This is a genomic window from Nodosilinea sp. FACHB-141 (genome assembly GCF_014696135.1).
Classification (GTDB): domain Bacteria; phylum Cyanobacteriota; class Cyanobacteriia; order Phormidesmidales; family Phormidesmidaceae; genus Nodosilinea.
In genome coordinates this window covers 345,417-518,605 of sequence record NZ_JACJPP010000013.1, presented here as the reverse complement: position 1 = coordinate 518,605, position 173,189 = coordinate 345,417, and the positions used below count along the sequence as shown (strand labels likewise).

Here is a 173,189-nt window from a genome sequence, read left to right as displayed (position 1 = left end):
GACATCTGGGGCACAGTGAGCCCCGACGGCACGGTGAGTCATATCACCGGTGGCAACTTTGCGGCTAGCGCCATCACCATCAACGGCTGGCTGCGCGACTTCCTGTGGGCTCAAGCCTCCCAGGTGATCGGCTCCTACGGTTCGGCGCTGTCGGCCTATGGTCTGCTGTTCTTGGGTGCTCACTTTGTGTGGGCCTTTAGCCTGATGTTCCTGTTCAGTGGCCGTGGCTACTGGCAAGAGCTGATTGAGTCCATCGTGTGGGCTCACAGCAAGCTGAAGGTAGCGCCTTCTATTCAGCCTCGCGCTCTGAGCATCACTCAGGGTCGGGCTGTGGGTGTGGCTCACTACCTCCTCGGGGGTATCGCTACTACCTGGGCCTTCTTCCTGGCTCGAATTATCGCGGTGGGCTAGGTTTCTCGTCATGGAATCTCCTGGGGGCGCAGGCCCTGCGCCCCTACATACCGCACTCATGACTCAAATGTCGTACTAGAATCCGTTTTGATTCATGGCAACTAAATTCCCAAAATTTAGCCAGGACCTGGCCCAAGATCCGACCACGCGTCGGCTCTGGTACGGGATTGCCACAGCCCACGACTTTGAAAGCCACGATGGCATGACGGAGGAGAATCTTTACCAAAAGATCTTCGCCTCCCACTTTGGCCACCTGGCAATCATCTTTCTGTGGACTTCGGGCAACCTGTTCCACGTCGCCTGGCAAGGCAACTTTGAACAGTGGATCAAAGATCCGCTCAACATCAAACCGATCGCCCACGCGATTTGGGATCCTCACTTTGGTCAGCCTGCGGTAGATGCCTTCTCTCAGGCTGGGTCTTCGACTCCGGTGAACATCGCGTTTTCTGGGGTGTACCACTGGTGGTACACCATCGGTATGCGCACCAACACCGATCTGTACAGTGGTGCTGTCTTTCTGCTGATCCTGTCGGCGGTCTTCCTGTTCGCAGGCTGGCTGCACCTTCAGCCCAAGTTTCGCCCCAGCTTGTCCTGGTTCAAAAACGCTGAGTCTCGCCTCAACCACCACCTGGCTGGTCTGTTTGGCGTCAGCTCGCTGGCCTGGACCGGTCACCTGGTACACGTGGCTATCCCCGAATCTCGCGGTGTCCACGTTGGTTGGGAAAACTTCCTCTCGATGAAGCCCCACCCCGAAGGCTTGATGCCTTTCTTTACCGGCAACTGGGGAGTCTATGCCCAGAACCCCGACACCTCTAGCCATATCTTTGGTACAGCGACTGGGTCTGGTTCTGCGATTCTGACCTTCCTGGGCGGCTTCCATCCTCAGACCGAGTCTCTCTGGCTGACGGATATGGCCCACCACCACCTGGCGATCGCGGTGATCTTCATCATCGCCGGGCACATGTACCGCACCAACTTCGGTATTGGCCACAGCATCAAGGAAATCTTGAATGCTCACAAGCCACCCGGTGGCGGTTTGGGTGAAGGACACAAGGGTCTTTACGACACCTATAACAACTCGCTGCACTTCCAGCTAGCGTTTCACCTAGCTTCCCTCGGTGTGATCACCTCCCTGGTGGCGCAGCACATGTATGCGCTACCTCCCTATGCCTTCATGGCTCAGGAGTACACTACTCAGGCAGCGCTCTATACCCACCACCAGTACATCGCTGGATTCATCATGGTGGGGGCCTTTGCCCACGGCGCGATTTTCTTGGTGCGCGACTACGACCCCAAAGCCAACCAGAACAACGTGCTGTACCGCGTGCTGGAGCACAAGGAAGCGATCATCTCGCACCTGAGCTGGGTGTCACTGTTCCTGGGCTTCCACACCCTGGGTCTGTACGTGCACAACGACGTGGTGGTAGCCTTTGGCACCCCCGAAAAGCAGATTCTGGTTGAGCCTGTGTTTGCCCAGTGGGTGCAAGCCTGCTCTGGTAAGCTGCTCTACGGTTTCGACACGCTGCTGTCGAACCCTGACAGCGTGACTCAAACCGCCAATGCTGTTTACCTGCCTGGCTGGTTTGATGCCATTAACAGCAACAAGAACTCGCTGTTTCTGACCATTGGCCCTGGCGACTTCTTGGTTCACCACGCGATCGCCCTCGGCCTGCACACCACCACCCTGATCTTGGTCAAGGGTGCGCTGGATGCCCGCGGTTCGAAGCTGATGCCCGACAAAAAAGACTTCGGCTACAGCTTCCCCTGCGACGGCCCTGGCCGTGGCGGCACCTGCGACATCTCCGCGTGGGATTCGTTCTACCTGGCGATGTTCTGGATGCTGAACACCCTTGGTTGGGTGACCTTCTACTGGCACTGGAAGCATCTTGCTATCTGGTCGGGTAACGTGGCTCAGTTTAATGAGTCGTCTAACTACCTGATGGGCTGGCTGCGCGACTACCTGTGGCTCAACAGCTCTCAGCTAATCAACGGTTACAACCCCTATGGCATGAATAACCTAGCCGTCTGGGCCTGGATGTTCCTCTTTGGGCACCTGGTTTGGGCCACCGGCTTCATGTTCTTGATCTCCTGGCGGGGCTACTGGCAAGAGCTGATTGAAACTCTTGTCTGGGCCCACGAGCGCACTCCCCTAGCGAACCTGGTTCGCTGGAAGGACAAGCCCGTTGCCATGTCGATCATCCAGGGTCGGGTTGTGGGTCTAGCTCACTTCACGGTGGGTTACATCCTCACCTACGCGGCCTTCCTAATCGCTTCGACTTCAAGCCGCTTCGGCTAGGTTGAGCTAGTTAGGTAAGTTAAAGCGCCCCGGTGCAATGCACTGGGGCGCTTTGTTTGTGAGAGTTTTTCTATCTGTAGGGAATTCTGAGGCGTTACATCTTCCTCTGCTTTAGTCGGAAGAGACTGCTTTTGTCGCACCATGTCAGATCTTGACACTTACTACCAGCTATTTGCTCTTAAACCAGGCGCCTCAAAGCAAGACCTGAAGCAAGCCTATAAGCGGCTTGCAAAGCAGTGGCATCCCGATAAATTTGCGAATGACCCTGCCAATGCCAGAATTGCTGAGGAAAAAATTAAAGCTATTAATGTTGCCTATGAAATCCTACAAACCCATCATGTAGGCTTGACGGGGCAGGCAAGCTATGTACAGACCAGCACAACTGTAAAAACTCGAAAGGTAACTCCCCAAGAGTCTTTCGATAAAGCAAAGTTTTTTGCGAAGAAAGAACAGTACACAGAAGCTGCTGAGGAATTGGGCAATGCAGTTAAGCTTGACCCTAAATTTTCTGAGGCGTACTACTTTAGGGGCTTGGTCTTCTCAGAAATCGGTTTTGAGCATAGAAGTGCAAGTGATTTAAGACGAGCCAAAGAGCTGGGTTTTGTGGTTACTAACCTTTGTCCCGAAGTTGCTGGAATGTTTGGCATAAAATATTCGCCTTCTAAGACTAATAGCTATGCCAGCGGAGGAAATCCCAGAACTCAACAAAAACCTCCTGAAGTTAAGAAGCCTAGCTATTCAGCTACGATTCAGCATGAGTCTGTCTTTGCGAAGATCTCAGAGCCGATTTGTGCAGTAGCTATTAGTCCAAACCATAGCTTTCTCGCTCTGGGTAAGAATAACGGCGATATTGACCTTTGGAGTTACAAAGCGAGAAAGCACTTTTTCTGCTTGAAAGGTCATAGGACGGAGATTACAAACCTGATATTTAGCAATGATAATCAGTTTCTTTTTAGTAGCAGCCTTGATGGGGCTGTAAACCTCTGGAGCCTCAACAACGGTTCTCTGGCCAAGTCGATGCTGATCTGCGATCGCGGAGTTACAGCATTTGATCTCTGTTATTCGCGCAAATTTTTCATTGCTGCTGATGCTGCTGGATTCATTCAAACGTGGGACTTCCAAAGGAATAAGAAAATCAAGCAGATAGTTCGTCAAAAAGTAGCGGTTTCTTCAATACTCCTAAATTCGACAGGTGATGGAGCAGTATTTGGCGCTGAAAATGGCACAGTTGGTTTCTGCTATGTTTCTAGAGACGGCAACGTAATGAATCTAAGGGGGCATGGTGAACCTGTGAAAGCCTTAGCTTTCTCATCTGCAAAGCAGCTTTTTGCGTCTAGCAGCCTATCTGGTGAAGTCTGCCTATGGAAGTATCCTAACCGAGAGCCTCAGATTATATTTCAATCACTCCAGCAGACGATCAATGCTTTGGTATTTTGCCACGGTGGACAAGTTCTATGCGGCATAGACAAAACTGGTCAACTCATTATTTGGGATGTTGATTCTGGAGCTGAATTAAACAGTACAACAGCCCATGCAGCAGACGGCTCTAAATTAATTTCTTTATCTAACGATGCTATTCTCAGCGCCAGCTCTGATGGCACAGTTAAAACATTGAACATACAGTTAAATGTGTAGGCTCATAAACGTCTGTAGTTGAGCTAAATCAACGATAATTAGTGTCGGCTAATCATCAGCGCTAGGGGATTGTGATAGCCCCATGGGCAGACCTTCGACTAGTCAGACCCCATCTTCACTGGGTGTAGTGGCGGCGGGTATGTCAACGTTATGAACCGCAGACGGCCCTTATAAGGTAAGTTATTTAGCGCATAGGGCACCTGGCAATCGCACTCAAATTAGATTCTTGTCTCAAAACCGTCTAGCGCTCAAACAGCAAAAACCCCCTTAACCATAGCTAGGGGGTTTTTATATCAGCAAATTTATTAACTAAATTAACATCACCTAGGCCAGAAAACCGAGCCGTTGGCCATTAGCTTTAGCTTTGCGAATTAGAGCTTGGCGCTCTTTGCTATCGATGCCAAAGCGGTTGCAGAAGTTTGTAATGGTCTTGGAGTGAAGGGCAATCGCCTGTCCCCGCAGCTTGTTAAATTTCGGGGTTCCCATGATGTTGCGAACTAGCAGAACCATCGGTGCAAACATAGCGCTTCTCCTCCAAAGACTCTTAGAAACTTCCTGCGAAACTAGCTGACTGCCAAGGTGACCAGCATTAGACCAGCTACGAACAGAGTGGCGATCGCGGCTTGCAGCGCGTAGCCCTTTTGCTGCTCAGGCGAAGGGTAGGACGCGAAATACACTTCGGGCTCTACGGCGTAGTTATTGAGAATGCCGTTGTCGAGTTGGGTAGTGGTGAACATTGCGAGGCCCTCCTGGGGTGCTGAATGTTTCTTCATGTAAACTAATGTAACAGTAATATAACGATATTGCAACAAGTTCTTGCCTTAATTTTGATTATGCGTTAATCCCAGCTTATAGAGGCAGGGTGTTGCTGTTGGAGGTGGTTAGCAGCGGGCAGAAAAGGCCGCGTCAAGCCACGGCGAGCAGTGCTAAACCACGGCGATCGCCCCAGTCTGCGAAATCTCGCAGACTGGGCTCCAAAATGGGCACAACAGATCACCGCTACCTTCGTAACGTTGCGAAGCTTAAAAGCCTATACTTCCCAGGGCTCCCAAGCTCCGGGTTTGCAACCAAAGGCTGAGGATCGGCGAAGACCTTCTCCTACGGCAGGAAAGCGAGAAGCTGAGGGAATGGAGAGAGCAAGAAAATGAAGGGATTGGGCAATGGATTAGGGGCAGCGCCGTTTTTCTAGAGAAATTGGGGAAATCAACAGGATTGAATTATCGGCTTAGGGCTTGCTCCAAATCGGCGATTAGATCGTCTACGTGCTCTAGACCAACGGAGAGTCGCAGCAGGTTAGGCGCGGTTTGAGTGCCTTGCTCAATTGAGGCGCGGTGTTCGATCGCACTGTGGGGGCTGCCAAAGCTAGTGGCACGAGCGATCAGGTTGGTTTTGGCGGCGACTTCCATAGCTCTGTCCTGATCGCCTTTTACTAAGAATGAGAGTAGGCCACCATAGCCCTGCATTTGTTTCTGCGCGACCTCGTGGCCGGGATGCTCGGGTAATCCGGGGTAAAGTACCTGCTCAATGGCGGGATGTTGGGATAGCCAGGTGGCCATGCTTTGGGCTGCCTGGGACTGGGCGCGTACTCGAAGGGGCAAGGTTTGCAGACCGCGCAGCGTCAGCCAGCAGTCGAAGGGAGACGGCACCACGCCGCCGATGGTTTGCACCAGCCGCAACTGCGCAAACAATGGATTGGATTCGCGGGTGACCACCGCGCCGCCAATCACATCCCCATGGCCCGCCAGATACTTAGTAGTAGCGTGAATCACAAAGTCGGCCCCCAGCGTAAGCGGAGTTTGCAGTACTGGGGAGGCAATGGTGTTGTCGCAGGCCAGGTAGGCGTCAGCCTGGTGCGCTAGGTCGGCAATCGCTTGAATGTCAGTAACGGCCAACTGAGGATTAGATGGGGTTTCGATCAGCACCAAACGGGTGTTGGGGCGCAGGGCTTCGGCTACTGCCGCTAAGTCTGTTGTATCCACCAAGGTGTACCTCAAGCCCCACGGGGCAAAAATGTGGCTTAGCATTTGCTGCACGCCAAAGTAGACGCTTTGGGGTGCTATCACATGGTCGGCTGGGCCGAGGGCTTGCAGCAGGCTAAAGGTAGCGGTTGACCCAGAAGCAAAGGTGGCGGTTTCTGACCCTTTTTCCAGGGTGGTTAAGGCTGTTTCGAGGGCGTCGCGGTTGGGGTTGCCGCTGCGACCGTAGACATAGCCTTTGGGATAGCTGCCATCGCCATCCCGCTCAAAAGTGGTGGAAAGATGAATCGGTGCTGTTAGGGCTCCGGTGGCAGGGTCAATGTTTCTGCCGCTGTGGATGGCCTGGGTTTCTGAGGAAAAGGGCGTGGCGTCGGGAGACATAAGATTAGGAAAGATGGGTTGCCCTTGATTTTAGGCACGTTGGCAAAGCCTTGCCATAAGCCGATCGCCCAGCCAGCTATCCATCTGCCTCATCCTGGGCATTCTGAACCTATCCGTTTTACCCATAAATTGGGACAACCATCTGTGGGTCCCGTAGCCCCTTACCCATTTAACCCCCTACTCAACTCCCCACCTCCCAAAGCCTTTCTCCTTCCCCTGCTGCTTTAACATTCTTTTGTCGCCCCCACTATGGATGCCCTCATCACCTCTGCCCTGGTTTTTCTGTTTGGTGCCGCCGTGGGCAGCTTTCTCAATGTGGTGATTTACCGGGTACCAGCGGGGTTATCGCTGCTGCACCCGCCGTCTCGCTGTCCTAAGTGTCATACTCAGCTCAAACCCTACGACAACGTGCCGGTGCTGGGCTGGCTCTGGCTCAAAGGGCGCTGTCGCTACTGCCGTACGTCTATTTCTCCTCGCTACCCGCTGATTGAGGCGTTTACAGGGACGCTGTTTTTGGCGACGTTCTGGCTGTTCGGCCCCACCTGGCTCACGGTGGGCTATTGGCTATTCCTGAGCTGGCTAGTGGCGCTGGCGTTTATTGACATCGACACCCTAATGCTGCCAAATGTGCTCACCCAGTCGGGATTGGGATTGGGGCTGGCGGTGAAGTTTACCCTGCCGCTATTACAGGGTGAATCGTGGCCTAGCCCTATGCAAAGCCTCTTGGGAGGAATCCTAGGGGCGGTCTTGGGCATTTGGCTGTTTGACCTGATCACCCTGTTTGCCTCAGCAGCGTTAGGCCAAACGGCCATGGGGGGCGGCGATGCCAAACTGGCAGCTATGCTAGGGGCGTGGCTAGGCTGGCAGGGAGTGTTGCTCAGCGGATTTTTGGCCTGTGTAGTAGGGGCGGCGGTGGGGGGAGGTGCGATCGCCCTCAAACTCATCAGCCGCCGTCAGCCGATGCCCTTTGGCCCATTTTTAGCGATCGGGGCCGTGATCACGGTGTTCTGGGGTGAAGTGCTGATCGGGGCTTACCGATCGCTGTTTTTCCCCACCCTTTGATCACAACCTAACCACTAGGGTGCAGCACTGAATAGCGGGAGAGCAATTGACTAGTTAAGGAAGCTCACGCCTAAACTCATTTATGTGGCCTGATCGAAAATGGGATCGAAACGCTGCGTAGTCTGCCGTTTGCCGCATTTCTGCCTAAGCTTGAGCCCACAACACTCCCGGATCGTCCACTGTGAAACAACGCCCCCAATTTTTTCAGCTTGTTCCTTGGCCTTGGCGGCTAGCGCCGTGGATGGTCAGACTGATCGCGCTTGTTCTAGGTTGCTCTCTCAACTGGGCTATTTGCCCTGACAGCGCCCTAGCGACTACTTGGTACCCAGTAGCTGAAACTGCCCAAGGCCAGCAGCAGTTTGTCGACATCGATTCTATAAAGCCTCTGGACTGGGGACATGTGCGAGTGGGCAGCTACTACATCGACCGCCGCTCTGGACAGCCCCAGCGCACTGACTATTTAACTGAATATGACTGCGATCGCCGCCGCTTTCGCGATGTCGAGTTCGATGGCCCTGTGGGCAGCGATCGCTGGATGCCCGTTGACCCCGACCCTTTAAATTCTGCGGCAATGGAGTATGCCTGTGCGATGATTGGCCAGAAAAAGCCTGCGGGTGTCGGCTCCTGATCGGAGTTGAGGGTACTGATCTGCTATGAACCCACCACCATCACCGGCACCGTTGCTTCAGCAGAGATTAGCTTCGTCCCCACTGGCACCACTGCCAGCGCGTTCGTTCCCGCCAGGTTGATTAAGTTGCCAGAGTTGTGGCCACCGCCCGCCAACGAAAACTCATAGCCCTGGGCAGTCGTTTCAAGCTTGCCCCACAGATAAGTTTCTCGCTGGCCACCAGCCTTAAGCGCATCGCGAGTTGTGGCGGGCACAAATGTCGGCCCCCAGCCCGTAGCCAGGCCCGATCGCTTCCGCAATGCTGGGGCCACAAATCGCCAAAAGGTCACCAGGGCCGACACTGGGTTTCCCGGCAAGCCAAAGTACAGCGGCGCATTCCCCCCCTCCGCTGGGAATGTAGCCACCGTGAGTGGTTTACCGGGCTTTACTGCCACCGAGCGAATATGCAGCGTCGCTCCCAACTCCGCCAGAATCTCATCTACATAGTCGTAGTCACCGACGGAAACGCCACCAGATGACACAATCATATCTGCCTGGGCCAGCGCTGACTGAATGGCAGTTCTCAACGCTTGGGGCTGGTCGGGCACAATGCCCAGGCTCAGCGGAATCGCGCCTGCCTGCCGCACCAACGCCGCCAGCGCGTACTGGTTAGAGTCCACAATTTGCCCCGGCTGAAGCGGCGCATCGGGCATGACCAGCTCATCGCCTGTGGAGAGAATTGCTACCCGAGGCTGAGGAAACACCGGCACCTGAAGACACTGGGCCGAGGCCAGCACCGCCAGCTCTGGCCCGCCAATGGAGAGGCCTGGGGCCATGAGCGCCTCGCCCGCCCGGCAAAAGCTGCCTCGGTGGCGCACAAACTGCTGCGGCTCTGGGGTTTCTAGCACCAAAACACTATCGCCCTGGCGCTGGGTGACCTCTTGAATCACGATGGTGTCAGCTCCATCGGGCAGCATGGAGCCCGTGAGAATGCGCGCGGCCTGACCTGAGCCGATGGGGAGCTGAGGCGATCGCCCTGCTGGAATCGTCTCTGTCAGCGTCAGCACCTTGGGTTGCTCAGCACTGGCTCCCTGCACATCCTCATAGCGCACGGCATAGCCATCCATCGCTGAATTATCCCAATGGGGAAAATCGAGCGGGCTAGGGATAGCTTTGGCTAAAACACGACCCAGGCAGGCATCTAAGGAAACTTGCTCTACCTCGGTTGGGAGCGGCACTAGATCGAGAATTTTGGCTTCGGCCTCGGCGGCGGGGAGCATGGAAGTGGGGAGATAAGAGGGGTGGGGAAGATAAGGGAGGTGGGGAAGAGGAGGTGGGTATGCCTTGAGTTCGAGACCTGTAGAGAGCGTAGCGTGGCATGCTCGATAAGGAGTAAGGGAGCCGTGGGCATATTCCCAAGGCGAGTGGGAGCGGTAGAGCGGCATTGCTTGTCGCTTAGGCAAGCCCACAGACCAGCCGTTTTCTTAGGAGAGAGAAGCAAGAACGCAGGGGTTAGAAGTCGGGGCGGGTGATTAGGCAGCTAAGGCCCAAGGCAACTGACCCGGCTAGGGTAGCGGCGGCTGAGGCATCGGTGCCGAAGAACACCAGCAAGCTGTAGAGGCCTAGCCCAACGCTAGCTACCAATCCCAGGGGGGTAGTGAGAAAGTCTAAAAACTCCAACAGCCCTTCGAGAAAGCGCAAAAACTGAAGCCAGCGTGCCAGGAGAGACATAGGGTTTACCGATTAGGTAGCGTTGGCCAAAGTGCTAAAAAATCAGCTTAAGGAACTGTCTCTACAATAACTGTCGTGGCTTTAACCAAACGCTTTTGGCCTCATATTCTTCAAACTTTCCTAAGTAAAGGGTTGGTTCAGTAAAGGGCTTGCATCAGGCGCTTGCGGTAGGTGAGGGTGAGCGGGTTGCTGTCACCCAGCAGCTTGAAGACGGTGAGCATAGCCTTGCGACCGGCGTCACTGCGGTAGCTGCGATCGCGCTCCACCACCCCCAAAAAGCCCTCCAGGGCAGCGGCAAAATCGCCCTTTAACGCTGCCTGGCCAGCAGCCCCATAGGCGACATCTAGATCAGAGTCTCCCAGGTCGGTTAAGGATTGGCGCAGGGTGAGCAGACTCCGAATGCCATCGGCTTGGTCAGCGGTGGCGCGATCGCTCGGGTCAATCAAATCCAAATACTGGCTGGCTAGGGCATCATCCCCCTGCACCAGATATACTTGGGCCGCCTTGAGCAAAATCTGACCGTTGTTGGGGTAGCGGGTCAGCAGCGTGGCCAGGGCTGGATAAATCTCTGTTTTGTCGCCGCTGGCTTGAGCAGCTTCAAAGGCCGCCAGATCTTGCTCCAAAGAGGATTGCAGACCTAGACCGGCCAACAACTCCCGCAGCTGTGGCTCAGGCAGCACCCCCACAAACCCCTCCTGCACTTGCCCCTGGCTGACAATGCGCACATCGGGCACCCCTTCAACCTTAAAGGCTTTAGCCAGCTCAGGGTTGGCGTCAATATCGACCTTGGCCAGGGTGAAGTCATACTCCTGGGCCAGCTTTTCGAGCATGGGTTTGAGCAACTGGCAGGGGCCACACCAAGTGGCAAAAAAATCGACCAGCACCGGCTGCTCAAACGAGGGTTGCAGCACCGCTTGCTCAAACTCGGCTTGATTCACGACAATAGACTGTCCCATCGGGTACCTCAGTGGGGGCGGACAAATAGTTCATAGAGCGACAGCAGCACTTCTACCACAATCAGCAGCACCACATACCACTCCAGCCGTAGGCCGGTCTGGTGCCGCTGCAAGTCGAGCACGGTTTCGGTGGTGCGGCTGACCAGGTCGAGCTTGCGCTCTAGGGCCGAGTGGCGATCGCGAATTTCGTATTCGTCTTCTAGGCGGTGGTAGAGGGAGTCGAGCTCGGGGTATTCCCACAGCAGCTCAGGCTTATCGATGATTTCGACTCGACCCACAATTTTGTGTTGAATCATCAGCGTTTGGCCAATCTGCTTGAGCAACTGGTCACCCTGAACACTCGGGCGGTGCTGATGTTGCAGCTCCACGGCGTAGGGCTCAATGCGGTCAAACACAGCCGCCGCACCGATCTCGTAGTAGGCTAGCACCACGCTTTTAGCCATCACATCGGCCACCAAGTGCAGGCGCAACCCATCAAGGGACGACAAAAAAATCAGTCCATTCTGCACTTTGCCGCTGCTGTTAGGGGCCAAGCGAATAGTGGCAGCTTCGGTTTCAGGGTGGTCGATGGGGTTGGCAATGTGAGGCCTGAGGTTGGTAATAAAAGCCTGTTCTGCATCGGCAGAAAGGCCAAACAGCACCACGGCACCGTAGCTAAACAGCACCCCCTGCCCACCTTCTCCAACGGGCACCATCAGCGGCGAAGAAGGCACCAGTGCTGGACCGCTAGGTTTGGCTAGAGCACCTAAATCAATACTTTGGCCCAAAAAATAGGCTCGTACAGCCACGTCGTCGGCGCGATCGGAGGCTGTCGTAACCGTCTCTGATATAACAGTAGTCATGGGAAATTAGGGTAGAAAACAGGCGATATCCGGCAGCTTGAGGGACAGGGTCTCACTCCTTCGGCCGGTGGTGAAACCTGTTGCAGAACGCCGATACTAGAGAAATGTTCCTCACATCCCATCGTAGGTTATGTTAAAAACTGGCACGGGTTGACATCAGGTAGCAATACGGCAATGCCCTTGGCTAGCCTCTGTCTCTAAAAGTGCAAGCCAATTGGGTGCCGTTATCACCGCCATGGGCGGTTCGGATATTGTGATGTAGGGCCGCAGCCATGAAGCGTGTGGTATTTATTCTTGGGGTTTTAGAAGACGAAGACGTTGACTGGCTGATTGATGCTGGTCAGCGTCGAGAACTGCAACCGGGAGAGGTGTTGATTCGTGAGGGTGCCGCCTGCGACGATATTTTCCTCATTCTAAACGGTAGCTTGGAGGTTTCGGTGGCAGCCATGGGCGACCAGTCCGTTGCCCAGCTGGCAACTGGTGAGGTGGTCGGCGAAATGTCGTTTGTTGACGGTCAACCACCTTCTGCGACGGTGACGGCCCTCGAACCTGGTATTGTGCTGGCTATTTCCTGTAGTCAGCTGCGCCACAAGCTCCAGCAAGATATGTGGTTTGCCTCGCGCTTTTATCGAGCTTTGGCCATTTTGCTCTCTAGCCGCCTGCGCAGCACCGTCAAGCATTTGCAGGGCGAACACTGGCGTCCTGTGGCTAACCCCGACGATGCCGGGCTCGACGAGATGGGCGATATGCTCTCTATGGGCAATATTCGCTTTGACTGGATGCTCAAGCGTCTGCGCAACGTTAACTCTAACCCCTGGGAAGAACTTGAGGTGGACTCTGCCGACTAGGGCTTTTTCTAACATTCAGTCTCTAAGGTTCTGCCGCTTGGCTCCGTTAATCGAAGCGATAAGTCAAACATTTTTGATGAATGCAGCTCATATTCATCGCCTAAGAAAGATTCTGCTACCATTCAGGCAAGGCAACTAGGGGGTAATATAGAGCAACCGTTGGGCACACCCCCATGGCTATGCCCCTTCTGGCTAAAGGTAAGCTGGCGTAAGTGAGCTTAAGTTTGGGCTATATCTGCGGTGGTTAAACTGGCTCACAGGAGCGATCGCGGCGATGGGGTGGGTTAAACGCGATATGCTCTACGTTTCCCTGGTGATTAAGGTCGTCGTTCCATTCTCAACCGATTCTGAGCTCCGTTTTTGCTAGTGACAGCACATGCCACTCCACACCAAACTCAGTAATATTCTCATTGTTGAAGATAGTAAAGGCCGCCGAGAAATTGTCTTGGATGGGTCGGTATACTCCATCGGGCGAGATCCTAAGTGCGACATTCGCCTGTCGTCGCAGTTTGTGTCGCGGCATCACGCCACCCTGGTGCAGCTGCCGAAGGACGATGACACGTTTTACTACCGCATAGTTGACGGCAACCTAAAGGGCAAACCCAGCGCCAATGGAATGCTGATTAATGGGCGCAAGCTCCAGGCCCACGACCTCAAAAACGAAGATGAGATTGTGTTTGGTCCCCAAGCTCGCGCTATTTACTACCAGCTTAAGCGCGATAGCCAATCGACTCTGCCCCCCGACGAGTTTGATATCACGCTCATTAGCCCCAACATGGTTGAAGAGGGCGATGAGGAGTCGGATAGTCTAGATGATGACACCGAGATCTAGCCCATCGCCTGGTGGGTTTGAAGGACTGAGTCTTAGACCAAGGCAACAATAGCCTGGTTGACGGCGCTGAACACCTGCTCACAGTGATTGTTGTGGCGCAGGGGCAGTTCTTGGTTGCTGACAACCAGATTTACCGAGGCTGCGTCGGCAGCTACGGTAGGTGGGCTGATCAGCACCTCAATGGTGGTGAGCTGAGCCAGGGAAACCTGTCCGGGCTGTTCTTTGGCCATCAGATAGTCGCTGGTTTCGTAGACCATATTGAGCCCAAATGCCTGTAGCGAGCTAACAATGGCATCGCGCAGCCGAGCGGTGGTTGCTGAGATAGGAAGTGTGTTGGTATACCGGGCCATAGGCGTCCTCGATGAGACCATCATAACTACAAGTTAGCGCATGGTCGTGGCAGGCATGTTTTGATAAGCCCACTGCTGCACCCTTGACCTTAGTATGCACTAGTCCGGTTTGTATCTTAGTGTATACCATAGCTTGCTGGGGGCCGGTCTGCCCCTAGGGTGGATGGCCCCCTTGTCTGTAAGCTAGAGAGGCAATATCGGAGCGAACTATGCCGGGTAAGCTGCTGGTGTTTGAAGGGGTGGAAGGCTGCGGCAAATCGACCCAGCTCAAGCTCCTGCATAGCGCTCTAGGGAAGAGCGATCGCTTCCAGCAGCTCCAGCAGCAGGGCGTGATTCCCCAAATTCTCGCTACTCGCGAGCCGGGGGGCACGGAGTTGGGCTCAAGCCTGCGCCAGCTGCTGCTAGGCGACCACGGCGAGGCTGCGATAGCTAGTCGGGCTGAGCTGCTGCTCTACGCCGCCGATCGCGCCCAGCATGTCGAAGAGTTGATTAAGCCTGCTCTGGCGAGGGGCTGCTGGGTGCTGTGCGATCGCTACACAGACTCCACCGTGGCCTACCAGGGCCATGGGCGCGGCCTAGACCTAGGGCTGATTGCCCAGCTCAATCACGCGGCCACGGGTGGGCTGGTGCCCGACCTCACCTTGTGGCTTAAGCTCGATGCTGCTGCTGGTCTGGCTCGCACACGCCAGCGAGGGGCTGCCGATCGCATGGAGCAAGCCGATCTGGCCTTTCACCAGCGCGTGCAGGCGGGCTTTGAGGCCTTGGCGGCCCAGCATCCAGAACGGATTGTGGCCATTGATGCAACGGGTGCAGTCGATACCGTCGCCGCCGAGATTTTTGCCGTTGTGGAAGGATATTTGCAGCAGTGGTACGCCCCCAGTTTGATGGTCTAGTGGGCCAAGACACTGCCGTTGCTCTGCTCTGCCGCGCGGTGGAGCAGCGGCGAGTGGCTCCCGCCTACCTGTTTGCTGGCCCCCACGGGGTCGGGCGGCGGCTAGCGGCGGAGCACTTTGCCGAAATTTTGTTTACCCCGCAGTCTGGGGCACCGCCCGCAGCGCTGGGGCGACGCATTGCCCAGCGCAATCACCCCGACCTGCTGTGGGTCGAGCCCACCTATTTACACCAGGGCAAGCTGATCGCGGCTTCCCAGGCGGCTGAGGAAGGGATTGCCCGCAAAAGCCCGCCTCAAACCCGCCTAGAGCAGGTGCGGCAGATTGCTCAATTCTTGAGCCGCCCGCCCCTAGAAGCACCCCGCGCCGTAGTCGTGGTCGAGGCGGCTGAAACTATGGCCGAGGGGGCGGCCAACGGTCTGCTGAAAACCCTGGAAGAACCGGGGCAGGCGACGATTATTTTGCTGGCCCCTGGCCCACAATCGCTGTTGCCTACCCTGGTGTCGCGCTGTCAGACGGTTCCCTTTCAGCGGCTGAACGCGGCAGATATGGCAACGGTGCTCCAGCGGGCGGGGCAAGCTGAGGCGCTAGGGCAACCGCAAATCTTGGCGATGGCCCAGGGGAGCCCAGGGGGTGCGATCGCCGCCTATCAACAGCTTCAAACCATTCCTGCCGACCTGCTTAACGCCCTGCATCAACCCCCCCGTAGCCTACGCGAAGCTTTAGAGCAGGGTCGCCAGGTCACCAAAACCCTCGATACCGAGTCGCAGCTTTGGTTGCTCGATTACCTGCTCAACTGGTACTGGCAAAGCTACCCCACCGAAAGCCTCCAGTGGCTGCCCAAACTTGAAGCCGCCAAAGGCTACCTACGCCGCTTCGTGCAGCCCCGCTTAGTGTGGGAGGTCATGCTGATGGCGCTAGTTGAATCGCCAGGGAACCACTAGGACCGCTCTCCTGCTCGCTTACAAAGGGCGCATAAATAACTGAGTGAAATAATAGGTGCTGCCCCTTTGCCAGACGCCTACCCCCGTTTCAGTAAAGCCCGATCGCAGGATATTTTCTCGGTGCCCGGGGCTATCCATCCAGCCCTGCACGGCTAAAGGGGCGGGGTCGGGGGCATTGGTGCTGGTAAACAAATTTTCGCCCACCATGGCGTAGAGAATATTTGCGTCTGATACTCGCTGGGCCGGGGCATCCCCGGTGGGGCTGACGTGGCCAAAAAAGTTTTCGGCAGCCATTCGCTGGCTGTACTGACGCGCTACCTGAGCCAGTGACCCGTTGGGCTGTAGAGGATTGAGGCCTTCCTGCTGTCGAATCTCATTGATGCGCTCATAGACTAGAGTTTCCATCTCGGCGACAGCCGATGACTGAGCTCCTGTTGCGTCTGGCGCTGCGGGCGGCTCTCGCCCAATGCGAGTAACTGGAGGAATGCGTTCGACCAGTTGTTCTAAATCAGTAGGCTCGCAACCAACCAGCGCCAGGGCCACAGCGACAAAACTAACGGTTTGACGAATGTAGATAAAGCGTTTGGCAAAAGGCATCGAGAACAGTTTCAAGCTAATCAGTCCTGGCTACACCCTAGCGCAACGTGCTCGTTCTCTTGGGCATAACCAGGGCTGATTCAGGGCAAGCGCCTACTCGTAGAGAGGGATACTAAGGGACAGATTTGTTATCTCAGATGAGTTTTCGAATTGAGGCTCAAGACGGCCTGAGCCGATGACCTTCTAATCCTCTTCGACCATTAGCCGCCAGCGGATGGTTTGGGAGGTGACGCTGTCGATTTCCCCCAAGCGCACCTGGACAGTTTCGCTGGTAACGGGGCCGAGGGCGGTGAGCAGGGCGCGCAGGTTGGGGGTACTTTCGCCGCTGTCGACAAATACCCGTTCTGCCAATTGGTTGAGGCGCTTCCAAACGGTGTAGAGTTTGACGGCGGTTTGTTCGATCTGGGCCGCCTGGGCCACCATGTCGGCGGCGGAGTTGAGGCAGCCCACCCGCAGGGCTTCTTCGAGGGCCAGTTCTAAATCAATGCCGCTGGTTTCAAGTAGCTGTACCTGATTGGCGGAGGCCAGATATTTTGACAGGTAGCGAGCCTCTGCGGTGACCTGTTTGAGGGTGTCGAGGTCAGGGTTTAGCTCCACCTCGGTTTTGAGGGTGCTCTGGTGCACAGAGGGCAGCTTCTCCATCTCCTTCACTAGGGGTGCGATGTAGCGGGTGGGGATGGTGTTGTTGGCAGCCTTTTCCCGTAGGGTTTCAGGGATCAGGTCGGAGGTCATGGCGGCCCACTCATTGGCCACCTGACGCACCTCGCGGCGGGTGATGTGGTCGCCTTTGCGGGCGGAGTCGCTGACTAGCTGCTGCACTTCGGGGGCAGATTTGGCGGTTTCGACGAAGGCGCGTTTGCTGAACTGGTTGACCTCTTTAGGGGTGAGCATGCCCGCGTCGAGCAACTGATCGGCGCTTTCAGCGAGTTCGATCAGGTTATAGGCGTGGCTTTTAGTGATTTCGCGATCTTTGAGCCAGTTGAGAAAGCCGGTGCCGCGCCCGTCGCCGCCTTTCTTTTCGCGATCGCGCACCGTCCGCAAAATTCTTCCTCGCCAGATGTCGGTTTGCAGGTCGAAGCGATCGCACACCTGCCAGGCCGCCTCCATCTGCTGGTTAAACTCGTAGTCAGAGATTTTTTCGTCGGTGGGGTCGGGGAGGGCAAAGGTCAGCTCCCCGGCCTGCATCGCTGACTCAATTACCTCAGAAGAATAGGGCATTGCCGCCGTCATACTGTTGTTACCATTTGCGCACAGGGTGTTCATTCTCCCACGTCTGCCTGCTTTACCGCGCGATGGTCAAAGACCTGTGGCCGTCACTATGCCGATAGGCCCGCATAGCCCTCTGGAGCACGCTTTGGGGAGGATCCTTTAAACCAGCGAGGCGCAAAGCTACCTAAAAACTCCCGCGATAAGCTTCGTGAAAGCCACCGCGAGGATTAATTTTGTGGATGGTAGGATGGCCGGGTGAACCCTGAAATTCGACCTTAAAAAGCTATATATGAAGGGATCAGGATTGTCCATGCCATCAAATGTGTTGCGGAAATTTTCCTTTGGAGCGATCGCGCTACTGTCTGCGGGGTCACTGTCCGTAGCCCCGGCCCTCGCTCAGGAGAGTCGGGCTCTAACCGAAAATCCAGCCCTGATTCGAGGCTGTCGTCAGCTCAACCGAGCCACCGAAGTTTTTGACAACTCCACTCTAGGGCCGATCGCAACCCGCATTGGCACTCTACAGGCGGGTACCCAGGTGAGCCTGACCGGGGCAACTTCTCCAGGGCGAGCCCAGGTTTTTTTGAGAAGCGGCACCCTGTCTTCGGCACAGCCCGTAGGCTGGATCAACGCCAGCGTTTTGACTGCCTGCGGTAGCACTCCGATTCCTGCTACCAAGGCCTGCTTTAGGGCCGATCGTGAAATGGTGGTTAGGTCTAGCCCCACAGCCGGCTCTAGCGCCGTTGCTGGCTACAACGTCGGCGACACCGTAATCGCCAGCGCTAACCCACCGACCCAGCAAACCTCCACAGACGGTCGCCGCTGGATGCAGGTGACTATCTATAACGGCAGCACCGGCTGGATTGCCCGTACTGGCACCAATGGCCTGGGCAATAACATAACGCCAATCACCTGTCCTTAAGAAACAGCCGTCAGCGCTTAGCGATTTGACATGTCAAAGCCCTCCTTCAATTCGTGTTGAAGGAGGGCTTTGACCTAAATCTAGGCTCTCGGTCTCTAAGACTTTGGCCTTAAACCAATTTAGGTGCTGGATTACTTACTGATAACTACTCAGCCAGCCGCTCGACAATCACCTGTTGCAGAGCGGGATCTGCCTGGGCCTGGGCCATAATCTGCTCAAACTCTTCAATGCTCAGGGATTCAGCCTCAATGGCGGCTTGCATTTCAGTTCGAGCGCCCTCGCGCAGGGTAGCAACCTGTTCAGCCGCTGCCGCAAACTGCTCAGCCTGCTCTGGCGGAACTTCGGCGGCCGTTTCAGGAGACTGCTGCGATTCGGCGATCGCATTGTAGTCATCCACGGTTAGCCCCTGGGCCTCTACAGCGGCAACCAGGTCAGCCTGCACCGCCTGCTGAATGGTTTGAATTGCCTGATAGGCGCTAACAAAACGGTCGATTTGGGTCTCAGACACCTCTGCTGGGGCAGCCTGAGCCGGTGCTGGCGCTGGTGCTTCTTGCTCCTGGGCTACAGCGGCGGCCGGAACACCTAGCAGCAGGGTGGCGGCTAGAAGACCTTTGAACAGTGTGGAAGGTTTCATGAGCGATGATCCTCGCAATATCGTCAGTCGCAAACCTCGCCGGGGAGATTTACACCAGGCACTACTTTGGTGCCCATGGGTTGACACCCTAGGGGGCAATCATGACGGTGAGATGACAGCTCTGTGACGATAGTGTGACCTCCGCCGCTGCTAGCAGGGTGTGACTCTGTACCCCTGAAGCCATTGGAGAAAATGCCGACCAGCGATTCAGGCATGGGTCGATCGCCCGCGATCGCTGACGAAGCTAAGATAGCTAAGGTCGGTGGCTGCCGCTTCGTTGAGTTGAATTGCTGATTGCCCTCGTCTGTTTTGGCGTTGTTTCAGAGGTCCCTATGGCCAACTTCGAAGTTATTGAGCGAGAGGGGACACGGTTAGTCAAAATCACCTTAAATGACGAAACTGTGCGCACTGAATCAGGTGCCTTGCACTACATGCGAGGTGCTATTGCTATGCAGACTCAAACCCCTTCAGCAGGAGGTTTTCTGAAGTCTTTGGCGACGGGGAAAATATTTTTCGTCCTACCTACACCGGCACAGGGGAGCTATATTTAGCGCCATCGCTGTCTGGGTATCACACGTTAGATCTGTCGGGTGAGGAGTGGATTTTGGATCGGGGTGCCTATTGGGCCAGCGAAGGCAGCGTTGAGATTGCCGTTGAACGCAATAAGTTGTTGAGCGGTCTGGTGGGTGGCGAAGGGCTGGTTCAAACCAAGGTCAAGGGCCGTGGTCAGGTGGTGGTGGTGACCCAAGGCCCTGTGGAAACCGTTGAACTGCGGGGGGAGCGTCTGGTGGTAGACGGTAGTTTTGCGATCGCCCGCACCGGTACTCTCAGCTACCGAGTCGAAAAAGCCACCAAATCTATGGTGAGCTCAATGACCTTTGGGGAGTTCCTCGTCAATGTTTTTGAAGGGCATGGTACGGTGCTGCTGGCCCCGACTCCCTATTGGCAAGTGCTGCTGCTGCGCCAGGTAGCGGCCTCAACGGCGAGAACCTCTAGCTAGGGTAGGGGGGTGAGGCCATCGATTCTCCTTGGCCAGTGTCATACTTAATAAGCAAAAACCCTCGGCTACTGATGACTGACTTTCTCGCCCTTCTCAACCCCGCCCAACGCCAGGCCGTCGAGCACTATTGTGGCCCGCTGCTAGTGGTGGCGGGGGCGGGTTCGGGCAAAACCCGGGCGCTGACCTACCGCATTGCCAACCTAGTCCTCACCCACAAAACTGATCCCGACAATATTCTGGCGGTGACCTTTACCAATAAGGCCGCTAAGGAAATGAAGGAGCGCATTGAGGTGCTGTTTGCTGAGCAGGATGCCCAGGCCCGCCACGGCAAAGCCCTGTCGTCTTTGCCGCAGTATGAGCAGACCAAGCTGAGATCTCAGGTCTATAAAACCGTTACCAAGCATCTGTGGATTGGCACGTTCCATGCCCTGTGCGCCCGCATTCTGCGGTTCGACATTGAAAAGTATCAGCACCCTGCCGGGTACCGCTGGACGAAGAATTTCTCCATTTTTGACGAATCAGATGCCCAGGGGTTGGTCAAAACCATCGTCACCCAAACCTTGAATCTGGATGACAAAAAGTTCAACCCGCGATCGGTGCGCTTTGCCATCAGCAACGCCAAAAACCAAAAGCTCACCCCCGACGAACTCGAAAAAGAGCAGCCTAACTACCGAGGCCGGGTGATCGCCGATGTCTACCGCTACTACCAAAAGGCGCTGGCGGAGAACAACGCCCTCGATTTCGACGACCTAATTCTCATGCCGGTTTTCCTGTTTCAGCAAAACGAGCAGGTGTTAGCCTACTGGCACAAGCGCTTTCGCCACATTTTGGTGGATGAATACCAGGACACCAACCGCACCCAGTACGAACTGATTCGTCTGCTGGCTACCAACGGTGAATCGATCGCCACCTACGAAGACTGGAATCATCGTTCGGTGTTTGTAGTGGGCGATGCCGACCAGTCAATTTACTCCTTCCGCGCCGCCGACTTCACCATTCTGATGAACTTTCAGGATGACTTTGGCGATGGCCTGCCCGACGACGACACCCGCAGCATGGTCAAACTGGAGGAAAACTACCGCTCCACCTCCAACATTCTCGAAGTCGCCAACCACCTGATCGAAAACAATACCGAGCGCATCGATAAGGTGTTGCGGGCCACCCGGGGAGAGGGCGAGAGCATCTACGTCTACCGAGCCGAGGATGAAACCGCCGAGGCCGACTTTGTGATCAGCCAAATTCGCCATCTCGAAACCCAGCACCCGGAGCTGAACTGGGGCAATTTTGCCATCCTCTACCGCACCAACGCCCAGTCGCGCGCCTTTGAGGAAGTGCTGACCCGCTACAGTATTCCCTACCAGGTGGTAGGCGGGCTGCGGTTTTACGATCGCCGCGAGATTAAAGACGTGCTGGCGTATTTGCGAGCGATCGCCAACCCCTTCGACACCGTCAGCCTCAAGCGGGTAATCAACGTGCCTCGGCGCGGCGTCGGCAAGGGCACCATCGATAAGCTAGAACAAGCGACTCAGACCCTGGGTGGCATTCCCCTGTGGGAGATTCTCGCCGATGATACTTCGGTGAAGACTCTTGCGGGGCGATCGGCAAAAGGCGTGCTGGAATTTGCCGACCTAATCAAAAAGTATCGCCAGGACATGGATGACCAAAAGGGCTCTGAAATTATTCAGGGAGTACTCGAAGACAGCGGCTATCTGGCCGCCCTGAAGGCTGAGGGCACCGACGAAGCCGACGATCGCTTTGGCAACGTGCAGGAGCTTTACAACGCCGCCCTGCAATTTGAAGAAGAAAACGTAGACGACCCATCGCTGCTAGCTTTCTTGTCTAATGCCTCCCTGGCCTCTGACATGGATGACAACAAAGACGGCAAAAATGCGGTGTCGCTGATGACCCTGCACTCCTCAAAGGGGTTGGAGTTCCCCGTGGTGTTTCTCGTTGGTCTAGAGCAGGGCCTTTTCCCCAACCATCGCTCCCTCGAAGACCCCGCCGCCACTGAAGAAGAGCGTCGCCTCTGCTACGTGGGCATTACTCGCGCCAAGGAGCGCCTGTTCATCTCCCATGCCCGCGCCCGTCGTCTCTACGGCAGTCGCGAACCCGCTAGCCCTTCGCTATTTTTGGGCGAGTTGCCCCTCGATCTCGTCACTGGCAACAGCACCACGGGCCTGCCCCAAAAGTGGAGCACCCCTATCCGCGAAGCCCGCAATCGCAGCGAAGCCGCTGCCAAGCCGGGGAGCGGAGCCCACGAGTCAGACTGGACTGTGGGGGATGTGGTGGTGCACAAAGCCTACGGGGCCGGAGAAGTAACCCACATATTTGGAGCAGGCAACAAGATTTGCCTGGCGATCAACTTTCCTGGTCAGGGCCGTAAAATTGTTGACCCCAAGATCTCGGCACTGCAGCGGGCTGAGTAAATAGCGCTTCAAATGCTGCTGAATGCCCGATAAATACTCAGGTGGTTACAAAGCCATTACCTAAGCACAAGAAACTACATGTAGATTTTCGGTATATTCCCTTAGGTTATGGCACTAAACGGGGGTTAAGCCGCCAAAAGGCAGGTTTAACCTCCGTTTTTTTCCGGTTTAGACCCCAGGGGGGAGATGCGACCATAGCGACATCAGGCAGGATTACAGAGATAGCGCCAGCGAAGATCTCGTTTGGATTATCAGTGGGCCTTCGCCGCTAGACCTAGCCAGCTCGAGAACTGCCACAGGTTCGTCCGGACCCATCAGCCAAGATGGGATTCTATAAACAGTTCCTGCTTTGAGGGCACGAGCTTAGGGGTTTTAAGCCTCTGCTCTCCCGCTAGATTGATTTAACGGTTTATGAGCACACAACAGGACTAAAACCATGCACATCTACCGATCACAACAGCCTCTGGTTTGCATGCTTCCCCTTCAACCGTCGGGCTTGCCCCCGGTTGACTCGGCGGCCCTGCCCACGGCCCACGACTCGGTGACCGGGTCTTACACCACCGACGATGATACCCTCAGCCGACTGGCGGCGGCAGCGGTCAAACGTCAACAGTATTCTCAGGCGCTGCACCTGCTAGATCAGCTGGTTGAGCGCCATCCCCAGCGAGCCATGTACTACAGCAACCGGGGTCTAGTGCAATTGTGGCTGGGTCAACCCTACGCAGCTTTGGCCGACTGCGATCGCGCCATCTATCTCAACCCAGATCTCGACCAAGCCCACAACAATCGGGCCATGTGCCATGCGGCCCTCGGCGACCTGCCCGCCGCCCTTGACGACTACGAACAGGCCGTTGATCTCAACCCTTTTAACGGCCGCGCCCGCATCAACATGGGCGCTACCCTGCGGCAGATGGGCGACCTCGATCGCGCCTTAGATTGCTTTGACGAAGCGCTGATGTTTCACCAGCTGCCTGAGTTTATCTATGCTGAGCGGGGCCGTACTTATCACCTGCGTGGCGACTGGAACTGTGCGATCGCTGACTACCGCCGCGCCTTGACAGCAGCGGCAGCCCGTCAGTCGAGCGAGCAACTTCAGGCTCTAGTGCAGCGGATCAATCGTTGGGCAGAAGAGCTATTGCCCCAGCAGAGTTGGGCCTAACGGTAGTGCCTTACACCTAATTCAGTAGGGAAGGCGAGTCCAGCGCTAGTTCAGTGTGCATCTGTTATTTATTTCTAATTAATCAATTGAAATGCTTTGGGGACCGCCGTTGCGATCGTTGCCTCCCCATCCACCACCATCTCCGCTTGTGGGTGTAATCCCTTGGTTCTGCAGCCAGCTTTTTACAGGGTCATCCGATAGACTAAGCCGCAGCAGCCCTGAGGCTAGCCCACCCAAAAACGCCACAGGGTGAGCGGTCAGCTCTTGCACAAAGGGAGTAAGCTCGTCTAAAAACATTAGGTCAGTCCGTAGCGACGGCTTGATCCTAACCTGAAAGCTTGCGGAAAAGGTATCGGTTAAAAGCTAGAGCTTAGACTTTGTGCGCTAAAACGGTTTGAGGCTAAAAGTTTCAGCGTTTAAGGATTGGCCACTGGCCTTAGACTCTAAACCCTATACCGTTGAGCCCTCCACTCCTAACCGCTATCGCCCGATCGCCTTCACCAACCCAATGCCGCCAAAGTAGAGAAACAGCACCGCTCCCGCCAGCAGGCTTTGTGTAACTGGGTCAGTAGAAGGAGTGAGCACTGCCCCTAGCACCGCTGCCCCCAAAAGGACGTAGCGCCAGCCCTTCAGCATTTGGTCAGAGTTGACAATGCCGAGCAGCCCGAGCAGCATCTGCAGAATTGGAATCTGAAAGGCTAACCCAGTGCTAAACAGCAGCAGCAGCACAAACTCAAAGTAGCGATCGATCGACCACAGCTGCTCGACCACATCGGCGCCATAGCTGATGAAGAAGTTCAGCGCCGCCGGAATTAGCGCCACATAGGCAAACAGCAGCCCAGCAAAAAATAATAGGCTCGACCCTAGCACCAGCGGCCCCACCAGCCGACGCTCTCGCCGAGTTAGCCCCGGCAGCACGAACAGCACTATCTGATAGAGAATAAATGGGCTGGCGGCTACCAAGCCGCTGTAGCCCGCCACCTTAAAGGAGACAAAAAAGTACTCCCCAGGCGACAGCTGCAAGAACTTTACCCCTTGGGCTGGCACCTCTAGCAGGCTGACAATAGGCCTTACCTGCCAGAAGCAGACCACAATGGCCAGCACAACGGCAATCAGGCTGTAAAAAATGCGCTGCCGCAGTTCTTCCAGGTGGTCAAACAGCGACATCTCGACATCGTAGGGCACTTCGTCGAGGTCAGCGGTGTCACCGTTAAGGATGGCCGTCTCGGTGGTGGCGCTCTCAAGCTCGGTGGGCGGTGTCATAAGTTGGGCAGGTGAGCAGTAGGACGATCGCTTCTATTGTAAGCCCATGATTTCGCTAGCTTGGGATCATGGCCGAGCTTAGGGAGACTCAACGCTCTCTACCCCCGAGTCAGGCGTCACGGTGAGAGTTCTGACCACTCCAGAGGCACCCATCACGACAGCGCGATCGCCATTGACAGACAGCTCTACCCCCCCCGCGTTACCCGTTCTCAATGTCAAGCTAGTTTCGGCTGTCCAGGTCTCTTCAAAGCCCTGCTCGGCAACGCCTTCGTAGACATTCTCACCGTCGGCCACTACGCTCAGCCAGGAGCGATCGCTCAGATTAGCGCTGACTACCACAGGTGCTTCTAGGGGAGCACTAGATTCATCTTCGGCCTCCGACGGTTCCTCTGGCGGTGTTGTAGTCTCTGCTGGTGCCGAGGCTACAGCGCCAGTACCGGCGGTTTCAGGAGTTGTCTCCGCCCCTGAATTGTCGTTGTTGGCTTGGGATGGCCCGTTGCTGCGGCCAAATAGCCCCCAGGCCCCCAACCCCAAAATTGCGGCCAGGGCAGCCAGGCTCAGCACTAGCGGCAGCGATGATCGTCCCGCTGGGCTAGAGGCAGCCGGAGGGGTGCGATCGCTTATCTGAGGACGAGGGCTAGGACTAGGACTAGGCGGTTTCGGTGCCGCAGTGCCGTTCGTGTCGACCCGTTCGATCAGCTCTGGGGTCGGTAGCACATTCACCGGCGTCACCCGAAATTCTTGAGCAATGGTTTGACCATCAAGGCCCAAGGCTTCGGCATAGCGGCGAATAAATCCTTGAATAAATACTGGCTCAGGTAGCTCAGCATCATGCCCCGACTCCAGTGCTTTTAGTAGGGCTGGGCGGATAAAAATTTGGTTGGCCAGCATGTCGATGGCCAGCCCCTGCTCTTGACGCACCTGGCGTAGGTGCGCCCCGATACTTTGGAGCTGCTCGACTTGGGTAGGAGCTAACTTAGCCACGGCACCTCACTGGAGACATTTATGGGGAACTTTGCCCTGGTCGATGAACCCGAACGAGGTCATTTTAATGGGAAACGACCGTCAATGTAGCCGAGGCCAGTTGAAAACCTCTGGCACGTTTAGAACACCTGATTCCAGGCATAGATTTTGTACTCTGTCCAAATGCCGTTTTGCCAGTAGGGGTCGCCCTCTACCAACTGCCGCACAGCAGACTCGCTTTCAGCCTCGTAAATGCCGAATACCTTGGTGTTGTCAGTAGTTGGGCCTAGGGCTACCAGCAGACCGTCGTCTTTTTGCTGCTGCAAGCCCTGAAGATGCGCCGCTCGAAAGGGAGCACGCTTTTCGAGCACATCCTCACAATAGCTGCCCCACATTACATATTTGGCCATGACTCAGTGCCTCAAAAGTTCATCGCCGATGGTATCAGATTAGGTAGTGTCCTATACAGAAAAAAGAGCTGCCTAGAGAGGGGCAACAAGTGGTATGCCCGGTTGGAAAAGTGTCCTGACATTCACGCAAAATTTATTTTTACTTGGAACAATTAAATACAGGCCACCTTCAGTAAAACTACTCGATATTATTGCGCTAATTTTGCTCTAAAAATAATCTGTACTCCATATATGGCAAGTCTTTCCGGAATTATCATGCACCCTGATGAAGTAACTCTTTACCTGAGCTTTAGTGGAAATCTAATCAGCTTTGTTGATGCTTTACCCGATAGCTTAGGGAATTCTTTAGCGTAAGCGAAAGGCTCACCAACATCTAAGTTAGTTCCCTGGTCGCTCCACCCAGTATTGAGTTTCCATACCAAGTCCAGACTCAGTGCTCGACCGTTTCTCAGACAGTCTCAATTGTTGGACTTGCGAGAGGTTTAACCATGAATCGCTTTCTATCTTCCCTCCGTCACGGGCTGCACACTGTGGGTCAAGCTCCCCTAGACCTGTTTCGTCCGCTGCGCCAGTGGGTTAGCCACCTACGGGTCGAGACTCCTCGCCGCGCCCGCAAGGTGGCAGAGTTGATCCCCGCCCAGTGCCCCTTTGAGCGCGACATTGTGCTGCTGGGCCGCTCGGTGGCCCACATTCCGCCCCTTTGCAAGCTCAACCCCCTCTACAACGAACTGGTGGAGCTGCGATTTCGGGCTCTTTGCTATCTAGCCGACGAGTGCGGCGAAGATATTTCGGCCTACATCTAAGCCTTGGCTTGATCAACGTCACATTATCTGGCTGGTCACCTAGCCAGCGCTTAAAGCCACAGACTATTGCGTCCAAACATCTCACCCCCTCCGCTGGCCCCGGGTCTGCAGAGGGGTTTATTTTGGGCAGGCAATGCTTGAAGAATGCTCTGGTCTACTATGGGTAGGCTAAATCTCGATGTGGTTGCTTGAGTGACCTACTATGCCCGACGACCTGTCCTCCCAAGACCTGCCTCCCCACGAGCTGGCGGATGAGACTACACTGCGCCACCAGCGCTGGATGCTGCGGGCCATGGAACTGGCGGAGGCCGCTGGAACTGCGGGGGATGTGCCGGTAGGGGCCGTAGTGGTTGGCCCTGGGGATAGGGTGCTGGCGGAGGCGGGCAATCGGCGAGAGCAAGATCAAGACCCCACTGCCCATGCCGAGGTGCTGGCGTTACGGCAGGCTGCGCACCAGTTGGGCAACTGGCATCTCAACGAGTGCACGCTCTACGTCACGCTTGAGCCCTGCCCCATGTGTGCTGGAGCAATTGTTTTGAGCCGCCTAGGGCTGTTGGTGTACGGTACCCACGACCCCAAATCGGGAGCAGTGCGATCGGTGCTAAATCTGCCCGATGGGCCCGCCTCTAACCATCGGCTAAGGGTGGTGACCGGCGTTTTGGCCGAACCTTGTCGTCAGCAGCTGCAGCAATGGTTTCAGCAGCGCCGCCAAGAACAGCGCCGACCTCCTCTCACCATGACACCAACTGAACTGTCCTGAGCCAGGTTGCGTCCTCTAGCGAGGGCTGTAGGGTAAAGCATGTAGACCAGGGTCAGACCCATTTTGTTTCCGATCGCAGGCTGTGTGGTAGCTAGCGACGGGCATACTGGGAATGCCTAACATCGGCACTATTGGGATTTAGCTGATCATGGCTCCTGTATTACGCCTTCCTATGAAATCCTCTGAGCTTCCTGAATCGTCGGCTGGGTTGGTTAAGGGCGGGGCGATCGCCCCTGCCCAATCGCGCTGCTCGCCAGTGCTGACTCCCTTAGCCTATTTTCTCGGCCGCCGCCTGGTGGTGCCCGCCTACTTTGGCCCTATCACCATTACAGGGCAGCACCATGTGCCTACCGTTGGACCAGTCATTTTGGCCCCTACCCACCGAGCCCGCTGGGATTCGATTTTGCTGCCCTACGCTACCGGCCGAGCCGTTACCGGCCGCGACCTGCGCTTCATGGTTACCGCTGATGAGGTCAAGGGTCTTCAGGGATGGTTCATTCGGCGTTTAGGAGGGTTTGCGGTCAACGTGCGGCGGCCCACGGTAGCCAGCCTGCGCCACGGCATTGAGTTGCTGCTGGAGGGCGAAATGCTGGTGATTTATCCCGAAGGTGGCATTCGTCGAGAAGACAAAATCCACGGCCTCAAGCCCGGCCTAGCTAGATTGGCGGTACAGGCCGAGGCTGCTAGAACTGGCCTGGGAGTGCAGGTGCTGCCAGTAGACCTTTACTATGGCGCAGCCTATCCAGGCTGGCGTAGCTCGGCTCAAATTAACATCGGCGCACCGCTAGCTGTCCAGACCTACCTCCAGGGTGAGGATTCTCCCGAAGCGCTCAAAGCTGGGGCTGCCCAGCTCACCAAAGATCTCAAGACTTGCCTAGAAAGCCTGGTCACTGCCCGCCAAGCCAGCGCTGCGGCGCAACCCTTCGTACTGTCCTAGCAGCTCCCTAACAGCCGCTGATGCCGTTGAGGTGAAGGGCTGAGGACAGGACAATCCAACTAGACCGTGATTTATTAAGGGCAATCTAACTAGACCGTGGTTTATTAAAGGCATTGGCCCGTAAACCAGGATGTCCTTCCTATGTTTGATAGCCTTTTTACCTCCAATCCGCTGACCGACCTGCGAACCGACCCGCTACGACCGCTGAAGGGGGTGATTATAGGGGCTGGTCAGGTGGGGTTGGCCTGCGCTTACGCGATGATGATCCAAAATGTGCTGGATGAAATGGTGCTAGTGGACATCAACCAGGACAAGCTGATCGGCGAGGTAATGGATTTAGAGCAAGGTATGTCCTTCGTCGAGCCGACGCTGATTAAGGCGGGCACTATGGCTGATGCTGCTGGGGCCGACGTGGTGGTGATCACCGCTGGGGCAGCCCAAAAAGAAGGCGAAACTCGCCTGGAGCTGGTGCAAAAAAACGTCGAAATTCTCAAAAAACTGATTCCTGATATTGTCGCTCATTGCCCTGAGGCCATTTTGTTGTTGGTGTCTAACCCCGTAGACGTGCTCACCTACGCCGCCTGGAAGCTGTCGGGACTGCCCAAGGCGCGGGTATTTGGCTCCGGGACAGTACTGGACACGGGACGGTTTCGGTATTTGCTATCGCGTCGCCTGGGCATTGACCCGCGCAGCTTGCATGCCTACATCATTGGCGAACACGGTGATAGTGAGGTGCCGTTTTGGAGTCATGCCAATGTCTGCGGCACCCCCCTCTACCACGAGGGGATGGCTGATGGCGATCGCCAGGCCATGGATGAGATTTTTCAGCAGACCAAAAACGCTGCCTACGAAATCATCCGCCGCAAAGGATATACCAACTACGCAGTCGGCCTAGCGGTAACGCAGATTGTGCAGTCGATCGTGCGCGACCAAAACCGCGTGCTGACGGTGAGCTGCGTGGTCGACGAAATCTTTGGCGTTCAAGACCTGTGTTTGAGTGTGCCTGCGGTGGTAGGGCGCACTGGGGTGAGTCGGCGGTTGAATATGCTGCTCAGCCCCCATGAGGAGGAGCTGCTTCAGCACTCAGCTCAGACCCTGCGAGGTGTAATTGACCAGATTGAGTTTTAACCCCTCTTAATTGTCGCTGGCTGCGGGCCACAGAAGCTTGACGGCCAGCAGGGCAAACCCAATGGCGGCAACGGCTTTAACCAATCGCTCTGGCAAAATTTGGGCGGTGCCTTCTCCCACAATTACCCCTAGCAAGCTGGCCAGCAGCAGGGCAGCGGCGGTGCCTAAAAATACGGCGCGGGGAGACTTTGAGCTGCCGCCGAGGGCGATCGCCGCCAGCTGGCTTTTATCCCCTAGCTCTGAGATGAACACGGCGGTAAAGCTGACGGCCAGGAGATTCCAGTCCATGGGGCGGGGGAGTAATGGGGTGAGGGAGTGGACGGGTAGGGGAGATGGGAGGTGTCTATGGGCCCACTTTAAGTGAGGGGTTGGGCTAGAGGTGGACGATGTCCCAAAGGAGACAGACGGTGATGCCGATGAGCATGGTGCCAGCGGCAGTGTCTAAGGTGGCAGGGGAAACGCGGCGGGCTAGCCACTGCCCCAGCAATACGCCAATCAAGCTGGTGCTAATCAAGGCAGTGCCAGCACCTAAGAAAACGATCCAGGGTGCCTGAGACTGGGCGCTCATGAGTAGCGTAGTCACCTGGGTTTTGTCACCCAGCTCAGCCAAAAAAATAGTGATAAACGTAGAGCCAAAAACCCGCCAAAAGGCCGCTCGACTCAAGGTGGCAGAAGGCTTGGCTTCGACGGCGCTAGAAGATGGGGGAAGAGAGCTAGAGATAGACACAATAGGGTAAAAGGCAGGTTTGCTGAGCGGTCAACAAGGCTGGGCACAGAGCAACGCCAAGACCGTTGATTACTGCCAAATATTTCATAATGCTTTCATTATCTGCAAGAGTTAACTAAACCGCAACCCCAGCCCTCTCATCTTTCCCACTCCTTCATCCTCATCACCTTACTCCCGCATCTTCCTCGCCTTCCCCATCCCCTATCCATCACTCTTCTACCCCTACCGCCTGATTAAACCGCTCCATCTCCGGGCTAGCTTCGCCATAGATATCAGCAATATGCTCCTGGCAGCAGTCGATCGCAAAGTCATCAAGCTCGTCGGCCTCAATGCCAAACATGGTCTCGAAGGTGCTAAAGGTAACTCGGCAAAAGCTCGGTCGGTCGGAGTAGATGGTGCAGAGGCGATCGCCCGCATCGTAATGAATGCACCAGCCGTCTTCTCCCACCATGCTCAGATACAGCGCTAGCTGATCGGGTTCGAGATAGGAGTCGAGGTCGGGGCGCTCCTCGGGGGCCAAGAAGCAGCAGGCCCCACAGGATTTGACACATTGCCAGGTGGCCATTGAATTTCCTTCGGCCGTCTCAGGCCTAGCGGTGGAAAGGCACAGGTGCTGCCTTAGAATTTTGTTAAGTTATCTAAAATAGGGGCGGCGTTAGCAGGTAAAATAAGCTCCGAATAAGCAAGCTTTACGCCAAGCCCAGAGCGGGGTCTGTAGCTTTTCTATGGGCAAAACTCTACTTCTGGGATTGTAATGAAGTTTATATCAGTCCAGTCGCCTTGTGTTGGGAGGTTTCATGAGCTTTCTGAGTGGTTTTTTGAGCAATATTAATTTCGAGCTCATTGCCCAGCTGACCATGCTTGCCATGATTGTCATCGCTGGCCCAGTGATCGTGTTTCTGCTGTTTTTGCGCGGCGGCGACCTCTAGAACCAAAATTCTGGAATCTAAAAGCAGCGCTTGGGGAGGCCTCTTGGCTAACCTAGGCGCTGTTTTAGTATGAATTCTGCGATCGCTAAATCCATGGGCGTCGTCACCTTGAGGTTAGTCTCTTCACCGGGCACCACCTGCACCGGCAGGTCACATTTCTCAAACAGAGCGGCATCGTCGGTGACGCTCCAGCCTTGCTCAATGCCCTGCTGATGGCACTGCTTCAGCAAAGCCACATCGAAGCCCTGGGGGGTTTGGGCGGCCCATAGCTGCTGGCGATCGGGGGTAGTCTCAACTCGCTGGCTGGCATCCACAATTTTAATCGTGTCTTTGACGGGTACCCCTGCCACTAAGCCGGGGCAGGTATCTAAGGCAGCGGCGCAGCGATCAAACAGGTCGGGGGTGGCTAGGCAGCGCGCGCCATCGTGGATCAGCACGCGGGTGGCCTCGGTGGGCAGCGCTTGCAGCCCGTTATAGACCGACTCCTGGCGAGTCGTGCCGCCGTCGATGAAGGCCACTGGTTTGGATAGGTTCAGCGAATTGGCAATGGTTTCTAGGGTGGGGCGATCGCCCGCTTGGCAAATCACCCCGATCCAAACCACAGCCTCGGCTTGAGCGGCGGCTTTTAAAGTCCAGGCAATGATGGGAAGCCCAAGCAGATCGAGGAGCACTTTGTTGCGATCGGCCCCCATGCGACGACCGCTGCCGGCGGCGGGGATAAGCACATGAACAGGGGACATAGACACAGGGCAAAACCATAACGGGCTGAGCAAATTGGGGGATTTTTATTCCCTGTGGTGAAATTTAATTCATTTTGTAAGCCATATATCCCCTAAACCTTGGCCAGGTTCCACTACAATACTTGCGAACAGGCATGGACGTAACATATGCGGGTACTGGCTCTTGTTCCAGGAGAAACGGAGACGCAGCTGAGCTTCTTTCCGGTCATCAATCAGATCAAAGATAGCTTCGAAAACGCTGAGGTATCAGTAGTTGCGGCCCCTAGCGCTACAGCTATTTACCAGCTCTCTAAGGGGGTTGACGAAGTTGTGCCCTACAACTTTGAGGCCAGTAACAGCCCTGCCGACTGGGCCAACCTGTTAGGGATTGTGCGCGATCGCGAATTCGATGTTGCCCTCACCCTGACCGACTCCTGGTCCATTGCCCTGCTGCTGTGGCTGAGTGGTGTGCCCACTCGTTTGGGCTACAGCGGGTCTGCCAACAACTTGCTGCTAACCTCAACGGCTCCCCGCGCCGCTGAGATAGATCACCACGGCGATCTGCTTAAGCTGATCAACGTCACCGGTACGCCTCCTGCCCTTTCCGTGAATGTTCCCCGCAAAGACCTGACCGTCGTAGACAACCTGCGTCAGGGCAACGGGCTCACAAATGGCTATGTGTTGGTGTACCCCGGCACCACTGCTAGCGGCCCCACCTACCCCACTGAAAGCTGGATCGCCATCCTCAAAGACTTTCAGCAGCGCCAGCCCGATATGCCTCTGGCCTTGCTACAAACCGACGATGCGGCCCCTCAAACCGCTGCGATCGCCAGTGCCGTCCCTAATCTTAAGGTTTTGCGACCTGAAACCCCAGGACAGACGGCAGCATTGATTGCCGCCGCTAACCTATTGATAGCGGTAGAGGGATATCCTCTACCGCTGGCGATCGCCCTCAACGTCTACACCCTGGGGCTATTCTCTGGCAATAGCCAAGTCCAGACCATCACCGCAGGCGCAGATCGCTTGGTTACCCTAACCTCCTCCACCGGTACTTTGGCCGACATTTCCCCCGATCAGGTGCTTAAAAAAGTCTGGAGCGAGGGGGCATAATAGTCCAGCTTGGTCTGGGGCTAACCCTGCCATAGCCACCCTATAGACTCCACACCTACTATGTCAGCAGAGGGCTATCGTTACCCCAACCGTGCCCAGCTATTAGAGAGTTAAACCTATGGATACGATCAAAGAGCAGGCCAATACTGTTAGCCAGCTATTGTTTTCCACCGACACAGGCGACATTTACAAGAAAGCCCTTGCCCGCACCTGGGATATTCTGCGCGAAGTGGGCCTGCTGCTGTGGCTAGTTGTTTGCCTAGCCTTTGTGGGGGCCGAATGGTTTTACCGTACTGCGGTTGGCCTAGGGCGCAGCACCCGCGCCTGGTACATTGGCCTCAGCGAAAAAGACCCCAGCACTGACGCCCAATCGATGACTTCTACTGGTCAGGCCCTGCTTGATACCGTTCAGTCGAGCACATCTTATCTGCTAGCCCAGGCTCGTCAGCAGCTGGGCATTCCGGAACCAGAGCCGCAGCCCGCCATTTCGCCTGTTCCTGCCCCACCCATAACACCTCCCTTCCCTACCCCAGTTGAACCTCCCACTCCCAGTGGTCCGCCAGCCCCAGTTGAGCCTCCAACCCCCAGCGGTCCGCCGGCCCCAGCTGAGCCCCCAGATCCCGCTGAACCCCCATCCCCGGTTGCAACCGTGAGCGCCGGCCTTGATGAGGAAGAGGATTTAGCTTAGAGAATGAGTGTATTGGGCCGGCAACCTCAACTGGCCTGGTGGGCGAACCGGAATAATTGTCCGCTGAACCTTGTTCTCAATAATTTCAAAGCCGTAGTGACTTAGGTCGCTGCGGCTTCATGCATTAAACAGGCAGCACAAACAGTCAGAAGTTTCTACAATAGCCAACAGGATCCATGCCCCAAATTTCTCCTCGCCATGCTCCAGCACTATTTATTCATCGGCTTTAGCGCCATTTACTACAGCCAGAGCACCGCCAATCCCCAGCGGCGGCCTCACCTGTTTGCCTCCCTAGCGCTGCAAGAGGCTGAAGGTAGTCGCACCGTCGCCCACATTCGCTCTGCCAAAGCAGCCGAGATCCCTCTCTGGCTTGATGAGCAGATGCAGCGCCACGTCAGCGATGAGGTGCGTCACGCTCAGATCTTTACCAAGGCCGTTGAGCGCGAGGGTTACTTTATTGATTTAGACAGCGAAGCTGCCCAGCACTCGCTTTCTAGCGTGGGCGAGTCCTCCATGCGGCGTTATCACCAGGTCGATGATTTAGCGGCTGCCCCCTTGCCCCACCTGTTGGCCAGCGTGTTGCTAGCGGAAGAACTGGGGGTACGGGGCTTTCGCTGCATTCTCAAGGCTCTACCTGACCATCTCATCGCCACTCGGGCCGCGCTCGAATCAGTGCTCAAGGATGAGGAACGCCATGTGCAGTACCTCACTGACGCGCTGCGCTACTTCCGTGCCACCTCAGTCGTCGAGGCTTATCGCCGCGACATCGAAAGCAAGATGTTCAAGGATTTGGGCAAAGTGGTGGAGTTTGTCACTAAGCCCGCCACAGAACGGCCCAGCCTGGTGCAGCCCGGTCAAAAGCCAGAGCTATCCCTGGTGTGAGCAATCAGGGGGCTAAGCATCTAAGGCTACGGCATCTACGGGTTGAATAGCCTGGGCAAAGCGGCAGTGGCCCAAAGACAGGTCAAACAGATGAAACCCGTATTCTCGGGACAGAGCCTCAAAAACCTTGAGCCCACGAACGCTGTTGCCGCGACTGTCGAGGGGCGGCGAAAACACGGCGATGCCAGCCTGGTTTGGCACGACGGCGAGAATGCCGCCTGAGACCCCGCTCTTGGCCGGAATACCGACCCGAAAGGCCCACTCCCCAGCGAAGTTATACATGCCACAGGTATACATAACGCTGAGAATGTCGCGCACATGCTCGGCCCCCACTGCCCGCTGCCCAGTGATGGGGTTAACGCCCTGGTTAGCTAGAGTGGCGGCCATCACTGCCAGGTCATGGGCCGTAACCAGCACCGCACACTGCTGAAAGTACAGGTCGAGCGCTTCATCGATGGGCTGGTCAATCATGCCGAAGTTGAGCATTAGGTGGGCCATAGCCCGGTTGCGGTGGCCAGTGGAGCGCTCCGATATGAAGGTCGATACATCGACAAATACCTCGTCGCCAACATAGCGCTGAAACATGGCCAGCAGCCGGTTGAGGCGTTCTGCGGGGTCTTTGCCTGGGATCAGTCCGGTGGTGGCGATCGCTCCCGCATTCACCATTGGGTTATCCGGGCGCTTAGAGTCCTCATCTAGCCGAATTAAGGAATTGAATGGATCCCCAGTGGGCTCCACCCCCACTTTTTTGAGCAGCTTTTCCCGGCCATAGTCCTCTAGGGCCATGGCGTAGACAAACACCTTTGAAATCGATTGAATGGTAAATTTTTGCGCCACATCCCCGACCTCGTAGGTGCGGCCGTCGAGGGTGACAATGCTAATGCCAAACCAGTCGGGGTTAGCCCGCGCCAGCTCGGGAATATAAGACGCTACTCGCCCTTCAGAAACTCCCTTAAACTTGTGGTAAAGCTGCTCCAAAAACGCTTGAACCTGGGTCATTGGGGAGTCGGTGGGTAGTGGGTAAGTGAATAGGCAAGTGCAGGAGTGAAGAATTACTAGCGTGAAAACACGCTGAAATAGAGGAGGGATGACCACCCGCCTATCCATCCACCCACCGACATCACCTACTTCTGCTCGGGGTGCTGGGCCTCGGGACGATGGTCGCCTAGGTCGTTGAGCCGCCAGATCAACTGGTGCAGCCTGCCAAAGTCGCGGTTGTTGAAGTGCATCACTAACCGTGGCAAAGCGACAGTTGCGTCTTTCTGCTCTTCGGCTAGGGCGGCAGACTTTTCAATTTTTCCTTTGGCCAAAACGTCGCCAAATTCTTGGTTAAGCAGGTCGACAGCGCCATCGGGGAGATCGCTCTTGAGACGAATGATGAGGCGATCGCTGGTATAGCGACAGGAATGATATACCCGATAAAAACTGCTGATGGCGTGGCAGGCGTCATCGACATTGTCGGTGATGGTGTACAAGCTAGGGTCGTCGGGGCTAATTAACCCTCGGCTCAGCAGGTGCTCGCGAATGTAGCTATCCCACCCCTGCCAGTAGTTACCGCCAGGATGATCGACCATGACAACGGGCATGGGGTCGGCCTTGCCAGTCTGAATAAGCGTTAGCGACTCAAAGGCTTCGTCTTGGGTGCCAAACCCTCCTGGAAACAGCACCAGGGCATCGCTTTCGCGCAGGAAAAACAGCTTGCGAGTAAAGAAATACTTGAAATTGATCAGCTTAGGGTCGCCCTCCATCACTGGGTTAGCGCCTTGCTCAAAGGGTAGCTGAATGTTTAATCCAAAGGATTGCTCTGCACCAGCTCCGGCGTTACCCGCCTCCATGATGCCGCCCCCAGCACCGGTCATAACCATAAAGCCCAGCTCGGTGATCTGCTTGGCAAACTTCTCGGCCAGTTGATAATCGAGGCTGATCGCCCCTGTACGAGCCGAGCCAAAGATAGTAATTTTGCGGGTATGCCGGTAGGGGTAAAAGACCTGAAATCCCTGCTCCATATCCAGCAAAGCAGAATTCAAAATCTTCCAGTCGAGTCGGTCTGCCTCCCGTCCCATCATCCGCAGAATGGTCTCTAGCACCTGGCGAATGAGCTTGCCATGCTCTAAGTGAGACAATTGCTCAAACACCGCGGCCAAATCGGCTTGAAGGCTAGAGGGTAAATTTGAGGGAAGCGCAACCATACGCCGTTGGGTCCATAGAGGCAGCACCCTATTCTAGCGACAATTTTGCCCCCTGCCGTGCAAAAACCCTCTAGCGAGAGACTAACCAACGCTAGAGGGCTGTATCAGATGTTAATAAGCTAGTGACTAAACCTGCGACGACGTTCCTCTGCTGAAACTTGGTGCAAAGGTTGAAGCGATCGCCCCCGTCACGCCATGCGGCTGGTCTTGAGTAGCTTTAGGCAGAGAAAGGTGAGCTTAGAGATACTTCTCAAGGGTGTTTGCCAAGGTGGTTTTGGGTACGGCGCCCACTACCATGTCAACCCGCTGCCCCTCTTTGAAAATCATCAGAGTGGGGATGCTGCGAATCCCATACTGGCTGGCCACGCTCGGATTCTCGTCGGTATTGACCTTAACGACTTTGATTTGGCCGTCGTACTGCTCAGAAATTTCTTCGACTACCGGAGCCACCATACGGCAAGGGCCACACCAGGGAGCCCAGAAATCAACCAGTACGGGAACGGTGCTTTCAAGAACTTCTTGCTTAAACGTAGAGTCTGTTACCTGAGCGGCTGCCATGCCTTGTGTTCCTTGCCGTTATTAACCACACGCAATCTTATCATAGCCAATCCCCGGCTTCTTAGGCGAGGGATCAATATCTACCGAGGGGATGGGTGCTAACTCGGCTAAACTAGCCATATTTCAGCATTTTCGGGCTAAAGGTCCTTTAAATAAGGAACCGCCCAGACCAATGGCCTGGGCGGAGTGTGGTGTGAGGAGTGAACTGAAACAAAGGTTTCAGTACCATTTTATTGTACTGTGGACACTTGAAAATCTGCCACTGCTTAATGACATTCGCAACAAACTTATGATAGCTACAAGTTGTTTTTGCTTTGGGGAACTTGCGTAGTGATTCAAGGTCGGATGCTAAGGCGTTTTGGGATGTAGCAGGTGACCTCACCACTGTCTATAACTGCGTTCTAGCTTAGTCCCAACTACCAATGCCGGCTTAGACAGCGTTTTGTCGCCCCGTGCTCCGGCCCGATCTGTCCGGTTATCTAATGACCCTAATGGATTGCTGCTGGCTGTCATTTGCTCTGCCTCAACTGCCTGGGTACGAGCTTCAGTTTGCCGTTATTCTACTTTGAGGCATCTAGGCCATTGTAGATGCCTTCCAACAAATTTTTGGCTTAATTACTGGTGTTTTTCAGTTGAGCGATCGCCCTTATCGTCAGCAGCTGCTTGCCAACCCTAGCTCGACCCGTTGGGACTTGTTTTGATTCAACGGCATCAAAACAAGAAGTATCGCTGGGCCATGGGTAGAACCTCAGCCGGTTCACAGGTCAGCAATTCGCCATCAGCTCGCACTTCGTAGGTTTCGACGTTGACCTCCATGTGGGGCTGATAGGCGTTGAGCTTCATGTCGGCCTTGCTGAGGCTGCGGCAGTTCGCCACAGCAGCGGTAGATTTAGCGATGCCAATCTGTTCAGGAATGCCCAGATCCATCGCAGCTTGAGAAATAAAGGTGAGGGAGGTGGCAGTGATCGCCCCCCCGTAGCTGCCAAACATAGGCCGCATGTGTACCGGCTGCGGCGTCGGAATACTAGCGTTGGCATCGCCCATCTGCGCCCAGGCAATCAAACCGCCCTTGATCACGATTTCGGGCTTCACCCCAAAAAAGGCAGGCCGCCATAGGCAAATATCGGCTAGTTTGCCCGCTTCGATAGAACCTACGTGGTTAGCGATGCCGTGGGTGATAGCGGGATTGATGGTGTATTTGGCCACGTAGCGCTTGGCCCGGTGGTTGTCGTTGCGATCAGAATCCTCCGCTAGCGGCCCCCGCTGCACCTTCATTTTGTGGGCGGTTTGCCAGGTGCGAATCACCACCTCCCCCACTCGGCCCATGGCCTGGGAGTCGGAAGAGATCATGCTGAAGGCACCAAGGTCGTGGAGAATGTCCTCGGCGGCAATGGTTTCGCGGCGAATGCGCGACTCGGCGAAGGCAATATCTTCGGGAATGCTGGGGCTGAGGTGGTGGCACACCATCAGCATGTCGAGGTGTTCGTCGAGGGTGTTGCGGGTGTAGGGCCGGGTGGGGTTAGTCGACGACGGCAGCACGTTGGCCTCGCCGCACACTTTAATGATGTCCGGCGCGTGGCCACCGCCAGCCCCTTCGGTGTGGTAGGTGTGAATCACCCGATTTTTGAAGGCGGCAATGGTATCTTCGACAAAGCCCGCCTCGTTGAGAGTATCGGAGTGGATCGCCACTTGGACATCGTACTCGTCGGCTACTCCAAGACAGGTATCGATGGTAGCAGGGGTGGTGCCCCAGTCTTCGTGGAGCTTGAGGCCCATGGCGCCGGCTTTCACCTGTTCCGCCAATCCTTCCGGCTGAGCACTGTTGCCCTTGCCCAAAAAGCCTAGGTTCATGGGAAAGGCGTCGGCGGCTTGCAGCATGCGCCAGATGTTCCAGGCGCCAGGGGTGCAGGTTGTGGCGTTGGTACCGGTAGCAGGGCCGGTGCCGCCGCCGATCATGGTGGTGATGCCGGAGGCGATCGCGGTGTCGATCTGCTGAGGGCAAATGAAGTGAATGTGGCTGTCAATACCCCCAGCGGTGACGATCATGCCTTCTCCAGCCACTACCTCGGTGCCGGGGCCAATGATGATGTCGACATTGTCTTGAATGTAGGGGTTGCCCGCCTTACCAATTTTGTCGATTTTGCCGTCTTTAATGCCGATGTCGGCCTTAACAATGCCCCACCAGTCCAAAATCAGGGCGTTGGTGATCACCATATCTACCGCGCCCGCGTCGCGTCCGATCGGCGACTGCCCCATGCCATCGCGGATAACTTTGCCGCCGCCAAATTTCACCTCGTCCCCATAGGTGGTAAAGTCCTGCTCGACTTCGATGATGAGCTCGGTGTCGGCTAAGCGAATGCGATCGCCCACCGTCGGGCCGAAGGTTTCGGCATAGGCACGGCGGTCCATGCGATAGCTCATGGGGACTCCTCAGTTGGGGCGAATCTAGCTAGAACCACTCTAGAATGCGGGATCTCCCCGGTTTGGTCAATTGGGCTACGGTTGTCAAACTTGGCGCGCAGAAGCCCTCCCTCCGCCCAGCACTCTGCCCAAGGCCAAAAAGATAGCCCGAGGGGATTTTCCCTCAGGCTATAAGTTCAATGGGATGCGCGTTGCAACCCTGCAAGAAGCGCAGTTCCTTAGCTAGCTAGGTATTCGCGGATGTCAGACTGGCGCTTGCGCAGTTTAGTCAAGGCTTCGCGCTCAATCTGGCGCACTCGCTCACGGCTAATGGAGAGCAGATCACCAATCTTGGCCAAAGTCATAGTCTTGCCGTCGGACAAACCGAAGCGAAGGGAAAGCACCTCTCGCTGTTGGGGAGTCAGATCGCCCATCAGCCGCTCCAAATCCTGGCGCAGTGAGACCTGGGTGGCAAAGTCTTCTGGCGAAGGGCCATCGTCTTCGAGCAGTTCACCCAGTTCGGTGTCCTGGTTGTCTCCCACTTTGAGGTCTAGGGAGAGGGGCTGGCGAGACTTTTCTAGGTAGTCGCGCACCTGCTTGGCAGTCAGGTCGCACTCGATGGCTAGCTCAGCCACCGTGGCCGCTCGCCCGTAACGCTGAGACAGGGTGCGTTGGGCTTTCTTGAGCTTGTTGAGCTTTTCGGTGATGTGAATGGGCAGGCGAATGGTGCGGCTTTTCTCCGCGATGGCGCGGGTAATCGCTTGGCGAATCCACCAGTAGGCGTAGGTAGAGAAACGATAGCCTTTGGTGGGGTCAAACTTTTCCACCCCGCGCTGCATACCGATGGTGCCTTCCTGAATCAGGTCCAGTAGGTCGACGTTGCGCTTGATATACTTCTTGGCCACCGAGACCACGAGGCGCAGGTTGGCTTCTACCATCTTGCGCTTGGCTAGGTTGCCATCGCGCACAATCGCCTTGAGTTCAGGTAGGGGCATGTTGACCGCGCTGGCCCACTGCTCTAGGGTCAGACCGTGGCCGGCTGTCTCTTCTAAAACCTGCCGCTTAGCCTCTAAGGCCGACAGCTTTTGCACCTGCTTACCCAGCACGATCTCTTCTTCGTGGGTGAGCAGAGGCACCTTACCGATTTCTTTTAGGTAAGTGCGAACTAGGTCGGTGGAATTTTGCACAGTTCTCATAGCGGCACAGTGGGGAGAGAGCGACGGGGAACGGCAGGGCTCAAAGCCCAGAAAAGCAGTAGTTGTCTAGCACAGGGATGACGGTTGGCTCGAAGCCTAGCGGCGAGAGCGCACCGGCACTGGAATAGGCTCAGACTCTAGAGCCGCTTCCTCAGCCTGACGCTTGAGAATGAGACCGGCAGCAACAGCAGCAATACCAACTTCTAAAAGGGGTCCAACAAAGCTCATAGGTAAAAGGTTGTTAATGGAATATGTAAACAACTGTAACATTTATGAAGGAGGTCGTGAATGGTTATTAATACTCAGTCCTCCTTGGTCCCGTAGGCTCTTACCCCTATAGATTAAGGCGATTGACTGGGTCATATTGCATTCCAGAAGACATATTTCTGGACTGACCAAAGGGGAAATTCTTAAAATCTAAAAAGAATGTTAATAAAAATCTGAGAAGCTACTTAAAGGTTTACGGAATCTGAGCTAGTTCTAGGCTGAGAGAGAGAGCTGCGATCCCTGAGGGGTTTTCGTCACATCGATGCGGGTTTGAAAGGCCGCTCGAAAATGGGGAATGTGGGTAACGGTCAGAATGCAGGCAAAGTCAGCCGCGATCGCATTGATGGCTGCAATTAGGCGATCGCACCCCTGCTGATCCTGGGTGCCAAAGCCTTCATCGATGACGAGCAGCTGTAGCGCTAAGCCTGATCGCTGGGCTAATAGTCGGGCCAGGGCTAGCCGCAGGGCAAAGTTGACCCGAAACGCCTCGCCGCCCGAGTAGGTTTCGTAGGGGCGGGTGCCCTGGGCGTCGGCAATCAGAATATCTAGCGTGTCGATGACCCCTTGGCCGCGCTTAGTGGCCCGCTGGGTAGCAAACTGCACATGAAGCTGGTGAGCACTCAGGCGGCCTAGCAGGTTGTTGGTTTCGGCCTCTAGCTGGGGCAGCAGGTTTTCGATCATCAGCGCCTGGATGCCGTTGTGGCCAAAGGCCTGTGCTAATTCTTGGTAGACCCGCTGGCGCTGGCGTACGGCGGCCAACTCTTGTTGCTTTTGGGCTAGCCCCTGGTGCAGGTCATCGAGGTGCTGGCGGGCCTGGCCCAGGGCACCTAGCTGGGCCAGCAGGGCATCGCGCTGGTGCTGACGGGCAGCGATCGCCCGCTCTAACTGTTCTAGAGCATTCGCATCGTAGGCTAAGGCCTGGTGCTGCTCCTCTAGGGCGGCGATCGCTGCGCTCAACTGCTCTAGTTCCTGGCGCTGCTGCCGCTCCTGGGCCTGAAGTCCCTCGATCTGAACCTGTCGCTGGGGTTGTTGCTGGCGGGCTGCTTCTAGCTCCCGGTGGCGCTGTCGCCAGACTTGGGCTGCTAGCATGGCCTGGCGCACCTTTTGGTGATGGTCAATGCGGTAACTGAACTGCTCAAGGGCGGCTTGGGCTGCCGCTAAGGCCTGGCCTTGGGTGCCAACCTGAAGCTGGGCCAGGTCAGTCTCAAGGGCAGTTTGGTCGGCCTTAAGCTGCTGCTGCCGCCGCTCGAGCTGCTGCCGTCTGCGTTTTGCCTGGACGAGCTCGTGGTGCTTGATCTCAGCCCAGCGCAGCCGATTGACCTGGCCCCGGGTCAGGGCATGGTCGCGATCGTCGTAGGCTAGCTGGGCCAGGGTGTTGTTGATCTGGTGCAGCTCCGTGCGTAGGTCGAGGGCGTACTGGTTCTCGGTTAGGGACTGCTCTAGGCGCTGCTGCTCGGCCTCTAGGGCCTGAAGCCGCTCGTGGACGGTGGCTTGGGAGGCCATCTCTGCTGTGAGCTGGCCCTGCTTTTGAAGCACTGGGGCGTAGGCCTCCAGTTCGGCTTCGACCGCTCGATACTCCTGCCGCAGCACCTGAATTTCGCGCTCTGAAACAGCTAGCTGCTCGCGAATGACCCAAATCTCTTCCTGCAGTTCTTGCTGCTGCTGGCGATGACGACCTTCAACCAGGGCGCGGTGACGAGGCTTGAGGGCGCGATCGCACAGGGGGCAGACGGCCTCCGGTTGAGACAGCATGCCTAGCTTTTGGCCAATTTGAGCAATCTGGGTTTCGCAGGCGCGCTGATTAGACTGAAGCACCTCCATAAAGCTGCGCCGCTCTAGTCCCTTTTCGCGCACCTGCTCCTGGTAAGCCCGGCGCTGCTCTAGATAGCTCAGGGTCTTTGACACCTCCTGGGCAGTCGCTACTAGTTGAGGCGGGTTCACCTGGTCCTGTTGGAGCTGCTGGGCAGCGGCGGCGAGTTCTTCGAGCCGAGTTTGAAGCCGGGTTTGGGCCTGCTGTAGCCCGGCCTCTAGCTGTCGTCGTCGCTGTTGTAAGGGTTCAGCCTGAAGCTGCAGCGCATCTAGATGTTTGAGGCGGGCTTTGGCCATGAGAAACTGCTGGCGGGCCGCATCAACGGTTTCGCTTTGCAGTAGAGCCGCGTCTAAATCGGCAATCTGGGCTTGTAAGGCCGCCAACTGGAGCTGGGTTTGACCTAGGCGCATGCGTGCCTCGGCCGACTGGGCTTGCCACTCAGCTTCTAAGCTCTGACGCTGCGCCTCTAGCGCCTGGTAGCGTTGAAAGTGCTGGTTGAGCTGAGCATCCTCTGCCTCTAGTTCCGTCAGTTCAGCTAAGCCGGTCTCAATCTCGGCGGCCTGAGCCAAACGCTGGTCATGCTGGTGCTGCTCGCGGGTCAGCGCCGCCAGAGACGTTTCGGTTTGGTGCAAAAGAGCCGTCAGGTGCTGCCGCTGCTGTCGCTGCATCTGAAGCTGCTGATCGTAGGCGTAGTGGGTTTGCTCAAGGGTGCGAAGCTGCTGCTGCTGCTGGCGATCGCGCTCCTGGGCCTGATCGATATCGTGCAACTCTTGCTGGAGCTGGGCCTGGCGCTGGAGGGTCGGTTCGTAGTCGGCCAGGGCAGTGGTGAGTTCGTCGAACTGGGTTTGACGTAGGGTAGCTTCGGCCTTGGCTTGGCGAGCCTGCTCTTTTGCGCCCTCAGCCAGATGGTCATACTGGTGGAGCTTGAGCAGATCGGCCAGAATTTGTTTGCGCTCGCCGGGCCGCTTCAGCATAAAGTCGTCGGCCCCGCCCTGGCGCAGGTAGGCGGAGTTAATAAAGGTGTCGTAGTCGAGCCGGAGGTGGCGGCAAATCAAGAGTTGAGTGGCCCGCACCCCGCGCTGGGTCAGCACCCGCCAGCCTTCCTCGGTGTGCACCTGAAACTCTAGACTAGTGCCCTGGCTGCGGTGGCGGCTACGCATCACCCGGTAGGTATGGTCACCCTGGTGAAACTGAAACGTCACCTGGGCCTCCATCTCGCCCTGGTGGATGACATCGTCATCGGCCGCTACTCGGCTCTGGCCCCAGAGAGCCCAGGCGATCGCCTCCAGCAGCGACGATTTGCCCGCGCCGTTGGGCCCCGCCACGCAGACTACATGCAGCCCGTTAAAGTCTAGGCTGGCGTTGCGATAGCTGAGAAAATTTTTGAGGGCAATGTGCTTGGGAATCATGGGTACATTAGCACCATCATTCTCAGCCTACAGTACAGGAGAACCTTGAGTACTCCTGTATCTTTAAAAAGCTATTAGTTTATAGACAAAAGCAGCTGGTATGAGCACTCATACCAGCTGCTTTTGTAGACTCAAAATACGGAAGCGGTGGGATTTGAACCCACGAGGGAAGGTTTACTCCCCTACCTCCTTAGCAGGGAGGCGCTTTCGACCACTCAGCCACGCTTCCAAGAAGTAGTTCTTCGTTAGTTTAGCAGACACTCGGCCGAGACTTGAAGTAACTCCAGGACTTTTTATGACATTGTGCCCTACCGTCCTGCTTAAGCGCTGCGGCTGGGCTGCATTTGGGGCCACAGATATACCAAGCCCGATGCTAGGGTCAGCGCCACCGCTGCCCAAAAGCAAATCTGCGCTGGCCCATCCCACACCGCCGGTAGCGGGGCCAAGAGCAGGGCGATCGCCACAATCTGTACCACAGTTTTGGCCTTGCCCCACAGGTTTGCCCCCGGCACCGCACCTCCCTGCATGGCCGGGTTAACTCGCCAGCCAGAAATAGTAATTTCCCGCGCCACGATCAGAAACACGCCCCAACCAGGCACTTGGCCCAGCCCCACCAGCATGAGCAAGGGAGCCAGCACCAGCAGCTTGTCCACCAGCGGGTCTAAAAATTTGCCCAAATCGGTCACCTGGCTGAGTCGGCGCGCTAGGTAGCCATCGAGCCAGTCCGTGCTCGCCGCCACCACGAAGATGCCCGCCGCCCACCACCGCTGGGTAGCCGTCGGTGCCTGGAGCAGCACCAGCAGGAGGGGAACGCCAAGCAGCCGGGAGACGGTGATCCAGGTAGGAATGTTCATAGATTTTTGAATGCTTATTGGAGTGAATGGGGCAGCGCCTAGCGCCCTTCCATCAAAGTTCTTTTTGGCCCCAAGTTTCTCTTCCCCTAGGAGAGGTCTTTAGGGAAAGGGACTGCTGGGACAAGCTCAGGCGCTATCCCTTGACCTTGCCAAAGCGGCGATCGCGCTGCTGGTAGGCATAGAGCGCTCGGTGAAACTCTGAGGTGTCGAAGTCTGGCCACAAGGTGTCGGTCACGTAGATCTCGGCGTAGGCTAGCTGCCACAGCAGAAAGTTACTAATCCGCATTTCGCCGCTGGTGCGAATCAGCAGGTCGGGATCGCTAATTTCGGAAGTGTACAGGTGGCGGCTAAACAGCTCCTCGCTGATGTCGTTGGGGTTAAGCTCTCCCCGCTGCACCTGCTCGGCGATCGCTCGGCAAGCTTGCACAATCTCCTGCCGACCACCATAGTTGGTAGCCACCGTAAACTCAATGCCGTGGTTGCCCTGGGTCTGGGTGACCGCCTGATGAATCTCGCCCTGGAGCGATCGCGGCAGGGCCGCCAGATTGCCCACAAAGCGAATGCGGACGTTTTCCTCCATCATCTCCAGCAGTTCCTGGCGCAGCACCCGCTCAAACAGCGCCATCAAAAAATCTACCTCTTCAACGGGGCGGCCCCAGTTTTCCGTCGAAAAGGCATAGGCCGTCAGCGCCCCAATACCCCAGTCGCGGCAGCAGCGTAGCAGGGTTTTGAGGGTGTCTACTCCCCGGCGGTGGCCCATAATGCGTGGCAGCCCCCGGCGTTTGGCCCAGCGCCCGTTGCCGTCCATAATCACCGCCACGTGCTGAGGTAGGCGATCGGGCTTAAGGTCGGCGGGTAGGGCGTAGCGAACAACAGGCTTGGTAGTCATTTTTTCTCTCGGGGAGACGATGAGGGGAGACGAAACAAGCGCAGTACGTAGTTAACTCCAAGGCTGCCCAGCCGCCGACCAAGGCTTCTGAGCTGGGGCGCCACCGCCTCGCGATCTACCGATTTAGAAAACTTAGACCGCAGAATACTGCGCAGACGACTGCTAGTTAGAGGCCGATCTAGAATACCGCCTTCCGCCAGCGAAATAGAGCCCGTCTCTTCAGATACCACAACACAGATACAATGCTCTACTCGTTCGGTAATACCCATCGCCGCTCGGTGGCGAGTGCCCAGCTGGCGCGAAGCTACTCGCTCTGAAATGGGCAAAATTACTCCCGCTGCCGCAACTCGCGAACCCCGCACCAGCATGGCCCCATCGTGCAGCAGGGTGCTGGTTTGAAAAATGGTTTGAATCAGTTCCTTCGACACTTCCGCATTGATGCGCACCCCCGGCACCGTAAAGTCTCGCTCGTCAATCAGCTTGTCGATTTCGAGAATCAGCAGCGCCCCGGTGCGGTTTTGGGACAGCTCCTTGACGGCGTCAACAATTTCATCGATCACGTTGTCGGGCTGAGGCATGGCCTCCCGCGAGGGACTGAGCAATTCCCATACTCGCCCCTGGCCCAGTAGCTCCAGCAGGCGGCGAAACTCCCCCTGGAGCATAAAGGCCATGGCCACCGCCGAGCCAATCACCAGTTTATCGAGCACAAAGCCAAGCAGTGCTAGCCCCAAGAACTTGCTCAGGGCTGCCGCCAGCATCAGAAAAATCAGCCCCCGCACCATCCACAGGGTGCGCTTCTCGCCAATGATCACCAGCACCACATAGCTCAGCAGCAGCACTAGCGCAATGTCGAGCGCTTGAAGCACGAACCTAACCTGGTCAAGGTTTGTTAGCCATTGCTCCCAGAGATAGTTCATGCAGCATTAAAGGGTGGTGTCTGAGCAGCTATCTGATGGGTGGCCCGGACAGCCCCCTGGCAAAACCCCGCCCAAGACTAGCAACGGTTAGCTGACTAGGTAGACTTTGCTTTCGGCCTGAGGGTTTCGGGCAGACAGTCTTGCCGAATCAGATCCGCCACGGTTTCTCGGCGAATAATCAGGGCAGCATCGCCATCGGCCACCAGCACCGCCGCAGGCCGCGGCACCCGATTGTAGTTCGAAGCCATGCTGTAATTGTAGGCACCCGTGCCTGCAATAGTAACCACATCGCCACTCTTCAACTCGGGCAGGGCCGCATCCTTAATTAGAATATCTCCAGACTCGCAGTGCTTACCGGCTAGGGTTACGGTTTCGGCTAGGGGGGCCGTCATGCGGTTGGCCACCAGCGCCCGGTATACCGACTGGTAGGTGATGGGGCGAGGGTTGTCAGACATGCCGCCGTCAATAGCCACGTAGGTGCGCATGCCGGGGATCACCTTCTGGCTGCCCACTCGGTAGGCGGTGACGCAGGCGGAGCCAATTAGCGATCGCCCCGGTTCGCACAGCAGCTTGGGCAGCGGAATATCGTGAGCTGCACAGGCCGCGATCACGCTCTCGCACACAGTCTTCACCCAGGTGTCAATGCTCGGTGGGTCATCGCCCTCGGTGTAGCGAATGCCCAGACCACCGCCCACATCCAGTTCTGTTAGAGTGAGCCCGTAGCGCTGGGCCGTCACCACCCACTGGGCCATGACGCCACCCAGGTCGGTGTGGGGATTCAGCTCAAAAATCTGCGAGCCAATGTGGGCGTGGACTCCCAAACACTGAAGCTGGGGCTGGCTCGCGAGGAACTCAAATACCGCTTCGATCTGGTCGGGGTCAAAGCCAAACTTGCTGTCGAGGTGGCCGGTGCGAATGTATTCGTGGGTGTGACACTCAATGCCGGGGGTAACCCGCAGCAAAACCGGCACGGTTTTACCCGCTTGGGTGGCCAGCTCGCCCAGGCTCTTAAGTTCATGCCAGTTATCGACCACCACTCGGCAGCCCACCTCGACCGCTAGAGTCAGCTCTTCAAACGACTTGTTGTTGCCGTGGAAATAGATGCGATCGGGGTCGGCTCCGGCTCCGGTGGCCGTGAGCAGTTCGCCCGCCGACACCACGTCAATACCTAACCCCTCATCGGTGACAACGGCACATACCGCTAGACAATTCCAGGCTTTCGACGCGTAGATCACGAGCGCCTCGCCGGGGTAGTAGCGCTCAAACCCCTGGCGGTACTGACGGCAGGCAGTGCGCAGGGTGTGGTCGTCGAGAATATATAGAGGAGTGCCAAAGCGCTCGACCAAGTCCACCACGTCGCAGCCGCCGACGCTCAAATGGTCGTCCGGGGTGGTGGTGGCGGTCAGGGGCAACAACTGCTGGTTGGGGGACAGCGTTGCTTCGGGGTTGGCTGGGGGGAGGTACTGGCGGCTGTCGGCGATCGAGGCCGGCAAGGGAGAAGTCGAAACCATAGACGTTGCGCTCACAGAAAAACGTTGTTCGAGGATTGATTTGAGACAGCTGTGGCCTGGAACTGGCGATCGCCCGACCCAACCAGTCTTTGCCCATTGCACCCCTGACCCCAACCCCCAGTGTACAATTAAGGGCTGTGCCAGTTTTCTTGCCCTAGAAATAAAAGCCGTAAAGTTGGTGGGCTATCTCTCTTGCCAGACTCCGTGCCACGACGACATTGCTGCCCTGGTAGACCTTGACCAGCGCACCTTAGGGGGGCTTTGGTCAGCGGAGGGCTATGGGCGTGAGTTGGATAGCCCCAACAGCTGTCTGCTTATGCTGGTGCATAGACCTCATAGTATCCAAGAGAATCAGGCCGATCTATCGACGGCGTCGATGGCTGCCCTGAAAATGGCTTCGGGTTCAGAAAATGCAAAGCCACAGCCCAGCTCAGCATCAAGCCTAGAGCTTAGTGACGAGCCCACTCTCCTCGGCCTGGGCTGCTACTGGGCAATTTTGGATGAGGCCCACATCACCGTACTGGCCGTCGATCCCCGCTATCAACGGCGGGGGCTGGGGAAATGGCTGCTGGTGAATCTTCTAGTAGATGCCAGTGAGCGCCCCCTCACCCGCGCCACCCTAGAAGTGCGCCCCTCTAACAGTCGTGCTTTGGCCCTCTACGAGAGCTTTGGGTTCGAGACTTTAGGTCGTCGTCGTCACTACTATGCCGACGGTGAAGATGCCCTGATTCTGTGGCAAAAATCCCTCAAAACCGCTGAATTTCGTGATCAACTCTGGCAGCAACGCAGTGCGGTGAGCGATCGCTTGAAGCGGCAAGGATGGCAGATAACAAACAAAAAATTGCCCCTCAACCGAACATAAAACCGAACCTTTAAAGTTGAGAAAATTTACATTTTTTACAAACTCAATCTATTGACAGTTGGCGATCCCAATTAATTTCTAAGCCCAAAGGAGTAGTTGAAGGAAGCGCGGTAAACCGCCTGTTTAGTAGGGCACAACTGACAAAAATCACTGTGCTAGAATTTGCCTATCCGGCACGCACCAGGTGATTAATACCATCATGTTTGAACGCTTCACAGAAAAAGCAATCAAGGTCATCATGCTGGCTCAGGAGGAAGCTCGTCGGCTCGGCCACAACTTTGTGGGTACTGAGCAGATTCTCCTGGGGTTAATTGGAGAAGGCACGGGCGTAGCCGCCAAGGTCTTAAAGTCAATGGGCGTCAACCTCAAGGATGCGCGCATTGAAGTTGAAAAGATCATTGGTCGTGGCTCCGGCTTTGTAGCCGTTGAAATTCCTTTTACCCCCCGAGCCAAGCGTGTGCTTGAACTCTCCTTGGAAGAGGCCCGTCAGCTCGGCCACAATTACATTGGCACCGAGCACCTGCTCCTAGGACTGATCCGCGAAGGCGAGGGGGTCGCGGCCCGCGTTCTCGAAAACTTGGGCGTTGACCTGTCTAAGGTACGCACTCAGGTGATTCGCATGCTGGGTGAGACAGCAGAGGTGTCTGCCGGAAGCAGTGGTGGGCGCACCAAGACCCCCACTCTGGATGAATTTGGCTCTAACCTGACCCAAATGGCCGCCGACGGCAAGCTCGATCCGGTGGTCGGTCGTCAGAAAGAAATTGAGCGCGTCATTCAGATTCTGGGTCGCCGCACCAAAAACAACCCGGTGTTAATTGGTGAGCCTGGCGTGGGTAAAACCGCGATCGCCGAGGGCCTAGCCCAGCGCATCGGCAACGGTGACGTGCCCGATATCCTTGAAGACCGCCGTGTGGTGACCCTTGATATCGGTCTGCTGGTGGCTGGTACCAAGTACCGAGGCGAGTTTGAAGAGCGTCTGAAAAAAATCATGGATGAGATCCGCACCGCGGGCAATGTCATCCTGGTGATCGACGAAGTCCACACCCTAATTGGGGCGGGGGCTGCTGAAGGGGCGATCGACGCCGCTAACATCCTCAAGCCTGCCCTGGCACGGGGCGAGCTGCAGTGCATTGGGGCCACCACCCTGGATGAGTACCGCAAGCACATCGAGCGCGACGCTGCCCTTGAGCGCCGCTTTCAGCCGGTGATGGTGGGCGAGCCTAGCGTGGATGAAACTATTGAGATTCTCCACGGCCTGCGCGATCGCTACGAGCAGCACCACAAGCTGAAGATCTCTGACGATGCTCTGGAGGCAGCTGCCAAGCTGTCGGATCGCTATATCGCCGATCGCTTCCTGCCTGATAAGGCCATCGACCTGATCGACGAAGCGGGCTCCCGCGTTCGTCTCCTCAATTCCCAGCTACCTCCAGCCGCGAAGGAGCTCGATCGCGAGCTGCGCCAGGTGTTGAAGGACAAAGACAACGCTGTGCGTTCCCAGGACTTTGACAAAGCTGGGGAACTGCGCGATCGCGAGATGGAGATCAAGGCCGAGATTCGGGCGATCGCCCAGAACAAGGTCAATGAAGACGCTGGCGGTGAAGACATGCCTGTGGTGGGCGAAGAAGACATTGCCCATATCGTCGCCTCCTGGACTGGGGTGCCGGTGAGCAAACTCACCGAATCCGAGTCCGAGAAGCTGCTGCACATGGAAGATACCCTGCACCAGCGGCTAATCGGCCAAGACGAAGCGGTAAGGGCCATTTCCCGAGCCATTCGCCGTGCCCGAGTCGGCCTCAAAAACCCCAACCGGCCGATTGCCAGCTTTGTGTTCTCTGGCCCCACTGGGGTTGGTAAAACCGAGCTAGCTAAGTCTCTGGCTGCCTACTTCTTCGGCTCCGAAGATTCCATGATTCGCTTGGACATGTCCGAGTTTATGGAGCGCCATACGGTTTCCAAGCTGATTGGTTCTCCTCCGGGCTACGTCGGCTACAACGAAGGCGGTCAGCTAACAGAAGCCGTACGTCGTCGGCCCTACACCGTGGTGCTATTCGACGAAATTGAGAAGGCTCACCCCGATGTCTTCAACATGCTGCTGCAAATTCTAGAAGACGGCCGTCTGACTGACGCCAAAGGCCGCACGGTCGACTTCAAGAACACCCTGCTGATCATGACTTCCAACATTGGTTCTAAAGTCATCGAGAAGGGTGGCGGTGGCCTCGGCTTCGAGTTTGAGCAAGACCAGGCCGAGTCGCAGTACAACCGCATTCGCTCCCTGGTCAACGAAGAACTCAAGCAGTACTTCCGGCCTGAATTCCTCAACCGCCTTGACGAGATCATCGTCTTCCGTCAGCTCACTAAAGACGAGGTCAAGGAGATCTCCGACATTCTGCTCAAGGAGGTGTTCGGTCGACTTACCGAGAAGAACATTCACCTCCAGGTCACCGAGCGCTTCAAGGAGCGCTTAGTGGAAGAAGGCTACAACCCCAGCTACGGGGCGCGGCCGCTGCGTCGGGCGATTATGCGACTGCTCGAAGACACCCTAGCCGAAGAGATTCTCTCTGGTCGTTTGGGCGATGGCGATACAGCTACCGTCGATGTGGACGACAGCGGCAAGGTCGTTATTCAAGCCGAGCAGCGTCGAGAGCTGATCTCCGCCGAGAGCTAGGCGTTGGCCTAATCATCTGTTGTTAGAAATGCCGTTCTCCTAGGAGGACGGCATTTTATTGTTCACGTCTAAGGGGCATGCGACAGCGGCCCAGAGCCGGTATGCTGACAGCACCATTTGACAGGTTTCACTATGGGCGATACTACCAACTGTGAAAAATTGGCCAGCGTCTTTAACCAGGCCAGCCAGCAGGGCAAAAGTGCCTTTTGTAAAATGCTTTGGGATAATCAACCGGAAACTGTGCAGGCCCAGCTTAAACCTCTGCTCAGTGCTGAAACTATAGAGGCTTTGCGCGACGAAGATTAGGTACGAACCTGCTTGTCTTCACCGATTTGGGTTAAAGGGCTAGGTTCAGGTGCCCCCGAAAATTCTACTCTTTAGGGCTTAGATCGTTCACAGTTGGGTTCTTCCCCTCTTTTCTAGCTGACGGGTTGGGTTTCGTTAGGTCACGGGTCACCCCATCGGTCGTTTCCCTTGCTACAGTCGATAGGCAGATGAGCACAAGCACAGCAGGAGTACGGCCATGGACCAGTGGCAGCAAGGGGAAACCCTTGATCTGGAAATTACTGACCTGAGTAGCAGCGGTGATGGCATCGGCCGCTGGCAGGATCGGGTGGTATTTGTACCCGATACCGTACCTGGCGACTTGGTGCGGGCACGATTATTGCAGGCTAAGCCTACCTTTGGTCGGGCCAAGGTGCGGCAGTTGCTGACCCCTTCTCCCGATCGCATTCGGGCAGCCTGCATCGTAGCTGACAAGTGCGGCGGTTGTCAGTGGCAGTCCATCAGCTATCCCTCCCAACTAGCGGCTAAACAGCAGCAGGTGCTCGATGCCTTTACGCGTATAGGTGGCTTTGAAAAGCCCAATGTGCTGCCGATTTTGGCTTCTGATGCTCCTTTGAGCTACCGCAACAAGGCAACCTACCCCCTGGGGCGATCGCCCGAAGGTCAGGTCAAGGCCGGCTATTTTCGCCAGGGCAGCCACAAGCTGGTTAACCTCAACCAGTGCCCCGTGCAGGACGAGCGTCTGAACCCGCTACTGGCTGAGGTCAAGCGCGACATTCAGGAGCGGGGCTGGTCGATCTATAGCGAAAGCAAGCACCAAGGCAGGCTGCGCCACCTGTCGCTGCGGGTGGGCCGCCGCACCGGACAGATGCTGCTAACCCTGGTATCCACTGCGCCTAATCTCAAGGATGTAGAATTGCAGGCCCAGGAGTGGCGAGAGCGTTACCCTGATCTTGTCGGCGTGTGTGTCAACCTCAACCCCGACAAGACCAACGCCATTTTTGGTGCCGAAACCCTAGTGATTGACGGCGTGCCCTACATCGAAGAAATCTTTGCCGGGCTGCGGTTTCGCATTCATGCCACTACGTTCTTTCAGGTCAATACCGAGCAGGCTGAGCAGGTGTTGCAGATTATTCTGGACGAGCTACAGCTCACCGGCAGCGAAACCATTATTGACGCCTACTGCGGCGTGGGCACCTTGACTCTGCCCCTGGCTCAACAGGCCAAGCGGGTGATGGGTTTAGAAGTTCAGTCCGAAGCCGTAGCTCAGGGCTTGACCAACGCAGGGCTCAACGGTATTGATAATGTCGAATTTCGCGCTGGAGATGTGGGGGCATTGCTGGTCGAGGCTGCCGCTAGCCTCAGCGATCCACTGGATATCGTCGTGCTTGATCCGCCCCGTAAGGGCTGCGATCGCTTTGTGCTTGATGCTCTGATCGAACTTCGTCCACCCCGCATCGTCTACATGAGCTGTGACCCGGCTACCCTGGCTCGCGACCTCAAAATTCTGCGAGATGAAGGCGGTTATACCCTAACCAAGGCCCAACCCGCCGACTTCTTTCCCCAGACCCCCCACGTAGAATGCGTCGCATTTCTGGTAGCGTAAAAGCCAGATTGGTTTTACTGCGTTTCTCTCAGCTCCTATGAAGTTCAGCACCATTGCCGACAAAATCCAGATTACCGCCGCTTCTAGTCTGACTGCCAACCCCGGCCACGATCCTGATATTGCTGGGGTGGCAGCCGTCGACCAGGCCTTGGTCGGCATGCTGAGCTACATCGAGGGAGATAAGTTCGCCAGCTTTGTAGGGACTACCCAAACCAACGCTCTGATTTTGCCTCAAAATCCTGTGTTGCAGGCCAAGGCCACCGAACGTGGCATCGCTTGGCTCAGCACCCCTGACCCGCGCCTGGCCTTTGCCCGGGCCATTGCGCTGTTCTATACGCCGTACCAACCTGCTCCTGGTATCCACCCCACCGCCGTGATTGATCCCACGGCCACCTGTGGTGAAAATGTCTCCATCGGAGCCAACGCGGTAATCCAAGCCGGAGTCTACTTGGGAGAGGGGGTCTGCGTTCATCCCAACGTGGTAGTCTATCCCCAGGTGCGGGTGGGCGATCGCACCGTGCTGCACGCCAACTGCACCATCCACGAGCGTACCCAGATCGGCGCCGACTGCGCTATCCACAGCGGCGCCGTGGTTGGGGCCGAGGGCTTTGGCTTTGTGCCCACCCCCCACGGCTGGGAGAAAATGGAGCAGTCGGGTATTGTCGTCATTGAAGACGGCGTGCGGGTGGGCAGCAACTCCACCATCGATCGCCCTGCCGTAGGCACGACTCGCGTGGGGCGCGGTACCAAGCTCGACAACCTGGTGCATATTGCCCACGGCTGCCAGGTGGGCGAAGGGGTAGTGATGGCGGGGCAAGTGGGCATGGCCGGTGGCGTTACCATCGGCAACCGAGTGATTTTGGCGGGCCAGGTGGGCATCGCCAACCAGGCCGTGATTGGTGAAGGCGCGATCGCCACAGCCAAAGCCGGCATCCATGGCGACGTCGCCCCCGGCGAAATCGTTACCGGCTCACCGGCTCTGCCCCATAAAGTCTCTCTCAAGGCCTCAGCGGTGTACCGTCGCCTGCCCGAAATGTACAAGATCGTTCAGCGCCTGCAAAAGCACCTGCTCTAGCCCCTTCTCACTCTTGCCCATGACCTCAGCTTCCCAAGACGACATCCCCGACATTCAGCAGGAACTGCGCCTCAGCCGTCCGTTTACCCTAGCTGACGCCATCGGCCAGGAGGCGGGTAACTTCATGAAAGGGGAATCGCCAATTCCGCGGCTGGTGCAGGCAAGGCACGGTGCCCAGCAAGCGCTGAAAGAATCCTTGGTGGATGGCCCTGGCGCTCTGCACCGGGTTCTAGAGCAGTGGCTAGTGAATGATGAGCGCCGCCTCAGCCAGTACCTGGAGCACCCGGCTGAAGCCGTAAAGGATTTGCTGGTAACGGTGCTGCGATCGCCCGTAACCCTCTACGAATTGGTGCGCCAAACCGACGTCACCTGGGGCCAGATTTACGATAGCCGCCCCCACTTTCAGCAGCCCGGGCAGCCCCCCCACCCCGATGATCAATACACCCACGAATCGGTACGAGAGACCTTGGAGCAATGCCTGTACTGCCTCAACCACCCGCCCGTGGTAGAACTGGAACCGGACTCTGAAACTGCCCTGCCGCAAACAACCGCTCGAATAAACTTACGGCTAATCATTAAAAAACCGCTGTTGTGGTTAACAACAGCGGCTAGGAGCACTAGTCATTTGAAGAATGTCAGACGGTAAAATCGGGATCGATGCCGCGCCATACGGCCACTAGCCGACCTTGTACGTCTACGAGATCCGCTGGAAACTCCATAATCGGGTACTTAGGGTTAGCAGGTTTGAGCTGTACCTGGTTGCCCTCGCGGTGGAATGATTTGAGGGTAGTGCCACTCTCAACCCGGGCCGCAACAATGGTCCCTTCCCGAATGCCTTGAGGATCTTTTACCGGACGCATAATTACCACATCCCCGTCCTGAATCATGGCCTCGATCATGCTGTCTCCGGTGACCTTGAGGGCGTAGTCACCAGACTGAATGGGCAGCCCATTGAGATCGAGACGCTCAACAGTATCGGTAAACGCTTCGTTGACAAAACCAGCAGCAATGGTGCCAAGGATGGGCACACCACGGACATTATCCCGAACGCGAATGGTGCGCGCTTTCCCCTCGCTCCACTCAATGTAGCCCTTGTTCTTGAGGTGTTCTAGGCGGCTTTGAATGGGTGCAGGGGAACGTAGGTTCATCGCCCGCATCATTTGGCGAATGGAGGGGGAGTGCTGATTAGCCCGGATATACTCAACTAGCCAGTCGTAGAGCTCCTGTTGGGCAGTTGTTAAGGATTCCATAGGGATTTAGCCACGGCGTCGAATCATGTTATGGAACAAGTGTACCAACTGGGCGACCATCTGTCTACTCTAACAATAAACCTTCCGGTAAACCAGTACTAACCCTACCCCAATGCTAATTAGCCCAATTCAATTCAGCTGCTCCGTAAGAGTCACGACCAGCTGTTTCATAGACCCGCTAGTACCTAACTTGGAGTTTGCACGTTCAGAACAGCGATCGCTGTACCAATAAAAAAGGCTGCCTGCAGGCAGCCTTTTTTCAGTGGGTTTTGTCGAATATCACTCTAATACTTTGGCCATGAGGCTGAAGTCGAGGTCAACCCTAGCGAATGTACTCTTTCAAAATGCTGTTGCGGTTGGGATGGCGCAGTTTACGCAGGGCCTTGGCTTCAATCTGGCGAATGCGTTCACGGGTAACATTGAAAATCTGGCCGATTTCTTCCAGAGTTTTCATCCGGCCATCGTCGAGGCCGTAGCGCAGGCGCAGCACATCTCGCTCGCGGGGGCTGAGGGTGCCCAAAACGCTTTCCAAGTCTTCCCGAAGGAGGCTCTTAGAGACTTGGTCCTCGGGGGTTTCGCCGTCTGACTCAATGAAGTCGCCTAGGCGAGAATCTTCTTCTTTACCGATGGGAGTCTCAAGGGAGATGGGCAGCTGGGCCGACTTGGCAATAAATCGCAGCTTCTCGATGGTCATTTCCATGCGAGTGGCGATTTCTTCTTCGGTGGGCTTACGGCCAAGCTCTTGGGAGAGCAGTTTGGTGGTCTTTTTGATGCGAGAAATGGTTTCGTAAAGGTGCACCGGTAGGCGAATGGTGCGCGACTGGTCGGCGATCGCCCGGGTGATAGCTTGACGAATCCACCAAGTGGCGTAGGTGGAGAACTTGTAACCCTTTTCGTGGTCAAACTTCTCGGCGGCCCGAATCAAACCTAGGCTGCCTTCCTGAATCAGGTCTTGGAAGGAGAGGCCACGGTTCATATACTTTTTGGCGATCGATACCACCAAGCGCAGGTTTGACTGCACCATTTTGTCTTTGGCGCGGCGACCAATGTGCAAACGGTGGCGGAAGCTGGCTAGGGTGTAGTCTTTGCCTTCGTCTTGGCTGACAGCAGCAGCCCACTCGATATCGGAGGGATCGCGCTCTAGGGAATCAAACAGCTCATCGTGGATGCGCTCTAGCTTGAGCAGGTCGGCGATCTTGCGGGCCAGCTCGATTTCTTCTTCAGCCCGTAGTAGGCGAATACGGCCAATCTCTTGCAGATAGAGCCGAATAGAGTCTTCGGTGTAGTGGCGCTTTTTGGTTTGAGCTCGGCGGCGGGTTACCTTCCCTTTCGGCGCTTTGTCATCGGCGCCGGCCTCGTCATCTTGGGCAACAAAATTCTCGTCACTATCATTACCGTCGATCAGTAGATCGAGTTCAGTTTCAGGGTTGATGGTGCCGAGCAGATGATTTGCTTGGGTCATGCCGCGATCCTCGTGCTCCTTAAAATTGAAAGACAAAGACTGTGATCAGATTAACAGCTCCGTTGAATAGATGCCCACAGTTCCGAAAAAGTGCGGATCTATTTTTTGGAATCCAGTGATAAGTGTCTAGCCACCTAGACGTTCACAACACTGGCTTGGTGCTGTTAGCCCAGGTCGCCGCCGCCTCTATCTAGAGAAATACATCGGCGGCGCCATGGCCTTTCAATTTTAACTGCAATGTTAGGTGATGTACCACCCCAACTTTAGGAGAAACGATTGAATCGGCTGAAATGCTTAAGCTGCAACCAAAACGCCCTCCTCGGATCTAAAGGCGATCGCACAAAAACTGACTTTTTAGAACAAATGAACTGCTTTGCTTGCTTCGCATTGCCTTCTTTATGAAGAATAGTGATGCAGTTCTTCAAGAATTTCTTAGATGTGGTCTGTCCCAGCTTGCTGAGATATTACCCACGCAAATTCACTGCCGTGATGCCAGATTTTGTAAGCAACTCCTTACATTTAGCGCTTTAAGTAGACATCCTCTAAGCACAGTTATGGAGACTTTTTATAGGAAAATTGGATCCAAATAAAGTTAAGGAGGCCTGGCGTTGTGACGCCGGGCCTCCTTAACTTTTAAGACACTCTAGTTTTGGAAATTCTAGGGATTCTTGATTAAATGCCGCTGCCGTCTAGAAATTCTTCGATGACGCGGTCTTGCAAGCGGCAGTAAACGCCGTCTTGCGAGCGAACAGCACCCACTAAAACGGGTTCGCGGCGCACTTGCCCCAAAGCCTGGACTTCTTTCTCTAGCGCTTCAATGCGATCGAGCAGGGCGCGAATCACCTGAGCTTCGGAGTCGGGTAGGCGGCCGTGCTCCAAGGGTTCTACACGCTCCCCAGCCCGATACACGATGCGCCCGGGCACACCGACCACTGTGCAGTCAGAGGGCACTTCTCGCAATACCACCGAACCAGCCCCGATGCGTACGTTGTGCCCAAGGTAGATATTGCCCAGTACCTTGGCACCCGCTCCAACGACTACGTTGTTGCCTAGGGTAGGATGGCGCTTGCCAACTTCCTTACCAGTACCTCCCAAGGTTACGCCTTGGTAGATTAGGGCGTAGTCACCAATGATCGCAGTTTCACCAATCACCACTCCCATGCCGTGGTCGATGAAAACGCCTTTACCGATGGTGGCCCCGGGGTGAATTTCGATGCCGGTGAGAAACCGCGCTAGGTGAGAAATGACGCGAGGTACTACGGGCAGGCCCAGGTTCCAAAGCCAGTGACTGAAGCGATGTAGCCCCAGGGCGTGCAGGCCAGGATAGCAGGTGAGTACTTCTAGCCAGTTGCGAGCCGCTGGGTCACGCTCGAAGACGATACGAAAATCGGCAATCAGGGTGGTGAGCACAGGCAATGGAGTTAACTGCAGCTTCACTATCCTAACGTGGCCATGTCCTAGGCCAACACCTTTCGCTGGTGTGGATTACTCTAGGTCTGCGTTACGGCTTGGCGTTGGCGTACGATGAGTTGGTCCTAAGGATTAGCACTAAGGGAATAGTTGTAGCGCTGCCCCTGCTGGTGGGAGCCTACCCAGATGCTGTAGGTACCCGCTGACCAGCTTTGATCTTGAACTAAGGCATCAGGATTGCGGCGATCGGTGTCGTCGCCACAGCGCACAGTGCCATCGGGTCCTTGAATGAGGATGCTGGTATCGTTGCCGCCACTATTGACCTGAAGGGTGAGGGTAGCGAAGTCTTGCTGCAATACCATGACGTGATCGGGGGCAACGTCGGCAAACCCGGCGCAGATAGTGCCATTACGATCGCGCCCAGCAATATTAGATAGCGCAGAAATCCCGTTGGTAAAGCCGCTGACACTAGTTGCCGGGGTGCCAGCAGACAGCGTGAACGACTCGAAGTTAGCTTGCTGGGCCAGGGTAGGCAACGTTGATATCAGACCCACGGAAAGCCCTGCTGCTAGCGCCACTGCTCCACGACGTTGATGCTTATTGGTCATGGCTCCAGTCTCCTACGGTTCAATTCTATGGTGCTCGGTAACCGCTGCAATCGGCGGCCATAATAGACAGAAGTTGAACTGTCTCTATTTACACCAGTCCAATATAAGTAGCGTATCTAATGATGACCGCAGGAGGTACCAGCGATGGGACTTGTGATGCTGATAATCTGCGTGTTGACTACGTGGGCGATCGCCCATGAGGTCAACAGCCTAACTCACCTAGGCCAGCTATTAGCGCCTTCACCCTGGTTGCTGGGGGGCATAGCCCTGGTATTAATTACCTGGGTCATGCGCGACTAGCAGCACCCCAATTGTTAGTCGAGCGCTAGTTGAGCTAAAGCTCAGTGGTGCCGTAGAGCTCGGGCACCTCGCGCGCCGGCGGCAGTGACTTGGCATCTCGAGTCTCGATATATCCGGTGTAGTAAGCACCCGGTTCTATTTCTAGGGCTCCAGCCACTACATCTCCTTCCAAACGAGCTGTGCGGCTGAGGGTGAGCTTGCCTTCGGCAAACACTCGGGCCTTCAGCACTCCCTGCACCACAATGTTTTGGGCCTTCACTTCGGGACCTTCAATCAACCCCGTAGAGGAAATTTCTAAATCACCTTTGATATCTACGGTGCCGTGAATCACGCCGTCTACTCGCAGCATACCCTCGGCGTGGAGCACCCCCTCAAACTCAGTTTTTTGACTCAAATAGGTCAATGGCGGAGCCGCTTTGCGTTTAAACATCAAAATTGCCCTCATAACTTCAGAGAACAGCAATCCAAGCAATGGCCTGAGCGAGATTAGCCCTAAAAACGCTAACCGCTGCCGAAACGGCACCCCAGTTGTGTAACTAAATATTAAAAGACGATGGCCCCCCTGGCTTGGTAACAATCGGGAAATAAACAAAATTTCCCTCTCTTTCGGAGGGTGAGCGCAGCCATCAACCCTAGTTATGCTTTAAATCAAAAGAAACTTGGAAGAAACGTCGCGTATTCAAAGACATCAGGGATCAATATGAATAGATGCTAAACCCTGTTGAATTGACACGATTTTTCCTTTCTTTTTTCTGCTTTGACCCTTTAAATCCACTGTTTTAGCTATGGCTTGCCAGAGCTAAAATCCCGCCTCCAGCAATTGCGATCTGTGTGACAGAGCCCTCACCTGCTCTACCGCATTGTTATCTCCACCCCATAACAAGCTCCTACAGGAAACCTACCATGACCGCTATTGACGTTCGCCTTCAGTTTGAGCAAGCTGTTCAATCGTTTGAATCGGTCGATGTAGACTGCAAGATTGCCGTGCTTTGGCAGATTTACGACACCCTGGGTCAGGCCTTTGCGGCGATCGCCCCGGTAGCGCTCTTCTCCCAGGCGGTGCAGCAGCTGCTGGGCCAGATTCAGCAAGTCGATCGCGACGATCAGGTAGCCATCCTGCGCGATATTCTCGCCGGGGCCGATACCCGCTTTACCCAGGCCTACCAAACTCTCAACGTGAATATGAAGCTGGCCTTTTGGCACCGCCTGTTTAACCTCATGCCTGCCAATCGACTGCCCTTAACCGCCTGCCAAGACGGTTCGGCTACAACCAAGGCGCTGCTTGCCCGCATCAACACCATGGGGCTTAACGAACGCCTTCATTTCTTGCGCCGGGTTGCGGGCTAAGTCCAGGACTTGGACCAAGCTGATGGTGACGGGCTTTAGCATCCTGGGGTTCAGGGTTTAAGGGGTTAGGTTCAAGGCCGTTTATGAACTTGGGACTTTGACCCTCACTAATCTGTCAACTTCAGATTGGCAGACTAATCGGTTAGGCGACCTTCTCGTGCTTATCGTTGGGTGGCAGAAGTTGGGACGCGCTCAGCTCAGGGGTAGACAGGCTGGGTGAACTCGCTACTGGGCTACGAGGCTGGCGATCGCCAGCTTCCGCAGAAGGTTAGCGGTAAAGTGAAAGCCATAGACCCCACGTTGGGGTCTAGATGCTCTATTCTCTGTTCCGCTATGCCCACTATCGATGTCAATCAGCTCAGCAAGCGCTATCCCATCGCTATTAAAGAGCCTGGGTTAGGGGGCACGCTAAGGCATTTCTGGCGTCGTCAGTATCGTCTGGTAGACGCAGTGCAGTCCATCTCCTTCCACATTGAGCCCGGCGAGGTGGTGGGTTTTTTAGGACCCAATGGCGCCGGCAAAACCACCACCCTCAAAATGCTCACTGGGCTCATCCACCCCTCTAGCGGCACCGTGCGGGTCGGCGACCAAGTGCCCTTTCAGCGGCGCACTGAGTTTTTGCAGGATATTACCCTGGTTATGGGGCAAAAGCAGCAGCTGCTGTGGGACTTGCCTGCTCTGGATTCGTTGCGCATTAATGGCGCTATCTATGGTCTTTCTGACAAAGAATTTCGCTATCGAGTCGACGAACTCACCGAGATGCTGGCTCTCCAGGGAAAGCTGAATCAGCCTGTGCGCAAGCTGTCCCTCGGTGAGCGCATGAAGGCTGAGATGATGGCGGCTCTGCTGCACCGTCCCCGCGTCTTATTTTTAGATGAGCCTACTCTGGGACTAGACGTTAACGCCCAGGTGGCGGTGCGAGAATTCTTGCGCGACTACAACCGTCGCTACGAAGCCACCATTTTGCTCACTAGCCACTACATGGCCGATATTACTGCCCTGTGTCGTCGCGTGCTGCTAATTTACCAGGGACGGTTAATCTATGACGGCAGCCTAGAGGGGCTGCTCGATCGCTTTGCCCCCTACCGAGAAGTTACCGTCGATTTGGCTACTGGCTGCGATGCGGCTACCCTGAGCCGCTACGGCGAATTAGAAAGCCTAGAGGGCTGCACCGCCCGGCTGATTGTGCACCGCGATACCCTAACTCAAACCGTCGCTCGGCTGCTGGGAGATTTGGATGTCCAGGATTTGACCGTTAGCGATCCGCCGGTGGAGGAGGTGATTGGGCGAGTGTTCGCGGCAGGATCCGCAGAAAGGTGAGGGGTGGGTGAGTCTAGAGAATTGAGGGCGACGGCTAAATGCGGAGGCCAAAGTAGGTGAGGACGAGTTCTTGGGTGCCGGTGTTGGCGACTTCATGGTGTTCGCCGGGCTCGATTGCAATACAGATACCGGGGGTCAGTGGATAGGCCTGGCCGTCAACGGTGATGGTGCCATCGCCCGCTTCGACAAAAAACACTTCGGCCATGTCGGCGTGGCTGTGGCCGTTGGCGACCTGTCCAGGGGCAAAGCGGGCCTGGGCAAAGTTGGTCAGGTGAGGTAAATCATCCCTGTGCAGCAGCACCCGCTTTTTGATCGCCGGGTTGTGGGAAACCGACTCCTCGGGTACCTGGTCAAGGCCGGTAATTTTCATGGTCTAGCGTTAGCCCTTAGAAACCGCTATCAATCAAAACAGCTCACACTGGCCGTGGTGGCGCAGTAGGTGGTCGCACAGCACCAGAGCCACCATGGCTTCTACCATGGGCACGGCGCGGGGCAGCACGCAGGGGTCGTGGCGACCTCGGGCTTCTAGCACGGTGGCTTCGCCAGTGTTGGTGACGGTGTTTTGGGCTTTGCGAATAGTGGCAGTGGGTTTAAAGGCAACGCGAATGATGATGTTTTCCCCGTTGGAGATGCCCCCTTGGGTGCCGCCGGAGCGATTGGTGCGGGTGCGCAGGATGCCTGCCTCGTCGGTGTAGAATTCGTCGTTATGCTCGCTGCCGGTGAGCAGGGTACCAGCGAACCCAGAGCCAATTTCAAATCCCTTGCTGGCGGGCAGCGACATTACGCCCTTGGCTAAGTCGGCTTCAAGCTTGTCAAATACGGGGGAACCCAGCCCGACTTTGACTCCCCGCGCCACGCACTCGACCACGCCACCGACGGAATCTCCCTGGTCACGGATGGCTTCAACTCGGTCGATCATCTGCTCGGCGGCGATCGGGTCGGGGCAGCGGACAATGTTGCTCTCGACCTGCTCTAAGGTGACAGTGCTGGGGTCCACGCTGCCCTCTAGATCTTGGATGCGTTTGACGTAGCCGATGATCTCAGTACCGGTGACCTGGTGAAGGATCTTTTTGGCGATCGCCCCTGCCGCTACCCGGCCAATCGTTTCCCGTGCCGACGATCGCCCGCCCCCCTGGTAATTGCGCAGGCCGTACTTGGCGTCGTAGGTGGCATCGGCGTGGGAGGGCCGATAGGCGGTGACCATCTCGCTATAGTCCTGGGGGCGAGTATTTTCGTTGCGCACCAAAATTGAGATGGGCGTGCCCAAGGTCTTGCCCTCAAAGACGCCGGAGAGAATTTCGCAGCGATCACTCTCTTTGCGGGGGGTGGTGATTTTGCTCTGACCCGGGCGGCGGCGATCGAGCTCAGCCTGAATTTCCTCGGCAGAAATCTCTAGGCGGGGCGGGCAGCCGTCGATGACCACCCCCACCCCACCGCCGTGGGATTCGCCAAAGGTGGTAATGCGAAATAAATCCCCAAAGGTGTTGCCCATAGATCGGTAATGCCGGCGTCGGCCCAGGTAGTTTTCCCGATCCTACTATTTAGTTTCCGCAAGCTTCAAATAATGGCGAGGATTCACCGCCTGACCGTTGCGGTAGATGCTGTAGTGCAAGTGAGGCCCAGAGGAGCGCCCGGTGCTGCCCAGATAGCCCACCACATCGCCTCGCTGAACGCGATCGCCAATCTTGACCTCCAGCTTTGACAGGTGTCCATAGAGGGTTTCGTAGTTGTAGCCGTGGTCGATTCTGACGTGGTTGCCGTAGCCGCCGTTGTAGTCAGCCCGCACCACCACACCCTCGGCGGTGGCCAAAATCGGTTTGCCCACCGGCCCGGCAAAATCTACGCCTTCATGCATTTCGTAGCCCCGTCGGCCAAAGGGGTTGGGCCGCAGCCCAAACTCAGAGGAAATTGATGACTCGCCTACGATCGGTTTGCCATTGGGGAAGGCTGCTGCCTGCTCGGCTTCGGACTCCAGGGTTTGCTCAAGGGCTGGCTTCACGGCCCGAGCCAGCATGACCTCTAGACTCGGCAGTTGACGACGGGCCTCGTCGAACATGACCTCAGCCGGAGCCTCCTCTGCCACGCCGCCTCGGGGAGGAATTTCCGCCTTGGAGTTAGGGACGCGAGTATTTTCAATGCTTTGCTCGGGTAAGCCAGCTCGATTTTTGAGCACCTCGATCTCGTTGCCAATGGCGTCTAGCTCGGTGAGCACTTCGCTGGCGGTTTCAGACAAATTTTGGTTGCGCTGAACTAGCTGTACGTTTTGATAAAGCAGCAGGCTAATCCAGGTGAGGGGCAGCCCTACCAGCACCGCTAGCCCTACCAGCAGCGGCACCGGGCACAACCTGAGGGTGATAGGCGATTTGCCGGTTGCCGTGATCAGCACGGTGTAGGGCTTGAGCGAAAGAGGGGGCATGGCAAAATTGGCGGGGAGCAATGATAGCAAACGTCATCTCTTAAACCAAGATGGATTATACGGGGATCAGAGCATTTGCACAATTTCGAGGATTGTTTGCAGGCCAGCGCCCAATTACCCTAAAGTGCGATCTTGGCCTGAAGACTTTTTCGGCTCCGTTTTCTCCTGCCGCTTGCTGCGCCTCGGCTAGTTAGCTATGGCTTTGTAAAGAATCCGTTACACTAGGTGGCATGGCGCTCTATAGAGAATTGTGCGATGGAAGTCACCTGGCTCGACAGCAACTCTTGGCTGATTACCATGGGAGGACAGCGCATTCTGGTTGACCCTTGGCTGGTGGGAGAGCTGGTATTTGGTCAGCAAACCTGGCTATTTAAGGGAGAGCACCCTCAACCTCAGCCGCTTCCCGAGGCGATTGACCTAATCTTGCTCAGCCAGGGGCTAGAAGACCACGCCCATCCCCCCACCCTCAAGGCCCTCGATCGCGCTATTCCGGTAGTGGGTTCGCCCAGTGCGGCGAAGGTGGCAGAGAGTCTGGGCTACAGCCAAGTTACTGCCCTCAGCCATGGCGAAACCTTCACCCTTAACCAGCAGGTGAGCATTAAAGCGATCCCTGGCACCCCCATGGGGCCGTTGGTGGTAGAAAATGGCTACATTCTGCGAGACGTCTCGTGCGGTGAGGCTGGGACTTCCCTGTTCTACGAGCCCCACGGCTTTCACCGGCCTGAGCTAAAGGCGGAAGACCCTGTGGATGTGGTGATCACCCCGGTGGTTGATCTGGCGCTGCCTGTGGTGGGGCCGATCATTCGCGGTCAGAAGGGGGCTTTAGAACTGGTGGATTGGCTGCGACCCCAGGTGGTGCTGCCCACCGCCGATGCGGGCGCAGTCACCTATAGCGGAATGCTGATTAATTGGCTCAAGACGGTGGGGGATCCCCAAGCGCTGCAGGCGGCGATCGCGGCCCAGGGACATTCGACCCGAGTGTTGGCTCCGACTGTGGGTCAACTGCTGCCCTTAAATCTTGTGCCGCGCCAGTCTCTGGCAACGGGAGTTTAGTGGCACAATGCGATCCCCACCAGTCGGAGGGTATCCAGAAAGGCTGTATTCAGGTAACCTTCTTTTAAGGTTAGTCAAGTTTTAAGAAGGATTATAGCTATGCCTTACACCACCGAAGAGGGCGGTCGCCTCAACAACTTTGCCACTGAGCCTAAGATGTATGAGGCTGAGCCCCCGGATCCTAGCCAAAAGCGCAACTATTTGATTTTGGGCGGTCTGGCCTTCGCTCTGGTGGGCGGGCTTCTGGTGGTGGCAATCTCTGTCTCTTAAATAATCTCTGCGGTTCAGCAAACGAATCTCAGCGGCAGCCGAGGCAGTCTACTGCCTCGGCTGTCTTGTATCTGGAGTCGGAGTTAGAGTAGGCATAGCGTTTACCTCGGGTTGGCATGGCAAACTCGCCCCAATGGCTTGAGGGTGCAACGGGCAGCGGCAAGACCACCTGGCTGCTGGGGCAGCTGCGCTCAGATCCCCCGGCGCTTCTAGAACTCGGCCAAAGCCACCTAATCTTTGCGGCTAACGGCGATAATCGCCTGCGGCTGGCCTCGCAGCTGGGAGATGTCGCCCCCGGTGTGGCGGCGGTCACGACTACACCCAACGGGTTTATTCAGGATGAGGTGACCCTATTTTGGCCGTTGCTAGTGGCTGAGCTAGGCCTGTCACCCCAGTTTCCGCTACGGCTGCGACCCGAAAATGAGCAGGAGCTGGCCGCCGGGCATTGGCGGCAGCAAATCTTAGATGGCACCCTAGCGGTGGAGGGCTGGCTAGAAGCTCAGACCGTGCGGCGATCGCTCGATTTTTTGCAGCTAGCGGCAGCTGGCGGCATTCCGGCCGAAGATCTGCCTGTGCTGCTGCCCGAGGGCATTCCCCCAGGCTTTGCCTCCGAAGCGGTGTGGCAGGCCATTGGCAATGCGCTGGTAGAGTGGCGCGACTGGTGTCTGGCGCGGGGGCTGCTGACCTATGGGGTAATGACCGAGCTGTACTGGCGGCATTTGCTGCCCCACCCTCTCTACCAAGAGAAACTGCTGGCCCGCTACGGCGGCATATTTGCGGATGACCTAGATGAGTATCCGGCGATCGCTGCCCAATGGCTCCAGGTATTTATTGATGCTGGGCGGCCCGTGGCCATGACCTGGAACCGCCACGGCAAGGTGCGTATGGGGCTGGGAGCAGACCCTAATGCCCTCGAACAGCTTCGAGATCAGTGCCAGGTGACTGACCAGGCCACCCCAGCAACCGACTCCTTGGCTTACAAGTGGGGCGATCAGGTGGTGGAGTGGGTGATGGATCCTCTAGCGCTGCCGGAACCGCTGCCCTGTTTTCAAACCCTGCAAACGGTGTCGCGGGGAGAGCTGCTGCGCCAGACGGCGGAGCGAGTGGTTGAGGTGGTAAAAGAAGGCCAGGTCGCTCCTCACGACATTGCGATTATTGGGCCGGGTTTAGATGCGATCGCCCGTTACACCCTGGCTGAAATTCTCAGCGATCGGGGACTGCCTGTGGCTTCCCTCAGTGATCAGCGGCCGGTGATTCACTCCCCCCTGGTGCGATCGCTGCTCACGCTGCTCACCTTTGTCTATCCCGGTTTGGGGCGGCTGGCTACCGCTGAGGAGGTAGCCGAAATGCTGGTGGTGCTGAGCCAGATTCCCCAGGCCCCTGAGGTCGGCCCCTGGTTTGAGGCGGTGCAGATTGACCCAGTGCGGGCCGAGCTGCTGGTTGACCACTGCTTCGAACCCAGTCTGGAGCAGCCCGAACTGTTGCCTGTAGAGCGCTTCGAACGCTGGGATCGGCTTGGCTACAAAGCTACCGAGGCTTATAGCCGTCTACGCCAGTGGATCGAGCAGCAGCGCCAGCAGCGCCAGCAGCGCTTGACCCCGGGAGTGCTGAGCGTGCTCGATCGCGCCATTCAAGCTTTTTACTGGGGCGGTAGTCATCTGCCCGCCGATCAGTTGGCCGCCCTGCGAGAGCTCATGGAAACCGCCCAGCATTACTGGGCAGTGGACGATCGCCTGCGCCAGGTATCGCCCATGCTGGCCAAAAAACCGGCAGAACCGATCCGCAATTCCCTAGAGCGGTTTATTCTGCTGCTGCGCCAGGGCACCGTGACCGCTAACCCCTACCCGGTGGAGTCGGCCCAGGTGATCACCATCGCCACGGTGTACCAGTACCGTCTGCAACGCCTGCGTCACCGCTGGCACTTTTGGATTGACGCCGGATCGCCCCGATGGTTGGCCGGTACCGACAATCTGCTGTTTGGCTACCCGATATTTTTGGGGTCGTACCGGGGCCGCCCCTGGACTACTGAGGATATTGAAACGCTGCACCGCGATCGCCCCGAGCGCATATTGCGTGATCTGCTGGGGCGAGTCAGCGATCGCGTTGTGCTCTGCCACAGCGACTTGGCGGTGAGCGGCCAAGAGCAAGTCGGCCCTCTGCTGACCCTGGTCACCGCCAACGCCGATGACTAGCCCGCCCCCATGGCCGCAAAAAAAGAGGGACACTGACCAGCAGCATCCCTCTTTTTTAATAGTTGCCTTACCCGTGTCTTACACGAGCTAGGGCTTAACGAAAGCGCTTTTTGCGACGCGCAACGGCTTTGCGCTTTTGCTTTTCTTGGGGCGTCTCGAAGTGGCGACGACGCTTAACTTCTGAAAAAACCCCGGCCTTGGATACCTGCCGCTTAAAGCGACGCAGGGCCGATTCAATGCCTTCGTTTTCACCTACAACGACTTGAGTCATACGAAATCGCTTCTATACTCCTGGGCATGCACTAACGAATCAAACAACAGGTTGTCAAACCTACAGACTGTTCTAGATTGCCCCGGAGCGGTCGAGCCACCTCCCATTGCTCCAGGCAGAGTCGTCATGATTAGCTGTCAGTACGAAGTAATACAGACAAGGAAATTCGGGCATAGTTGCCCGTGATCCTTATCAGACTAGCACAGAATACGCTGTTGCCTAGCCCTGCTAAATGGGGTTCAAACGGTAGCTAGGCGCTGTAAGTTTTGGGTCTGGGAAAGGACAAGTGCCCAGTGCAGAAGGCTGGGCCTAACCGCTGTTCGCAAAAGGATTTTTCGTCGGGGGCGAGCTCGTCGTAGCTGACATCTCGCCGCAGCACAATGCCGTTGTGGCCCGCCAAAAACCGAGGCAGTTCTGCGTACTCAATGGTGCGCAGGGTTGCCATGTCGTAGCTGGTGTAGGTGGTCAACTCTGGGTCGGCAAAGTCAACGTCGATCACGGTCAGCACTTTCCCCGGTGGCAGACTGCTGTCGATCAGGGCACGCGGCCCAGACCCCAAAATGCCGGTGTGCAACAGCTGAAGATTGCCCCGATGGCCAGGATAGTAGGCGTGCTGATGGCCGCTGATGTATGTGTGCACGTTGTAACGCTCTAGCATGGCCCGCAGCTGATCGGCGTTGTCGAGCACTTCGCCGGGTTTGTCGCGCCCTACCGCAATGCCATAGAGGGGCAGGTGGCTAAGCAAAATGCGCGCCTTGGCCTGCTGGGCCGCGTCGCTGGCTAGGGCTTGCTCCACCCAGGCCAGCTTTTCCTCGGGCAGGCGGTTCGTCGAGCCATCCCAGGCCATGAAGAAAATCCCCTGCTGCTCAAAGGTGTAATAGAAGGGAAAATCGGTGCGATCGATGAAATTAACCCCAGGGCTATGCTCGGCGGCTGTCCAGTAGGCCGTGGCTAAGTCGCGCTCCTGCTGAAAGAGAAATTGGTTGTTGGGACCCTTCGCACCCGAGGCATCGTGGTTGCCGATGGTAAACCCAAAGGGCACGGCTTGTCGGCGCAGGGGCGCTGCTACATGGTCATCAAACGCCTGCCACATGGCTTGAATTTGAGGTGCCGTAAGAGATGGACTTTGCCCCGCCACCATGTCGCCGCCGCACACCACCAGGTCGGGCTGCCAGAAGGGTAATAGGGCGATCGCCCTATCTACCTCAGGGTCGTAGTCGGTCGAGCCGTAGGCGCTATTGAGATCGCTAATAGCTACCAGTCGCACATCCTTGCGGGGTGGGTTGGCTAGACCTCCCGCTACGCTGGCCACGATCGCCTCGGCTTCGGCAGACAACTCTGGCGGGGCTGGAGCCACATCTGTGACTGCACCCTCACGGGCCTCAGCGGGGGATATGGTCTCAGCTTCAGCAGTTGGGGTTGCTGGAGCAGGAGTTTCCGAGAACAGCGCCCGTTGGGAACAAGACAGACACACGCTGAGTACGAGACCCAGGCAAAGACCGGTGAAGAAACGCTTAAAACCCATAACCGAGGAAGGCCAAACCACAGGCCTAAACTTACCCCATCTATCCAACTTTTGTGCGGGGAGTAGGGCAAGTTTGCTGGTCGGATAGCTGGGTTGCAGGTGGAAAGGTTGACAGTCGTCTGGGCTGGCTCATCCAAACGGTAAATCTGTGCACTCCGCTCGTCTATCCAAAACCCAGGTTCCTACAGCAGGCATTTGAGGAAACTTCCAATTCACTTGCCACCCGCTATATCAATGAATGACCCTGTGGTGTAGGAGGCCTCTGACGAAAGCAGCCACAAAATCGCTTGGGCCACTTCCACCGCTTGCCCGCCTCGCTGCATGGGTACAGCAGACTGTACACGCTCGACGCGATCGGGCTCTCCGCCTCTGGCGTGAATATCGGTGTAGATGAACCCCGGGCGCACCGCGTTGACGCGAATGCCCTCGGCGGCCACTTCCTTCGCTAGGCCAATAGTGAGACTGTCGATCGCGCCTTTAGACGCGGCGTAGTCTACATATTCTCCTGGCGACCCCAGCCGCGCCGCCACCGATGACACATTGACGATCGCCCCACCGACCCCGCCATACTTCGTTGACATGCGCTTCACGGCTTCCCGCGCGCAGAGAAAGCTGCCGGTCACATTGGCGGCAAAGACGCGGTTGAGCCGGGCGGCATCGAGTTCATCCACGCGCCGCTGCTGCTCTAGAATGCCGGCGTTATTCACCAGGGCCGTCAGCGGGCCCAGCTGCTCATCCACTGTTTGAAAGAGGCGCAGAACCTCGTCTTCTAGAGAAATATCAGCAGCGACGGCGATGGCCCGAGGCCGGTCTCCGACCATCGCCCGTCCACCCGCTTGGACAATTGAGTCAACCACCCCGTGGGCCGCCGCTTGGCTGTGTAGATAGTTGACGCAGACCGCATATCCTCGCTCAGCCGCTAAACGGGCCGTAGCAGCGCCAATTCCCCGACTGCCACCGGTAACGACCAAAACCTTTGCCATCAGCGAAACCGAAACGATGATAGCGATTCAAATTCGGCAAATTCAGCCTCGAGCTGCCACTGGGTGCGGGCGCGATCGCTCCCCGCCAAAAAGCCAGCGCAGCCCGCCGAAGTCGTTGCTGAACCAGGAACATCATCGGCACAGGGAAGTGAGAGCTGGTTAAATTCGGGCGAGGCCCAAAGACTATCCCCCGTTAGAAAGCTATATTCCAAGCTGTTGCGGGCCAGCTGCTTAAGATCGCGGTAGCCCAGGTTGTAGCGCTGTGCCGCCAGCCCATACTCGTTGCTCAGGTCGATGCGAGCGATGCCCTCGTCGTCGGAGGCCAGGGTCATCGGTACCCCAGCGGCCCGGTAATCGAGAAAGGGATGCTCGTCGCCCTCGACATTGAGAATTACCTCGTTGCTGGTGAGGCAAATTTCCACCAGTACGCCCCGGCGGCGCATTTCCTCCAGCAGTTGAAAGGGCTCGTTTTCGTAAAGAATAGCGACCCCGTGGCCAATGCGGCTGGCCTGGGCTACCTCCACGGCTTGGCGAATGTGAAAGCGCAGGTCATCGGGCGGCACCAGTCCCAGGGTCAGCTCTCCGGCGTGAAGCGAAATGTTGACCTCAGGAAACTGGGCTTTAAGAAAGCCGAGCATCTCCATGTGCAGGCTATAGTCGCGCAGGGCCACAGGGTTATCTTCTGGAGCCACCAGGTTGATGCCGACCACTCGGGAGTCGGCTTTAGCCAGCTCAAAGGCGTAGACAAACTGGGCAAAAACCTCCTCGGGCAGGCGGGTGCGGGTGGTCTGCTGCAAATATCGCACTGTCACCTCACAGCCGGGCTGGGGGCGCGGTGTCTCACAGCCTAAGGTTTTGTCCACCTCGCGTTCGAGGGCGGCCATATCCTGACTGCCCTGGGCAACTAGATCCATTAGGCCCTCGTCGAGCAGCCGCTGGCGCATTTGGGCAAAATTGCTGTTCCAGCCCACGGTTCGTCCCAGCTGCCTCGCCTCGCTGCCTTTGACCGTCATCAACAGCTCTAGGTAAGAAATATGCTGGGAGGCGGCGCGATTGGCGACCTCAGCCACCATGTCATCCTGGCGGGTTAGGGACGAGGAGATCGCGTCAAAGCCGCCGAACGCCTCAAAAAACTGATCGTGGCCCGACTGGTTGGCAAAGGGTAGATTGCGGGTCGACCAGAGATTGACCAACGCATCGTAGGTGGCCGGGCGGCCGTAGAGCTGGGCCGCCGGAAAGTAGCTGCTGTCTTGATTGCAGGCGCTGGGCTCGACTAGGTCAGGCCCCGCCGGATCAATGCAGTAGCCGTCTGCCGCCGCCCACTGTATGTAGCGCTCGGCATATACAGCCCCGCTCAAGTGGCTGTGAATATCGCCGCCCTTTGGCATGCGCTGCACAAAGGCCCGTAGTAAGGTGGGGCGATCGCGATTGGCCTCAAACCATTCTGCTACCTCGGTTTCCGCCTGACGGCTCGATGCCTGTACCTGGAGCACTTCCTGCGCCATGACCTCAGACGAAGCTACTACGCTAGAGCCGATCAGCAGTCCCCAAAAAGCCGCAGTAGCGGAAAGCTTTGCCATAGAGGGCGATGCTACCAAACGCACAATTTGCCGCACTATATCGCCAAACCTAAGAATGCTCCTGCTGCCGTTCTGAAAACTTAATTTTTACGTCTATCTACAGCGAATTTATGCCCAGATGCAATCGCGAAAAAACCATCCTCGGCTATTTACTCAGGGGAACCCAAGGTGAAATATCAATAATGTCGAAGAACCAAGAATCGAGCCGATTCAAAAAAACTTCAGTTGATTGAAGTTTGCGGTCGGGCTACATTTTGTCTTTAGCATCTAGCTCTGCAAACACATCTTTGGCGACTAGCAATGAATTGACCGCAGCAGGAAAACCTGCATACACGGCCATTTGCATGATGACTTCAACAATCTCATCTCGGGTGCAGCCTACATTTAAAGACCCTTGAATGTGGGCTTTCAGTTCAGTGGGAGCATTGCCAAGGGTGACTAAGGATGCGATCGTAGCGATCTGCCGCTCCTTTGGAGATAGCCCGTTGCGAGAATAGATATCGCCGTACGGAAACTCAATAATAAAACGCGCAAAGTCAGGGGCGATGTCACCCAATGCATTCATCACGCCTTCGCCAATGTGGCCATGAATTCTGGCCAGCGCCTCTTGCCCACGGGTATACCGAGTTGAATCCATCGAGTGTCCTTTCTCAAAAGTGGTTTTCCGGGTGGTTACTTGGCTTCCATCCAGTTTGGCCCGGCGTGGGCTTCGACCTTGAGGGGCACCTTTAGCTCCACGGCAGATTCCATTACGGCGGTGATTTTAGGCTGGAGTTCTGCCCACTCGTCGGGGGGCACCTCAAATACCAGCTCGTCGTGGACCTGGAGGAGCAGGTTAGCTTGATAATCCTTCAGCAGCTCGTGCAAGTGAATCATGGCAATTTTGATGATGTCGGCGCTGCTGCCCTGGATGGGTGCGTTGGCTGCTGCCCTTAGAGAGCCGGCATCGAAGCCGTTGGAGCGCAGAGAATCTAGATCAATACTGGCTGGATCGGTGCCGCGCAGCGATCGCAGCTTGCCATCAGTAAAGTTGAAATAGCGCCGCCGCCCGTAGATAGTCTGCACATAGCCCTGGGCGATCGCCTCTCGCTGCATTTTCAGCAGGTACTCAAACACCTTTGGGTAGCGCTCGTAGTAGCGATCGATAAAGGTCTTAGCATCGGCGCGGTTGACCCCAGCCTCGCGGGCGAAGCGAGAGGCCCCCATGCCATAAATGACGCCAAAGTTAATCACCTTGCCCGCCCGCCGCTCTTCCGCCGTGATGTCGTCTTTCTCGAACAGCAGCCTAGCGGTGAGGCCGTGCACGTCGTCGTTGTTTTTGTAAGCCTCCACCAGCACAGGTTCACCACTGAGGTGAGCCAGAATGCGCAGCTCAATCTGCGAGTAGTCTGCCGCCACCAGCTGCCAGCCGTTTTCAGGAATGAACGCCGCCCGAATCTTGCGGCTAAAGGCGGTACGAATGGGGATGTTTTGCAGGTTGGGGTTCGACGATGACAGCCGCCCGGTGGCCGTCACCGCCTGGTTAAAGTCAGTGTGCACCCGATGGGTTTCGGGCCGAATCAGGGTGGGTAGGGCATCCACATAGGTAGATTTCAGCTTAGAGAGGGTGCGGTGCTCCACCACCAAATCCACCACAGCGTGGTCGCCCTGGAGTTTCTCCAGAGTTGGCGCATCGGTAGAATAGCCGCCCGACTTGTTTTTGCGCGACTTGCGCTTGTCGAGGCCCAGCTTTTCAAAAAACAGCGTGCTCAACTGTTTGGGAGAACCCATATTAAAGGTTTCCCCAGCGGCTTCATAGGCGGTTTTTTCTAAGCGGGCCAGGTCAATCTCAAGCTGTTTAGAAAATGTAGCTAGGTAGTCGGGGTCAATGCGAATGCCCGTACATTCCATCTCCGCCAGCACTGGCTCTAGGGGCAGCTCGACCTCGGCAAATAGGGTTTTGAGGTCGGGAACTTCGTCTAACTCAGCCTGAAGCTTGGGTACTAGCAGGTAGGTGGTGTGAACGTCGGCGCCGCAGTAGTTGGCTACATCGGCGATCGCCATATCCGCGATCGTCTTCCCCTTGGGCACCAAATCCTCATAGCTCTGGGCGGAGAGGTTGAGGTAACGCAGGCTCAGATCGGTCAGGTTGTGGCTGGTTTCTGGGTTGAGCACGTAACTGGCCAGCATAGTGTCGAAGACCACGCCCGCTAGGTGTATGCCCTGGTGGCGCAGCACGAGGCGATCGTATTTGGCATTTTGCAGCGCCTTGGGAAACTCAGCGCTCTCGAGAATGGGGCGCAGCGCCTCTAGCACCATCTCTAATGGCAACATTTCTCCATCGCTGTGTCCCACAGGAATGTAGGCCATCTCGTCGCGGCCTGTGCCCCAGCAGCAGCCGATGCCCACCAGCGCGGCGTCCCTGGGCTCCAGCGATGTCGTCTCGGTGTCCCAGGAAACAGGAGTTTGGGGGTCTTTTTGCGCTGAGAGAATGTCGAGCAGTTCGTAGAGCTGGGTCTCAGTGGTGATGATTTGAGGGGCGATCGCCACCTCATCCACCCCTTGGGCACTGTCCGTTTCCTCCGCCGTAAAGAAGGCCACATCCGCGCCGCCAGTATCCCGAAAGCGGCTGACGCGACTGGGTTCTTTGCTGCTGGTGCTGGAATTTTCACTTAGGGCCTGGCTGGCTTTCGCCGCTGTTTCCTCGGCAGCCTGGCCTCCAAAAGCGATTTGCAGCTTGCCCAGCCGGTTGACAAAATTTTGGAACTCCAGCTTTTTGAGTGCCGGAATCACCAGGTCGGGGTCAAAGCCATCGAGCTTGCAGGTGGCCAGGTCGATGGGCAAATCCACATCGGTAACAATCTTGGCCATGTAGCGCGAGTGGTAGGCCGACTCTTTGCCTTCAATCAGCTTTTTCTGAGTCGCGCCCTTGATGTTGTCGATGTCAGCGTAGATGGCATCGAGGTCGCCATACTCAGCCAGCAGCTTAGCGGCGGTTTTGGCCCCAATGCCTTTAACGCCAGGGATGTTGTCTGACGAGTCACCGCACAGCGCTTTGTAATCCACCACCTGGTGAGGAAAAATATCGAGCTTGGCCTTGACATCCTCAATCTTGAACTCCTGCGCCATCCCTGTCTTCGGCCCCTTAGCAAAGGCGTTGCCCAGGTGCAACACGGTAATGCACTCGTCAGGGTCAATCAGCTGAAAGAGATCCTGATCACCGCTGAGAATCTTGACGCAAAACCCCTCTGCCAGCGCCTTAGTCGCCAGGGTGCCGATTACATCGTCGGCCTCGAAGCCGGGAGCGACGTAGATGTTGAGGCCAAAGTCAGTCAGCAGTTCTTTGAGATTCCGCACGTCTTCGCCAAAGCCTTCAGGGGCTTCAGGACGACCATCTTTGTAGGTGCTGTCTGCCGTGTGGCGAAAGGTGGGCTGGTCGAGGTCAAAGGCGACGGCGGCGTACTCGGGCTTTTCGACCTCCATCATGTCGAGCAGCGACTTCAAGAAGCCGTAGCACACGCTGGTGGGAATACCGGTGGAGGTGCGCAACCCGCCGTCGGCATTTTTCGCAAAGGCAAAGTACGAGCGAAAGGCTAGGGAATGGCCGTCTACCAGCATTAAGGTGGGCTTGTCGGCTTGGGAGGAGGTTGCTGCCACGGTTTCTTGAGAGCGAGGTTTTGAGTTTCTATTGTAAGGGGCTGGGCCAATCTCGACTTCCCAGAGCGCTGACCAGGACGCGGAGCAAATCTTCTAAATCGGCAGGCACTCGGTAGATATTGAGGTCTTGGGGCGTATCAATTTGCGCAACGAGGGCAATGGCTCGTCCGAAGCGGTTGATACTAACTTCAGTCCGTGTTCTGTAGGGGTAACACCTATGCCTGAGATGCTGAGCCTAAAGCCGTTAGGCTGTGTATTGGTGGTAGCTTTGGCAGCGACTACACCACTCTCCGTTAATGCCCAGGGCACCCCTTCTCGGATCGCCTGTGAAACGATGGCTTCTCTGGGCCGGGGAGGGAGTTTAACCTACCAACTAGCGGGCAGCCTGTCAGAGAATACGGCGGCAGACAACCTGCAAAACCCGAAGGGCACAGCCCTGACCCTAACGGTGCAGTGGCAAGATCAAACCGGTCGGGTGCAAACCCTGCTCAATGCCTCTGCTCTGAGTGCTTATGGGCAACTGGCTTCTAATGCTGCCTATGCTCAACTGCCCTTTGAAGACCCTTTTCGTGGTCAGCCCAACAATGCTGAGCATCTCTATGGGATACCCGATTCGGTGCATGGCCTCTACGTCAGTCTGCGCCCCACCATCGAACTGCCCCAGCAGATGCAGGTTGTCCACTACTTGAGCCCTAGTGAGTACGTGCGCTCAATGGTGGGCACCTGCCAGACTGCGAATGCCGACCTCGACGGGGCGATTGACGAGCAGTTGGCGCTGTTACAAGAACGCCTTCAAGCTCAGGACTGGGCCGCTGCCGATCGCATAACCCGACGGTTGCTGGCCCCAGGGACAACCTCACGGCCACCTTTCGATCCCCTACCCTCTGATCCAGTATTGTTGCGGCCAGAGCTGATAAACGCCATTGACCAGATGTGGCTAACGGCTAGCAGCGGGCGGTTTGGACTCAGTGTGCAGCGGCGTCTTTGGCAGGAGGCGCTGGCTGCTCATCCCAATGATGGTGCAGCGGCGGTCAATGCCTTTCGCGATCGCGTCGGCTGGAAACTAGCGGCTCCTCGTGCTGAGGTTGACTTCATCAGCAGTGACTGGTTAAACGAGTCGGAGTTGACCTACTCGTTGCAGGCTCCGGAAGGACATCTGCCCTGGGCTGGCGTGTCGGATGAGGTGGTGCAGGCGACTGCGGTTCCACCAGCAGGGGTGCATTGTGGTAGTTGCACGGTCGATGCCATGCAACTCCGCAACGAACGCTTCTATAGTTACATTCCAAACCTGATGGAACGGGTGGCATTGTATCTAGACCGGCCAGTTTCCCAGAATGCACCGTAGCAACGCCTGATACAGCGCTGGCCAGCGGCTTAAGACAGTAGCTCAAGGTGTAGTGGCCAGGGATGGGGTGAGGGGGCGATCGCCCCGTCTGTCCACGCCTATATCACAACCGGCAACCCATAGGGTAGGCTAGGAAAGCAAATGACACACCCTAAACCCATGGCCAACCTCGAACCCACCGTCACCCCAACCATTGAGCGTTCTAAGGCGGGCTTTAATGACTATGCCGAACGGCTCAACGGGCGCGCCGCCATGCTTGGGTTTGTGGCGCTGGTGCTGTTTGAGATGGCCACCGGACAGGCGATCGTCACCTGGCTGGGGTTGCGCTAGGTAGACTTTTTGCCGCATTGGGAACGATGTTTTATAACTAAGCCAGACTTCCCCAGGTCTTTGCCGAAAAGTTTCATTCGGCATTCCCTTTTTAAGGGAGACAGGGGGAATCTTCAGAGGCCACTTCACCGTCAATAAATCTGCTACATCCAGGAGACCAACCCATTAAGGTGCTTTTTAGAAAACAACCGTGGCTAGCTACAGCGCTCACCGTAGGTGCTGTCGATGGCCTCATGGGGGCGACAGAAGACAAGGTCTCTTTGGCGTTGTTTGGCCTGCTGCTGGCGGGCGGGGCCGTAACCCTAAGTTGGGGACAGATTCAGCGTCATGCTACCTCTAGCAAAATGCCGGTGCTGCTAAACCCACCGGGGCAAGTTTACATTCCGACATCCATGGGCCGAAACGACCTACAGGCCAACACGGGCGACGAATCTACCCCCTGAAGCGGGCACTTGGCCTGACTACAGGAGCGGCAGTTGGCATTGAGCAGATATTCTAAACTGCGCTGGCGGTAGAGGCTGACGTTTTGGCGAATGTAGCCCTCAACCTCGAGCTCTGACAAGTTGTCGGCAATCAGAATGGCCTGGGGAGTTGCCAAGGCCTGACGGCTGAGGTTGATGGCGGCCAGGTTGTCGCAAAAGCTGACCTGGGGCGAATGCACCACCACCGGCAGCTTTTGGGGCTGGCTGCGAAAGCCCTCGGGACGCTGCTGGGCGTAGTGGTCTTTAAATTGCAGGGTGACAGTGCCGTCGGCGTAGCAGCGGCTGCGAATGTGACGCTGAAAGGGCACGGTGAGAAACCCATCGGGCGCGAGGCTGTACCACCACGACTTGTGCCATCCCTGGGAGGGCAGGTTGAGAATGTGCTGCACCTCGTCGGGGTCAAAACCCGATCGCGCCAGCAAGGCCTCAGCTTCGTTCAGAGAAACATTTTGCGCCAGGGTGGCGAGGTCGGAGTGGCAGGGGGTGATGGCCTGGTATTCGCGATGGTTGTGGACATCGGGCAGTGGTGGCGCATCGGGATAAGACCCGGCCAGCACGCAGTTGATGTGCTCGAAAGTGAGCGCGGCATCCATGCGGCCCTGGGCATTGGGCAGGGGAACGCCGACCTCGACGGTGACGGAGCCAATTTCGTGGGGGTGGGCGATCGCAGGCAGACTCTCGGTGAGCAGCGATCGCAAAAACCCATCGTCAGCCACGGCTAGAGCCAGCTGCGGGTCAGCGGTAGACAGGCTACTTTCCGGCTGGGTGCGTTGAAAAGGCTGGGCGAGAGGAGAGCTAACCATAGGTAAACACTCGCCAAAATAATGAGGAGTACCGCTATTGAGTGGGCCTAGATCTAGCCATCAAACCCGTTTCACTGTTCTATCAAGTCGGTCAGCCGCTAGGGAGCGCCACGCCAGGAAACGTTGCACAGGTTTGCACAGCGCAACGTAACCGCCGTACTTTGTTACCTTTTTTGGTGCCCCTAGCAGCAGAACCGCACCTTCAATAAAAAAAGCGCCTCTGCGATGTCACGCAGAGGCACTCTTGCTTTACCTAAGGATCAACACACAACCAACCAAAACTAGACGTTTGTCGAGTCGTCCACTGAGGTTTCGACATCGTCCAACACAACGATGCGGACGGGGGTGGGCGCAGGGGGCTCAGCGGGCTGACCCAGTTTGCTGTAGGCCAGCGTCAATAGGGAGCGAAAGCCTCGCACTAGGGGCCGGACAACGTCGTAGCGATCGCCCTGTTCCGTAGCCATTTTGGTGTCGAAGCGATCAATTTGAGTTTGAAGGCCAGACAGAATTTGCTGGGCCCAGCCGACTTTGCGATCGTCGGCTAAATAGCGCAGGTCGGCAAAGATTTGTGCCCAGGTGGGGGCAGGGGTGCTGGTCCCGGTAGAGGTCTCAGCGTTAATCGCTTCGGCCTGAACAGCCTCGGCAACTGCATCGGCGACAGCTTCAGCGGTAGCTGCATCGGCGGCTTCGTTGGCTCGAAGTTGCGCAATCATTTCCGCCAAGGTTTTGCGACCTTGGGTTTCGATTTCGCCAGAGCCCTCTCTGAGTTCAGCCAGAGCTTCGGCAGCGGCAGCTTTAACGATTTCGCGAATACGGCTAGCACGCTGGCCACCTTCTTTTTGGGCTTTTTCCCACTCGGTCTTAACGCGGTCTTGTACGGTATTGGTCATGAGGATTCTCCTAATTGGAAAATGGGGTTGAAAGAATGTTGAATTGTGTCCAATTTGGTCGTGGTGTTTGCTCACCAACAGCGCTTAAAAACCGAACCTGAACTGGATTTAGCGAACGGTAACAGCGTCTACATCAATTACTGTTGCGCTGGTATCTACGGATTCTGTCATTGCGATCGTTTCATCGACCTGGCGTATATTGCGTCTGCGATCAAGTAGGATTTGGGTGATTTCGGTGACGGCGATCGTAGCAATCAGGCCATCGTCAAGCCAACCCAAAACCGGAAGAAAATCGGGAGAAATATCAATGGGGCTGACCAGATAAACCAGGGTGCCAAACAGCACAACCCAACGATATTTAGAGTTGCGTAACAACTGACGGTACCAGTTCATAAAAGGCCTACCAAAAAATCGCTTTGCCATTGCTATCTCCTTGCGCCGATATGTTCATCTTGACAGAATCAAAGGGTGCGCACAGGTGTGGCTTACCCCTGTAAAAACAGGGTTTTTACACCGAATAAACCGTAGGAGGAGAGCCGTAGGGGTAGGGGGTGAATGGGTAGGGGGTGCAGCGAGTGATGGTCTAGGCGGCGTCAGGTTCGGGTCGGGAAGGAATCGCTTCTCTGGGAGACTCCGGGGTATGATGTGGCAGATTTTTCGCGGGCACCTGGGTTATGTCATCCTTTCAACTGCGTATTTATGTTCCGCCGCATCCTTTGGTTAAGCATTGGTTGGGGGTGGCTCGCGATGCTGATACGCCGGGGCCGCTGTTCCGCTCGGCGATGGAAGAATTGGGCCGCTGGCTCACCTACGAGGCTATTCGCGAGTGGATCCCAACGATGGATACGACGGTGAATACGCCTCTCGGCCCGGCTCCGGCCACCTTTATTAACCCTGAGGTACCAACGATGATTGTGCCGATTTTGCGGGCGGGGCTGGCGCTAATGCCGGGGATTCAGGCCCTGCTGCCTCTGGCCTCGGTGTACCACGTAGGCTTTGTGCGCAACGAAGAAACTTTGGAAGCGAGCTGCTACCTCAACAAGCTGCCAGCTCAGCTCGACCCTGCCACGCGGGTGATCATCAGTGAACCGATGCTGGCCACGGGCGGCACCATCATGGCGATGATGGAGCAGCTGACTCAGCGGGGCATTGACCCGGCGGTGGTGCGAATTATTTCGATTGTGGCGGCACCACCGGCCCTGCAAAAGTTGGCGGCGGCCTACCCTGCGGTGACTATCTACACCGCCATGATTGACGAAGAGGTGAATGAGCACGGGTTCATTGTGCCGGGGCTGGGGGATGCGGGCGATCGCACCTTTGGTACCTAGCCCACTCGCCACCCAAAATCCGTCAGAATGAAAGCGGTATCGGGGGCGATCGCCGAATTTGTACTGTGCAGTTGGCCGGTTGCTTTGCCACAATTAGAGTATTGTAGGCTTCGGTTCTTTGGGTTAAATGGATTAACGACCTATGAGTCAGCAAGACAATTTCGTCGGTGGATTTCTGCTCGGCACCCTGGTGGGTGGCACCCTGGGTGGTGTTGTTGGTGCGCTGGCGGCTACGCGCATTCAGCAGTCGGGGGGCAAAACCAAATCTGCGCTACCCAAAACCGGCGGTAGCCTGGCCTTCGGCGAGTTTGACGACCCCGACGAAGAGAGCATTGAAGCTGCCCGCCTCGGCCTAGAAGACAAAATTGCCCAGCTCAACGATGCGATCGATGATGTGCGGCAGCAGCTCGGCGGCATCAACGGCCACTCTGAGCGCCCTTGGGAAAGCCCATCCCGTATAGACTCTTAAGCAAATCTACCGGGTTCGTCCCGTGCTGGACGAAGCAAACCGTTACACTAACTGACAGACTTAGACGCTCCGTGTATTGTTGATAACGACTACTGCCGAGGTTCTCAAATGGACATATTGGTACAAACCCTCACCACGTTTTTATCGATCTATACGATCTTGCTGATCGTACGTATTCTTCTGAGCTGGTTTCCCAATGTGGATTGGTTTAGCCCGCCTTTCTCGGTGCTGAGCCAGCTAACCGACCCCTACTTGAACCTATTCCGCTCGATTATTCCTCCCCTGGGCGGCATTGATATCTCGCCAATTCTGGCCTTTTTGCTGCTGTCGTTTGTGCGGCAGGGGCTGGTTGCGATCGCCGCCGCCACGGCATCATCCTACGCCTACTTCTAGGCTCCTACTGCCAGATTTAACTCAAGCCTGACCGCTGGACTCTCCCGTTTGGAGAGGAGCTAGCGGTCAGGCTTAACTGCTTTAAAGGATTGCCGCTCGTCGTAGTCCGGGGGCCAGGGTTCCCTATAATGGGGGCTTGTGACGTTTTGCCATTCACCTGCCCCTAGCTATGTCGTCTGACTCTAACCGCCCAGGCCAAAGTGCTTCTAGCCTTGAAGAAATTCGTGCGGCGCGGCTGCAAAAGGTAGAAGACCTCAAGCAGCTAGGCCAAAATCCCTTTGCCTATCGGTGGGATGTCACTGACCATACCGCCGATTTACAGGCCAAATATGCTGATTTAGAAGCTGGAGCCGAAGTGGATGCCCCTGTTTCCCTCGCTGGGAGAATTTTGGCGCGGCGGGTGTTTGGCAAGCTGGCCTTCTTTACCTTGCAAGATGAGAGTGGCATCATTCAGCTCTACCTGGAAAAAGCCACAATTCAAGAGAACATGGGCACTGCGGATGAGCAGGCCTTTGAACACCTGAAGCAGCTCACCGACGTAGGCGACATCCTCGGCGTGCGCGGCACTATCAAGCGTACCGAGAAGGGCGAACTCTCGGTCAAAGTGCAGGAGTATGCCCTGCTGACTAAGGCGCTGCTGCCTCTGCCCGACAAGTGGCACGGCTTGACGGATGTGGCCAAGCGCTACCGCCAGCGCTACGTCGATTTAATCGTCAACCCCACCGTGCGCGACACCTTTCGCAAGCGGGCACTAATTACCTCCGGCATTCGTCGTTATTTAGAAGATCGGGGCTTCTTAGAGATTGAAACCCCAGTGCTGCAAAGCGAGGCCGGGGGGGCCGAGGCGCGCCCCTTCGTCACCTACCACAACACTCTGGAGATGGATCTCTACCTGCGTATCGCTACTGAACTGCACCTGAAGCGGCTGGTGGTGGGCGGCTTTGAGCGGGTGTTTGAGATTGGCCGCATCTTTCGCAACGAGGGCGTGTCAACTCGCCACAACCCCGAGTTCACCAGCGTAGAGTTTTACCAGGCCTACGCCGACTACCACGACCTGATGAATCTTACCGAAGACCTAATTGCTACTCTAGCCAAAGACATTCTGGGCACGCTCAAGATCACCTATCAGGGTGTAGACATTAATCTGACTCCGCCCTGGAGACGGGTGACGATGCATGATCTAGTGCAGGAGCACACTGGGCTAGATTTTCGCCAGTTCACCACCTTAGATGAGGCCAAAGCGGCGGTTAAGGATCTCAAGCTGCATGGTGTCGAAGACTGTGACTCGGTCGGCAAACTGCTGAATGAAGTCTTTGAGCAAAAAATTGAAGAAACTCTGATTCAGCCGACGTTCTTGATCGACCACCCAGTCGAGATCTCGCCTCTGTCGAAGCCCCACCGCAGCCAACCCGAGGTGGTGGAACGATTTGAGCTATTTGTGGTGGGCCGAGAAACTGCCAACGGCTTTTCGGAGTTGACCGACCCCATCGACCAGCGCCACCGGTTTGAGCTGCAGGCGGCACGCAAGGCGGCGGGCGATCTGGAGGCTACTGGGGTAGATGAAGACTTTTTGACGGCTCTGGAGCACGGTATGCCGCCCACCTGCGGTGAGGGCATCGGCATCGATCGCCTGGTGATGCTGCTCACCGATAGTCCCAGTATTCGTGATGTGATCGCCTTTCCGCTGCTGAAGCCGGAGCGGGAGGAGTAGGCAGATAGGCGGGTGGATGGGTGGGACGGTGGATGAGGTGAGGAGCGGGGAAATCCCGAAATCGCCAGTCCAAAATTGCTTGGCTTAACGAAAAGCTCCCCGCCTAGGCGGGGAGCTTTTCAAATATAGGGAGTTCAGCTAGAAAGTGGGGTTCTGTATAGTAAGGGTGCAGTGGGTTTGCCCGGTTATGACCTACCCACGCATAAGATTCCCATGCTGGGGCCCAAATTTCGTAAAGAACTGCAAAAAAATCTCTAACTTCATCGGGTATTTATAGGCAGGGTAAAAATTTTGCTGGGGCTGGCACCAAGCTCAAGGCAACGGCGTCTAGGCTTGGATCGGTGTGACTTTGGCGCGGTACAGCAGGCGATCGCCTTGACGGTAGCCCACATGGCTCACCCTCGCTGGCTGGCCTGGCGATAAAACGCCGGCCTTGGGTTGATGAATCTGCGGGTCGTAGGACACTTCGGCCCCGACCGTTTCTATAGGGGTGACCCCCCAACTTTGTACGAGGGTTTCTACGGGGCGCACCAAGGGGAGCAGTTTTTGGGCGGGAAGATCGGCCTTTTGCTGGGCGGCGTGGGCGGCGGTGGGCCACTGCACCAACCAAGGCTCTAGCTGGGCAATCGCCTCCTGCTGCACCTGCTGGCGCACGGTGTCGGCTTGGGTGACGAGCTGAGTTTGGAGGCGATCGCACTCCTGCCGCAGGATCTGAATTTGATCCATCGCCTCATTCTCAGAGCCTCCTCTAAGCTGGGACACATTGAGCGAGCTAAACCTATTCACCAAATCCTCTAGCGACAATCCTAGAGCTTGGCTGAGGCGTTGCAGCACGTCCACCCGCAGTCGCCCAACCTGTCCCTGGCGCAGGCTGTCGATCGCTGAACGAGGCACGCCGCTGGTCTGGCTGAGGGCACGGTAGCTGGCAATATTTGCCTCGGCCATCAGCGATTGCAGCACTGGGCTGTGGTCTACCCGGTCAGAACTAGAACTTGCCATAGCCCTCCGCCAACGGTTGGTGCTTCCCTAAAAATTGAGGTCTAACTCTTCCGGCGGGCGGTTTTGCAGGTCGGGGAGATTGCTGCCAGTGGTTGGCTCTTGGTCGCGCATGCCTTCGCCCAGCGGATCGCGGGGGCGAGTTGCCGGCGGGGTTGTAGGCCGAGGCGCTGGGGCAGTTTGGCTACTGCCGCTGGAGGTGCCGCCCCCCTGATTAATGATTACGGGCTGATTGGGTCGAGGGTTGAAGGTCTCAAAGGTAACGGCACGCACCAGGGGCGGGTTTTGGCCATCTGTGACCCGTAGGGTCACGGTGGTAGTGCCCGCTGGGCTGAGGGGCATCGACAGCGCCCCTTGAAGGCCCACCGTTCCCGGTGAAGGCAGCAGTTCAACTTTGGCCGTTGAGCCGCCCTCTACTCGCCAGGCCACCTGGAACCCAGGGATTTGCTGACCCGGCTCCACCGGCACTAAATATTTGGGCTGAGCCTCACGTCCATTGATGGTGAACGAGGCAATGCGCACCGGGCGGGGCTGAATATTCACCACTTCGCTTTGTTTGGCCGCTGGCAGCTCGCGATCGCCCAAGTTAGCCGGTACCGGGGTGAGCTCAAACTGGTACTGCCCCACCTCCATCATGCCGCTGGGCACCCCCTGGCAAATTAGCCGGTCTTCAAGTTTGCAAAAGGGCTGAAGCTCTTCGGGCAGGGCCACCTGGGGGCTATTTGGTTTGCGCAGGGCAAACCGCCGCCCCCCTATGGTCGTGCCATCGGGCCGCTTGACCACCAGCAGTAGGTCTTGCAGGCTTGCGGGGTTGGTGACAATCCAGCTGACGCGAATGCCAGCATCAGTAACGGGCGGGGCCAGAGTTGGCATGTTGGCCGAAACCTGGGTGCCGGCCTCAGAGTAAATCACCTGATCGGGGGCGAGTTCGACCACGGTGGGCTGGGGCAGGTCGGCTACGGTGACTAGACTGCTCTCGGCCTGGATAGGGGCTAAGTTCAGATCCATATCGGGCAGCAGAGTGAGCTCAAAGCGGTATTGGCCCGGCTCACGCAGTTCGAGGGGCACTTCGCGACAGGTGAGCAGCTGTCTGGTCTGGTCGCAGTACGGCAGCAGACCAACCGGCAGTCCCTCCGATAGGTCGTAGGTTTCTGGGCCAAATACTAGGGTGCCGTCTGGGGCGTAACCGCGCAGCAGGATGGTCTGCACTTGGCGAGGGTTGCTCACCTGCCAGCTCAGGAGCGGGCTTTCCCCACGAGCGATCGCATACTCACTCTGGGAGGGCAAAATATCCATCACGTAGGGATGCGACGGCGTGCGCAAAGCCCACCACAGCAGACCGCCGAGACCGCCCAGGGCTCCTACCCCAGCGGCGATCGCCAGTCTTCTCTGCCACCGAGGGCGCGGCCGCGGCGCGGGCAACGGCGCTAGGGTGATAGCCGCTGCCGTCGCTGCGCTCTCCACCGCTGGGTCGTTTTTGAGTTCTGGCTCGTGCCACTGTTCGATTTGAGACCCTGCCATAGCCGTTGTTTGTCCTCACATTCCAGGGCAGCATAGCGACTTAGCGGTGCCCCTGCCAACCACCTCGACTCACCAATGCTCTAATGGTGACATTCTATCTATCACGCGCTGCTATCTCTTTCGAGCTGCTATCTATCTCAAGGATGAGTTCTAAACCCTAGAACCCATCGAAACTAGTCCTTATCCTACAAAAGGTTTGAGCCATGTCAGACGATCTAATAGAAGATGTCTTTCCTGAAGCTGATTCACCCCAAGATATTCAGTGGGCCGCTGACTCGGCTGATGAACCTACATTTCCAGAGGGAGCTTGGACAGATAAAACAGCTATAGTTCAAGACCTTCTGGAGGGCCGCAAGTACCAGGTTAAGTTTGAAGGGGTCTACTGGACTGCGATCGCAGCCTCCGCCGCAGTACCGCTGGTGCCTGGCGACACCGTGGCTGTTCTGGGTCGCGACGGCAACGAACTAATTGTGCAAAAGCTGCCCGAGGACCAACCCGATCTTCAGCTGCCTAATGTTGCAGTCGGCTCCGAGGGTCAAGCGCCCCTGTCAGACCCCCTGATTTAAATCATCCCCAGCGGTGCTTGTCCTGACGGCAAACCTAGTTGAGGTCGCCAAGACCGAGCGTGACTATCCCTGTCCAAAGAGGGCGATGAGAAGAGGGTCCTCAAAAGACAGAGGTTTTTAGGCTACACCCCCACACGCTAGCCACAGCAGACGCGCTTAATTGTTTCAACAGCGTTCAACACCAGTTACTCTTATCCCTCGGCTTTAGTCGGGGGATTTTTGGATTTTTTGAAAGATATGCTCAGTCAGCAGGTTTGGCTACGCCCATGCGAATTTCTGAGCAAAACGATGCCGTTTGCACATCCTCTCCAGTTTTAAGCACGCTGGTGCGCATGCGCAGGTTGGGGTTTACAAACCACAGGCGTTCTTCTACCTGCCCCGCGTCGGTGGGGGTAACAATGGTTAACACTTCATCCTCAACCCGGTAGCTGCCCTGGAGCGCCGGTGAGGCCGTCGGCGCTTGCACCAGCACCCCGTCCCCTGCATCGGTGGGAGTCATAATCACCATCAGGGCACTGCTCTGAATTTTTTGGTTGTCGCCCTCAAGCTGGCTGTCTTGGTGAACCCGCAGGCCACAAGCAATCTGGCTAGGGTCGTGGCCAAGGGTGGTGCAAACCTGAGCTAGGTCGGTATCGGTGGCAGGCAGAAACTCAATTAGCAGATTAGACTGCCCCGCTTGGGAACTCTGACCAGCCAGGTTGTGAATGGTGCGCTGAGAAAACCACTTGCCGGCCAGGGTTTCAAAAAAGTTCACAATTTCCATGGGGATAATCTGCGTCTCGACAAACAGTCACAGTCTTTAATTCTAAAGCGAAGCGCTCCCTTTTCCCGCCTAGGCAATGGGCGACTGTGGTGTCTGTCTGTTCAAGGGTTCAACGCCGGAGCTGCAACAGCTCAAGGAAAGCTGTTTAGAGATTAGCGGTGCTGACAGCGTGGGCTGTTTGAGGCGTGGGGCGACAGGTAGTTCGGCCTGTCCGCAGAGAATTGTTGCTGAGAGCTAGCGATATGAACCCACTGTTTAATTTAAAAATCCGGTCTCTGTAAGCAGCTGCTGTAAGGTTTTATGGGGAAATTCAGTATTCTTTTTGGTATTTCCCCAAATATCAAAAAAGAAATCCCGCATGAGCAAAATCACACTGCAGTATTTGACAACAACAGCCACCCAGGATGCACCGAAATCCATTGTGTTATTAGTATGAATTTGCCCTAGGTTTGCGAGCAGTAGGGTAGCTAACTCATAGCGCTTGGTGTTGTCTTTTATGCCGCACATGATCCTAATGCTGCGCTTGGCCTGCTGTGAGCACGAATCGTAGTGCCACTGCACCATATGGCCGACATTGCGAAAAACTTCACCATAGTCGTAGAGCCTATGGGTCTCAAAAAAAGCGCGTTCATGATCTGATAACGCAAAGCTCTGATCGAGGGCTAGGCCAAAATCGGTTAGATATAGTTGTTTGCCGTCGGTAAGAATATTACGAAAATGGGCATCGAAATGAATAACTCCTTTAGCACCCAAAAAAGTAATAATCTCGCGTAGACTGTCTAGGACTTTTGGTAGTGTGTGTGGATGGTGCTGGAGCCAAGTTGCCAGCGTCTGCGGCAGGTATTCTAAAAACAAAACTAGCTCATATCGGGCGTTTGCCCGCTCTAACATATAGGTGCCAGTGTTTTCATGGTTGCCCCAATACGCTACAAATTCTTTGAGGCAATCTTTGTCAACCTCTGTGGGTAAACCTAAATAAGGCAAGATTCGATAGTGGTACACCAAAGGAAAAGCGGCGATCGCCCCCTCCAACACCCATTGGCTGGTTTTGATATGGGTAATAAGCTCACGAAAGACATTCAACCCGGCGACGCCTAGCCCCGCAGAGCCAAGGCCGTAGTTAAAATAAGTAGGCAAGTCGTAGAGATTTTTGGTAGAAAATAGATTGTCATATTCCAATTGGGTGACGGGAATACGTTTGACAAAAACTTGAGATTGCCCAACGGTGATCGTCTGGGTCAAACCCCACCCAAGCTTCGATTTACTATCACTTAGCAAGGCGTGCAACTTTTGGCTGTCGAGTTGGGCAATTTTTGCGCTTAGCTCAAAATATTTTTCTAAGCGATCGCCCACAGAATTGTTTGACATCTTTTCCCCTACCACAGCACTCGAAACTACGTTAGTTCAAAGCCAAAAAAGCATTTTTCTTATAATTTTTTGTTAGACCATCAACGGAGACGATGGCGGAAGCAAATACACGAGAGTGGAGGCTGTGCCCCAGAGTAGCCGCGCTCAATGGGTACTGCCCTACCGGTAACCTTCGAATTGTGTACAAATGTTGCGATACAAAAAGTGCTGAACCCCTTTTCCCGTAAGAATTTAGAAGCATCACAGAGTGATAAGCTAACGGTTACGCTGAAAACTGTTTTGTAACGCTGTTCTTGTAAATTGGTGACGCCTTCCATGACCGCAGTGAACCAGGTACCTTTGTTGCTCCGCGCTGCTCGCCACGAAGCGCTAGAGCGCCCGCCGGTGTGGATGATGCGTCAGGCGGGTCGCTACATGCAGGTGTACCGCGACCTGCGCGATAAATATCCGTCCTTTCGCGATCGCTCTGAAAACGCCGACTTGGCCATTGAGATCTCGCTCCAACCCTGGCGCGCCTTTCGCCCCGACGGCGTGATTATGTTCTCCGATATTCTGACGCCGCTGCCGGGCATGGGCATTCCCTTTGACATTATCGAGAGCAAGGGGCCAATCATCGAGCCGCCCATTCGTACCCAGGCTCAGATCGACGCGGTGCACCAGCTGGACCCCGAAACGGCGCTGCCCTACATTCGCACCATCCTGCAAACCCTGCGCCAGGAAGTCGGCAACGACGCTGCCGTGCTGGGCTTTGTGGGCTCTCCCTGGACGCTGGCGGCCTACGCGGTGGAGGGCAAGACCTCCAAGAGCTACACCAATATCAAGGGCATGGCCTTCAGCGAACCCGCCATGCTGCACACCCTGCTGGGCAAGCTGGCCGACAACATCGCCACCTACGTACGCTACCAAATTGACTGCGGTGCTCAGGTGGTGCAGCTGTTTGACTCCTGGGCTGGGCAGCTTAGTCCGATGGACTACCGCACCTTTGCTCTGCCCTACCAGCAGCGGGTGGTGCAGCAGGTGAAGCAGACCCATCCAGATACTCCCCTGATTCTCTATATCAGCGGTAGCGCCGGTGTGTTTGACCTGATGGGTGAGTCGGGCGTCGATATCGTCAGCGTCGACTGGACGATGGACATGGCCGAAGCTCGCCGCCGTCTGGGTCCCAATATTGGGGTGCAGGGCAATATCGACCCGGCAATTTTGTTTGGCTCCCAGGATCTGATTCGCGATCGCATCCTCGACACCATTAAGAAAGCTGGCAATCGCGGCCACATTCTCAACCTGGGCCACGGCATTTTGCCCGGTACCCCTGAAGAGAACGCTGCCTACTTCTTTGAAACTGCCAAAAACATCGACAAGCTGCTGGCGACTGTTTAGAGCAACGCCATAGAAGACTTTTGGAGAAGGGGTGCAGGGTTTAAGGTTTAAGGTACAAGGTCTGAAACAAGGCCTTGAACCCTAAACCTTGAACCTTGAGCCCCTTTTCCTATGCTCTCCCTTACTCAGGGCCATTTACGCCTGCTGGAAATTTGCCCCCGGCGCTACCAATACACCTACCTGGAGCACCACACAGCCCCTATGGATCCGGCTGTGGCAGAGCGGCAGCGGTGGGGCACGGAGTTTCACCGGGTGATGCAGCAGCGAGATTTGGGCCTGCCCGTCGATGACTTGCTCAAAGAAGACGCTGCCCTGGATGCGGCGGTGCATAGCTTGCTGGCTGCTGCGCCAGAGCTGTTTTTGCCCCAGGTCGATGGCTTTCGCCAAAGCGAGCATCGTCGCACCTTGGCCTTTAATGGCTACACCCTCACTGCCATTTACGACCTGCTGGTAATGGGGCCGACCAGCGGCCAAATTGTCGACTGGAAGACTTACCAAAACCCGCCGCAGCTGGCCCAGCTAACCCAGGATTGGCAGACCCGCCTGTACCTCTATCTGTTGGTCGAAACTAGCCACCTGACCCCAAAGCAGGTGACGATGACCTACTGGTTTGTGGCCCCTCCAACGGCTCAGGCCGAGCCTAAGCCACCCAGCAGTATCACCATTGCCTACGATGCCGCCCAGCACTGCCGCACCGAGACTGACCTGCAAGGACTGACCGACACTTTGACCGCCTTGCTGGCCACCGAGGCCGATTTGCCCAAGGTCGACCCAGCCCTGGGCTACTGTGCTCAGTGCCCGTTTGCGGTGCGCTGCCAGCGGTGGTCGGAGCGCTTTGGCCAGGAGGGGGTGATGACCTTGCCTGCGATCGCAGATATTGCCGAGGTGCCTCTGTGAGCCTCCCTCTGAGGATATAAGGTCGCGGTGAGACTACAATTGCCCTCGTTTTCACCGCAATGCAGCGGTTAATATCGGAGTTATAGGCAGGCTGACGACCAGATCTGGTCCAACTTATCTTTCAGGGCGTTTTCTTTATGACGCAGCCCTTTTCTTTGCAGTCTATGGCGGCTTTGGCCCAGCAGTTGCAGGTTTGCGAAGCCCGTTGTCGCACCCTGTTTGACTACGCTCAGCTCGGCATCGTGTTGGCCAATGCTGAGAGCTATTGCCTTGACGCCAACCCTGCCGCATGCAAGATGTTTGGCTACAGCCACGAGGAATTTGTAGGGTTGCACGCCTCTGATCTGGTGGTGCAAAGCGAGGGGCAAACCGTCGAAGCCGCTCTAGAGGCCATTCACAGTGGAGCTGACTACCAGCAAGAATGGCAGCTTCGCCGCCCAGACGGCACTCTGTTTGCGGCGGAGGTGATTGCTGCTCCAATGCCCGACGGGACGCTACTGGGGCTGATTCGCGATCTGAGCGATCGCAATCAGGCTCAAACCGACCGCCAGTATCTAACTACCCTGATTGAGACGTCTCCCGACGCCATTGTCAGCAAAGACTTGAATGGCATCGTCACCAGCTGGAATGGGGGGGCAGAGAACCTGTTCGGCTACACCGCCGCCGAAATGGTCGGCAACTCGATTATCCAGATCATTCCAACGTATCGACACCAGGAAGAAGTTTTTATCCTAGAACGGCTCCGTCGGGGCAAACGGGTAGAGCAGCTAGAGACCCAGCGGCAGGCCAAAGACGGGCGCTTGATTGATGTCTCCATTACCGTATGGCCAGTGCGCAGCGCCAGCGGGACGATCATTGGCGCCGCAAAAATTGCTCGCGACATTACCGTGCTAAAAGCGCGTGAGCGCGAGATTATGCGCATGTCGAGACTCTACGCGGCCCTAAGCCAGATCAACCAAGCGATTGTCTGGGCGACCGATCGCGACCAGCTTTTTCAAAAGGTGTGCCAGGTGCTGGTAGACGACGGCGGCTTCTGCATGGCCTGGATCGGGTGGCACCGCCTAGACCCCGATGGGCTAGAGCTGATGGCGGCCTACGGCGACGACGGCAGCCGGGTGCCTAGCCTGCTAGCCGTCGATGATAGCCAGTCGCCAGTCTCTGATCGGTCGGTTGGCTTGGCTGCTATAGCCCTGCGATCGCAGCAGCCCTACATCTGCAACGATGCCCTCAATGACCCGGCAACCAGCGCCTGGCGCGGCGCGATCGCCCACGGCAAGTTTCGAGCCTCAGCCCACTTTCCGATCTGGGCAGATGGGGCTGTAGCGGGAGTGCTCAACGTCTACGCCGAGCAGCCTAATGTGTTTCACGACAAAGAGACCGCCCTGCTTCAAGAAGCCGCTGGCGATCTCTCCTTTGCCCTCAAAACCTTTACTCGCGACGCTGCCCGCCGTCAGGCCGAGCAGGCCCTCCGCGACGAAAAGCGGTTTGCCGACATTATGATCGAGAGCATGCCTGGCCTGCTCTACTTCTACGACGCCGAGGGGCGCTTCTTGCGCTGGAACGAAACCTTTGAACGAGTTTCGGGCTACTCTGCCGATGAAATCGCCCAGATGCACCCGCTCGACTTCTTCGCAGGCGACGACAAAGGGTGGCTAGAACAGCGCATTGAACAGGTCCTAAGGGACGGCAAATCGTCCGTTGAAGCCAACTTTGTCGCTAAAGACGGCACCGCTACCCCCTACTTTTTTACCGGGCAGCGCGTGCAGTTTGACAACACTTGGTGCTTAGTGGGGGTCGGCATCGACATTTCGGAGCGCCGGCGAGCAGAAACCCGTTTGGCCGAAAGCGAGCGCAAATACCGCGAGCTGGTTGAGCATGCCAACAGCATTATTTTGCGCTGGAACTCCGGTGGGTACATTACCTTTCTCAACGAGTATGGCCAGCGCTTTTTTGGCTATAGCGAGGCCGAAATTCTCGGTCGCCACGTGATGGCAACCATCGTGCCGCCCACCGAAAGCAGCGGCCGCGACCTACAGCAGCTGATCGCCGACATTTGCGCCGACCCCAGCGCCTTTGAGCAAAACATTAACGAGAATGTGCGTCGCGATGGCCAGCGCGTCTGGGTTGCTTGGACCAACCGCGTTGAGTTTGATGCCGAGGGGCGGGTGGTCGAAATTCTCAGCATCGGCACCGACATGACCGCCCGCCAGCAGGCCGAGGCCGAGCGCGAAAAGCGGCATCGGGCTGAGGCGGCCGATCGTATCAAATCGGCCTTTTTGGCCACCATGAGCCACGAGCTGCGTACCCCGCTAAACTCGATTATTGGCTTTACGGGCATTATTTTGCAGGGGTTGGCCGGGCCTCTCAACCAGGAGCAGAGCAAGCAGCTGACCATGGTGCGCACCAGCGCCCGCCACTTGCTGGCCCTGGTCAACGACGTGCTCGATATTTCTAAAATCGAAGCTGGGCAGCTAGAGGTGGCCCGCGAGCCCTTTGACCTGCACCAGTCGATTGCCAAGGTGCTGGCGATCGTGCAGCCCCAGGCCGAGGCTAAAGCGCTAAATCTGCGCGTTGAGGTGGCTCCCAACCTGGGTGAAGCCTTGGCCGATCAGCGGCGGTTTGAGCAGGTTTTGCTCAACCTGCTGAGCAATGCGATTAAATTTACCGATCGCGGCGAAGTCGCCCTGACGGCAGAATTGGTTCATGAACTCCCTAGGACTAGCGCTGCCCCAGCGACGCTGCGGTTGCGGGTATCTGATACGGGCATAGGAATTAAAGCCGAGGATTTGCCCACCCTATTTCAGCCCTTTCAGCAGATCGACTCGGGGCTGGCGCGCAACCACGAGGGTACAGGGCTGGGTCTGGCAATCTGCCGTCGCCTGATTGACCTAATGGGGGGCGCTATTCAGGCCGGGAGCACCTGGGGTAAGGGCAGCACCTTTACCGTGACGCTGCCGCTGCAAGCACCGGAGACACCATGACAAAGACCATTCTGTTAATTGAAGACAATCCTCAAAATCGCTATTTGGCGCAGTTTTTGCTGGAGCATCGGGGCCACAAAGTTCTTCAGGCAGAAACCGGCCCCGAAGGGCTGAAGCTAGCGGCGATCGCCCGCCCCGACCTGATTTTGCTCGACATTCAGCTGCCCGGTATGGATGGTCATGCCGTAGCCCGCGCCCTCAAGAGCGATCCGCAGCTCAAACTAATTCCCATTGTGGCGGTGACCTCCTATGCCATGGTGGGCGATCGCGAGAAATGCCTGGCCGCCGGAGCCGAAGGCTACATCGAAAAACCCATCGACCCCGAGTCCTTTGGCGATGAAGTGGAACGGTTTTTGCCCGCTGCCCTAGGAGGTATCGCTCCATGAGCCCGGTGCTGATCGTTGACGACAACCTCGAAAATCTCTACCTGCTGCGCATGCTGCTTCAAGGCCACGGTTACAGCGTGGAGGAAGCTCACCACGGCGTCGAAGCTTTAGCCAAAGCCCGCCAGCAGCTCCCTATCCTGATCATCTCTGACCTGCTGATGCCGGTGATGGATGGCTACACCCTGCTGCGCCAGTGGAAGGCCGACGACCAGCTCAAGGCCATTCCCTTTATGGTCTACACCGCCACCTATACCGACCTTAAAGATGAGCGCCTGGCCTTTGACCTGGGGGCCGACGCCTTTTTAGTCAAGCCGGCTGAACCAGAGGCGTTGATGGCCAGCATCACGGCTCTACTGGCCAACCTTGACCCCGCCCAGTCTTCGGTGCGCCAGCCGCAGATCGAAGAAAATGCTCTGCTTAAAGACTACAGCGAGGCCCTGTTTCGCAAGCTAGAGCAAAAGGTCGAGGGGTTGCAGCAGACCAACCGGCGACTGGAGGCCGAAATTGCTGAACGCGAGCGCACTGAGGCTGCCCTGCGTGCCAGCGAAGTCCGCTACCGTCAGCTGTTTCAAGCCATCACTGATCCGCTGTTGGTCTACGATCGCACCACCCTGATCTGCCTGGCCGTCAACGATGCTGCCGTAGCTGAGTATGGCTATAGCCGCGACCAGTTTTTGACTATGACCATTCGAGACCTTTATCACGCCGAGGATGTGCCCGCTTTGATGGCGCGGTTAGCTCAGTCGGGCTCATCCCTTGAACGTCGTGGTGTCTGGCGACACCAAAGGAAAACCGGCGAGATTATCAATGTCGAAATCTCGGCCTACGGTCTAACGTTCGCCAATCACTCTGCCTGCCTGGTGCAGGCCCGCAACATAACCGAACAGCAGCGACTCGAAGAACAGTTTCGCCAGGCCCAAAAGATGGAGGCCATCGGTCGGTTGGCGGGAGGTATTGCCCACGACTTTAACAACCTAATTACCGTGATTAAGGGCTACAGCGAGCTTTTGCAGAGCCGCATGGCCGGCGATGACTCCGCTGCCCAGCTGCTGGGCGAAATCTACCAGGCGGGCGAACGGGCGGGCGCGCTGACCAGCCAACTGCTGGCCTTTAGTCGTCAGCAGGTGCTAGCCCCTCAGGCGCTCAACCTCAACACCGTGGTCAGCAATACCGAAACTATGCTGCGCCGTCTGATTGGCGAAGACGTGATTTTAGCCACCACCCTGAGCCCTACCCTCGGCCCAATTAAAGCTGACCCTGGCCAGATCGAGCAGGTGTTGATGAACCTGGCGGTCAACGCTCGCGACGCCATGCCCCAGGGCGGCACCCTGACCCTGGCTACTCAGACCGTGCAGCTGGACGAAGCCTTCTGCCGAACGGTGGCTGACCTGAGCCCCGGCGACTACGTGCTGCTGACGGTGAGCGACACGGGCTGCGGCATCGACGCTGCCACCCAGGTCAAAATGTTTGAGCCCTTCTTTACCACCAAGCCGGTGGGTAAGGGCACCGGTTTGGGGCTGGCCACGGTGCACGGCATTGTCAAGCAGTCGGGCGGCTACATTGCGGTAGAGAGTGCGGTGGGCCAAGGCACGAGGTTTCAAATCTACCTGCCGCTGGTGGCTGAGCCGGTGTCTGAGGGGCGATCGCAGGGGCGATCGTCCACTCTGCCCCAGGGCACTGAAACCATCCTGGTAGTCGAAGATGAAGATGCCGTGCGCGCCTTAGAAATTCACATTTTGCGGCGGTGTGGCTACCAGGTGTTAGAGGCCACCAACGGCCAAGATGCTCTGCACCTGATGGAGCATGAGCCGGGCCCCATTCACCTGCTGCTGTCCGATGTGGTGATGCCCCATCTGGGGGGGCGCGAACTGGCCGCCCAGGTGACTCGCACCCAACCCCAATGCAAGGTGCTGTTTCTCTCTGGCTACACCGACGATGCCGTAATTCACCACGGCGTTTCGAAGGCCGATGTCGCCTTTTTGCAAAAGCCCTTTACCCCGTCGGCGCTGGCCCAAAAAGTGCGGCAAGTGTTGGATGGGGAGGCAGGGTCTAGGGTTTAAGGTCTAGGGACCAGTTGTTTACCTAGGGCTTCAAATCTTCAGGATCTTCTGTTACAGATTGACAAAACCAGGTACAAAACTTCAATAGGTGAACTTTCTAGAACCTGATCAAGCAGGGGGTTAAGGTCGCGTTAATCTGGGGTTAGACACAGCTGAGTCACTTCACATCAAGCTCGTCACGCCTTCAAGCTATAGGCTTTTCTCTACATGCCATCGCACCATGGCAAGGAGTTTATTATGGCTCAAAACGTCCTTTCAGGCCGACGTAATGTAGCGCTGGTCGGCACCTATTCCAGCGGCAAAACAACTCTTTTAGAGAGCATTTTGTCTGTCACAGGGGCCACCACTCGCAAGGGCAGCGTCGATGAGGGCAACACCCTCGGCGATAGCTCCCCGGAGGCCCGCACCCGCCACATGACCGTAGAACTCAATGCCGCCAGTACTCAGTACGGCGGCATTTGTTTTACGTTTGTCGATTGTCCCGGCTCGGTGGAACTGCAGCAGGAGACTAACCATGCGCTGATGGGGGTTGATGCGGCGATCGTGGTCTGCGAAGCTGACCCCAACAAAGTGCTCACCCTCTCGCCCCTGCTGCAATTTTTAGACGCTTGGGAAATTCCCCACCTGATCTGGATTAACAAGCTCGATCGCGCCAACGGCACCTTTGCTGAGGTGCTAGCGGCCCTGCGTCAGATCTCCTCTCGACCAGTGATTCCCCAGCAGTACCCAATTCGCCAAAACCACGAGTTAGTAGGCTTTATTGATCTTGTTACAGAACAAGCCTTCCACTACCATCCTGGCGCTCCCGCTGATCCGGTGCCGCTGCCCGCCGCACTTCAGGTCGAAGAACAGACCGCCCGCGCTGAGATGCTGGAAGCCTTAGCTGACTATGACGACCATCTATTAGAAGAACTGCTGGAGGATATCGCCCCCCCTGAAGAAGAAATCGTCCATGACCTCAAAATGGAGCTGGGAGCCGATTTGATTGTGCCAGTGTTTATCGGTGTGGCCCTCAACGATTACGGCGTGCGCCCCCTGCTCGATGCTCTGGTGAAGGAAGCCCCGGCCCCAGAGGTCACCTGCGAGAAGCGGGGCATCACGTGCGAGACTGATACCCTAGCCCAGGTGCTCAAAACCTATTACACGCCTCAGGGCGGCAAGCTTTCCCTGGTGCGGGTCTGGTGTGGCGAACTCAAGGATGGGGATAGCCTGAACGGCGATCGCATGGGCGGTCTCTATGACCTGATGGGCACCCAACAAACCAGCCTCACCCGAGCGGAGGCCGGTCGCATTGTTGCCGTAGCCCGTTTGGAAGGTGCCCAAACCGGCGACACCTTGACCCACAGCGGCAATCTCGACACCCTGCTGCCCAAGGCTCCGGTGATTGAGCCGGTCTACGCCCTGGCCATCACTTCCGTCAAGCGCAGCGATGAGGTTAAGCTCAGCGCTGCCCTGACCAAGCTGCTCGAAGAAGACCCCTCGCTCTTTTGGGAGCAGCACGGCGACACCCACGAGGTGATTCTCTGGGGACAGGGGGATGTGCATCTAAATTTGGCGATCGATCGCCTCAGCCGCAAGTACAACTTGCCTATGAGCACCCACCTGCCCCAGGTGCCCTACAAAGAAACCATCCGTCAGGCCAAAGAGGCCGTCCACGGGCGCTATAAACACCAGAGCGGCGGTCACGGTCAGTTTGGCGATGTCTATCTGTCCATTCAGCCGCTGCCGCGCGGCGACGGCTTTGCCTTTAGCGACACCATTGTGGGCGGCGTCGTGCCCAAGCAGTATATTCCCAGTGTCGAAACCGGCGTGCGCGAATACCTCGACCACGGGCCGTTGGGCTTTCCGGTAGTGGATGTGGCGGTGACGCTGACTAATGGCTCCTACCACAACGTCGACAGCTCCGACAATGCCTTCAAACAGGCGGCCCGCATCGCTATGCAGGAGGGCCTGGCGGCCTGCACCCCCACCCTGCTCGAACCCATTGACCTAGTAGAAATTTCGGTGCCCAGCAGCTATACCTCTAACGTGCTGAAGCTGATCACCGGCAGGCGTGGGCAAATCTTTGGCTATGAGGGCAAGGCCGACTGGCCCGGTTGGGATGTGGTCACTGGCCACCTGCCCCAGGCCGAAATGCAAACCATGATCTTGGAGCTGCGGTCACTGACCATGGGCGTAGGCTTCTTCAAGTGGACCTACGACCACCTTGACCCGGTGCCGGAGAAACTCACCGAGCGGATCTTGTCGAGTACGGGGGGCGATCGCTAAACCCTAACTCCACTTAAAAATCCCCTGGGTAAATGCTTTCGTAAAAGCCCCAGGGGATTTTAATGGAATTTAGCTAGCTTTTAAGCAGTTGAAGGAGCAGATACTGGCGCGATCGCAGCCTCAAGCAATTTGCCCAACCTTAGCCCTAGTGGCTTTAGCTCTCGGTCAGGCAAACCCCTTAGTTGGTGCGCTGACGCTTTTGCAGCGCCTCCAGCATCTGCTGCTTGACGGCTTCAGCCCAGAGGCTGAAGTCTTCTCGGTTTTCTAAAGCGTTGCGAGCTGAAGAAGAGGCAGAGGCCGATTGCGATGTTTTCAAGGTGGTCATGGCGCTGTACAGAGTTGCTAATATTTCTGATATAGCAAATCTACCAGGGTGCTAGCCGTGCCATTATGCGCCCCTTGCATTGGCCTGGCTGAGACCTGCATAGCGCTTGGAAATTCCCTAGGTTTGTGTTGATTTCCTAAAATTTCTCGGCTTCGGCCAGGGCCTTGGCTTTGTTGGCGGTGTAGATCTGCACTCGATCTTGAGCAACGGGGTAGCGCTCGTCCCCAGGTGGCACCTCGGACATTAGATCGGCTGCCCGCTGCCAGCGCACCGCTAGATCTAGCCAGGCGGCAGCAGTGGCAGCCGACTTACCGTCTTCCACCGACTGCTGAGCAATGCGCACCGCCAACACGAAGGGATCCTGCCCCGTGGGCACCTCTGGAGCTGGGGTGGGAGGCGGTTCGGTAGTGGGGGCAACCTGCGACCCCAACGGCAGCTCAACGCCCAGCCAGTCTTTAGTCGCCCATCCCACTAGCAGCAGCAGCAGTGCCAAACTGGCACCGCCAACTAACCCGCGCCAGAAGGCGCTGCGGCTCGAGGCCGGCTTTTTTTTATACACATCATCTAAAAACGGGTTGCGCTGGCGAGGAGCGCGCAGGTCACGCCACAGCCGGGCTATCGGGTTGGGCTGTTTGAGCACAATCGGCTCTGACCAGAGCAGGCTGTTTTTGGGGTCACGCTTAATTTCATCGAGCCACAGCAGCTGCTGCTCTTGCACAATGCGGCTGTTGATATTGACCTTGTTAATGCCCCGTGGGCTAATCGACTCCAGCACGTTGCGCACCTGGTCAACTACCGTCTCCCGAGGCAGGGCATCGGCGCTGGGGGCCTCGACCAGCAGCTGCAAAATGCCGCTGTCTTGAATGGCGCGGGTGCGAATGCCCTCGTCAGCGAAGTGCTCATTCAAAATTTGAATGATGGCGGCTACACTCCCCTGGCGGGCCTGAAAGTCGATGTCGTCAATGGTTGGATGCATGGTTCCAAGCTGCTGCATGCCACGGAGTTCCGCAGCATAGCGCAGGTATAAACGGCTGATCCCGAAATTATATCAACCGCTGTCCAACCTGGAACGTTCTCTCTTGAGGCACAAGATCCCTGGGCGCCTTCCTCCCTGCTGCATCCAGCTTAGGGAAGTCCAGCGGCGGCTGGCAACCAGGGTTATAGCAGGTGCTGAAAGCGGTCTTCTGCACCGATCTGCTTCACCGCCGCCTTGATATCTTGGGTACGGTCTTTGCGCACAATTAAAGTGGCATTGCCGTCGCGCACAATCACCACATCCTCTAGGCCAATGGTGACGATGACCTCATCGGGGTCGGCGGAGTAAACAATGCTGCCTTCGGTATCAAGAGCGACGTGGGTGGCTAAATCGACATTTTTCTCGCCGGGCTGCTTTAGCAGGCGCTCCACCGCGTTCCAGTCGCCCAGGTCATCCCAGCCAAAGGTGACGGGCATGACGTAGGCGCGATCGGTGTGCTCCATGACAGCGTAGTCAATGCTGAGCTTGTCTAGGCCGGGGTAGGCGTCAACCCCTTCCGCGATCAGGGCCTGCATCAGAGCGGGGGCGTGGGTTTTCAGCTCGTTGACCATCACCCTGGCGGGGAAAATGAACATACCGCTGTTCCAGCTGAAGCGACCGCTGTCGATGAAGGTTTGGGCGGTGGGGGCGTCGGGCTTTTCGGTAAAACGGCTGACGGTATAGGCGCTGAGGCTGCCGTAGGTGCCGGTGGCCTCCCCCTGCTCGATGTAGCCGTAGCCGGTGGCGGGGTAGGTAGGGGTAATGCCCAGGGTGGCGATCGCCCCCTGACTAACGGCTAGCTCAGCCGCCGCCGTTAGGGTTTGGCAAAACGCCGCTTCGTCAGCAATCCAGTGGTCGGCCGGGAAAAAACCCACCAAAGCGTCATCGCCGTAGCGCTGGGCGACCTCCAGGGTGCCCCAGGCCACTGCCGGAGCGGTATCGCGACCTACTGGCTCGACCAGCAGGTTGGCTTCGGGCAGTTCAGGCAGCTGTTCACGCACCCGATCGGCCAAGTGAGCGGCGGTAATCACCCACATATTTTCCCAGCCGTTGGCCAGGGGCAGCAGGCGATCGGCGGTGGCTTGCAGCAGGCTGCGATCGCTGCCGTCTAGACACAAAAACTGTTTAGGACGGGCCAAGCGGCTCACCGGCCAAAACCGCTCGCCCTTCCCCCCTGCCAAAATAATAGGAATTAACGCCGCCATAAAATTTCCCCTGGACTTTTAAGTCATTAAGTCATAACGGCGGCCTCACAACCACCTGCATAAGTGGCTCAATCCTATCCTTTGGAATGAGATTTCAGGGCAAAATTCGCTTAATATTGATTAACACATTAACCTGCTGCAAAGTTTTAATAGGGTGTTAGGGGGTGTCCCTGATCCTGTCTTTGAGCGTTAAAATTTGGGTCTAAAACCATGCTGAGGCTACATTGGCCAATCGTGGCAGGGGCTATGGTGGTAGGGCGTCGCAGCAAGTCAAGCAGGTATTCATGACAACCCCTTTGCAGAATGTCGACCCTAAAGAAAGCCGCTCTACCGACCCTGAGCAGGCCGAGCTTGTAGCTTTAGACGGTCAACCATCTGCACCAGCCTCCTCTGCTGACCAATCATCCCACCCCCCCGGGATGGCCCGACGTCTGGTTAAATCGCTGCTGTGGGGTAGCCTATTTGTCGGTACGGCTGCGGTTTCGGCTGCGGTTGGGGCGGTGATTTCCCTCACGGTACCATTGCCTGACTTTATGGGTGGCAACACCAACCGCGCCGCCAGCTTTGGCGATCTATGGCAGGCGGGCTTTCGCTACCAGGTGACGCGTCCGGTCAACATTTTGGTGATGGGCATTGACGAAGTTCCCGATGCCCAGCCCAACTCGGACGCCGTGTTTGCTGGTCGTACCGACACCCTGTTGCTCGTGCGGGTCGATGCCGAATCCGGTACCCTCAACGTCATGTCTATCCCTCGCGATACTCGCGTGCAAATTCCAGGCTTTGGGATGGATAAAATCAATCAGGCCAACGTACTAGGTGGCCCAGAACTGGTCGCTCAAACCGTGGGCTACAACCTGGGCAACATTCAAATTGATCGCTACGTGCGGATCAACACCAGCGCTTTTCGAGAAATGGTTGACCTGGTAGGGGGCATTGAGGTTAATGTGCCCACCCGCATGGAGTACACCGATCGCACTCAGGGCCTCTATATAGATCTGTATCCCGGCTGGCAAACCCTCAACGGCGACCAAGCCGAGCAGTTTGCTCGCTACCGCAAAGACAGCGGCGATATAGGCCGTGTGCAACGCCAGCAAATGCTGCTAAAGGCTCTGCGCGAGCGGTTGACTAACCCCGCTGTGCTGCCCAAGCTGCCCCAGGCGCTGCGGGTGGTGGAGCGTTACGTCGACACTAACCTCACCCTGGAGGAAATGCTGGCGATCGCCAACTTTGGCCTCGAAATGGAGTCTGACCAGCTGCAAATGGTGATGCTGCCCGGTCGATTTAGCACCCCAGCTGAGTTTAACGCCAGCTACTGGCTCCCCAACTGGGAAGCCTCGGCCACCGTCATGCAAAACTTTTTTCAGGCCGAAGGGGTGAGCATTTACGCCGACAACTCCCAGGGCAACTATGTGGCCGATCTGTCTATTGCAGTGCAAAATGCCTCTGGCCAGCCCGATCAGGCTGCCTCGGTAGCCAACTACCTGCGCGAGAACGGCTTTAGCAATGTCTACATCATTGATGACTTATCAACCACCATGGCCCGCACCGAAGTTGTGGCTCAGCGCGGCGATGTCGAGAGTGCCCGTACGGTCGAGTCATTGCTAGGAGTAGGGCTGGCCCTGTCGGAGTCAACCGGTGACCTCGACTCCGACATTACAATTCGGGTCGGGCAAGACTGGGTTGAACAGGCCACTCAAACATTAGAGACCGAGCCTCAGGAATAGACTAGGTGTTGCCCAGCATCTTCAGCTCTGGCCCATCTATGTCGAGCCTTTATCCACTGCAAGCCCAGGATGAGCTGGCCCGCGATCGCAACCGCCTCGCCGCCGATCGCTCCCTCCTATCCTTTGTGCGCAACAGCCTCACGCTAATTGGTCTGGGCCTGGGTCTTGAGCAAATCTTGGTGGCGCTTGGTGCCCACTACGGTGACCGTGGCATTGATGGATGGGCCTATGGGCTGAGCCTGGTGTATGGCGGTCTGGGGGTGCTGAGCCTGGGGTTTGCGATCGCCGACTATCAAGCTGAAAGGGCGCACCTGCGATCGCCCCACTATCGATACCGGCCCCGCTGGTCTGTGGCGGAAGCTACGGGACTAGCAATTTTTGCGACCGGTGCCGTGGCTTTGGGCTGGTTAGGGTTTAACCTGCTGGGGTAAGAAACAACTACGGCAGCACCAGCGTTACCCCTAACCCGGCTATTCCTGCTAGCACAATGGCAACCACCGCCCAATGATTCAGCGTTTTGATCGACAGCAGCACATTGCCCTGCTGCTCAAGGGCGTTGAGAGTTAGTCGGTGCTGCACCAGCGCCAGCCCCAGCAGCAATAAACCCATGCCCACGAACCCCAGACCCACCAGGGTCGGATTTGGGTTCGCTATGATGGCTGCTGATGCAGCGTGCCGCCGCAGGCTGCGCGTAACTTGTTCATAGGCCACGCCAAACCCAATCAAGCCCAGGCAAATTCTACTCCAGGCGTTTAGGGTACGTTCGGCAGCAGCGCGGTTGCGTTCCCGAGCTAGCTCGTTGGTGATGTTCATCAAAGGAGATGGAGGGGCATCACTCATGGGTAAAATTGCCGATTGAAGCGATCGTTGGCGGGTTGAAAGGTTGATAGTTTGAGACAGGCAATGCAAATGGCAGAACCATGCTCGCCGCTGATTTTAACCCCTAAATTAGGGTCAACCACGCAGCACTAAAAAGTGACTCGGGCTCAACATTGAGCCAACCTGAGCGTAGGATAGTTTCGCTGAGCCGCTTGTTTGTCTACCATTGCTGGTGCTGCCATGAGCCTATCTGACCCAGAGCCTAACCCAGCAACAGAATTGGCCAAAGAGCGCAATCGCGCCGCTGAAGAGCGCACCTTGATGGCCTGGATTCGCACGGCCCTGGCCTTGATTGGCTTTGGCTTTGGGATTGAACGCATTGTGGCAGCCATTCACCAAACCTTAGGAGACGGGGTGAACCCCCTGCGGTTGACTCGAATTTTAGGCCTATCCTTTGTGGCCTTAGGTACCTTGGCGCTGTTAGGTGCCGCCCTCGATCACAACCATCAGCTCCAGCGCATTCAGCGCAACGATCTGGTCTACCGATCGCGGCGGTCTCCGGCCCTGGTGGTGGCCTACATTTTGGCTGGGCTAGGGGCGATCGCCTTTGTAGGCATTTTAATTAGTCCCTTAGTGCCTTAACGGTAACCTAGGCTACTTAGCGCACGGCCACAAACCCAACCGTCTGACAACAATAAACCACCGTCAAGAAGCGCGAGACGGTTCAAAAAACCATTTTTTCCCTGAATAGAAAAGCCGTCTATTTGCCCAAATCATTTAGGGGCAAGGTGTAACAATCTCGGCAAATATGTTTACAAAGCCAGACATTTCTTAGCCGCTTTTCAGATTACTAAGGCTGCCTTAGAGCGGGTGTAAATATCACAGCAACCCCTGCGAATAAAGGTTAAATGATTCAGGAGACCCAATGTGATTTATTACCTTGAGTCTAGGATGAGAAGGGAAATTTAAAAACCAGGCGTCACATGGACTCTATGCAAACCCAGGTCAGTCTTTTGACAAATAAGATTGACGCCCTGCATCACATGATTGATCAGGTCAACGATCAGGTTGCAGCCTTAATCGCGACTCAGGCCTGTTCGGTTACCCCCGGCGAGCCAGGTATCAGTCGCTTTGCCTACGGCAACGCCCCCCGCCACAGCCCCAGTATGTTGGACAGCGTTTGCGAGCACAAAGATATTTTGCTCGACAGCAGCTATCTCGATTTAGACCGCCAGAGCACCGAAACCAATTTTTCCCAGGACGTACAAATTCAGCGACTAACGGCCCAGCTCACAGCGGCGTACAACCGCATTGCCGCGCTAGAAGAGCAGCTATTGGCTTCCCGAGTCCATTAGCCAAACCCATCAAATGGCAAGGGCAATTCAGGTATAGAACTGATGCCCGCCAGTGGATAAACTCAATCTTGAATGTAGGGTTCGCCAGCGCTGAGAGCAGCTTCGGCCCGCATAAATTCGCGCCCTAAGTAGGCCGCATGATCGAGATAGCTGATAGGGCAGGGACGCTCTGGATCTTCAAAAATAGCGATACAGAGTTCTTTGGCTGTGCGACCGCTATAAGTGCAGGTGGGCACACGCTCTATAGTGCCACGCACGGGTAGGGGTTTGCCGGTAGCGGGATCACAGGCCAACCCTTTGTCGTTAATGATATTGGCAAAGTGCTTAGCGCAAATCAGCCCCAGCTCTACGTCTAAATAGATTAAAAAATAGCCCGCTGGGTCCAGCTCAATGTAGCGCTTCGAGAGCTGGTCATCGAGGGCCTGGCGCTGGGCTTTGTCGATGGGCTGGATGCTAGAAGGTAGAGTCATCGCAGGTTAGGCCACCGCGATCGCGGCCTGGTAATACAACGTTAGGATTCTCTATGGTAACGCGCCGAGCTGCCGCCTCAATTTTCTGATGATAGGTCAACCTTCGAGGCTATAAATCGCTTGAGGAGTGGCTTTGCCCTTGAGCGGTAGTTCCCCTAAAAACCTACAGCGATAATCGGAATCGAACTCAAGCACGTGATGGGTAGCGGCATCGAGCAAGATTTGATTTTGGCTGGCCTGACTCATCAGCCGGGCGGCGGTGTTGACCGTATCCCCCAGCACATTAAACTCGCGTCGGCCTCGGGGCTCACCAATCTCTGCCGCAAACACTGGGCCGTAGGTCAACCCCATGCGGCAGCTAATGGGTAAGGGCTGGCCCAGCCGCATGGGCTGCCACAACTGGCTCACCAACGTACGAATTGCCAGCAGGGTTTCGGCGGCCCGCAGGGGAGCCTCAGGATCGGGGGCGAGCACGCCAAAATGAATTAGCAGCTCTGAGCCTACTGAGTGGTAGGTCACCTTTTGCAAAATGCCGCGCCGCCGTTCTACTGCGCCGTTGATGAGGGCAAAGGCATGGGAGAAGCAGGTGACAATGCCGTCAGTATCGTTGGGATAAGCGGTATCTACTGCCTCTGGCAGACCCATTAAATTAACAAAGGCTACTGCCGCCGTAGGAAAAGCCGGGGGAATACGGCGAGCGGCAGCGGTATTGACAAGCAACTGGAGCACTGGGCGAGGCAAATAGCTAGCCAAGGGCTCAACGGTGGCGAGGCTAGCCTGAATTTCACCGATTAGGCCGGGCACGCTGCGGTCAAACAACATTGAGCTGGCTGTGCGGCGGCGGCTTAGAGTGAGGTCGTACTCTCCCAGGGTTTTAGCATTCAGGTCGTCGACCACCAGCCAGCTAGGCCCAGGGTTAGGTTCTAGACTCAGGTGGTGGGCCGCAGGTTGAAGGCAGTCATACCCAGCCTGGCTAAGGCATACTCGGCCCACTACCCCGGCCCCTTCGGTCTGCTTGGCCACCAGCACCGGCTGTCCCAACAGCACGTGGGCTCGGCGCAAAGGGGTACCAATATCTGCCGCTACAAACTGCCCCGGATGAATGCCTAGCCGCATGCGCAACGATAGAGGGCCCTGAGCGGTTTCAATGGCAGAAAAATTCTCCATGGCTCGCTGCATTCGCAGACCGGCATAGACGGCCTGCATTATCTCAGCGTTGTCGCCGCCAGACTGATAGGTCTCGTGGCGAAACTGCACCAGTATGGCATCTCCGGTAAACTCCAGCAGGTTGCCGCCAGCTTTGCTAACCAGCTCTACCATCCGGGCAAAGTAGTCGTTGATTAAGGTGAGCAGAGTCTCGGCCCCAGCTTGTCCTGCCGCCGCACTGGCCGCAAATAGCGGGGTAAACCCAGCTAAATCAGTAAATAATAAGGTGCCGCGATGCCAGCAATGGCGTATCTGAGGACTAAGGGGTGGCTGATGGGCTACGTCGCGAGGCAGGTAGTCGATCAAAATATGCTGTAGGGTGCGCAGATGGTCAAACACCTTGACCAGGGTTTGCGCAGAAGGGTCAACCCATAGGGCCGCGTATAGGTCAGCAGGGGCTAGGTCTCGCAGGCTGCGCTCAATGCTATCCAGTTCTGCCACTGACCCTATCCATTGCTTACTCAGCCGAACAAATCTGCTCTTCTAGGGTGCCCGCCTGTGCTGTTGCTATACCCGAGCTGTTTAGGCCTAAGTCTGAGGGCAGAGGCTATCCCCTGGAGGTAGTTTAAGGGGTAGCTCGGCATTGATAGCGTCAATTTCCTGCTGCTCGAGTTCGTTGACCTCAGCGATGTAGCGGGTCAGGAGGGTTTTCATGCGAGGCGAATAGAACCGATGCAGGCTGTAGTTACCCAGGGCTGGAAAGCCCCTTCGTTTTTTGTGGCGTCCCCCCGCCCCAGGATCGAACAGGGTAATGTTGTTAGCGATCGCCCACTCGATCGGCGCGTAGTAACAAGCATTGAAGTGCAGATTGTTCATCTCCATCGTTGAGCCCCAGTAGCGGCCGTAGAGGCGATCGCCCTTGGTCAGGCAGAACGACATGCCCATCGGGTCGCTGTCGTCTTCGCTATAGGCGGCAAAAAACACCATGCGGTGGCGGTAGTCGTGGTGCAGCAGGTGAAAGAATTTGCGGCTCAGGTACTTGCTGCCCCACCAGCCAAACTTGTCGCAGGTGTCGGCATAGAAATCGTACATCTGGTCGCACAGGGTTTTACTGATGGCATCTCCGGCGATCGCCTCTAGACGTAGGCCCGCCGTCGCCATCGACTTGCGCTCGCGCTTGATGTTGCGCCGTTGGTTGGCGTTAAACATGCCCAGGTAGTCGTCAAAGTCTTTAAACCCATGGTTTTGCCACACGTAGCTGTGGTGCAACCATTCAGCAAAGCCTAGCTGGGTCATGGTGGCCCGCCACTCGGGGTCGACGTAGAGAAAGTGGCAGCCAGAGATGTTGTTGCGATCGCAAAACCCGTCAATCACCTCCACCATGGCCCGAGTGACGATCGCTTCATCGGCGTCGGGGGCAATCAAAAATCGATAGCCCTCCGTTGGGGTAAACGGCGCCATGCCCAGCAGCTTGGGATAATACTCTACCCCTAGACGCTCAGCCAAATCGGCCCACTGGTGGTCAAATACAAATTCGCCCCGGCTGTGGCCCTTCAGGTACATGGGGGCTGCCCCGACCAGGGTTGTCCCCTGCCAGAGAGCCAGATGACAGGGCAACCAGCCCGCATTCGCTCCTACACTGCCCGATCGCTCCATATTGTGCAGCCAGCTCCACTCCAGAAACGGTGTAACTAGGGGCTGGGCCAGTTCGTCCCACACGGCCTCGGGAATCTCATCAATGGAGCGCAGCCAGGTGGCGGTCAGCGACGGCACAGAGGGATAGCCCATGGAAGATTAGTCAGTAGGAGAGGGTTGGTTATTCTCCAGGGTAAAGGAATTTCCAGACCCTTGCAGAGGTGGGGGCAGGACCCGATAGTGCAAAAACACCTCCCCCCCTATCGCTTCATGGGAGAGCAACTGTAGCCGGGGAGCCATCGCCGCCAAAAAACCTGCTCCCTCTACCGGGGTCGGGGCCGTTGTGCCTCCTAAAATCAGCGGGCACACCGTTATAAAGATGTCGTGGACGCAGTGGTGGCTCAGTAGCTCTGCCACCAGCCCGCCCCCGCCTAGGAGGGCCAGATGGTCGATGCCTGCCGCTTTCAACTGGGCTAAAATCCAGGGCCAATCCCAGGGCTGGGTTTTGGCTTCAGGCACTATCCAAATGTGCTCGAACAGTCCCGTTTCTGTCCAGTGCTGAGCCCCATCTGCAGTGGTGACAAGCCCTCTAGGTACCGGCTGCTGAAAGTACCGAAACTTGGGGTCGAGATTGCCCGAGGGCGACCAGACAATCTGCACAGGTTGGTTGGTTTGGTGCCGCTGTCGCCGCTGGGCCAAGAGGTCTGGGTTGCGTACGCTCAAGGTGGTGCCGTAGGCCCGCAGGGTGCCCCCCCCAAACAGCACCCCGTCCGCCGCTGCCACTTTTTCCTCCAGGTGAGCCAGGTCAGCCGCTGAAGAAAACCGGGCGGCACCGCGCTGGGCATCGGCAATTTTGCCGTCCAGGCTCATGGCCAGCACCAGGGTGATGTGAGGCAGGGTTGGGTCGGGGGCGATCGCCAAGGGCAAGGGCTATGGAGCGTATCTCTTCTCTAGTTTACCGAGGCTTCTAGAACCGCAGGCTGGCTTTCACCTAGATCCCAGCTGCTATGGCATTTCCAGCTTTGATTGGTCAGCTGCTGGTAAAACCGCATTTCCCACTGGGTGGGAGTTTTCCAGTCAATGGCTGCTTTTGCCTGGGTAACTATGGCCTTATTGTCTTTGCGGTTAGAGCCATAGGCCAGGGGTAAACCCAGCTCATCCTGAATGCGGAGAGGCATTTTGCGGGTGGGCGACTTCACGGTGCAGGCAAAATTCACCATCACCTGCTTCAGCCAAGGAGAGGTAATCGCCAGACCACTCCAGTCGGGTTTGACTACTAGACCTTCTAGGGTCACCACCGGAGTGGGGCGCGCTTTTAGGCCGCGGTTGTAGGCGCGATCGAGGCTGCGGGTATAGATCGGGGCCGCACCAGACTGTTCTTCAAAGCCTTCAATTAGCAAGCAGCAGGCATCTGGGCCTTGCTGAAGGGGGGCTGCTGTCTCTCTGTGCTCGGCTAAGAACCGCTTGATCTGCTCGGCTAGGCTTCCGGTCGGGCAGACGTAAATTGCAAACTTGGTCATAGGGCATTCCCAGAGAAACAGCGAACTGGGAAGTACGGTAGGCAGCCTGCTCTAGCCCACTGGCTGGATGCAGACGCTAGGGATAGAGGCAGGACAACGACTATACCTCTATATAGCAGCTTAGACTATGAATGCTCGAATGCTGTTAATGGGGCATTATTATTTACTTAAGAATCCCGGTTTTGCTAATCCTACGGTCTTTAGCAACTGGGCACGTCAAAGGCATTTTCGATGTAGTCTTGCAGCGTTAGATAGCGAACATCATCCACTGAAAGGTGCTTGGCAGGGTTGGTTGGCGGTTGCTGACCACGGCGGCAGGCCACCAGGGCCACGTCAAATCGGCAGGTGGCCTCGGCCCACTGGGGATGCTTGAGCAAGTAGAGCTGGGCAGCTCTCCAAAGTTTGGCCTGCTTACTGCGGGTAATTGCCATCAGGCCGTAGGCATCCCAGTTGCCCTGGCTGCGAGTTTTGACTTCGACAAAGGTGAGCTGACCGCTGGGGTTAGCGGATCCCCAGGCCATTACCAGATCGAGCTCGCCCCAGGGACAGTGCCACTGGCGATCGCACTGTCGCCAGCCCTGGGTCGTTAGCCAGTTGGCCACTAGGGTTTCACCCAGGGTGCCCAGTTCGGTCTTGGTAAGTTCGGCGGTCATGGCAGGATGCTCCCTGGGCAGCATTCTTTAGCGTGCCCAGGGGGTGCGGGGCGATCGCCCTACCAATGGTTTCTACCGATAGTTGGTAAACTGCACCGCCACGGGCCAGTCTTCCTGCTTTACTAGCTGCATCGCCTGTTGCAGGTCATCCTTAGACTTGCCAGTAACCCGCACCGCATCCCCTTGAATCGCAGCGGTCACCTTTTTGAGGTTGTCGCGGATCAGCTTAGTAATCTGCTTACCCATCTCCTGCTCGATGCCCTTTTTGAGGGTGATGGTCTGGCGTACGCGGGTGCCGCTGGCTGCTTCCACATCACCGAACTCAAAGATCTTGAGGGAAAGATTGCGCTTGGCTGCTTTCTGATACAACAAATCTTTGACCGCGTCCAGGGTCATGTCGCTGGCGGTTTCGATGGTGATGGTGCTGTCCGCCAACTCAATGGAGGTTTTAGTGTCTTTCAGGTCGTAACGACTGATCACATCCCGCCGGGTTTGGTCAAGGGCGTTGACCAGTTCTTGGCGGTCGAAATCGCTGACGATATCAAAGGAAAAGCTAGAAGCCATAGGTACCGTTGAGTATCTGCGCACCAACAGACTACATCAAGGCCGACCGACAGCTCAAGACATAGAGGGTGAAGGTGCTCAGGTTGGCGACCCCAAACATCAGCGATCGCCCGAGCGGCACATTCGCAATGTAGGCCACCGGGTACAGAGTGCGGGCAGCGAGGTAGGCGATCGCGGCCCCCAACGCCAGCCCTGACTGCTGTTGGGTGACATAGGCCATCAGCGCCGCCGGGGCAAATAAAATCATTGATTCAAAGGCATTTTCGTGGGCCCAGGTAGCCCGCTGTGCATAGGGGGGCAACTTGGCCAGCATGGTCCGAGGGGCGGTCTGGTCGTAGCCCACCGCAAACCGCCCGTAGCCCACGACTAGAAAGGGTAGATAGACTAGCAAAGCTGCCAGCCCAATGCTAACCAGCAAAAACCCCGGCATAGACAGCAAAGATGCCATGAATTATTGTCCTCAATAACTTTTTTGCTGTAACTCCAATCGTTAGTCGAAGTAAAACAGCGTCACAATCTTGCGCTGGTCTTCCGCATCCTGGCAGGTTTTCAGCAGAGTATGGCTGTCGTGAAAGGCAAAGCAGACTAGCTGTTGACAGCGAGAAATAATCTCCTGGTTGCACAGCGAACTCGCCTCTGCCAGAGACATGGCATCGTTGGCCGGGTTCTCGACCAGGTGCATGACCTGCTCTAGCTGATCGCGCGACTCGCGAGGCTGGCGTTCTAGGCTCTGGGGCAAAATTACAGTGAGCAGGTTGGGATCGGCCTGCATTGCTCCCTTAATGGCGGCGGAGTTGGTGCCAGTCGCCCCCGAGGTGATGATGCGATTACCCCCGAGGGCCAGCGCATAGGTCATCAGCTCGATGAGTTGCTGGTGGGTAATCGGCACATGGCGCGACCCCAAAATAGCCACCCGCTTGGAACCTGACTGTTGAATAGCCGCAAGTTCCTGCAAAAACGTGTCGACTTTAGCGGATTCGAGCGACGCTTCCATGGACTGACTCAAAGGCTGCACCGAATGCGAGAATAACGCGCTTCATTGTATCAGACCAACCGGGTTAGGCTACACTCTGTCCCCAGGTCAGCAGACCTCAGGTGGCCGAAACCGGCAGTTTGAGCTCGAGCAAGTGCAGCAGACGGTCTAGGTCAAAGTTGGTAGCTACCAACTCTTGAATGCACTGTACCTTAATAGGCTCATGCAGGCGCACTTGGCCAAACAGCTCGTCAATGCGCTCCACCGTAGACAAGGTGTCAGAGTCAACGGAGACAATCGGTACTTCCAAGTCTGAGGCGCGCTCTAAGATCTCCCGGGAAGGGGGAATTTGGCCCGTTAGCACCAAACACTGGGTAGAGGTTTCCAACGCCGCAAACTGGATGTCGGTGCGATCGCCCCCGGTCACCACCGCCATGTTGGTGGCTTTGCGGAAATACCGCAGGGCTGAGTTCACGTTCATGGCTCCGATGGTGAGAGTCTCCACCATTAGGTCAAGGCGGTTAGAGCAGCACAGCACCTCAGCATCAAGCCGAGCGACAATCTCGCGCACGGTAATGCTGCGCATAATGGGCGAGCGCGGCAGCACCGCCAGCACCGGAATTCCCTGGTTTTCTAAGAAGGGACGGGCCAGCTCAGCGCAGGCCTTTACCGCATCCGTAGGCACATCGTTAATAATCACTCCAATCAGGTGCGACCCCAGCTGAGCCTTAGCAGCCAGCAGGCGATCGACCAGCAGCAGCGAATCGTAGCGCGTCACTAACAGCACCGCGGCGTCAATATCGGCAGCAATGTGGGCCACAGACAGGTTCAGCAGCGTCCCCTCAGTGAGATTGCCAGGCCCTTCCAGCAGCAGTAAGTCTTCGCCCCGCTGCTCGGTATAGTCCAGCAAGCTGTAGCTTGCTGGAGGCTGACCGTTCAGCGCTAGGCGATCGGCCACAGTAGCTTCGGTCAACGAAATAGCCGGAGGGTAAAATCGCGCCGCTGACAGCCCTAGCGTGTCAACAATGAAGTCTAGATCCGGATCCTTTCCATCCCCGTTGGTCGAGTTGCCCATGGGTTTACCAAACCCAACATCCATGCCCAACCCCTGAAGCTGGAGCCCAACACCCAGTAAAATTGCCGATTTGCCGCTATACGACTCGGTTGAACCAATCACCAAACGCTTTGCTGAACTGGGCACGCCACAAGTCCTCCATGGGGTAATGCACTGCTCCCCGACCCCAACGACTACAGAGCACCCTAGTCAACCAGGCCAGTGGGCACAGCACCACCCCCATTCTGCCACCTTATAGGGATGTCAGCGTTAGGCATCTCACTGCCCCTCCGCTCAACCTATCCCTAGAACCTCACTGGCCTTGCGGTTACCCTACTCATCCAATCGCAACAGCTTGCGATAAAACCCTTGGGAAAAATCTGCTGGGCGCTTTTGGCGCAGCGCCACAATCACGTCAAACAAAAAATCCACAAACTCAAAGGTCGCCATCGTAATTTCGTAGCTGAGATCGCTATCACCTTCAAACTGCATGCGACAACGGGTCAAGTCTGCCGGTAGTACAGACACATTCCAGGTAGCTACAAAGGCAATACTATCGCTCCCCTCAATTTGTCGCTCCCCCTCCAGATTGCCCTGTTTATATAGAGAAATGGCGTAAGGCAGCGCGTTACGCTTATTGCCCTGGTAATAGGGCATGTAAACGCTGATATCCTGCTTGCCTGCGGGCTGAATTGCCTCAAACGTCAAACTCATGGGTCTGGCCTTAGGTCAAATTTCAACAAACGAATATTCGGACGGTCATCGAGGTTAGATGCTTAGGATACTGGATACTTACCTTGCCGGGTTGCTAACGATGACGCGACCTAGAACTAGCATTCCCCAGGATGGTATTGGGTGTATCACTAAAATTTTCCGCAAAATCGAGGATGATAGACCTAGGCCGTACTTGGCATGAGGTGCTGATCCGTGATGTGGTCTAGCCACCGTCGTTTTTTGTTGTGATCCCTACTCTGAGTTCATGGTTGATTTTCCCGGACGCTCTTCCCCTAGGCGCTTCCACACTCCGATCAAAGATTTGGAAATCGAAGATTTTCCGGGATTTGCCGGTCGGCGTTCCAAGGCGGCTCTGACCTTGAGTGTGCTGTGGGGCCTTACCGTTGTGCTGCACCTAGTCTCTTGGGGCAGTTGGGTAGTGCTAGGGTTAACGGCCATTCTCATCACCCACGCGCTGCGAATTTTGTGGGGCAGACCTTTGCTGCCGCCGCCGCCGCTGCCCTCGATCACCCAAGAGGTCTCTCACGGTGGTGATGCGATTGTTGAAGGTCGATCTGCGGCGATCGCAAGCTCCCCCTGGGACGCTTGGCCCTACGTCTCTCTTCTGGTGGCTGCTAAAAACGAAGAAACCGTCATAGAACCCTTGGTTGCAGCCCTTTGCCAGCTGGAGTATCCCGCCTGCCGATATGAGGTCTGGATCATCGACGACAACAGCACCGACGGCACCCATCAGCGTCTGCAAAAACTCACCACCCGTTATCCCCAGCTGCGGATACTGCGCCGCCCCGCTGGGTCCAGCGGGGGTAAGTCAGGGGCACTTAACCAGGTATGGCCTAATACCAAAGGCGACATCATTGGCGTATTTGATGCCGATGCCCGTGTGCCCAAAGACCTACTGCGCCACCTAGTACCCTTGTTTGACCAAGCTGAGGTTGGTGCTGTGCAGCTACAGAAAGCTGTGGTCAACCGAGCTAAAAATCTTTGGACCCGTGGTCAGCAAGCCGAAATGGCCCTTGATAGCTATTTTCAGCAGCAGCGCATTAGCCTCGGCGGTATCGGCGAACTGCGGGGTAACGGCCAGTTTGTGCGGCGGGCTGCCCTAGCTCAGTGCGGTGGCTGGAACGAAGAAACCATTACCGACGACCTCGATTTAACCCTACGCCTGCACTTCAGCGGTTGGGAGATTCAGTTTTTGCTGCATCCCGCCGTGGGCGAAGAGGGGGTTGAGCGACCTCTGGCCCTCTGGCACCAGCGCAACCGCTGGGCTGAAGGGGGCTACCAGCGCTACCTTGACTACTGGCGGCTAATTACCCAGCACCGCTTGCCTCCGGCCAAAACCTTTGACATGGCAGCCTTTTGGGTGATTCAGTACGGCCTGCCTGCGGTGGCTCTGCCCGACTTTGCCATGGCCATGCTGCGCCACCGCATGCCGCTGTTCTTGCCCGTATCGAGCCTGGTGCTGACGCTGTCCATAGTGGGTATGTTTTGCGGGTTGCGACGTATTCGGCAACAGCCCGTTTGGGTGAGTGGTCTACAAACCTTGTGGGGTAACCTGTACATGCTGCACTGGCTACTGGTCATCGCTACCATGACGATGCGCCTGTCGGTACGGCCCAAGCGACTGCGTTGGGTAAAAACTATCCATCTGGGTAGCGATGACGATCTCCAAGTCGATCTACCCTAGGCCAGCTGTAAGACAAACTTTCTGCTATGCCCTGGTTCGTTAAAATCGAAAAAGGTGTCGTTAACAAAGCCATCTTTGACCAGCATGTACCAGCCCACGTAGCCTACGTCAAAGGTCTTATTTCCCAAGGCCATGCCGCTAAGAGCGGTTACTGGGCCGAATATGGGGGTGGTATGCTGTTATTTCGGGCCAATTCTATCGATGAAGCCCGCGCCATTGTGGCTGCCGACCCACTGATTCAGCATCACTGTGTCGAGTATGAACTGCACGAATGGCGGGTGGTGGTGGAATAGGAGGACACACCGTGGCCGATTCAAGTGATGGATACAAAATTGTTAGCGACAACCGCCAGGCCCGTCATGAGTACGAAATTCTTGAAACCTATGAAGCTGGATTAGAGCTGATGGGTTCAGAGGTAAAGTCAATTCGCCAGGGTAAGGTTAACCTGCGCGATGGCTATGCCCTAATCAAAGACGGGGAGCTGTGGCTGCACAACGTGCATATTTCGCCCCACACCATGACCAACAAGGCCTACAACCACGAGGCCAAGCGCACCCGCAAACTGCTGCTGCACCGCGATGAAATTCGCAAGCTGATCGGTAAAGTCGAGCAAAAGGGGCTTACCCTGGTGCCGCTTAAGCTCTATCTCCAGCGGGGGTGGGTCAAAGCTACCATCGCCCTAGCCAAGGGTAAAAAGCTCCACGACAAGCGCGAAAGCCTCAAGCGCAAGCAAGAATCCCGCGAAACTGCCCGCGCCCTCAGTGGGCGGGATTGATTCAGTTCACAACCTAAGCGTTTGCTTAACACCTAGGTTGCTGGCTAATGTCTACTCAATACTCACACCACTGAAGGTTTCGGCCTTTTTGCCAGTGCTAGCAGGAGCGGCTTTTTCTAGCTGGCGGGCCTGCTGACGGTGGCCTTGAAAGTGGCTGAGCCAGGCCTCTGGAGCATTCATAGTTTCGCCGCCGTGCTTGGTCAATCGCTTGCGCACCTGGCAGAGCACCGGAGTATTGACGCAGGCTCCCGAGACAATCACCTGGCCCTTGGTCAGGGACGGCAATTCTTTTAATAGATCGCGCCCAGCGGCTTCAACCCCATACTTGAGGCTGTCCTGATCCACTGGGTTGACGATACGCATGAGGAACTGGCTCATGCACTGGCTGAGCACGTCGGAGTCGAGCTTGCCGGGGCGCTGGGTAATTAACCCTACGCCCATACCAAACTTGCGGCCCTCGCTGAGAATGGTGCGCAGCACCTGTTTGCAACGGGCCGGTTCATTGGCTGGGGCAAAGCGGTGGGCCTCTTCGATCAAAATGAACACTGGGTAGGGCAGGTAATTTTCGTCATCAGCAGAAATTTTATCTTTGGCGGTGTTGATGCGAGCCTGGTAGCTTTGGCGCAGTACAGCAGCGCAGATCACCTGCTGCTCCTCTTGGCTGATCTCGTTCATTTGCAGCACGGTAACTTGGCCGGGGGCGAACAGATCCTTTGGGGCCAGGTGCTCCATGCGGTGGAAGTAGTCCGATCGCTCCAGTTTGCCCAGCTTCCACTCCAGGGCTGGAGCCGACGAGCCGGTTTTCTCGTTGCCCTCGTCGTCGGTGGTGCGGTCTGACTCGTAGCAAGCCGAGATCAGATCCTGCACATCCCAGCGGTGTTCGCCAAATTTGTGCTTGCCCAACAGGCTAAAGGCTTTGTTGAGAATTGCCTGCTGGCGATCGCTCATATCGGGCAGCAGGGTGAGAATGTCGTAGTAATCCAGTGACGACATTCGAATGCGAATGTCGTCAGGGGTAAGCAGCTTGACCTCAGGGCTGTAGCCGTCGTCGCTGGCAAAGCTGGGGTGGCCGCGCATGTCGGCTAGGGTGCCATACTCGCCGTGGGGGTCAAAGATCAGCACCGCCGCCCGGTTGTAGGGGCTGAGCAATTCTTCAATCAGTACCCCCGCCGTGTAGCTTTTGCCCGAGCCAGTGCCCGCCAAGATCGCCATGTGGGTACTCACCAGCTCTTTCACATCCAGCGTTACGGGCACCCGCCCGCCGGGACGCAGCAGTAAGGAGCCGATTTCGGCAGAGCCCACCTCTTTGGGTTGTTTCTTATTAATAATCTGGCGCAGGCTTTCGTCGTCGGCTAGACAGACCTTGGCCCCTGGATCGGGGGCGATGCGAGGGTTCATAAAGCCTAGGGCAGGGTGAAAATGACCCACCACATCGACAGTGACCTCGTAGATTTCAGGATTGGGATGGGCGAAGCCAACCAGGGCCGCGATCGCCTCAGGGTTGATATCAGGGTCAGCAAAGATGCGATCGGGCAGGTGGTCGATCAGGCGGCGATCGGAGATCTTTCCTAGAATCTGGGCGCTGGGGATATCCGCTAGATCGACGGTGTAGTAGACAAACTCACCGATTTTGACCTGACGGTTGTCGGCGGTAATGAACACATACTGGTTGCCGTTTTCCCCCGGCCCCTTAACGGTGCCAATTACTGGAGAAGCCGAAGGTTGCTTTGACCGTGCCATAGGAACCCGCTAGGAAAGGAATTTTTGCCAGGGTAGCAAAAGTCTAGCCATCCCCAGCGTTGACTTCATTAATACTAATGTCCTGCTGACGATTAGGGTAGAGGCAACGTCATCGGCCTGTGAAGAAGATGTAGCGCTGAACCTTGCGATGATCAAGGACCAGCCTTCGGCCATCGCGGTAGAGATTGCGGATCTTACGGAGCGAAGGCGATCAAAAAATTGGCGTATTCACGGATACTGCCTTGCAGGCTAGTAGATAGGCTAGGAGTAGTCGAGGGTGAGGTCAGGCTAGCCCAAGCCCCACCCCCGACTCAGGAGGTTAGGAATACTTCGCTGGACGATTGCCCATGGCTTCGGAAAATCCGACAGTTTTGTTCCAGGCTCGCCCTCCCGAGGGGTTAGCGTCTACCTCTACCCATCTTTGTGAAGGGCGCGAAACCTGGCCCTTGGTTCACGCCCTAGCTGCTACGCTCAACGAGCCCGACATCTTGCCGTCTTTGGCGGAGGTGCTGGGCACCCATTTGGGAGCAGGGGCTTGCCTACTGCTCTGCCACTATCCTGACCACGGGCTGACTTACACCTGTTGGCGCCAGGGGAGAACCTCTGTTAACCACCAACTTGGTGATGCCAAAAGCGGCTCGACCCCAGATCGGCAGCGCCAAGTGGCATCAGAACTCATTCAACAAACCATTGACCAAGCGGCAGGCAAAGCTCGGCTGTCTTGGCAGAAGGGGCTGGCAGCGCTGTTGCGGAATGAAGCAGAGACACCTACCTGGCTACGCACCATTGCGCACTGCACCGCCATTGCCGTGGATGGGGCAGGGCTGCAGGGCGCGATGCTACTGCTGGGAGCTGGGGGGCAGAGCGTGGAGCCTACCGCCCAAGCTAACTTGGCCAGCATAGGCGCGATCGCTTTCCATCAGCATTACCTTCAAGGGCAAGCCCAGCGCAACACCGAGCAGCTGCGCTATCTCAACTACCTCAAAGAAGACTTTCTCAGCACCCTTAACCACGAGCTACGCACCCCCCTCACCAGCATGATGTTGGCTATTCGCATGCTGCGCCGCCCCGATCTCACCCCGGAGCGATCGGCCATGTATTTGGATATTTTGGAACAGCAGTGCACCCGCGAAATCAACTTGGTGAACGACCTGCTGATGCTGCAAACTCTGGAGTCTAAGGCCCCTGCAGAAGTTCGCCAATCTACAGATTTAGGGCAGTTGCTCACGGATTTGGCCAAACAGTCTCAGGAACAGTTTCACCAGGCTCAGCTAACGCTGGCACTACAGCTACCGTCTAAGCCGGTATTGCTAGCCACCGACCCAGAGCGGCTGACCAAAGTGTTGAAAGAGCTGGTGAGCAACGCCCGCAAGTATTCAACCCCAAAAACGGTTGTGACCTTTGCCCTAGCTGACAACCAGGCCCAAGAGGGACGGGTCACTCTGCAAGTTAGTAATTTGGGGGCGGCCATTGAGGCAGAGGACTTGCCCCATGTTTTTGACAAGTTTCGGCGAGGTTCCAAGGCCACCAAAGATGGCATTGCTGGTACCGGTACCGGCCTTGCCCTAGCCCGTGGGCTTGTGGAGCAACTGGGGGGCACTATAAAGGTGTCGAGCCAGCCAATCGACGCCCAACTCTGGCAAACCTGTTTTACCCTTGAGTTTGAACGCCATGACAAATCTATCCCTAATTCATAGGGCAACAATTCATCGGGGCAACACCATGCCAGTAAATTTTGCTGGTATTCTGGGCACAGGCGTGGTGGCCTGGCCAAACTACACCCTTAACGGCTGGTTTTGACCCATGACTGCGACAACCCCCGAAATCCCCAACTTTGAACCAGCGCTCCTAGGTGCTGAGGTTTCTGCGCAGGCACCAGGTGTCACCATCCACACCGAGAAGCTGGAGGGACAGCAGCGCCGTATTTTGGCGTCAACCCAGATTCCTGCTACGGCCGATCAGGTTTGGCAGGTGCTGACAGACTACAACAACCTGTCGAGCTTTATCCCCAATCTCTCCCACAGTCAGCGGTTGAGCCATCCTAACGGTGGCATTCGACTGGAGCAGATCGGCTCCCAGTGCTTTCTCAACATCAAGTTTTGCGCCCGTGTGGTGCTGGATATGGTCGAGGCCTTCCCGAAGGAACTGCGCTTTACTATGGTGGAGGGTGACTTTCGCCAGTTTGAGGGCAAGTGGACGCTAGAACCAGTGAAAGATGCCGCTGGTGAGGCAGTTTGCCTAGGCTATGATCTGGTGATTCGGCCTCCCCGGGCGATGCCAGTGGCACTGATCGAGCGGCATATCCGCAACGACCTGAGCCGCAATCTGCAAGCAATTAGCGATCGCACCCTCGTGCTGTTTGGCGCTTAGTCTGAAACCTTTGACACCGAGTCCAGGGCTAGCTAGACCAGCGGTTCCATCCGTTCGGCAATGACGGCATAGAAGGGGTCACCGCCGGGCATACCGAGCATTTGCAGAATGGCGGGAACGCTGGGGGTGTGAGTCACTACTTCTGGGTTGCTAAAGCCGGGTACAGAGCCAAAATAACCTTTGACCAGATTGACCCGACGGGTTTCGCTGCCGTCGCGCCAGGCGGCGATCGCCTTCTGGTAAAACATGCGGTTTGAGAAGCTAACAATGGCAACGCCGCCCGGCTTGAGAATGCGGTAGATTTCGCCAAACACCACCTCAGGCTGCTGGAGATACTGCACCGACACCGTATTGAGCACTGCATCAAAGGACTGGTCATCCAGCGGCAGCTTTGGGTTTTCGTTGAGATTTTGCACGAAATAGTGGTTGAGGCGGGGATTTTTGGCCAGCTCTTCGGCGTTTAGGCCATGGCCTTCAACCCACTCAAAAACCATATCTTTGGGCAGGTGTGAGACCCAGCTGCTCATCATGTCGAAGACACGGCTGTTGGGGGTCAAACGTTCACGGTAGAGATCCGTGAGCTGCTGAATGAAGCCATCGTCTACATGGGTTACGAAGCGGGGCGCATCGTAGAAAGCGGTGTCGCTAGACTCGTCGAGCTTAGTGCGCTGATTGGGCTGAAGCAGCATGGCAGGATGGGCTAAGGGCTTGTCTTGATTGTAAACAAAGATTAAGCCTAGAGCCATGAAAGTCTACCCTGGACTTGCTGTTCCTGGGATGGAGGCGCTTTTGCCGCTCTCTTTCGCTGCTTTGCCCACAGCTTAGGCAAAGCTTTCTTTTAAAGTCGTTCTGGTAGCTAGAGCTGCGGTTTGCAAGATTGCTAAGGCTCGCCTCGCATCAGGGGAGGCTGCCAATCGCTGAAAACGTCTAGATGGCCCCAGTAGCCTAGAAAGCCAACAAATGCCCATACCAGCGCTGCCACCAGCAGGACTACAGTCCCCAGGATGCGCCAGCCTTTGTTGCCACGCAGGTACACCAGGGTAGGGGCTGCCAGTACCCCGCCTAATCCTGTCAGAATAAAGCCTAGCCCAGCTACTAATGGCTGTTGGGTTTGACCCAGATTAATGATGCGTGCCCCTATGACGACTGCGGTAAGGCCGGCAAAAAAAGCGTAGACTGCCAGCGAAAGCAAATCCCAGCCCTGAGCGATCGCGATCGCAGTGGCCAAATAAAGCCCCCCAAACAGCACTGTGGTTTCGCCAAAGGAAATGTTGAAGCTGCTCGGCACGGGCCAGGTTAAGACCATGTGCAGGCCAGTGACTAGGGCGATCGCCCCCACCAGCCCAAAGCCTGGTATCCACCGTTTCAGGTTGGCCCCATCTAGCCCGTGATAGACAAAGTCGGCTAGCAGCACCAGCCCGGCCACCATGTTGATCAGCATGAGGGTGATGTAGTCGATAAACATGACGGCAGCTTTTAGAGTGCGATGTTTTACATCCTACCGGGCGATCGCTTGATGTTTACGCTGATGCCGACGATATTTGGGGTTGATAATAGCCTGACTAGGCCGCTGTTGGGGCTAATGGCCTTTGTTGTAGTATCGCTGCTAACCTACAAGCCGCTCAGCTGAATGAGGTGCGATCGCCGGTCAGGTTTCCATCGCTCGTTGCATTACACAAAGCCCTCTGTCGAAAAGACAGAGGGCTTTGCGGTTTTTGAAACTAACCTATCAAGCGAGACTTCCTACACGGTCACCGCCTCTGCCTGGGTGCGCACCCGATCGATCAAATCCTTTAGACCGTAGGGGTTGACCCGATAGCTTAGCGGGTGGGCAATCAGTCGGGCAGTGCTGTGGTAGAGCACCTCTAGCTCCATCAGGTTGTTTTCCTTCAGGGTTTTGCCCGTCGAAACTAGATCGACGATCGCCTCGGACATGCCCGTAATAGGTCCCAGCTCCACCGAGCCGTAGAGGGGCACAATTTCCACCGGTAGATCCAGGCTTTGAAAGTAGTCGCGGGCGCAGTTGACGTACTTAGAGGCGACTCGGCTGTGGGCGGGCAAATCTAGGGCCGAGCGATAGGGGCTGGTGGTTTTGACGGCCACCGACAGACGACAGCCGCCAAAACCTAAGTCAGCCAAGTGGGCTACAGCGGGCTTTTTCTCGCGCAGTACGTCGTAGCCGACCATGCCGAGCTGCGCTTGACCGTATTCCACATAGACGGGCACATCCTGGGCGCGCACCAGTAGCCCTGTCGCCTGGCCCGAGGCGTCGGTAATTTGCAGCTGGCGATTAGCGCTGTCGAGGAACAGGCTAAAGTCGAGGCCAACAGCTTGTAGTAGGCGAATGCTGTCTTTGAGCATGCCGCCCTTAGGTAGCGCGATGGTGAGCATGGAAGTTTTCCTTAGCGGTGCTCTAAAGGAGGTTTGATTGGGTCAAAAGGCTAGCTAGTGGGCACTGCCCACCCGACAGAAGCCTCATTGATTTGTCCTACACTCGGAATTTCTCAGTGACGCGGCGCATGGCTTCGTTCACGTTGTCGCGGCTGTTGAAGGCTGAGATGCGGAAGTAACCTTCGCCTGCGGCCCCAAAGCCCGAGCCAGGGGTGCCGACTACATGGCAGGTGTGCAGCAGCTTATCGAAAAAGTCCCAGCTGCTCAGGTCGTTGGGGGTTTTCACCCATACATAGGGAGCGTTGACGCCGCCGTAGACGGCAATGCCCGCGGCGGTGAGCTGCTCGCGAATAATGCGAGCGTTCTCCATATAAAAGTCGATTAGGGCTTTGGTTTGAGCCTGACCTTCAGGAGAGTAAACCGCCTCGGCCCCGCGCTGCACGATGTAGGAGACGCCATTGAACTTGGTGGATTGGCGGCGGTTCCACAGGCCGTGGAGGGCAACTTCGGTGCCGTCGTCGGCTTTGCCCATCAGGGTTTTGGGCACTACCGTCAGAGCGCAGCGGGTGCCGGTGAAGCCTGCATTCTTAGAGAAAGAGCGAAATTCGATCGCACATTCTCGCGCTCCCTCAATCTCATAGATGGAGTGGGGAATGGTGGGGTCGGTGATAAAGCCTTCGTAGGCAGCATCAAACAGAATGATTGAGCCGTGGGCGCGGGCGTAGTTGACCCAGGCTTGCAAATGCTCTTTGCTGGCGACCGCCCCGGTGGGGTTGTTGGGGAAGCAAAGGTAGATCAGATCTACTTTTTCGTGGGGGATGCTGGCGGTGAAGGCATTGGCGGCGCTGATCGGCAGGTAGGTGAGGCCGCCGTACTCGCCGTTTTCGTTGGCGGGGCCGGTGTGGCCTGCCATCACATTAGTGTCGACATAGACGGGGTAGACCGGGTCGGTGACGGCGATGGAGTTGTTGCTGCCAAAAATATCGAGAATATTTCCGCAGTCGCACTTGGAGCCGTCGGAGATAAAGATTTCGCTGGCATCAATGTCGCAGCCTCGGCTTTGAAAGTCGTGCTGGGCAATTTTTTCGCGCAGCCAGAGATAGCCCTGCTCAGGGCCGTAGCCGTGGAAGGAGGTGCGATCGCCCATGTCTTCCACCGCTTTGACCATGGCGGTGCGGCAGGCTTCGGGCAGGGGCTCAGTCACATCGCCAATGCCCAGCTTAATAATCGGAGCGTCGGGGTTGGCCTCGGCAAAGGCGCTGACCCGGCGAGCAATTTCGGGGAATAGGTAGCCCGCTTTAAGCTTGAGATAGTTGTCGTTGATGGTGGCCATGGAGCGTTGCGCGATGGTGACAGTTACTTAACTAAGGGTACAGCGCGACGGGGGAGTAAGGGAGTGGATGGGTAGCGAGTAGGGGAGTGGATGAGTAGAAAGTAGAACTAGCTCATTCACCCATCTACCCATCCACCTATCCACCCCCGAGGACGCTAGTATGGGATGTCCCTGATACCGCCCCACGACTATGGCCCCTGGTGAATCTTTTGGCGAAAAACTCTACGAAGGCAAGGCCAAAATTATCTACGCCACCGACGACCCGGCAGTGATGCTGACCTACTTTAAAGACGACGCTACCGCTTTTAATGCCCAAAAGAAGGGCCAGATAGTCGGTAAGGGGCAGATCAACTGCGCTATCTCCACCTATCTGTTTAAGCAGCTTGAGGCAGCAGGCATTGAGACCCACTGGTTAGAAACGACGGGCGATCGCACCATGCGGGTCAAAGCCCTCCAGATCATTCCCCTCGAAGTCGTCGTTAGAAATTTGGCGGCGGGCAGCCTCTGCAAGCAGACCGGTCTGCCCCTAGGCCAGCGCCTCGATCCGCCGCTGGTGGAGTTCTATTATAAGGACGACGCACTGGGTGATCCGCTGCTGACGGGCGATCGCATTCGCGCCATGGCAATCGCCAGTGAGGAACAGATCGCCACTCTGCGCCGTCTTGCCCTCAGAATCAATCAAATCCTGACGGATTTCTTCATGGGTTGCGCTATCACCCTGGTTGACTTCAAGCTGGAGTTTGGCCTCGATACCCAACAGCAGATTTTGCTGGGCGACGAAATTAGCCCTGACACCTGCCGTCTATGGGATCAAACCACCGACGACGAAGCTCAACGGGTGCTCGACAAAGATCGCTTTCGGCAAGATCTGGGCCAAGTCGAAGCAGCTTACCAGCGTGTGCTAGAAAAGGTGGCGGCACAATCGGCCAAGAATTAGCACCATCAATGCGGTAGAATTTGTCCGATTGTGGGGGCAGTGGCCCGCCCAGGGCAGTTTTCCCTGGCTCTCAGCCCGGGAGAGGGTCCTTGATTGGTGTGTGGACGTGTTTAGCAGGTGTGTTTAGATGCGGGTTTCTCCTAATTATTTATTGGCCGTGTTGGCCACCTCTGGGCTGGTAGGGCTGATTGCTGCCCCGGCCCACGCCGATCCAGTCGCCCCAGAATTTGTCGTGCAGGCAGATTCCTCCGCAGCTGAACCCTCGGAGACCCTCGAACCAGGCTATAGCCAAAGTGCTGATGCCCTGGCTGAGCCTGTTATAGGTATCTCCGATCCCGCCAGCACTATCGACTTTGACCAGGTTCAGCCCGACCTCGGCCCTAGCCCAGTCGCCGAAAACCTCCAGAGTGCGATCGACGGCTACCGTTCTATTGAAGGTGAGGCCGCCGCAGATGCTGCCACTGCCCTCTCGCCCGCCACTAGCTCAGAGTCTAGTGTTGAACAGAGGGCCCAGCTAGAGAGTGCTCAGCTGGCTCAAACTCCGAGCACCCAGCGCGAAATCAGCCCCGAAGAGGCCCAGCGCATCCTAGATGGAGCCGTGCAGCGCCGTAGCCAGCCCCAGCCAGCCCCCACGCAAGAGCAACCCGAGACTCCTGAAGCCACACCCGCCGATGAGGAAGCCGACGAGCCTGCTGAAGAAGCTCCTGAAGAACCAGCCGCAGAGGTTGAAGAGCCCCGAGTTCTAGTCGCCGAAGTTCAGGTGCAACCCAATCAAGGCGAACTCGATCCGTCCCTTGAGAACTTGATCTACAGCGTAATTGAAACCCAAGCCGGGCGCACAACTACCCGTACCCAGCTTCAGCAAGACATCAACAGCATTTTTGCCACCGGTTACTTCGCCGATGTCGATGCCCAGCCCGAAGACACTGATTTAGGGGTGCGAGTCACCTTCTTGGTGCAGCCCAACCCGGTGCTCACCGACGTGCGGCTGGAGGGTAACGAAGTCCTGCCCCAAACCATCGTCGATGATATCTTCGACGAACAGAAGGGTGAGATCATCAACCTGATTGACTTTCAAGAAGGAATTCTAGAGCTCAACCAGTGGTACCAAGACCAGGGTTACGTGCTAGCCCAGGTGGTTGCTGCTCCCCAGGTCTCACCCGACGGGGTCGTCACCCTAGAGGTAGCAGAAGGGGTAATTGAAAGCATCGAGGTGCGTTATATCAACGACCTTGGTCAGGCTGTTGACGAGGAGGGCAACCCAGTCCGGGGACGAACTCGGCCTTTTATCATTACCCGCGAGTTTGAGACCGAGCCCGGCGAAGTGTTCAACCAGGCCCGCATTGAGCAAGATTTTCAGCGGGTGTTTGGCCTGGGAATTTTTGAGGATGTGGTACCCGGGCTAGAACCTGCCGAAGACGACCCTCGCAAAGTTAAGCTGATCGTCAACGTATCTGAGCGCAACACAGGTTCTGTAGCGGCTGGTCTAGGCTTTAACTTTACTGGCGATCTCTTCGGCACAGTCAGCTTCCGCCAGGACAACTTTGGCGGCAACAACCAAAAATTCAGCGCTGAGGCTCAGCTCAGCACCCGAGACATTCTGTTTGACGTGTCCTTTACGGACCCTTGGATTGCGGGTGATCCTTTCCGGACTTCCTACACTGTTAACGCCTTTGCTCGTTCAGCCAACAACCTCAATTTTGAGGACGGCCCTAACCCCATCAACCTAGCTAACGGCGATCAGGTGCGCATTCGCCGCCTGGGCACCGGCATTACCTTTAGTCGTCCCTTTGACAATGGTTGGACGGTGGCGGTAGGCACTTTGATTCAAAACGTGTCGGCTCGCGATGCCGATGGTAGGGTCAATGCTGTAGACGCCGCTGGCAACCCCCTGACGGCAAGCAGTCGTGGGGTTGATGACCTCTGGACATTCCCTGTCAGTGCTACTCTCGATCGCCGCAATGATGCCTTCAACCCCACCAGCGGCAGCGTTCTGCGGCTCAACACCGAGCAGTCGGTGCCCCTAGGACGGGGCAGCATCTTGATGAATCGGCTGCGGGGAAGCTACAGCTACTACATTCCCCTCAGACTGCTGAACTTTGCTGAAGGCCCCCAGGCATTGGCCCTCAACTTTCAGGCGGGCACCATTGTTGGCGAATTACCCCCCTATGAGGCGTTTACTCTAGGCGGCACCAACTCCATTCGCGGTTATGACGAAGGCGAAGTGGGGAGTGGACGTAGCTATGCTCAATTCACCGCCGAATATCGCTTTCCGCTGTTTTCGTTTTTGGGCGGTGCTTTATTCCTAGATGTTGGCAGTGACCTGGGCAGCGGCAATGCCGTACCCGGTGCCCCTGGTCCGTCACGGGGTAAGCCCGGCAGCGGCATTGGCTATGGAGCTGGGGTACGGGTTTCGACTCCCCTGGGTCCTCTGCGGGTTGACTACGGCTTTAGCAATCAGGGCGAGGGCCGCATCCACTTCGGGTTTGGAGAGCGCTTTTAATGGTGCAAACAGGTCTTGACTTCGAGCGATCGACCCAGTCAAGCTGGGGCATAGCCGCCAGGCAAACTACCTTGGCCACTGTGGTAGACCGGCAGGGTATAGGGCTCCATTCGGGCCTTGCAACCACGGTCACCTTGAGGCCAGCGGCACCCGACCAAGGGCGTTTCTTTGTTCGCACCGATCTGCCGAGCCAACCCTCGGTGGCTGCTAGCCTCGCCGCGGTAAACCCAACTGTGCTATCGACAGAGCTTTGCCAAGGGGAGGCCTCGGTACGCACGGTCGAGCACCTGTTGGCGGCCCTAGTGGGGTTGGGCATTGACAACGTTCGCATTGATATTACTGGCCCAGAGGTGCCCTTGCTGGATGGGTCAGCCCTGGGATGGGTAGAGGCGATTCGCCAGGCGGGGCGGCAAGAGCTTGAGGCACCTCGCACTGTAGCGCATTTAGAGCAGCCGGTGACAATTCACCAGGGTGATGCCTTTGTCGCCGCTTTTCCGGCTTCAGTAGCACGGTTTACCTACGGCATTGACTTTGAGGTGGCGGCGATTGGCAATCAGTGGTTTAGCTGGTCACCCAGTGCCGAACCCTTTGGCCTGGAGGGGTTTGCCACCACCGTTGCCCCGGCCCGCACCTTTGGCTTGGCCCACCAAATTGAGCAGCTGCGCGCCAGCGGTTTGATCCAGGGGGGTAGCCTTGACAATGCTCTAGTGTGCGGTGAAGAGGGCTGGCTGAATCCACCCCTGCGGTTTGAGAACGAACCGGCTCGCCACAAAATGCTGGACTTGATTGGTGATCTGAGCCTGTTGGGCAGTTTGCCCACGGCCCATATTGTGGCCTACAAGGCAAGCCACCATCTCCACGGTGAGTTAGCGGCGGCGCTGGTACCGGCTCTCGTTTATGGCACCCTCTAGTGGCAAAATCAATCTAGGCATATTTGCCTGCTGCACCTTACTGTACTGACTCACCTATTGTGATTGACGCAACTGCATCGAGCCCCCTGACCACGGCCTTGGACGGCGTTGAAGCCGCTTCAGCTGCGGAACCGATGGCGGTTCCCAAGACTAGCTATAGCGCTGAAGAGATCCATGCCCTGCTGCCTCACCGCTATCCGTTTGCCCTAGTCGATCGCATCATCGACTATGTTCCAGCTAAGCATGCCATTGGCATCAAAAATGTCACGTTCAACGAGCCTCACTTTCAGGGACATTTTCCGGGGCACCCGATTATGCCGGGGGTGTTGATTGTCGAGGCCATGGCCCAAGTGGGGGGCATTGTGCTGATGCAGATCCCAGGAGTTCAGGGGTTGTGCGTGTTTGCCGGCATCGACAAGGTTCGGTTTCGTCGCCCTGTCGTGCCTGGGGATCAGTTGGTAATGACCGTAGAACTGTTGGCCCTAAAGCGGCAGCGGTTTGGCAAAATGCGGGGTCGAGCTGAGGTCGATGGGCAACTGGTCTGCGAAGGTGAGCTAATGTTCTCTGTGGTGGAGCCGGCAACAACTCCCCAGGGGAAATAGGAAAACCATGTGTCTACGTTGCAATCTCTGGGTTTTGGAGGCGGGCCATTGACTACCCTGATTCATCCCACAGCAGTGGTTCACGAGGGTGCTCAGGTGCACCCTAGCGTCAAGATCGGCCCTTATGCGGTGATCGGTGAGCAGGTAAGCATTGGCCCTGGCACCGAAATTGGCGCTCACGCAGTGATTGATGGCCAAACAACGATTGGGTCCCAAAACCGAATTTTTCCTGGGGCGGCTATTGGTTTGGAGTCGCAGGATCTCAAGTACGACGGCTCGATGAGTCGGGTGGTTGTTGGCGACAACAACCTAATTCGGGAGTACGTCACCATTAACCGGGCCACCGATGCCGGGGCAGTAACTTTAGTGGGCAGCAATTGCCTGCTGATGGCCTACTCCCACGTGGCCCACAATTGCGTGGTTGAGGATCACGTCATTCTCGCCAACTCAGTGGCGCTAGCGGGCCACGTCTACGTGGAGTCGGGTGCGCGGATTAGCGGCATGGTAGGCGTTCACCAGTTTGTGCGGGTTGGGCGGCTGGTGATGATTGGCGGGCTCAGCCGCATCGATCGCGACGTGCCGCCCTTTACCCTGGTCAATGGCAATCCGGCTGAGGTGCGGGGGCTCAATCAGATCGGCTTGCAGCGAGCGGGTCTCACCGCTGACCCCCAGGCCTATCGTGAACTGAAGCAGGCCTATCGGTTGGTCTATCGTTCGGGCATATCGCTCAGTGAAGCGGTGAGCAAGCTCAATCAGGATGAGTCGAACGACTTGGTGCGGCACTTTAGCGAGTTTTTGCGGGCGGCTCAGCAGCCCGATCGCCGCGGATTGACCCCCGGCCGCCGCCGCAACAAGCACACCGATGATGAGTAGCTGGGGAGCCGCGTAGGGAATGGCTGACCTCACTCGGCGACGGATTTTTATCAGCACCGGCGAGGTGTCGGGCGATTTGCAGGGGGCGCTATTGATTGAGGCGCTGGTGCAACGGGCGCGCGATCGCCACCTCACCCTAGAGATCTCAGCCCTGGGTGGCCCCCGCATGGCAAAGGCGGGGGCCAAGCTAGTGGGCGAAACCACAGGCATTGGCTCGGTGGGTATTTTTGAGGCGCTGCCCTACCTGGTGCCGACCCTGCGTCTGCAGCGGGTGGCCAAGGCGGCGCTCGATGCCCAGCCGCCTGATATTGCCGTGCTGATCGACTACATGAACCCCAACCTGGTGATGGGCGGCTACATCAAAACCCATCATCCCCAGGTGCCGGTAATCTACTACATTGCCCCGCAGCAGTGGGTGTGGGCCTTTTCTGAAAATGACACCCGCAAGCTGGTGCAGTGCAGCGATCGCATGCTGGCTATCTTCAAAGCCGAGGCCGACTACTTTCAACGATTTGGGGCTGACACTACCTGGGTCGGCCACCCCCTAGTTGATCGCTATCCCGGCCCCGCCGACCAGGCCGCCGCTCGTCAGCAGTTAGGTCTACCGCTGGATACTCCGGTGGTGACGCTGCTGCCCGCGTCCCGGCAGCAAGAGGTGAAGTACCTGATGCCGGTGCTGCTCAAGGCGGCGCAGATCATCCAGGCCCAGTGCCCCAAGGTCACGTTCTTGCTGCCGGTGTCGATTCCGGCATTGCAGGCCAGTTTTGAGCAGGGGCTAGCCGCCCATGGGCTCAACGGTCGAGTGGTGAGCGAGGGTAGCCAGGGGGCGATCGCTGCTGCCGATGTTGCTATCACCAAGTCGGGCACCGCCAACCTTGAAATTGCCCTGATGGACGTGCCCCAGGTAGTGGCCTACCGCATTCACCCCCTCAGTGCTCGCATTGCCCACTACCTGCTGAAGTTCGATGTGCCCTATGTGTCGCCGGTCAACTTGGTGGTCAACCAGCCCATTGTGCCTGAGTTTTTGCAGTGGCAGGCGACCCCCGAGGCGATTGCCGCTGCGGCCCTAAAGCTGCTGCACAGCGAAACCGCGCGCCAGGCCATGCGGGCGGGCTACGCCAAAATGCGCGAAGCGCTAGGGCCACCCGGCGTTTGTCAGCGCACCGCAGATTTGATCTTAGACGCTCTGCCAGAGATGTAGTGACTTTGGGGATGCCTTCCGTAGAATCGACCTGAAACTGTTGAAGCGTCCCCAAAGTCACTACAATTGTTATGCTTTGCCGGAAAAGGGTCGCTCTGTCTCGTTTGACAGCCCGGCCCGGTGGTGACAGGAGGATCTTGAGTGAACATACCTGAGCTATTTGCCCGTGGCGGCCTTGCCATGTGGCCGCTGCTCCTACTTTCAATCTTGGCTGTGGGCACCATTTTGGAGCGCATCTGGTTTTGGTCGCGCATTTTGACCCGCGAGCGCGAGGTGTCTGGGCGGGTGCTAGAGGCCGCCCGTCGCGATTGGTCGGCCGCCGCCGACATTGCCTACCGCTCGGCGGCACTGCCCATGGGGCGGTTCTTGTCGGCCCCTCTCAAACTGCAATCCCCCGATCCAGAGGTGTTTCGTCTGGCCTTAGAAACCTCGGCCAACGAAGAGCTGACGGCCATGAGCCGGGGCGAAAAAATTCTTGAGGCGGTCGCCACCCTGGCCCCTTTGCTGGGTCTGTTGGGCACGGTGTTGGGTCTGATCAACTCCCTGAGTTCCATTCAAATTACCGACCTGGGCAGTGGCGATGCTACGGCGGGCACCTCGTTGGGTATCAGCGAGGCGCTGATTAGCACCGCTACGGGCCTGATTATTGCTATTACTGCCCTGGCCTTTTATCGATTGTTTCAGGGGTTTGTGTTTGGCCAGGCTAAAATGTTTCGCCAAGCGGGTAGCGAGCTAGAGCTGCTCTACCGACAGAGCTGGGCTCAGCTCCACGGGATGTCGCCCATGCCGGTGCCGGTACCGGTGCCCGCTGACGCCCTGGTTGAGCCCAATTCCTCTGTGCTCGATGCTACGCCCTCTGCGGAGAACCCCTCGCTATGAAAATAGATCTGCTCGACCACCCCTCCAAGGATGTGCACATCGAGATTGTGCCGCTGATCGACGTGATTTTCTGCATTCTGACGTTCTTCATTTTGGCGGCGGTGGGTCTAACTCGGCAGCAGGCTATCGACTTGGACTTGCCTACGGCCCAAACGGGGCAAGCCCTGCCCGGACAGGTCGGTCAGGGGGCCGATCGCCTCTACGTCAGCATCGATGGCTTTGGCCAGGTGTACCTTGACCAGCAGCCCGTGCCTATCGAGCTGCTCAGAGATGTGCTGGGTCAGTTTAACCAGGTCAATCCTGGCGGGCTGATTGTGCTCTATGCCGCTCGCGATGCGCGCTACGAAGATGTGGTGGTGGTGCTTGACGAGCTGCGGGCTGTAGGGGGCGATCGCGTCGCCCTCGCCACTCTGCCTGCCGATACCACCCTTGGGCCAGAGGACGCCGCTCCCGGTGATGATCCAGCTCAACTCCCTGAAGGGTTTCCTCAGCAGACTCCCGAGGGTCAGCTACCGCCTGGTTTTGGTCAACCCGGCAGCCAGCCCCAATCGCCGACCTCGCCACTGTTTCCCAGTGAGCCGACTGTGCCGTCCCAAGAACCGGCTTCGCCGCTCCAGCCTGCACCTCAGCCCAGTCCGGCGCGGCCTTAGGTCATACCTAAAGGAAAAATCTTTCCCTAGGTAGAGGCTGGGTCGCTAGCATTCCGGTTTTATGAGGGAACCTGGGTTAGCCGCCGTCGAAACTTCAGCTTCGACTTTGAATCAGTGGAATATTAGTTGGGTAGCCCGGGAACGTTCGATTTCCGGGCTTAAATTTTGCGTGAATACCGGTTTTCCTTTCTGAGACGCGGTCGGGTGCGTCTTAGCCGATTTTTGTTGGCGTTGGTTGCGATCGCCGCTACGGTGCTGGTCGGTGCCCATGTCTGGTCACAGCAGCCGGTCACCATCTCCTTTCTACTGCGAGCTGTGGAAGCCGACCAAATGCAGGGCTTGGCCGAGCAGTTTATGGCCGAAAACCCCGATATTCGCATTGAGATGGTGCGCGGCCCTAACGCTGCCGATGCCGTCGAAAACCTCTACACCACGTCCTTCTTGCTGGGTGACTCGCCCTACGACATCCTCTTCTCAGACGTCGTTTGGATTCCCAAATTTGCTGCTGCCGGGTGGCTAATAGACCTGTCAGACCGTGTGAGTGAAGCCGATCTGTCCGACTTTTTGCCGGCCGACGTGGCCGCTGGCCTCTACCAAGGTGGCCTCTACCGCATGCCATTTCGCTCCGATATGGGCATGCTTTACTACCGCACCGACCTGCTCGACCAGGTTGGGCTCGAACCGCCCGAGACCTTTGACGATTTGATTGCCGCCGCTGAGGCTATCCAAGCTCAGACCGACGTGGACTGGGGGTTTACGTGGCAAGGCTTGCAGTACGAGGGTTTAGTCACCAACTTTGTCGAAATTATCGCTGGCTACGGCGGTTTTTGGATCGACCCCACCACCCTGGAAGTGGGCTTAGATCAGCCCGCTGGGGTTCAGGCCGTGGAGTTTATGAAGGGCCTGATTGACCAACGCATTTCTCCCCCCGGTGTGACCAACTACATTGAGGAAGATTCGCTCCGCCAGTTTCAGAACGGTAATGTGGCCTTTTTGCGCAACTGGCCCTACGCCTGGGCTGAGGCCAACCGCGATGGCACTCCGGTGGCCGGTAAAATTGCCCTCAAGCCTATGGTGCATGCCGCAGGCCAGCAGCCCGCCGCCTGCCTCGGAGGCTGGGGCTTTGGGATTTCATCGACCACTCCCCACCCTGAGGAAGCCTGGCGGGTGGTGGAATTTTTCACCAGCCCTGGTCCGATGAAAGATTTCATCACCGAATTTGCTTACGTGCCTAGCCGCCGCGCCCTGTTCACCGATCCAGACGTGCTGGCGACGTTCCCCCACTACGAGCAGCTGTTAGAAGTGGCAGAAACGGCGGTGCCTCGCCCTCCTGTCGGTCAATACGCCCAGGTTTCAGACATTCTGCAACGCTATCTAAGCGCGGCTATCAGCGACCAAATGACGGCCGAAGATGCCATGCGGGCCGCGGCGGGCGAGAGTCGGCGGGTGTTGGGGGTAGAGGGGTAGAAGGGTGGATGGGTAGGGGGTGGATGGGTGAATGAGTATGGGGACGAGGGCTAATGGCTAAGGACTATATTCGGCAGCGGGAACGGCGGACAGGGTGGCTGCTAATGTTGCCGGCGCTGCTGGTGCTGCTGCTGGTCTATGCATTTCCGATTTTGCGGGCCTTTTGGCTGGGCTTTTTTACTGAGAACCTCAGCACCAACCTAGAGCCAGTGTTTAGCGGCTTAGACAACTATGGGTTGATGGTGGGGGATGGCCGCTTTTGGCAGAGTCTGCGGAATACGGTTGTTTTTACCCTGTTCACGCTGTTCTTTGAGCTGGGGCTGGGATTGATCATTGCCCTGGCCCTCGATCAGGCCTTTCGCGGTCGGGGCCTAGCGCGGACGATCGCCATTCTGCCCTGGGCGCTGCCCACCGCCTTAATTGCCCTGGCCTGGCGCTGGATTTTTAATACCGAGTTTGGCGTCTGGAACGACATGCTGATGCGATTGCATCTGATCGACAACCCGGTGAACTGGCTGGGAGAACCCTTTTGGGCCATGGTGGCGGTGATTGCTGCCGATGTCTGGAAGACGACCTCTTTTGTGGCGATTTTGCTGCTGGCGGGGCTGCAGTCGGTTTCCCAGGATCTGTATGAGGCCCACGCTCTGGATGGAGCCAGCCCCTGGCAAAGCTTTCGGCAAATTACCCTGCCGCTAATTGCGCCGCAGATTGTGATTGCCATGCTGTTTCGCTTTGCCCAGTCCTTTGGCATTTTTGACCTGATTCAGGTGATGACCGGCGGCGGCCCCGGCGGAGCCACAGAGACGGTGTCGATCTACATCTACGCCGCTGTCATGCGGTATTTGGACTTTGGCTACGGGGCCGCCCTCGTGACGGTGACATTTTTGGTGCTGGTGGCGGTAGTGGGACTGAGCTGGCTCTACATCTCCCGCCTCCGAGCCAAGACAGAGTAACTCTGGTGAATTTCCTCCAGCGGCAGACCCGTTGGTTTGCCCTACCCATCCACCCCCTACCCATCCACCCGCCTACCCGCCTACCCACCCACTCCCCATGACCACCGTTTCTCAAACTACCGCCCCACCCCAGACCCCCGATCGCGGCATTCCCTGGATGCGGGTGCTGCTGTGGCTAGCGATCGCATTCACCGTCATCTTTAGCCTCGCTCCGGTGCTGTGGCAGGTGCTGACCTCGTTCAAAACCAATGCGGCCATCACCCAAACGCCGGTGGTCTACCTGCCGGGGTTCGACCAGCTCACCTTCGCTCACTATGTGGACCTGTTTCGGCTCAATCAGTTCCACGTCTATATGTTTAACAGCGCGCTGGTGGCGATCGTCTCCACGGTGCTGTGCCTGGCGTTGGGGTCGCCGGCGGCCTACGCCCTGGCCCGCCTGCGGATTCCAGGAGAGCAAGTAATCTTGGCGCTCGTGCTGGTGGTGACCCTGTTTCCCTACATTCTGTTGTTCCTGGGCCTGCTCGAACTGGTACGCGCCTTTGGCCTCGCCAACAACTACCTGGCGCTGATCGTTCCCTACACCGCCATCAATTTGCCCCTGACGATTTTGGTCATGCGCAGCTTTTTTCAGCAGTTGCCCAAAGACCTGGAAGACTCGGCCCGCGTGGATGGCTACAACACGGTGCAAATGCTCTGGCGCATCGTGCTACCCATGACCCTGCCCGCCCTAGTCACCACCGGCATTCTGGCCTTCATCTTTGCCTGGAATGAGTACCTGTTTGCCCTCACCTTTATGACCCGTGAGAGCATGAAAACCATCCCCGTCGCCGCCGCCCAGCTCGGCGGCACCACGCTGTTTGAAGTGCCCTACGGCCCCCTGGCCGCCGCCACAGTGGTTGGCACCCTACCCCTGGTTTTGCTAGTGCTGTTCTTCCAACGCCGCATTGTGCAAGGCCTGACCTCGGGGTCGGTGAAGGGGTAGATGGGTAGGCGGGTAGGCGGGTAAGCGAGTAGGCGGGTAGACGAGCCTAAAAACTCCAACCCCTCACCCTCCCACCCATCCACCCTCCCACTTCCTACTCTCCCACTCATCCACCCTCCCACCCATCTACCCATCCACCCTCCCACCCACCTACCTCTACGATCATGGCTAAACTCGAACTCCAGAACCTTGCCAAAGCCTACAGCCGCGACATTGTGCCGGTTAAGCAGCTCAATTTGGTGGTGGAAGACAACGAGTTCTTGACCCTGGTGGGGCCGTCGGGCTGTGGTAAATCTACTATTCTCAGGCTGATTGCGGGGTTGGATCAGCCAACGGAGGGGCGGGTGATGATTGGCGATCGCGATGTTAGCCGACTGCCGCCGGGCGATCGCAATATCGCTATGGTTTTCCAGAGCTATGCTCTCTATCCTCACATGACGGTGCGCGACAACGTGGCTTCGGGGCTCAAGCTGCGCCATCTGCCAGCGGGCGACATTCAAAAGCGGGTGCAGGAAGTCTCTGAGGTGCTGGGCCTCGACCCGCTGCTGGATCGCAAGCCTGCAAAACTCTCGGGTGGGCAGCGCCAGCGGGTGGCTCTAGCCCGAGCCCTGGTGCGCAACCCGGACGTGTTTTTGCTCGACGAACCCCTAAGTAACCTAGATGCCCTGCTGCGCGAGCAGGTGCGGGCCGACCTCAAGCAGATTTTTGCTGACCAAAAATCACCTATTGTCTACGTCACCCATGACCAGACCGAGGCCATGACCCTTTCTACTAAAGTAGCGGTGCTTAACAATGGCTATCTGCAACAGCTAGGCCACCCCCACGACATCTACAAAACCCCAGCCAATCGGTTTGTGGCCAGCTTCATCGGCAGCCCTCAGATGAACCTGGTTACCCTTAGCCGCGCCGGCAACAGTGTGGCCCTGGGCGATTTCACCATACCGCTACCGATTGGAATTCAGGCGGCTTCTGTGGTGATGGGCATTCGTCCCGAGCATCTGCGGCTGCCTCGCGAGGGCGATGTCCACACCGTTAGCGGGCAAGTATTTCTGGTCGAAAACCTGGGCATGCATGACCTAGTCAGTCTGCGGGTGCAGGGCGACCCCACCCTGACTCTGCGAGCGTTGCTGCCCGCCGATGCCGCCTGGAGCAAGGAAAATCTGCAATTAGCGTTGCCGCCCGAGTCAAGTCACTGGTTCGACGGCAATACCGAGCAGCGCCTTGGGTGATGTTTGGCGAAACTTTCTTGGTCACAAACTCGGGGTAAGGTAGGGGCAGTAATGCCCTAGGTCTGTCCTATGCTGCAAAACGCCTACCAATATGCGCTAGATAATAGCGATCGCATCCTTACCGCTCTGCAACAGCACCTGCTGCTGGTGGCGGTGCCTCTGACGATTGGGCTACTGGTGGGGCTGCCGCTGGGGTTGTGGAGTGCGCGATCGCGCCTCATCTCTACGGTCATGCTCAATAGCTTTAATGCTCTGCGGGTAATACCCAGCCTGGCGGTGCTGTTTTTGGCGGTGCCCGTGCTGGGGCTGAGCTTTTGGTCGGCGGTGCTGGCCCTGACGCTGCTGGTGATGCCGCCCATTCTGATCAGCACCGACGTGGCCTTTCGCAATATCAGCCCCGCCATTCGCGAGGCGGCAACGGGCATGGGAATGCCCCCCCGCGACATTCTCAAAACGGTCGAAATTCCCTTGGCGCTGCCAGTGGTGATCGCTGGCATCAAAACTGCTGCGGTGGAGGTGATCGCCAGCGCTACTCTAGCCGCCTTTGTGGGGGCGGGCGGGTTGGGGGCGTTTATTGTGCTGGGGTTCGCCGCCTATGACCCGGCGATTTTGCTGGTGGGGGCAGTGCCAGTAGCACTGCTGGCGCTGCTGGCGGAGGTAGGGTTGAGCGCGGTGCAGCGGGCTGCGCAGCCACCGGGAGTGCGATCGGTTTAGGGTTAATTTAGCTTTACGGATTTAGCAGTCCTACGTGAGTTCTGCCTAGATAACGTTTCTAGTCACACAACCAGATACGCAGCGAATGCATAACAAGTTTAGCTATCAGTGTTGATGAAGTTTCTGCATATTAAACTACCCAATAATTGAAAGGTAAAGCTACTTTTCTAGATCTGATCAAGCTGCACTTAATAATTGTGGAGTACGCTTCCTTAAATTATAGGATTACTAAAACAGCACTAGAAAATATCGATCGTAGGAAACTGCGATTGTGCTTGCAAGCAGTCCCACAAATATATTGCTAGACCGAGATCTCCTGTCCAGAGCGGATAGCGTAGCTGTCGATAGAGTTGTTGCGACAGGTGGTACTGCTCGATTGCATGCATCGCGAAGACTTTAGCGCGATCGAGCCACATCTGGTTGCCAGTTCGGTTAAACAGCTTGAGGAATGCATAGCCATTACCCCCTGTGCCATGACACAGATTTGATCCCTTCTTTAATGGACCCGCTTGCCAAGTCAGCTCTCCACCTTGCTCCAAAATGCGATCAAATTGCTCATAGACCCCTCTTGGCAGCGTTGCCAAAGCCGTCACCATTCCGGGTGCTCCATGGCAGTACTGCACTAAGTTTGGAGCTTGATGAGGATGGGCTTTGTCGTAAACAGCTGGCCAGTTTGCTGTGCCATCTTCCGTCACTGCGGTTTGAACTACAGTCATCATCGCTCTATTTGAGATGTCTTGAAATTCCTCATTGGTTAATAGGGGCTGTCCGACAAGCAATGGCGTTAAATTACTGGCAAAGCCATGTACAGGTCCCAACCACTGTTGTTGGCCACCGTACAAGTCGATTGTCCACAGGTATCCAACTTTACCAACAGATTGCCACTCCTGTAGCAGTAAACTTGCTTGCAATTTGAAGACCTCTTGCCATCTTGATTCTTGCGTCCACTGATACATAAAGTAAGCCGCTAGCATCGACCCGGCCATGCCCCACATCAGCTCTCGAACGGGCTGGGAGTCATTCTTGTGAATCGATTGCAAAATTTGAATAGCTTTGTCTTCTGAGGGAGATAACTTATATTGCAGCAGCAGTAGTGGCAGTTCTCCAAACAAATAAGACGACTGCTCGGGATAGGGACTGACCTTGGGATAACGCTGTTGATTTTGTTCTAATGACTCATTGAGATGAGTCGTTACATCAATGGTTGAGTCAATTGCTCCAACGGTTTGCAGATAGTGAATTGTCCATAGAACGCCAGCTTTACCAAAATATAGGTCGCTGCCAAATGCTTGATCGTCCATCGGGTGCCCAGACAACAATGGCGCAGTTTGCAGTTGAGTAATGGTTTCATGGGCGATCGCACAAATTGCTTCTTGAACCGCATTCGGCTCCCAATCGAGCTGCAAGAGTGGATAGTGTCTAGCTGGATCAAACAGTGTCATTTTTCTTGGCTTATGAGTTACGACCGCATGTTATCTGCGCGTTGTTATCGACCACTTGTTGAAACTAGATTTCAGATTGGGAGAATCAATGAGTTCATTCCAATGCCTTCCAGCTACTTTTAAGTAAACAGCTTTGAAGTTTAACGACCAAGTTCACCGAACGCAGATAACCTTTGCAACCCAATCAAGCAGCTAGCAGCGTTTTGGTGAGTGACTTTTGGGCAGCTGCAATGCCGACCTCGTCAGGTCGGGATGATTTTACCTCCGCAAACTACACAAATTTTCTTTTCATTTGAGCAGTTTATGCAATTTTTCCACGCTGTATTGCAGTAGAAATCGTTAGCATTTCCATCCCACCGCTTTCCGCACAGGCCGCAGGCCTTAAAGGAGCGGTTAGGTTCCGTTTCCTCGCACTGTTTTGAGCAAAATGATGGTTCTATTTTCGACATAGTACATGTGTCGTAAGGCTCCACTCAACAACTTATTATGCCGACAGTTTTCATATAAATGCCCTCTCAGGGTGGATTATACGGATGGTGGCTAAGCCGTAACTGCTGCTTACTTAAGTTTTAGTCGCTGCTGGGGTTGGGTGTAGTGCTCTAGGGCCAGCAGCAGCCCGTTGATCACCAGTGCTAGAACTGCTACCGCGATCGCACCCGCCACAATCTTGTCGTAGCGATTGGTTTGGATGCCATCAAACAGCAGCTTGCCCAGACCGCCAGCGTTGAACTTGGCCCCAATAGTGGCGATCGCAATGGCAACGATCGCCGCAATTCTCACCCCGGCTAAAAACACTGGCAGCACCAATGGCACCTGCACCCGCCACCAGCGCTGGGCCACGCTCATGCCCATGCCCCGCGCCGCCTCTAGCACCGCCGGGTTGATGCCCGCCAGCCCCACCGTCAGGTTGCGCACCAAAATCACCTGGGTGTAGAGCACCATTGCCACAATCACCGAGGTGGCGTTGAGGCCAAACAGTGGCACCAAAAAGATAATCAGCGCCAGGCTGGGGATGGTGTAAAGCACCCCCAGCCCGCCAAGCACGGGCACCGCTAGCCAGCGCAGGCGCGAGACCAGCAGAGCGAGGGGAACCGATAGGGCGATCGCAATGCCCAGGGCAATTCCCGTCATCCGCAGGTGTTGCAGCAGCAGGGTGAGCACGTCGCCGGGGTTGCTCAGTAGGTAGCTCATCGCCCGTTCACCGCCGACTCGCGAATGTGGTCGAGGGTGAGCAGCCCCACTGGGTTGCCTTCTGCTAGCACGGTGAGGGCCGGTGCCCCAGTTTTCAGAATCAGCGACAGCGCATCCCGCAGGCTGTCTAGGTGGGAGAGGGTGGGGTTGTGGCCGTTGCTATAGTTGGGCGGCAGCGCCATCATCGCCGAACTTACTCGCAGCAGACCCAGCTGGCGCACCATGTCGTCGGCCCCCAGCAGAGTGTGCACAAACTCATCAGCGGGTTTAGTTAGCAGGTTAAAGGGAGTGTCGAACTGCACCACTTCGCCCAGGCGCATGATCAAGATGCGATCGGCCAGGCGTAGGGCCTCTTCCACATCGTGGGAGACAAACAGAATCGTCTTTTTAAGCTGGCCCTGGAGGCGCAAAATCTCGTCCTGCAACGCCGTGCGGGTGATCGCATCGATCGCCCCAAAGGGCTCATCCATCAGCATGATGGCGGGGTTGCCCGCTAGCGCCCGAGCAATGCCCACCCGCTGCTGTTGTCCACCCGAAAGTTGAGCAGGGTAGCGATCGCGAAATTCTCCCGGCGATAGCTTTACCAAGTCCAGCAGCTCATCGATGCGGGCCTGAATTTTGGGTCTGGGCCAGCCCAGCAGCTTGGGCACCACCGCTACATTGTCGGCCACCGTCATGTGGGGAAACAGCCCCGACTGCTGAATTACGTAGCCGATCTGCTGCCGCAGCTTAGTCGCCTTCAGCTGGCGAATATTTGTCCCATCTAGAAAGATGTTGCCGCCAGTGGGTTCGTAAAGGCGGTTGACCATCTTGAGCAGCGTGGTTTTGCCGCAGCCCGAAGGCCCCAAGATCACCACAATCTCGCCCGAGCTAACCTGGCAGGTCACCCGGTTTACGGCCGGGCGGGCACCCCCAGCAAACCGCAGCGAAACATCGTCAAACTGGAGGTTGCTCATGGCTTTTCTTGGGGGGCTTCTCGTTAGGGAGCTACTCTGAAACTAGACCCGCATCGACCAGAAATTCGCGCGCTACCTCTGCCGGTTCGCGCTGGTTGCCGCTGACCTCGTAGTTGAGCTGGCGCATGACCTCATCGTTGAGTAGGGGCGAAACCTGATTGAGGGCCTCAGCGATCGCAGGGTTCGCATCCAACGCTGCCTGGCTGACAATGGGTGCCACCTGGTAGGGCGGAAACAGCCCTTTGTCGTCTTCGAGCACCACTAGGTTGAAAGCACTGATTTCGCCATCGGTACCAAAGGCCACAGCCACGTCGGCCTCGCCATCCACCAGCCCCTTGTAGCGCAGACCCGCATCTACAGCCTTATATTCTTTGACAGAAAAATCGCCGTAGGCCTCTTGCAGACCGGGTAGACCGTCCTCGCGCGCCTCAAACTCCGGTGGCCCAATCAGGGTGAGGTTGCTGGCCTGGGCGGCGAAGTCGGAGATCGTGCGAATGCCCAGGGCCTCGGCTCGTTCCTCGGTCATTGCCAGGGCCTGTGTGTTGTTCATCGGCGAGGGGTCGAGCCACACCAGGTTAAATTGCTCCTGGTAGGCCTGCTTGACGGTGTTGAAAACCTCTTGCTGGTCGCTGCTGACCGGCTGCTTGAGCACGGTGAGTAGCGCGGTGCCGGTGTACTCGGGGTAGAGGTCGATTTCGCCGCTCTCGATCGCGGCCTGGGCTACCGGAGTGCCCCCCAGGTTGAGCTTGCGCTCGACAGTCAGGCCGTTTTCTTCGAGCACTAAGGCGTACATTTCGCCGATGATTAGCTGCTCGGTAAAGTCTTTTGAGCCAACGCTGACCACGTCACCGCCGCCGCTATCGCCGCCACCGCCGCAGGCCACTGCCACTAGCGCTGTCGCTACCCCCAGGCAGGCCTGGCTAAACCACCGTCGAGTTAACGTCATAGGGTTAAAAAGGCTGAAAACTGGATAATTCTGGCATCGCGTCACTGTTCCCCTGAGAATATCACAGGACTTTTAGACGCGGGTTTTTGCTGGGCAATTCTCCCCCGCTGATGACAGCGGAGCCTAAGTTAGGCCACCCTGGGGTAGCTTCTAGCCATCTGCTCCATGTCTAGCCATAAACCGCCCGCGAGAAATCCTGCGTCCCCCACCCAGAGTCAGCGCTTCATCCGTCGCCCCAGACGGAGAACTCTACTGCTGGGTTGGGCCATCTTGGCCGCTCTGGGATGGCTGGGGTATTTACCCTTTGTCGGGGGGGCTGTGCCTGGGGTGCATGGGTTAGCTTGGGCCTACAGCAAACTTTTTGCGATCGCTCTGCTGACCCTGCTCCCGGTAATTGTTTTGTGGTTTGCAGGCGGCTTGATCCTCTGTCTACTGCTGCTCCTGAGCTTCTACCTAAACTGGCAACAGAGCGCCCCACGGGGCGTAGCAAAAGTGGTCTGGCTGCTGGTCGCAGATGTCCTTTTACTGGTGGCTTTGCTGCCGGCCCTGTTAGCAGGCTATGCTCCCCAGGCTAAACAGGACATTGCCCTCTGGGGCATTACCTATCGCACGGTTTATGTGGCCTTTCCTCTAGATGACAACTACGGCGATCTGATGCTGCTCAGCTGTCGATCGCTGGGGCTGTGCCATTCGGTCTATCGCGGCTATACCGATATCAGTTCTGCGGGCGAGGCTGCTTTGACGTTTAATGCTGAAACCAACCAGGTAGCGCTGAGGCTGGAGGGGCAGTGGGTCTATGTGCGATCGCCCGACGAAGTGCTTTGCAGCCAATCGCCACAAGCTACAAGTTCCAATGGCTCCTGTAGCTTTGTGCCCAACGAGTAAGACATAGGTGGATTCGCAGCGCCCTAGCGGAGGCCAAACTGAGGAAATTCACTTCTATATGTAGAGCCGTGAAGCAAACGAGGTTGGGTATTTCTGGTCACCCTACAATGAGTCCATACCTTACCTGTTTGAACCTATGCCTGTAGAAACCGTTGGCAGCCCACCCCCCGAGGCCGATCAGGTGCGCTCTGTGCTAGAGCAGCAGCTGCCAGAAATTATTGCCAGCTTTAACCAGGTACTGCGAGAGCAGTACGGGGTGGAGGGCGTTAGCGTGGGCGGGTTCACCGTGGTGCCCGAGAGTGCGGTGGCGTCTAAAGTCACCTGCGACCAAGACAGCTGTTCGGTTAGCTAGGGCCATATCGGGTCCGCCATGCCCCCCGTGCCAGAATCCGGCAATCTGTTTCAGCTGCCCGATCCGCTACCAGCGGCGGAATTGTTTACCGTCCTGTTCGAAACACCTCGTCTACGGATTGAGCGCATTCTCTCGACCGGGCAAACCACGCCCCCCGACGAGTGGTATGACCAAAGCCAAGATGAGTGGGTTGTCCTGCTACAGGGAAGCGCCACCCTCACTTACGAGGATGGCGCTTCTTTAGCGCTGGGGCCAGGAGATTATGTGCTGATACCGGCACACAGGCGTCACCGGGTCGATTTCACTAGCAGCGAGCCGCCCTGCGTTTGGCTGGCAATTCACAGTTTTGGGTAAGCAGCCCAGCTGCGAAGTCATCCTAGTAAAGTGTCAAGACTGGAAGTTAATGTTTCTCATAGATTGGGTGACGCGCTAGCCTCAGTAGATCACAAACACGCCTTTCTTGCCGTAATCCAGCCCTCGCCCTAAATCCCTCTCCCAAGCTGGGAGAGGGACTTTGAAGTTTGCTTCCGGCTCCCCTCTCCTCTCTAGGAGAGGGGTTGGGGGTGTAGCTTGCTTCCCGCAGGGTGGGCTGCGGGGACTTTGTAATCTACTGAGCCAACAACTAATAGGCTTTCAAGCCTATTAGTTGGCGATCGCGTCTACCGTCAGGTCAGAGCGCAGGGTGAGGTCGAGATCGCTGGGGCTAATGACCACTACTGCGCTGTTAGAGGTGACCTGGTTGTCGCCGTTGATGACGGCCCCAACCACGCTGCCCAGGCCGCTATTGCCAGTAATCCTACCCAAAATCGACTCGGCTGCACCGGTAATTAGCGCCCCTTGCAGGGTGCCGCCGCTGACGCTGTTGGTGGCAGCGATCGCGCTGGACTCGGCGTTGAGGCTGTAGGTGCGGCCGTTGATCGTGAGGTTGTCGGCGACAAACTTAGCCGCTGTGATTGAGGAACCACGAATTTCTACCGGCACGATGCGGCCCACAATGGTGCTGCCCGCAGGAACCAGCACCTGACCCTGGCTATTGCGAATCGGCTCGGTAGTTTGCAGGCTAGTGGCAACGGTTTGGCCAGGGGCTACCACAATATCCACATCGGCGCTGCTGTTGGGGTAGCGCACTGCTAGCTCAGTGCCGCTGGGTACTAGGCGGGGCGAGCTGGTGGAAGTTCCAGTGCCGGTACCAGTACCGGTGCCGGTGCCAGTGCCAGTGCCGGTGCCGACTCCCACGATATAGCTGTTGGCGTTTTGCCCAGCTTGCAGCGCGGGCACGCGGCCCTGGGCTACTAGTGCCTGGTAGATAAAGGCCGCCACATCAGCTCGGGTAGCGGTGCGCTGGGGCTGCAGGGTGTCTACGTTGGGGTAGTTGACCACCAGTCGGTTTTCGGTGGCAGCCGCCACTGGCCCTTCGCCATAGCTAGGAATTTGACCGCGATCGCGGTAGACACCCAACACTTCGTTGACAGAGCCCCGAGGGCTGTAGTCGAGGCCGTTGGCCAGAGCAACTAGGGCCTGCACCCGAGGAATTTGCTGCTCAGGCTGGAAAGCGCCGTTGGGATAGCCCGAGAGAAAGCCCTGACCGTAGGCGTCTGCGATCGCAGCGCTAGCCCAGTAGTTGCTAGAGACATCGCTGAAGCGAGGCGCGGTGCGATCGAGGGGCTGGTCGAAGGCATTGCGCACAATGGCGGCAAACTGGGCGCGGGTCACCGGCTGGTCGGGGCGAAAGGTGCCGTCGGGGAACCCGGCGATGATTTGCTCAGCGGCAAGGGTCTCAATAAAGGGCCGCGCCCAGTAGCCCGAACCAACATCAGTAAACTCGGCGGTTTGGGCGGTGGCAGGCAGCGCCAACCCCATAAACGCTACAGAACCCAGGGCCACGAAGGCAGTGGTCTTGGCAGATAGATTCAGTACGGTGCTCATACTCAGTGATTCCTAGAAAAGCGGGGTGTTAACAGAGTCAATAGAAGGACAATAGAAATGGGCGTTATCCATAGCAAAATGGCCCCAAAACTAGCTAGAGCGAGTCAGAGGCAGCGCTATAGAAACGGGTTGCTCTACCGAAGCATCTCCGGTAGAACCAACAGCTTGGGGCAAATTATTCGCAAAACCCTGGGAATGGGGTTTGATGTTTAGCCGAGCCAAGTGGTAAATGCACGGGAACCTATGGGAGAAACGCTGCGCTTTTGGTTACGAGACCATCAGCACCGGGCTATTGTTCCCCCTTTTTGGGCTTATTTCCCAAAAGATTCGGTAAATCAGCCTTAGGAGATAGGGCGATCGCCCTTTTCCGCCCTTTCAAGCTCAGTCTAGTTAGTTTTGCTCTAGAGCGCCTGTGCCAACGGAGAGGCTTTGCGAATCACTATTCCAGCCGATGACTGGCGGCCTCCAAACCTTAGTCCCCTAAAAACCGGCTTATCCTAGGGACGGACCCTTTGCTCTGCATCTGCGCGCAGCGAGCGCTCAATTCTCTATGAAAGCTGTTGCCCTCACCCACTATTTGCCCATTGGCGACCCAGAATCGCTCTTCGACGCCAGACTGCCTAAGCCCAGCCCCACCGGCCATGATCTGCTGGTTCGCGTAGAGGCCGTCTCTGTCAACCCAGTAGACGCCAAGGTGCGCGCTCCCAAAGACAAAGTCGAAGATAATCCTAAGGTGCTGGGCTACGATGCTGCCGGGGTGGTGGAAAGCGTCGGCGATGCGGTGACGCGCTTCAAGCCCGGCGATGCGGTCTACTATGCCGGAGATATCACCCGCCCCGGCTCCAATGCCGAGTTTCAGCTGGTGGATGAGCGCATTGTCGGGGCTATGCCCCAGACCCTCTCCTTCGCTGAGGCCGCCGCTCTGCCCCTGACCACTATCACCGCCTGGGAAGCCCTGTTTACCCGCCTGGGCATTGATCGCGATGGGGGAAACCAGGGCCAGTCGATTTTGATCATTGGCGGGGCCGGGGGGGTGGGGTCGATCGCCATTCAGCTAGCTAAACTGGCCGGGTTGGTGGTGATTGCTACCGCGTCGCGACCCCAGTCGCAGGCCTGGGTGAGAGGGCTAGGGGCTGACCACAGCGTCGACTACAGCGATGCGCTGATCGAAGAAATGGCCCAGCTCGGTCACCGTGAGGTCGATTTCATTGCCAACTTCAGCAATACCGACGCCTACTGGGGCGTGATGGCCGAGTTGATTCGCCCCCAGGGCAAAATCGTTGGCATTGTCGAAAACACCGACCCGCTAGACCTCAACCTGCTGAAGAGCAAAAGCGTCACCTTCGCCTGGGAGTTTATGTTTACCCGCTCGATGTACCAAACCGCCGACATGGCCGACCAGGGCCACCTGCTCGACGAGGTTGCAGCGCTGATCGATGCCAAGACAATTCGCACCTCCTTGGGGCAAACGCTCTCGCCGATCAATGCCGCCAACCTGCGCCAGGCCCACGCCCAAATCGAGTCGGGGCGGACGATTGGCAAGCTGGTGTTGACGGGCTGGGGATAGGGCTAGGCCGCTAGCTGGGCAGTGACACCGAGCCTCCGCGCCAGCCAGAATCTTTGGCCAGCTAGCCAGCGCTGGGGGGCGGGGCAGGGCAGTCTCGGGTTCTCGCTCCACTTATATAATTGCAGTAGGCGCAGGTCTAACGATCTCCATGAGTCTTGATCGGGCGATCGCAGAACTGGGCTACGGATACAGCGATCGCTACCCAATCCCAGGGCCGCGTAGTGAAAAGTCCTCTAAGTTCGAGACCCGCCATCGACTGGGGCGAGGCTCCAGATGTCTCGGTTTTCTTCGGTCGTGAGGTGGAGATCGCCACCCTGTCGCGATGGGTAGTTGACGATGGCTGTCGCCTGGTCGCGGTATTGGGCATGGGCGGCATCGGCAAAACTACGCTGACGGCCAAGCTGGTCGAAACCCTAGTAGACCTACCCCAGGCACCCTTTGAGAGAATTATTTGGCGATCGCTACGCCACGCCCCCAGACTCGATGAACTGCTCGAAGATTTGGTGGGGTTTGTCTCTGACCAGCACGATACCCGAGGCACGCTAAAACAGCTGCTCTACTGGCTGCGTCAGACCCGGTGTCTGCTGCTGCTCGACAACATGGAAACCCTGTTGCACGAGGGGGAACGAGCGGGCTATTTTCGCGATGGCTACGAAGACTATGGCGACCTGCTGCAGCTTGTGGCAGAAACCCGCCACCAAAGCTGTGTGGTACTGACCAGTCGAGAGCAACCCGCTGTGGTGGGGATGTTGGCCGGTAACGAGTTGCCGGTGCGATCGCACCTGCTGACAGGCTCCCTAGAAGCGGCCCTTGCCCTGTGTGAGGCCAAAGGGCTAACCGGCTCAGACGCCGAAAAGCGTCAGCTGACCCACCGCTACGGCAACAGCCCCCTGGCCTTAAAAATTGTCGCTACCTCGATACAGAGCCTGTTCGACGGAGACATTGCCGAGTTTCTAGCCGAAGAGACCGTTATTTTTAACGGGTTGCAGCGCCTGCTCGATCAGCAGTTTCGGCGGCTGTCTGAGCTAGAGCGAACGGTTATGTACTGGCTGGCCATCAACCGCGATTGGACTTCGATTTCAGAGCTGGTTGCCGATATTCAGCCCCCGGCCTCTCGCCCACAGGTGCTAGAAGTTCTAGAGTCACTGCGCTGGAGAAGCCTGATTGAGACTCAGTCGGGGCGCTACAGTCAGCAGCCCGTGGTGATGGAGTACGTGAGCGACCAGCTAATTGAGCAGATTTCCCACGAGTTGGCTAGCGTCGAGCCAGTTCTGTTTCTGCGCCATGCCCTGCTCAAAACCACCGTCAATGACTACCTGCGCGACAGTCAGAGGCGGTTGATATTGCAGCCGATCGCCCGTCAGCTGAGCCAAACCTTTAGCTCTGAATCGGCTTTAGAGCAGCAAATTCTGCTGCTGCTGGAGAGTGTGCGCGGCCGCGAAACACAGATGCCGGGCTATGGGGGCGGCAACCTGATCAATCTCTGTGCTCAGCTTGGCCTTGACTTGGCCGGCTACGATTTTTCTCACCTCAGCCTGCGCCACGCCTGTCTACCTAAGGCCAAGCTGCACCGGGTCAATTTTACCCAGGCCCATTTTATTCACACGGTCTTTAGTCAGACCTTTAGCAGCATTTTATCTATAGCCTATAGCCCAGACCGCACCCTACTGGCGGCTGGAGACAGCAACGGTGGGCTACGGGTGTGGCGACTGGCCGACTATCAGCTGCTTCTCACCGTACAGGGGCACACCGACTGGGCCAAGGCGGTGGCCTTTAGCCCCGATGGGCGCACCCTGGCCAGCGGCGGCGACGATGCCATGATTCACCTGTGGGACATCACCACGGGCCAGGCGATGCTGACCCTCTCGGGCCACACCAACTATGTGCAGGCGATCGCCTTTCATCCCCAGGGGCAGCTGGCCAGCGGTAGCCACGACGGCACCCTCAAACTGTGGGATACCCACACTGGCAACGCCGTGGCGACCCTTGTGGGCCACAGCGCTCCGGTGCGCGCCGTGGCCTATAGCCCAGACGGCACCTACCTAGCCAGCGGCAGCTCTGACTGCACGGTGAAACTTTGGGATGCCGCCACGGGCAGCTGCTTGGGCACTCTGGAGGGCCATCGCGATCGCATCTGGACGCTGGCCTGGCATGGGGATAGCAAAACCCTGGCCAGCGGCAGCTCCGATAAAACAATTCGGCTGTGGGATGTGGCTACCCAAACCGGCCTTCTCACCCTGTATGGCCACAGTCAACCCGTTCTCGCCGTAGACTTTAGCGCCGACGGCCAGCTGTTGGCTAGCAGCAGCGCTGATCAGACCATCAAACTGTGGGAGATCCCATCGGGCAACGCGCTGCGAACCCTGCGCGACCACCACGACTGGGTGTGGGCCGTGGCCTTTAACCAGCCGCAGTTGGCCAGTGGGGGAGATGACCAAACCCTGAAATTTTGGGACGTGCAAACCGGTCACTGCCTTAAAACCCTGCGGGGGTTCACCAACCAGATCTTTGCGGTCGCTTTTCATCCCCACCAGCCTTGGTTAGTAAGTGGTAGCCTAGACGGCCTAGTGCGCCTCTGGAACTGGCAGACCGGGGAAACCCTGGCGACCCTGTCGGGTCACAGTCTCTGGGTGCGCGCCGCTCAGTTCAGCCCCGATGGCGGCACCCTGGCTAGTAGCAGCACCGACAAAACGATTCGCCTGTGGCAAGGAGCGATCGCCCAGTCTCCGCGGGAAAGAACCAGCCAAATCTTGCGGGGCCATACCGACTCGGTGCGTTCCCTCGCCTGGGACCCCACCAGTCAGTGGCTGGCCAGCGGCAGTGCCGACTGCACCATTCGGCTGTGGCAGGTAGCCACTGGTCAGTGCCTGCGGGTGTTAAGCGGCCATACAAACAAGGTGCGATCGGTGGCCTGGAACCCGGTGCAGCCCCTGCTAGCCAGTGGCGGCGATGACGAAACCCTGCGGCTTTGGCATACCGAAACCGGCGAGCAACTACGGCTGTTGCAGGGCCACGACAAGTGGCTGCTCACCGTCGCCTGGCACCCCAACGGCCGATGGTTGGCCAGCGGTGGTGCCGACCAGACCATTCGCCTGTGGGATAGCGCCAGCGGTGAACTGTTGCAGGTCTTTAGGGGCCACCGCAGTCAGGTGCAATCGGTCGTGTTTAGCCCAGTTGAGCCAATTCTGGCCAGCGCCAGCGGCGACTCTACCATCAGACTTTGGGACATTGAGACCGGATCGGTACTGCGCGTCCTGGGCGGCCACACTAACCAGGTGCAGGCCGTAGCTTTTAGCGCCGATGGGCAAACCCTGGCCAGCAGCAGCAACGACGGCATGATCAAACTCTGGCGCTGCGCCACTGGTGAGGAGGTGCGATCGCTCCAGCCCGAGCGCCCCTACGAAGGCATGGTAATTACCGGAGTCCAGGGGCTCACTGCCGGTCAGCTGGCGGTGCTGAAGGAATTAGGGGCCGTTGACTATGCCTCGCCCCCTGAGCTACCGCCTGCGCCGCCTGCTGCTTCAGGCCAACCCGCTGCCGACTCACTATGGGAAACCGCCAGCTTTCCTAGCCACCTCACCGGCTACGACCCTACCCTGGGATGGAGAGGACCGGTTGCTGAGTCCTCAATCATCGGCGCGTCCTTGACCCCGAGGCGATCAGAGGTGGGTGGGAGCGCCCCAATCTCAGTTCCGGTAACCGGTCTACAAATACAGCTTTTTGACGGCTTCAGCCTTCGCTATAGCGGCGAGGTCGTGGCCGTCACTAGCGAGCGATCGCAGGCCCTATTGGCTTACCTGGTGCTTCACCCCCAGAGCCCCCACCGACGCCAGCAGATGGCTTACTGTCTCTACCCAGATCTCGGTGAAGCTCAGGCCCGCACGGCCCTGCGCAAAGATCTCTACAACCTGCGGCAGGCGCTGCCTGAGCCAGACTCGTTTTTGCACATTGAGGCTCAGCTGGTGCAGTGGAAATCAGGGTCTAGCTTTAGTCTCGACGTGGCCGCCTTTGAAGCTGCCCTAGACCGCGCCGAGGCTGCCCCAGCCGAAGATAGGGCTAATCAGCAGCACGACCTAGAAACGGCGATCGCCCACTACAGCGGTGCCCTGCTGCCCCAGCTAGATTACGAGTGGCTAGCGCAGGCCCGAGAACGCCTCCACCAGCGCTACCTAGAGGCGCTAGATCGGCTCATTGCTGTACTTCAGCAGCAGCAGCAGTACCCTCAAGCCATTCGCTACGGCCAGATGCTGCTGCAAACCGACCCCCTGCGCGAATCGACCTACCAAGCGCTGATGCAGCTCCACCGCCAGAACGGCGATCGCGCCACGGCCATTCAGATCTATCACCAGTGCATGCAGGTCTTGCAGGATGAGTTGGGCCTCGACCCCAGCGCTGACACTCAGCGGATTTATCAAACCCTGCTGCAATAGATCAACTTCACAGCTATAGCCGTCGCCCCGTTATTTGGGACATTAGGCATCTTTGAAAACGTTCAAATGTTCGAACGTTTATATTTTGCAATGTTTTGACTGAACTAGTGACGGCGATAACGCCTTGTATTCACTGCTGTTTACCCCTAGCCAGTCTGACAGAACGCTGCTGGAACGCTCTGGAACGGTTTAGTAACGCCTCGACCTTTAGGGTGGAACCAACCTGATAGATGACTCAGTTCGATAGCTACACCTGAACTGATTTATTTAGCCCCCAAGGAGCCAAATTTATGAAACGCTTTGCACTATCTATACTAGCTGCCTCCGTTGCTGCGATCGCGATTGCTCCCGCAGCCTATGCGGTTAACTTCGACCAGCTGCGCCAGGAAAACCTCGAGAAAAGTGCTGTTGATTTTGACCGCACTCGTCGCGAGAACCTGGAGAAATCTAGCGCGGTTGACTTCGATCAGCTGCGCCAGGAAAACCTCGACAAAGATGCTGTTAACTTCGATCGCACTCGTCGCGAGAATCTGGAGAAATCTAACGCGGTTAACTTCGATCGGTTACGCCAGGAAAACCTCGAGAAAAGTGCCATTGACTTTGACAGCGTCCGTCGCGAGAACCTAGAGAAATCCAACGTGATTGATTTCAAGCAGCTGCGCCAGGAAAACCTCGAAAAAAGTGCTGTTGACTTCGAGCGCCTGCGTCTCGAGAACCTGGAGAAATCCAACGCGGTTGATTTCGAGCAGCTGCAACAGGAAAACCTGGAAAAAAGTGCCGTCAGTTCTGATGAGCTGAGGCGGGAACATCTAGGGTTCGCGCTCGCTTACTAGGTTGTGGTTTTGTAGATGACTCATGCCTTAAGTAGTGTCCCCGCACCTTTCTGGGGACACTGCTCCACTCAAACCTGAATGCCCAGGTTCAGAACAGATATTGCAAAGAACTTGCTATCAACGACATTCCGAACAGCACAGTACAGCCCCAACTATGCAGGAGAACTATCTGATGCAGAACACAAATTCTGAATTCAAAATTATGGGTCTAAACCATGTCGCCCTGGTTTGCAAAGACATGGAACGCACAGTTGTTTTTTACACCAACGTGCTCGGTATGAAGCTTGTCAAAGCCTTTGACCTGCCAGCCGGTCTTGGGCAGCACTTCTTCTTCGACATGGGTGAAGGCGAGTGCATTGCCTTCTTTTGGTTCTCCGAAGCAGCCGATCGCCAACCCGGCCTTTCAAATCCTCGCGGCAGTCTTGATATGGCAGTTGATTTTGGCGATCCAGCTTCCCTAGTCTCATCACATGGATCAATGAATCATTTCGCCTTTAACGTGCCGGCGGAGAACATCGAGGCCTATCGACAAAAACTGATCGAAAAGGGTGTGCAGGTTAGTCCGGTAATTCACCACGATAACTCGCCGATGCAGGCCTCAGATCAGGTCAATGACCAAACCTTTGTGAGTTCGATTTATTTTCAAGACCCGGACGGTATCGTGCTCGAATTTGCTGGTTGGCATCGAGAGTTCAGCACGTTATATGGCGATACCGCCGATTGCCAACCGGCGACCCCAAAGGATGTTGAAAAATATCGGGCAGCAGGTAGAGCCTTTGCAATGTCTATGGCCGCTGCCAACGCGGGAGCGTGAGAAATTAGCTCGATCGCATAGCTTATGAATTTTTAGGTTTAGCAAAGTTGCCCTTAGTTGGCGACTGCGAAACCCACCTAGCACTTAGCGTCTTCCATTGGAAGACCACCAAACCTTAAGGGCTGTTCCCCTTGGGATAGTTTCACCGTTGTCTTTGAGCGGGGAACGGCGATCGCAAAGCAACATCCCACGCCCTGCACACCCAACTTATTACACCAAAAGGAAATTTGATCATGGCGCTTATTACTGGCAGCAACGACAGCGACTTTGGCACCTCTGGCCTGGGCAATTTGCTCGGCACCGAAGATATCGACACAATTTTTGGCTTAGACGGGGACGACCTGATCGCTAGCTTGGGCGGCAACGACACGCTGCTGGCTGGTGCAGGCAATGACTCAGTCTTCGGTGACGACGGTGACGACCTGGCCTTTCTTGGTGATGGCAACGACCTCTTTGGCTGGAACCCCGGCGAAGACAACGACACCATCGAAGGCGGCAACGGCTACGACACCATGCTCTTTAACGGTGCCAATGTCGCTGAACAGGTTGACATGTCTGCGGTGGGCGAGCGGTTGCGCTTTTTTCGCGACATAGCCAACGTAGTGATGGATACGAACGACCTGGAGCAGGTCGACTTTAACGCCCTGGGTGGAGTCGACAATATCACCATCAACGACCTAACCGGCACCGACGTCAAGCAGATCAATCTCAACTTGGCCGCCGCTGGCTCAACGGCTGGCGATGGAGCGATCGACACCATCATTCTCAATGGCTCGGGCAATGGCGATGCGATCAAAGTCAGCGGGGGTGCGGGCAAAACCACTGTCAAAGGCCTCGCCGCTCAGGTTGACATTGTGGGCGGCGATGGCGATCGCGATCGCCTCGTCATCAACCCGTTGTCGGGGTTCGATCAAGTCACCATTGACGACCTGACCGGGGCCGGTTTGCAGGCCGTCGAAGTCAATCTAGCGGCCTCGGGCTCAACCACCGGCGATGGCGCACCCGATCTCACTACCCTCAATGCCTCTCACCGCAACGATGTGCTCAACATCAGCGGCATTGGCAACAGCGCTACGGTGTCGGGGCTGGGGGCCGAGGTCAAGGTTTTGGGGGCCGACCTAGGGCAAGACTTGCTGGTAGTAAATGGCCTAGACGGCAACGACACGATCGACGCCACCAATCTCCTGGCTGACCCCACCAGTTCTCCAGCGGGGGCCATGCAGCTTTTGCTGGATGGCGGCAAAGGCAATGACCTGCTGCTGGGCGGTGCTGCAGACGACACGCTGCTGGGCGGCGACGGCAACGACTTTGTCGATGGCAAGCGCGGCAACGATAGGGCGTTCTTAGGGTCGGGCAACGATGCTTTTCTCTGGAACCCTGGCGAGGGAAATGACACCATCGACGGCAGTGCCGGCTATGACACGATGCTCTTTAACGGCGCCAATGCCAATGAAATCATTGACATGCTAGCTAATGGCGAGCGGTTTACCTTTCTGCGCAATGTTGGTGCCGTGGTGATGGATACCAACAACCTGGAGCAGGTAGACTTCCGAGCTTTGGGGGGCGCCGACACCATCAATATCAATGACCTGACCGGCACCGATATTGAGCAAATTAACTTGAATTTAGGCATTTCGGGTACCACTGGAGGCGATGGCGAAATCGACACCATCAACATCGCCGGTTCAGCCCGTCACGATGCCATTCGCATCGCTACCTCAGGTCACAATGTAGTGGTCTCTGGGCTAACCGCCGACGTTTCAATCTTCCGGGCCGATGCCAGCGATCGCCTGCTGGTGTCCGGCGGCGACGGCAACGACCAAATCAAAGCCGACCACCTGGACCTTAACCGCATTCAGCTCACCATCGAGGGGGGCGCAGGCCACGACAACATCGTCGGCAGCGTCAACAGCGACACCCTGCTCGGCGGGTTGGGGAACGATAACCTGCTCGGCGGCAAGGGTGCAGACATCCTAACGGGGAACGAGGGTAGCGACTCCTTCCGCTTTGACCACCTAGATCAGGCGGGTGACACGATTACTGACTTTGTCGCCGCTGACGACCAAATCCTGATTCGGGCGGCGGGCTTTGGCGGCGGGTTAAATGCCGGTGCCGCGATCTCAGCCAGTCAGTTTGTGCTGGGTGCTGCTGCCGCTGATGGCAGCGATCGATTCATCTACAACAACACCTCCGGCGAGCTGTTCTTTGACCGCGATGGCAACGGTAGCCATGCCCAGGTGCTGCTGGCCACGCTGGGCGGTGCGCCGACGATTAGCAACGCCGACATTGTCGTAGTTTAAGCGGAGATTGAGAGATGAACATTGTCATTTTCGGAGCGAGTGGAGGCGTGGGCCGTTGCCTCATTGAGCAAGCCCTAGCGCAGAATCATCACGTTACAGCGGCAGTGCGGAATCCTGCAGCAGTCAATATCGTTCACGAACAACTGCGCGTTGTGTCTTGCGATGTGTTCAACGCAGCTGCGGTCAGTCAGGCAATTGCAGGGCAGGATGTAGTGTTTTGCACATTGGGGACTGATGCCGAAGCACCCACGACCTTGTATTCAGCAGGTGCCCAAAACATTGTGCAAGCAATGCAAGCGCATCAGGTACGCCGACTCATTTTTCTCTCAAATTTCGGTGTACTCAGCGAAAAGGCGCAGGATTTGCCAGGAGCCGTACTCCTGTTTTTAATCAAACGCTTTATTCCCCATACCCTGGCCGATCATCGTCGGGCGCTGGAGAAGATTCGAGAGCATGCCCCAGAATGGATTGTCGTACGCCCCATGGCACTGACCAATGGTGCGTGGGGAGGGCGCTACCGCACAGTTGTTGATGGGCTTCCCGCGAAGGGTATGCGTATCGCACGGGCAGATGTCGCAGATTTCATGCTGCAACAGGCAACTAGCGATGACTATCTGTATCAGGTTCCGGCGATCGCCTACTAACAGGGCGGGGCTCCTGCCTCGGAGCCCCGCTGACATCGCTGTGATTGAGATGGACTTAATACTAGACGCAGGCAAAAGAAGATTCCTATGGCCCCCACAGTTTACGCAGAAACCCACACCCAACAAGTCTTGTTGGGCATGGAAGCCAATAACATTAGCCCTGGGCTTGTTCAGCAGGATTTGTTTTTCGGACGCAATATTGCCGGTGGTGGTGAAGTTTCAGAGGCCGATTTTCAGGCGTTTGTCGATGCTGAAATTACACCGCGATTTCCCAGTGGGTTGACGGTCTACGACGCCGATGGGCAGTTCCTTGATAACACCGGTAGCCTAATTCAAGAACCCAGCCAGGTGGTTACCCTCATCTTTGAGAACACTCTGGAAAACCAGGCAGAAGTTGACCAGATCATCGAAGCCTATAAGCAGCATTTTCAGCAAGAATCAGTCTTGGAAATTGTCAACGCCGATCGCTTCAAGGTTGGCTTTGACGAAGCCGACGACCTGATTGAGAATGACCCGATTCCAGAGCTGATTCAAGAGGATCTGTACTTTGGCCGCAACATTGCTGGGGGCGGCCAAGTCTCAGAGGCCGAGTTTCAAGCCTTCATCGACACCGAAATTACACCGCGATTTCCCAATGGGCTAACGGTCTACGATGCCGATGGGCAGTTCTTAGACAACGCTGGAAACTTGGTTCAAGAACCCAGTCAGGTGGTCTCGCTCATTTTTGAAGACACGGCGGCAAATGAGCAAAGTATCGATCAAATTATTGCTGCCTACAAGCAACAGTTCCAGCAAGAATCGGTTTTAGAAGTCGTCAACGAAGCTGTCAAAGTAGGCTTCGGACAATCGGAAGATCTAATCGACAATGACCCGATTCCAGAATTAATCCAAACTGATCTATACTTTGGCCGCAACATTGCCGAGGGTGGTGAAGTCTCAGAGGCAGAGTTTCAGCAGTTTTTAGATCAGGAGATTACCCCACGATTTCCCGATGGGCTCACGGTTTACGATGCTGATGGACAGTTCCTCAGCAGCACAAATGCCCTGGTTAAAGAGCCTAGTAAAATCGTTTCGCTCATCTTTGAAGACACCGTAGAAAACGAAGCGGCGATCGACCAGATTATCCAGGCCTACAAGCAAGAATTTGACCAAGAATCGGTTTTACAGGTTGTTGACGAAGACATTCAGGTCGCCTTTGACACTGACACGATCTTCCTAGGCGATTTGAACGATAGATTTGAGGGTTTCAAAGACTCCGACGACATCATTGATGGCCAGGGCGGCAGCGATCGCATCCGAGGCCTAAGCGGAGACGACCTGCTGCGCGGCGGGGCAGGCAACGATCGGCTCAGCGGCAATTCTGGCGATGACATTTTGCTCGGTGAAGATGGCAACGACACCCTCCTTGGCGGCAAAGGAATCGACACTTTAACCGGTGGCGAGGGTTGTGATGCATTCCGCTTTGACAGCTTACATCAAGCAGGTGACAGGATCACTGATTTTGCTGCCGAAGGCGATCACATCCTAATTCGAGCGGCGGGCTTTGGCGGCCAATTGGTAGCGGGCGTTCCCGTTTCCCCAGAGCAATTTCGTTTAGGCACTGCCGCTGTCGACGGCAAAGATCGCTTGATCTACAACAATCTGTCGGGGGAATTATTCTTTGACCCCGACGGCAGTGGCTGTCAAGCCCAAGTGCTGTTGGCCAAGCTTAGCGGTGCGCCCACTCTAAATAACGCTGACATTGTCGTGGTCTAGGCCACGCTCAAGCCCAAACTTTCCAACTGATGTGATCAAAGCCCCTACAAGTTGAGATCAGTAGAGCTTTGAGCAACGTCAAGAATTGAGATTTTCACAACAGACTTCAAAACCGCTAACACCTCTAAAAAAGCAGGAAATTACTATGTCAAACCTTCGTTCCGAAAATTTTCAACGGTCTATCAACCCTGAGCAGGCTGGGGGCATTGCTTCTCAATCTGGGCAGCTCGATCGCCTCCCGTTTGAAACTGACACCGAAACTGATGAACGGCAAAAGGTAAATATTGGCGACGGCAGAGTATTCGCCGGGCCAGATCTCTCGCCCCCCTTCCCCGAGGGAATTGTCGCCGATCGCAACCGCATCTATGTAGCCGGACCCGCCGCCTTGGGCGACAACGGTGGCCGCCCTTCAGAGGTGCGGGTCTTCCACCGGCTCACGAGCGAACTCCTCACGACCATTTTTCTAGAGGGAGAGCGGCTGTCAGAGATTCACGGGGTGGCTGGGGTAGCCGTTGATGGTCAACACCGCGTCTATGTGGTCAGCAGCCAGCTTGGTATTGTGCGTCTGAGTCCTCAGGATCAAGGCTATCGCCAGGAGATCTACTCCCCCGTTCTTCCTGAAATAGCCTGCAATCCGTCACTGCCGCCCACCCTGCCCTGTTCGCTGCCCAACGAGATCACCTTTGGCCCCGACGGCTACCTCTACTGGAGTGACTCGTTTCAGAACACTATTTTCCGCGTTCCGCCCGGTGGTGGGCTGGCCGAGCCGTGGTTTCAGAGCGATCGCCTAGCAGGCTCGGCGGCCCCGTTTCCAGTTGGCCCCAACGGCATCAAAGTAACCCCCGATGGCACCGAGCTATATGTTGCGGTCACTACCTCCGCCTCGGCACCAGGTGGTGCTATCTACCGGCTGCCCTTCGTCAATGCCCCTGCGGAGAATGACCTCCAGCTCTTTCACCAATATTTGCAGGGCGAAATGCCCGACGGCATTGCCTTTGGTCAGTCTGGCAAGCTCTATGTCGCGCTCCAGTCGCCCAGCGAAATCTCGATTCTTGCCCCCGATGGTCGGGAGGAAGCGCGGCTCAAAGGTCCGACCAACAGCCCCATTGCCTACGATGCGCCGGCAGATTTTGCCTTTGACGATCGGGGCTCGGTGCTGGTGACCAACCACGCGCTGTTTAACGGCAACCCGGAAGCGTTTGCCGTGCTCAAAGTCTTTGTCGGCGATCGCGGGGTAGAGACTGATGTGCCACCCCTGCCCTAAAGACAGTTTTAAGCCATTACCTAACCCCTAAACCCCCCCAACTAGGAGAGCAAATCACCATGATTCACCATATTTCTATCGATGCTCAAGAGCCCCTACGCGTTGCCAGCGTCTTAGCTGAGATCTGGCAGGGAAAGGTCTACAAATTTCTAGTTCCCAGTAGCTTTTTGGTCATGCCTTTTGACGACTACGGCACCCATATTGTGGTGTTTAAGCAAGGCGATGCTTGGATGCCAGGAGCTGATACTGAGTCAGCTAAAGTTCGTCAAACTGCACCCGCTCAGTTTATGCCTTCCCATGCCGCCATTTCGGTGCCCACTAGCCCCGATCACATTGAGCAAATTGGGCAGCGCGAGGGATGGCGGGTGATGGCTCGCATTCGGGGTGATGTTGTGCCTTTCAGCGTAGTTGAGTTTTGGGTCGAAAATCGCACCCTGTTTGAATTTATGCCGCCAGAGTTTGTGCTCCAGTACGAAGAAGCTATGCAGCCTGAGTCAATTCAAAAAATGATGGGGCAGCCATTAAATTCATGATCAATCTGGCTCAACATGCGGCAGTGAAAACCGACTAATTTAGTCCTTTCTAGTCAGTGAGGATTTTTAGGATTGAGAAGTTCTAACCGTTACAACTTTTATCCAGTCGTTTATCGTGGCGGAATTCGCCCCGTAACTACCATGCAAAACTTATCGCTAGAACTAGTTAGTCACTACTTTTGTCCTTTTGTACAGCGTGCAGTCATTCTACTGCTCGAAAAAGAGATTTCCCACCAGTTAACCCACATCGACTTGATGAACAAGCCGGATTGGTTTCTTGAGATTTCTCCTTTGGGGAAAGTTCCTCTGCTAAAAGTGGGCTCGGAAATGCTATTTGAATCGTCTGTTATTTGCGAATATCTGGACGAAACTACGCCAGGCTCGCTGCATCCACAGGATCCCCTTGAAAAGGCAAAGCACCGCGCCTGGATTGAGTTTGCCTCCGATACGCTCGTGGTTATGTATGACTTCTTGAATGCACCGACACAAGAAACCTTTGATCAAAAGCACCAAGAGCTGATGGGTAAACTGGCTTGGGTTGAGAGAAATCTGGGCACACCTTACTTCGGTGGCAAGAGTTTCTCATTGGTAGATGCAGCTTATGCGCCCATATTTTACTACTTCGATGCCCTTGACAAAATTGCTGATTTTGGATTGACAAAGACCCCCAAAGTGGATAGCTGGAGGCAAGCCGTAAAGTCGCGCCCCTCTGTTCAGCGTGCTTTCGACAAAGACTATGCTCAAAAACTGCTGCTTATGTTAGATCAGCGCGATTCACATTTGTCTAGACTGGCACAGCATTCTAAGGTTCTGAGCAAATAAATCAATGATTAAAACTAAAAACCTTCAGCTACGCGCCGTGAAACCAATTCACGTAGAACTTTTTTGGCGCAATAGAGACGAGCTAGCAATTCTCTTACAGACCACCCTACCTAAGAATTGGCCTCATTTCTCAGAAGCCTTTTCTCCTAATGCAAATGAGACTGCCGATGCTAACTCAGGGCTAACTCACTGGTGCGGATATTTCTTTATCTGGCCAGCCGGCGGCGTGCTGGTCGGCAATGGCGGATTTAAAGGCCCCCCCGACCGCTCAGGGACGGTGGAAATCGGATACGAAATCGCCGCCGACTATTGGAATCGTGGATTTGCGACCGAGGCTGCCCAGGGAATGATTGATTATGCTTTTGCGCAAAGGGAAGTGCAAACGGTTATAGCCCATACCCTAGCCGAAGAAAACGCCTCAAATCGTGTGCTGCAAAAAGTAGGGATGAGGTATGTCGCTGAGGTAGATAACTCCGAACTAGGCAAAATATACCGTTGGCAGATTAGCAGGAAGGAATATAAACCGTGACTATTCAACCTTTTGAAACGGTGCTTCAGTTCTGGTTTCCTGACCAACTTAACCAGGGTCAGGCGGCCATCGTTCGCCAGTGGCAGTGGTGGTTTCGAGGTGGTATGAGCGCCAGTGAGAACGAGCGTTTTTTGCCGTTGCTCGAGCAGGCTATCCGAGGTGACCTTGACCATTGGGCTGAGGAACCGCGATCGCGCCTAGCGCTCATCATTCTTCTCGACCAGTTTTCTCGAGCGATCTATCAAGGCACCGCTAAAGCCTTTGCCCAGGATGCGAAGGCCTGTCTGCTCGCGTTAGAAGGCATTAACGTCGGCCATTACTCCGCCCTAATAACACCTTGGGAAAAGACGTTTTTCTTGCTGCCGCTAGGTCATTCTGAATCGTTGAAAAAATTGGATTTGGCCGTTCAATTGGTCAACGAACTGGTGCAAGAGGCCCTACCTGAGCATCGCGAATTGCTGGCATTTTCTGCCTCCCAAGCGCGTGCCCATCGAGAGGTGATTGCCCGGTTTGGGCGACAGCCCCACCGCAATGCTCTGCTAGGACGCGTCTCAACTCCTGAAGAACTCGATTACCTAGCTACAGGCCAGTTGGTCCACACCCGTTCAATGCCGCCTCACCTATCTGCACTGCTTAACGATGCATAACAGGGGAGAGTAACCTTACTTGCACCAATCAAGCTTGTTATTACGGATGCTAATGAGATGGATTTTCCCCACAGTTTTCTACTGTTTTACACTGTGCTCGTCTGTTATAACCTTGGCATCATCTGGTTTGGGCAGCTTGTAATTTATCCTCTGTTTGCGAAGGTTGGCTCTGCAGACTACGTCGCATACCACAAATTTTATTCTAGTCGGATACCGCTGCCGGTCATTCTTCCAGGTTTTGCTTGTTTGCTCTTGCCGATCGCTCTCATTTTTCTTCGCCCCGCATCCGTGCCGTTAATGCTTGCTTTGGCTAATGCGGCCTGTAGCCTATTAGCGCTATGGGTAACGGTAGCGCTAGAAATCCCGCGCCATGCTCAGCTTGAGCAGGACGGTAAGCAGCCTGAGGTCATTCAAGAGTTAGTTCGCTATAACTGGCCACGGACACTTAGTATTTCTGGTTCTGCTGGTTTCACTTTAGCCATGGTGATGACGGCGTTCTCGCCAGTTTAACTAAATAGTAAAACTAGCTTGTCACACAGTTAGAAATATAGTTGCTGATGCTTGAAGGAGTTCGCTCTTGAAGGGGCACTGAATAGTTTGTTTTACAGTTTGACTTGCAATAACAATCTTACTACGAAGGCTAAATACGATGGATTTTTCTCACGGTTTCTTACTGTTCTACACGGTGCTGATCTGTTACAACCTCGGCACAATCTGGTTTGCGCAGCTTGTGGTTTATCCTCTTTTTGCTAAAGTTGGCCCAGCCGAGTATGTCGATTACCACAAGTTCTATTCCAGTCACATACCGCTGCCGGTTATTATTCCGGGGTTTTCCTGCTTTCTTGTGCCCCTAGCGATCATCTTTCTGCGCCCCGAGTCGGTGCCTCTGTGGTTGGCCCTAGCCAACGCGGCCTGCGGTCTGTTGGGGCTTTGGGTTACGGTAGCGCTGGAGATTCCACGTCATTTTCGGCTGGAGCGAGGCGGTAAGCAGCCTGAGGTGATTCGGGAGTTGATCGTCTACAACTGGCCGCGAACCTTCGGCATCACCGGTTCGGCGGTCTTCACTCTGGCTATGCTGGCCCTGGCCTTTGCGCCAGCCTGAGCGCGATCTTGCAGTGAGCGCATCGGTGGGGTGTCAAGGAGCTTTCAAGATTCAAGCAACTTGACACCCGTACCATTATTTCACTGAGACCCGGCCATCGGGTTCGATGGTGATGCTGCGATCGCTCGGCTCACTGGGCGCGTCGTACAGTTCTACCCGCAGGATATCGGGGCTGGGACGATTGAGACGAACCCGCACGGGCAGCCGCTCTTGCGACCAGAAGAAGAACGAGGGTTTGGGCTGTCCAGCCCAGTTGAGACGGGTTTCGAAGCTGTTGCCCGTGTAAAGCAGACGGGGACCGAGCAGGGGCGGCTGCTCTAGGCTGAGGGGGCGACTGCCCACGTTGACAACCTGCACAGTGACGCGATCGCCCGGCGTAAACTGTATCTGCCCCGAGCGACAGTTGACGGTGCAGGGGTCGGCTACAGCAGTGGGCACGCTCCACAGCCAGGCCGCCAAGCCCATCAAACATCCCTCAATCAAAAAACCAGACGGCAAACGCTTCTTCACAGCAACGATCCTCACAGGAAACGGATCTTTTGTTGTAATCGCTACCGGGGTACGCTGGAGCCCTGTCTACACATCTCGTAGGAATTGCTAGCTATAGCGAGCTAGAGAGTTAGGGAAGGTATGTCACAACCGCAACCTTGGGGTAATCCACTTTTCTAGAGAATCTTGCAGTTCTTCGCGGCAAGCTCAAGGCCGTGGCATTGCTCCAAACTCCTTTGCCGGCGGGTATCTCGCTTAGAAAGTACCGTCTTCCAGAAGCTCATAGATGGCTTCGCGCATTGCAGCTTGAGAGATGGCGAGTCAACATGGCTGTCTAAAACTGGTTGCCATCATACCTGATCAGAGTTTGACAAAGCTTGGTGGAAATACTTCTTAGACAGAAAATTTATTGTCGCCGGGACATGCTCGCTAGCCCAAAAACCTGGTTTCTTCTTGTAATCTAAGGCTCAAAATTGGCTCACTCAACAGGCACCGTGAACATGCGCGACTCAATGTTCGCCCACACCTGCGGCGACACCCGCACCGCTGCCTCTTTGCAGCGAACCATGAGTTCTAAGATATAGAAATAGTTGTTAAGCTGCCTAGATTCATGCTCAGAAAATCTTAAGGATTGCAATTCAATCCCTAGATTTTTTGAAAAACATAAAAAAATCTTTTTCGTAAAATCTCTCTGGCTTCCACTAAGAAAGTCTTCACTTTTTCTTAAACTTACTAGATCTAAAAATAATGCATTAATTAAACTCGGTTTAAAGATTCTCAGCTTTTGACACTCCTCTGTAAAGTAGCAAGCACGGGCATGAATAAGGCTGCGGGAAAAGACGTCAGGATGGGTGAGAGCGAGAGTGAGAGCGAGAGCGAGAGTGAAGGCGCGATCAAGTTTTCGGTCGAGGACACGAGCGAAAGTACGAACGCATGCAAGATTTGGGCCGAATGTATTGTCAATTGCACCATCCAAAGTAAGGCTAAATTCGAGAGTATGGCCATGAACACGGTTAATGCATTTGTCAAGGGCTTGGTCAAGAGCTTGATTGAAATCAAAATTGGGAGCGAAAGTACGAGTAAGTAATATAGCTACGACTCGTTTAGTGGAAGCTTTGCTGTCTCCTAAGTCATCTTCCGTGACGGAGCTGGCCCAGGCGAACACTTTGTGAAGTCTGTTCTCTACTATGTATATCTGGGCTTGCTTTTCCATTCCCAAGAGCAAGTCGTCTGCTCCCCGCTTGCCTAACACCAACCCTGCTACCAATAGAAAGACTTCTTGCCAGTGTTGTTCAGCTATATGGTCTCGTATCAGTTGGTCAACTTTCTGATTATCAGCAAGGCATTTAGCCGTCAAGTATTCCTGAAAAGTCAGGTGTGAAAAGGAGTAAACATCTCGCGCTCTTTCAACTAGAATGCCCTGCTGAATTTCAATTTCCCGTAGTACAGTTTCAGCATCTAAATGACGCGGAGCATTAAGATTTTCCATTAAGAATTCTCGAATTTGCTCCACCAGCCTCGTCTTTGAGAAGAAGAGCTGGTTGTCAGCAAAGCTAATGTAAGCAATTTCTGCCAGCATGTTTAATTCTAGCTCAGCACTGAGTTCCTGATAAATAGGGTTGCGCTGAATGCGTTTTTCTGAAGCCCATTTTCTCAGTAATACATCTAGAGCTTCACCATAAAGAGCATGGCGTTTTTTAGGAAAATCTTGAAATTCGTCGTATACCACACAGAGCAAAGTTAGCAAAAGTGGATTTTGGGCTAATTCCTTTGCAGCATGGTAATCTTTACTCTTTAAGAGATTCCAGCAACGCTCCGCAGTTTCAGTTCCAATATCTAAGTCTTTTCGAAACCAGTTGCTGATGAACTGCTGGATCTGTTCGTCCTCAAAAGAAGCTATTGCTACATCTTTAAACTGCTTGAATCCTCCAAAGTTGTAAGCTGCCACTCGGCAAGAGGCAATAAAACGATTTTCGCGTTTTCCTTGCTCTTTTCTAATCTTTTCTTCTTCTTCTTTAAGCTTTTCTTCTTCTTCTCTAAGCTTTTTTTCTTCTTTTCTAAGCTTTTGTTGTATTTCATATTTTTCTTGAAAAGTGCATGTTTTAAGACTGCTTTTGTAAGTGTCAATCGCCTCTTTTACTTTCTCGATTTTAGACTCATTATTCTCTGGAGTGATTTTGTACTGATCTATCAGATTCTCAATTTCGTAGATGATTTTGTTGAGGTTGATTGTTGGCACCTCGTCTAATCCATCCAACAAGACTAAAAGCTTTCCATTCTTAAGGAATAGTTCCGTCAACTCTTCTGGTTCAGGAAAACCGCAAGTTCTAAGTTCTTCTGAAATAAGTGCTTTGATGCCTAAGTCGGGCTTGTCAAACTGACGCAGCTCCAGCATTACTGGAATGCGAGGATATTCATAAACTATCTTCTGTGAGATTGACGGACTACCAGAATATTTGCCTGCAAAGTCTCGTTGGCTCAGAGTTCGGAGGGTTTCTAGGCCGACTTTTCTTAAAAATGTGGATTTGCCTACTCCTGGTCCACCCAGCACCATCAGGTATTGCTGTTCGTTTGCAACTTGCAGACCTGCTTTCTTTTGAGCATTAGTAATGTTAAAGCCTCGCTTGCCGCTTTGCCGGTATTGCTCTTGCAGGGCATCTTCAGACTCAAAGTAGCGCAGGGCGGAGCGATCTAGCAGTTGCACGGCGGTGTAGATTTCGTCGAGCCGTACGGGGTAATCCATCCGCACGCAGGCGACTTTGAGGGTGCCGTGGCGATCGATATAGCGGCGCACATAGCCAACCATGGCTTTCTTCATGGCCAGGTTCTTGCCAATATCCCAATCGAGCTTTTTGAGGGTTTCAGTACCTTTGTCTTTGACTAAATTGGTAATCAAGCTACCCAGGCCAGCGGCGGCGGCTCCAATCAGAGGTTCAAATCCGGTCATGGTGAGGGCGGGGGTTGCGGTTGCCCACCACTATAGCCTGTGCTTTTTGAGGGGCATCGATTGAAATTTGCTGGGCGATCGCACCCCAACCCCCCACTCACAACCCGCTATCCTAAATAACGTGCTGCACCCGGTGAGGATTCGATGGATACTAAGGCCTTCGCTCTCTCAACCACTCCGACAAGTACTTCGGACAGGGGTTTAGCCATGGGGAAGAGGTCGCTGGGCAAATGCAGACCGAGTACAACAGCGGGCTGATTCAGGAGATTCGCGATCACTATACTCGAAGAGAGTTTGTCAGAGCTTAGAAGAAATACCTAGTGGATATAAATTGAGCGTCTATCAACGTCGAGCTAACCTGTCATTGTTTTACTGAACCGGTTAGCAAAGTGTTGTGTGGGAAGCGCTCGCCTAGATTCACTCCAGGCTCTTATGAGTAAGAGCATAAGTTGAACCGCGTGGTGCCACATAGGAATTCCTACTTGCCTTTCTTCGCTCACCTGGCCTCAACTTGCCCCAGCCTATGCGGTTGATCTCGTCACTCAGACGGCACCTCACCCTGCTTGATGGTTTTGTTTTCGCGCTGGGTATTGCTCCGCTTAGGCAGCGGAATCAGCGCTGTATCTACGATTGGTCCATACTTCAGCGCGATCGCTCGCCCCTTGCAGACAGGCACCAAACTGCTCAAGCAACTCCTTGGCTGAGTTTTGCTGCTGCAACTGTTCTCTACCTATTGATAGAGTTCATCGTTTGCGGGAGTAAATTAAGCTACCCACAGTTTTGGCATTACTCCAGGATGATTCAAAATAAGGGTGTTTTTGGAATCGTGACTTTTTGGGAGTTTGCCAAGTCTATCAGAATTCGAGTTTTTATTTACTCTTATTTTGTGGCATCGGATTGGCTCTCCCAGCTATAGCTTTGTTGAAGCTTTTACCTCAATGGCCCCTCAACATCTGCCAACTACTGAAGAATTTTCAGGCAGTTTGCTGAGGTAAAAATTGAGCACAATTTGTCGGGGTGTCAAAGCCCCTCGTTCTAGGCCGTTTTTGGTCTAGGGCAAATCATTCGTGGTGGAACGGTTTCGTGGAAATGGCTACTTTTAGCATCTCCACCGACATATCTGCGTTCACTAGTTCCCTTAACTCAACGAAATTATCATTAGAGTCATGAGCAATATTCAGGCGCAGTTTTCTGCCAATTCAGCCGGTTTTCAAGTCGAAGCTTACGAGAAGATCGAACTCAATTTTCAGTTTGTTGAACGGTTATTCGATATTCATCAACCTGAATTAGCAAGTTATTACACGTCACTCAAGCGGTGTCTTGCAATTGTAGACGATACCGTTAACCAGTTATACGGTTCCCAACTGCAGCAATACTTTCAGTACTATGGAGTTGAATTAACGGTCTTTCCGGTCTCTATTAAAGAGCCTGATAAGACTATCGCAACTTGGCAAACTATCATTGATGCCTTTTGCCGCTTTAATCTTTTACGTAAAGAACCTGTTTTGGTAATTGGTGGTGGTTTGGTGACAGATGTAGCAGGGTTTGCCTGTGCTGCCTATCGCCGGAGCACAAACTATATTCGGATTCCGACTACGTTGATTGGTTTGATTGATGCCGGAATTGCCATCAAAGTGGCGGTCAATCACGGTAAGTTGAAAAACCGTTTGGGGGCTTACCATGCCCCGAAAGCAACCTTCCTCAATTTTTCATTTCTGCGGACGTTGCCCGTCGATCAAATTCGCAATGGCATGGCAGAACTGGTTAAGGTTGCTGTCGTCTCCAATCGGCAAGTATTTGACCTGCTCGATCGCTACGGTGAAGAGCTGTTATACACCCACTTTGGCTACCGCAATGAGAATAGTTCCCTGCAAAAGATTGGGCATCAGGTGAACTACGAATCGATCAAAACCATGCTGGAGCTAGAAACTCCTAATCTGCATGAGTTGATGCTCGATCGCGTGATTGCCTATGGTCATACCTGGAGCCCAACCTTAGAACTCACGCCAGAGCCACCGCTACTCCACGGTCATGCCGTCAACATTGACATGGCATTTTCCGCCACCCTTGCCGCCCGTCGGGGTTATATTACGTCGGCAGAGCGCGATCGCATTTTAGGATTAATGAGTCGTTTGGGATTAGCTCTGGATCATCCTAGTTTAGATATTGAACTGCTTTGGAAAGCTAATCAATCCATTACCCTCACCCGTGATGGTTTATTGCGGGCCGCGGTTCCCCATCCCATTGGGAAATGCCACTTCGTCAATGATTTAACCCGTGAGGAACTGGAAGCAACCCTGGAAGAACACAAGACTCTCTGTGTCGATTATCCCCGAGCAGGAGATGGCATTGATGCCTACGTGAAGCCAGAAGAGAGCTTCGCTAAACCCGTTCCTTCCCTGGTGGGAGGTAAAGTATGAGCTTCAGCGGCACCAGTTCCACACCTCCACCCCGCCCCATTACTCCCGTAACCATTGCAGCTCACCATTTGGAGAAGGCGATCGCCCTGTTGCCCCAGGTGACAGATAATCCTGGCGATTTAAGCACCCATCTTCAAAAAGCACTGCTGCTAATTGCCGGGTTGGATGGCTATCTGGAGCGATCGACCACACCCGAATCGCCTGCTTTGACGCAGATTGCTCAAAAAACGCAGCACGAACCCTGGCAAGCAAAATTTGAGGGCGGGGAAACGGAACAACAGCTAGAGCAGGAAATGCTAACTGGGCATCTAGAAGGGCAAGCCTTGAAGATGTTTGTGCGCATGACCGGGGCAAAGCGAATTCTGGATATTGGAATGTTTACCGGATACTCGGCCCTAGCAATGGCAGAGGGCTTACCCGATGATGGTCGTATGATTGCCTGCGAAATTGACCCCTACGCCGCCCGATTTGCCCAAAATTTGTTTGAGCAATCGCCCCACGGACACAAGATCGATGTCAAATTAGGGCCTGCCTCCGATACCCTGGACCAGCTGATTGCCGACCAGGCAAGCTTTGATTTTGCCTTTATTGATGCGAACAAGGCGGGCTACGTGAATTACTACGAAAAGCTGATTGGCACCAATTTACTGGCCCCCAATGGCTATATCTGTGCGGACAACACCCTGTTTTTGGGAGAAGTTTACCTAGCAGAATCAGAGCGATCGGATACTGCTCAGGCGATCGCCCACTTTAACCAGATTGTGGCTGATGATCCCCGGACCGAACAGGTACTCCTCCCGGTGCGGGACGGGCTCACGCTCATTCGTCGAGTTTGAGGGATGGGCTAAAGATAATGACTGAAACATCCCGATCCATGTCAACTGAAACGCTACTGCTCAAGCAGGCAGACCCAACATCTCCGACCAAAACCGTCACAGCAGTCCGCAATCTTCAGACCGTCATTTGGGCAATTCTACAAAATTTTGGCGTATTGGCTTTATTGACAATCGCCCTGCCCTTCAATTTGGCGATCGTGCTGGGGTCGCTTCTCTGGAGCCGGTTGCGTCGTTCCTCACCTTCGATTATTGCAGCCGAGCAGCCAAAAAGCATCTTGATTGCAGGCGGTAGAATGACCAAGGCACTTCAGCTGGCCCGTTCATTTCATGCGGCTGGGCATCGGGCAATTTTGATTGATACAGAAAAGTTTTGGCATAGCGGCAATCAATATTCCAACGCGGTTGCGGCGTTTTATACCGTGCCCGATCCGGCGAAAGATTTGCAGGGTTATATCAATGCCCTGCAGGCGATCGCCCGTAGAGAGAAGATTGACTTGTTCATTCCTGTTGCAATCTTCTCTGTGCTTTACTACGACGGGATGACAGAGCATCCATTAGCAGACTATTGTGAGGTCTGCCATTTTGACGCCGAAACGATTCGGATGCTGGATGATAAATTTGCCTTTGCAGAACAGGCGCGATCGCTCTCTTTGACCGTGCCAAAGTCCTATCGAATTACATCCCCAGAACAGGTCTTAAACTTCGACTTTTCTAAAGAGAAGCGAAAGTATATTCTCAAAAGTATTCCCTACGATTCTAAACATCGGCTCGATCTGACCAAACTGCCTTGTGAAACCTCAGAAGCTACGGCTACATTCGTGAATGGTTTACCCATCAGCGAAGCCAAGCCCTGGATTCTGCAAGAGTTCATTCCAGGGCAGGAATATTGCACCCACAGCACCGTTCGCGACGGTCGATCAACGCTCTACTGCTGTTGCAAATCCTCCGCCTTCCAGGTGAATTATCAGCAGGTTGATAAACCCGAAATCGCCGCCTGGATCGAAAGATTTTTGTCGGCTGTTCCGGGTTATGGGCAAGCTTCTTTTGACTTAATTCAAGCTCAAGACGGAACGGTTTATGCAATCGAGTGTAACCCCCGCACCCACTCGGCACTCACCATGTTCTACAACCATCCTGGTGTCGCCAATGCCTACTTAAATTCCGAAGCTCCCCCAGAACCCCTAGAACCGCTCACGAACAGCAAACCTACGTACTGGCTTTACCACGAACTCTGGCGGTTAAATGAGGTGCGATCGCTTCAACAACTTCAACGCTGGCTCACCAACATCTGGCAGGGTAAGGAAGCCATTTTCATGGTGAATGATCCCCTGCCGTTCCTAATGGTGCATCATTGGCAAATTCCCCTTTTACTGCTCGATAGCTTGAGACAACTGAGGAGTTGGATTCGCATTGATTTTAATATTGGAGAATTGATTGAGTAAGAATCTGCTGGTTCTGACTCAGTTTGGTAAAATCTTCTCGAAGCCGTGCATGGCTTACTACTCAGCTAACTTGGGAAGAAATGAAAGATCAACGAAGTATTTTTTAGGATTTTCTCTTTCGATAAACACGGTGATTGAGTCACCTGTCATAAATTCGGATGGGTCATACCATAAGCAGCTGCTCTTGAATACGTGTATCTCTGTAGTAGACGGATTCTGCCATTGCGTCATGATCCGGAAAGGGTGATTTCCATTGACCGATACCGTAGTATCAACGTCTATGCTCTTAAATTTGGCCTCAATGGGAGTTCCCTGCTGCCTCAAATATTTTTCTTCACGTTCTTTTATCATGGGCACAACGAGGAGGCCAGTGCCAACTGTAGAAAATATGCTGCCTAGTGCACCTAAAATAGTTGGCAAACCCCACAATGAAAAGAACTCATTAATTTCAGCTTTCTGTGGATTATTTGGCAGATAAAAAATCTCTACTGCTTGCCCCTTTGAGTAACTTGGCGGGTTAGAGCCTGACGGCGAGGTGAATTCAATTTCTTCGCCTTCTTGGCTAACAAAAACCACAACCGGCTGGTAAGTTACTGAATCGTCTGATTGAGACCGTATCAGCTCTATCACCGTCCCTTCTGTTTTGATGGCATCTT

At 56.0% G+C, this 173,189-nt stretch carries 168 protein-coding genes, 1 tRNA gene and 3 pseudogenes (1 of these 172 only partly in view); 90 read left to right on the top strand and 82 right to left on the bottom strand.

The window, feature by feature from the left end:
• From psaA to H6F59_RS16180, 3 genes and pseudogenes are all read left to right on the top strand, one after another.
• Positions 1-411 (top strand): annotated as a pseudogene (psaA, locus tag H6F59_RS16190) (photosystem I core protein PsaA); the annotation flags it as partial.
• A 94-nt stretch (positions 412-505) separates the two neighbouring features.
• Positions 506-2,707: a photosystem I core protein PsaB gene (gene psaB / locus H6F59_RS16185; RefSeq protein ID WP_190514495.1), complete on the top strand. Its 2,202-nt coding sequence runs from the start codon at positions 506-508 to the stop codon at positions 2,705-2,707.
• 141 nt (positions 2,708-2,848) lie between these two features.
• Positions 2,849-4,342, top strand: coding sequence for a DnaJ domain-containing protein (locus tag H6F59_RS16180; protein ID WP_190702079.1), 1,494 nt, complete (start codon positions 2,849-2,851; stop codon positions 4,340-4,342).
• Positions 4,343-4,666: 324 nt separating this feature from the next.
• On the opposite strand, the gene H6F59_RS16175 is transcribed toward H6F59_RS16180, so the two are convergent.
• The 3 genes from H6F59_RS16175 to H6F59_RS16165 all read right to left on the bottom strand — a co-directional run bounded on the left by H6F59_RS16175 (position 4,667) and on the right by H6F59_RS16165 (position 6,699).
• Positions 4,667-4,864 (bottom strand): electron transporter, encoded by a 198-nt coding sequence (locus H6F59_RS16175; protein WP_073606698.1) that lies wholly within the window; start codon positions 4,862-4,864, stop codon positions 4,667-4,669.
• A gap of 41 nt (positions 4,865-4,905) precedes the next feature.
• Complete coding sequence (psb34, locus tag H6F59_RS16170; RefSeq protein WP_190514499.1) at positions 4,906-5,079, bottom strand: photosystem II assembly protein Psb34; 174 nt, start codon at positions 5,077-5,079, stop codon at positions 4,906-4,908.
• 480 nt (positions 5,080-5,559) lie between these two features.
• On the bottom strand, positions 5,560-6,699 hold the full coding sequence (locus tag H6F59_RS16165) for a PLP-dependent aspartate aminotransferase family protein (RefSeq protein WP_190702076.1): 1,140 nt from the start codon (positions 6,697-6,699) through the stop codon (positions 5,560-5,562).
• A gap of 249 nt (positions 6,700-6,948) precedes the next feature.
• Here H6F59_RS16165 and H6F59_RS16160 point away from each other — a divergent pair, with 249 nt between their 5' ends.
• Positions 6,949-7,761 (top strand): A24 family peptidase, encoded by an 813-nt coding sequence (locus H6F59_RS16160; RefSeq protein WP_190702073.1) that lies wholly within the window; start codon positions 6,949-6,951, stop codon positions 7,759-7,761.
• A 241-nt stretch (positions 7,762-8,002) separates the two neighbouring features.
• On the top strand, positions 8,003-8,389 hold the full coding sequence (locus H6F59_RS16155; RefSeq protein ID WP_190702070.1) for a hypothetical protein: 387 nt from the start codon (positions 8,003-8,005) through the stop codon (positions 8,387-8,389).
• 23 nt (positions 8,390-8,412) lie between these two features.
• On the opposite strand, the gene glp is transcribed toward H6F59_RS16155, so the two are convergent.
• The 4 genes from glp to H6F59_RS16135 form a co-directional block, all read right to left on the bottom strand.
• Positions 8,413-9,648 carry a gephyrin-like molybdotransferase Glp gene (gene glp / locus H6F59_RS16150; RefSeq protein ID WP_190702067.1) on the bottom strand — a complete coding sequence of 412 codons (1,236 nt, stop codon included), beginning with the start codon at positions 9,646-9,648 and terminating at the stop codon, positions 8,413-8,415.
• Between the two features lie 232 nt (positions 9,649-9,880).
• Positions 9,881-10,099, bottom strand: coding sequence for a hypothetical protein (locus H6F59_RS16145; RefSeq protein WP_190514504.1), 219 nt, complete (start codon positions 10,097-10,099; stop codon positions 9,881-9,883).
• Between the two features lie 137 nt (positions 10,100-10,236).
• Entirely contained in the window at positions 10,237-11,055 is an 819-nt protein-coding gene (locus H6F59_RS16140; RefSeq protein ID WP_190702064.1) for a tetratricopeptide repeat protein, read from the bottom strand.
• Between the two features lie 8 nt (positions 11,056-11,063).
• Positions 11,064-11,897 (bottom strand): RMD1 family protein, encoded by an 834-nt coding sequence (locus H6F59_RS16135; RefSeq protein ID WP_190702061.1) that lies wholly within the window; start codon positions 11,895-11,897, stop codon positions 11,064-11,066.
• 272 nt (positions 11,898-12,169) lie between these two features.
• On the opposite strand from H6F59_RS16135, the gene H6F59_RS16130 reads away from it, so the two are divergent.
• Positions 12,170-12,745: a cyclic nucleotide-binding domain-containing protein gene (locus H6F59_RS16130; protein WP_190702058.1), complete on the top strand. Its 576-nt coding sequence runs from the start codon at positions 12,170-12,172 to the stop codon at positions 12,743-12,745.
• A 376-nt stretch (positions 12,746-13,121) separates the two neighbouring features.
• A complete protein-coding gene (locus H6F59_RS16125) occupies positions 13,122-13,577 on the top strand; it encodes an FHA domain-containing protein (RefSeq protein ID WP_073606707.1) in 456 nt (151 codons plus the stop codon).
• 32 nt (positions 13,578-13,609) lie between these two features.
• On the opposite strand, the gene H6F59_RS16120 is transcribed toward H6F59_RS16125, so the two are convergent.
• Positions 13,610-13,927 (bottom strand): hypothetical protein, encoded by a 318-nt coding sequence (locus tag H6F59_RS16120; protein WP_242021497.1) that lies wholly within the window; start codon positions 13,925-13,927, stop codon positions 13,610-13,612.
• A 209-nt stretch (positions 13,928-14,136) separates the two neighbouring features.
• On the opposite strand from H6F59_RS16120, the gene tmk reads away from it, so the two are divergent.
• Both tmk and H6F59_RS16110 read left to right on the top strand, forming a co-directional pair.
• Positions 14,137-14,820: a dTMP kinase gene (tmk, locus tag H6F59_RS16115; RefSeq protein WP_190702055.1), complete on the top strand. Its 684-nt coding sequence runs from the start codon at positions 14,137-14,139 to the stop codon at positions 14,818-14,820.
• Positions 14,793-15,761, top strand: coding sequence for a DNA polymerase III subunit delta' (locus H6F59_RS16110; protein WP_313887229.1), 969 nt, complete (start codon positions 14,793-14,795; stop codon positions 15,759-15,761). Before tmk ends, H6F59_RS16110 begins: the two co-directional genes overlap by 28 nt.
• An 18-nt stretch (positions 15,762-15,779) precedes the next feature.
• Here H6F59_RS16110 and H6F59_RS16105 read toward each other — a convergent pair whose 3' ends face one another.
• Together H6F59_RS16105 and H6F59_RS16100 are read right to left on the bottom strand one after the other, a co-directional pair.
• Positions 15,780-16,373 (bottom strand): CAP domain-containing protein, encoded by a 594-nt coding sequence (locus H6F59_RS16105; RefSeq protein WP_242021496.1) that lies wholly within the window; start codon positions 16,371-16,373, stop codon positions 15,780-15,782.
• A 168-nt stretch (positions 16,374-16,541) separates the two neighbouring features.
• Positions 16,542-17,576 (bottom strand): hypothetical protein, encoded by a 1,035-nt coding sequence (locus tag H6F59_RS16100; RefSeq protein WP_242021495.1) that lies wholly within the window; start codon positions 17,574-17,576, stop codon positions 16,542-16,544.
• Between the two features lie 301 nt (positions 17,577-17,877).
• Between H6F59_RS16100 and H6F59_RS16095 the strand changes: the two genes are divergently transcribed.
• Positions 17,878-18,486 carry an SH3 domain-containing protein gene (locus H6F59_RS16095; RefSeq protein WP_190702052.1) on the top strand — a complete coding sequence of 203 codons (609 nt, stop codon included), beginning with the start codon at positions 17,878-17,880 and terminating at the stop codon, positions 18,484-18,486.
• Between the two features lie 145 nt (positions 18,487-18,631).
• On the opposite strand, the gene H6F59_RS16090 is transcribed toward H6F59_RS16095, so the two are convergent.
• Entirely contained in the window at positions 18,632-19,120 is a 489-nt protein-coding gene (locus tag H6F59_RS16090) for a DUF4168 domain-containing protein (RefSeq protein ID WP_190702049.1), read from the bottom strand.
• A gap of 332 nt (positions 19,121-19,452) precedes the next feature.
• On the opposite strand from H6F59_RS16090, the pseudogene H6F59_RS16085 reads away from it, so the two are divergent.
• From H6F59_RS16085 to H6F59_RS16075, 3 genes and pseudogenes are all read left to right on the top strand, one after another.
• Positions 19,453-20,120, top strand: a pseudogene (locus H6F59_RS16085) (AIM24 family protein).
• Positions 20,121-20,191: 71 nt separating this feature from the next.
• On the top strand, positions 20,192-22,546 hold the full coding sequence (gene pcrA, locus H6F59_RS16080; protein ID WP_190702046.1) for a DNA helicase PcrA: 2,355 nt from the start codon (positions 20,192-20,194) through the stop codon (positions 22,544-22,546).
• Between the two features lie 472 nt (positions 22,547-23,018).
• Positions 23,019-23,705, top strand: a complete 687-nt coding sequence (locus tag H6F59_RS16075) for a tetratricopeptide repeat protein (protein WP_190702043.1) — start codon at positions 23,019-23,021, stop codon at positions 23,703-23,705.
• A 78-nt stretch (positions 23,706-23,783) separates the two neighbouring features.
• On the opposite strand, the gene H6F59_RS16070 is transcribed toward H6F59_RS16075, so the two are convergent.
• From H6F59_RS16070 to H6F59_RS16055, 5 genes and pseudogenes are all read right to left on the bottom strand, one after another.
• The gene (locus tag H6F59_RS16070) at positions 23,784-24,002 is read right to left on the bottom strand and encodes a hypothetical protein (RefSeq protein ID WP_190702040.1); all 219 of its coding nucleotides are present in this window, start codon (positions 24,000-24,002) and stop codon (positions 23,784-23,786) included.
• A 183-nt stretch (positions 24,003-24,185) separates the two neighbouring features.
• Entirely contained in the window at positions 24,186-24,968 is a 783-nt protein-coding gene (tatC, locus tag H6F59_RS16065) for a twin-arginine translocase subunit TatC (RefSeq protein WP_190702037.1), read from the bottom strand.
• Between the two features lie 78 nt (positions 24,969-25,046).
• The gene (locus H6F59_RS27355) at positions 25,047-25,685 is read right to left on the bottom strand and encodes a DUF4115 domain-containing protein (RefSeq protein ID WP_397193888.1); all 639 of its coding nucleotides are present in this window, start codon (positions 25,683-25,685) and stop codon (positions 25,047-25,049) included.
• Positions 25,686-25,730: 45 nt separating this feature from the next.
• Positions 25,731-25,889, bottom strand: a pseudogene (locus tag H6F59_RS27670) (helix-turn-helix domain-containing protein); the annotation flags it as partial.
• 182 nt (positions 25,890-26,071) lie between these two features.
• Positions 26,072-26,341, bottom strand: a complete 270-nt coding sequence (locus H6F59_RS16055) for a YciI family protein (protein WP_190514517.1) — start codon at positions 26,339-26,341, stop codon at positions 26,072-26,074.
• Between the two features lie 488 nt (positions 26,342-26,829).
• Here H6F59_RS16055 and H6F59_RS16050 point away from each other — a divergent pair, with 488 nt between their 5' ends.
• The 4 genes from H6F59_RS16050 to H6F59_RS16035 all read left to right on the top strand — a co-directional run bounded on the left by H6F59_RS16050 (position 26,830) and on the right by H6F59_RS16035 (position 29,969).
• Positions 26,830-27,144, top strand: a complete 315-nt coding sequence (locus tag H6F59_RS16050) for a Mo-dependent nitrogenase C-terminal domain-containing protein (protein WP_190514518.1) — start codon at positions 26,830-26,832, stop codon at positions 27,142-27,144.
• Positions 27,145-27,346: 202 nt separating this feature from the next.
• Positions 27,347-27,904: a tRNA adenosine(34) deaminase TadA gene (tadA, locus tag H6F59_RS16045; RefSeq protein WP_206755214.1), complete on the top strand. Its 558-nt coding sequence runs from the start codon at positions 27,347-27,349 to the stop codon at positions 27,902-27,904.
• 172 nt (positions 27,905-28,076) lie between these two features.
• Positions 28,077-28,841, top strand: a complete 765-nt coding sequence (locus H6F59_RS16040) for a 1-acyl-sn-glycerol-3-phosphate acyltransferase (protein WP_190702200.1) — start codon at positions 28,077-28,079, stop codon at positions 28,839-28,841.
• A 204-nt stretch (positions 28,842-29,045) separates the two neighbouring features.
• Positions 29,046-29,969: an L-lactate dehydrogenase gene (locus H6F59_RS16035; protein ID WP_190702197.1), complete on the top strand. Its 924-nt coding sequence runs from the start codon at positions 29,046-29,048 to the stop codon at positions 29,967-29,969.
• A gap of 6 nt (positions 29,970-29,975) precedes the next feature.
• On the opposite strand, the gene H6F59_RS16030 is transcribed toward H6F59_RS16035, so the two are convergent.
• The 3 genes from H6F59_RS16030 to H6F59_RS16020 form a co-directional block, all read right to left on the bottom strand.
• On the bottom strand, positions 29,976-30,257 hold the full coding sequence (locus H6F59_RS16030; protein ID WP_190702029.1) for a TMEM165/GDT1 family protein: 282 nt from the start codon (positions 30,255-30,257) through the stop codon (positions 29,976-29,978).
• 85 nt (positions 30,258-30,342) lie between these two features.
• The gene (locus H6F59_RS16025; RefSeq protein WP_313887228.1) at positions 30,343-30,696 is read right to left on the bottom strand and encodes a TMEM165/GDT1 family protein; all 354 of its coding nucleotides are present in this window, start codon (positions 30,694-30,696) and stop codon (positions 30,343-30,345) included.
• Between the two features lie 208 nt (positions 30,697-30,904).
• Complete coding sequence (locus H6F59_RS16020; protein ID WP_190702026.1) at positions 30,905-31,261, bottom strand: YkgJ family cysteine cluster protein; 357 nt, start codon at positions 31,259-31,261, stop codon at positions 30,905-30,907.
• 232 nt (positions 31,262-31,493) lie between these two features.
• Between H6F59_RS16020 and psb30 the strand changes: the two genes are divergently transcribed.
• A complete protein-coding gene (gene psb30 / locus H6F59_RS16015) occupies positions 31,494-31,625 on the top strand; it encodes a photosystem II reaction center protein Ycf12/Psb30 (protein WP_073606726.1) in 132 nt (43 codons plus the stop codon).
• Between the two features lie 47 nt (positions 31,626-31,672).
• On the opposite strand, the gene ispD is transcribed toward psb30, so the two are convergent.
• On the bottom strand, positions 31,673-32,365 hold the full coding sequence (gene ispD / locus H6F59_RS16010; RefSeq protein WP_190702020.1) for a 2-C-methyl-D-erythritol 4-phosphate cytidylyltransferase: 693 nt from the start codon (positions 32,363-32,365) through the stop codon (positions 31,673-31,675).
• Positions 32,366-32,512: 147 nt separating this feature from the next.
• Here ispD and H6F59_RS16005 point away from each other — a divergent pair, with 147 nt between their 5' ends.
• The 3 genes from H6F59_RS16005 (at position 32,513) to H6F59_RS15995 (ending at position 35,024) form a co-directional block, all read left to right on the top strand.
• The gene (locus H6F59_RS16005) at positions 32,513-33,454 is read left to right on the top strand and encodes a glycosyltransferase family 9 protein (protein ID WP_190702017.1); all 942 of its coding nucleotides are present in this window, start codon (positions 32,513-32,515) and stop codon (positions 33,452-33,454) included.
• Between the two features lie 118 nt (positions 33,455-33,572).
• Positions 33,573-34,142, top strand: coding sequence for a hypothetical protein (locus tag H6F59_RS26790; RefSeq protein WP_190702014.1), 570 nt, complete (start codon positions 33,573-33,575; stop codon positions 34,140-34,142).
• A 198-nt stretch (positions 34,143-34,340) separates the two neighbouring features.
• The gene (locus H6F59_RS15995; RefSeq protein WP_190702009.1) at positions 34,341-35,024 is read left to right on the top strand and encodes a ferritin-like domain-containing protein; all 684 of its coding nucleotides are present in this window, start codon (positions 34,341-34,343) and stop codon (positions 35,022-35,024) included.
• Between the two features lie 12 nt (positions 35,025-35,036).
• Here H6F59_RS15995 and glsA read toward each other — a convergent pair whose 3' ends face one another.
• The 12 genes from glsA to lysA form a co-directional block, all read right to left on the bottom strand.
• A complete protein-coding gene (glsA, locus tag H6F59_RS15990; protein WP_190702006.1) occupies positions 35,037-36,023 on the bottom strand; it encodes a glutaminase A in 987 nt (328 codons plus the stop codon).
• A gap of 125 nt (positions 36,024-36,148) precedes the next feature.
• Positions 36,149-37,213 (bottom strand): TIGR00730 family Rossman fold protein, encoded by a 1,065-nt coding sequence (locus tag H6F59_RS15985; protein WP_190514527.1) that lies wholly within the window; start codon positions 37,211-37,213, stop codon positions 36,149-36,151.
• 237 nt (positions 37,214-37,450) lie between these two features.
• Entirely contained in the window at positions 37,451-37,771 is a 321-nt protein-coding gene (gene trxA / locus H6F59_RS15980; protein ID WP_190514528.1) for a thioredoxin, read from the bottom strand.
• A 711-nt stretch (positions 37,772-38,482) separates the two neighbouring features.
• On the bottom strand, positions 38,483-40,192 hold the full coding sequence (ureC, locus tag H6F59_RS15975) for an urease subunit alpha (RefSeq protein WP_190702001.1): 1,710 nt from the start codon (positions 40,190-40,192) through the stop codon (positions 38,483-38,485).
• Between the two features lie 218 nt (positions 40,193-40,410).
• Entirely contained in the window at positions 40,411-41,367 is a 957-nt protein-coding gene (locus tag H6F59_RS15970; RefSeq protein ID WP_190701998.1) for an RNA polymerase sigma factor, RpoD/SigA family, read from the bottom strand.
• 96 nt (positions 41,368-41,463) lie between these two features.
• Complete coding sequence (locus H6F59_RS26785; protein ID WP_277882429.1) at positions 41,464-41,595, bottom strand: hypothetical protein; 132 nt, start codon at positions 41,593-41,595, stop codon at positions 41,464-41,466.
• A gap of 252 nt (positions 41,596-41,847) precedes the next feature.
• A complete protein-coding gene (locus H6F59_RS15965; protein WP_190701995.1) occupies positions 41,848-44,853 on the bottom strand; it encodes an AAA family ATPase in 3,006 nt (1,001 codons plus the stop codon).
• Positions 44,854-44,992: 139 nt separating this feature from the next.
• A tRNA-Ser gene (locus H6F59_RS15960) sits at positions 44,993-45,082 on the bottom strand.
• 91 nt (positions 45,083-45,173) lie between these two features.
• Positions 45,174-45,707, bottom strand: coding sequence for a CDP-diacylglycerol--glycerol-3-phosphate 3-phosphatidyltransferase (gene pgsA / locus H6F59_RS15955; protein ID WP_190701991.1), 534 nt, complete (start codon positions 45,705-45,707; stop codon positions 45,174-45,176).
• Between the two features lie 133 nt (positions 45,708-45,840).
• Positions 45,841-46,596 (bottom strand): isoprenyl transferase, encoded by a 756-nt coding sequence (locus H6F59_RS15950; protein WP_190701987.1) that lies wholly within the window; start codon positions 46,594-46,596, stop codon positions 45,841-45,843.
• A complete protein-coding gene (cdaA, locus tag H6F59_RS15945; RefSeq protein ID WP_190701983.1) occupies positions 46,593-47,513 on the bottom strand; it encodes a diadenylate cyclase CdaA in 921 nt (306 codons plus the stop codon). Before cdaA ends, H6F59_RS15950 begins: the two co-directional genes overlap by 4 nt.
• Before the next feature lie 95 nt (positions 47,514-47,608).
• Positions 47,609-49,024 carry a diaminopimelate decarboxylase gene (gene lysA, locus H6F59_RS15940; protein ID WP_190701981.1) on the bottom strand — a complete coding sequence of 472 codons (1,416 nt, stop codon included), beginning with the start codon at positions 49,022-49,024 and terminating at the stop codon, positions 47,609-47,611.
• A 178-nt stretch (positions 49,025-49,202) separates the two neighbouring features.
• Here lysA and rimI point away from each other — a divergent pair, with 178 nt between their 5' ends.
• The 6 genes from rimI (at position 49,203) to H6F59_RS15910 (ending at position 56,163) form a co-directional block, all read left to right on the top strand.
• Entirely contained in the window at positions 49,203-49,886 is a 684-nt protein-coding gene (rimI, locus tag H6F59_RS15935) for a ribosomal protein S18-alanine N-acetyltransferase (RefSeq protein WP_397193885.1), read from the top strand.
• Positions 49,887-50,085: 199 nt separating this feature from the next.
• The gene (locus tag H6F59_RS15930) at positions 50,086-52,551 is read left to right on the top strand and encodes an ATP-dependent Clp protease ATP-binding subunit (protein WP_190514536.1); all 2,466 of its coding nucleotides are present in this window, start codon (positions 50,086-50,088) and stop codon (positions 52,549-52,551) included.
• Between the two features lie 132 nt (positions 52,552-52,683).
• Positions 52,684-52,857, top strand: a complete 174-nt coding sequence (locus H6F59_RS15925; RefSeq protein WP_190701978.1) for a hypothetical protein — start codon at positions 52,684-52,686, stop codon at positions 52,855-52,857.
• Between the two features lie 217 nt (positions 52,858-53,074).
• Complete coding sequence (gene rlmD, locus H6F59_RS15920) at positions 53,075-54,442, top strand: 23S rRNA (uracil(1939)-C(5))-methyltransferase RlmD (RefSeq protein ID WP_190701975.1); 1,368 nt, start codon at positions 53,075-53,077, stop codon at positions 54,440-54,442.
• A 37-nt stretch (positions 54,443-54,479) separates the two neighbouring features.
• A complete protein-coding gene (gene lpxD, locus H6F59_RS15915) occupies positions 54,480-55,517 on the top strand; it encodes a UDP-3-O-(3-hydroxymyristoyl)glucosamine N-acyltransferase (protein ID WP_190701972.1) in 1,038 nt (345 codons plus the stop codon).
• Between the two features lie 19 nt (positions 55,518-55,536).
• The gene (locus H6F59_RS15910; RefSeq protein ID WP_199325802.1) at positions 55,537-56,163 is read left to right on the top strand and encodes a hypothetical protein; all 627 of its coding nucleotides are present in this window, start codon (positions 55,537-55,539) and stop codon (positions 56,161-56,163) included.
• Here the strand turns inward: H6F59_RS15910 and lexA are convergent.
• From lexA to H6F59_RS15890, 4 genes are all read right to left on the bottom strand, one after another.
• The gene (gene lexA / locus H6F59_RS15905; protein WP_190514540.1) at positions 56,153-56,767 is read right to left on the bottom strand and encodes a transcriptional repressor LexA; all 615 of its coding nucleotides are present in this window, start codon (positions 56,765-56,767) and stop codon (positions 56,153-56,155) included. The genes H6F59_RS15910 and lexA overlap by 11 nt on opposite strands.
• Before the next feature lie 322 nt (positions 56,768-57,089).
• Complete coding sequence (gene rpoD, locus H6F59_RS15900) at positions 57,090-58,229, bottom strand: RNA polymerase sigma factor RpoD (protein WP_190514541.1); 1,140 nt, start codon at positions 58,227-58,229, stop codon at positions 57,090-57,092.
• A 672-nt stretch (positions 58,230-58,901) separates the two neighbouring features.
• Entirely contained in the window at positions 58,902-59,639 is a 738-nt protein-coding gene (gene cysE, locus H6F59_RS15895; protein ID WP_190702191.1) for a serine O-acetyltransferase, read from the bottom strand.
• Between the two features lie 125 nt (positions 59,640-59,764).
• Positions 59,765-60,247 carry a hypothetical protein gene (locus tag H6F59_RS15890; protein ID WP_190701969.1) on the bottom strand — a complete coding sequence of 161 codons (483 nt, stop codon included), beginning with the start codon at positions 60,245-60,247 and terminating at the stop codon, positions 59,765-59,767.
• Positions 60,248-60,391: 144 nt separating this feature from the next.
• Here H6F59_RS15890 and H6F59_RS15885 point away from each other — a divergent pair, with 144 nt between their 5' ends.
• The gene (locus H6F59_RS15885) at positions 60,392-60,547 is read left to right on the top strand and encodes a hypothetical protein (protein WP_190701965.1); all 156 of its coding nucleotides are present in this window, start codon (positions 60,392-60,394) and stop codon (positions 60,545-60,547) included.
• Between the two features lie 34 nt (positions 60,548-60,581).
• Here the strand turns inward: H6F59_RS15885 and H6F59_RS15880 are convergent, their stop codons facing one another.
• Positions 60,582-60,977, bottom strand: coding sequence for a polymer-forming cytoskeletal protein (locus tag H6F59_RS15880; RefSeq protein WP_190701962.1), 396 nt, complete (start codon positions 60,975-60,977; stop codon positions 60,582-60,584).
• Between the two features lie 473 nt (positions 60,978-61,450).
• On the opposite strand from H6F59_RS15880, the gene H6F59_RS15875 reads away from it, so the two are divergent.
• Positions 61,451-61,894: an orange carotenoid protein N-terminal domain-containing protein gene (locus H6F59_RS15875; RefSeq protein WP_190514546.1), complete on the top strand. Its 444-nt coding sequence runs from the start codon at positions 61,451-61,453 to the stop codon at positions 61,892-61,894.
• A 333-nt stretch (positions 61,895-62,227) separates the two neighbouring features.
• Positions 62,228-63,214: an ATP-binding cassette domain-containing protein gene (locus tag H6F59_RS15870; protein WP_190701958.1), complete on the top strand. Its 987-nt coding sequence runs from the start codon at positions 62,228-62,230 to the stop codon at positions 63,212-63,214.
• Positions 63,215-63,248: 34 nt separating this feature from the next.
• Here H6F59_RS15870 and H6F59_RS15865 read toward each other — a convergent pair whose 3' ends face one another.
• The 3 genes from H6F59_RS15865 to H6F59_RS15855 are packed head-to-tail and all read right to left on the bottom strand — an operon-like array spanning position 63,249 to position 65,630.
• Positions 63,249-63,584: a cupin domain-containing protein gene (locus tag H6F59_RS15865; protein ID WP_190701955.1), complete on the bottom strand. Its 336-nt coding sequence runs from the start codon at positions 63,582-63,584 to the stop codon at positions 63,249-63,251.
• A 33-nt stretch (positions 63,585-63,617) separates the two neighbouring features.
• Complete coding sequence (aroC, locus tag H6F59_RS15860; protein WP_190701951.1) at positions 63,618-64,706, bottom strand: chorismate synthase; 1,089 nt, start codon at positions 64,704-64,706, stop codon at positions 63,618-63,620.
• 45 nt (positions 64,707-64,751) lie between these two features.
• On the bottom strand, positions 64,752-65,630 hold the full coding sequence (locus H6F59_RS15855) for a M23 family metallopeptidase (RefSeq protein WP_190701948.1): 879 nt from the start codon (positions 65,628-65,630) through the stop codon (positions 64,752-64,754).
• A gap of 255 nt (positions 65,631-65,885) precedes the next feature.
• Between H6F59_RS15855 and H6F59_RS15850 the strand changes: the two genes are divergently transcribed.
• The 3 genes from H6F59_RS15850 (at position 65,886) to H6F59_RS15840 (ending at position 69,145) form a co-directional block, all read left to right on the top strand.
• Positions 65,886-66,683 (top strand): MBL fold metallo-hydrolase, encoded by a 798-nt coding sequence (locus H6F59_RS15850; RefSeq protein WP_190701945.1) that lies wholly within the window; start codon positions 65,886-65,888, stop codon positions 66,681-66,683.
• Between the two features lie 99 nt (positions 66,684-66,782).
• Positions 66,783-66,953, top strand: a complete 171-nt coding sequence (gene psb34, locus H6F59_RS15845; RefSeq protein WP_190514551.1) for a photosystem II assembly protein Psb34 — start codon at positions 66,783-66,785, stop codon at positions 66,951-66,953.
• A 116-nt stretch (positions 66,954-67,069) separates the two neighbouring features.
• On the top strand, positions 67,070-69,145 hold the full coding sequence (locus tag H6F59_RS15840; RefSeq protein WP_190701942.1) for a hypothetical protein: 2,076 nt from the start codon (positions 67,070-67,072) through the stop codon (positions 69,143-69,145).
• Between the two features lie 94 nt (positions 69,146-69,239).
• On the opposite strand, the gene rpsU is transcribed toward H6F59_RS15840, so the two are convergent.
• The 6 genes from rpsU to polA form a co-directional block, all read right to left on the bottom strand.
• Positions 69,240-69,416, bottom strand: a complete 177-nt coding sequence (gene rpsU / locus H6F59_RS15835; protein WP_073606751.1) for a 30S ribosomal protein S21 — start codon at positions 69,414-69,416, stop codon at positions 69,240-69,242.
• A gap of 250 nt (positions 69,417-69,666) precedes the next feature.
• Complete coding sequence (locus tag H6F59_RS15830; protein ID WP_190701939.1) at positions 69,667-70,941, bottom strand: metallophosphoesterase; 1,275 nt, start codon at positions 70,939-70,941, stop codon at positions 69,667-69,669.
• A gap of 212 nt (positions 70,942-71,153) precedes the next feature.
• Complete coding sequence (locus H6F59_RS15825) at positions 71,154-71,924, bottom strand: SDR family oxidoreductase (RefSeq protein WP_190701936.1); 771 nt, start codon at positions 71,922-71,924, stop codon at positions 71,154-71,156.
• Positions 71,924-73,504 carry a hypothetical protein gene (locus tag H6F59_RS15820; RefSeq protein ID WP_199325801.1) on the bottom strand — a complete coding sequence of 527 codons (1,581 nt, stop codon included), beginning with the start codon at positions 73,502-73,504 and terminating at the stop codon, positions 71,924-71,926. The genes H6F59_RS15825 and H6F59_RS15820 overlap by 1 nt, the downstream gene beginning before the upstream one ends.
• Before the next feature lie 247 nt (positions 73,505-73,751).
• Positions 73,752-74,141 (bottom strand): carboxymuconolactone decarboxylase family protein, encoded by a 390-nt coding sequence (locus H6F59_RS15815; RefSeq protein ID WP_190514555.1) that lies wholly within the window; start codon positions 74,139-74,141, stop codon positions 73,752-73,754.
• Positions 74,142-74,176: 35 nt separating this feature from the next.
• The gene (gene polA, locus H6F59_RS15810; RefSeq protein ID WP_313887226.1) at positions 74,177-77,140 is read right to left on the bottom strand and encodes a DNA polymerase I; all 2,964 of its coding nucleotides are present in this window, start codon (positions 77,138-77,140) and stop codon (positions 74,177-74,179) included.
• A 217-nt stretch (positions 77,141-77,357) separates the two neighbouring features.
• On the opposite strand from polA, the gene H6F59_RS15805 reads away from it, so the two are divergent.
• From H6F59_RS15805 to H6F59_RS15795, 3 genes are all read left to right on the top strand, one after another.
• On the top strand, positions 77,358-78,485 hold the full coding sequence (locus H6F59_RS15805) for a GUN4 domain-containing protein (protein WP_190701932.1): 1,128 nt from the start codon (positions 77,358-77,360) through the stop codon (positions 78,483-78,485).
• Positions 78,486-78,644: 159 nt separating this feature from the next.
• A complete protein-coding gene (locus H6F59_RS15800) occupies positions 78,645-78,815 on the top strand; it encodes a chlorophyll a/b-binding protein (protein ID WP_190702182.1) in 171 nt (56 codons plus the stop codon).
• Positions 78,816-78,985: 170 nt separating this feature from the next.
• Positions 78,986-79,258, top strand: coding sequence for a hypothetical protein (locus H6F59_RS15795; RefSeq protein ID WP_190701928.1), 273 nt, complete (start codon positions 78,986-78,988; stop codon positions 79,256-79,258).
• On the opposite strand, the gene H6F59_RS15790 is transcribed toward H6F59_RS15795, so the two are convergent.
• From H6F59_RS15790 to H6F59_RS15780, 3 genes are all read right to left on the bottom strand, one after another.
• Positions 79,192-80,100 carry a hypothetical protein gene (locus tag H6F59_RS15790; RefSeq protein WP_190701924.1) on the bottom strand — a complete coding sequence of 303 codons (909 nt, stop codon included), beginning with the start codon at positions 80,098-80,100 and terminating at the stop codon, positions 79,192-79,194. The two genes, H6F59_RS15795 and H6F59_RS15790, sit on opposite strands and share 67 nt — an antisense overlap.
• A 281-nt stretch (positions 80,101-80,381) precedes the next feature.
• Positions 80,382-80,990 carry a hypothetical protein gene (locus H6F59_RS15785; protein ID WP_190701921.1) on the bottom strand — a complete coding sequence of 203 codons (609 nt, stop codon included), beginning with the start codon at positions 80,988-80,990 and terminating at the stop codon, positions 80,382-80,384.
• A 108-nt stretch (positions 80,991-81,098) separates the two neighbouring features.
• Positions 81,099-81,413 (bottom strand): YkvA family protein, encoded by a 315-nt coding sequence (locus tag H6F59_RS15780; RefSeq protein ID WP_190701917.1) that lies wholly within the window; start codon positions 81,411-81,413, stop codon positions 81,099-81,101.
• 251 nt (positions 81,414-81,664) lie between these two features.
• Between H6F59_RS15780 and upp the strand changes: the two genes are divergently transcribed.
• The 4 genes from upp (at position 81,665) to lysS (ending at position 84,891) form a co-directional block, all read left to right on the top strand.
• Entirely contained in the window at positions 81,665-82,318 is a 654-nt protein-coding gene (upp, locus tag H6F59_RS15775; protein ID WP_190701913.1) for a uracil phosphoribosyltransferase, read from the top strand.
• A gap of 142 nt (positions 82,319-82,460) precedes the next feature.
• A complete protein-coding gene (locus H6F59_RS15770; protein WP_190701910.1) occupies positions 82,461-82,787 on the top strand; it encodes a hypothetical protein in 327 nt (108 codons plus the stop codon).
• A 108-nt stretch (positions 82,788-82,895) separates the two neighbouring features.
• The gene (locus tag H6F59_RS15765) at positions 82,896-83,180 is read left to right on the top strand and encodes a YggT family protein (protein ID WP_190514563.1); all 285 of its coding nucleotides are present in this window, start codon (positions 82,896-82,898) and stop codon (positions 83,178-83,180) included.
• 169 nt (positions 83,181-83,349) lie between these two features.
• On the top strand, positions 83,350-84,891 hold the full coding sequence (gene lysS, locus H6F59_RS15760) for a lysine--tRNA ligase (RefSeq protein WP_190701906.1): 1,542 nt from the start codon (positions 83,350-83,352) through the stop codon (positions 84,889-84,891).
• A gap of 327 nt (positions 84,892-85,218) precedes the next feature.
• Here lysS and H6F59_RS15755 read toward each other — a convergent pair whose 3' ends face one another.
• Both H6F59_RS15755 and H6F59_RS15750 read right to left on the bottom strand, forming a co-directional pair.
• Positions 85,219-85,890, bottom strand: a complete 672-nt coding sequence (locus H6F59_RS15755; protein WP_190701903.1) for a helix-turn-helix domain-containing protein — start codon at positions 85,888-85,890, stop codon at positions 85,219-85,221.
• A 27-nt stretch (positions 85,891-85,917) separates the two neighbouring features.
• Entirely contained in the window at positions 85,918-87,408 is a 1,491-nt protein-coding gene (locus H6F59_RS15750; RefSeq protein ID WP_190701900.1) for a hypothetical protein, read from the bottom strand.
• A gap of 203 nt (positions 87,409-87,611) precedes the next feature.
• Between H6F59_RS15750 and H6F59_RS15745 the strand changes: the two genes are divergently transcribed.
• Positions 87,612-87,974, top strand: a complete 363-nt coding sequence (locus H6F59_RS15745; protein ID WP_190701897.1) for an NfeD family protein — start codon at positions 87,612-87,614, stop codon at positions 87,972-87,974.
• 241 nt (positions 87,975-88,215) lie between these two features.
• Here the strand turns inward: H6F59_RS15745 and H6F59_RS15740 are convergent, their stop codons facing one another.
• Both H6F59_RS15740 and H6F59_RS15735 read right to left on the bottom strand, forming a co-directional pair.
• A complete protein-coding gene (locus tag H6F59_RS15740) occupies positions 88,216-88,737 on the bottom strand; it encodes a phycobiliprotein lyase (protein WP_190701894.1) in 522 nt (173 codons plus the stop codon).
• Between the two features lie 255 nt (positions 88,738-88,992).
• Positions 88,993-90,105, bottom strand: a complete 1,113-nt coding sequence (locus H6F59_RS15735) for a hypothetical protein (RefSeq protein ID WP_190701891.1) — start codon at positions 90,103-90,105, stop codon at positions 88,993-88,995.
• Between the two features lie 315 nt (positions 90,106-90,420).
• Between H6F59_RS15735 and hemE the strand changes: the two genes are divergently transcribed.
• From hemE to H6F59_RS15705, 6 genes are all read left to right on the top strand, one after another.
• A complete protein-coding gene (gene hemE, locus H6F59_RS15730) occupies positions 90,421-91,482 on the top strand; it encodes a uroporphyrinogen decarboxylase (protein WP_190701887.1) in 1,062 nt (353 codons plus the stop codon).
• A gap of 111 nt (positions 91,483-91,593) precedes the next feature.
• Entirely contained in the window at positions 91,594-92,379 is a 786-nt protein-coding gene (locus tag H6F59_RS15725) for a PD-(D/E)XK nuclease family protein (RefSeq protein WP_190701884.1), read from the top strand.
• A gap of 137 nt (positions 92,380-92,516) precedes the next feature.
• Entirely contained in the window at positions 92,517-95,360 is a 2,844-nt protein-coding gene (locus H6F59_RS15720) for a PAS domain S-box protein (protein WP_242021493.1), read from the top strand.
• Positions 95,357-95,746, top strand: coding sequence for a response regulator (locus tag H6F59_RS15715; protein ID WP_190701881.1), 390 nt, complete (start codon positions 95,357-95,359; stop codon positions 95,744-95,746). The genes H6F59_RS15720 and H6F59_RS15715 overlap by 4 nt, the downstream gene beginning before the upstream one ends.
• On the top strand, positions 95,743-97,806 hold the full coding sequence (locus tag H6F59_RS15710) for a response regulator (RefSeq protein WP_190701878.1): 2,064 nt from the start codon (positions 95,743-95,745) through the stop codon (positions 97,804-97,806). Before H6F59_RS15715 ends, H6F59_RS15710 begins: the two co-directional genes overlap by 4 nt.
• A 237-nt stretch (positions 97,807-98,043) precedes the next feature.
• Positions 98,044-100,074: an elongation factor G gene (locus tag H6F59_RS15705; RefSeq protein WP_190701875.1), complete on the top strand. Its 2,031-nt coding sequence runs from the start codon at positions 98,044-98,046 to the stop codon at positions 100,072-100,074.
• A 178-nt stretch (positions 100,075-100,252) separates the two neighbouring features.
• Here H6F59_RS15705 and H6F59_RS15700 read toward each other — a convergent pair whose 3' ends face one another.
• The 3 genes from H6F59_RS15700 to H6F59_RS15690 form a co-directional block, all read right to left on the bottom strand.
• Positions 100,253-100,399, bottom strand: coding sequence for a hypothetical protein (locus tag H6F59_RS15700; RefSeq protein WP_190514575.1), 147 nt, complete (start codon positions 100,397-100,399; stop codon positions 100,253-100,255).
• Positions 100,400-100,535: 136 nt separating this feature from the next.
• Positions 100,536-101,375 carry a hypothetical protein gene (locus H6F59_RS15695; protein ID WP_190701872.1) on the bottom strand — a complete coding sequence of 280 codons (840 nt, stop codon included), beginning with the start codon at positions 101,373-101,375 and terminating at the stop codon, positions 100,536-100,538.
• Between the two features lie 182 nt (positions 101,376-101,557).
• A complete protein-coding gene (locus H6F59_RS15690; RefSeq protein WP_190701869.1) occupies positions 101,558-102,619 on the bottom strand; it encodes a mannose-1-phosphate guanylyltransferase in 1,062 nt (353 codons plus the stop codon).
• 284 nt (positions 102,620-102,903) lie between these two features.
• Here H6F59_RS15690 and H6F59_RS15685 point away from each other — a divergent pair, with 284 nt between their 5' ends.
• Positions 102,904-104,343: an LCP family protein gene (locus H6F59_RS15685; protein ID WP_190701866.1), complete on the top strand. Its 1,440-nt coding sequence runs from the start codon at positions 102,904-102,906 to the stop codon at positions 104,341-104,343.
• Positions 104,344-104,381: 38 nt separating this feature from the next.
• On the top strand, positions 104,382-104,774 hold the full coding sequence (locus H6F59_RS15680) for a DUF202 domain-containing protein (RefSeq protein WP_190701862.1): 393 nt from the start codon (positions 104,382-104,384) through the stop codon (positions 104,772-104,774).
• 7 nt (positions 104,775-104,781) lie between these two features.
• Here the strand turns inward: H6F59_RS15680 and H6F59_RS15675 are convergent, their stop codons facing one another.
• Positions 104,782-105,183, bottom strand: coding sequence for a DUF202 domain-containing protein (locus tag H6F59_RS15675; RefSeq protein ID WP_190701859.1), 402 nt, complete (start codon positions 105,181-105,183; stop codon positions 104,782-104,784).
• Positions 105,184-105,402: 219 nt separating this feature from the next.
• Between H6F59_RS15675 and H6F59_RS15670 the strand changes: the two genes are divergently transcribed.
• Together H6F59_RS15670 and H6F59_RS15665 are read left to right on the top strand one after the other, a co-directional pair.
• A complete protein-coding gene (locus tag H6F59_RS15670) occupies positions 105,403-105,804 on the top strand; it encodes a YidH family protein (protein ID WP_190701856.1) in 402 nt (133 codons plus the stop codon).
• A 371-nt stretch (positions 105,805-106,175) separates the two neighbouring features.
• A complete protein-coding gene (locus H6F59_RS15665; protein WP_199308617.1) occupies positions 106,176-106,517 on the top strand; it encodes a hypothetical protein in 342 nt (113 codons plus the stop codon).
• Positions 106,518-106,579: 62 nt separating this feature from the next.
• On the opposite strand, the gene H6F59_RS15660 is transcribed toward H6F59_RS15665, so the two are convergent.
• The 11 genes from H6F59_RS15660 to ebsA form a co-directional block, all read right to left on the bottom strand.
• The gene (locus H6F59_RS15660; protein ID WP_190701852.1) at positions 106,580-106,987 is read right to left on the bottom strand and encodes a DUF4346 domain-containing protein; all 408 of its coding nucleotides are present in this window, start codon (positions 106,985-106,987) and stop codon (positions 106,580-106,582) included.
• A 96-nt stretch (positions 106,988-107,083) separates the two neighbouring features.
• Positions 107,084-108,634 (bottom strand): adenylate/guanylate cyclase domain-containing protein, encoded by a 1,551-nt coding sequence (locus H6F59_RS15655; protein WP_190701850.1) that lies wholly within the window; start codon positions 108,632-108,634, stop codon positions 107,084-107,086.
• A gap of 87 nt (positions 108,635-108,721) precedes the next feature.
• The gene (locus tag H6F59_RS15650; RefSeq protein ID WP_190701847.1) at positions 108,722-109,921 is read right to left on the bottom strand and encodes a GNAT family N-acetyltransferase; all 1,200 of its coding nucleotides are present in this window, start codon (positions 109,919-109,921) and stop codon (positions 108,722-108,724) included.
• Positions 109,922-109,927: 6 nt separating this feature from the next.
• Positions 109,928-110,689 (bottom strand): RibD family protein, encoded by a 762-nt coding sequence (locus H6F59_RS15645; protein ID WP_242021492.1) that lies wholly within the window; start codon positions 110,687-110,689, stop codon positions 109,928-109,930.
• A gap of 29 nt (positions 110,690-110,718) precedes the next feature.
• Positions 110,719-111,288, bottom strand: a complete 570-nt coding sequence (locus tag H6F59_RS15640) for a hypothetical protein (RefSeq protein WP_190701845.1) — start codon at positions 111,286-111,288, stop codon at positions 110,719-110,721.
• A 200-nt stretch (positions 111,289-111,488) separates the two neighbouring features.
• The gene (locus tag H6F59_RS15635) at positions 111,489-111,941 is read right to left on the bottom strand and encodes a YraN family protein (RefSeq protein ID WP_190701843.1); all 453 of its coding nucleotides are present in this window, start codon (positions 111,939-111,941) and stop codon (positions 111,489-111,491) included.
• Positions 111,942-112,013: 72 nt separating this feature from the next.
• A complete protein-coding gene (locus tag H6F59_RS15630; RefSeq protein ID WP_190701841.1) occupies positions 112,014-112,505 on the bottom strand; it encodes a YajQ family cyclic di-GMP-binding protein in 492 nt (163 codons plus the stop codon).
• Between the two features lie 31 nt (positions 112,506-112,536).
• Positions 112,537-112,953: an MAPEG family protein gene (locus tag H6F59_RS15625; protein ID WP_242021491.1), complete on the bottom strand. Its 417-nt coding sequence runs from the start codon at positions 112,951-112,953 to the stop codon at positions 112,537-112,539.
• A 42-nt stretch (positions 112,954-112,995) separates the two neighbouring features.
• Positions 112,996-113,499 carry a DNA-processing protein DprA gene (locus tag H6F59_RS15620; RefSeq protein WP_190514589.1) on the bottom strand — a complete coding sequence of 168 codons (504 nt, stop codon included), beginning with the start codon at positions 113,497-113,499 and terminating at the stop codon, positions 112,996-112,998.
• Positions 113,500-113,596: 97 nt separating this feature from the next.
• Positions 113,597-114,679, bottom strand: coding sequence for a DRTGG domain-containing protein (locus tag H6F59_RS15615; protein ID WP_190701838.1), 1,083 nt, complete (start codon positions 114,677-114,679; stop codon positions 113,597-113,599).
• 186 nt (positions 114,680-114,865) lie between these two features.
• Positions 114,866-115,240, bottom strand: coding sequence for a type IV pilus biogenesis protein EbsA (gene ebsA, locus H6F59_RS15610; protein ID WP_190514903.1), 375 nt, complete (start codon positions 115,238-115,240; stop codon positions 114,866-114,868).
• A 271-nt stretch (positions 115,241-115,511) separates the two neighbouring features.
• Between ebsA and H6F59_RS15605 the strand changes: the two genes are divergently transcribed.
• From H6F59_RS15605 to smpB, 3 genes are read left to right on the top strand one after another with little or no spacing between them, the layout of a single operon-like run.
• On the top strand, positions 115,512-116,951 hold the full coding sequence (locus H6F59_RS15605; RefSeq protein WP_190701836.1) for a glycosyltransferase family 2 protein: 1,440 nt from the start codon (positions 115,512-115,514) through the stop codon (positions 116,949-116,951).
• A 26-nt stretch (positions 116,952-116,977) separates the two neighbouring features.
• On the top strand, positions 116,978-117,244 hold the full coding sequence (locus H6F59_RS15600; RefSeq protein WP_190701834.1) for a YciI family protein: 267 nt from the start codon (positions 116,978-116,980) through the stop codon (positions 117,242-117,244).
• An 11-nt stretch (positions 117,245-117,255) separates the two neighbouring features.
• Positions 117,256-117,726: an SsrA-binding protein SmpB gene (smpB, locus tag H6F59_RS15595; protein WP_073606786.1), complete on the top strand. Its 471-nt coding sequence runs from the start codon at positions 117,256-117,258 to the stop codon at positions 117,724-117,726.
• 51 nt (positions 117,727-117,777) lie between these two features.
• Here smpB and H6F59_RS15590 read toward each other — a convergent pair whose 3' ends face one another.
• Positions 117,778-119,466: an ATP-binding protein gene (locus H6F59_RS15590; protein WP_190701832.1), complete on the bottom strand. Its 1,689-nt coding sequence runs from the start codon at positions 119,464-119,466 to the stop codon at positions 117,778-117,780.
• Between the two features lie 347 nt (positions 119,467-119,813).
• On the opposite strand from H6F59_RS15590, the gene H6F59_RS15585 reads away from it, so the two are divergent.
• A complete protein-coding gene (locus H6F59_RS15585) occupies positions 119,814-121,163 on the top strand; it encodes a sensor histidine kinase KdpD (protein WP_190701819.1) in 1,350 nt (449 codons plus the stop codon).
• 106 nt (positions 121,164-121,269) lie between these two features.
• Positions 121,270-121,836: an SRPBCC family protein gene (locus H6F59_RS15580; protein WP_190701816.1), complete on the top strand. Its 567-nt coding sequence runs from the start codon at positions 121,270-121,272 to the stop codon at positions 121,834-121,836.
• A 32-nt stretch (positions 121,837-121,868) separates the two neighbouring features.
• Here the strand turns inward: H6F59_RS15580 and H6F59_RS15575 are convergent, their stop codons facing one another.
• Together H6F59_RS15575 and H6F59_RS15570 are read right to left on the bottom strand one after the other, a co-directional pair.
• A complete protein-coding gene (locus tag H6F59_RS15575; RefSeq protein WP_190702172.1) occupies positions 121,869-122,525 on the bottom strand; it encodes a class I SAM-dependent methyltransferase in 657 nt (218 codons plus the stop codon).
• Between the two features lie 191 nt (positions 122,526-122,716).
• On the bottom strand, positions 122,717-123,301 hold the full coding sequence (locus tag H6F59_RS15570; RefSeq protein ID WP_190701813.1) for a DUF981 family protein: 585 nt from the start codon (positions 123,299-123,301) through the stop codon (positions 122,717-122,719).
• Between the two features lie 21 nt (positions 123,302-123,322).
• Between H6F59_RS15570 and H6F59_RS15565 the strand changes: the two genes are divergently transcribed.
• A complete protein-coding gene (locus tag H6F59_RS15565; protein ID WP_190701810.1) occupies positions 123,323-123,466 on the top strand; it encodes a hypothetical protein in 144 nt (47 codons plus the stop codon).
• A gap of 113 nt (positions 123,467-123,579) precedes the next feature.
• On the opposite strand, the gene hisG is transcribed toward H6F59_RS15565, so the two are convergent.
• Positions 123,580-124,227 carry an ATP phosphoribosyltransferase gene (gene hisG, locus H6F59_RS15560; RefSeq protein ID WP_190514598.1) on the bottom strand — a complete coding sequence of 216 codons (648 nt, stop codon included), beginning with the start codon at positions 124,225-124,227 and terminating at the stop codon, positions 123,580-123,582.
• A 97-nt stretch (positions 124,228-124,324) separates the two neighbouring features.
• The gene (locus H6F59_RS15555; RefSeq protein ID WP_190701807.1) at positions 124,325-125,560 is read right to left on the bottom strand and encodes an LL-diaminopimelate aminotransferase; all 1,236 of its coding nucleotides are present in this window, start codon (positions 125,558-125,560) and stop codon (positions 124,325-124,327) included.
• A gap of 190 nt (positions 125,561-125,750) precedes the next feature.
• Between H6F59_RS15555 and purC the strand changes: the two genes are divergently transcribed.
• From purC to H6F59_RS15490, 13 genes are all read left to right on the top strand, one after another.
• The gene (gene purC, locus H6F59_RS15550) at positions 125,751-126,497 is read left to right on the top strand and encodes a phosphoribosylaminoimidazolesuccinocarboxamide synthase (RefSeq protein WP_190701804.1); all 747 of its coding nucleotides are present in this window, start codon (positions 125,751-125,753) and stop codon (positions 126,495-126,497) included.
• A 127-nt stretch (positions 126,498-126,624) separates the two neighbouring features.
• The gene (locus H6F59_RS15545; protein WP_190701801.1) at positions 126,625-129,000 is read left to right on the top strand and encodes a BamA/TamA family outer membrane protein; all 2,376 of its coding nucleotides are present in this window, start codon (positions 126,625-126,627) and stop codon (positions 128,998-129,000) included.
• On the top strand, positions 129,000-129,911 hold the full coding sequence (lpxC, locus tag H6F59_RS15540; RefSeq protein WP_190701797.1) for a UDP-3-O-acyl-N-acetylglucosamine deacetylase: 912 nt from the start codon (positions 129,000-129,002) through the stop codon (positions 129,909-129,911). Before H6F59_RS15545 ends, lpxC begins: the two co-directional genes overlap by 1 nt.
• 134 nt (positions 129,912-130,045) lie before the next feature.
• Positions 130,046-130,513: a 3-hydroxyacyl-ACP dehydratase FabZ gene (gene fabZ, locus H6F59_RS15535; RefSeq protein WP_190702168.1), complete on the top strand. Its 468-nt coding sequence runs from the start codon at positions 130,046-130,048 to the stop codon at positions 130,511-130,513.
• Positions 130,514-130,561: 48 nt separating this feature from the next.
• A complete protein-coding gene (lpxA, locus tag H6F59_RS15530) occupies positions 130,562-131,386 on the top strand; it encodes an acyl-ACP--UDP-N-acetylglucosamine O-acyltransferase (RefSeq protein ID WP_190702165.1) in 825 nt (274 codons plus the stop codon).
• A gap of 19 nt (positions 131,387-131,405) precedes the next feature.
• Complete coding sequence (lpxB, locus tag H6F59_RS15525) at positions 131,406-132,587, top strand: lipid-A-disaccharide synthase (protein ID WP_190701794.1); 1,182 nt, start codon at positions 131,406-131,408, stop codon at positions 132,585-132,587.
• Between the two features lie 141 nt (positions 132,588-132,728).
• Positions 132,729-133,466: a MotA/TolQ/ExbB proton channel family protein gene (locus tag H6F59_RS15520; RefSeq protein ID WP_190701791.1), complete on the top strand. Its 738-nt coding sequence runs from the start codon at positions 132,729-132,731 to the stop codon at positions 133,464-133,466.
• Positions 133,463-134,116, top strand: coding sequence for a biopolymer transporter ExbD (locus tag H6F59_RS15515; RefSeq protein ID WP_190701788.1), 654 nt, complete (start codon positions 133,463-133,465; stop codon positions 134,114-134,116). Before H6F59_RS15520 ends, H6F59_RS15515 begins: the two co-directional genes overlap by 4 nt.
• 165 nt (positions 134,117-134,281) lie before the next feature.
• On the top strand, positions 134,282-135,583 hold the full coding sequence (locus H6F59_RS15510; RefSeq protein WP_242021490.1) for an ABC transporter substrate-binding protein: 1,302 nt from the start codon (positions 134,282-134,284) through the stop codon (positions 135,581-135,583).
• Between the two features lie 53 nt (positions 135,584-135,636).
• Complete coding sequence (locus tag H6F59_RS15505; RefSeq protein WP_190701784.1) at positions 135,637-136,536, top strand: carbohydrate ABC transporter permease; 900 nt, start codon at positions 135,637-135,639, stop codon at positions 136,534-136,536.
• A 97-nt stretch (positions 136,537-136,633) separates the two neighbouring features.
• A complete protein-coding gene (locus H6F59_RS15500) occupies positions 136,634-137,518 on the top strand; it encodes a carbohydrate ABC transporter permease (protein WP_190701781.1) in 885 nt (294 codons plus the stop codon).
• Between the two features lie 164 nt (positions 137,519-137,682).
• Positions 137,683-138,747 carry an ABC transporter ATP-binding protein gene (locus tag H6F59_RS15495; RefSeq protein WP_190701778.1) on the top strand — a complete coding sequence of 355 codons (1,065 nt, stop codon included), beginning with the start codon at positions 137,683-137,685 and terminating at the stop codon, positions 138,745-138,747.
• A 69-nt stretch (positions 138,748-138,816) separates the two neighbouring features.
• The gene (locus H6F59_RS15490; protein ID WP_190701775.1) at positions 138,817-139,461 is read left to right on the top strand and encodes an ABC transporter permease; all 645 of its coding nucleotides are present in this window, start codon (positions 138,817-138,819) and stop codon (positions 139,459-139,461) included.
• Positions 139,462-139,700: 239 nt separating this feature from the next.
• Here H6F59_RS15490 and H6F59_RS15485 read toward each other — a convergent pair whose 3' ends face one another.
• The 4 genes from H6F59_RS15485 to H6F59_RS15470 all read right to left on the bottom strand — a co-directional run bounded on the left by H6F59_RS15485 (position 139,701) and on the right by H6F59_RS15470 (position 143,996).
• On the bottom strand, positions 139,701-140,903 hold the full coding sequence (locus H6F59_RS15485) for a LanC-like protein (RefSeq protein ID WP_190701771.1): 1,203 nt from the start codon (positions 140,901-140,903) through the stop codon (positions 139,701-139,703).
• A 558-nt stretch (positions 140,904-141,461) separates the two neighbouring features.
• Positions 141,462-142,094, bottom strand: a complete 633-nt coding sequence (locus H6F59_RS15480) for an ABC transporter permease (protein ID WP_190701768.1) — start codon at positions 142,092-142,094, stop codon at positions 141,462-141,464.
• Positions 142,091-143,050, bottom strand: coding sequence for an ABC transporter ATP-binding protein (locus tag H6F59_RS15475; protein WP_190701765.1), 960 nt, complete (start codon positions 143,048-143,050; stop codon positions 142,091-142,093). Before H6F59_RS15475 ends, H6F59_RS15480 begins: the two co-directional genes overlap by 4 nt.
• Positions 143,051-143,081: 31 nt before the next feature.
• Positions 143,082-143,996, bottom strand: a complete 915-nt coding sequence (locus tag H6F59_RS15470; RefSeq protein ID WP_190701762.1) for a glycine betaine ABC transporter substrate-binding protein — start codon at positions 143,994-143,996, stop codon at positions 143,082-143,084.
• 165 nt (positions 143,997-144,161) lie between these two features.
• On the opposite strand from H6F59_RS15470, the gene H6F59_RS15465 reads away from it, so the two are divergent.
• The 3 genes from H6F59_RS15465 (at position 144,162) to H6F59_RS15455 (ending at position 145,587) form a co-directional block, all read left to right on the top strand.
• Complete coding sequence (locus tag H6F59_RS15465) at positions 144,162-144,881, top strand: hypothetical protein (RefSeq protein WP_190701757.1); 720 nt, start codon at positions 144,162-144,164, stop codon at positions 144,879-144,881.
• Between the two features lie 136 nt (positions 144,882-145,017).
• Positions 145,018-145,233, top strand: a complete 216-nt coding sequence (locus tag H6F59_RS15460; protein WP_190701755.1) for a hypothetical protein — start codon at positions 145,018-145,020, stop codon at positions 145,231-145,233.
• 18 nt (positions 145,234-145,251) lie between these two features.
• The gene (locus H6F59_RS15455) at positions 145,252-145,587 is read left to right on the top strand and encodes a cupin domain-containing protein (protein WP_190701752.1); all 336 of its coding nucleotides are present in this window, start codon (positions 145,252-145,254) and stop codon (positions 145,585-145,587) included.
• Between the two features lie 288 nt (positions 145,588-145,875).
• On the opposite strand, the gene H6F59_RS15450 is transcribed toward H6F59_RS15455, so the two are convergent.
• The gene (locus tag H6F59_RS15450; RefSeq protein ID WP_190701749.1) at positions 145,876-147,159 is read right to left on the bottom strand and encodes an S-layer homology domain-containing protein; all 1,284 of its coding nucleotides are present in this window, start codon (positions 147,157-147,159) and stop codon (positions 145,876-145,878) included.
• A gap of 550 nt (positions 147,160-147,709) precedes the next feature.
• Here H6F59_RS15450 and H6F59_RS15445 point away from each other — a divergent pair.
• The 14 genes from H6F59_RS15445 to H6F59_RS15380 all read left to right on the top strand — a co-directional run bounded on the left by H6F59_RS15445 (position 147,710) and on the right by H6F59_RS15380 (position 164,399).
• The gene (locus H6F59_RS15445; protein WP_190701746.1) at positions 147,710-148,726 is read left to right on the top strand and encodes a zinc-binding alcohol dehydrogenase family protein; all 1,017 of its coding nucleotides are present in this window, start codon (positions 147,710-147,712) and stop codon (positions 148,724-148,726) included.
• 221 nt (positions 148,727-148,947) lie between these two features.
• Positions 148,948-153,156 (top strand): BTAD domain-containing putative transcriptional regulator, encoded by a 4,209-nt coding sequence (locus H6F59_RS15440; RefSeq protein ID WP_190701743.1) that lies wholly within the window; start codon positions 148,948-148,950, stop codon positions 153,154-153,156.
• Between the two features lie 290 nt (positions 153,157-153,446).
• Positions 153,447-153,989 carry a hypothetical protein gene (locus H6F59_RS15435; protein WP_190701721.1) on the top strand — a complete coding sequence of 181 codons (543 nt, stop codon included), beginning with the start codon at positions 153,447-153,449 and terminating at the stop codon, positions 153,987-153,989.
• 172 nt (positions 153,990-154,161) lie between these two features.
• The gene (locus H6F59_RS15430) at positions 154,162-154,803 is read left to right on the top strand and encodes a VOC family protein (RefSeq protein ID WP_190701717.1); all 642 of its coding nucleotides are present in this window, start codon (positions 154,162-154,164) and stop codon (positions 154,801-154,803) included.
• Between the two features lie 233 nt (positions 154,804-155,036).
• On the top strand, positions 155,037-157,103 hold the full coding sequence (locus H6F59_RS15425; RefSeq protein WP_190701714.1) for a calcium-binding protein: 2,067 nt from the start codon (positions 155,037-155,039) through the stop codon (positions 157,101-157,103).
• Positions 157,104-157,117: 14 nt separating this feature from the next.
• A complete protein-coding gene (locus H6F59_RS15420) occupies positions 157,118-157,747 on the top strand; it encodes an NAD(P)-dependent oxidoreductase (protein WP_190701711.1) in 630 nt (209 codons plus the stop codon).
• Positions 157,748-157,834: 87 nt separating this feature from the next.
• Complete coding sequence (locus tag H6F59_RS15415) at positions 157,835-159,502, top strand: DUF3574 domain-containing protein (RefSeq protein WP_190701708.1); 1,668 nt, start codon at positions 157,835-157,837, stop codon at positions 159,500-159,502.
• 145 nt (positions 159,503-159,647) lie between these two features.
• Complete coding sequence (locus tag H6F59_RS15410; protein WP_190701703.1) at positions 159,648-160,766, top strand: SMP-30/gluconolactonase/LRE family protein; 1,119 nt, start codon at positions 159,648-159,650, stop codon at positions 160,764-160,766.
• Between the two features lie 59 nt (positions 160,767-160,825).
• Positions 160,826-161,299 carry a hypothetical protein gene (locus tag H6F59_RS15405; RefSeq protein WP_190701699.1) on the top strand — a complete coding sequence of 158 codons (474 nt, stop codon included), beginning with the start codon at positions 160,826-160,828 and terminating at the stop codon, positions 161,297-161,299.
• A gap of 141 nt (positions 161,300-161,440) precedes the next feature.
• Positions 161,441-162,121, top strand: a complete 681-nt coding sequence (locus tag H6F59_RS15400; RefSeq protein ID WP_190701696.1) for a glutathione S-transferase family protein — start codon at positions 161,441-161,443, stop codon at positions 162,119-162,121.
• Positions 162,122-162,125: 4 nt separating this feature from the next.
• Complete coding sequence (locus tag H6F59_RS15395; RefSeq protein ID WP_190701692.1) at positions 162,126-162,650, top strand: GNAT family N-acetyltransferase; 525 nt, start codon at positions 162,126-162,128, stop codon at positions 162,648-162,650.
• Entirely contained in the window at positions 162,647-163,297 is a 651-nt protein-coding gene (locus H6F59_RS15390) for a DUF924 family protein (protein ID WP_190701688.1), read from the top strand. The genes H6F59_RS15395 and H6F59_RS15390 overlap by 4 nt, the downstream gene beginning before the upstream one ends.
• A gap of 57 nt (positions 163,298-163,354) precedes the next feature.
• Positions 163,355-163,807: a hypothetical protein gene (locus H6F59_RS15385; protein ID WP_190701686.1), complete on the top strand. Its 453-nt coding sequence runs from the start codon at positions 163,355-163,357 to the stop codon at positions 163,805-163,807.
• A gap of 139 nt (positions 163,808-163,946) precedes the next feature.
• A complete protein-coding gene (locus tag H6F59_RS15380; RefSeq protein ID WP_190701683.1) occupies positions 163,947-164,399 on the top strand; it encodes a hypothetical protein in 453 nt (150 codons plus the stop codon).
• A gap of 75 nt (positions 164,400-164,474) precedes the next feature.
• Here H6F59_RS15380 and H6F59_RS15375 read toward each other — a convergent pair whose 3' ends face one another.
• The 3 genes from H6F59_RS15375 to H6F59_RS15365 form a co-directional block, all read right to left on the bottom strand.
• The gene (locus H6F59_RS15375) at positions 164,475-164,909 is read right to left on the bottom strand and encodes a hypothetical protein (RefSeq protein WP_190701680.1); all 435 of its coding nucleotides are present in this window, start codon (positions 164,907-164,909) and stop codon (positions 164,475-164,477) included.
• Between the two features lie 457 nt (positions 164,910-165,366).
• Positions 165,367-167,835, bottom strand: a complete 2,469-nt coding sequence (locus tag H6F59_RS15370) for an NACHT domain-containing NTPase (RefSeq protein WP_190701677.1) — start codon at positions 167,833-167,835, stop codon at positions 165,367-165,369.
• Between the two features lie 538 nt (positions 167,836-168,373).
• The gene (locus tag H6F59_RS15365; protein WP_190701673.1) at positions 168,374-168,523 is read right to left on the bottom strand and encodes a hypothetical protein; all 150 of its coding nucleotides are present in this window, start codon (positions 168,521-168,523) and stop codon (positions 168,374-168,376) included.
• Between the two features lie 478 nt (positions 168,524-169,001).
• Here H6F59_RS15365 and H6F59_RS15360 point away from each other — a divergent pair, with 478 nt between their 5' ends.
• The 3 genes from H6F59_RS15360 to H6F59_RS15350 are packed head-to-tail and all read left to right on the top strand — an operon-like array spanning position 169,002 to position 172,533.
• On the top strand, positions 169,002-170,255 hold the full coding sequence (locus H6F59_RS15360) for a sedoheptulose 7-phosphate cyclase (RefSeq protein ID WP_190701669.1): 1,254 nt from the start codon (positions 169,002-169,004) through the stop codon (positions 170,253-170,255).
• Positions 170,252-171,091, top strand: coding sequence for an O-methyltransferase (locus H6F59_RS15355; protein WP_190701665.1), 840 nt, complete (start codon positions 170,252-170,254; stop codon positions 171,089-171,091). The genes H6F59_RS15360 and H6F59_RS15355 overlap by 4 nt, the downstream gene beginning before the upstream one ends.
• Before the next feature lie 17 nt (positions 171,092-171,108).
• Positions 171,109-172,533, top strand: a complete 1,425-nt coding sequence (locus H6F59_RS15350; protein ID WP_242021489.1) for a hypothetical protein — start codon at positions 171,109-171,111, stop codon at positions 172,531-172,533.
• Positions 172,534-172,590: 57 nt separating this feature from the next.
• On the opposite strand, the gene H6F59_RS15345 is transcribed toward H6F59_RS15350, so the two are convergent.
• Positions 172,591-173,189 carry the 3' portion of a DUF3592 domain-containing protein gene (locus H6F59_RS15345; protein ID WP_190701660.1) on the bottom strand. 91 nt of this gene lie beyond the right edge of the window, so only the last 599 of its 690 coding nucleotides appear in the window; the start codon falls outside the window, past its right edge; its stop codon occupies positions 172,591-172,593.

Coding starts and splice junctions, on each gene's coding strand:
- psaB (WP_190514495.1), top strand. CDS start 506: ATGGCAACTAAATTCCCAAAATTTAGCCAGGACCTGGCCCAAGATCCG.
- H6F59_RS16180 (WP_190702079.1), top strand. CDS start 2,849: ATGTCAGATCTTGACACTTACTACCAGCTATTTGCTCTTAAACCAGGC.
- H6F59_RS16175 (WP_073606698.1), bottom strand. CDS start 4,864: ATGTTTGCACCGATGGTTCTGCTAGTTCGCAACATCATGGGAACCCCG.
- psb34 (WP_190514499.1), bottom strand. CDS start 5,079: ATGTTCACCACTACCCAACTCGACAACGGCATTCTCAATAACTACGCC.
- H6F59_RS16165 (WP_190702076.1), bottom strand. CDS start 6,699: ATGTCTCCCGACGCCACGCCCTTTTCCTCAGAAACCCAGGCCATCCAC.
- H6F59_RS16160 (WP_190702073.1), top strand. CDS start 6,949: ATGGATGCCCTCATCACCTCTGCCCTGGTTTTTCTGTTTGGTGCCGCC.
- H6F59_RS16155 (WP_190702070.1), top strand. CDS start 8,003: ATGGTCAGACTGATCGCGCTTGTTCTAGGTTGCTCTCTCAACTGGGCT.
- glp (WP_190702067.1), bottom strand. CDS start 9,648: ATGCTCCCCGCCGCCGAGGCCGAAGCCAAAATTCTCGATCTAGTGCCG.
- H6F59_RS16145 (WP_190514504.1), bottom strand. CDS start 10,099: ATGTCTCTCCTGGCACGCTGGCTTCAGTTTTTGCGCTTTCTCGAAGGG.
- H6F59_RS16140 (WP_190702064.1), bottom strand. CDS start 11,055: ATGGGACAGTCTATTGTCGTGAATCAAGCCGAGTTTGAGCAAGCGGTG.
- H6F59_RS16135 (WP_190702061.1), bottom strand. CDS start 11,897: ATGACTACTGTTATATCAGAGACGGTTACGACAGCCTCCGATCGCGCC.
- H6F59_RS16130 (WP_190702058.1), top strand. CDS start 12,170: ATGAAGCGTGTGGTATTTATTCTTGGGGTTTTAGAAGACGAAGACGTT.
- H6F59_RS16125 (WP_073606707.1), top strand. CDS start 13,122: ATGCCACTCCACACCAAACTCAGTAATATTCTCATTGTTGAAGATAGT.
- H6F59_RS16120 (WP_242021497.1), bottom strand. CDS start 13,927: ATGGCCCGGTATACCAACACACTTCCTATCTCAGCAACCACCGCTCGG.
- tmk (WP_190702055.1), top strand. CDS start 14,137: ATGCCGGGTAAGCTGCTGGTGTTTGAAGGGGTGGAAGGCTGCGGCAAA.
- H6F59_RS16100 (WP_242021495.1), bottom strand. CDS start 17,576: ATGCCCTATTCTTCTGAGGTAATTGAGTCAGCGATGCAGGCCGGGGAG.
- H6F59_RS16095 (WP_190702052.1), top strand. CDS start 17,878: ATGCCATCAAATGTGTTGCGGAAATTTTCCTTTGGAGCGATCGCGCTA.
- H6F59_RS16090 (WP_190702049.1), bottom strand. CDS start 19,120: ATGAAACCTTCCACACTGTTCAAAGGTCTTCTAGCCGCCACCCTGCTG.
- pcrA (WP_190702046.1), top strand. CDS start 20,192: ATGACTGACTTTCTCGCCCTTCTCAACCCCGCCCAACGCCAGGCCGTC.
- H6F59_RS16075 (WP_190702043.1), top strand. CDS start 23,019: ATGCTTCCCCTTCAACCGTCGGGCTTGCCCCCGGTTGACTCGGCGGCC.
- H6F59_RS16070 (WP_190702040.1), bottom strand. CDS start 24,002: ATGTTTTTAGACGAGCTTACTCCCTTTGTGCAAGAGCTGACCGCTCAC.
- tatC (WP_190702037.1), bottom strand. CDS start 24,968: ATGACACCGCCCACCGAGCTTGAGAGCGCCACCACCGAGACGGCCATC.
- H6F59_RS16055 (WP_190514517.1), bottom strand. CDS start 26,341: ATGGCCAAATATGTAATGTGGGGCAGCTATTGTGAGGATGTGCTCGAA.
- H6F59_RS16050 (WP_190514518.1), top strand. CDS start 26,830: ATGAATCGCTTTCTATCTTCCCTCCGTCACGGGCTGCACACTGTGGGT.
- tadA (WP_206755214.1), top strand. CDS start 27,347: ATGCCCGACGACCTGTCCTCCCAAGACCTGCCTCCCCACGAGCTGGCG.
- H6F59_RS16040 (WP_190702200.1), top strand. CDS start 28,077: ATGAAATCCTCTGAGCTTCCTGAATCGTCGGCTGGGTTGGTTAAGGGC.
- H6F59_RS16030 (WP_190702029.1), bottom strand. CDS start 30,257: ATGGACTGGAATCTCCTGGCCGTCAGCTTTACCGCCGTGTTCATCTCA.
- H6F59_RS16020 (WP_190702026.1), bottom strand. CDS start 31,261: ATGGCCACCTGGCAATGTGTCAAATCCTGTGGGGCCTGCTGCTTCTTG.
- psb30 (WP_073606726.1), top strand. CDS start 31,494: ATGAGCTTTCTGAGTGGTTTTTTGAGCAATATTAATTTCGAGCTCATT.
- ispD (WP_190702020.1), bottom strand. CDS start 32,365: ATGTCCCCTGTTCATGTGCTTATCCCCGCCGCCGGCAGCGGTCGTCGC.
- H6F59_RS16005 (WP_190702017.1), top strand. CDS start 32,513: ATGCGGGTACTGGCTCTTGTTCCAGGAGAAACGGAGACGCAGCTGAGC.
- H6F59_RS26790 (WP_190702014.1), top strand. CDS start 33,573: ATGGATACGATCAAAGAGCAGGCCAATACTGTTAGCCAGCTATTGTTT.
- H6F59_RS15995 (WP_190702009.1), top strand. CDS start 34,341: ATGCTCCAGCACTATTTATTCATCGGCTTTAGCGCCATTTACTACAGC.
- glsA (WP_190702006.1), bottom strand. CDS start 36,023: ATGACCCAGGTTCAAGCGTTTTTGGAGCAGCTTTACCACAAGTTTAAG.
- H6F59_RS15985 (WP_190514527.1), bottom strand. CDS start 37,213: ATGGTTGCGCTTCCCTCAAATTTACCCTCTAGCCTTCAAGCCGATTTG.
- trxA (WP_190514528.1), bottom strand. CDS start 37,771: ATGGCAGCCGCTCAGGTAACAGACTCTACGTTTAAGCAAGAAGTTCTT.
- ureC (WP_190702001.1), bottom strand. CDS start 40,192: ATGAGCTATCGCATGGACCGCCGTGCCTATGCCGAAACCTTCGGCCCG.
- H6F59_RS15970 (WP_190701998.1), bottom strand. CDS start 41,367: ATGAGAACTGTGCAAAATTCCACCGACCTAGTTCGCACTTACCTAAAA.
- H6F59_RS26785 (WP_277882429.1), bottom strand. CDS start 41,595: ATGAGCTTTGTTGGACCCCTTTTAGAAGTTGGTATTGCTGCTGTTGCT.
- H6F59_RS15965 (WP_190701995.1), bottom strand. CDS start 44,853: ATGATTCCCAAGCACATTGCCCTCAAAAATTTTCTCAGCTATCGCAAC.
- pgsA (WP_190701991.1), bottom strand. CDS start 45,707: ATGAACATTCCTACCTGGATCACCGTCTCCCGGCTGCTTGGCGTTCCC.
- H6F59_RS15950 (WP_190701987.1), bottom strand. CDS start 46,596: ATGACTACCAAGCCTGTTGTTCGCTACGCCCTACCCGCCGACCTTAAG.
- cdaA (WP_190701983.1), bottom strand. CDS start 47,513: ATGAACTATCTCTGGGAGCAATGGCTAACAAACCTTGACCAGGTTAGG.
- lysA (WP_190701981.1), bottom strand. CDS start 49,024: ATGGTTTCGACTTCTCCCTTGCCGGCCTCGATCGCCGACAGCCGCCAG.
- H6F59_RS15930 (WP_190514536.1), top strand. CDS start 50,086: ATGTTTGAACGCTTCACAGAAAAAGCAATCAAGGTCATCATGCTGGCT.
- H6F59_RS15925 (WP_190701978.1), top strand. CDS start 52,684: ATGGGCGATACTACCAACTGTGAAAAATTGGCCAGCGTCTTTAACCAG.
- rlmD (WP_190701975.1), top strand. CDS start 53,075: ATGGACCAGTGGCAGCAAGGGGAAACCCTTGATCTGGAAATTACTGAC.
- lpxD (WP_190701972.1), top strand. CDS start 54,480: ATGAAGTTCAGCACCATTGCCGACAAAATCCAGATTACCGCCGCTTCT.
- H6F59_RS15910 (WP_199325802.1), top strand. CDS start 55,537: ATGACCTCAGCTTCCCAAGACGACATCCCCGACATTCAGCAGGAACTG.
- lexA (WP_190514540.1), bottom strand. CDS start 56,767: ATGGAATCCTTAACAACTGCCCAACAGGAGCTCTACGACTGGCTAGTT.
- rpoD (WP_190514541.1), bottom strand. CDS start 58,229: ATGACCCAAGCAAATCATCTGCTCGGCACCATCAACCCTGAAACTGAA.
- H6F59_RS15890 (WP_190701969.1), bottom strand. CDS start 60,247: ATGACCAATAAGCATCAACGTCGTGGAGCAGTGGCGCTAGCAGCAGGG.
- H6F59_RS15885 (WP_190701965.1), top strand. CDS start 60,392: ATGGGACTTGTGATGCTGATAATCTGCGTGTTGACTACGTGGGCGATC.
- H6F59_RS15880 (WP_190701962.1), bottom strand. CDS start 60,977: ATGTTTAAACGCAAAGCGGCTCCGCCATTGACCTATTTGAGTCAAAAA.
- H6F59_RS15875 (WP_190514546.1), top strand. CDS start 61,451: ATGACCGCTATTGACGTTCGCCTTCAGTTTGAGCAAGCTGTTCAATCG.
- H6F59_RS15870 (WP_190701958.1), top strand. CDS start 62,228: ATGCCCACTATCGATGTCAATCAGCTCAGCAAGCGCTATCCCATCGCT.
- H6F59_RS15865 (WP_190701955.1), bottom strand. CDS start 63,584: ATGAAAATTACCGGCCTTGACCAGGTACCCGAGGAGTCGGTTTCCCAC.
- aroC (WP_190701951.1), bottom strand. CDS start 64,706: ATGGGCAACACCTTTGGGGATTTATTTCGCATTACCACCTTTGGCGAA.
- H6F59_RS15855 (WP_190701948.1), bottom strand. CDS start 65,630: ATGCCCCCTCTTTCGCTCAAGCCCTACACCGTGCTGATCACGGCAACC.
- H6F59_RS15850 (WP_190701945.1), top strand. CDS start 65,886: ATGGAAGTCACCTGGCTCGACAGCAACTCTTGGCTGATTACCATGGGA.
- psb34 (WP_190514551.1), top strand. CDS start 66,783: ATGCCTTACACCACCGAAGAGGGCGGTCGCCTCAACAACTTTGCCACT.
- H6F59_RS15840 (WP_190701942.1), top strand. CDS start 67,070: ATGGCAAACTCGCCCCAATGGCTTGAGGGTGCAACGGGCAGCGGCAAG.
- rpsU (WP_073606751.1), bottom strand. CDS start 69,416: ATGACTCAAGTCGTTGTAGGTGAAAACGAAGGCATTGAATCGGCCCTG.
- H6F59_RS15830 (WP_190701939.1), bottom strand. CDS start 70,941: ATGGGTTTTAAGCGTTTCTTCACCGGTCTTTGCCTGGGTCTCGTACTC.
- H6F59_RS15825 (WP_190701936.1), bottom strand. CDS start 71,924: ATGGCAAAGGTTTTGGTCGTTACCGGTGGCAGTCGGGGAATTGGCGCT.
- H6F59_RS15820 (WP_199325801.1), bottom strand. CDS start 73,504: ATGGCAAAGCTTTCCGCTACTGCGGCTTTTTGGGGACTGCTGATCGGC.
- H6F59_RS15815 (WP_190514555.1), bottom strand. CDS start 74,141: ATGGATTCAACTCGGTATACCCGTGGGCAAGAGGCGCTGGCCAGAATT.
- H6F59_RS15805 (WP_190701932.1), top strand. CDS start 77,358: ATGCCTGAGATGCTGAGCCTAAAGCCGTTAGGCTGTGTATTGGTGGTA.
- H6F59_RS15800 (WP_190702182.1), top strand. CDS start 78,645: ATGGCCAACCTCGAACCCACCGTCACCCCAACCATTGAGCGTTCTAAG.
- H6F59_RS15790 (WP_190701924.1), bottom strand. CDS start 80,100: ATGGTTAGCTCTCCTCTCGCCCAGCCTTTTCAACGCACCCAGCCGGAA.
- H6F59_RS15785 (WP_190701921.1), bottom strand. CDS start 80,990: ATGACCAATACCGTACAAGACCGCGTTAAGACCGAGTGGGAAAAAGCC.
- H6F59_RS15780 (WP_190701917.1), bottom strand. CDS start 81,413: ATGGCAAAGCGATTTTTTGGTAGGCCTTTTATGAACTGGTACCGTCAG.
- upp (WP_190701913.1), top strand. CDS start 81,665: ATGTCATCCTTTCAACTGCGTATTTATGTTCCGCCGCATCCTTTGGTT.
- H6F59_RS15770 (WP_190701910.1), top strand. CDS start 82,461: ATGAGTCAGCAAGACAATTTCGTCGGTGGATTTCTGCTCGGCACCCTG.
- H6F59_RS15765 (WP_190514563.1), top strand. CDS start 82,896: ATGGACATATTGGTACAAACCCTCACCACGTTTTTATCGATCTATACG.
- lysS (WP_190701906.1), top strand. CDS start 83,350: ATGTCGTCTGACTCTAACCGCCCAGGCCAAAGTGCTTCTAGCCTTGAA.
- H6F59_RS15755 (WP_190701903.1), bottom strand. CDS start 85,890: ATGGCAAGTTCTAGTTCTGACCGGGTAGACCACAGCCCAGTGCTGCAA.
- H6F59_RS15750 (WP_190701900.1), bottom strand. CDS start 87,408: ATGGCAGGGTCTCAAATCGAACAGTGGCACGAGCCAGAACTCAAAAAC.
- H6F59_RS15745 (WP_190701897.1), top strand. CDS start 87,612: ATGTCAGACGATCTAATAGAAGATGTCTTTCCTGAAGCTGATTCACCC.
- H6F59_RS15740 (WP_190701894.1), bottom strand. CDS start 88,737: ATGGAAATTGTGAACTTTTTTGAAACCCTGGCCGGCAAGTGGTTTTCT.
- H6F59_RS15735 (WP_190701891.1), bottom strand. CDS start 90,105: ATGTCAAACAATTCTGTGGGCGATCGCTTAGAAAAATATTTTGAGCTA.
- hemE (WP_190701887.1), top strand. CDS start 90,421: ATGACCGCAGTGAACCAGGTACCTTTGTTGCTCCGCGCTGCTCGCCAC.
- H6F59_RS15725 (WP_190701884.1), top strand. CDS start 91,594: ATGCTCTCCCTTACTCAGGGCCATTTACGCCTGCTGGAAATTTGCCCC.
- H6F59_RS15720 (WP_242021493.1), top strand. CDS start 92,517: ATGACGCAGCCCTTTTCTTTGCAGTCTATGGCGGCTTTGGCCCAGCAG.
- H6F59_RS15715 (WP_190701881.1), top strand. CDS start 95,357: ATGACAAAGACCATTCTGTTAATTGAAGACAATCCTCAAAATCGCTAT.
- H6F59_RS15710 (WP_190701878.1), top strand. CDS start 95,743: ATGAGCCCGGTGCTGATCGTTGACGACAACCTCGAAAATCTCTACCTG.
- H6F59_RS15705 (WP_190701875.1), top strand. CDS start 98,044: ATGGCTCAAAACGTCCTTTCAGGCCGACGTAATGTAGCGCTGGTCGGC.
- H6F59_RS15700 (WP_190514575.1), bottom strand. CDS start 100,399: ATGACCACCTTGAAAACATCGCAATCGGCCTCTGCCTCTTCTTCAGCT.
- H6F59_RS15695 (WP_190701872.1), bottom strand. CDS start 101,375: ATGCATCCAACCATTGACGACATCGACTTTCAGGCCCGCCAGGGGAGT.
- H6F59_RS15690 (WP_190701869.1), bottom strand. CDS start 102,619: ATGGCGGCGTTAATTCCTATTATTTTGGCAGGGGGGAAGGGCGAGCGG.
- H6F59_RS15685 (WP_190701866.1), top strand. CDS start 102,904: ATGACAACCCCTTTGCAGAATGTCGACCCTAAAGAAAGCCGCTCTACC.
- H6F59_RS15680 (WP_190701862.1), top strand. CDS start 104,382: ATGTCGAGCCTTTATCCACTGCAAGCCCAGGATGAGCTGGCCCGCGAT.
- H6F59_RS15675 (WP_190701859.1), bottom strand. CDS start 105,183: ATGAGTGATGCCCCTCCATCTCCTTTGATGAACATCACCAACGAGCTA.
- H6F59_RS15670 (WP_190701856.1), top strand. CDS start 105,403: ATGAGCCTATCTGACCCAGAGCCTAACCCAGCAACAGAATTGGCCAAA.
- H6F59_RS15660 (WP_190701852.1), bottom strand. CDS start 106,987: ATGACTCTACCTTCTAGCATCCAGCCCATCGACAAAGCCCAGCGCCAG.
- H6F59_RS15650 (WP_190701847.1), bottom strand. CDS start 109,921: ATGGGCTATCCCTCTGTGCCGTCGCTGACCGCCACCTGGCTGCGCTCC.
- H6F59_RS15640 (WP_190701845.1), bottom strand. CDS start 111,288: ATGACCAAGTTTGCAATTTACGTCTGCCCGACCGGAAGCCTAGCCGAG.
- H6F59_RS15635 (WP_190701843.1), bottom strand. CDS start 111,941: ATGACCGCCGAACTTACCAAGACCGAACTGGGCACCCTGGGTGAAACC.
- H6F59_RS15630 (WP_190701841.1), bottom strand. CDS start 112,505: ATGGCTTCTAGCTTTTCCTTTGATATCGTCAGCGATTTCGACCGCCAA.
- H6F59_RS15625 (WP_242021491.1), bottom strand. CDS start 112,953: ATGGCATCTTTGCTGTCTATGCCGGGGTTTTTGCTGGTTAGCATTGGG.
- H6F59_RS15620 (WP_190514589.1), bottom strand. CDS start 113,499: ATGGAAGCGTCGCTCGAATCCGCTAAAGTCGACACGTTTTTGCAGGAA.
- H6F59_RS15605 (WP_190701836.1), top strand. CDS start 115,512: ATGGTTGATTTTCCCGGACGCTCTTCCCCTAGGCGCTTCCACACTCCG.
- H6F59_RS15600 (WP_190701834.1), top strand. CDS start 116,978: ATGCCCTGGTTCGTTAAAATCGAAAAAGGTGTCGTTAACAAAGCCATC.
- H6F59_RS15590 (WP_190701832.1), bottom strand. CDS start 119,466: ATGGCACGGTCAAAGCAACCTTCGGCTTCTCCAGTAATTGGCACCGTT.
- H6F59_RS15585 (WP_190701819.1), top strand. CDS start 119,814: ATGGCTTCGGAAAATCCGACAGTTTTGTTCCAGGCTCGCCCTCCCGAG.
- H6F59_RS15580 (WP_190701816.1), top strand. CDS start 121,270: ATGACTGCGACAACCCCCGAAATCCCCAACTTTGAACCAGCGCTCCTA.
- H6F59_RS15575 (WP_190702172.1), bottom strand. CDS start 122,525: ATGCTGCTTCAGCCCAATCAGCGCACTAAGCTCGACGAGTCTAGCGAC.
- H6F59_RS15570 (WP_190701813.1), bottom strand. CDS start 123,301: ATGTTTATCGACTACATCACCCTCATGCTGATCAACATGGTGGCCGGG.
- H6F59_RS15565 (WP_190701810.1), top strand. CDS start 123,323: ATGTTTTACATCCTACCGGGCGATCGCTTGATGTTTACGCTGATGCCG.
- hisG (WP_190514598.1), bottom strand. CDS start 124,227: ATGCTCACCATCGCGCTACCTAAGGGCGGCATGCTCAAAGACAGCATT.
- H6F59_RS15555 (WP_190701807.1), bottom strand. CDS start 125,560: ATGGCCACCATCAACGACAACTATCTCAAGCTTAAAGCGGGCTACCTA.
- purC (WP_190701804.1), top strand. CDS start 125,751: ATGGCCCCTGGTGAATCTTTTGGCGAAAAACTCTACGAAGGCAAGGCC.
- H6F59_RS15545 (WP_190701801.1), top strand. CDS start 126,625: ATGCGGGTTTCTCCTAATTATTTATTGGCCGTGTTGGCCACCTCTGGG.
- lpxC (WP_190701797.1), top strand. CDS start 129,000: ATGGTGCAAACAGGTCTTGACTTCGAGCGATCGACCCAGTCAAGCTGG.
- fabZ (WP_190702168.1), top strand. CDS start 130,046: ATGGCGGTTCCCAAGACTAGCTATAGCGCTGAAGAGATCCATGCCCTG.
- lpxB (WP_190701794.1), top strand. CDS start 131,406: ATGGCTGACCTCACTCGGCGACGGATTTTTATCAGCACCGGCGAGGTG.
- H6F59_RS15515 (WP_190701788.1), top strand. CDS start 133,463: ATGAAAATAGATCTGCTCGACCACCCCTCCAAGGATGTGCACATCGAG.
- H6F59_RS15505 (WP_190701784.1), top strand. CDS start 135,637: ATGGCTAAGGACTATATTCGGCAGCGGGAACGGCGGACAGGGTGGCTG.
- H6F59_RS15500 (WP_190701781.1), top strand. CDS start 136,634: ATGACCACCGTTTCTCAAACTACCGCCCCACCCCAGACCCCCGATCGC.
- H6F59_RS15495 (WP_190701778.1), top strand. CDS start 137,683: ATGGCTAAACTCGAACTCCAGAACCTTGCCAAAGCCTACAGCCGCGAC.
- H6F59_RS15490 (WP_190701775.1), top strand. CDS start 138,817: ATGCTGCAAAACGCCTACCAATATGCGCTAGATAATAGCGATCGCATC.
- H6F59_RS15485 (WP_190701771.1), bottom strand. CDS start 140,903: ATGACACTGTTTGATCCAGCTAGACACTATCCACTCTTGCAGCTCGAT.
- H6F59_RS15480 (WP_190701768.1), bottom strand. CDS start 142,094: ATGAGCTACCTACTGAGCAACCCCGGCGACGTGCTCACCCTGCTGCTG.
- H6F59_RS15475 (WP_190701765.1), bottom strand. CDS start 143,050: ATGAGCAACCTCCAGTTTGACGATGTTTCGCTGCGGTTTGCTGGGGGT.
- H6F59_RS15470 (WP_190701762.1), bottom strand. CDS start 143,996: ATGACGTTAACTCGACGGTGGTTTAGCCAGGCCTGCCTGGGGGTAGCG.
- H6F59_RS15465 (WP_190701757.1), top strand. CDS start 144,162: ATGTCTAGCCATAAACCGCCCGCGAGAAATCCTGCGTCCCCCACCCAG.
- H6F59_RS15460 (WP_190701755.1), top strand. CDS start 145,018: ATGCCTGTAGAAACCGTTGGCAGCCCACCCCCCGAGGCCGATCAGGTG.
- H6F59_RS15455 (WP_190701752.1), top strand. CDS start 145,252: ATGCCCCCCGTGCCAGAATCCGGCAATCTGTTTCAGCTGCCCGATCCG.
- H6F59_RS15450 (WP_190701749.1), bottom strand. CDS start 147,159: ATGAGCACCGTACTGAATCTATCTGCCAAGACCACTGCCTTCGTGGCC.
- H6F59_RS15445 (WP_190701746.1), top strand. CDS start 147,710: ATGAAAGCTGTTGCCCTCACCCACTATTTGCCCATTGGCGACCCAGAA.
- H6F59_RS15435 (WP_190701721.1), top strand. CDS start 153,447: ATGAAACGCTTTGCACTATCTATACTAGCTGCCTCCGTTGCTGCGATC.
- H6F59_RS15430 (WP_190701717.1), top strand. CDS start 154,162: ATGCAGAACACAAATTCTGAATTCAAAATTATGGGTCTAAACCATGTC.
- H6F59_RS15425 (WP_190701714.1), top strand. CDS start 155,037: ATGGCGCTTATTACTGGCAGCAACGACAGCGACTTTGGCACCTCTGGC.
- H6F59_RS15420 (WP_190701711.1), top strand. CDS start 157,118: ATGAACATTGTCATTTTCGGAGCGAGTGGAGGCGTGGGCCGTTGCCTC.
- H6F59_RS15415 (WP_190701708.1), top strand. CDS start 157,835: ATGGCCCCCACAGTTTACGCAGAAACCCACACCCAACAAGTCTTGTTG.
- H6F59_RS15410 (WP_190701703.1), top strand. CDS start 159,648: ATGTCAAACCTTCGTTCCGAAAATTTTCAACGGTCTATCAACCCTGAG.
- H6F59_RS15405 (WP_190701699.1), top strand. CDS start 160,826: ATGATTCACCATATTTCTATCGATGCTCAAGAGCCCCTACGCGTTGCC.
- H6F59_RS15400 (WP_190701696.1), top strand. CDS start 161,441: ATGCAAAACTTATCGCTAGAACTAGTTAGTCACTACTTTTGTCCTTTT.
- H6F59_RS15395 (WP_190701692.1), top strand. CDS start 162,126: ATGATTAAAACTAAAAACCTTCAGCTACGCGCCGTGAAACCAATTCAC.
- H6F59_RS15385 (WP_190701686.1), top strand. CDS start 163,355: ATGGATTTTCCCCACAGTTTTCTACTGTTTTACACTGTGCTCGTCTGT.
- H6F59_RS15380 (WP_190701683.1), top strand. CDS start 163,947: ATGGATTTTTCTCACGGTTTCTTACTGTTCTACACGGTGCTGATCTGT.
- H6F59_RS15370 (WP_190701677.1), bottom strand. CDS start 167,835: ATGACCGGATTTGAACCTCTGATTGGAGCCGCCGCCGCTGGCCTGGGT.
- H6F59_RS15360 (WP_190701669.1), top strand. CDS start 169,002: ATGAGCAATATTCAGGCGCAGTTTTCTGCCAATTCAGCCGGTTTTCAA.
- H6F59_RS15355 (WP_190701665.1), top strand. CDS start 170,252: ATGAGCTTCAGCGGCACCAGTTCCACACCTCCACCCCGCCCCATTACT.
- H6F59_RS15350 (WP_242021489.1), top strand. CDS start 171,109: ATGACTGAAACATCCCGATCCATGTCAACTGAAACGCTACTGCTCAAG.